We start from the raw sequence: 227673 nt of genomic DNA, 5'->3' as shown, positions 1-227673 counted from the left end.
GGACCGGGCGCGGCAGGAAGGTTTTGCCGCCACCGGCATCTGTGCCCCCGATGCCACGCCGCTGACCGCCGGACGGCTGACCGCCTTTGTCGAGGCCGGGCGGCATGGCGATATGGGCTGGATGGCCGAACGCATGGGCTGGCGCGGATCGGCGGCGGCGCTGTGGCCCGAGGCGCGGTCGGTCATCATGCTGGCAGAACTTTACACGCCCGAGGCCAACCCGCTGCCGCTGCTGGATCTGCGCGACCGGGGCGTGATCTCGGTCTATGCGCAGGGGCGCGACTATCATGATCTGGTCAAGAAGCGGCTCAAACGGCTGGGCCGCTGGCTGCTGGATCAGGCACCGGGGGAGGCGATCAAGGTCTTTGTCGATACTGCCCCGGTGATGGAAAAACCGCTGGCCGAGGCGGCGGGGCTGGGCTGGCAGGGCAAGCATACCAATCTTCTGGGCCGTGATCTGGGCAACTGGTTCTTTCTGGGATCGATCTTTACCACGTTGGATCTGCCGAAGGACGCGCCCGAGATCAGCCATTGCGGAAGCTGCACCGCCTGTCTGGATATCTGCCCGACCCGAGCCTTTCCCGCGCCCTATCAACTGGATGCGCGGCGCTGCATTTCCTATCTGACCATTGAACACAAGGGCCCGGTGGACCTCGACCTGCGCGTGGCGCTGGGCAACCGGATCTATGGTTGTGATGATTGTCTTGCCATCTGCCCCTGGAACAAATTCGCGAAAACCGCGTCTGAATCGGGTTATGCGCAGCGTCACGGCGCCCCGCCGCTGGCCGAGCTTGCAGAACTGGACGATGCAGGCTTTCGCGCGCGCTTTGCAGACAGCCCGATCAAACGCATCGGGCGGGACCGATTTCTGCGCAATGTGCTGTATGCCATCGGCAATTCCGGCGATCCGGCTCTGCGCAGCAGTGCGGCGGCGCATCTGGCCGATCCCGATGAAACCGTGGCCGATGCCGCGCGCTGGGCCTGCGCCCGGCTTGATGCCGTTGCGGCAGGCGCGGCCGCGACCTGACAACTCTTGGTCTGAAATGCGACCTTGTCGCGCGAAACCGACGTAGCGTCACAAACCCGTGAGGGAACCGATTTCCACCTCGTCGCGTTACCCCGCCGAGACGCGCAAGCCGCGCCGTTTCCGGACGACAGCTGTGAAGCCGCGCGGTCGTGTCAGGTGAAATCGTAACAGGAGAGCCCCAAATGGCCAGTTCTGACGTAAGTAATATCCGTTCCGATGCCGCGAAGATTGCCAAGACCGCCAAGGACGGTGCGTCAGCCGCAGCCGCCGAGGCCGAGGCCCATGTTCGCCGCGCCGCCGACGATCTGGGCGAGACGGCAGAACTGACCTATGAAGAAATGAAGGAGCAATTTGCCGTGTTGAAGGCTGATCTGGAAGTGCTGGGAACCAAGATGGCCGATGCTGGCCGTGAAAGTGCCCGCGATGTCTACCGCCGCGCGCGCCGCACCGGTCGCCGTGCCGTTTCTGCCGCCGAAGAAGGGGTCGATTATGTTGGCACCCAGTTCGACGACACGCTGACCCGGGCCGAGAATTTCACCCGGGAACGTCCCGGTACGGCGCTGGGCCTTGCCGCAGGTGCAGGCTTCCTGCTGGCGATGATGCTGTCGCGTCGCTGATGCCCGGAATGTTCCAGAGGATCGTACAGGATCTGCAACTTCAGGCCCGGAACCTTGTTCTGGGCCTGATCGGTGGCATTCTGGTCGCGATCGGGGCGGGCTTTCTGGTAACCGCGCTCTGGATGCTGCTGGCGGAACAGTTCGATGCCAAGATCGCCTCGCTGGTCATCGGCGGGGTGATTCTGGGGGGCGGGCTGATCGTCATGGCCTTGCGCGGTTCCGGCCGCAGTTCGGGCCATCGTTCCAAGTCCGCACGTCTGGATGAAGAACAGCGCCTTGCCGCCGCCGCTGCCGCGCGCCAGTCCCGGCCATTCGGGCCGGGCGGACCCTATCCCGCGCTGATGGAGGCGTTTCTGCTGGGTGTGACCACTTATCTGCAGATCCGTGGGGCCACCCGTCCCCGGCGCTGAAGGATCCGCAGCGGCAGATCCCGCCGAATGACTTGATTTCGGATGCGTTCCGGTATCTGAAATGAGTGAACCGCGTCCGGTGCCTTGCCTCGGGCGCGGTTTTTTGTTGGGCTTTTGTTGGCACGGTCTTTCCGGGGGTTCGGATGACGGTTGAGCAGATCACGCTTCTGTCGCTGTTTGCAGCCGTCATGGGGCTGATGATGCATGGGCGGCTGCGCCATGATCTTGTTGCCTTTGGTGGGCTGCTGATCGGGGTGGTGCTGGGCCTTGTGCCGGCCGATCAGGCGTTTTCGGGGTTTTCCCATCCGGCGGTGATGACGGTGGCGCTTGTGCTGATCGTTTCGGCGGGGCTGATCCGCACCGGGGCGGTGCAGTTGCTGGGCGGACTGCTGTCGCGGCCCGAGGCACCGGTTCCGGTGCATATCGGGCGGATCGGCGTGGTCGGCACCGTGCTATCGGCCTTCATGAACAATGTGACGGCGCTGGCGATTCTGATGCCCATCGACATGATGACGGCGCGCAAGGCGGGCCGCGCGGTGGCCATGACCCTTATGCCGCTGGCCTTTGCGACCATTCTGGGCGGGATGCTGACCCTGATCGGCACGCCGCCCAACCTGATCGTCTCGGGTTTCCGGCAAGAGGCGCTGGGCAGCCCGTTTGCGATGTTCGATTTCGCATGGGTCGGCGGGCTGGTCGCGCTGGCGGGGTTGGCCTTTATCGCCCTTGTCGGCTGGCGCCTGATCCCGGTGCGGCAGGAGGATAGCAGCGAAAGTGATCCGGCCAATGTGATGCGCGATTTCGTGGCCGAACTGGTGGTGCCGGAGGAGTCGCGCGCCGCCGGGATGACGCGGCGTGAGATTGACGTGATTGCCGACAAGGCCGATGCCACGCTGATCGCGGTGCAGCGGCGGGGCAAGCGCGTTTATGGCCGTGCGGGCCTGTGGCAGATCGAACTGGGCGATATTCTGGTGATCGAGGCCACCCCCGCCGTGCTGGAGGAGTTGCGCCTTGAACTGCAACTGGCCTATCCCGACGGGCTGAGCGCGGATGCCCCGCGCGTGGCCGAAGAGGGTGAGGCCCTGATCGAGGTTGTCGTTACCGAAGCCTCGCGCATCAGCGGGCATACGGCGCGGCAACTGCATCTGTCGCGTGATCATGACAGTGTGCTGCTGGGCATCCTGCGGCAGGGCCGGACGATCCGCAGCCGGTTGCGCGATACGCGGGTCCTGCCGGGGGATATCCTGCTGCTGCTTGCCCCCGAAACGCGCGAGGAATCGCTGATCGCATGGCTGCGGGTCCTGCCACTGGAACGGCGCGAAAACGTACTGCGCGAAAACCGCGCGATGATGGCGGTGGGGATGTTCGCCCTTGCCATCGCGATGGTCAGTTTCGGCTTGCTGGACATGCCGGTGGCGCTGGGTCTTGTGGCGCTGGGCTATGTGCTGACCCGCATCCTGAATGTCGAGGAACTTTACGATCATGTCGACTGGCCGGTGATCGTACTGCTGGCGGCGATGATCCCGCTGGGTCTTGCGATGGATACGACCGGCACTTCGGCGGTGATTGCCGGGGGGCTGATCCGGCTGACCGAGGGACAGCCTGCATGGGTGGCGCTGCTCTTGCTGATGGTTTCGACCATGTGTCTGTCGGACATGCTGAACAACAATGCGACCACGATCCTTGCCGTGCCGGTCGGTCTGCGGCTGGCCGAGGCGACGGGGACCAATCCCGACAGTTACCTGATGGGCATTGCGGTTGCGGCCTCCTGCGCCTTTCTGACGCCGATCGGGCATCAGAACAACACGATCATCCTTGGCCCCGGGGGCTATCGTTTCGGCGATTACTGGCGGCTTGGTCTGCCGCTGGAGATAATCGTGCTTGCCGTGGGCGTGCCGGCGATCCTGATGTTCTGGCCGCTGTGACGGATCCGCGTTGCAGACCGCTTCGGGGAGCAATGACAAATCCGGGACAGTGATATTTGTCACCGGACATATTTAGCGGGAACCGTCGGCGGGTTTCCGCGTTTGCCATTCACGAAAAGATGAAACCGTCCCGGCAGTCGCTGCGCAGAGCGCAGGCACCGGGGCCAGTATGACAGGAGCATCGGGCAATGTCCGTGCAATATTCAGGCCTTCTGGGCCTTCTTCACCTCGCGCTGGTCATCTGGGCCGCGGTCTCGATCATCGGGTCGGGGGCAGGCAACGGGGCCAAGGTCTTGTGGATCCTGCTGGTTTTGCTGTTCCCGATCGTCGGGCTGATCATCTGGTTCATTGCTGGTCCGAAATCCCGCTGACCACTGCAGATGCGCAAAGGCGGCGGTTGCCCGCCTGCAGGAAATGCCAGCAAAAGAGGAATAAGGGGGCGGCCTGTCAGGCGGCCCCTTTCGCATTTCAGGGTGGCCATCCGGGCCGTGTGGTGATTGCCCAGGCGGACCGGCGCGGCCCGGGCAGGAAACTGCCTGCCCATGTCACAGACGGGAACCTTTCAGTCATGACCGGGTTGAGGGAGTGAAGGTAAAAGGCCTTGCCGTCCCCGGACGGACCTTGGGCCAGCTCGCTTAATCCGCATCCTGTGCGCCGTGCCCCGCCTGCCGGGTCACGGCCCTTGGTGACTCTGGTAGTGTCCCACAAGTTTTTGAAATAATTTTATTTTCTATCCGGATCAAGGAACCCGCAACAGATCGGGGCGTTGTCTGTCCATAGTGCCCGACGCCGGGCGCGACTCAGAACAGGAGACCAAGATGAAGCATCTCATGCTCAGTTCAGCACTTGTCACCGTCATGTCCTTCGGGGCCATGGCGCAGACGGATCCGGCCACTGAAGTGCCTGCCGATCCGGCGACTGACACCATGTCCGACACCGCGACCATGCCCGATGCCACGGCAGGCAGCGCCCCCGCCGATATGGCTGCAGGCGCCGGCGACATGGTTCCGGCCTTTCTTGCCTCTGATTTCATCGGCATGAATGTTCACGCGATTGATGCAGAAACTCTGCCTGCCGTCGAAAATGCCGACACCGATCCGGCTTTTGACCGTTCGGCACGCTGGAGCAGTTCCGATCGTTTCGCGGCTCAACGTGAAACCTGGGAAGACATCGGCAATATCGGTGATGTTGTCATGACGCAGGATGGCGCTCTGCGCGGTATTCTGGTCGATGTGGGCGGATTCCTCGGCATCGGTGCGCGCACCGTGATGGTGGATATCGAGAGCCTTTACTTCGTTGCCGACGACACCACCGCCGAAGAGCTGAGCGACTTCAATGTCGTCGCGACCTACAGCCGCGAACAGCTTGAGGCCCTGCCGGAATACGATGCCAGCACCCTTGGCACCGGATATCCGATGCAGGACTGGTCGATGAATGACGCGGCTCCGGCGGGCGGCTATGCCGATGCGACCGACCCGGCAGCGGCGCCGTCGGGTGAGATGGCCAGCGATACCGCCGCTGACACGGGCGGCCCTGCGGCTGAACCCATGGCCGAGACGGAGCGCCTGACCACTTCGGAAGATCCGGCCTTTGCTGCGGTCGAACCGGGTGATCTGACTGCCGAGCAGATGATCGGCGCGACGGTTGAGGATGCCGAGGGCAATTCCGCCGGTTCAGTCGAGGATCTGGTTCTGGATGACCAGAATGGCGTTTCGGATGTGATCGTCGATGTCGGCGGCTTCCTTGGGATCGGCGCGCGTCGCGTCGCCCTTCCGATCGAAGGCTCGCAGATCATGTGGAATTCGGAAACCGATGAGCTGCGCATTCAGGTTTCGATGACCAAGGAACAGCTGGAAGAACTGCCCGAACATCAGGGCTGATCTGATCGGTATCTTGTGTAAGTGACTTGTGTAGAAGCTGTGCTGCCGGGATCGACGTTTCCCCGATCCCGGCAGACCGAGGGCCCGCGCAGCGCGCGGGCCTTTGGCTGTTCCGGCGCCAGATTCCGGGGTCTGATCAGACCAAAGTCAGAATCCGGTGCGGATGCGGTGGTCGGGTTGATGGTAAAGATGCAGCAGACCGATTGATTTCTGCCGCGCCCAGCTGATCCGCCGCACCAGCAGAACCGGGGTATCTGGCGCGATGGCCAGATGAAGCGCCGCCGCCTGTGGCGCGGCAATGGCCGAGATTTCGATCGTCACCCGTTCCAGCGGCCGGTTGCGCAGCAGCCATTCGTCAATCGGCATCTGTGTCAGATCGGCCTGCAGGATCTCGGGCGCGGCGAGAAGGTTCAGCACGCGGGACTCGAACTGAAACGGCTTACCATCGGCCAGATGCAGCGCGTCATAGCGAAAGACCCTAGCCCCGGCGGCGATGGCAAGGGCGCTGGCCTCGTCCTGCTGTGCCGGTCCGGTCTCGGCGCGGATCACGCGGAAATCATGGGCATGACCGGCCTTGCGGATCGCATCGCCAAGGATCGGCACCTCCAGCGGGGCCTTGCGCACCGGATTGGCCGCAACAATCGTTCCCCCCCGGCGGCGGCGTTCCAGAAACCCGGCCTGTGCCAGATCGCGCAGCGCCCGCCCGACGGTTGACCTTGTGCAGCCGTAATGCGCGGCCAGATCCGCCTCTTTCGGGACGCCGTCGCCCGGCTGCCATTTCCCGCTCTGGATCCGTTCCAGCACATCGGCACGGATCATCTGCCAGTTCACCGGCGCGGTAAGGGGGGAGGACAGCCTGTTTGTCGTCGTCACTGGGAATCCTTGTCGCCTAGGGTGCTGGTCAGCCGTCCCGATAGGCCGGTTCTGCCCCGGAACCGGTCCTGCGCAAAGACCGGATTCCTGTCGCTGTTCCGAAACCTATCCATTTTTTCGATTGACGCAAGAAATAAGCGTAAGCATATTCAGCGCCAAGACAGGTCCGTTTCCGGCGCTCCGGACGGCGGGCAGATGATGGCCGACGGTCCTGCGGCCCCGACAGAAGGGCGGACCCCGGACAACAGACCCCGAACAACAGACTAAGCCGGTCTCCGGTCCAAAAAACCGACCCATCAAGGAGAAGACAATGATCCAAACCCCGAAATCCCTGTTCGCGCTGGCCGTCTCGGCGGCCATGATCGCGCTGCCCGTCGCAGCGCAGGAACGCGTTTTCGTCGGCATCGCGACCGGCGGCACGGGCGGCACCTACTACCCGCTGGGCGGGATGCTGGCTCAGCTGATCTCGAACACCGCCGAACTGGAAGGCAAGCGCATCTCGGCCACCGCCGAAACCGGCAACGCATCGGTTGCGAATGCGGGTCTGCTGGCCAAGTCCGAGATCGAGACCGCCTTCATCGCCGCCGATATTCTGGATGCGGCCTATAAGGGCGTGAACCAGTTCGACGGCAATGCTGCGCCCAACCTGCGCGCTCTGGGCTCGCTTTACCCTGAAACCGTGCAGCTTGTTGCCCGTGCCGGGGCCAATATCGGCAGCTTTGCCGATATCAAGGGCAAGTCGGTGTCCTCGGGTTCGCCTGGTTCGGGCCAGTGGCAATTGCTGGGCGACCTGCTGGAAGCCCATGGCATGGCGCGTGAGGACGTGACCGAGGATTATTCCTCGTTTGCGCAGTCGGCCGACAAGATCAAGGACGGCAATCTTGATGCCTCGCTGATCACGGCGGGCCTGCCGACCGCCTCGATCACCGAACTGGCCAACGGGCATGACATCGTGGTGGTGCCGCTTTCGGGCGACGAGATTGCGAAACTGCAGGAAGTCCAGCCCTATTACGCTTCGGCCACCCTGCCTGCCGGCAGCTATCGCGGCGTGGATGCCGATGTGGAAACGCTGGCCGTGCGCGCAATCTGGGCAACGCATGAAGATCTGGATGAGGATATTGCCTATGCGATGGTCAAGGCGCTTTACGAAAACACCGAGACGCTGTCGCAGGTTCATGTGATGGGCTCGCAGATCTCGCTGGAGACTGCGCTGGAATCGATCTCGATCCCGCTGCATCCGGGCGCTGAGCGGTATTACCGCGAGAAAGGCCTGATCGAGTGATCGGCCGGGGCCGGTGCGGCATGGCCGCGCTGGCCCCTTTGCTGCTTCTGATCTGCCTTGGCACCGCCGCCCGCGCCTGTTCCCTGCCTGACCTCAGGTTGGAACGGGTGGCGGACGGAGTGCCGCTCTGGCAGGGCGGGGCTGACGGATTTGCGCTGCGCTGGCGCCATTCCGTGACGCTGACGCCGGTGATTGCGACCTATGCCATCGGTCCGGACGGTGCGATCCGCCAGACCGAGGAACGGTTTGAGGCGCATGGCCCCGGAATGGCCCATGACGGGGCGGGCTGGCGGCAGGAGGGCGATCAGATCGTGCTGCCGCTGGACCGACCGATCCCGCGTCTGGTGTTCCGCACCGCACCCGAACATGAAAACCGCCTTTTTGCCCAAGGCACCGAGATTGACCTGACACTCTGGCCCGGCCAGCCGCTGGAACTGCGCGCGCTGCCCTGCAAGGATGATCCCTGATGACGACCACGCCCAAGGATAACGACCTCTCGCCCGAGGAAATGGAGGCGCTGGTCCGCAAATACGACAATGAAACGAATTTCCGGCGGCTGGGCGGGGTCACCGGGCTGCTTGTGGCCGGGGCCAGCATCGTGCTGAGCATTTTCCACATCTACACATCGGGTTTCGGCCTGCTGAGCGAGGTTCTGCACCGGTCCGTGCATATGGCCTTCATCATGCCGCTGGTGTTCCTGCTGTTCCCGCGCCCGACCCATGACCGCATGGGCCGCGCCTGGGGTTTCGGGCTGGCCTTTGCGGCCTTCTACATCTTTCTGGGATGGACGCTGGCCGATGCGCTGTCCGACCGGATTCCGCTGGCGGCGCAATGGGGGCTGATCGGGGTGACGGTGCTGCTGGCGGCGACGGCGCTGCCGGCCAGGGGGTTCGGCGGGCAGGGCGACCGGCTTGCCCCGTTCGACTGGCCGCTGGCCATCGCGGGCGGGGCCTCATCGCTGTATCTGATCCTGTTCTTTGACAGCATCTTCATCCAGAATGTCGGTTTCCCGCAGCCGCTTGATTACATCATGGGCCTGCTGGCCATCATCATGGTGCTGGAGGCCGCGCGCCGCACGATGGGCGAGACCCTGCCGGTGATCGGCACGCTGGCGCTGCTTTATGCGATTTTTGGCCCTTACCTTCCGGGCGATCTGGCGCATCGCGGCTATAACATCATCCGTCTGGTCAACCATCTCTATCTGGGCACCGAAGGGATCTACGGCATCGCCATCGGCGTCGTCGCGACCTTCGTCTTTCATTTCGTGCTGTTCGGCGTGCTGGCGCAGAAATCCGGGCTGGGGCAGTTGTTCATCGACCTCGCCTCTATCGTGGCCGGGCGCTATTCGGGCGGGCCGGCCAAGGTGGCGGTGGTGTCCTCGGGCTTTTTCGGTATGATCTCGGGATCACCCATCGCCAATACGGTGACAACCGGCGCCTTCACCATTCCGATGATGAAGGCCAAGGGATTTTCTGGGCGTTTCGCGGCGGCGGTCGAGGCTTCGGCCAGTTGCGGCGGGCAGGTGACGCCGCCGATCATGGGGGCCGCGGCCTTCGTGATGACCGAGATGCTGGGCATCCCCTATAATGAACTGATCCTGATCGCGATCATCCCGGCGGCGTTCCACTATCTGTCCACCCTGTTCATGGTGCATCTTGAGGCGAAACGTCTGGGCCTTTCGGGCATCGACAAGGACAAGCTGCCGCAGTTCCGTGAAGTGCTGGGCCGGTCATGGCATCTGTTCATCCCGCTGATCGTCATGGTGACGATGCTCTTGATGAAATACACGCCCTTCCTTGCGGCGTTCTGGGGCATCATCCTGACGATCGTCTGTTCCTATATCCCGCTGATCCTGCAGATCTTCGGGCTGGGCCGGGGCATGGATGCGTCCAGCGCGCTGACGCCGGTGCGGCTGAAGGATGCGCTGGAAAACGGCGCGCAGCAGTCGATTTCCATTACCGCCGCCTGTGCCTGTGTGGGCTTCATCCTTGGGGTGACCACGCTGACGGGGATGGGCTTCAAATTCTCGGGCGCGGTGATCGACGGCGCGGCATGGCTGGGCGCCACGCTGACGGCGCTGGATCCGCTTGATCTGTTCACCCAGAACGACGTGACGCTGTTCTTTGCGCTGATCATGGTGGCGGTGGCCTGTATCGTGATGGGCGCGGGCATCCCGACAACGCCGACCTATATCATCCTGGCCGCCATCGCCGCACCCGCATTGCAGAATCTTGGCGTGCCGCTGCTGGCGACGCATTTCTTCGTGTTCTACTATGGCGTTCTTGCCGATATCACGCCGCCCGTGGCCTTGGCCGCCTATGCCGGGGCGGGGATTGCGAAATCCGACCCGATGCAGACCGGCATGACCGCCTTCCGGCTGTCGATGGGCAAGGCGCTGGTGCCGATGATGTTCGTCTATGCGCCCTCGCTTCTGTTCATCGACTGGCAGTTCTGGGATTTCACGCTCGCGCTCAGTTCCGGCATCCTTTCGATCATCGCGCTGTCGGTCGCCTATATCGGCTTCTTCAAGACCGAGGTGGCGCGCTGGGAAAAACCAGTTCTGACCGTGGCCGGGCTGGCGCTGGTGCTGCACAATGTGGTGCTGATCGCCATAGGGGCGGCAGTGGTGCTGACGATCCTGTGGCGCAACCATGTCAAGGCGCAGGGGCAGGGGCCGCGCCCGATGGGTATGGTGCAGGAATAAAGGACAGGCCGGGGTCCTGTCCCGGCCGGTCCCGCCCGGTCCTTTGCAGCCTGTTCCGCAGGATGTCGCGCATTCACCGGAATGCGGGCTTTGGCGGCAGCCGATTCCGCGTTATGCTGGCCGTTCCCAACTGAAAGGAGAAGCAGAGATGACCAGACATCTGGCAGATCATCCGCGCAGCAACGAAGGTGGCCGCGTGAAGCATTTCCTGCGCCTGTCGCGTGAGGCGGCAGGTGACACGCAATGGGCCGAGGCGCAGCGTCAGCCCAAGGCCAAGGCGGAAGGTCAACAGGACCGCCGCGTGGTGGAATTCCTGCGCATCGACCGGGGCCATTCGGCCTGAACCGGACCCCGTGATGTATTGAAAAGGGCCTGCCGGTGTGTTCCACCGGCAGGCCCTGATGCCGGGTCAGGCCCGGACGAGGGTTTCGTAATCGGCAGCGACCTGCTGGACCAGCGCGCCGACCTCAAAGCTGTACTCGCCGATCTGGCCCACCGGGGTGATTTCCGCCGCCGTACCGGTCAGGAAGCACTGCTGATAGCCTTCCAGATCGCCCGGCTCGATCCGCACCTCATTCACCGTCACGCCGCGCTCGCGCAGCATGCCGATCACGGTCTGGCGGGTGATGCCGTTCAGGATTGCATCGGGGATCGGGGTATAGACCTCACCATCCTTGACGAAGAAGATATTCGCCCCCGTCGCCTCGGCCACATAGCCGCGATAGTCGAACATCATCGCATCCGAACAGCCCTTCGCCTCGGCGGCGTGTTTGGACATGGTGCAGATCATGTAAAGCCCCGCCGCCTTGGCCGCATGGGGAATGGTTTCGGGGCTGGGGCGCTTCCATTTCGCGATATCCAGCTTCGCGCCCTTCAGTTTCGCATCGCCATAGTAATTGCCCCAGGCCCAGCAGGCCACTGCCAGCCGGATCGGATTGCGCTTGGAGGCAACACCCATATCCTCACCCGCGCCGCGCCAGGCCAGCGCGCGGACATAGGCATCGGTCAGGCCGTTTGCGGCCAGCACCGCCTCTTTCGCGGCGTTGATCTCTTCGACCGACCAGGGCAGCGGCATGTCCAGCAATTCACCGGATTTGCGCAGCCGTTCCGAATGTTCGGTGGATTTGAAGATCTTGCCGTTATAGCACCGCTCCCCTTCAAACACCGAAGAGGCATAGTGCAAGGCATGGGTCAGGATATGGACATTGGCCCCGCGCCAATCCACCATTTCCCCGTCCATCCAGATCTTGCCGTCGCGATCATCATATCCGGCCATGGTTCCAACCTCCCGCTGTCATTTGCACATATTGCGCAAGATAGGTCCGATGCGGACAGATAGTTGCGCGAAATCCGGGCCGGGCTACCAGTTGAGACTTGGAAAGTCAACAAGGCTGACATAAAATCCCCGCAATCAAAGGGGGCAGGCATGGCACAGGCAACAGGCGGACCGGCAAGTGGCGAAACGCTCCTGTTCCTGACGGATGAACAGTTGCGCAAGGGGATCGAGGCGATGTTCTTCGCCTATCGCAGCTTCACCGCCGACCCCGACCGCATTCTGGAGGGTATGGACTATGGTCGCGCCCATCACCGCGCGATCCATTTCATCCATCGCAGCCCCGGCACAACGGTCAACAACCTTCTGGCCATTCTGGGCGTCACGAAACAATCGCTGAACCGGGTGCTGCGCGCGCTGATCGGGGACGGTCTGGTCGAAAGCCGCGTGGGCCGTCAGGACAAGCGCGAGCGTCATCTGCATCTGACCGCCAAGGGTGAGGGGCTGGAGCGCGCCTTGTCGGATGCGCAGCGCGCAAGGATGCGCGCGGCCTATCGTGCGGCCGGACCGGAGGCGGTGCAGGGATTCCGGCAGGTGCTGGAGGCGATGATGGACGCCGAGGCGCGGCGACAGTATCAAAGCCTGAAGGAGGGCGGCGCATGACAAGTCAGACCGTGGCACATCTTCTGGTCGTCGATGACGATGAACGTATCCGGGGCCTTCTGCAGAAGTTTCTGATGCGCAACGGCTTTCTTGTGACCATCGCGCGGGATGCCGCACAGGCGCGGCGGCTGCTGGCGGGGCTGGAATTTGATCTGATCGTGCTGGATGTGATGATGCCCGGCGAGGACGGCATCGCGCTGACCCGCGAATTGCGGTTGCGTCACACGGTTCCGATCCTGCTGCTGACCGCGCGGGGGGAAACCGCCAGCCGTCTGGAGGGGTTTGAGGCCGGGGCGGATGACTATCTTGTCAAACCCTTTGAACCCAAGGAACTGCTGCTGCGCATCAATGCGATCCTGCGCCGGGTTCCGCAGGTTCAGGCCGAGGCGGGACCGAAGGTGCTGAACCTTGGGGTGGTACGCTATGATCTGGACCGGGGCGAATTGTGGCGCGGGTCTGACCCGGTGCGCCTGACCGCGACCGAGGCGCAGCTGATGCGGATTTTCGCGGCGCAGGCGGGCCAGCCCGTCAGCCGTGAGGCGCTTGCCGGAGATATGGGCCGCAGCGATGAATCTGACGAGGGCGCGCGCGGGCAGGAACGCGCGGTGGATGTGCAGATCACCCGGCTGCGCCGCAAGATCGAGGCCGATCCGAAACAACCGCGTTATTTGCAGACGGTGCGCGGTGCGGGTTACATGCTTGCCCCTGATTGAGCGGCGCCCAACCGGCGCCTGACCTGCACCGGCAAGCCGCCGCGCAGGGCCCGCCGCCCGGATTGACGCGGGGGGCGGTTTGGCTATGGTCGCGGCGGAATTTCCTCGCGCCCGGACACCCCCCGCCATGCTGCGTATCCTGCCCTGCCTTCCGGCGCTTGCCCTGATCGCTGTGCCCGCTTTCGCCGGGTTTTCCGGCCATGTGCCGGGCTGGCGGATCGAACCCTTGCCCGCCGGGGGCGGCTGTCTGGCCAGCCGGGGCCTTGAGGGCGGCGCGGCGCTGCGGCTGCGTCTGGATGCGGGTGGCACGACCGGCGCGCTGCATGTCGTGACGCCGGACTGGGGTCCGCTGATCGAGGGCGATGCCTATGCCTTTCTCTATGATCTGGACGGTGAGGTGACCGAGGCCGAAGGCATGGGCAGTTATCTGGACAACCGCCCCGGTGTTCTGATGGCGCTTGCCTCGCCCGAAACCGTTGACAGGCTTGCCGAAACGCAGATGTTGCGCATCTATTTCGGAGAGGCCGAGATTGTCACTGCCGAATTGCAGGGCGGGGTTGCGGCCGTCGAGGCGGCGCGCGATTGTCTTTCGGCGCAGGACGGCTGAACGGGGCAAAAGGGCAGGGCAGCAAAGTGACCACAGCCTATTTCACCCATCCCGATTGCGATCTGCATGAAAACCCGCCCGGTCATCCCGAACAGGTCGCGCGGTTGCAGGCGGTGAACCGGGCGCTGGCGGGCATGGACCTGCTGCGGATTGAGGCCCCCTTGGGAACCGAGGCCGATATCCGGCTTTGTCATCCGCAGCGCCATATCGACCGGCTGCGCGCCGCGCTTCCCGCGCAGGGCTGGGCGGGCATTGACGGCGATACCTGCCTTGCGCCGGGATCGGTTCAGGCCGCCTTGCGCGGGGTGGGCGGGGCCTGTGCGGCGGTCGATCTGGTTCTGTCGGGGGGTGCGCGGAACGCCTTTGTCGCCACGCGCCCGCCCGGCCATCATGCCGAAACCGAAACCGCCATGGGCTTTTGTCTGTTCGGTACGGTGGCGATTGCGGCAAAACATGCGCTGGAGCGGCACGGGTTGTCCCGCGTTGCGATTGTGGATTTCGACGTGCATCACGGCAATGGCACGCAGGAACTGCTGTGGGGCGAATCCCGCATCCGCTTTGTCTCTTCCCATCAGATGCCGCTTTATCCCGGTTCGGGGGCGCCATCGGAACGCGGGGCGCAAGGGCAGATCAGCAATATTCCGTTGTCCGGCGGATCGGGCGGGGCCGAAATGCGCGCGGCCTATGACGGCTTGGTGTTTCCCGCGCTTGCGGATTACGCGCCTGAACTGATCCTGATTTCCGCCGGGTTCGACGCCCATGCCGCAGACCCGCTTGCCGGGCTGAACTGGCGCGAGGCGGATTTCGCATGGCTGACGCGGCGGATCTGCGATCTGGCCCGCGACCAGTGCGGCGGGCGGGTGGTTTCCTGCCTTGAAGGGGGCTATGATCTGGACGCTTTGGGCGCCAGTGTCGCGGCCCATGTTACTGAACTGATCAAGTCACTGAACTGAAGGACGCGCGCGCATGACCGAAAAGGCCCCCTCCGCCAAAGCCGCCACGGACAAGGCACTGACCGAACTGAGCTTTGAAGAGGCGATGGCCGAACTGGAAAAGGTCGTGACCGCGCTTGAACGGGGAGAGGTGCCGCTGGAGCAGTCCATCGCCCTTTATGAACGGGGTGCAAAGCTGAAGGCCCATTGCGGCGAAAAGCTGAAAGCCGCCGAAGAGCGGGTCGAGATGATCCGCACGCAGGAGGGCCGCGCGACCGGCACCACCCCGGCGGAGGGGATGTGAGCTTCGACACCCGTCTTGCACAGGCGGCGGCACTGGTTCAGGCGCGGCTGGGGGCGGCGCTGGACCCCCTGGCCGATCAGCCGGTGATCCATGCCATGCGTTATGGCGTTCAGGGCGGCAAATGCCTGCGCGGCTTTCTGGTGCTGGAAAGTGCGGCCCTGCACGGGCTGGACACCGACAGCGCCCTTGCGGCGGCGGCGGCGATTGAGGCGCTGCATGCCTATAGCCTGATCCATGACGACCTTCCCGCGATGGATGATGACGACCTGCGGCGCGGCCAGCCGACGGTGCATGTGCAATGGGATGAGGCGACCGCGATCCTTGCCGGGGATGCGCTGCAAAGTCTTGCCTTTGAATTGCTTTGCGATCCCGCCCTTGGTGATGCCGAATGCCGTCTGGCGCTTGTGGCGGGTCTTGCGCAGGCGGCGGGTGCCCGGGGCATGGTGCTGGGTCAGGCGCTGGACATCGCCGCCGAAACCGCACCTGCCCCGCTGACGTTGGATCAGATTACCGCCTTGCAGGCCGGAAAGACCGGCGCGCTGATCGAATGGTCGGCGATGGCGGGGGCGGTGCTGGCCGGGGCCGATCCGGCACCGTTGGCGGCCTATGCGCGGGCGCTGGGGCTGGCCTTCCAGATTGCCGATGACATTCTGGACGTGACCGGCGACAGCGGCACCACCGGCAAGCGCGTGGGCAAGGATGAGAGCGCAGGCAAGGCCACCTTCGTGTCCCTGCTGGGGCTCGATGCCGCCCGCGCCCGTGCCTCTGCCTTGGTGCAGGAGGCCGAGACCGCCCTTTTGCCTTATGGCCCCCGGGCAGATACATTGATTGCTGCCGCGCATTATGTCATCGCGCGGGACAGGTAGAACAGGCGACCCCATGACCGAAGCCGAGAACCGCCCGAAAACGCCCCTGCTTGACCGTGTCACCCTGCCGGTGGACATGAAACGGCTGAGCGACCGCGAATTGCGTCAGCTTGCCGATGACTTGCGGGCCGAGACGATTTCCGCCGTGTCGGTTACCGGCGGGCATCTGGGCGCGGGGCTGGGCGTGGTCGAACTGACCGTGGCGTTGCATGCGGTATTCGACACACCGCGCGACAAGATCGTGTGGGATGTCGGGCATCAATGTTATCCCCACAAGATCCTGACCGGGCGGCGCGACCGCATCCGCACCCTGCGGACCGAGGGCGGGCTGTCGGGTTTCACCAAACGATCCGAAAGCGCCTATGACCCGTTCGGCGCGGCGCATAGTTCCACCTCGATCTCGGCGGCATTGGGCTTTGCCTGCGCGGCCGATCTGGGCGGCGATCCGGGCGATGCGGTCGCGGTGATCGGGGATGGCGCGATGTCGGCCGGCATGGCCTTTGAGGCGATGAACAATGCCGGTGGGCTGAAGAAACGGCTGTTTGTCATCCTCAATGACAATGAAATGTCGATCGCGCCGCCGGTCGGGGCGCTGTCGTCCTACCTTACACGGCTTTATTCCGGGTCGCCCTTTCATGATCTGAAGGCGGCGGCCAAGGGTGCGGTCAGCCTGCTTCCCGAACCTTTTCAGGAAGGCGCGCGGCGGGCCAAGGAAATGCTCAAGGGCATGGCCGTCGGCGGCACGATGTTTGAGGAACTGGGCTTTTCCTATCTGGGCCCCATCGACGGGCATGATCTGGACCAGTTGCTGCCGGTGCTGCGCACGGCGCGGGCGCGGGCGACGGGGCCGATCCTGATTCATGTCATCACGAAAAAGGGCAAGGGCTATGCCCCCGCCGAACGCGCCCGTGACAAGGGCCATGCGACCGGCAAGTTCGACGTGCTGACCGGGCAACAGGCCAAGGCCACCCCCAACGCCCCCGCCTATACCAAGGTTTTCGCGCAGGCCCTGATGGATGAGGCCGCGCGGGATGAAAAGATCGTGGCGGTGACGGCAGCAATGCCCGATGGCACCGGGCTGAACCTGTTTGCCGAACGCTTTCCGCGCCGTTGTTTCGATGTGGGCATTGCCGAACAGCATGGGGTGACGTTTTCGGCCGGGCTGGCGGCGGGGGGGATGAAACCCTTCTGCGCGATCTATTCCACCTTCCTGCAACGTGGCTACGATCAGGTCGTGCATGATGTGGCGATCCAGCGCCTGCCGGTGCGCTTTGCCATTGACCGGGCGGGGCTGGTCGGCGCGGATGGCGCGACCCATGCGGGCGCCTTCGATGTGGCTTTCCTTGCCAATCTGCCCGGCATGGTGGTGATGGCCGCCGCCGATGAGGCCGAGCTTGTGCATATGGTCGCCACCGCCGCCGCGCATGAGGATGGCCCCATCGCCTTCCGTTACCCTCGGGGGGAAGGTGAGGGCGTCGAGATGCCTGCGCGCGGCATCCCGCTTGAAATCGGCAAGGGCCGGGTGATGCGGGAAGGCGCGCGCGTTGCGATTCTGTCCTTCGGCACAAGGCTGGGGGAGGCCCTGCGCGCCGCCGAGGCGCTGGCCGCGCGGGGCATCGCGCCGACCGTGGCCGATGCGCGCTTCGCCAAGCCGCTGGACCGCGACCTGATTCTGCGGCTGGCGGCGGACCATGAGGTTCTGTTGACGGTCGAGGAAGGCGCGATTGGCGGTTTCGGCAGTCATGTCGCGCAGCTTCTGGCCGATGAGGGCGTGTTTGACCGGGGGCTGAAATTCCGCTCCATGGTGCTGCCCGATACATTCATAGATCAGGCCAGCCCTGATGCGATGTATCAGGTGGCGGGCCTTGACGCCGCGCAGATCGAGGCGAAGGCGCTGGAGGTTCTGGGCGTGTCGGTGGTGGGGTCGCGTATGGCGCAGCAGCCCTGACAGGCTGCTGACAAGGTCCTCGTGGTCCTTTCTTTGGCCGGGGCCATGGCCCCGGCCATGTGGAACGCTTCTACTTGCCATCCGGTGGCCTCAAGGCCGCCGGACAGCGCCCGCCCGCCCCATGGCGGGCGCTTCGCTTCCGCCCGGGCAGGCGCTGTCCTCCGGTGTTTCTCTTGACTGCTGGTCCCGGGGCAACGCTCGCGCTGCGGGCGGGGAAAAGCGGTGCTTTTCCCCACCCGTGCCAATCGCAACGGCATCTCAGCGGTTTGCCAAAGCATCGCTCCTGACAAAGGGCGGGATCACCACTCGCCGTCAATACCCCAGCGCGCAGCCATCCTTGCGCGGGTCCGATCCGCCCTCAAGCAAGCCGCTTTCATGGATCAGGATGGCCTGCGACCCGCCAAGCGGCACCTCGGGTTCAACCACCTTATGCCCGCGCGCGGCCAGATCGGCACGCACATCATCGCCATAGCCGCGTTCAACCTCCATCCCCTTCACACCGCTGAAGGCCCGGGGCAGGTCCATCGCTTCTTGCGGCGAAAGCCCGTAATCCACCATGTTCGAAACCAGCCGCGCATGGCCCGTCGGCTGATAGGCCCCGCCCATCACGCCAAAGGGCATCGTCACGCGGCCCTTTTCGGCCAGCATTCCCGGAATGATCGTATGCATCGGGCGCTTGCTGCCTGCCGCCTCATTCGGGTGGCCTTGCGTCAGGGTGAAGCCCGCGCCCCGGTTCTGGAAATTGATGCCGAACCGGTCCGACGCAAGGCAGGCCCCGAACGCGTGATAGACCGAATAGATCAGCGACGCCGCCATGCGGTCGCGATCCACCACGGTGATATAGATCGTATCCCTATGCACCGCCTCGGTCAGGGGTGCAGGGTCGGCCATGGCGCGTCCGGGGTCGATCAGGGCTGCCAGACGGGCGGCGGTTTCATCGGCAAGCATATGGTCCAGCCGCGTGGTGTGGTCGGGATCGGCGAGGAAGCGGTTGCGCGCGTCATAGGCCAGTTTCGTGGCCTCGGCCTCGATATGGATGCGGTCGGCGCCGCGCGGATCCATCGCGGCCATGTCGAAATGCGCAAGGATCTTCAACAGCAGGATCGCGGTCGCCCCCTGCCCGTTCGGCGGATGCTCGATCAGATCCACCCCGCGATAGGGGCCGGAAACGGGGGCAACATAGTCACAGGTGGTGGCGGCAAAATCCTCGGCCGTGTGGCAGCCGCCAAGCGCGCGCAATGACGCGACCATATCCTCGGCCACTTCGCCCTCATAAAACCCCGCGCGGCCCTGTTTCGCGATGCGGCGCAAAACCTCGGCCTGACCGGGGGCGCGGAACAGCTGACCCAGTCGTAGCGGCTTGCCATCGGCCAGCAGCGTTTCGCGCGCCCGGCCCTGCAGCAGCGGTGCGGCCTCGGCCCAGTCGCTTGCCACCCGGGGGGCGACGGGCACGCCCTCCTCGGCATAGCGGATCGCGGGGGCAAGGCTGTCGGCAAGACCCAGACGCCCGTGATCGGCAGACAGGCGGCAAAAGGCATCGACCGCACCGGGCACCGTCACCGCCTCGGGCGCGTAAAGCGGCATGGTGGTCATCCCGCGCGCGCGCAGCGCCGCCGCATCCAGCCCCATCGGCGCGCGGCCCGATCCGTTCAACGCATGGACCTGTTCCGATCCGGGCAGTTTGAACAGCACGAAGCAGTCGCCGCCCAGCCCGGTCATCTGCGGTTCGCAAAAGCCCAGAAGCACCGCGCCTGCAATGGCCGCATCGACCGCATTGCCACCCGATTTCAGCACATCCAGCGCGACGCCCGCCGCCAGCGGATGCGAGGTCGCGCAGATCCCGTTTGTGGCATAAACTCCGGACCGGCCCGGCAGTTGGAAATCCCGCATCGCGCATCCTCCTCTTTCGCCAGAGGCTAGAGTCGGGCGGGTGGAATTCCAAGAGGGAAGAACCTCGGCGCCCCGAGCTGGGTGGGGGCATTTATTCGAGACGCCGAGGGAAGCCGTTTTGCAGCTACACCCTGAGAATCGCGCCAGTCAAAGGCGGCAAAATGAATCCTTCAAGGCAATTTCAGGGCGGTGTTTCCGGTTGTGCAACGATTCTTGCGGGCAGGGGGGATTAGTCCGGTTCAGGCAGGTAATCCGGGGCCGATGCGAAACCGCAGATGATTCCAGCCATCGCGGCGTTCATAGTTCAGATCTTCGGCATAGGCGCGGATCAGCGCCCAGCCGAATCCTCCCTCTGGCAGGTCATCCGACAGGTCCGGCAGCCCACCCGCCGGAGGCTCGCCCAGCGGAAAGGGGCGCCCGCGATCTGAAATGCTGCAGTGCAGCCCGCCTTCCCCGTCCTGCAGCGCCATCTCGATCCGCCCCCCCTCTCCGGCATAGGCATGTTCGACGATATTGTTCAGGATCTCGGCCATGACAATTTCGGCGGTGCCGCGCAGATCTGCGTCCAGATCGCTGAACGGAGGATGCGAAAACAACCGTTCCAGCGCCGCACGCACCGAGGCGGGATCGGAGGTAAGCGTCATTCTGGTAAATCCGGTCGATCCGGGTTCTGCCGTGCCCGTCATGTCAGCCCGCGTCGCGCAATCCGCCAGAGGGCAGGATGGTGAAAACCGTATCCATCCGCGTCAGGCGGAACACTTTCTGCACCGTCGGCGTCAGGCCGGTCAGATCAAGCGGCCGCTCCTCCCCCAGATGCTTGCGCACGGCGACGACCGCGCCCAGCCCGGAACTGTCCAGAAACTGCACCTGCGACAGATCCAGCAGCACCCGGTCCGACGGCGTTTCCGTCACCTCGCGCATGCGTTCCTTGAACTGGATCGCGCAGGCCGCGTCGATGCGGTTTTCCATTACCGTAACCTCCAGCAGCGGGCCGTGTTTCCGTGCCGCAATCTCCATTCTTTCGGTCCTTCCCCGGTTTCGATGGTTGCAGCCTAGACCCTGTTCGTTAGCATCCGGTAAGCGGCGAACAGGGGGGCGCAGATGGCAGATGTGGTGATCGCGGGGGCGGCCCGGACGGCGATGGGCGGGTTTCATGGCGCATTCAGCGGCGTGGCAGCGCCGGTTCTGGGCGGTGCGGCGATTCGCGCGGCGCTGGGCGGCGCGGACCCGGGGCAGGTTGATGATCTGATTATGGGCTGCGTGTTGCCGGCGGGGCAGGGGCAGGCCCCGGCCCGGCAGGCGGGATTCGCGGCGGGCCTGCCGCAGGGCGTTCCGGCGACCACGCTGAACAAGATGTGCGGATCGGGCATGATGGCGGTGATGCTGGCCCATGACCGCATTCGCGCGGGATCGGCGGACCTTGTGGTTGCGGGCGGCATGGAAAGCATGACCGAGGCGCCCTATCTGCTGCCCAAAATGCGCACCGGGGCGCGGATCGGCCATGGTCAGGTGCTGGATCACATGTTTCTGGACGGGCTGGAGGATGCCTATGACCGGGGCCGTCTGATGGGCAGCTTCGCCGAGGATTGCGCGGGCGCTTTCGGCTTCAGTCGCGCCGAACAGGATGATTATGCGCTGCGGTCGCTGACCCGGGCGCTGGAGGCGCAGCAAAGCGGCGCCTTTGGGGCCGAGATCACGCCGGTCACCGTGGCGGGCCGCAAGGGCGATGTGACGGTGCGCGAGGATGAACAGCCCGGCACGGCGCGGCCTGAAAAGATCCCGCTGCTGAAACCGGCCTTTCGCAAGGAGGGCACGGTCACGGCGGCAAATTCCTCTTCCATATCCGACGGGGCGGCGGCGCTGCTGGTCGGATCGCGCAGGGCGGTCACGGCGGCGGGGTTGCCGCGGCGGGCGGTGATCCGGGGCCATGCCAGCCATGCCGGGGCCCCTGCCGATTTCCCGACAGCCCCGGTTCCGGCGGCGCGGAAACTGCTGGCGCGGCTGGGCTGGGATGTTGCGGATGTGGATCTGTGGGAGGTGAATGAGGCATTCGCCGTGGTGCCGATGGCCTTCATGCGTGAAATGGCGCTGTCGTCCGATGTGGTCAATGTGAATGGCGGTGCCTGCGCGCTGGGCCATCCGATCGGCGCCTCGGGCGCGCGGATCATCGTGACCTTGCTGCATGCGCTGGAGACGCGGGGCCTGCGGCGCGGTGTGGCAGCAATCTGTATCGGCGGTGGCGAAGGCACGGCCATCGCCATTGAGCGCCCCTGAAGCCTTTAGAAGGAAAGACCATGCCCGATTATCAAACCCTGTCGCGGGATCTTGACGCGCTGTGCCATAACGAGACGGATGCGGTGGCGCTGATGGCGACCATCGCCTGCGAACTGCACCACGCGCATGAACGTTCCGACTGGACCGGGTTCTACCGCGTGACCGGGCCGGAGATGTTGAAAATCGGGCCCTATCAGGGCGGGCATGGCTGTCTGACCATCCCGTTTTCGCGCGGCGTCTGCGGGGCGGCGGCGCGGACCGGCGAGGTGCAGCTTGTGCCGGATGTCGAGGCCTTTCCGGGTCATATTGCCTGTTCTTCCTCCACGCGGTCGGAACTGGTCATTCCGGTGCGCAACGGGGCGGGGCGGCTTTTGGGGGTGCTGGATCTGGACAGCGACAGCCCCGACGCCTTTACCGAAACCGATGTGGCGGCGCTGGTCGCGATTCTGGACCGGCTGTTTGTCGCGGCGGAATAAGGGCAAGGGGGCTGTCTGCCCCCTTGCCGCAGAAAGTGCAGCTCACCCCCGAAGGTATTTTTGCCAGGATGAAAGGGCCGGGGCCTGACGGTGGGGCTTGTCAGGCAGGCGGGGGCTTGGCAGTATGACGTGAATTCGTCATATGCAGAAAATATCCGTCATGGCCCGTCGCCCGACCGTCAAGGATGTCGCCCGTGAGGCGGGGATCAGCGTCACCACGGTCGACCGTGCGCTGAACGGGCGGATGCGGGTGCGTGAAGACACGCTGCGGCGGATTGCCGAGGCCGCGCATCGGGTGGGCTATCACGCGCGGGGGCGGCTTTCGCAGAATCTGGATGCCGCACGGCCCGAAATGACCTTTGGCTTCGTGCTGATCAAGAAAGCGCAGGAGTTCTACCGCAATTTCGCGCAGGAGATCGAGGCGGCGCTGCAGGCGCGCAACGATATACGCGGTCGCGCGGTGATCCGCTATGCGTCCTCCCAGTCGCCCGAGGATTTCGCGGCGGAACTGCGCCTGCTGGCGGGAAAATGCGATGCAGTGGCGGCGGTGGCGGTCAACCATCAGCGCCTGACACAAGCCGTGCAGGAATTGCAGGCCGAGGGCGTGCCGGTCTTTGCCCTTCTCAATGACTTTGCCCAAGGGGTGCGGCGCAACTATCTGGGGCTGAACAACATGAAGATCGGCCGCATCGCCGCCTGGACGATCACCGGGCGGGTGCGGCGGCCGGGCAAGCTGGCGGTTTTTGTCGGGGGCAACCGCTGGCACGGGCATGATCTGCGCGAAGTGGGTTTCCGGTCCTATGTGCGGGAAAACGCGCCGGAATTTTCGATGCTGGAAACGCTGGTCAATCTGGAGACGCGGCAATTCACCTATGAGGCGACGCTGGATCTGGTGCGCAGGCATCCCGATCTGGCGGGGATCTATGTCGCCGGGGGCGGCATGGAAGGGGCCATCGCGGCGCTGCGCGAGGTTCATGCCAGCCCGCGTATCGCGCTGGTGGTAAACGAACTGACCGCCGAAAGCCGGGCCGCGCTGGCCGATGGCTATGCCACCACCGTCATCTCGACACCGCTGGCCGAGCTTTGCACCGATCTGATGGAACTGATGCTGCGTGCGGCGCGGGGTGAGGATGCCGGGATCGCCGGGCAGCATTTCCTTGATCCGCGGATCATCGTTCCGGAAATGGTTTAAAAACGTCATTCAAGCCTGCGAATTTAACGTCAGAAATGACGTGAAATCGTGGTGTGAAGATTGACCGAATCCCCCCTGCAGGTCAGCGTCCTGTCCCAGAGAGCAGGGTCTGGCATCCTGTCGGGGGATAGAACGGCCATGAAATTCGCGTTGAACCAGATGACGGCACCGTATCTGCCGCTGCCTGCCTTTCTGGATCTGGCGCGGGATCTGGGCTGTGCCGGGGTCGAGCTGCGCAATGATCTGGACGGGTTTGGCCGTCCGGTTTTCGACGGGCAGGCACCCGGGCAGGTGCAGGCGATGCTGCGGGATCGCGGTCTGCGCCTGCTGGGCCTCAGTCAGGTTTATCCGTTCAACTGCTGGGATGCGGCCCGCGCTGCCGAGGTGGCAACGCTGATCGGTCTGGCGCAGCGCGCAGGCGCTGAAAGCATCAGCCTGATCCCGCGCAATGACGGTGCGCCGGGCGATCTGCGTCCCGCGCTGGAGGGATGCCAGCCATTGCTGGAAAAGGCGGGGATGGTGGCGCTGGTAGAGCCTTTGGGCTTTGCGCGCTCATCCCTGCGGCAGAAATCGGAACTGGTCGAACAGATCGGGGCGTTGGGGATGGGGGCGCAGTTTCGCATCGTGCATGACACGTTCCACCACCATCTTGCCGGGGGAGGGCCGCTTTACGCCACCGAGACGGGCCTCGTCCATGTCTCGGGCGTGGTGCATCCCGACCTGCCGGTTGACGGGATGGAGGATCACCACCGCGTTCTGGTCGACGGGCGCGACCGGCTGGACAATGCGGGGCAGATCGCTGCGCTGATCCGGGCCGGATATGATGGTGAGTTCAGTTACGAGTGTTTCGCGCCCGGGATTCAGGCGCTGAGCGAACCGCTGCCGGCCCTGCGCCGGTCGTTCGACCACCTTTCCCGCGCGGTCGCTGAAAGAACCGGCTGAGGGGAAGGAGATTCCGGCAGGTAAGCACGGTGCGCCGGACACCGATAACGGGAGGAACCAGAAACATGAAGAAGACCCTTCTTGCCGCCACGGCGGCGGCGGCCCTGCTGACGACGTCGGTTCAGGCGCAGGAGATCGGCGTCTCGATGGCGCTGTTCGACGACAATTTCCTGACCGTGCTGCGCAATGGCATGGTCGAAAGCGCCGCCGGGATGGATGGCGTCAATCTTCAGGTCGAGGATGCGCAGAATGATGTCGCCCGGCAACTGGACCAGATCAACAATTTCATCGCCTCGGGTGTGGCGGCGATCATCGTCAATCCGGTCGACACCTCGGCCACCGAGGCCATGAGTGCCGCCGCCGCCAGCGCGGGCGTGCCGCTGGTCTATGTCAACCGCCAGCCGGTCAATGCCGACAGCCTGCCGGAAGGTCAGGCCTTTGTCGGATCGAACGAAATCGAATCCGGCACCCTGGCCGCGTTCGAGGCCTGCAAACTGCTGCGCGCGGCAGGCAAATCGAACGGCGCGAATGTCTATATCCTGATGGGGGAGCTGTCCAATCAGGCCGCCGTGCAGCGCACCAAGGATTTCGACGATATCCTTGCCACCGACATGTGCAGCTTCATGTCGGTCATCGACCGTCAGACCGCCAACTGGTCGCGCGACGAGGCGCAGAACCTGATGACCAACTGGCTGTCCTCGGGGCAGGAATTCGATGCGGTCCTGTCCAATAATGACGAAATGGCCATCGGCGCGGTGCAGGCGATGAAGGCGGCGGGCATCGCGATGGAGGATGTCGTTGTGACCGGCGTGGATGCGACGCGCGACGCGCTGTCCGCGATGCAGGCGGGTGATCTGGATGTGACGGTGTTCCAGAATGCGGCCGGGCAGGGCGGTGGCGCGCTTCAGGCGGCGCTGGACCTTGTGGCGGGTGAGGCGGTGGACTCGATGGTCTATATCCCCTTCGAACTGGTGACCCCCGACACTGTCGCGGATTACCTGAGCGCGAACTGATCCGACCGGCGCGGCACGGATCCGCAAAATGGGGCGGCGGCAGGCCCGCCGTCCCGCGGGTTCTGAAAGAGCGGGTTCCTGAAAAATTGGGGGAGTAGGGTGCGATGACAGGGGCAACCTTGGGAACGGGCGGGTTGAAATATGACCACGCGAAACGGCACAGGCCGCCGGAACTGAACGTCTTTCTGGCGCTGATCCTGATCGTCGCGGTGTTCGAGGTGCTGGGCCAGATTCTGCCCTATATGAACGGGCAAAGTTTTCTTTTCGACACGCAGGGCCGGTTCGACAGCATTTTCAACGAGGCGCGGCTGAAGATCATCATTCTGCAGGTCGCGATTGTCGGGATCATTGCGCTGGGGGTGACGCAGGTCATCCTGACGGGCGGGATTGATCTGTCATCGGGGTCCATCGTCGGGGCCACGGCCATGATCGCGATGAGTTTCGCGCAGGTGGCCGAGGTGAATGGCAGCCCCAATACCCGCGCTGTGTTCTTTGAACAGGGCTGGGTCGATCTGCCGGTGCTGGTGCCGGTGGTCATCGGGCTGATCTGCGGGCTGGTTGCCGGGCTGATCAACGGTCTTCTGGTCGCCTATACGCGCATTCCGCCCTTCATCGCGACCCTGGGCATGATGGTGACCGCGCGCGGCGTTGCGAAATGGTGGACCATGGGCCAGCCGGTTTCCTTTCCGACCGACAGCTATGCCGCAATCGGGGCCGGAATGACGCCGGTCTATATCTTCGCGGTGCTGGCCGCGCTGTTCTATCTGGTCATGCGCCATACGGTTTACGGCAAGCATACCTATGCCATCGGGTCGAATATGGATGCGGCGCGCATGTCGGGGATCAATGTCCAGCGGCATCTGACGCTGGTTTACACGATTGCCGGGGCGCTGGCCGCGATTGCCGCCATCGTACTGAGTTCCAAGAACCTGACCGCGCAGGCCGGCATGGGCGTGATGTATGAACTGGACGCGATTGCCATGGCGGTGATCGGCGGGATTTCCCTGCAGGGCGGGCGTGGCTCGATCATCGGCACGGCGCTGGGCGCGCTGATCTTCGGGGTTATCCTGTCTGGTTTCACCTATCTGCGGCTGGATGCCTATTATCAGGAAATGGCCAAGGGCGCGATCATCGTCGGCGCCGTGGTTCTGGACCAGTGGCGCCAGCGCCGCGCGGCCCAGCGGTCGTGAAGCGGAGGGAGTGGATATGAGCGATGTAATCCTGCAGACCCGGGGCCTGACCAAGCATTATGGCGGTGTCCACGCGCTGGAAGGGGCTGATTTCACCCTGATGAAGGGCGAACATGTCGCCATCATGGGCGACAACGGCGCGGGCAAATCGACCTTCGTGCGCCAGATCACCGGGGTGGAGCAGCCGACACGGGGCGAGATCCATTTCGACGGCGCGCGGGTTGCGTTCAAGGGACCGCTGGATGCGCGGGAGGCCGGGATCGAGGCGGTGTTTCAGACCCTTGCGCTTGCCGATCATCTGGATGTGCCCGACAACCTGTTTCTGGGGCGCGAACGCACGAAATGGAACTGGCTTGGCCCGTTCCGGCGGCTGGATTACCGGGCGATGCATGCCGATACGATTGCCGCGCTTGAGAAAACCGGGGTCAAGATCCCCTCGATCCGCAACACGATCCAGAACATGTCGGGCGGGCAGCGGCAATGCGTGGCCATCGCGCGCACGGCGACCTTTCATTCCAAGCTGACGATCATGGACGAACCGACGGCGGCGCTGGGGGTTCAGGAGACCGCGCAGGTGGAAAACATCATCCGCACGCTGAAATCGCAGGGTGAACCGCTGATCCTGATCAGCCACAACATGCGGCAGGTGATGGATCTGTGCGACCGGATCGTGGTGTTCCGGCGCGGCCGGATCTGCGCCAATCTGCGCGCTGCCGATGTGACCGGTGAGGAAGTCGTCGCCTATATCACCGGGGCGCTGACCCAGCCCAAATATGCCGTTGACGGCGTGTTGTAAGCACCCGAAAACCCTGTGACATCCGGCGCCGACGCGCCCTCTTGGAGTGACCGAAATGACAAGATTTGCCGTTCTGGGCGCGGGCCGTATCGGACAGGTTCATGCCCGGGCCATCGCCTCGGTCGAAGGCGCGCGGCTGGTCGCCATCGCCGACCCGCTGCCCGGGGCTGCGGCAGCGGTATCTTCGAAATACGGCTGCGAAATCCGCGAGATAAGCGCAATCGAGGCTGCGGCGGATGTGGATGCCGTGGTCATCTGCACGCCCACCGATACCCATGCCGACCTGATCGAACGGTTCTGCCGCGCTGGCAAGGCGGTGTTCTGCGAGAAGCCGGTGGATCTGGATGCGGCCCGCGTGCGCGCCTGTCTGAAGGTGGTTCAGGAAACCCAAGGCCGGGTGATGGTCGGCTTCAACCGTCGTTTCGACCCGGATTTCGCCGCGCTGAAATCCGCGATTGACGCGGGCCGCATCGGCAAGGTCGAGATGGTCACCATCACCAGCCGCGATCCGGGCGCGCCGCCGCATGATTATATCACCCGCTCGGGCGGCATCTTCCGCGACATGACGATCCATGATTTCGACATGGCCCGCTGGCTCTTGGGCGAGGAGGTCGAGACGGTAACGGCGCAGGCCTCGGTCCTGACCGATCCGAAGATCGGGGAGTTGGGCGATTATGACAGCGTCAACGTGATCCTGCGCACCGCCAGCGGCAGGCAGGCCATCATCACCAATTCGCGCCGCGCCGCCTATGGCTATGACCAGCGGATCGAGGTTCTGGGCAGCACCGGTATGGTCAGCGCGAAAAACCAGCATGAGGCGAATATCCAGATTGCCGATGCACAGGGGTTTCATGACGCGCCTTTGCTGAATTTCTTCATGTCGCGCTATACGGCGGCCTATGCAGCCGAAATCGCGGCCTTTGTCGCGGCACTGCAGTCGGGCGGGGCCATGCCGACCACGACCGAGGACGGTTTGCGCGCGCTGGAACTGGCCGATGCGGCGCTGCAATCGGCACAGCAGGGACGTGTGGTGCGGCTGGCCGGTCCGGTCGGAAAGGCCGCGTGATGACGCTTGGCGTTGCGCTGATCGGCACGGGCTTCATGGGCAAATGCCACGCGCTGGCATGGCGCAATGTCGCCGCCACTTTTGGCGGTGCGCAACCCCGGCTGGAAATCCTTGCCGATGCGACCCCTGAACAGGCCGGAGCCTTCGCGCAGCAGTTCGGTTTTGCCCGGGCGACGGCGGACTGGCAGGCGGCGGTCAGTGACGGGGCGGTGGATGTCGTGTCGATCACCACGCCGAACGGGCTGCACCGGCCCATGGCCGAGGCGGCGCTGCGCGCGGGCAAACATGTCTGGCTGGAAAAGCCGATGGCGCTGACGCTGGCGGATGCGGCGGCCATGTCAAGGATTGCCGCAGCCCATCCGGGGCAGGTTACGCTGCTGGGGTATAATTACCTCCGTTCCCCCGCCTTTCAGGCCGCGCGGGCCATGGTGCAGGCGGGCGATATCGGCGTGCCGCTGGCCTTTCGCGGCGTCTATGATGAGGATTACAGCGCCGACCCCGCCTTGCCCTGGTCCTGGCGGATGACGCATCAGGGCGGGGGTCTGGGCGCGCTTGGCGATCTGGGCTGCCATCTGGTCAGCGTCATGGTGGCCCTGATGGGCGCGGTGGAGGAGGTTACCGCCCTGACCGCCATTGCTGTACCAGAACGCCCCGCACCCGACGGTCCGCGCACGGTGGAGAATGAGGACAGCGCGCTGGCGCTGATCCGCTTTGCCAGCGGCGCGCAGGGGTCTTTTGCCACATCGCGCGTGGCGCGCGGGCGCAAATGCCGCTTGCAATGGGAAGTGCAGGGCAGTCTGGGCACGCTGCATTTCGATCAGGAAAACATGAATGAACTTTGGGTCCACCGCGCAGGCGAGGCCGGTTTTACCCGCCATGTCGCCGGACCCGACCAGCCCGATTTCGCCGCCTTCTGCCCGGCCCCCGGCCATGGTATCGGCTTCAACGAACAGAAGGTGATCGAGGCCCGCGACCTGATCCGCGCCATTGGGGGCGGGCCGCCCTGCGGCCCCGATTTCGCCGCCGGTCTGGTGATCGAGCGGATCATTCACGCCATGGCCCGGTCGCAAGGCCGCCCCGTCCGACCCGAGGAATTGCAAGATGAAGCAGCTTGATCTGATCACGATCGGCCGGTCCTCGGTCGATCTTTACGGCGCGCAGGTGGGCGGGCGGCTTGAGGATATGGGAAGTTTCGCCAAATATATCGGCGGCAGTCCCACGAATATCGCCTGTGGCACTGCGCGGCTGGGGCTGCGGTCCGCGGTCATCACCCGGGTTGGCGATGAACATATGGGCCGCTTCATCCGCGAACAGATCGCGCGCGAGGGGGTGGAGACGCGCGGCGTCGTGACCGATCCCGAACGCCTGACCGCACTGGTCCTGCTGGGCATCCGCAATGAGGATCAGTTTCCGCTGATCTTTTACCGGGAAAACTGCGCAGATATGGCGCTGTGCGAGGCGGATATCGACGAGGATTTCATCGCCTCGGCCCGTGCGCTTCTGCCGACCGGCACGCATCTGAGCAATCCACGCACCGAGGCGGCGGTCCTGAAGGCGCTGCGGCTGGCGCGGAAACATAGGGTGAAAACCGCGCTGGATATCGACTACCGCCCGAACCTCTGGGGGGTCGCAGGGCATGGCGATGGCGAAAGCCGCTTTGTCGAAAGCGCCAAGGTGACGGCGAAACTGCAATCGCATCTGCATTTCTTCGATCTGATCGTCGGCACTGAGGAGGAGTTTCATATCGCCGGCGGCAGCACCGACACGATTGCCGCCTTGCGCGCGGCGCGGGCGGTGTCGGATGCTGTGCTGGTCTGCAAACGCGGTGCGGCGGGCGCGGTCGCGTTCGAGGGCGCGATCCCCGACAGTCTGGATGACGGCCAAAGCGGTCCGGGCTTCCCGATTGAGGTGTTCAATGTGCTGGGGGCGGGTGACGGGTTCTTCTCGGGGCTGATGAAGGGCTGGCTGGACGGGACCGACTGGCCGACCGCCCTGAAATACGCCAATGCCTGCGGCGCCTTTGCGGTGTCGCGCCACGGCTGCACCCCGGCCTATCCGTCGCTTGCGGAACTGGAGTTCTTTCTGGAACGTGGCGTGATCCGGCCCGATCTGCGCAATGATGCGGCGCTGGAACAGATCCACTGGTCCACCAACCGCGCCCGCAATCATGGCCCCGATCTGGCCGATATCCGCATCTTCGCCTTCGACCACCGCAAACAGCTTGAGGAGATGCCGGGCTACACCCCCGCCAAGGGGGCCGCCTTCAAGGATCTGTGCCTGCGGGCCGCGCAGGCGGTGCAGGCCGGGCGGGCGGGTTACGGTGTGTTGTGCGATGACCGCATCGGGCGGCGCGCGCTTCATGCGGCGACCGGCACTGGGCTGTGGGTCGGGCGGCCTGCGGAATGGCCGGGATCACATCCGCTGCAACTGGAACCGGCGCTTGGCCCCGATTGCGGTGGCTTGGGCGAATGGGCGCGCGGCAATGTCGTCAAGGTGCTGTGTTTCTGCCACCCGGATGAGGAGGCCGCGATCTGGGAGACGCAGATTGCCACGGTGAACCGTCTGTTCACGGCGGCGCGGCGCAACGGGCTGGAATTTCTGCTGGAGGTGATTCCGTCGCGGGTTGGCCCGGTCGATGATGAAACCACGGCAGCGGTGATTTCGCGCTTCTACGCGGCCGGGATCTTCCCCGACTGGTGGAAGCTGGAACCCCTGACCACCCGCGCCGCATGGGCCAAGGCCATTGCCGCGATCGAGGCGCATGACCGGTATACACGCGGCATCGTGGTGCTGGGGCTGGACGCGCCCGAGGCGGAACTGGCGGCCAGTTTTGCGACAGCGGCGGAATTTCCGCTGGTGAAGGGATTCGCCGTGGGCCGCACGATCTTTGCCGACACCGCGCGGCGCTGGCTGGCGGGTGGACTGGCGGATGAGGCTGCAATTGAGGAAATGCGCGCGCGCTATGCGCGGCTTTGCGCCATCTGGGATGCGGCCCGTGCGGCCGCATCCGTGGCGGCCTGACGGGTGCAAGGGGGGAACTGATATGGGCGGAACGATCCGGCTGACGGCGGCGCAGGCCATGGTGCGCTGGCTGTCTGTGCAAAAGACCGAGACGGGGCAGCGTTTCATCGAGGGATGCTGGGCGATCTTCGGCCATGGCAATGTCGCCGGGCTGGGTGAGGCGCTGGAAGGCATCGGTGACGATTTCCCCACATGGCGCGGCCAGAACGAACAGACCATGGCCCATTCGGCCATCGCCTATGCCAAACAGTTGCAGCGGACCCGCGCGATGATGGTCACCTCCTCCATCGGGCCGGGGGCAACGAATATGGTGACAGCGGCGGCGCTGGCCCATGTGAACCGCCTGCCGGTCCTGTTCGTGCCGGGCGATGTCTTTGCCGGGCGCGGCCCCGATCCGGTGCTGCAACAGATTGAGGATTTCGGCGATGGCACGGTCAGCGCGAATGACTGTTTCCGCCCCGTGGTGCGCTATTTCGACCGCATCCTGCGCCCCGAACATCTGCTGACCGCCCTGCCGCGCACCCTGCGGGTGATGACAGACCCCGCCGAATGCGGCCCGGTCTGCCTGTCCTTTTGTCAGGATGTGCAGGCCGAGGCCTATGACTGGCCCGAGACGTTCTTTGCCCCCCGCATCTGGCGCTTTCGCCGCCCCTATCCCGATCAGGCGGAAATCTGGCGCGTGCGCGACCTGCTGCGCGCGGCGAAACGGCCCGTCATCGTGGCCGGGGGCGGGGTGCATTTCTCGGATGCCTGTGACGATCTGGCCCGCTTTGCCGAAACCCATGGCATCCCGGTCGTGGAAACGCAGGCGGGCAAATCCGCCCTGCCCTGGGATCACGGCTGGAACTTCGGCCCGGTCGGCGTAACGGGGGCGGACAGCGCCAACCGGATCTGTGCCGATGCCGATCTGGTGCTGGGCGTCGGCACCCGGTTTCAGGATTTCACCACCGGATCATGGGATCTGTTCCGCCATCCGGGTCGTCGGCTGGTCTCGATCAATGTCGCGGCCTATGACGCGATGAAACACGGGGCCGAGCCGCTTTGCGCCGATGCGCGCATGGCGCTGACGGCATTATCCTATGAATTGCGCGACCATCGCCCGCCGCCCCCGCCCGAGGGGTTGAAGGCCGACTGGTTTGCGCTGGTCGATCCGCTGACCGATGCGCCTGCTGACAGCAATGCCCTGCCGACCGATCAGCAGGTGATCGGCGCGGTGCAGCGGGCCTCAACCCCCGATACGGTGGTGATGTGCGCGGCAGGCACCATGCCGGGGGAATTGCACAAGCTGTGGAAAGCCCCGCGTCCCGGCGGCTATCACATGGAATACGGCTATAGCTGCATGGGATATGAGATCGCGGGCGCCATGGGCATCAAGCTGGCGCAACCCGAGCGTGACGTGATCTGCATGGTCGGCGATGGCAGCTATATGATGGCCAATTCCGAACTGGCCACGGCGGCGATGATGGGCGTGGCCTTCACCGTCGTCATCACCGACAATCGCGGCTATGGCTGCATCAACCGGCTGCAGATGGGCACCGGCGGGGCCGAGTTCAACAATCTTTACGCCCATGCGCGGATCAGCAATGCGCCGCAGATCGACTTTGCCGCCCATGCCGCAAGCATGGGGGCCGAGACGGCGCGCGTCAGCGATATTGCCGGGCTTGAGGCCGCGCTGGCCGCGCGTCACGACCGCAAGGGTCCCTATGTCATCGTGATCGACACGGACCCCTATCCGTCCACCCCGCATGGCGGGCATTGGTGGGATGTCGCCGTGCCCGAGGTCAGCCCCCGTGAAACCGTCCGCGCCGCCCGTGCCGGATATGAAACCCGGCTTGAGGGCCGTCTGAAGGAACAATCATGATCCGCTTCGGCACCAATCCCATCGCCTGGGCCAATGATGATGACCGCTCCATCGGGGCGGATATCCCGACCGAACGCATCCTGCATGAGGCGGGCGAACTGATCGGCTTTGACGGGATCGAAAACGGCCATCGCTGGCCCGAGGATCCCGAGGCGCTGCGCGCGCTGCTGGCATCGCATGGGCTGGCCTTCATCTCGGGCTGGTATTCCTGCCATCTGCTGACGCGGTCTGTGGATGCGGAAATCGCGGCCTGTCAGGCGCATCTGGCGCGGCTGCGCCATAATGGCTGCAAGGTGATGATCGTCTGCGAAACCTCAAACGCGATCCATGGCAGCGACCTGCCCCTGTCGCAGCGCCCGCCCCTGACCCCGGCAGAGATGACCGCATTTGGCGCAAGGCTTGAGGAATTTGCCGCATGGCTGGCCGGGCAGGGCATCACGCTGGTCTATCATCACCATATGGGCACGATCATCGAATCGCCCGCCGAGATTGACGCGCTGATGGCAGCGACCGGGCCGCATGTGCATCTGCTGTTCGATGCGGGTCATTGCCATTTCGGCGGCGGTGATCCGGTCGCGGTGCTGACGCGGCATGTGGGACGGGTGGCGCATTTCCATGCCAAGAATGTCCGTGGCGCGGTGATGGCGCAGGCGCGGGCCAAGGACATGACCTTTCTGGATGCGGTTCGCGAAGGCGTGTTCACCGTGCCGGGCGATCAGGAAGGCGCAGTTGATTTCGAACCGCTGCTGGCCGTGCTGGCGCAGGCGGGTTATGATGGCTGGATCGTGATCGAGGCGGAACAACTGCCGGATCAGCGCAATCCGCTGCTGTATCAGACGCTGGGGCTGCAGACGCTGAAGCGACTGGCGGCGAAAACGGGGCTGACGGGGACGGCGGGCCAGTGCTGAAATTCTTCGACGTCCATAACCCGTTCTACCGCCCGCTCTGGCGGCGCATTCTGGTGACCGGCATCTGTCTGGGATGGGGTCTCTTTGAACTGGCCACCGGAAACCCCTTCTTTGCCATCCTCTTCGGTGCCGCAGGGATCTATTGCGCGCATCAGTTCTTCATCGCCTTCGACCCGAAGGACCCGGAATAAAGGATCTTCCCATGTCGCCCTTGCTGCGCAGACCCGGCGCCACGACCGGCCTTGTCCATGATGTCACCCCCGCGAATGCGGGCTGGGGCCATGTCGGCTTCCGTCTTTACCGGCTTGAGGCGGGGCAATCGGCCAGCGGTCAGACCGGCGGGGATGAGGCAATTCTAGTGATGGTCGAGGGCCATGCCGATGTGCAGGCCGCCGGGCAGGACTGGGGCCGGATGGGCGACCGCATGGATGTGTTTGAAAAAACCGCGCCGCATTGTCTGTATATCCCGCCCGGGCAGGACTGGAGCGCCAGTGCCACCACGGCCTGCACCGTCGCGCTCTGCACGGCGCCGGGCAAGGGCACCCACCCTGCCCGCCGCCTTGGCCCGGACGGCATCGTGCTGACGCAGCGCGGGACGGGCAGCAATGCGCGCTTCATCAACAATATCGCGATGGAAGATGCCGATGTCGCCGACAGTCTGCTGGTGACCGAGGTTTTCACCCCGGCGGGCCATTGGTCCAGCTATCCGTCACATCGCCATGATGAGGATGATTTCCCCCGCATCACCCATCTGGAAGAGACCTATTACCACCGGCTGAACCCCGCGCAGGGTTTCGGCATCCAGCGCGTCTATACCGAAGATGGCAGTCTTGATGAGACGATGACGGTGCGCAATCATGATGTGGTGCTGGTGCCGCGCGGCCATCATCCCTGCGGTGCCCCGCATGGGTATTCGATGTATTACCTCAATGTCATGGCCGGACCGCTGCGCAAATGGCGCTTCATTGCCGATCCCGATCATGCATGGCTGATGTAGCGGCAGCAAGCTGCGCGCAACCCCCGGCAGTTTGTTGAGCTTGCCCGCCGGGGGTGATAAGCTACCACTACGCCCTGCGCCGGGGCGCGGATCGGCGCGCCTTACTGGAGGACATTGTCCTGTCGCATTCTGACCCTACGACCGGCCTTCCGGTCGGTCCCCGCGCAAGGTCCCGCTCTGCCGGAACCGATGGCAATGACGATACATCCGACCGGATCCTTGCAACGGTCGTTGCGTCGCTGGAGGATGACAAGGCCGAGGAGGTCGTGTCGATCGATCTGCGTGGCCGTTCCGAGATTGCCGATCACATGGTCATCTGCTCGGGCCGCTCCTCCCGTCAGGTGGCGGCGATTTCCGAGAAACTCGCACAGCGGCTGAAAGACGAATTCGACATCGTCGCGCGGATGGAAGGCAAGGAAACCGGCGACTGGGTCCTGATCGATTCGGGCGATGTGGTCGTGCATGTCTTCCGCCCCGAGGTGCGCGAGTTCTACCAGCTTGAAAAGATGTGGCTGCCCGGCGGCCATATGGAGTTGCGCGAGCCCGAGTGATGCGCGTCACCCTTTGCGCGGTGGGGCGGCTGCGCACGGGCCCGGAACGCGATCTGATCGACGATTATACGACACGGTTCGACCGGACGGGGCGGGCGCATGGGCTGGGTCCGCTGGCGGAAGTCGAGGTCGAGGACCGCAAGGGCGGCGGCATGGCGGCCGAGGCGGCGCTGTTGTCGCGCGCCGTTCCGGCAGGCGCGGCCCTGATCGTGCTGGATGAACGAGGCCAGCAGATGACCAGCCCGGAATTCGCCGCGAAACTGGCCGGCTGGCGCGATGGCGGGCGGCAGGATCTGGCTATTCTGATCGGAGGGGCGGACGGGCTGGACCCGGCGCTGCGCGCGCGCGCCGACCTTGCCATCAGCTTCGGCGCGATGGTCTGGCCACATATGCTGGTGCGGGTCATGCTGGCCGAACAACTGTACCGCGCCGCCTCGATCCTGGCCGGAAGCCCCTATCATCGGGCTTGATCGACGCGGCCTGACCTCATGCCCATTCATCTTGGCCAAAATACCTCGGGGGTGCGGGGGCTGGCCCCCGCTCCGCCGGTTCAGACCCTCCGCCGGTTCAGGCCAGATGCTCGCGGAAGGCGTTGACCACCTCTTCATAGACCGCGCGTTTGAAAGGCACGATCGAGGCGATCATCTCATCCGCCGCAACCCATTTCCATTCGGAAAACTCGGGATGTTCGGTCTCGATGCGGATCTGGTCATCGCGGCCCCGATAGCGGAACAGGAACCAGCGTTGCCGCTGCCCGCGATATTTGCCGCCCCAGACCTTGCCCAGCAATTCGGGCGGCAGGTCATAGGTCACCCAATCGGGGCTTTTCGCGACAAATTCCACCAGATCGGCGGTGATGCCGGTTTCTTCCCACAATTCGCGCAGGGCGGCGGCGCGGGGTTTTTCGCCCGCGTCAATTCCACCCTGTGGCATCTGCCATGCGGCTTGCGTCGCATCCAGCCGCTGCCCGGCAAAGATGCGGCCTGCGTCATTGACCAGCATGACGCCCACGCAAGGGCGCCATGGCAGATCCTCGGCCCGGATCGCAGTCCCCATGTCAGGGCCGCGAGGCCACGGCGGTCAGACCCTTGAGGATATCGACCGCATAGGCCAGCTGATAATCCTCTTCGCGCAGCGCGGCCGATTCCTCGGCCCGGGCGCGTTCCTCTTCCAGCAGGCGGCGTTCGTCCTCGGTCATGGAATCGTTGGACAGCGCGCCACGCAGGGTCGCCTCGGACCGGGCCCGGGCGGCGGCCGATGCAGTGGTGTCCTCTTCCTCGGTTTCATCGCGGCGCGGCGGTTGTTCGACCACGATATCGGGGGCCACGCCAAGCGCCTGGATCGAGCGGCCCGAGGGCGTGTAATAGCGCGCCGTCGTCAGGCGCATGGCACCCTCACCCTTCAGCGGGATGATCGTCTGCACCGATCCCTTGCCGAAGCTTTTGGTGCCGACCACGATGGCACGGCGATGGTCCTGCAGGGCGCCTGACACAATCTCGGACGCCGAGGCCGACCCGCCATTGATCAGCACCACGATGGGCTTGCCTTCCGTCAGGTCGCCCGGCGTGGCGTTAAACCGCTCCCCCTCGCCAGCCTGCCGTCCGCGGGTCGAGGTGATTTCACCGGTTTCAAGGAAGGCGTCCGAAACCCGGATCGCCTGATTGAGCAGACCGCCTGGATTGTTGCGAAGGTCCAGAACGACGCCCGAAACCTTGTCCCAGCCGCCCAGTTCCTCGGCCATGTCCTTCAGCCCTTCTTCGACGCCCGTATAGGTCTGGTCGTTGAAGGTGGTGATGCGCAGCACGATCGTATCGCCCACCGTGCGCGGACGCACTGCCGTCAGCTTGATCGTGTCGCGGATGATCGAGACATCGAAGGGTTCCGCCGTGCCTTCGCGCACCACGGTGATGATGATCTCTGACCCGACCGGGCCGCGCATCAGTTCCACCGCGTCATCCAGCGTCAGGCCCAGAACCGATTCCCCGTCGACATGGGTGATGAAATCGCCCGCCTCGATCCCGGCCTGATCGGCGGGGGTGTCATCCATCGGGGCCACGACCTTGACGAAACCCTCTTCCTGCGTGACCTCGATGCCCAGACCGCCGAACTCTCCCCGCGTCTGCACGCGCATGTCATCGAACTGCTTGGGCGCAAGATAGCTGGAATGCGGATCAAGCGAGGTCAGCATCCCGTTGATCGCCGCCTCGATCAGCTCTTCGGTTTCCACCTCCTCGACATACTGGCTGCGGATACGCTCAAAAATGTCGCCGAACAGATCAAGCTGTTCATAGACCGATTTGTTCTGCTCGGCTTCCTGCGCGATCAGGGGGCCTGCGACCTGCGTCGTCAGAAGCACCCCGGCCACGGTTCCACCCAATGCTGCCATCACGAATTTCTTCATCGTGTGTTCAATCCCTTGTTGCGGCGAACCATGGTGCCGGATCGACCGGCTCGGTGCCTTGCCTGATTTCCATATAAAGCGTTTCCGTCTCGCGGATTCCACTCACTTCTAGCGGCGCGGCCAGAAACTCTGCCTCTCCTGCCCCTGCCCGCCCCATCAATCCGAGTGCGGCCCCGGTGGCCACAACCTCACCGACGCTGCCGTAAAGCGTGCCCATCCCGGCCAGAACGAGAAGATAGCCGTTGCCGGGCTCAAGGATAATCACGTTTCCGTAGTCCAGAAGCGGACCAAGATAGCGGATCGTGCCGGGCCATGGCGCGGTGACCAGCGCCTGCGGTCTTGTGGCAAGGGTCAGGCCAGGGCGGCGGCGGCCGATTGTGTCGGCCTCACCGGCGCGCAGCAGGACCGAACCCAGAACCGGCAGGGGCAGGCTGCCCTTGGCGGTATCAAAGGCCATGGGTGCGGCGCCTTCGGGCAGCGGCACAAGGCCCGAGGCGAAGGCATCCAGCGTATCGGCGCTTTGCAGAAGCTGGGTCAGGGCCTGCGGATCCTCGGTAAAACGGCGCGGCAGGGTGGTGCGGTCCGAGATCGCCTGACTAAGCTCGGTCCGCGCGATCTGCGCGGCCTGAAGCCCGGCAGCCAGTGTCGCAACTGATCCGTCCTGCACCCGGCGCAGGTCGCGCAATTCGGCCAGTTCGGTCTGCAGCCGCGTCACCCCGGCCTGCAGGGCGGGCGTCACCTCGGACAGCATCATGCCGGACCGCACGGTTCCCAGAGGCCCAGCAGGATGCAGCAGCAGCAGCGGCGCGGGCGTTGTCTCCATCTGTCCCAGCACCGCCAGCAATTGCGCGACGCGGTCACGCTGCGCGTCGAATTGCAACAACAGGGACGCTTCGCGCACCTGCGCCTGTCGCAAACCGTCACGCAATGCGGCAAGCCCGCTTTCATAGGCGCTGATCGTGCGGGTCAGGGCGGCCACCCGATCGCGCGAACTGCCTGCCGCCTCCATTGCGACAATCGCGGCGGTCAGGTCCGATGCGGCGCTGCGGGCATCTGCGGCCACATCCTGCGCCCCCGTCGCACCCGGAAGACCAATCGTCAGGGCAAGGGCCGCCGCCCGGAACAGAGGACGGATCACGCGGCGGATCACGGGGCGGATCACGGGGCGATCAGGCTTTGCCCGGTCATCTCGGGCGGTTGCGGCAGACCCATCAGCGCCAGCACCGTGGGCGCCAGATCGGCCAGCCGCCCGTCGCGTAAAGACGCGCCCGCAGGCCCGCCGGTCAGGATGACGGGAACGGGGTTCAGCGTATGGGCGGTATGCGGCCCGCCGGTCACCGGATCGACCATCATTTCGCAATTGCCGTGATCGGCGGTGACGATCATCGCCCCGCCCGCCGCCTTCAGCGCCGCCAGTGCGCGGCCAAGGCCCTTGTCCACCGCCTCACAGGCGGCGATGGCGGCGGCCAGATCGCCGGTATGGCCCACCATGTCGGGATTGGCGAAATTCACCACGATCAGATCGAACCCCGCGTCGATGGCCTCAACCAGACGGTCGGTCACTTCCGGCGCGCTCATTTCCGGTTGCAAGTCATAGGTCGCGACTTTCGGCGATTTCGGCATGGCGCGCTCCTCCCCCGCCTCGGGCACTTCCTTGCCGCCGTTCAGGAAAAAGGTCACATGCGGATATTTCTCGGTCTCGGCCAGCCGGAACTGCCGCCGCCCCTGCGCCGCCACCCATTCGCCAAGCGTGTTGACGATCTGTTGTTTCGGATAGGCGGTGGTCATGAACCCGTCATGCATCGTGGAATAATCGACCATCCCCAGCATCGCGGCCCAGCGGGGACGGGCCGCGGCGTCGAACCCATCAAAGCCCGGTTGCCCCAGCGCCAGCAGGATTTCCCGTGCGCGGTCAGCGCGGAAATTCAGGCAGAAGAAACCGTCGCCATCACGCGCACCCGAATAATCCCCGATCACCGTGGGGGCGATGAATTCATCCGTCTCCCCCCGCGCATGAGCGTTGGCCACGGCTGCGGCGGCGGTTTCCGCCCCTTCGCCTTTTGCCGCGACCATCGCCGCAAAGGCGCGTTCCACCCGGTCCCAGCGGTTGTCGCGATCCATGGCCCAATAGCGCCCGATAACCGTGCCGATGCGCGCGCCCGGGGGCATTTCGGTCTGCAACCGGTCGATGAACCCGGGGGCTGAACTGGGGGCAACGTCGCGCCCGTCGGTCACGGCATGCAGCACCACCGGCACGCCCGCCGCCGCAATCGTCTGCATCGCGGCCAGAACATGCGTCAGATGCCCATGCACGCCGCCATCCGACGCAACCCCCATCAGATGCGCCACCCCGCCCGAGGCTTTCAGCCGGTCGATGAAATCCCGCAGCGCCGGGTTCTGCGCGAAACTGCCCTCTTCGATGGCCAGATCAATGGCGCCCAGATCCATCGCCACCACGCGGCCCGCGCCGATATTGGTATGGCCCACTTCGGAATTGCCCATCTGCCCGCGCGGCAACCCGACATCGGGGCCATGGGTGATGAGCGTCGCATGCGGACAGGTCGCCATCAGCCGGTCAAAATTGGGTGTTGCGGCCAGATGGGGGGCATTGGCCTCGGTCCGGTCGGACAGGCCCCAGCCGTCAAGGATGCAAAGAACGACAGGCTTGATCGCGTGCATGGGGGCGCTCTCCTTCACGGGTTCAGCGCCCGTTCTACGCCCGACGGTCCGGCAGGGCAACATCGCGCCACCCATGGCAAAGGGGACATGCCGCAGCCCGCGCCCGGCGGCGATCAGTTCATCTGGAATTGCAGCGGATAGCGCCCGTCTTCAAAATCCCCGAAAAGATCGGGCAGGTCGGGATGGTCCACGGGTTCGCCCGTTTCATCCGGAACAAGATTCTGTTCCGAGACATAGGCGACATAATAGCTTTGGTCATTCTCGGCCAGCAGGTGATAGAAGGGCTGGTCCTTTGACGGGCGGCTGTCCTCGGGAATGTTCTCATACCATTCATCGGTATTGGAAAACATCGCGTCCACGTCAAAGACCACCCCCCGGAAGGGGTGTTTGCGGTGCCGCAGCACCTGTCCGAGATGATATTTGGCGCGCGATTTCAGCATGTCTTGCGTCCCCCGACAGTGGTTAGTAATCCCTATGCGCCGGGTTTGTCCACCGGCCTCCTTCGATTGACCGGAAACAGACTGTGAACCTTATCCTGACAGTCCTGCAGATCGTGGCCCCCGTCGGGGTGCTGGCCCTGACCGGTTTCATCTGGGCAAAGGCCGGTTTCGAATACCGGATGGAGTTTGTCACCCGGCTGGCCATGACGCTGGCGACCCCCTGCCTGATGTTTACCGCCCTGATGAAAACCGAGGTCGATCCGGCCTCACTGGCCGGGGTGGCGGTGGCGGCCTCGGTCTGTTTCGCGGTTCTGGCGCTGATCTGGTGGGGCTTCGTGCTGGTGACCGGGCTGGAGCGGCGCAGCTATATGGCGCCGATGATCTTTGGCAATACCGGCAATGTCGGGCTGCCGGTGGCACTGTTTGCCTTTGGCGAAACCGGGCTCGGCTATGGGCTGGCAATTTTTGCCGTCTCCTGCATCTGGTCCTTCACGCTGGGCGCATGGCTGATGACGCGTGGCGGGTCGGGCTCGGTTCTGGCGGTGCTGCGCGAACCGACGGTCTGGGCCACGCTCTTGGGGGCGCTGTTCCTGTGGCAGGGCTGGCAGACGCCGGACTGGATGACGAATTCGCTGGATCTGATCGGACAGATGGCGATTCCGATGATGCTGATCACGCTGGGCGTCTCGGTTGCGCGGCTCAGCCCGGGGCGTCTGGGGCAGTCCTTCTGGCTGTCGCTGCTGCGCATGGCGGTTTCGATCGCTGTGGCGCTGGGGGTCGGGCTGGCGCTGCAGCTGGAGCCGGTGGCCCTTGCGGTGCTGATCCTGCAGATCTCGACCCCCGTCGCGGTGACGGTCTATCTGCTGGCGGCGCGCCACGGGGCCGATGCCGATGCGGTGGCGGGGCTGGTCATCGTCTCGACCCTGCTCTCGGTCGTCGGTATTCCGCTCACACTTGCGTTCCTGATCTGATTTTTCGGGCGCGCGCCATTTCCTTGACCCGTGATTTGCCCTATTGTCATTAAAAAAATAACCGTGCGAGGGGCATTATGAGCAGCTTTCTACGCGCGTCGGTTCTGTTGCTTCTGCTGGCGGCCTGTGGCGGCGGCGGCAACTTTTCGGCGCCCCGCGATCTGGAGAACGCCTGCGCGATCATCGCAGAACGTCCGCAGTACCGCCGTGCCATGCTGGCGACGGAACGCAAATGGGGTGTTCCGATGCATGTGCAGATGGCGGTGATCCATCAGGAATCGAAATTCATCGGCAATGCCCGCACCCCGCATCGCTATGCGCTGGGGGTGATCCCGCTGGGCCGTCAAAGCTCTGCCTTCGGCTACAGTCAGGCGCTGGACGGCACATGGGAAGAGTATCAGGAGGAAGAGCGTCAGCGCCGTGCCCGCCGCGACCGGATCAAGGACGCGACCGATTTCATGGGCTGGTACATGCACAAGTCGGAACAGTCGCTGGGCATCTCGAAACATGACGCCCGCAACCAGTATCTTGCCTATCATGACGGGCGCTCGGGCTATGCGCGGGGGACGTATAATTCCAAGCCCTGGCTGCTGGCCGTTGCGGGCCGGGTCGAGACGCGCGCGCAGCGCTATCGCGCGCAACTGGCCTCCTGCCGCTAAGGATCCGGGCGGCAGACAAAACGGAAAAAAGGGGCGGCCGTTGCGGGCCGCCCCTTTTCATTTCCTGCAGCCGGGCCGCGCGGCGCCACGCATCAGCGGTTGGAACGCCGCTCAAGTTCGAAATTGATGTTGAACAGCGCGTTTTCCAGCCGCGCGCCCTTGGTCATCTCACCCAGAATGACGGTGGTTTCCTGCCCGCTGTCATCGCGGATCACCCATTGCCGCAACTCGGTCGGATCGGCGGTGAAGATCAGATCGATCGAGCCGTAATTCGGGTTGTCAGGGTCCTGCGCCCGCACGCGGGTCGTGTTGCCGTCCTCACGGTGATCGGTCACCATCCGCGCCCGGCCCAGATCGACATTCTGCGCCAGAATGATGCTGAGCGGCGTGCGCGACAGCGGATACTGTTCTGCCGCCTGGTTGGATTTCGCGTCGAAAATGGCGACCGTGCCCGAACCGGCGATCACCAGATTGCGGTCGGGCGGTGCATATTCGAACCTCACCCGTCCGGGGCGCTGGATATAGATCTTGCCGGTCGAAATCGTGCCATCGGCATTGATCTGGGTAAACTCGGCCTGGGCGGTGGTCAGCGCGTTCAGATAGCGTGACAGTTCCGCCAGCGGGATGCGCGCATGGGCGGGAATGGCCAGCGCGGTCATAAGGGCCATCGCGCCGAAAGGTGCAAGGGCAGTGCGGAAGAAGGATCTGCGGTTCATGCTCGGTCCGTTCATCTTACTGTTTAGGTTCATATAGGCGCGGATTCCGGCCTGCGCACCCCCCTGAAACAGGACCACACGTCAGAGTGAGCGGTCCATCGCGCGCCGAAGCCCCCGCCGCAGCCCCTGTCGAAGCCTATACGTCATTCCAGCGCGCCGAACATCCGAAACAGCCGCATTGCCAGCGGACCGGGCAGCGGCGCGGATCCGGCAGCATGAAGGCAGTGACAGTAAAGCCGGTAAGCCTCACCCCCGCGCATGGCCTGCGCAAAGGCCATGCGATGCCAGTCGCAGGCGGCGTCATGCAGTGCGCCCATGCCGGGCAGGGCCTTGAGTTCGGCAATCTCTGCCGCAAGCGGGCCTGCCCAGACCGCCATCGCGTCATTCTGTTCGCTGTTGAAATTGCGTTCCACCCAATAGGACAGATCGACCGCTTTATCCTTGCGGTTCGCCAGACCGCGCAGCGATTTCACGATGAAACTTTCGGCTGATCGCAGGGAGTAATGATGCAGTTCCGCCAGTGACCGCGCCTCGGGCATGCCCAGCAGCGACAGCCGCCCGTCCCGTTCGGCAAACCAGTCGGGCATCGGCCCCCCCGCGCCGTTCACCCAGCAGGGCAGCGGCGCGTTCTTGCGGCGCTTGGGCCGGTGGATGCCTGCCGCGCGGAAGGATTGCGGACGAAACAGCGTCTTGTAGAACGTGGCCGCGACGGGATGCAGCAGCGGCACCGGCGCGCAGCGGGTGAACTGCGCTGTGACCGGACGGTCGGCAAAACCCGCCACGGCCGCAGCCCCGAACAGCCGCCAGGGCAGGGTGACCGCATCCGCACCCTCGGGCAGGGCCGCAATCAGGTCGGGCAGGCGGCGCGCGCCCGTTTTGACCAGCGGAAATTCGTCGACATCGCTGAACAGCATCCAGTCCGCGGCCTTGCGCGCCGGATGTTTCCAGGCTGCGGCCAGCGCCTGCCATTGCGCGCCTTTCGCGGGGTCAACCGTCTGGCGCCGGTGTTCCACCACCCCGGCCGAGGCGAGCGCATCCAGCAGCGTATCGGTGCCGTCGGAACAGTCATTCGAGAAGATCAGGAAATCGGTCACGCCGATCAGCCGGTGATAGGCGATCCATTCCAGAAGGAACGGCCCTTCATCCTTCATCGAGGTGACAGAAAAGATACGCAAGACCGCCGCCCCCGGAAGGTGTGTTCAGGGGGTAGTGTAGGGGATGCGGGCGGGGGGGTGCAATGAGGGGGTGGGGGACAGTTCAGGGCCTATCCTACCATCTTGCAGATATGCAGGTATTGCCAAAACGTCATACCCCGAGTTCCTTCCGCGAAGCCAAAGCGAGCTTTGTAACCAGTTCTGCGGAGATAGGTTTGCGCGGCGAGAACGTGACGCCAGTTTTGGTGGCCTTGAGGCCGGCGGCGGCGATTTCGTCAGTGAACAGGGCAATGGCATCCTTGCCAACATAGAGGCCACATTGCTTGCTAAAGGCCGCATAGCCCGCAATGACCGACTTTCCGAAGCCAAACCCCGGAATATCGTACATGATCAGTTCTTCTGCATCAGGAAGCGCTTGGGCGAGTTGTGCGCGCAATTGGGTCAAGAGTGGCCGGAATTGCTCAGGGGCCGCAGCAATATACGCATCATGGTCTGTCAACTTCGCCATTCCTTACTCTCCACACCTGTACGTCTCAGAGCAACTGTGTGGGTTTCAATTGGCAAACAGCCGCAACGCCCCCCCCTCAAACCACCTTCCCCGGGTTCATCACCCCCTTCGGGTCAAACGCCGCCTTCACCGCGCGCATCTGCGCAATTTCCGCCGCACTCCGCGAATGTCCCAGCCAGTCGCGCTTCAGAACGCCGATCCCGTGTTCGGCGGAAACCGATCCGCCTCGTTCGCGGACCAGATCATAGGCGATGCGGTCGACCTCATGTGCGGCGGCCTCGGATGGTTCCGTCAGACCCACCGCGACATGCAGGTTCATATCCCCGACATGGCCGTAAAACGACACATGCGCATCGGGAAACCGGGCACGGATCGCGCTGCCGCAGGCGGTGGCGTAGTCGTCCAGCAGGGCGACCGGCAGGGCGATGTCCAGATTGATCAGACCCGGAAACATCCGGTCCAGCGCATGGCCTTCACGCAGGGTCCAGAACCGCGCGGCCTCGGCCTGTGACTGGGCGATCAGCGCATCGCTGAGGATGCCTGCCTCAAACGCCCCTGCCAGCATCGCCTCGAATTCCGCATCCAGCCCCCCGGCGCTGCCTTCCGCCTCGATCAGCACGGTGAAAGGCGGCGGATCGGGGAAAAGCTGCAGCCCGGCTGCGGCGGAACTGGCCAGAACATAGTCGCGCCACATCGCCTCGAACGCCGAAAGCCCGGGCAGGTGGGTGCGCGCCTGTTTCAGCAGCGCCAGCACGGCAGCGAAATCCGGCAGGGCGCACAGGGCGGTTGCCCGCGCCCCGGGCAGGGGGCGCAGCCGCAGCACAGCGCGGGTGATGACCGCCAGCGTGCCCTCGGACCCGCAGATCAGGTGCCGCAGGTCATAGCCGGTATTGTTCTTCACCACCTTGGTCAGCGAGGACAGCACAGTGCCATCGGCCAGAACCGCCTCAACCCCCGCCAGATTGTCGCGCGTCATGCCGTGGCGGATCACCCGCACGCCACCCGCATTGGTCGCCACGATCCCGCCGATCTGGCAGGACCCGCGCGACCCCAGATCGACCGGCAGCAGAAAGCCTGCTGCCGCCGCCGCCTCTTGCGCGGCCTGCAGCGTGGTTCCGGCGCGCAGGGTGATCGTCTGGCAATCGGGGTCGATCTCCTCGACCCCGGCGAAACGCGTCAGGGACAGGGCCACATCGCCGCCCTGCGGATTGGCACCGCCCGCAAGGCCGGTCATGCCGCCCTGCGGCACCACGCCAACCCCGTGCCGGTGACAGATTTCCAGCGCCGCCGATACCTCGTTGACCGAGGCAGGGCGCAGCAGCGCCAGCGGCGGGATGCGCCCCGTTCCGCTGGCATCACTGACAGCGCCCGCCCCGATATCGGCCCCGGTCAGGCAGCCTGCGGCGCCAAGCGCCGCTGCCAGATCCCGCAGCAGCGTCATGCCGCGCGGCGCAGCGCCTGAGCCATGCAATGGATGCCGCCGCCGGTCTTGGAAATTTCGGACATTTCCACCGCAGCGACCTCAAAACCCCGGGCGCGCAACTGCCCGATCAGCGATTGGGATGAGGTCGGCGCGATGACGCGATCCCCGCCCAGCGACATGAAGTTGCAGCCAAGCGCCATCGTGTCCTGAAACGGCACGTCGATGATCTCATGGCCCTTGGCGCGCAACCAGTCGACGATGCCGGGTTCGGTGCAGGCAAGGCAGACGGCGGTCAGTTTCGGCGCGATCGGCACCACCATCAGGTCGATATGGACGTAATATTCGTCGATGAAGGCCAGCCGCACCTCCCAGCCTTCGGCCTCGAACCAGCTTGCCACCTGCCGCGCACCCTCCTCCTGCGTGCGGGCACCACCGCAGCCGATCAGCACGCAGCCCTCTTCAATGACGTTGAAATCGCCGCCTTCGAACGTGCCTGCCGTCACCATGTCATAGATCGGGATGCCAAGTTTTTCATAGGTCCGGATTGCGGCATAATTCTCACCCCGCCGCCACCATTGCGCCATGGCAGTGATGACCGCGCCGTAAGGGGTCATGACACTGGAATCGCGGGCATAGACCTGCATGGGCAGTTCCGGCTCGGGCGTGTGCATGTGAACCTTCACACCGAAATGTTCATAGGCCGCAACCATTTCGGCATGCTGGGCCTGCGCCACCTGCACAGTGCATGGCGCCTCGCGCAGATGTTTGCGCGACAGGCTGGAGGTCGAGAGGTGCCGCAGATGCGCGGGGGACCCCAGCAGCACATCGGTCAGGCGGTCGGTTTCATTGGCGAAACCCCAGCCGGAAAGGGGCGCGGTGCCGCCGCCGCGCTTGCGGCGTTGCAGGCTGAAGGCATCATGCTTGGTCTGGATATTCATGGCAGGTCTCCCATGGGTCAGGCGCCGGGCATCGTGGAGGGGATCCACCAGTCCCGCCCGCGCGGGGTGGTTACATATTCGGGCCAGCGGAAATGGATGGGCGGGTCGTAATCGCATTGCGGGGGCAGCCAGCGGTCGCCGCCGACACCGCCGCCGGTACGGTCGCGGAATTCGGTCCAGGCGGCTTCCCGCAGGCGGGCATCTTCCAGCACGCGCAGCGCCGACAGCGCCAGCACCTCGGCGGCGCGGGTCACCATCGGGTCGATGGTCGCGGGAATGCCGCCAAGCGCATTCATCACCCAGGGCGGATAGGCAAAGCCGCCGGGCGCGCGCAGGGCAGGCCGCGCGATGTAGAAGCGTGCGGTGGGCGCATGCCAGCACATGTCGGTGTAATCGTCGCTGGTGGAATGGGTCTGGCTGGGCGGCAGGTCGCGCCGCAGGATCGCCTCGGCGGCCTCGGGGGCGATCAGCCGTGACATTTCGGGGATGAAGGGATCGTCCATCGGATCAAGGCCCAGCCCCGCCTGCATCTGCCGTGCCACGTCCTTGGCCGCGTCATCCCAGACCGGCGCACCGCGCGATGACAGCACGTCCCAGACCGCGCGGGCCATGCTGTGATTGGCCAGACCCGGGCGCGATTTCGTGACCCAATGGCGTTCCCAGCGGCAGCCCGTCATCGCCGCCGCCGCCGCGGCATTGCGGTCCAGCGCCGCCGTCACCGCCTCGGCCATGGCAATCGTTGGCACGCGCAGCATGAACTGGATCTCGGCCAGTCCTGCCGGCTGATTGTCCGCCGTCGCCTGCCCGGCGGTCAGGATCGCCTCGGACAGGGACCAGCCGCCCTGATGCGGCAGCATGGATTCGCGCAGCGTCTTGCTGGCGGTATACATCAGATGCAGCGCATCATTGGCGCCGGGCGCGCGCACGGCACTATGCGCCTGCGGGATCGGCGCGCCGTCACCCGTGCCCCACCCCTCGGGCGCATCGCAGAGAAAGCGATAGACCATCGACCATCCCGCCCCGCAATGGGTTTCCCAGCGCACCGTGTTGCACATCGGCAGCATGTAGAAGGGATGGAAGGACAGCATCGCGGCCAGCCCGTCATAATAGCCCCTGGCGGCATGGATCGGTTTGGACCCGCGCAGCTTTTCGGCGGGTTCGCCGGTGAAACGGATGCCGCCCTTGATGTCATGCGCCTGCATCGCGGCCTTCAGCGCCAATGCGCCGCCCAAGCCTGCGACGCCAAGGCCGGAATGGGGGTCGGTATGCCCGCCTGCCTGAAATCCAAGACCGGCGCGCGGTTCGCGGCGGGTTGAGGCCGCCTGACAATTGCCGGGAATGCCGTCATATTCGGCATACATGCCGATGACCGGCCCCGATCCGTTATGCCATTCGGCGCAGAAGGCCGTAGGCATGCCGGCCGATCCTTCCTCGACCGTGAATCCCTCGGCTCGCAGTCGTTCGACATACCATTCCGCCGACCGGTATTCCCGCCATGCCGTTTCGCCGAAATCGAAGATCGTGGCGCACCAGTCCGAAAGCTCGGCCCGCCGCGCGGCAATGGCGGCAAGGGCGGTGGATTGGGCGGCGGTCGGGCGGGTCAAGGCGCGCTCCATCGGAGGGACAAGGGCCGGTAGCGGAATGACAAGCCGGCCCCTTTCTATCGCTACACGCGCGACGGTATTTGCGACCAGTGAAACCTTCTTGCCCGAATGACAAACCATATTCACCTAAGGCCCGTGTCAGGCTAGCCTTGCCTAGGTACACCGCGAAAGGCCCGACTCAGCCCATGTCCCGCGTCCCTTCCACGCAGGCGCTGCGCGCGCTGGAAAGCTTTGCCCGCCACGGCACGGTCTGGCAGGCGGCGGATGAGCTGTGCCTGACGCGCAGTGCGGTCAGCCATCAGTTGCGGCTTCTGGAACGCGATCTGGGCTTCCGCCTGATGAACCGGGTTGGCACGCGGGTCGAACTGACACCGCAGGGCATGGCCTATGCGCAGGATATCCGGTCGGCGCTGGCGCTGATCTCGGGATCCGCCACACGCAATGCCGCGCGGGGGATTTCGGGGGCGCTGACCGTGTCCTGCCCGGCCGGTTTCGCGTCAAGCTGGCTTTGCCCCCGGATCGCGGGGTTTTGCGGCGCCTTTCCCGATGTGCTGTTGTCGCTGGTGACCCCCCGCAGGCTGGATGATACCAGCAATCCTGATGTGGATCTGTTCATCACCTTCGGTTACGGCAATGCGCCGGGAATGGAGGTGGAACTGCTGAAAGAGGTGGAATTCACCCCGCTTTGCAGCCCCGCGCTGCTGAACCGGCTGGATCTCGATGTTCCGGAAAACCTGCCTGATGCCCCGCTTCTGCATCTGGGCACGACCGAGGATTGGGAAAGCTGGTTCCGCCTTGCCGGCCTGCCCGAGGAGGTGGCGCAGGGCGGTATCCGGTTTTCCGACATGAATCTGGTCTATTCGGCGGCGCTGGCCTCGCAAGGGGTCGCAATGGGGGATGAGTTCATATGCCAGCAGGCCATGGCCTCGGGTCAACTGGTGCGGCCCTTCGATCTGTCGATTCTGTCGCCGCGATCCTATTTCATGGTCCTACCCCCGGAAAAATCCGGCAATCCCGCCAGTGCCGCCTTTCGCGGCTGGTTGCGCGGTGAAATGCCCGAAGGTTAAGCGCAGCCTGTATCGGCAAATCCTGTTTCACAACCGCGCGAAAAACTTTCGGTTGCCTGTGCCCCGCTCCGGTCCCTAGGCTTGGGTCAATCCCACATTCAGTTCAGGGCCCCCATGTGACCAGAGCAGCGGAAATCGGCGCGCATCAGATCGGCAAGACTTTCGGCAGCTTCACCGCGCTGGCCGATATATCCATGGTGATCGGTCGTGGTGAGTTTCTGACCCTGCTGGGGCCTTCGGGATCAGGCAAGACGACCTTTTTGATGGTCTTGTCGGGGTTTGAGGCCCCGACATCGGGCCACCTGACGCTGGACGGGCAGGAGATGACGACGATTCCCGCGGAAAAGCGCGGCTTTGGCATGGTGTTTCAGGGCTATGCGCTGTTTCCGCATATGACCGTGGCGGAAAACATCGCCTTTCCGCTTAAAGTGCAGCGGAAATCGGCGGCACAGGTCAAGGCCCGCGTCGATGCGATGGTTGAAATGACAGGGCTTTCGGGCCATGCGCATAAACGCCCCACGGGCCTGTCGGGCGGGCAGCAACAGCGCGTGGCGCTGGCCCGGGCGCTGGCCTGCGAACCGCCAGTTCTGTTGCTGGATGAACCCTTTTCGGCGCTGGACAAGAACCTGCGCGGCCAGATGCAGGATGAAATGCGCCGCATCCATCGCGATACCGGCACGACCTTTGTTTTCGTCACGCATGACCAGTCCGAGGCGCTGGCCCTGTCGTCGCGCGTCGCGATCTTTGAAAAGGGCCGCTTGCAGCAACTCGCCCCCCCGCGGGAGGTTTATGAACGCCCCGCCAATCGTTTTGTGGCCGAATTTCTGGGCGATATCAACATTCTGCCCGTTGTGGACGGTACGGTGGAAGGCCGCGCCGTCCAGACGCCGGGGCCTGCGGGCGACCTTGCCATCCGGCCGGAATATATGGGCCTCTCGCTGACCGATCCTGCCGACGGCAATGCGGTGGCGGCACGGCTGACCGACCTGACCTATCTGGGGGCCGAGACGCGGATCCTGCTGGAAACCGCATCGGGCAGCGCGCTGGTCCTGCACCGGCCGACCGCCGATCTGCCCGAGGGTCTGACCCCCGGCGCTGCCGTCTGGGCCACATGGGCCCCGTCGCGCGGCTTTCTGCTCTGATCCCTCCGGCGCTGCCGGTCCGGGATCCAAATATCGACATAACAGGGAGACCGACAATGAACGGACCATTCCAGAAAGACTGTATCGAGATCCTTCAGACCCGGCTTGCCAAGGGCCGGATCAGCCGCCGCGATTTTGCCATGGGGATGGCGGCGCTGCTGGGCGGCACCGCACTCGGCCTGCGGCCCGATGCGGCGCGGGCGCAATCGGGGCAACTGGTTTTCGTCAACTGGGGCGGCGATGCCGGGCCCGCCTATGACGCGGCCTATGGCCAGGCCTTTCTGGCCGATGCGGGCATCACTGTCCGGCAGGACGGGTCAGGCCCGACCGAAGGTGCGATTGCAGCACAGTTCGAAAGCGGCAATCCAAGCTGGGATATCGTCGATGCCGACCCGTTTTCGGCCGAGGCCTTGGGCAAGAAGGGCATGATCGAGCCCATCGACTATGCGATCGTGGACCGGGGCAAGATGCGTGAGGGCTTTGGCTGGGATCATGCGGCATCGAGCTATTTCTACAGCTATATCATCGCCTATGACAAAACCCGCTTTGGCGACAACCCGCCCACCGGCATGGCCGATTTCTTCGATACCGAGAAATTCCCCGGCAAACGGTCGCTTTACAAATGGGGCGTCGGCATGTGGGAGGCGGCGCTGCTGGCCGATGGCGTGGCGCCCGAGGACCTCTATCCGCTGGATATCCCCCGCGCCCATGCCAAGCTTGAGGCGTTCAAGGAACATGTCGTGGCCTATTGGGGCGGCGGATCGGAAAGCCAGTCGATCCTTCTGAACGGTGAGGCGTCGATGGCGCTGATCTGGTCGACCCGCGCCAAGCTGATCGAAGAGGATTCGGGCGGCGATATCGGCTTCATCTGGGATCAGGGGCTGATCGCGCCGGGGTCGATGGCGGTCATCAAGGGCAATCCCGGCGGCACCGAGGCCGCGATGAATTTCATCGCGTCGGCGCAGGATCCCGAAAAGCAGCTGGTCATGTTCCGCATGCTGGCGCAGGGCCCCGCCAATCCCGCCGCCGATGCGCTGCTGCCACCCGATGAGGCGCGGTTCAACCCGGTGGATCCGGCGAATTTCGCGGTGCAGATCCCGCTGGACATGCCATGGTATGAGGAAAATTACGGCCCCGTGCTGGATGAATTCCTGGCCATCATTTCCTCCTGATCCGGTCACCGGCCCCGGCATACGCCGCCGGGGCCGGTGCTTGCCCTGAAAGATCCATCCTTGTCCTGAAAGGCCAAGATGCCCGCCCCCACCCGCGCCCTTTTGCTGATCGGCCCGCTGCTTCTGTTTCTGGCGCTGGTCTATGTGCTGCCCTTTCTGGGCATCCTGCGCTGGAGCGTGACCCTGCCCGAACCGGGGCTGGAGCAATATCGTGCCGCGCTGACCGATCCCTTGGTGCGTTCTGTGTTGTGGCGCACCTTGCGGATCTGCGCGATTGTCACGGTCCTGTCGGTGGTGCTGGCCTATATCGTCGCCCTGATCTGGGTGCGGGGCAGTCCGGTGCAGCGGCTGGTGGTGGAACTGTGCATCCTGATCCCGTTCTGGATTTCGGTGCTGACCCGCGCCTTTGGCTGGCTGGCGCTGCTGTCCAATCGCGGCATCGTCAATGGCTGGCTGCAGGCGACGGGGCTGACAAGCGATCCGCTGACCATGGTGCGCAACGAGTTTGGCGTGGTTGTCGGCATGGTGCATTTCCTGATCCCCTTCGCGGTCTTTCCGCTGGCCTCGGCCATGCGGTCGGTGGATGAGCGTGTCCTGATGGCGGCGCGCGGCATGGGGGCCAGCCGGGCGCGGGTGTTCTGGCAGGTGTTCCTGCCGATGACGCGGGCCGGGGTGATCGGTGCGGCGCTGGTCGTCTTCGTCTTTGCGCTTGGGTTTTTCGTGACGCCGGCCATTCTGGGCGGCGGGCGCAGCGTGATGGTGGCCGAACTGATCTATCTGCGCATCTTCCAAAGCCCGAACTGGGGGCTGGGCGCCGCGATTTCGGTGCTGCTGATGCTGGCGGTCGGGGCGATGCTGGCCGCCTTGCTGCGGCAGGCCAGACCGGGGGGCGGGTCATGACATTGCTGCGCCCCGGAATGCTGGCGACGGTTCTGGCCGCGCTGGTTGCGGTCTTTCTGCTGATGCCGCTGGTCGCGGTCATCCCGGTTTCCTTCACGCCGAACCGCTATCTTTCGCTGCCTGACGGGGAATGGTCGCTGCGCCATTACCAGACGCTGATGACCAATCCGGCATGGGCAGAGGGCGCATGGCTGTCGGTCCGCATCGGGCTCTTGAGTTCGCTGATCGCGACGGGCCTTGCGCTGCTGTTCAGTCTTGGGATCTGGATGATCCAGCCGCGTTTTGCCGCGCTTTACATGGGGCTGGCGCTGTTGCCGATGGTGGCGCCGCCGGTGGTTTCGGCACTGACGCTGTATTTCTTTCTCATCACGCTCAGCCAGTTCAATTCGGTCGTGGCCTATGACACATGGATTGGTGTGGCGCTGGCCCATGCGGTGATGATCGCGCCGTTCGCGGTGGTGCTGATTACCGTGTCGCTGTCGCAACTGGACCGGCGCATCGACCTTGCCGCGCGCAGCATGGGCGCCAGCCTGCCCACGCGCATCCTGCGGGTGATCCTGCCCAATATCCGCTTTGGCGTGCTGACCGCACTGTTCCTGACTTTCGTCCTAAGCTGGGAAGAGATCGGCGTGACGCTGTTCATCACCTCGGTCAATGCGGTGACGTTGCCGCGCCTGATGTGGATGGGCCTGCGCGACAATATCGACCCGGCAATCGCTGCCGTGTCGGTGCTGCTGATCGCGATTGTCGTGACGGTCATTCTGGGCAAATACATTGCCCAGAGACTGTTTTCCGAACGCGGCTGAAAAGCCGGGGCTGTTTTCAGCTTTCGGTTTCGACGACCGACCAGGTGGTCAGGTCGCGGCTTTCGACATATTCAGGTGCCACGGCGCGCATGGCCAGAAAATGCGGCATCTGCTGATGCGCGGCAAAGGCGGCGGCATCGTCGTAAAGCTCATACAGGAATGCCTCATCCGGGCGGTCGGGATCGGTGCAGATGTCGAACCGGCGGCAGCCGGGTTCATCGCGCCGCGCGCCTTCGGCATTCTTGCGCATATGGGTCAGGAATTCGGACATCTTGCCCGGCTTGATACGGAAACGGACGGTCACGGCCAGCATGGATATTCCTTTCGGCGGGGAAGGGTCCGGGCAGATTATCCGCCCGGACCAAAGGGTATCAGGCCAGATCGGCAGGCAGGATCGCATCTGGCAAGTTCTGATAGGCAACCGGGCGCAGGAAGCGCCGGATCGCCATTGTGCCGACCGAGGTTGCGCCGAAATTGGTTGAGGCCGGATAGGGCCCGCCATGCACCATCGCCTCGGACACTTCGACCCCGGTAGAAAAACCGTTGGCGAGAACCCGGCCCGCCTTGCGCTCCAGCACCGGCAGCAGGCTGCGGGCCAGGTCGGCATCGCCATCGTCCATATGCAGGGTTGCGGTCAGCTGACCTTCAAAACCCTTGGCCAGCGACACCATTTCCGCCGGATCCGAGACGCGCACGACAAGGCCCAGCGGTCCGAAGACCTCTTCACCCAAAGCGTGGTCCTGCAGATAGGCGCTGGCCGTGGTTTCATACAGGTTGGGATTGGCCGTGCGGCCCGGGCTCTCGGTTTCCAGAACCGGCGCCACTGCATTGCGCCCCTGAAAGCGCGATTGCCCGTCGCGGTAAGCCTTGGCGATGCCGTCGGTCAGCATGGTCTGCGGTGCGATCTTTTCCAGCGCGGCCTTGGTGGTCGCGACAAAGGCATCGGCCTCGGGACCGTCGGGCAGAACCATGATGCCGGGGTTGGTGCAGAACTGCCCTGCGCCCATGGTCAGCGACCCGGCCCAGCCATTGGCAATCGCCTCACCGCGATTGGCCAGCGCCTGCGGCAGCAGGAAATTCGGGTTGACCGAACCCAGCTCGCCGAAGAAGGGGATAGGCTCGGGCCGTTGGGCGCACAGATCGAACAGCGCACGACCACCGCCCAGTGATCCGGTGAACCCGACCGCCTTGATCAGCGGGTGCTGCACCAGTGCCGTGCCGACATCGCGCCGCCCGCCCTGAATAAGGCTGAACACGCCTGGATGCAGACCGCAGGCGGCAATCGCGGCATGGATCGCCTCGGCCACGATCTCGGCGGTGCCGGGATGGGCGGAATGGCCCTTCACCACAACCGGGCAACCGGCGGCCAGCGCCGAGGCGGTGTCGCCCCCGGCAGTCGAAAACGCCAGCGGGAAGTTCGAGGCGCCGAACACCGCAACCGGGCCGATGGGCCGCTGGATCATGCGGATTTCGGGGCGCGGCAGGGGCTGACGGTCGGGCAGCGCCTTGTCATGACGGCGGTCCAGATAATCCCCCGCGCGGATATGCGAGGCGAACAGGCGCAGCTGCCCCGTCGTGCGACCGCGTTCCCCCTGCAGGCGCGCGGTGGGCAGGCCGGATTCGGCCGAACCGACCTCGGTGATGGCCTCAGCGCGGGCCTCGATCTCATCCGCGATGGTTTCAAGGAATTTCGCGCGGTCTTCGCGGCTGGAATAGCCGTAAGACCAGAACGCATCTTCCGCCGCCTCACAGGCGCGGTTCACCAGATCGACCGTGCCGACCGAAAATTCATGGGCGTCGCCGGTTGCGGGCTCGGACCGGAAGGTCGCGCCGCCCCCGACCCATTCGCCCGCGATCAGATGTTTGCCATGGGGTTTGAACGTCATCGTCAAGTCCTCCTGAACCGATTTCGGCTTGGTATACCAATCGGGACGGCACAGGGGAAGCCCGCAGCGGGACAAGGACGGCGGAGTTTTGCGGGAAAACCGGCGCGGGACCGGATCGCAGCGCGGATCAGCGGTTATCAGCCCCGGGCGTGACGGGAAGTGGGATCCGCCCCTTTGGCCCAAGCTGCCAGACCTGCCGGCCCTCGATCACCACCACGGTCAGCGGATTGCCATAGCCCGCGCCGCTGTCAAGATTGACGCGATTGCCGTAATGCACTGCGGCTGCAAGCGCGGTATGGCCATGGACGACCAGCGCGCCGTGGTCGCGCCGGTCCGACAGGAACGGTTCGCGGATCCACAGCAGATCATCCTCGGTCTGGTCGGGCAGGGCCACATCCGGGCGCAGACCCGCATGCACGAACAGGCAGTCCCCCCGGTGGTGATAAAGCGGCAGCGCGGCCAGAAAATCCAGATGCGCCTGCGGCACGCGGACCAGCGCCTCATCATGCACCTTGGCGATGGGGCGGTCCTGCGCATTGGGCACGCCATACGAAGCCAGCGTCGCCTGCCCGCCGATCCGGGGGTTGAGATAGCTGAGCGCGGATTGCAGCCCGGGATCCACCGCCAGCGGATCGTCAAGGAACAGGCCGAACATGCGGTCATGATTGCCCTTGATCGCAAGCCAGGGTTCACGGCCCGCCATGCCCTCCATCAGCGTGTCGATCACGCCGCGCACATCGGGGCCCCGATCAACCAGATCGCCCAGATGGATCACCGGGGCGTCACCGTCGCCGGTGCGGTCGCGATCCTGAAGGATCAGGCGATGGGCCTCTTGCAGGGCAGGCAACTGCCCATGGATATCGCCGATGGCGTAACTGCGTGTCATCATGTGCGGATTGCGCCGGGACCGGAGCCGGGGCGCGAAAAGGGGCTGCGGTTGCCCCTTGTGTTCCACAGCCCCCTCCGGGCGTCAATCGCGGATGCCGGATTGAGGCGATTTCCAGTTGTGTGGGATGGGCCGCGTGGTGGAGGAGGAACGCCGCAAGGGTAAGCATGGTTAGAAAACCGGCTGCAAAAAGGTTGCTTTCGGAATTTCGGCGTTGCGACTTACGGTCTGCCGCGCCTTGCCAGCATCAAAATGGGGGACCCCGCACCCCAGCAGGACCCCCCATCCACCCCGCGTGCTCCCTTTGCACCACACGCGATTCCTGAAAGGTCCCGGACATCCTGCCCTGCGCTTTCACGCATAGCTGATCGGCGTCTTCCACACAAAGACGAAACACGGCGAAATTGAATTAATGTATTGATATACACGATAAAAAGACGCCCGACCCGGATACGGGACGGGCGTCGGATGGGTCAGCGTCGTTCGGTTTACGACCCGTCAGGCGTAGACGGATTCCTTGCCGAAATGCTTGGTCAGCATGTAGTAGACGACCGCGCGATACTTGTTGCGTTCCGATTTGCCATAGGTGTTGACGACGGCGTCGATGGCTTCCATCAGCGCGGGACCATCGGCAAGGCCCAGCTTTTTCATCAGGAAGTTCTTCTTGACCGTTTCAAGCTCGGACATGTCCGATGCGGCCACCGTTTCGCTGTCGGCATTGTAGATCGCCGGCCCGCAGCCGATGGTCACCTTGGTCAGCAGCGCCATATCCGGCTCCATGCCGCATTTGTTGCGCAGATCCGCAGCATATTTCGCGATCAGTTCGTCTCTTTTGCTCATCAGCAAATGCTCCTTGTTGTTCCAATGCTTCAAAATGCGTGTTTCCGCCCGTAAGGAGCGGTGCACCGACAGTCTAGGCGCAAAAATGCAGACCGATAAAGGGAATTCTCAGGTGGTTTTCACCTTCTTGCCCTTGGCTGCCGACACCGGCCGGTTAAACTCGATAATATACTGGTTGGCCATCAGCGTGAGTTTTGCCTGACCGCCAAGCTCGGCGATCAGCGCCTCTACCGCGCGCTTGACCGGCGCACCGGAGGCTTCGGCCTGCCAGTTGAAATCGTCGCCTGTGATGATGCCATCGGCCTTCACCTTTTGCAGGCAAAGCGCCAGATCGTTGCCGATGAAGGGTTCATTGTGGTTGCCGTCGATATAGACCCAGTCCAGCGAGGCGTCGGGCAGGGCTGACAATGCAGCCTCAGAGGTTGCCCGGTGGATTTTCACGCGCGGGTCGTCCTTGAAGGCTGCGACGACATCCTGATACTTCACTTCCATCAGATGCTCGTTCTTCTTGCGGCCAAAACCGGTATTGCCGAATTCCGGCTGATACTGCCACGGGTCGATCAGGTGCAGTTCGGTCGGTTCGCAGATTTCAAGGATGCGGCGGCTGAAGCCCCCTTCCCAGACGCCGATCTCGGCAACTTTCGCATTTTTGGGCAGCCGCGCCAGCAACCGGCCCCGAACGACATCACGCTTACTTTGGTCCATAATCCTCACCACCCTGTCGCCGTTTCCGGACGTTTTACCAAATACAAGGCCAAGGATATACGGAGCCGTGTAAAAGAAAAGGCCCGGCGCATCCGCACCGGGCCTTTCTGTCGAAAGTTCGCAGGTCAGTAGCGGTAATGCTCGGGTTTGAACGGTCCTTCCACGCTCACGCCGATATAGTCGGCCTGTTCGCGGCGCAGTTCGGTCAGTTTCACACCGATCCGTTTCAGATGCAGGCGTGCGACCTTTTCATCCAGCGCCTTTGGCAGGATATAGACGCCGGGTGCGTAATCCTCGCCCTTGGTCCAAAGCTCGATCTGCGCCAGCACCTGATTGGTGAAGCTGGCCGACATCACGAAAGACGGATGGCCGGTGGCATTGCCGAGGTTCAGCAGGCGCCCTTCGGACAGCAGGATGATGCGGTTGCCCGAGGGCATCTCGATCATGTCCACCTGTTCCTTGATGTTGGTCCACTTGTGGTTCTTCAGGGCGGCGACCTGAATTTCATTGTCGAAATGGCCGATATTGCCGACGATGGCCATGTCCTTCATCTCGCGCATATGCTCGATGCGGATCACGTCCTTGTTGCCGGTGGTGGTGATGAAGATATCGGCGCTGCCGATGACATCCTCCAGCAGCACGACCTCAAACCCGTCCATCGCGGCCTGCAGCGCGCAGATCGGGTCCACTTCCGTGACCTTGACACGCGCGCCCGCACCCTGCAGCGACGCGGCCGAACCCTTGCCGACATCGCCATAGCCGCAGACCACGGCAACCTTGCCCGCCATCATCGTATCGGTCGCGCGGCGGATGCCATCCACAAGGCTTTCCTTGCAGCCGTATTTGTTGTCGAATTTCGACTTGGTGACGGAGTCGTTCACATTGATCGCGGGGAAGGGCAGCTGACCCTTCTTGTGCAGATCATACAGGCGGTGGACACCCGTGGTGGTTTCTTCCGAGACGCCCTTGATGGCCGCGCGGGTCTTGGCGAACCAGCCGGGGCTTTGCTTCATGCGCTTCTGGATCTGCGCCTTGATGACCTCTTCTTCCTCGGATTGCGGCACGGCCAGCACATCCTCACCCGCCTCCATCCGCGCGCCCAAGAGGACATAGAGCGTGGCATCGCCGCCATCATCAAGGATCATGTTCGCGCCGACGCCGTTTTCGTCCTCGGGGAACAGGAAGGAACGGTCAAGGTAATCCCAGTGTTCGGACAGGGTCTGGCCCTTGATGGCGAAAACCGGGGTGCCCCCGGCCGCAATGGCCGCCGCCGCATGGTCCTGCGTCGAGAAGATGTTGCAGGAGGCCCAGCGCACATCCGCCCCCAGCGCGGCCAGCGTTTCGATCAGAACGGCGGTCTGGATTGTCATATGCAACGATCCGACGATGCGCGCACCTTTCAGCGGCTGGCTGGCGCCGAATTCTTCCCGGCAGGCCATCAGGCCGGGCATTTCGGTTTCGGCGATGGTGAGTTCCTTGCGACCGAACTCGGCAAGGGTAATGTCTTTTACTATGTAATCCTGCGGCATCTGCCGACTCCTTCGTCAGGTCACGTTGCAGGGGCAGATAGCATTCTATAGGTCAGGCGGCAACAACAGGGGCCATGCAAGCGATCGGGGAGTGCGATGAAACAGCCAAGGGCGTGGCAGCGGATGCTCTCCGGGCGCAGGCTGGACCTGCTGGACCCGACGCCGATGGATGTCGAGATCGCTGATATTGCCCATGGACTGGCCTTCGTTGCGCGCTGGAACGGCCAGACGCAGGGCGACTGGCCCTATTCGGTGGCCGAACATTCGCTGCTGGTCGAACGGATCTTCAGCCGTCTTGATCCCGGTGCGGGGCCGAAATGGCAGTTGGCGGCCCTTCTGCATGATGCCCCGGAATATGTGATCGGTGACATGATCAGCCCGGTGAAATCTGCCATTGGGCCGGGATATGGTGAACTGGACCAGCGGCTGACGGCGGCAATTCATATCCGTTTCGGCCTGCCTGCGGCCCTGCCGGTCCGGATCAAGAAATCAATCAAGGCGGCCGACCGGGTTTCCGCATGGCTTGAGGCCGTGCGCATCGCGGGGTTCACCGAAGCCGAGGCGGATCGCCTGTTCGGAAAACCACCTGTGACGGTTCTGAACGGGCTGCAAATTGACTTGCGACCGCCCGTTCAGGTCCGTTGCGAATTCATCACCCGGCATCAGCAATTGCTGGCCGGATTCTGATCCGTATCAGATCGCCAGATCGTCCGGCGATTTGCCGGCGGCCAACGCATCAATGAACCAGCCTGGCTTGCGCCCGCGTCCTGTCCATGTTTGCGACCGGTCTGCCGGATTGGCATATTTCGGCGAAATCACCGAACGCTTGCGTTGCGCAGGCGCACCCGTCAATTCGGAAAGTGACGAAAAGCCAAGGGCACGCGCCTTCTCTTCCAGTTCGACAAGAGCGGCTTTCTTGCGACGATCTTCGTAACTGGTGATGGCACGGGCCACCTGGGTCTGAAGGTCACGCAGTTCCTTGAGCGAGAGTTCATTCAGGTCGATGTTCAATTAAGTTGTCCCTTTTCAAACGCAAATACACCCCAGAGCGGATACAGTAGCGTAAAGAAAATTGCGCGCCAATGGCTTGCGCGCCCGAAAGGGCCCGGATAGGCAGAATTCAACCTGTTTTGGTCTTCACCCTATTTCGGACTGCGCTTGGCAAGGATCCGTTGCAGGGTCCGGCGATGCATGTTCAGCCTGCGGGCGGTTTCCGAAACATTGCGGTCGCACATCTCATAAACCCGCTGGATATGTTCCCAGCGCACCCGGTCGGCCGACATCGGATTATCCGGCGGAGCGGGAAGCGCCTCCCCCCGCGCCAGCAGTGCATTGGTCACCTCATTGGCATCGGCGGGTTTGGACAGATAATCCGTGGCCCCGATCTTGACCGCCGCCACCGCCGTCGCGATTGCGCCATATCCTGTCAGCACGACAATGCGGCAATCGGGTCTTCGTTCGCGCAGCACCTCGACCACATCCAGTCCGTTGCCGTCACCCAGCCGCAGATCCACCACCGCATAGGCGGGCGGGCGGGCCTGCGCGATGGCCTTGCCCATGGCGACGGTATCGGCGGTTTCCGGCAGAAAGCCGCGCTTTTCCATCGCCCGTGCCAGCCGTTTCAGAAAGGGCTCGTCATCATCGACCAGCAAAAGCGTCCGGTCCTCGCCCAGATCAAGGCTAAACTCGCCTGCCGGATCCCCGTTCAAATCTGTCGTCATGGCGATATGTCCCTTTCATCCCTTGCGGGCACAGGTCCCGCGCCCCCGGGGCCCGATGCTTCGATGCCCCTATCCGTCCAGAAAACAGCTAACCCGTTCGGCGATCCGGTCAGCACTTTCCTCACGCTTGAAGAATTCGGCAAAGCCGGTTCCCGGCAGCATCAGATAGGTGAATGTGCTGTGATCGACGAGATAATAGTCATCAGTCTTGTCATGCGCCTGAGAATAGACCTTGTAGGCCTGCGCGGCCGCTTTCACCTGTTCCTCGCTGCCGGTCAGGGCCTGCATGCGCGGATGGAAGACCTCGGCGTATTCGGCCATCACCTCGACCGTGTCGCGGCCCGGATCGACGGTGATGAAGACCGGGTTCACCTGATGGCCCATTTCCTCAAGGATATCGGCGGCTTCGGCGTTGCGGGCATTGTCCAGCGGGCAGACATCGGGGCAGAACGTATAGCCGAAATAGACCAGCGCGGGCTGCGCCAGCACCTCGGCTTCGGTCACGCTGGCGCCGGTCTGATCGGTCAGGGTGAAGGGGCCGCCGATGGATCCGCCCGCGACCTGCCCGTTCCGGCAGGCGGCATAGGGATCATCGCTGCGCATCAGATAGATATAGCCAAAGGTCCCGCCCAGAAGTGCTGCCGTCGCCGCTGCGGCCAGTCCGGCATAGAGTTTCACCATGGCTGCGCCCTTCCCCACTGCATTTGCGGATGTATCGGGCGACGATCCGCCCTTGCATGCCCCGATTGCGGCACAATACCCTGTGACAGGAAATAATGTCCAAGGGCATGATGGACAATCGGGATATGGCATCTGGCGATGACGTGATGTCGCAGCAGCGAAGGGGGCAGGTTCCGGGTGGGCAGCGGCTGCGGCTGCGCACGCTTGTCCTGCTGCGCTGGACGGCCATCGCCGGTCAAAGCGCTGCCATCGCGGCGGGGCATTTCCACTTCGGCCTGCAACTGCCTGTCGGGTTCTGCGCTCTGGTCATCGGAACCTCGGTCATTGCCAATCTGGTTTCGGCTTTCCTGTTTCCGCCGAACCGCCGCCTTTCGGACCGTGAGGCGATGCTGGTTCTGCTGTTCGATCTGGCGCAACTGGCCTTTCTGCTGTTCCTGACCGGGGGGCTGACCAATCCCTTTGCGCTGCTTATCATCGCGCCGGTTGTGATTTCGGCCTCGGCGCTGCGGTTGCGCACGACGATCCTGCTGGGGGTGGTGGCGGTGCTGCTGCTGACACTGGCCGCCTTTGCTGCCCTGCCGCTGCAATATGCAGACGGGCGCGCGATCTATATGCCGCGTATCCTTGAATTCGGTTTCTGGCTGGCCATTGTCATCGGCATCCTGTTTCTGGGGCTTTACGCGCATCGCGTCTCATCCGAGATCGGGGCCATGTCCGAGGCGTTGCTGGCGACGCAGATGGCCCTGTCGCGCGAACAGAAGCTGACCGATCTGGGCGGCGTGGTCGCGGCGGCGGCGCATGAACTGGGCACCCCGCTGGCCACGATAAAGCTGACCAGTGCTGAACTGATCGAGGAACTGGCCGGTCATCCCGACCTGCAGGAGGATGCAAGGCTGATCCGCGATCAGGCCGACCGCTGCCGCGATATCCTGCGGTCGATGGGACGGGCGGGCAAGGATGACCTGCATCTGCGCCGCGCGCCCTTGGGGGCGCTGCTGCGTGAGGCGGCAGACCCGCATCTGGCGCGCGGCAAGCAGGTTCATTTCGACCTTGAACCCGGCCCGGGCGGTGACAGCGCGCAACCCCTTGTGCTGCGCAAGCCCGAGATCATCCATGGCCTGCGCAATCTGATCCAGAATGCCGTCGATTTTGCCACCAGCGCGGTCTGGGTTTCCGCGCAATGGACCGACCGGCGCATCGTGCTGACCATTGTCGATGACGGCCCCGGCTATCCGCCGCAGGTTCTGGCGCGGATCGGCGATCCTTTCGTGCGCAACCGCCGGGCCGAACAACCCGATGCCGCGCGACCGGGATATGAGGGGATGGGGCTGGGGCTGTTCATTGCCAAGACGCTGCTGGAACGCTCGGGCGCGGAACTGTCTTTTGCCAATGCCGCCAATCCCTTTTTGCGGACCGAGGAATTGCCGCTGCGTCGCGGCGCGATCATCGAGGTGATCTGGCCCATCGACAGCCTGCGCAGCACCGGACAGGGTGCCCTTGGGGAAAACCGTCCCAATTTGCCCTGAATGGTGCAGGGGGTAAGGGCTGTGATCGCGGTTTCTGTCTGTTCAAAGTTAACCCTGCATTAACTTTTTCCCCTCATGGTTGATTTTGTGGGAAAATATCGGCCGACGCCAGTCCGGCGGGTCGGTTTCAGTGGGGACCAGTGCAGGATGACCGATCCGATCCTTTTTGTCGGACTGGGGGTAACGGCCATTCTCTCGGCCATTCTGGGTGTGCTTTTGCTGGCCAGCTTTCCCGGTCCTTTCGCCGAACGTCGTCGCTGGCGATTTGTCGAGACGGGCGACACGGCGGAATTCCTGTTTGACGGTGATCTGCTGGTTGATGCCACCCCGGCAGCACGGGGATTGTTGTGTCTGGGTTCGGGCCGCCGCATCGGGGCCGAACGGGCCCATCTGATGCAGTATCTCGACCGGCATTTTCCGGGCGTGGCCGACCGTTTTGCCATGCTGCACGAAGAAGGACCGCTGATGATGGCGGGTGCAGACGACATGCTGCTGCGCGCGGAATCGCGTGGCGGGCTGATCAGGATCACCCTGTCCGAAACGGGCGCGCCATCTGCCGGTATGCCAGGCATTTCGCTGCGCCATCGTCAGCAGGAATTCGACGATCTTGCGGCGATGGTCACCCAATGCCCCTTTCCGATCTGGCGTCAGGATGCCAGCGGTCAGGTGGTCTGGGCGAATGCCGCCTATCTTGATCTGGTCGCCGCAAGGCTGGGCCCGGGGGATGATATCCTCTGGCCGCTGCCGCCACTGTTCGGGCGGCTTGACCCGGCGGCGGATGGTGCGGCCCAACGCCGGCAGCTTGTTCCGGTGGCGGATGCGCCGCCGGTTCCGGTGGGTCAAAGGGGGGTGGAGTGGTACGATATCGTGCTGCGCGAGCAGGGTGGCCAGCAGCTGCTTTACGCGATGCCTGCCGAAGGCGCGGTGCAGGCGGAACAATCGCTGCGTGCCTTCATGCAGACCCTGACCAAGACTTTCGCGCATCTTCCCACAGGGCTTGCGATCTTTGATCATGCGCGGCGTCTGGCCATGTTCAACCCTGCGCTGGTCGATCTGACCGGCCTGCCGCCGGATTTCCTGTCGGCGCGGCCCTCGCTGATTGCCTTTTTCGATGCGCTGCGGGACCGTTCGATGATCCCTGAACCGCGCGATTACCGGACCTGGCGGGCGCGGCTGACCGATCTGGAACAGGCGGCGGCCAACGGGCTTTACGCCGAGGTCTGGCATCTGCCCGGCGGGCAGACCTATCGCGTGACGGGCCGTCCGCATCCGAATGGCGCGCTGGCCCTGCTGGTCGAGGATATTTCCAGCGAGGTGTCGCAGACCCGGCGCTATCGCGCGGATCTGGAACTGGGACAGGCGGTGATCGACGCGATGGACAAGGCGATCGCGGTCTTTTCCTCGGCAGGGGTTCTGGTGCTGTCGAATGCCGCCTATGCACGGCTCTGGGATCACGACCCCGCCGGGGGGCTGGGACAGGAAGGGCAGGCCGGTGCGGTCTGCGATCACTGGCGGTCCCGCAGCGTGCCTTCGGCGCTTTGGGACCGGGCCGAGGATTTCATCGGCACGATCCAGCCGCGCAAGGCATGGACAGACCGCACATGGCTGCGCGACGGGCGGGCGCTGTCCTGCCGCTTCACCCCGCTGGCGGGCAGCGCGACGCTGGTGGCGTTTGGGCTTGGGAAGGCTGCCGATAGCGCCTCCGCGACCAAGGATTCGGCGCTTGAGGAAAACGGATCGGGTGCAATTCCGGAGCAGGTGGACGGGGCAGAGGGCGACGCGGAAGATGGCGACGGGGCAGGGCGTGACGGGGCAGGGCGTGACGGCATCAGGCGTGACGGGGCCGAACCCGACGAAGCTGCGCGCGAAGGGCCCATGACGGACCGTGCCGAGGCGGACGGATCCGGGGCCGTGCGGGTCAAGGGCGGCGCAAAGGGGCGGCGGGCCGGGGAAACCGCCGCACCCCCTGCCGCCACAGCCCCGAAAACCAAGGAAATCGCCGCCAATCCCGCCCCGGCGGCCCGCAAACGCCACCGCGCCTGATCCTGCGCCCGACGGGACTTGCCGCGCTGACGTACGCCCGCCCCCCTTGCGCTGCCGGGGCCACGGGGTAACATCGCGGCCATGACCCTTGCCGCCCCCGATCCTACTGCCGCGCAGCCCCCCGCCCTGTCGTTTTCACTGGCCGCGCCGGAGGAGACGGACAGGCTGGGCCAATTGCTGGCGACCTGCCTGCGCCCCGGCGATGTCGTGCTGCTGGGCGGGTCGGTTGGGGCGGGCAAGACCCATCTGGCGCGCGCCCTGATCCGCGCAAGGCTGGGGGCCGGGGAAGACGTGCCTTCCCCCACCTTCACGCTGGTCCAGACCTATGGGGCGGACGGGGTCGAGATCTGGCATGCCGATCTCTACCGGCTGGGCCATCCGGACGAGATTGCCGAACTGGGGCTGGAACAGGCGTTCGATACCGCGATCTGCCTGATCGAATGGCCTGACCGGCTGGGCGCGCTGGCACCACAGGGCGCGCTGCATCTGCATCTGTCGGCCCCGCCGGATGGTGAGGGGCGCATCGCCGGTCTGTCGGGCGGGCGTCCGGGGCTTCTGGACCGGATTGCCACGCTTTGGGCCGGGGCGTGACCATGGGCCCGGATCGCAAGGCCCCGGATCGCAAGGCGCTGTCGCAGGATTTTCTGAACCGCGCAGGATGGGGCGGGGCCGCGCGCCACTTTCTGGCGGGCGATGCATCGGATCGCAGCTATGACAGGCTGCGCGGACCGTTGGGCAGCGCGGTCCTGATGGATGCCCCCCCCGGGCGCGGCGACGATCCGGCGGATTTCATCGCCATCGCGGACCATCTGCGTGGCATCGGGCTGTCGGCCCCCGCCATTCTGGCGCGCGATCTTCCCAACGGCTTTCTGCTGATCGAGGATCTGGGCGATGCGCTGCTCGCACGGCTGGTCAAGGCCGATCCGGGGCGCGAGGCCACGCTTTATGCCGCCGCGACCGATGTTCTGGCCCATCTGCAATCCCATGCCGCGCCACCCGGCCTGCCCGATCTTTCGGCGGCGGATTGGGCCGATGCGGCGGGGTTCGCGCCGGACTGGTATGGTTATGCCGCGACCGGGCAGCGCCCCGACAGCGCCGCCTTTCGGGCCGCGCTGACAGCGGCGCTGCGCACCCATGCCGACGGGCCGCGTGTCTTGATCCTGCGCGATTATCACGCTGAAAACCTGCTTTGGCTGCCCGAACGGCAGGGCGTGGCGCGCGTCGGGCTGCTGGATTTCCAACTGGGGCAGATGGGTCAGCCGGGCTATGATCTTGTGTCCTTGCTGCAGGATGCGCGGCGCGATGTCCTGCCCGTGACCGAGGCGGCGATGATCGACCATTTCGCCGCTGCGCGCGGTTTGCCACAGGCCGGGTTTGCCGCCAGCTATGCCGTGCTGGGGGCACAGCGGGCGCTGCGGATCCTTGGCATTTTCGCGCGGCTGTGTCTGGTTGCGGGCAAGGCGCGCTATCTGGCGATGATCCCGCGCGTCTGGGACCAGTTGCAGCGCAACCTTGCCCATCCGGCGCTGGTCGATCTTGCGCCGATCTGCGCCGAGATCCTGCCGCCCCCGACGCCTGAGGTCATCGAAAGGATCGCCGGCCAATGCGGAACCCGACCGGAATGACGCCTGATGCGCTGATGATCTTCGCAGCCGGTTTCGGCACGCGCATGGGGGCTCTGACCGCCGATATGCCGAAACCGCTGATCACGGTTGCCGGGCGGGCGCTGCTGGATCATGCGCTGGATCTGGCGGATGCGGCGGGGCCGGGGCGGATTGTGGTGAACACGCATTATCGCGGCGACCAGATCGCGGCGCATCTGGCGGACCGGCCCGCCATTGCCCTGAGCCATGAGGATGTGATCCTTGAAACCGGCGGCGGGCTGCGCAAGGCGCTGCCGCTGCTGGGGGCGGGGCCTGTCTTCACGCTGAACAGTGATGCGGTCTGGACCGGGCCGAACCCGCTGATCACGCTGCGCGGGGGCTGGCGGGCGGGGATGGGGGCATTGCTGCTGCTGGCCCCGCCGGACGCCTTGCGCGGCCATTCGGGGCAGGGCGATTTCCGCATGGATGCGCAGGGCCGGATCTCCCGCTGCCCCAAGGGTGAGGCGGGGCTGGTCTATCTGGGTGCGCAGATCCTTGACCCTGCGGGTCTGCAGGATTTTGACGAAACCGCCTTCTCGCTCAACCGGCTGTGGGACCGGATGATCGTCCAAGGCCGCGCCTTCGGCATCCTGCATCCGGGGGGGTGGTGCGATGTCGGCCGCCCGGAAGGGATTGCCGAGGCTGAGGCGATGCTGCGGGGGGCGGGCGATGTTTTCTGATCCCGGCCCCCTTGCGGGGACCCCGCGTCTGTTCGGCCTGCCGCCGGGGGCGGATTTCCCGCAGGCACTGGTTGCAGGGCTGATCGCGCGGATGGCGGACCGCCCGCCCGAGGCAATGGCGCGGGTGACGCTGATCCTTGCCTCATCGCGGATGCGAGAGCGGGTGACGGCAGCCTTTGCCGGAACCGGCGCGCGCCTTCTGCCCCGGCTGCGGCTGATATCGGAACCCGAAATGCTGGGCCCGCTGCCCGATCTGCCCGCCGCGCAATCCCCTTTGCGCCGCAGGCTGGAACTGGCGCGGCTGATCACGGGGCTGATCGAGGCCGATCCGGGTATTGCGCCGCGTTCGGCGGTGCATGATCTGGCGCAAAGCCTTGCCGCGCTGATCGACGAGATGCAGGGCGAGGGGGTGACGCCCGAGGCGATTGCCGCGCTGGATGTGGCCGAACATGCCGATCACTGGGCAAGGGTGCGTGATTTCATGCGCATCGTCACCCCGCTTTTCGACCCCGCCACGGCACCGGATGCCGAGGGGCGGCGCAGGCTGGCCGCGCTGGCGCTGGCCGGGCATTGGCAACAGAACCCGCCCGCCGATCCGGTTCTGGTGGCCGGGTCAACCGGGTCGCGGGGCACCTCGCTGTTGCTGATGCAGGCGGTGGCGCGGCTGCCGCAAGGCGCGATCCTGCTGCCGGGGTTTGATGCCGACATGCCCGCAGCAGTCTGGCAAAGCCTTGATGACCCGATGACCGGGCAGGACCATCCGCAATATCGCAACCGCGCGGTGATGCGGGCGCTGGATCTGGACCCTTCGGCGCTGCGCCCGTGGCTCGAGACCGAGACCGCGCCGGATGCCGCGCGCAACCGGCTTGTGTCCCTTTCGCTGCGGCCCGCCCCGGTGACCGATCAATGGCTTGAGGAAGGGCAGCATCTGCCCGATCTGCGCCCCGCCACCGCCGGTCTGGCACTGATCGAGGCCCCGACCCCGCGCGCCGAGGCGCTGGCCATCGCGCTGCGGATGCGGGCTGTGGCTGAAGGGCAGGGCACGGTCGCGCTGGTGACGCCCGACCGGGAATTGTCGCGGCAGGTCACGGCGGCGCTGGACCGCTGGGGCATCCGCCCCGATGACAGCGCGGGCCGTCCGCTGGCCCAGACCGCAAGCGGGCGGATGCTGCGCCATATCGCGCGCCTTGCGGGCAAGGCGCTGCGCCCGCGCGATCTGCTGATCCTGCTGAAACATCCCTTGACCGCCACCGGGGCGGACCGGGGGGGGCATCTGCTGCTGGCCCGCGATCTGGAACTGAAACTGCGGCGGCATGGCCCGGCCTTTCCGGTGCGGGCCGATCTGGCCCAATGGGCGGGCGCGCGGCGGGATGCGGCCACGGCGTTGCCCTGGGCGGAATGGGTGGCGAACTGGCTGGAACGGCTGGCCGCATCCGCCGGCGCCGATCTTGCGCTGCTGGTGCAGCATCATCGCGATCTGGCCGAGATGATTTGTGCCGGGCCGGGCGGCGTTCCGGGCGGGCGGCTCTGGCAGGGGCCGGAAGGCGCGGCTGTGCTGCGCGTCATTGAGGATCTGACCGCCGAGGCCGCGCATGGCGGCGACCTGACGCTGGCCGATTACCGCGATCTGTTCGACTCCGTCATCGGCGGTCAGCAGTTGCGCGAGACGGTCGAGACCCATCCGCGCCTGTTCATCTGGGGCCCGCGTGAGGCGCGGATCCAGGGCGCGGATCTGGTCATTCTGGGCGGGCTGAATGACGGGATCTGGCCTGCGCTGGCCGCCCCCGACCCCTGGATGAACCGCCAGATGCGCAAGGCGGCGGGGCTGTTGCTGCCGGAACGGTCCATCGGGCTGTCGGCGCATGACTATCAGCAGGCCATCGGCGCGGGGTCGGTGATCCTGACCCGCGCCCTGCGCAATGCCGAGGCGGAAACCGTGCCATCGCGCTGGCTCAACCGTCTTGTCAATCTGATGAACGGCCTCCCGGGCAGTCACGGCCCCGGGGCGCTGGCTCTGATGCGGGCGCGGGGAGATGAATGGCTGGCGCTGGCCGAGGCGGTGGAACGGCCCGGCCATGACCCATCCGCCCCCCGCCCTGCGCCGCGTCCCCCGGTGGAAACCCGGCCAAAAAGGCTGTTCGTGACGCAGATCGAACGGCTGATCCGCGATCCTTATGCAATCTATGCCCGGCATGTGCTGCGGCTTTATCCGCTGGACAGTCTGCAACCCGAACCCGATGCACGGCTGCGCGGTTCGGTCCTGCACCGGGTGCTGGAACGTTTCGTGCGCGACCGGGCTGAAGGGCTGGACCGGGCCGCGGCCCATGCGCTGCTGATGCAATCCGCCGATGCGGTGCTTGCCGAGGATGTGCCCTGGCCCGCAGCCCGGCTGATGTGGCGGGCGCGGCTGGAACGGGCGGCGGATTTCTTTCTGGAACTGGATTCCCGGCTGGGCGGGGTGCCGGTCCTGCTGGAAGAACCGGGTGCCGTGCCCTTGGCCCCGCTGGATTTCACGCTGGCCGCCCGCCCCGACCGGATCGACCTCTTGCCGGACGGGCAGGTGCATCTGTTCGATTACAAAACCGGTAGCCCGCCCAGCAGGAAACAACAGGAGCATTTCGACAAGCAGTTGCTGCTTCAGGCCGCCATGGCCGAACGCAACGGCTTTGCGGCGCTTCAGGGGCCGCGCGCGGTGCGGGGGATCACCTATATCGGGCTGGGATCGACCCCGAAGGAGGAAACCACCCCGCTGGACAGTGATGCGCTGGACCGGGTCTGGCAGGAATTGCAGTTGCTGATCGGTCATTACCTTGAGGCCGGATCGGGCTATCCGTCGCGCCGCGCGGTGGCGCAGGACCGGTTCGAGGGCGATTACGATCATCTGGCCCGCTTTGGCGAATGGGACATGACCGACCCCCCCCGGCCCGAGGATATGGCATGACCCGCCTCCCTGATGATGCGACCCTTCGCCAGATCACCGCTGCCGATCCTGCCGCCTCGACATGGCTTTCGGCCAATGCGGGGTCGGGCAAGACGCGGGTTCTGACCGACCGGGTGGCGCGGATGCTGCTGTCCGGGGTCGATCCGGGGCAGATCCTGTGCCTGACCTATACCAAGGCGGCGGCCAGCGAGATGCAGAACCGGCTGTTTGCCCGTCTGGGCGAATGGGCGATGAAAGAGGATGCATCCCTGCGCGCCGCCCTGTCCGATCTGGGCGTGACCGATGCGCTGTCGGGCGATGCGCTGATCCGGGCGCGGCGGCTTTTTGCCCGCGCCATCGAGACACCGGGCGGGTTGCGGATCCAGACGATCCATTCCTTCTGCGCCTCGCTGTTGCGGCGCTTTCCGCTGGAGGCGGGGGTTTCGCCGCTGTTCACCGAAATGGATGAACGCAGCGCGAAACTGTTGCGCGATGAGATCCTTGACGATCTGGCCGGCGGCACCGCCCCCGCGGCGATGGAGGCGTTGGCCCGCGCCTATCGGGGTGAGGAACTGGGAAAACTGGCCGATGAGGTGGCGGCGCGGCGCAACGATTTCACGGATTTTATGGATGAGGACGGCTGCCGCGCGCTGTTCGGCGTGCCCGAAGGGGAAACTGCCGACAGCATCCTTGCTGATGTGTTTCTGGGCGGTGAGGCGGAGTGGCTGCCACAGGTGGCGCTTGCGATGGCCGCAGGATCCGTCACCGATCAGAAATCCGCCGCGCGGCTGTCGGGGCTGGATTTCGCGCGGCCCGATCTGGAACTGCTGACCGCGCTGGAGGGCGAATTTCTGAGCGGGGCCAAGACCAAGGAACCCTTCACTGCCAAGACCGGCAAATATCCGACCAAGGCCACGCAGAGCGCGCTGGGGCCCTTGATGGACCGGCTGAATCCGCTGATGGCGCGGGTCGAGGCCGCGCGGGCGCGACGCGTGGCCCTGTCGGCGGCGGTGCGGGCGATGGTGCTGCACGGTTTTGCGGCCGTGTTCCTGCCGGAATATGCACGGCGCAAGGCGGATCGCGGCTGGCTGGATTTCGACGATTTGATCACCCGCGCACGTCATTTGCTGACCGACCGGGCGGTGGCGCAATGGGTGCTCTATCGGCTGGACGGGGGGGTGGATCATATCCTTGTCGATGAGGCGCAGGATACCAGCCCCGAACAATGGCAGGTCATCGAACATCTGGCCGCCGAATTCACTGCAGGCGAAGGCGCGCGCGCCCTGTCGCGCACGATCTTTGTGGTGGGGGACAAGAAACAGTCGATCTATTCCTTTCAGGGGGCTGATGTCGCGGCCTTTGACGAAAAGCGCGACCTTTTTGCCGGGCGGCTGTCGGCCATCGACCGGCCCTTGCAGGATCTGCAGCTGGAATATTCCTTCCGGTCTTCCCCCACGATCCTGCGTCTGGTGGATGCGACCTTCGATGCCGACCGGCAGGCCGCGCTGGGCGGGGCGATGCATCATATCGCGTTTCGTGCCGCGATGCCGGGGCGGGTCGATCTGTGGCCGCCGTTTGAGCCTGCCGAGAAAGAGGAGGATCGCGACTGGTTCGACCCGGTGGATCTGATCGGGGCGGAACATCACGCCACAAGGCTGGCGGCACGGGTGGCCGAAACCATCCGCGATCTGATCGCGCAGGGTCATCCGGTGCCCGACGGGCGCGGGATGCGCGCCTGCCATGCGGGCGATTTCCTGATCCTTGTGCGGCGGCGTTCGGATGTGTTCGGCGCGATCATCGCGGCCAGCAAGGCGGCGGGTCTGCCGACTGCCGGGGCGGACCGGCTGAAGCTGGGGGCGGAACTGGCGGTCAAGGATATCCGCGCGCTGCTGGCCTTTCTGGACACGCCCGAGGATGATCTGTCGCTGGCCGCCGCCCTGCGCAGCCCGTTGCTGGGCTGGTCGGAACGCGATCTTTACGCGCTGGCGCAGGGGCGTGAGGGCTTTCTTTGGGAACGGTTGCGCCATCGTGACGATGTGGCGGCGACGCTGGCCATCCTGACCGATCTGCGCGACAATTCCGATTATCTGCGCCCCTATGACCTGATTGAGCGGTTGCTGACCCGGCATGACGGGCGGCGGCGTCTGCTGGCGCGGCTGGGGGCCGAGGCCGAGGACGGGATTGATGAATTGCTGTCGCAGGCGCTGGCCTATGAACGTGCCGAGGTGCCCAGCCTGACCGGGTTCCTGTGCTGGCTGGATACCGATGATGTCGAGGTCAAGCGCCAGATGGACAGTGCGGGCGGCAAGATCCGCGTGATGACGGTGCATGGCGCCAAGGGGCTGGAAGCCCCGATCGTGATCCTGCCCGATACCGCCCCCCGCCAGCATCGCGAACGCGGCGAACTGGCCGTTCTGCCCGGCGGGCCGGTCTGGAAAATGCCCGCCGACCAGTCGCCCACGGATCTTACCGCGCACCGGCAGGCGCAGAAAGAGGCCGAGACGGCGGAATCCATGCGGCTGCTCTATGTCGCGATGACGCGGGCGCAAAGCTGGCTGATCGTGGCGGCGGCGGGGCGGATGAAATCGCCCGATGCCGAAGGGGGCACGCCGGTCTGGTATGACCTGATCCGCGACGCTCTGGCCCGGATCGGCGGGCAGGCGGGCGCGGATGGCGGGTTGTCGCTGGCCGAAGGGGACTGGACCGGTGGCGAAGTCGCGGCCGCGCCCCCCGCCGCTGCGCCGCAGGTCACCGCCTTGCCCGACTGGACCGCGCGCCCGGCCCCCGAGGCCCCGCGCCCGCCCCCGATGCTGAAACCCTCAGAATTGGGCGGGGCCAAGGCCCTGCCGGGGGATTTCGGCCCTGCCGAAGAGAATGAGGCCCTGCGCGAGGCGCTGATGGAACGCGGCACGCGGCTGCATCTGCTGCTGGAACATCTGCCCGCCGCGCCCGAGGCCGACTGGCCGCTGCTGGCTGGGCGGTTGTTGCCCGGTGCCGGGGATCGCGACGCGCTGCTGGACGAGGCCGCCGCCGTGCTGCGCGCCCCGCATCTGGCGCATCTTTTCGCCCCCGGCACACTGGCCGAGGTGCCCTTTGTCACCGACATTGCGGGCAGGCCGATGACCGGCGTGATCGACCGGCTGGTGATCGCGCCCGATCATGTGCTGGCGGTGGATTTCAAGTCGAACCACCTGATCCCCGCCCGGGCACAGGACGTGCCCGAAGGTCTGTTGCGGCAGATGGGCGCCTATGCCGATGCGCTGCGCCGCATCTGGCCTGACCGGCGGGTGGAGGTGGCCCTTTTGTGGACGCGCAGCGCCGAACTGATGGTGCTGCCTCCCGATCTCGTGACCGGGGCGGTGGCGCGTGTCGCCTTCCCTTGACCTTGCCGGGGCGCGTCCTTACCTTCAGGCCCAACACATTCCTTTCAGGAGATATGTAATGGCCACCACCGCTGTCACCGACGCGACCTTCGACGCCGAGGTCCGCCAGTCGGACATTCCCGTCGTTGTGGATTTCTGGGCTGAATGGTGTGGCCCCTGCCGCCAGATCGGTCCGGCTCTGGAAGAGCTTTCGGCAGAATATGCCGGCAAGGTGAAGATCGTGAAGGTCAATGTCGACGAAAACCCCGACAGCCCGGCCACTCTGGGTGTGCGCGGCATTCCGGCGCTGTTCCTGTTCAAGGACGGGCAGGTCGTGTCGAACAAGACCGGCGCGGCGCCCAAGGCGGCGCTTGCCAGCTGGATCCAGTCGGCAATCTGATCAGCCCTTCGGGCGCGGGTTTCTGCAAAGGCCCGCGCCGTCCGCCTCCGCTCAGATCGACCCGGCCTCGACCATGAAGCTGGAGGCTGAACACATCTTCGCGTCATCCGAGGCCAGAAACAGCACCATCCGCGCAACGTAAACCGGGTCGATCAGATCGGGCAGGCATTGCCGCTGGCGGTGTTTTTCCAGCGCCTCGGGTGTCGCCCAAAGCTCTTTCTGCCGCTCGGTCATGATCCAGCCCGGCACGACCGCATTGACGCGGATGCGATGCGGCCCCAGATCGCGGGCCATGGTGCGGGTCAGGCCCTGCACCGCGGCCTTGGCGGTGGTATAGGCAGGAAAGCCGCCGCCCGCCTCGAACCAGCTGTTTGATCCCATATTGATGATCGACCCGCCCCCGGCGGCGATCATGTCGGGGGCCACGGCCTGAATGGCAAAGAACTGATGGCGGATATTGGTGTTCTGGCGGTCGTCCCAGTATTCGGGCGTCACCTCACGCCAGTCATGACGGTCGTCGCGGGCGGCATTGTTGACCAGCACAGTCGCGGCACCGATCCGGTCCTTCAGCGCTTCAAAGGCGCGGCGCAGCGCCTCGATATCGCGCAGGTCGCAGATCTCATGCGCGACGCCGGGAAGTTCGGCGCAAAGGGTGGCACTGCGCTCGGCATCCATATCGACAAAGCCGACATTCGACCCCTGTGCGGCGAAGGCGCGCACGATCAGTTCACCGATTCCCGAGGCGCCGCCGGTGATGAAGATGCTGCGGCCTGCAAGGCTGGGATAACGGGCAAAGCCATCGGTCATTAGGTAATCCTTGTACTGGTTGGATCCCGGACCCTGTGCGGGACCGGGATATCTTCGGAGCCAATCTGACCTGTTCGGGCGGCGCTGCCAAGGCAAAGAAGGTGCTTCCGCCCGCCCCCCTGCCGGGGCTAGGATCGGACATGGATATTCGCTGGCTTCAGGATTTTCTGGCATTGGCCGAGTTGCGGAACTTCACCCGCGCGGCGGAATTCCGCAATCTGTCACAGGCGGCCTTTTCGCGCCGGATCCAGTCGCTGGAACATTGGGTCGGCACCGGGCTGGTGGTGAAAGGCTCGCAACCCGTGCGCCTGACTGATGCGGGCGAACAGTTCCGCGAAGGGGCGCAGGTTTCGGTCGAACGCCTTCTGGAAACCCGCGCCGCGATCCGCTCCAGCCAGTTCGAGGTGATGAGCCAGATCCGCCTTGCCATGCCCAATGTGCTGGCGCGCAGCGATTTCCGGCAATTGCTGGGGGTGATCGGGACCGGTGCGCGCAGTTCCTTTTCGGTGATCGTGGGCACCACCGCCGAGGTGACGGCGCGCTATTTGGCGGGGGATGCGGATCTTCTGCTGGCGCATGACTGCCCGATGCTGCCCAGCCATGAAAGCCTTGCCGCGCAGGACCGGCTGGTGCTGCGGGCCGACCGGTTTCTGCCCTATGCGGTGCGGGGGCGCGATTTCGGCTTTCCGGGCACGCCGCGCACGCCCTTTCCGCTGATCGCCTATGCGCAACGCGCCTATTTCGCGCAACTTTTCGAACATATCCTGTCGCGGGCGGGCAACAGGCTATCTTATCGGATGGCGGTGCAATGTGATATGTCGGATGTGCTGAAAGAGGTGATCGTGGCGGGCCATGGGGTTGGCTGGATGCCTGAAAGCGCGGTGGATGCGGCCAGTGCGGCGCTGATCGCCCCGGTGGGCGGGCCGGAATGGGAACTGCCGATGGAGATCTGCGCCTATCGCCCGCGCCGCTCCCCCTCCCCGCAGGTGGATGCGGTCTGGCAGGCGCTGGCGGCGAAGGTGCCCTAGCGACGTTCCGCATGGGTGATGCAGAATTTGCATTGGACGAAAATCCGATCCGGCCCCATCTGTCCGGCAAGCAAACGCAAACCCATGGGGAACCCGAAATGCCCGACCAGCGCCTTGAAGAAGACAGCCTTGGCCAGATGAGCCTGCCGCGCACCTGTCTCTGGGGCATCCACACGCAACGCGCCATCGACAATTTCCCGATTTCCGGCCTGCCACTGGCCCTGTTCCCCGAGTTCATCCGCGCGCTGGCATGGGTCAAGAAGGCCGCCGCCCGGGCCAATCAGGGGCTGGGCGTTCTGTCGGCTGAAAAGACCCGCGTGATCGAGGAGGTCTGCGACGAGATCATCGCGGGCCGCTGGCATGATGCGTTCCGCGTCGACATGATTCAGGGGGGGGCAGGCACCTCGACCAACATGAATGCCAATGAGGTGATCGCCAATCTGGGCCTGCTGAAAATGGGGTTCAAGCCTGGCGATTACGCGCAACTGCATCCGAATGACGATGTGAACCGCTCGCAATCCACCAATGACGTCTATCCGACCGCGATGCGTCTGGCGATCGTTTCGCAATGCTCGGCCTTCATCGACGCCCAGCAACGGCTGGTCGATGCCTTTGCCGAACGGGCCGAGGCGTTCAAGGATATCCGCAAGATCGGGCGCACCCAGTTGCAGGATGCGGTGCCGATGACGCTGGGGCAGGAATTCGCGGGCTATGCCACCACGATCCGTGAGGATGTGCAGATCATCGAACGGCTGTCCAACCTGCTGCTGGAGGTCAATCTGGGCGGCACCGCCATCGGTACCCGGGTCAACACGCCCGACGGCTATGCCGAGGCGGCGGTGGCCGAACTGGCCGAAGTCTCGGGTCTGCAGGCGAAACTGGCGACCGACCTGATCGAGGCATCGTCGGATACCGGGGCCTATGTCACCTTTTCCTCGGTGCTGAAGCGCATCGCGGTGAAACTGTCCAAGATCTGCAACGATCTGCGGCTTTTGTCCTCGGGTCCGCGTTCAGGCTTCAACGAAATCCACCTGCCCGCGGTGCAGGCCGGATCGTCCATCATGCCGGGCAAGATCAACCCGGTGATCCCCGAGGTTGTCAATCAGGTCGCCTTTCAGGTGATCGGCAATGACCTGACCGTGACCATGGCCGCCGAAGGCGGGCAATTGCAGCTCAATGCGTTTGAACCGATCATCGTGCTGAATGTGCTGCAATCCATGCGCATCCTGATGCAGGCGATGGACACGCTGGCGACCCGCTGCGTGCAGGGTATCGAGGCGAATGTCGCGCAATGCGAGGGGGCGCTGGAAAACAGTCTGGTGCTGGCCACGATGCTGGTGCCGCATATCGGCTACGCCAAAGCGGCCAAGATCGCCAAGACCGCGCTGGCCGATGGGGCATCGGTTGCGGATACGGCGGTGAAACTGGGCTTCGGCACCCGGGAAGAGATTGAACAGATGCTGCGCTGATCGCGCGGATCTGCGGGACGACCCGCTTCCGGATTGCAAGGCAGGCGGCCTGTCCCTTGGCGGGGGCGGGCCGTTTTGCGCCGGACAAACCGCAACGCGGCCGCCACAATTGCCCGATTTTCAGGCACAGACAGGCCCAAACCCAAGCGGATGGGGTCATGAGGGCTGCACCTGCCCGTCACGACATGCCATAACGGGCGACATCATTATCAGGGAACCAGTGCCATGGCGATTCACGCATCCATCCACCATCTGACGCATTATCGCTATGACCGCCCTGTGACACTGGGGCCGCAGATCATCCGCCTGCGCCCTGCCCCGCATTCGCGCACCCGCGTCATTTCCCACAGCCTGAAGGTCAGCCCCGGCGGCCATTTCGTGAACCACCAGCAGGACCCTTACGGCAACTGGCTGGCGCGGTTCGTATTCCCCGAACCGGTGCGCGAGTTCCGCATCGAGGTCGATCTGGTCGCGGATATGACCGTCTACAACCCGTTCGATTTCTTCGTCGAGGACAGCGCCCAGCACTGGCCATTCGACTATCCGGCGGATCTGCGTGACGATCTGTCGATCTATCGCAATCCCGAACCGGCCACGCCGCGTCTGGCCGCGCTGGTTGCGGGGCTGGACCGCAGCCAGACCCGGACAGTGGATTTTCTGGTCGGGCTGAACGCGCAGGTCTCGCAACTGGTGAAATACACGATCCGCATGGAACCCGGCGTGCAGACGCCCGAGGAAACGCTGGAAATCGGGTCAGGATCATGCCGGGATTCAAGCTGGCTTCTGGTGCAGATGCTGCGGCATCTGGGCTTTGCCGCGCGGTTTGTCTCGGGCTACCTGATTCAACTTGCCCCGGACGTGAAGGCGCTGGACGGCCCGTCAGGCACCGAGGTCGATTTCACCGATCTTCATGCCTGGTGTGAGGTTTATTTGCCCGGCGCGGGCTGGATCGGGCTGGATCCGACCAGCGGACTTCTGACCGGCGAAAGCCATATCCCGCTGGCCGCCACCCCGCATTTCCGCAATGCGGCGCCGATTTCGGGGGGCTTTTCCTCGGCAGGCGCACCGGAGGTCGATTTCGAATTCGACATGACGGTGCGGCGCGTCGCCGAACACCCGCGCATCACCCGCCCCTTTTCCGATGAGGCATGGGACCGGCTGAACGTGCTGGGCGCAAAGGTGGATCAAAGCCTGACCGAGGGCGATGTGCGCCTGACCATGGGGGGCGAACCGACCTTTGTTTCCATCGACGATTTCGAAAGCGAGGAATGGAATACCGAGGCCGTGGGTCCGCAGAAACGCGCGCTGGCCGATCAGATGATCCGCCGCTTGCGCGACCGCTTCGCGCCGGGGGGGTTCCTGCATTACGGGCAGGGCAAATGGTATCCGGGCGAAAGCCTGCCGCGCTGGACCTTCTCGCTTTACTGGCGGACGGATGGTGCGCCGGTCTGGAAGAATCCCGATCTGATCGCGCGGGAACAGACCCCCGTTCCGGCGGGGCACGCAGAGGCGGGGCGCTTCATGGCGCGGTTTGCTGAACATCTGGGGATTGAACCCGTCCATGCGCAACCGGCCTATGAGGACCCTGCCGAATGGATCCTGAAAGAGGCCAATCTGCCGCCCAATGTCAGCCCGGAAAACTCCAAGCTGAAAAACCCCGAGGACCGCGCCCGCTATGCCCGGGTGTTCGAACGCGGGCTGACCGATCCGGCGGGCTATGTCCTGCCGATCCAGCGCTGGCAGGCGGCGGCGACACGCGAACTGCGCTGGCGGTCGGAACTGTGGCAGCCGCGCCGGGGCAAGCTGTTCCTTGTGCCGGGCGACAGCCCTGTGGGGTTCCGCCTGCCCTTGGGGGCGCTGCCCTATGTGCCGCCCTCGTCCTATCCCTACAGCTATCCGGTGGACCCGACCGTTCCCCGCTATCCGCTGCCGGATTTCCATGCGGCTGTCGCTGCGCGTGGCAGCGAAGAAGCCTACCGCAGCGCCGCGACCGAGGCCGCCGAACAGGCCGCGATGCTGCCCGAGGTGACCGCAGGCCACAAACAGGCGGTGAGCGAGGGCGAGCGGGATGAAACCGCGCGCCAGTCGGTGATCGGACAAGGCGGTGCCGACCCCGAAACCGGTGAGGTGCGCACCGCCATCGCGATCGAACCGCGCGACGGGCGGCTGTGTCTGTTCATGCCACCCTGTGAATCGCTTGAGGATTATCTTGACCTTCTGGCCGCGGCCGAGGTGACGGCGTCGGAACTGGGCCTGCCCATCCATATCGAGGGTTATTCCCCGCCGAACGATCCGCGCCTGAACGTGATCCGCGTCGCCCCCGATCCGGGGGTGATCGAGGTGAATATCCACCCCGCCCATAGCTGGGACGATTGCGTGGCCACGACCGAGGCGGTTTACGAGGAGGCCCGCCAGTGCCGACTTGGCGCCGACAAATACATGATCGACGGACGCCACACCGGTACGGGCGGCGGCAATCATGTCGTGGTCGGCGGCGCCACGCCGAATGACAGCCCCTTCCTGCGGCGTCCCGATCTGCTGAAATCGCTGATCCTGATCTGGCAGCGGCATCCTTGCCTGTCCTATCTGTTCTCGGGCCTGTTCATCGGCCCGACCTCGCAGGCGCCCCGGATCGACGAGGCGCGGCATGACACGCTGTATGAGCTGGAAATCGCGCTGTCGCAGATCGGCGATCCGGTTCAGGGCGGCAATCTGCCGCCCGCATGGCTGGTGGACCGCCTGCTGCGCAACATGCTGACCGATGTGACGGGCAACACGCATCGCGCCGAGATCTGTATCGACAAGCTGTATTCCCCCGATGGCCCGACGGGCCGGCTGGGGCTGGTCGAATTCCGCGGCTTCGAGATGCCGCCGCATCCGCGCATGAGCCTTGCGCAGCAACTCTTGATCCGCGCCATCATCGCGCGCTGCTGGAATGCGCCTGTGACGGGCCGCCCCGTCCGCTGGGGCACGGTGCTGCATGACCGCTTCATGCTGCCGCATTTCCTGTGGGAGGATCTGCAGGATCTTCTGGCCGATCTGCGCGCCCATGGGTTCGATTTTGATCCGGTCTGGTTCGAGGCGCAGGCCGAATTCCGCTTCCCCTTCTGCGGGCAGATCGAGGCCGAGGGCGTGCATCTGGAATTGCGGCAGGCGCTTGAGCCCTGGCATGTGCTGGGCGAAACCGGGGCCATCGGCGGCACGGTGCGCTATACCGACAGTTCGGTGGAACGGATGCAGGTCAAGCTGACGACCCTGCATCAGGACCGCTACCGCGTCATGGTCAACCGTCGCCCGGTGCCGCTGGCGCGGACACAGACCGCAGGCGTCGCGGTGGGGGGCGTGCGGTTCAAGGCATGGCAACCGGCCATGGCCCTGCATCCGGTGCTGCCGGTCAATGCGCCGCTGGTCGTCGATATCTATGATGACTGGACGGGGCGCGCGCTGGCGGGCTGCACCTATCATGTTGCCCATCCCGGCGGGCGGAACTATGACACCTTCCCGGTCAATGGCTATGAGGCCGAGGCGCGCAGGCTGGCGCGGTTCGAGGCGCATGGCCACAGCCCCGGGGCCTATCGTCCCGCAACCGAAACCCCGCATCCCGAGTTTCCCATGACGCTCGATCTGCGCCGCCCGGCCGGGCTGACATAGCGCAAAGGTTCAGGACCGATCCCATGGCCGACCCTCTTTCCCCCTTGACCGTTCCGCCGCAGGCGGTGGCGGATTACCTGTCGGGTTATCATCCTGCGCCCGGCGTCGCGGATGAACTGTTCGATACCGAAGGGCATATCCGTCCGGTCTGGGCCGATCTTGTCGCGACCCTGCATCAGTTGACGCCGGAGCAGATTGCGGCGCGGTTTGAACAGGGCAACCAGTATCTGCGCGATGCGGGCGTCTATTTCCGGCAATATTCCAACGATCCGTTGCAGGAGCGTGACTGGCCGCTGAGCCATATCCCCGTCATCCTGCATGAAAGCGAATGGGCGGGCATCTGCGACGCACTGGCGCAGCGGGCCGATCTGCTGGAACTTGTGATGGCCGATCTTTACGGCCCCGGCCGTCTGGTGTCCGAGGGGCATTTGCCCGCCGATCTGATTGCAGGGTCGCGCGAATGGCTGCGCCCGATGGTCGGCATAGCGCCGGTGGGCGGGCATTTCCTGCATCTTCTGGCCTTTGAGATCGGGCGCTCGCCGGATGGATCATGGTTTGTGCTGGGTGACCGCACGCAGGCGCCTTCGGGCGCGGGTTTCGCGCTGGAAAACCGCATGGCCACAGGGCGCATTTTCCCCGAGCGCGTGACACGGGCGCGCATCCAGCGGCTGGCGGGGTTTTTCGGGGCATTCCGCGATGCGATCAACGGGCTGGCCCGGGCGCAGGGCCGGGGCAGCGGTGCCGCGATCCTGACACCCGGGATCTCGAACGATACCTATTGGGAACAGACCTATATCGCGCGCTATCTGGGCATGATGCTGCTGGAGGGGGAGGATCTGCTGGTCGAGAATGGCCGCGCCATGGTGCGCACCATCGACGGGCCGCAGCCCTTGGGCGTGTTGTGGCGGCGGGTCGACGGATCCTTTGCCGATCCGTTGGAGTTGGACGGCGCGTCGCGCATCGGCACGCCGGGAATGGTCGAGGCGCTGCGACAGGGGCGGCTGGGTCTGGTCAATGCGCTGGGTTCAGGCGTGCTGGAAATGCGGGCGATGCTGGCCTTCCTGCCGCGCATCTCGAAAATCCTGACCGGGGCGCCATTGGCTATGCCCAATATCGCGACATGGTGGTGCGGCGGCGAGGCCGAGCGCGCCCATGTGCGCGACAATGCGGCGCAGATGCTGATCGGGCCGGCCTTTTCCTGCGATCTGCCCTTTGATCTTGGCGGCGCCTCGGCGCTGGGCGGCACCTTCCGGGGCGATGGTCGACATGGCACGATTGCCGAATGGCTTGAGGCGCAGGCCGGGCAGCTTGTGGGACAGGAGGCGGTGACCCTCTCCACCACCCCGGTCTGGGATGAGGGCCGCATCCAGCCGCGCCCGATGACGGTGCGGGTCTTTGCCGCGCGCACCGCGCAGGGCTGGCGCTTCATGCCGGGTGGCTATGCGCGGATCGGAAAATCCGGCGATGCCACCGCATTGGCCATGCAGCGCGGCGGTTCAGTGGCCGATGTCTGGATCCTGTCAGATCAGGACGTGCCCGAGGAAACGCTGGCCCCACCGCCGCAGGTCGGCGAATTTCAGCGGCAAAGCCCGGGCATCCTGCCGTCGCGCGCGGCGGACAACCTGTTCTGGCTGGGCCGCTATGTCGAGCGGGGTGAGGATGTGATCCGGCTGATCCGGGCGCTGCATCTGCGGCTGGCGGGCACTGACAACACTGCCGATCCGCTGCTGACGGGCCTGCGCACCTATCTGACCGAACTGGGGGTCGATCCCGACCTGCCGGTGCCCGCAGGATTGTTGCAGCGCATCGCCACCGCCCGGGGCTGCGCCGCGCAGGTGCGCGACCGGTTCTCGGTCGATGGCTGGGCCGCGCTGGGGGATCTGGAGCGGACGGCGCAAGGCATGGCCGCAACCGCCCGGCCCGGCGATGACACGGCGCGGGCCATGTCGGTGCTGCTGCGCAAGATGGCGGGCTTTTCAGGGCTGGTGCATGAAAACATGTATCGTTTCGCAGGCTGGCGCTTTCTGTCCTTTGGCCGGGCGCTGGAACGGGCCGATGCGCTGGCGGCGCTGCTGCTGCGCTTTGCCGATATCGCAGCACCGGTCGGATCCTTCGATATCGCGGTCGAGGTGGCTGACAGTGTCATCACCCATCAGCGCCGCTATCGCGTGGAAACCGGGCGCGATACGGTGGTGGACCTGCTGGCGCTGGATGCCGACAATCCGCGCGCGATCCTGTTCCAGATCCGGCGACTGCGTGCGCTGGCCGAGGATCTGCCGGGCGCCGATGACCATGGCCGCCCCGGCCCGCTGCTGACTGCGCTGCTGCCGCTGGAGGCCGAATTGCGCGTGGCGCTGCCCGATGATCTGACGGCGGAGCGTCTGACCGCGATCCGCGCGGGCTTGCAGAACCTATCCGAAATTCTGACCGCCTCCTGTCTGCGATAGGCCGCCATGATCTATGATATCCGCCTTGTGATCGACTATGCCTATGCCGCGCCATCGGACGGGGTGCGCACGATCCTGCGGCTGATCCCGCAGGGGGATGCGGCGCAAAGCGTCCATTCGGCCCTGCTGACGATTGATCCGCCCCCGGATGAGCGGCGCGACTTCACCGATTTCTTCGGCAATGTCACCACGACCGTGGGCTGGCACCATCCGGTGACCGCGATCACCTACAGTCTTCAGACGCGGATCGACCGTCTGCCCGATCCGCCATTTCTGGATCTGTCGCCGCCGCTGGCCGCGCTGGCCGCAACCCTTGCGGCACAACAGGGTCTGGACCCCCTGTCGCCGCACCACTTTTCCGGGGCCTCGGCCCGCGTGGCACCGCTGGAGGAGGTGACCGACTTCGCCCGCGATTGCCTGAGCCCCGGCATGACGGTGTTTCAGGCCGTGCAGGCCATCGGGCAGGCGCTGCATCGCAGGCTGGAATTCGATGCGGCGGCAACCACCGTCGACACAACCCCCGCCGAGGCGTTCGCGCAGGGCCGGGGCGTCTGTCAGGATTTCGCCCATGTCATGATTGCGGCCCTGCGCGGGATCGGGGTTCCGGCGGGCTATGTCTCGGGCTTTCTGCGCACCTTTCCGCCGCCGGGCCAGCCGCGTCTGGAAGGGGCGGATGCGATGCATGCCTGGGTGCAGGCCTGGTGCGGGCCGGAAATGGGCTGGGTTGAATTTGATCCGACCAATGACCAGATGGCGGGCCCCGATTACGTCACCGTCGCCCGGGGCCGCGATTATGGCGATGTGCTGCCCGTCCATGGTGTGTTGCGCAGCGCGGGCGGGCAGACCAGCGGTCAGTCGGTCGATATGGTGCCGGCAGAGGAATGACCATCCGCCGGCATGGGGCGCCGTGCCATCAGGCCAGCATCTTTGTGTCGCCATCGACCGAGATTGCCTGCCCTGAAATCGTCCGCCCCCTTGGACTGGCCAGAAACAGGATCTGGTCGGCCAGTTGCCGCGCGGTGACATAGTCGCGGATCGAGGTATAGGAGAAGGCCGCCGCCTCGATCTCGGCAAAGGTCTTGCCCAGACGCTGCGCCTTGGCCTCCAGCACGCGGCGCTGGCGGTCGCCCGCGACGATGCCGGGAAGGATTGCATTGACGCGCACGCCGTCCTCACCCAGCTCGATGGACAGGGATTTGGTCAGGCCGATCACCCCCCATTTCGCCGCCGCATAGGCCGAGCGCAGGGCGAATCCGTGTTTGCCCGCCGCCGAGGCGAAGTTGATCATGGATCCGTTGTCACTGGCGCGCAGCAGCGGTGCCGCCAGACGGGCAAAGTTGAACTGGCCGGTCAGACAGACATCGACGCAGCGGTCCCAGTCCTCGGGCGCAGTCTCCTCGACCTTTGCGGTGGCCCCGGCGGTGCCCGCATTGTTCACCAGACAGTCCAGCCCGCCCAGATCGGTGGTGGCCTGTGCAAAGAAGGCGGCAACGCCCGCGCGATCCGTCACGTCGCACCGGGCGGCGCGGATCGCGGGGTCGGATTCCGCAAGCGCGTCCAGGGCGGCCTGATCCACGTCGCAGACCCAGACGCGCGCGCCTTCTTCGATAAAGGCGCGGGCGACCTCCAGTCCGATACCGGCCGCACCTGCGGTGACAATGACGCGGCAACCGTTCAGCTTCAGATCCATATTCCGTAGTCCTCCGGGCAGGGTTCAGGGGGCAAGACAGCCCCGGGCAATGATGAATTCGGCGGCAGAGGCGATATCGCGGGCAATCGCGGCGCGTGCCCCTTCGGCATCGCCCGCGCGGATCGCGGCCAGTGCTGCCGCATGGCAGGCCACGGCCTGCCCTTTCTGCAGTCGTTCCGGGCTGGCGCGCAGATCAAGGTTCAGGACCGGCCCCACCCGCAGCCAGAGCGGGGTAATCAGTTCGGTCAGCGTCGGCGACCCGGCGGCGGCATAGACCGCGAAATGGAATTCCTGATTGATCTGCACCGCGCGGGCCATATCACCGGACCGGTCATCGCGCAGGGCGCGGAATGCGGCCTCGGCCGCCCCGATGCGCTGCAGATCGTCCGTGCTGCGGTTGCGCGCGGCCTCGGCGGCGGCGAAACCCTCGACCTCGATCCGCACCTTCGTGATGTCGCGAAACCGTGCCAGCCCCATCAGCGGCACCGACGCGGCCCGCTTGGCCGACACGTCCAGCGCGCCCGAGGCGGCCAGACGGGCCACGGCCTCCCGCACCGGCATGACGGAAATGCCCAACCGGGCGGCCAGATCGCGCAGCGACAGCCGGTCACCCGGCGCGACCTGCCCCGCCATTAGCAGCGCGCAAAGCCGGTCATGCGCCTGATCGCCAAGGGTCGGTTCGCGGGCAATCGGGCCGCCAAGTGCAGAGGTGGGTTCCACGAAAATTCCATTCGACCGGACGGATAGCCTGTGGCAGGATATCTGTGATCTGAGATCACAGCAAGGGCTATGCCCGCCGCCAAATCCACTGCCGAACCAAGGAGGAGATCCGCTTGCCCCCCGAAAACCGAACCGCCGCCATCATCGGCGCGGGCCTGATCGGCCGCGCGTGGTCAGTCGTCTTTGCGCGGGCGGGCTGGTCCGTGCAGATCTGGGATCCGGATGCGGCCACGCGGGACGGGTTTCTTGCGGCCGCAGCAGCGGATGCCGAAATCCTTGCCCGGCACGGTCTGACTGCGCCTGCCGCCGAACTGGTGGCGCGGATGACGGTCTGCGATACGATGGAGGCGGCCCTGCAGGGCGTGTCCTTCGTGCAGGAAAACGGCCCCGAGAACCCGCAACTGAAACAGGATCTGTTCGCCCGGATGGATGCGCTGGCCCCGCGCGACGCGATCCTTGCCTCCTCCACCTCGGCGATCATCCCCGAGATCTTTTCCAAAGCGGTGCCGGGCCGGGCGCGCTGCCTGGTGGGGCATCCGGTCAATCCGCCGCATCTGGTGCCGCTGGTCGAGATCTGTGGCGCGCCCTGGACTGCGCCCAGGGCGATGGCCTGCGCGCAGGATGTTTACCGCGATGTGGGCCAGACACCGATCACGCTGAACCGGTCGGTGGACGGGTTCGTGCTGAACCGGCTGCAGGGCGCGCTGCTGGCCGAGGCGTTCCGGCTGGTCGCTGATGGTGTGGTCAGCCCCGAGGATCTGGACCTGACCCTGACCGACGGGCTGGCGCGGCGCTGGTCCTTCATCGGGCCTTTCGCGACCATCGACCTGAACGCGCCCGGCGGCATCGCGGATTACTGCGCCCGCTATACCGGGTTCTATCGCCGTCTGGCCGATGATCCGGCCCGGGCCGATGTCTATGACGATGACCGGATCGCGCGCATTCTTGCGGCCTGGCCGCATGGGCCTGACCCCGACCGTCTGGCCGTCGCGACGGCCGGACGCAATGAAAGGCTGGCCAGCCTTGCCGCCTATCTCAAGCAGTTCTGACACCGGAAGGAAGCCCGCAATGGCCCGCAAAGTCATCATCACCTGCGCCGTGACGGGCGCGATTCATACGCCGTCTATGTCGCCCGCCCTGCCGGTCTCGCCCGAAGAGATCATCGAGGCCGCCGTGGGCGCGGCCGAGGCGGGGGCGGCGATCATCCATCTGCATGCCCGTCATGCCGATGGCCGCCCCGATCAGTCGGCCAAGGGGTTTGCGCGGTTTCTGCCGGTCATCAAGCAGCGCACCGATGCGGTGCTGAACCTGACCACCGGCGGCGCGCCCTATATGACCGTGGCCGAGCGGGTAAAACCCGCCCGCGATTTCGCGCCCGAGGTGGCCAGTCTTAACATGGGGTCGATGAATTTCGGGCTGTTCCCGATGCTGGGGCGGTTCACCGAGTTCCGCCATGACTGGGAAGCGCAGCATCTGGGCAATCGCGATATCGTTTTCCGCAATTCCTATCAGGATATTGAATTCGTGCTGGATACGCTGGCCGAAACCGGCACGCGGTTTGAATTCGAATGCTACGACACCTCGCATCTGTACAACCTTGCCTATTTTCTTGACGCGGGAAAGGTGAAGGCGCCGCTGTTCGTGCAGACGGTCTTTGGCCTGATGGGCGGGATCGGCGCGCATCCCGAGGATGTGCAGCATATGAAACGCACCGCCGACCGGCTGTTCGGCAAGGATTATGTCTGGTCGGTGCTGGGGGCGGGGCGGCATCAGCTGCCCATTGCCGCCATGTCGGCGGCGATGGGGGGCAATATCCGCGTGGGGCTTGAGGATTCGCTGTGGTCCGGGCCGGGGCGGATGGCGCAGTCGAATGCCGAACAGGTCACGCAGGCGCGCCGCATTCTGGAAGGGCTGGGGCTGGAGGTGGCAACCCCGGATGAGGCCCGCGCGATGCTGGCCCTGAAAGGCGGCGACCGGGTGAATTTCTGACCCGGCAGGATCATCTGACCGGGCCGCGCGCCCGGATTCCGTTTTGAAAAAGGAGATTTGCAATGCCGATCCTTCATCATCTCGCGCAGATCGCGCCGCTGGATCCCGCCATGGCGGCGCGCTGGCGGGTTATTCCGTCTTCGGTTGCGGCCGATATCGGGCCGGATTGCCTGATCGACCCGGCGATCCGCCCGATCTGTCCGCCGGGTGAACAGCCGCCGCTGTTCGGCCGCGCGCTGACCCTGCGCTGCATGCCGCCCGATTTCGGGGCCGTTCAGGCGGCGATGGATCTGGTGGCCGCGGGGGATGTGCTGGTGATCGACGCGGGCGGCGATGGCAGCCATGCGATGATCGGCGATATCCTGTGCGGGCATCTGGTTGCGAAAGGCGTGGCCGGGGTGGTCTGCAACGGCGCGGTACGCGATGTGGCCGAGATCCGGCGCATGCCGGGCCTGTCGGTCTATACCCGCACCGTCAATCCAAGGGGGCCGCTGAGCGCCCGCGAAGGCAGTATCGGCCTGCCGGTTTCCATCGCGGGGCTTATGATCCGGACCGGCGATGTGATCCTTGGGGATGATGACGGGCTGGTGGCAATCGCGCCTGAACGGCTGGAGGCGCTGCTGCCGGGATGCGAGGACAAGCTGCGCCGCGAAGACATGCTGCGCAAACGACTGGCATCCGGTGAGCGCGCGCAGGATATTTTCGGCCTGCCCGATCCGCTGCGCATGGGGTGAGCCCCCGGGCGTCTTTCCCTGCGTCACCGCAACTGATATGCCAGTTTCCGGGCCCGGCATTCCGGCCCGGACGGGACGGTCCCGCCCGGCGGCAGCCCTGCAAGGTGAACCGATGACGGCAAGGCAGATTTCCCCGCGTATCATCTCGGTCGGTGAGGCGATGATCGAGCTTGCACCGGGGGATGCCCCGGCCAGTTTCAGCATGGGATTTGCCGGTGATACGCTGAACACCGCATGGTATCTGCGCCGCGCCCTGCCGGCGGGCTGGTCGGTCGATTACCTCAGCGCGGTGGGCACGGATGCAGTGTCAACGCGGATGCTGGATTTCCTGACCGATGCCGGGATCGGAACCGCGCATCTGGCGCGGTTGCCCGACCGGACGGTGGGGCTTTACATGATCGAACTGAAGGACGGAGAGCGTTCCTTTTCCTATTGGCGTGGCCAAAGTGCGGCCCGCCGTCTGGCCGAGGACCGCGCGCGGCTGGACCGGGCCTTTGCCGGGGCCGGGGTGATCTATCTTTCGGGCATCACGCTGGCGGTGCTGGAGGGGGCGGGCCGCGCGACCCTTCATGCCGCCTTGCGCACCGCGCGGGCGGCGGGGGGGATCGTGGTCTTCGATCCGAACCTGCGGCCCCGGCTCTGGCCCGACGGGGCGGCGATGTGTGATGCGGTGATGGAGGCGGCGGCGCTGGCCGATATCGTCCTGCCCTCGCATGAGGATGAGGCGACACATTTCGGTGATGCCGACCCTGCCGCAACGGCGGCGCGTTATGCGGCTGCCGGGGCGGGGCTGGTGGTGGTCAAGAATGGCGGCGGGGAGATCCTGACGCTGACCGAAGGCAAAAGCGCGCACCATGCGCCCGTGGTCGTGGAACGGGTGGTTGACAGCACGGCGGCGGGCGACAGTTTCAACGCCGGTTTTCTGGGCGCTTGGCTGACCGGGCAGGATCTGTCCGCATCGGTGCAGGCGGGGGCAGGGCTGGCCGCCCATGTGATCGGCCATCGCGGCGCGCTTTGCCCCTGAAGGGGGGGGCGCAAGCCTTCAAGGCAAAGACCTCGCCCTTGCGATTGCCATGGACACGGCCATCGCCGTGGCCACGCACGTCGTTTTGCAAGATGAAAGGCGGGGGCCAAAGCACCCGGCCAGTGCCCGCCCCGCCCATGGCGGGCACTTCTCGCTCGCCGGGGCAGGCGCTGACCTTTGTCGCCCATGCTGAAGCGATCATTTGGCTCACCGGGCGCTGCGGGCGGGGAAAGGCCGTGCCTTTCCTGATCCGCCCGCGCTCCGACGGTTCCTGTAACCTGAACCGGCTTTCAGAAGGGCACCGCCCCCATCACATCACTCGGCCGCGTCGTCCCAGCCCGAGATGGCCTTGACCTCAAGGAATTCCTCGATGCCCCAGATGCCGCCCTCACGCGCGCGGCCCGAGGCCTTGACGCCGCCAAAGGGTGCGGCCTGTCCGCGCGACTTGCCATTGGTTTCCACCATGCCGGATTTCAGACCGCGTGCCAGCCGGTTGCGGCGCTGGCCATCCTGCGTCTGGACATAGTTGGTCAGCCCGTAAGGTGTGTCATTGGCGATATGCAGCGCCTCTTCCTCGGTCTCGAAGGGGATGATCGACAGGACCGGCCCGAAGATCTCCTCCCGTTCGATGGTCATGCCCGGGCGCACATCGGCAAAGACGGTCGGACGGACATAAAAGCCCTTGTTCATGCCTTCCGGCAGGCCGGGACCGCCCGCGACCAGACGCGCGCCTTCGTCGATGCCCTTCTGGATATAGCCCTGAATCTGGTCCCATTGGCGGCGGTTCACCACCGGGCCGATATGGGCGCCTTCCTGACTGGCCGGTGCAACGGCGGTTTCCGATGCGACACGGGCCGCGACCTCGACCGCGCGGTCATAGGCCGGGCGTTCCACCAGCATCCGCGAGGGCGCGTTGCAGCTTTGGCCCGAATTATACATCATATGCTTGACGCCGCGTTCCACCGCCTTGTCATCGGCATCGGCAAAGATCAGGTTGGCGCCCTTGCCGCCCAGTTCCAGCGTCACCCGCTTCAGCGTTTCGGCCGCCGCCTTGGAAATAGCCTTGCCGGCCCGCGTGGACCCGGTGAAGGAAATCATTTCCACATCCGGATGGCTGGACAACTGGCTGCCCACCCCTGCGCCATCGCCGTTCACAAGGTTGAACACGCCCGGCGGCACGCCCGCATCATGGCAGAATTCTGCGAACAGCAGCGACGAAAGCGGCGCCTCCTCGGATGGTTTCAGCACGCAGGTGCAGCCCGCCAGCAGCGCAGGGATCGCCTTCAGCGTGACCTGATTCATCGGCCAGTTCCACGGCGTGATCAGGCCGACAACGCCGATCGGCTCCATCGCGATGCGGGTGCTGGGGGCATGCGGTCCCAGCGGGCGGATCCATTCGACATCGTCAAAGGCCTGCAGGAACCCCTCGATATGCCAGGACACGCAAGGGGCCTGATCGTCGCGGCTCATGCTGATGGGCGCGCCCATTTCAAGGCTGATGGCCTGTGCCATTTCCTCGGCGCGCTTCTTGTACTGTTCAAGAATGCCCTCAACGACCTTCTTGCGCTCGGCGGGTGCGGTTGCGGCCCATGCCGGGAAGGCGGCCTTGGCGGCGGCCACGGCGGCATCGGTATCGGCCTGATCGCCAAGGCTGATGACGGCGCAGACCTCTTCGGAGGAGGGGTTGATAACCTCGCAGTCGCGGGCCTTGGCGGGGGCGACCCATTGGCCGTTGATGTAGAATTCGCGTTTCTCGATCATGGGGATCTCCTTCATGTTGGGCAGAGCCTGTCACCGCAACCTGCCGCCTGCAAGCGCAGGAACGACCGGAATCGTTCCGCAAACCCGACAAAGTGACGAACGCGGTTTTGCCTTTTCATCGAGGTGGGCAAGATTGTCCCGTTTTACAAGGCGGGGCCGAAAGGGGGATGCAGGCCCCCTGCACCGCGCCTATCTGTAAGGCAGACAGCACGGGATAAGGAGATTTCGCATGTCCGTCCGCATCAATGACACCGCCCCCGATTTCACGGCGGAAAGCACCGCAGGCACGATCCGCTTTCATGAATGGCTGGGTGACAGCTATGGCATCATCTTCAGCCATCCGCGCGATTTCACGCCGGTCTGCACGACCGAATTCGGCGCGGTGGCGCAGCTTGCACCGGAATTCGCGAAACGCGGCACCAAGGTGATCGGCGTTTCGGTGGATACGGTTGCGGATCACGGCAAGTGGAAGCGCGATATCGAGGCCTTTGGCGGCGCGCCTGCCGATTTCCCGATCATCGACGACACATCGCTGACCGTGGCCAAGGCCTATGACATGCTGCCCGCCGAATATTACCTGCCGACCGAGGGGCGCGCCCCCGCCCATACCGCGACGGTGCGCACGGTCTATATCGTCGGGCCGGACAAGAAAGTGCGCCTGACCATGACCTATCCGATGTCGGTGGGCCGCAACTTTGCCGAGATCCTGCGCGCGCTGGATGCGGTGCGCGCAACCGATGGCGTGCCGGTGGCCACGCCCGCGAACTGGCAGCCCGGTCAGGATGTGATCGTGGCGCTGAGCCTGAATGACGAACAGGCGCGGGAGCGTTTCGGCGAGCTGGACATCCGCCTGCCCTATCTGCGTTTTGCCAAGGCCCCGGGTTGAGCGGCACAGCCGCCCTGAGCCTGTGACCACCCCGTTGCCCTGCCCCTGACCGGGCGGGGCATTGTCTTTCGGGCTTTGCCGAAGCAAGCTGGCAGGAATGACAGGTTGCGAAAGGGGCAGGCGATGAAGGTCGTGGTGATGGGTGCGGGTGTGATCGGGGTAACGACGGCCTGGTATCTGGCAAAGGGCGGCGCCAAGGTCGTGGTGCTGGACCGGCAGCCGGGTCCGGGGCTGGAAACCTCCTATGCCAATGCGGGCGAGCTGTCCTATGGCATGACCTCCCCCTGGGCCGCGCCCGGCGTTCCGGTGAAGGCGCTGAAATGGCTGTTCATGAAGCGCCGGCCGCTGTTCATCTGGCCGCTGATCAGCCCCACGATGTGGAAATGGGGCGCGCAGATGCTGACCAATTGCAATGACGCCGCCTATGCGGTGAACAAGTCGCGCATGGTGAGGATCTCGAATTACAGCCGTGACAGCCTGCCCGATCTGATTGCCGAAACGGGTATCGAATATGACGGGCGGTCGCAGGGCACGCTACAGTTGTTCCGCACCGAAAAGCAGATGAAGGGATCGAAGGCCGATCAGGAAATTCTGGCCCAGTTCGACAGCCCGTTTCAGGTGCTGGACCGTGAGGGCTGCATCGCTGCCGAACCGGCATTGGCCCAAGTGCGCGAGAAATTCGTGGGCGGGCTGCAACTGACCGCCGACCGGACCGGGGATTGCCGGCTGTTTACCATGGCGCTGGCCGAAAAGGCCGCCGAACTGGGGGTCGAGTTTCATTACGGCCAGAGCATCGAGGGCATCGCGGTTGAAAATGGCCGCGTTGCGGGCGTTGATACCGACAAGGAGGGCCGCGTGACGGGTGACGCCTATGTCTGCGCCCTTGGCCCCTATGGCCCCCGCGTGCTGAACCCGATCGGGTTGCGCCTGCCGGTCTATCCGGTGAAGGGCTATTCCGTCACCTTGCCTGTCACCGATGACGCGATGGCCCCGCAATCGACGATCATGGATGAAACCCACAAGGTGGCGATCACCCGGCTGGGCGACCGCATCCGCGTGGCAGGCACCGCCGAGATTGCCGGATACTCCAACCGCCTTGGCCCGCATGCAACCGATACGGTGCGCTATGTCATCAATGACCTTTTCCCCAAGGGCGGCGATGTCGAGAAATTCGAAGGCTGGACCGGCCTGCGCCCGATGACACCGGACGGCACGCCGGTTCTGGGCGGCACGCCCTATCCGAACCTGTTCCTGAACACCGGGCATGGTACGTTGGGCTGGACCATGGCCTGCGGATCGGGCAGGGCGGTGGCCGATCTGGTGCTGGGCAAGGAACCCGAGATTTCCTTTGATGGCCTGACGCTGGACCGCTACAACATCCGGCTTTGACCGGGCGGGCGGGCCGGGGGATGGGCAAGCCCCCAGACTGCGGTGGCGTCGCGGGCCAGCCTTGCAGCCTCGGCCGCGCGCAGCCGGTTCAGGGCTGCGGCTTCACATCCGGTTTCCGCCAGCGCCCGCCGCCAGATCCGCAGCAGCGAGGTGGCGCTCCACGGCAGGGCGGCCTGTATGGCCCAATGGCGCAGCGGGGCGGGCAGGCGGTCATGGGCGCGCATCGGATCGGTGCTGCGCCAGACCGCCCGGGGGGCAGAGAGGTTCCGCCTCATGCGGCGCGCCGCCATGCCGGGAACGGATCGGCCAGATCGCTCCATGCCTCGGGCGTGAAATCGCCCGCCCGCACAAGGGCCGCATCCAGCGCCGCCGTGATCGCCTCGCGGTCCATGCCGGCACCGATGAACACGATCTCCTGCCGCCGGTCGCCCCAGGGTTCGGCCCATTTCGCGGCGACTTCGGCCAGCATGTCGGGATGGGTCGGCCAACGGTCGCGCGGCACCGAGGCCCACCAGCCCCCCAGCGGCGTGACGGAGGACACCGCCCCGGCAAGGCTGAACTCGGCCACCCAGTTGGGCCTTGTCGCCAGCCAGAAATGCCCCTTGGCCCGGATCACGCCGGGCAGATCGCCGTTCAGCACCGCATGGACCCGGGCGGGATCGAAGGGCGCACGGGCGCGGTAGACGAAGGAGGAGATCCCGTATTCCTCGGTTTCGGGCGTGTGATCGGCGAAACCGTAAAGCTCTTTCGCCCACATCGGATGTTCATGGGCGCGGTCGAAATCAAAGAGGCCGGTATCGAAGATGCGGTCTGCCGCGACGCGGGACTGATCCGTCTCGATCACCTTTGCATCGGGGTTCAGCGCGCGGATGATCTTGCGCGCGGCATCCACCCGTTCGGCCCCGGCATCGGCGCATTTGTTCAGGACGATCACATCGGCGAATTCGATCTGTTCGGTCAGCAGATTGACCAGCGTGCGTTCGTCACCTTCCCCAAGGCTTTCGCCCCGGTCGGTCAGGAAGTCATGGCTGGAGAAATCACGCAGCAGGTTGATCGCATCGACCACCGTGACCATGGTGTCCAGCCGCGCCACATCCGACAGGCTCTGCCCTTCGGCATCGCGGAAATCGAAGGTCGCGGCGACGGGCAGGGGTTCGGCGATGCCGGTGGATTCGATCAGCAGATAGTCAAAGCGGCCTTCCGCAGCCAGCCTGCGCACCTCGGACAAAAGATCATCGCGCAGGGTGCAGCAGATGCAGCCATTGGTCATTTCAACCAGCTTTTCCTCGGACCGCGACAGTTCCGCCCCCTCGCGGACCAGATCGGCGTCGATATTCACCTCGGACATGTCGTTCACGATCACCGCAACCCGGCGGCCTTCGCGGTTGTTCAGCACATGGTTCAGAAGCGTTGTTTTCCCTGCGCCAAGGAAACCGGAGAGCACGGTGACAGGAAGACGGGTTTGCGCTTGCATGGGGGGCCTCGGGTTCAAATTTAAGTTATGTAATAGTATAACTTAAAAATCGCCGATGCAACCGCCTGTACAGGGGGTGGCGAGACTGACCCGGAATGGCATCCTGCGGTCAGGTGCAACAGGAAAATTTCCGGCTCTCAGTTTGGCCGGGGCCATCGCCCCGGTCATGCGGATAGGTTTCTGTCTGCAATCCGGTGGCCCAAAGGCCGCCGGACAGCGCCCGCCCGCCCCATGGCGGGCGCTTCGCCCCCGCCCGAGGCAGTCACCTTGGCGAATCAGGAAATAACGCGCCGCGCCCCCCGCTGCGCCCCTCAGACCACCTCATCCGTGGTCAACAGCGCGTGGCGCAGCGCCGCAAGATCGACCGGCAGGCCCCCTGAATACAGGCCGAAGGCATGGACGCCCTGCCAGAAGAACAGCTCCCACCCCGAAAGGACCGCCGCGCCCGCCGCCCCGGCATCGGCCAGAAACTGCGTATCGGTGGGGGTATAGACCGCATCGAAGACCCATTCCGCGCCGGCCATGGCCGGGGCGGCCAGCGGCGTGCCGCCATAGCCCACCATGCCGACCGGTGTGCAGTTCACCAGCCCGTCGGCCCCGTCCGCCGCTGTCGCAGGATCCGTTTCCAGCCGCAGCTCCAGATCGGGTGCTGCGATGCGCAGGTCGGCGGCCAGCGCCTCGGCCTTGGCGGGGTCGAGGTCGACCAACCGCAATTCGGCCGCCCCCAGTGCCGCCAGCCCGAAGGCCACCGCCCGCCCCACGCCGCCCGTGCCGATCATCAGCACGCGGCCGGGCGGGGTATCGCCCCGCAGACCGCGATAGGCGGCCATGAAACCGCTATGATCGGTGTTGTAGCCGACAGGCCCCCCGGGCGTGAACAGGACGGTGTTGATCGCCCCCATGGCGCGTACCAGCGGATCCGGCACCGATACGCGCGAAACGGCCTTTTCCTTATAGGGATAGGTCACGTTGACGCCTCGCATCCCGGCCGCCTGCGCCGCATCGAACACCGCGTCGAAGGACTGGCCCAGCGCCGGGGGCACCAGCCGGTCATAGCGCACGGTCATCCCGTTCTGGCGTCCGGCCAGAACATGCAGCAGCGGCGACCGCGAGGCCGCGATATTGTCGCCGATCAGCCCGAGGTGATAATCGGGGGCCATGGTCATTCTCCCTTGTTCCGACCGGTTGCGATACGCGCCATCGCCCAGCGCCATGGCGGGGTCTGCGAGGCGAAGATCAGGATCACCGCGCCCAGCAGCACGATGGACAGCGGGCTGGAAAAGACGCCCTCGAAAAAGCGACTCCAATCCTCGCGCGCGGAAATGATCGCGCGGCGCCAGTTGTCATCCAGCAGGCGCGACAGGATCACGCCCAGAATGACCGGTCCCAGCGGATAGCCGTAAAGCCGCATGAAATAGCCCAGCATCCCAAAACCCAGCATCCAGTAGACATCCGAAAGGGCATTGTTGACCGCATAGGCGCCGACAATGGACAGGATCAGGATCAGCGGAATCAGCACCGCGCGCGGCATCTCGACGATTTTCGTGAACAGGCGGATGCCGGTCAGGCCGAAGATAAGCAGAAAGACATTCGCCATGGTCAGCGCGCCGACGATGAACCAGAACATGTCGGGCCGGTCCACCATCAGCATCGGCCCCGGGTTCAGCCCGTGGATGAACAGCGCGCCGATCATGATGGCGGTCACCGCATCGCCGGGAATGCCCAGCGTCATCATCGGGATGAAGGCCCCGCCCACGGCGGCATTGTTGGCGGTTTCGGGGGCAACCAGCCCCTCCATCGCGCCGGTGCCGAAGGGGCGTTCTGGGTTCTTTGTCACGCGGCGGGCATGATCATAGGCCATCAGCGCCGCGATATCGCCGCCGGTGCCGGGCAGCGCGCCGATGGTCACCCCGATGGCCGAGGTCTGCATCGACAGCGGCAGATGTTTGCGGATCACCGGCCATGACGGGATGATCCGCCCGATCTTCTGGCGGATCGCCTGCTTGTCGACATGGTGAAGCTGCAACAGCGCCTCGGACACGCCGAACATGCCGATCATCACCGCGATGAAGGAAATCCCGGAATTGAGCAGCGAGATGTCGAAGGTCAGCCGGGAGGCAAAGGTCAGCGGATCACGCCCCACCGCGCCGATGGCCAGCCCCAGTGCGCCCGCGAAAATGCCCTTGACCAGACTGCCGGTGGAAAGGGAGCCAACCAGCAGGATGCCCAGAACCGCCAGCAGCATGTAGTCGCGCGGCTGAAAGCGCAGCGCGAAATCCGCAACAAAGGGGGCTGCCAGTGCCAGCACGCCGATACCGACGAAACCGCCGATCACAGACATGATGGTGGTCACGCCGATGGCCTGCCCGGCCTCACCGCGCTGGGCCATCGGATAGCCGTCCATCGCGGTTGCAATCGCCGAGGGCGCGCCGGGAATGTTCAGCAGGATCGCTGTGCGTGACCCGCCATAGACCCCGCCCATGAAAATGCCGACCATCAGCGCAATCGCGGGATAGACCTCCCATGAAAAGGTGAAGGAAATCAGGATCGACACCGCCATCGTCACCGACAAACCCGGGATCGCCCCGATATAGATCCCGGCAAAGGTGCCCAGGGCGACCAGCAGCAGCAGATCCGGCTGGGTCAGGACGGTCAGGAATGCCCAGAGCGCCTCCATCACCCGGCCCCTGCGATCAATGCGCGGAAGAACTGGATGATCTCGGCCTCGGGCATCACACCCGCAGGCATCAGCACGGTAAAGACGATGCGGAAGATCACCCAGATTGCCAGCAGCGCCAGCAGCCCCGTGCCAATGGCAAAGCCCCAGCCCCGGCCCAGAATGCGGATCCCTGCGATCAGGAACAGCGCCGTGGTGGGAATGAACCCCAGTGGCCGCAGCAAAAGCCCGTAAAGCACCAGCATCACCGCGAAGATCAGCACGCGCAGGGGCAGGATATCGCGCGAAACCGTCTGATCCGCGGTTTTCGGCAGGCGCAGGGTGCGCAAGGTGACGATGACCATGCAGATCACCATCACCGCCGTTGTGGCCATGGGCACCGTGCCGGGGGAGGACAGTTTGGAAAAGCCCGAGATCCCGTAAGCCTCATGCAGTAGGGCCAGACTTCCCCCCAGCAGAAGCAGGGCGAACAGGGCCTCGCCGGGGCGGCGGGTGGCAGGACTGCCGTCGGTCGCCGCCGGGGGCGGGGTGGTCGGCGCGTCGGTCTGCTGTGGGATATCCCGGTCCATTGCATCCTTCCCTTGCGCCGCCCCTCCGGGCAGAAAGGCGGCGCCGCTGGCCCAATCTGATCCGGGCCAGCCAGATCCGGGCCCAATCAGATCCGGGCCCGACTGGTCATGCTCGGCTTAAGGCCGGGGGATGCCGAAATCCTCGGGCGAGGATTGGGTGATGCCCGCATCATGCAAAAGCCATGTTGTCGTCTGCTGCCAGCGATCCATGAAATCGCGCGCCTCGTCGCCCGCGATGTTCATCACCGTGAAGCCCCGATTGTCCATCAGCTCCAGAAAGTCCGGCTGCGCCACGGCCTCGCCGTAAGCGACCTGAAGTTTCGCGACCACATCATCGGGTGTGCCATTCTTGACGAAGATGCCAAAGAACGGACCCCAGGGCAGCAGCGCCTCATAACCGTCATTGAACGAGGTGACGGTGGGCACATCGGGCAGTTTCGGGCTGGCCTCGGTATCGAAAACCGCCAGCGGCTTCATCGTGCCGGCGCGGATGCCTTCAATCGCGACGCCCAGAACGGCGGGCATCACATCGACCGCCCCGCCCTGCAGCGCCGTGAGCGCCGGACCGTCGCCGTCATAGGGCACAGCGATCACATCCAGCCCGCCCTCGACATAGGCGATCATCGCGCTGATGACCGAAGGCAGGCCGCCCGGACCCGTGGCCCCGAACCGGACCTCACCGGGATTGGCGCGGATATGGTCCATCATGCCCGCGTAATCGTCGAAAGGTGCATCCATATTGGCCACAAGGATCGGCGTTCCGCGTGCCAGAAGGCTGATTGCGGTGAAATCGCTGTAATCCTTGTCGCCAAGCCCCATGACCTTGTAAAGCAGCGGATTTTCCGCGCCCATCAGCAGGCTGTAGCCATCCGCCGCGCCATCCGCGACATGGTTCAGTGCGATGGCGCCCACGCCGCCGGTCATGTTCTGCATGACCACCGTGCCGCCCAGCACAGTTTCGGCATGCGGCGTCACGGCGCGCATCACCACATCGGTGGATCCGCCAGCGCCCCATTGGATGATGCCCTGAATTTCCTTGGTCGGATAATCCTGCGCCGAAGCGCCACCCACCCCGATCACCAGAGCCGTTGCGACCCCGATCACAAAATTCTTCATGTTTTCCTCCCGATTGGCGCCGCTGTCGCGCTCTGCCCGTGGTTATGGAACTGCAGCGCGGGGAGGTCAAATGCCAATGCTGCCCGGCGCGGTCCCGGCATGCGGTCGTCCGGGCCGTTCAGCGCCGTGATGAGGTCACGGTTTCGAACATGCCGCTTTCCGGGCGTGGCCCTGTCATCGGGCGCGTCCCCAGAGGGCGCGCTTCGGGTGCGGCCTCGATTTCGGCCCGCCCTTCCAGAAAATCGACCTGAATTTCTTCAGTCTCGGTCAGGACCAGATAGGCAAGCGTGCAGGTCATCGGGCCGAGGGTCGTGTAATGGGGGGCAAGCACTGCCGTGACCGCCTGATGCGCATCCCCGATGTCTTTTGCGTCATAGAGAAGAATCCAGATCGGCATTTCAAGATTGGGCGCATGCAGTTCGCTTGCCACTTCCTTGAGACAGGTTCCTTCGAGCCGCTTCAGAGCAGCAACCACCGTATCATGCGCGCGGTTGATCGGCACCCAGTCAAGCTTTGTCCAGTCGGGCTTTGTCCGGTCGGGCTCAGGACTCGTCATTCTGCACCTCGCCTGTCCTGTTCGACTGTCGAAACGGTCGCGCATCCTCAAACCCCGAAGGCCAATCGGCGAAGCTTTCGATTGTAACGGCCTTCTGGTCGGGATCGTCGTCATGAAACCCCGAGAGGATGAGCCAGAGATCGGGAAAAACCAGCATCCCGACCTCTTCCCATGCCGGGGCCGCCCGCAGAAAAACGTCAAGCATGTCTTGCGCCGGCTCCAGGAACACATCATGCCCTTGAAAGGTGATGCCTTTCGCCCTGCGCCCGACGCTGATGCCAATGCCGCGACCCTCCTGAAAGCCGATGGCTATGTCATTGGCAAAGAAGCGGGTCTCTTTGGAACCCCGCATATTGCTGGAGACCGGCGGGCCCAGCAGGGCTGCGGCCTCGGCGGGTGACAGACCAAGCCGAACTGGCCCAAGACCGAGGCGGGGCAGTATTTCCTGTCTGCCGGATTTCATACCGGGCCGATCCGGCGGATCTGCTGCCGCCCCGCTGGCGTGCTGCGGGTCAGCGTGAAAGGCTCCATCTGATGGATCAGGGCGATGGCCTCCAGCGCCGGGGCAGGGCGGAAATTTGCGACCTGCATCCCGCCCCCAATAGCCGGGTGCAGACGGGGGGCAAAAATCTGTCCATGCGGTAGCGGGCCATGCGCCTTGACCAATGGCGCGAACAGGCCGTCCCCTTTGGAATCGTAAAGATCGTAGTATTTTCCAACCGTCAGTGGAACTGATCCGAAGGGACTCAGTGCGTCTGTCGCGGGGTCCAATCCTACGGGGTTCCAGAAGTCCGGTGCGGCAAGCTGGTTGGGCAGCACATCGAGTTGAAAAAATTGATGTTTGCGATGCCAGCACCACAGACCACCAAACCCCTTCATGGCAATGGCTGTGCAGTCGTCGGGGGCGAAATCGGGGTCCGCGCGCAGGGTCTGGCGGAGCAATCCGTCAAAGCGGGTCGCGTCGATCACTTGCCATTTGCCGTGCTCCCATGTGCCAAGACCAAGCGTTTCCAGCAAACTGATCAGGCTTTCTGGAACCCGGTCTTGCAGCCAAGTAAGCGAGTCATCTGGATAGGGGCTGCGCGCCTCAAGTTTGCCAAGCCTTTGTATAGCATGGGTTTTGAGGTCATCCGTGCGCGTCATTGGTTTTTCCTTTCATGACATCGGCACAGAACCAGATCCTGTGTCCCCAGATGGGGGAGATGTTGCATTTTCCGGCGCTGAAACGTTGCCATCAGGTGCCCCACCTTCATCGCCACAGACCTCAAGTTCAAGGCCAGACATATCCGCCCCTTCTCTTTGCGCCTGTTCCGCGTAGTCCTGCAATTGTTGCGCGCGCGTTTTCTGGGAATTGGGGCCTCTGTGGCGCCACTGCGACCCGATGGATCGATTTACCGAACGGTTGCCCAAGCCTGAAATCGCGCCACCTCCGCCAGCGACCAGATCGACAATATGGGTTGCATCCAGATTTGCCATTTCATTGAGAAGCCTATCGGTCGCCATTCCCTCAACCTCGGCTTCCGGAAGACTTGGGTTTTCTGTCCTGACCTCCCGCTTGCGGGACTCGATATGGTCCGAAAAATAGCTGTCCCGCTCCCTTTGCCGCTGGGCGGCGTCCCCGCTAGGACGGCCTTGGGTGCGATAGTTGTTCATGTTGTCGAGGATTTCCTCGGGCCGCATTTCGCGCAGCGCATCCTGCTGTTCCTTCAGTTGCCGTTTGAATTCCTCGGGATCAACTCCGTCAGGGGGATTGAAACAGTCAATTTCCCCGCATTCCGCGCAGGTTTCCGTCGCGTCCTCGGTGCTTTCCTCCTCGGCGGCGTCATTGGCGTCATCCATCTGGTTGGCCAGCACTTCCGCCGCCGCGCGTCCGGCGGCGCGACCAACCCGGCTGCCCAGCCAGCGGCCGATCAGCCCTCCTAGCGGCGGCAGGATCGGCGCGCCGATGGCTCCGCCGATCGCCCCGCCCAGAACACCGCCTGCGGCCTCGCCTGCCGTGCCGGCCGCCGTCATGTGCTGCCCGCCCCGCCGCCTGCTTCGCTGCGAAGCGCCTCGGCCGCCTCGGTCATCAATTCCTTGACCCGGGCATCGGGGTCGGGTGCGGACAGAAGCGTTTCGCGCACTTCCGGCAGGTCTGCCGCCGCGCCACGCGACAGCATCATCAGATAGGCCCAGCGGCATTGCGCCTGTTCGCTGCGCAGGCCCAGTTCGCGGCCCGTGCTGTCGGAAATCTGCACCAGTTCAGCAAGCTGGTCATCCGATGCGGCGCGGTATTCCGCAGGCATCGTGCGGCGCAGGTAATCGGCGATACGCTGATGGCTTTCGATCAGGCGCCGGTCCGTGATGGCATCCATCTGATCCGCTGTGAGCCGCAGGAACCCGGCCTGCGGGGCCGGCAGATCACCGGGTATGCGGGCGATGCGCAGGCCCGCGCCTTTCGGGTCATCAATGACGATGGCGCACGCCTTGCCATAAAGCCGTGACCGCTGCACGGGGGTCAGCACCGGCAGAACCTGCGCCAGCACATGCGGATCGGCATGGCGGAACAGGACCTGTTCATACCGGTCCGGCCTTGAGTGCTCTGGCCCTGTCCGTCCGGCATGGTCGGGATATCCGGCGGGGATCTCGACCTTGCCCAGGCCGCGCAGATGACGGAAGATCCGCGCCAGCGCATCCGTCCGGTCCGATCCGGGCCAGAGCCACCAGACAACCGCATCGGCCGGAACCGCGCCGCGCAGATCAAGGACCGCCGCTGCGTCCGGGCAGGCCACCAGATGCGGGCCTGCGGCATGGCCTGTGCCGTTCTTGTGGTTGAAGTAAAGCGGCTTTGGGTCAAGCTGCAGCCGGTGCAGCAGAAGCTGCAGGTTGTCGAGCTTCGCGCCGTCGATCACCGCAAAGACATGCGCGCCGTCTGTGTCCAGCAAGGGCAGGATGGGATCGCCGGGGCCCTCCATCCGGCGTCAGGCCCGCACGAAGGGTGATCCGGCCGCCGCCGCCGCCTTCAGGCAGGGCGCGCCCGCGCCGGACCAGTCCAGCGCGACGATCGGGGTTCTTTCCCCAATCAGCACGGTCGGAAATCCGGTGACCATGGCCCCGCCCTTGGCGGTGTTGTCGCCCATCCGCGCGGCCAGTCGCTTGCCGATAAAGACATTGCGCGAGCCCCGGACAATCGCATCGGGCGGGCCGATGCAGATGCAAAGATCACCCAGAACCGCCTGCGGCAGCTTGCCGGTCAGCACAGTCGGCACACAGGGGCCCGTGACAGGACCGGCCGGGATAAGGGGGCAGGCGTGAAGGTCGGTCAATCGGCTGGCAGGCGGCATCGGAATACTCGTTATTCAACCCTTGGATGAGCAGAATAAGTCGGCGCTGCGACATGGCAATGTCAAAGCGCATGATCCGATTGCGGATTTCCGGGTATAGGCAGATTCTTGCCGCACTGCGGCGCAGGTGGCTGGGCGGCGGCAGTCCGGCCCCTGCGCAAAGGCAGGGGCCCCATCCGGTCAGACCGCGTAGCGGGCCAGCACCTCTTCATTCACCGTGACGCCCAGACCCGGGCCCTGCGGCACGGCAAGCCGGCCGTCCACCAGTTCAAACCGTTCATTCAGCAGTTCGTCGCGCAGCGGATTATGCTTGCGGTCAAATTCAACCACCGGTTCGTTCAGCAGCGGGATCGCCTGCGCGGTAAAGGGAAAGGCCGGGATCGTCGCGATGGCCTGAAGCGCTGCCGCCACCGCGATGCCCGAGCCCCAGACATGCGGCACGGTTCCGATATTGTGACAATTGGCCAAGGTCAGAATTTCACGGAAGGCGGTGAAGCCGCCGCAGGCCGCCAGATCGGGCTGGACGATATCGACACACCCCCCCGCGATCAGGTCGCGGAACCCGTAGCGGGTGAATTCGCATTCTCCCCCCGCCACGGCAATCGGGTTTTCGGACCGCACCTTGCGATAGCCGTCGCGATCCTCGGGCGGGACGGGTTCCTCGAAGAACCGGATATCGAAAGGCTCCATCATCCGGCCCATGCGCACGGCGCTGGCGGCGGTATAGGCGTGGTTGGCATCGACCAGCAGGCCGATCTCCGGCCCCACGGCATCCCGGATCACGCGGATGCGTTCGATATCCTGCGCCAGTGTCAGAAGGCCGATCTTGATTTTCAGAAGGCCGAAGCCCGAGCCCTTGTAGCCCGTCGTTTCCGCCTCAAGCGCGCGCAGCATGGCGGGCATGTCGTGGTAATCCTGCGGGTAATAGCATCCGGTGGCATAAGCCGCGACCGAGTCGCGGAACCGCCCGCCCAGCAATTTGCCCACGGGCATTCCGGCGGCCTGCCCGGCAATATCCCAGCAGGCGATGTCCAGCGCGGCGATGGCCTCGACATAGGTGCCTTTCTGGCCGTAATCGCGAGTATAGCCGTAAAGCTCCTCCCAGATGCGCACGGGTTCGGTCGGGTCGCGGCCGATCACACGGGGGGCCAGCACCGCATCCATGACGGTGGCGACGGGTTCGGCCGGTCCCCATTGCCCGCCCTCCCCCCAGCCGACCAGACCGCTGTCGGTCTCGACCCGCACCAGATAGCTGTTCCGTTCCGGGAACATTGCCTGTGAGGAATAGAACAACTGATCGCCCAATGGCGCGCGCAGGCGATAGGATTTGATGGATTTGATCTTCATGCCGGTCCTCCCCGATTGCCGGTCACCCCGCGCGCAGCGCGATGATCCGGTCCCTAGTGTTTTCCAGATGGCGGCGCATGGCCGCGGCTGCGCGGCCCGCATCGCGGGCGGCCATCGCCTGCGCGATTGCCAGATGTTCGGGCAGCGCCAGCGCATGGGATCGCGGCAGTTCCGACACGATGGTGTTCTGCGCCCAGATGAACAGGCCGGTCTGTTCCGCGATCAGCCGTCCCAGACGGACATTGCCGCAATACTCGCGGGCAAGGTCATGCACCGCCTGATCGTCCGTTTGCAGATCGACCGGCTGCCCCTGCGCCAGACGCGCCGCTGTCGTCTCATAACCCGCGACAAGGTCGGCAAGCAGCGGCGCCGGGATGCGCGGCGTGGCCAGTTCAACGGCCATCGGTTCCAGCGCGATGCGCAGATCGAAGATTTCCCGCAGCGTCTGCTGGTTCATCGGGGCGACAAAGACGCCGCGCCGGGCCTCGATTGTCACCAGCCCCTGCGTTTCCAGACTGCGCAGCGCATCGCGGAACGGTGTCGCACTGATGTTCCATGCAGTCTGATAGTCGGCGATGCTGACACGTGCACCGGGGGACAGGCGGCCTTCGGTGATCTCGCGGCGCAACTCGGCCTCGACCTGTTCGGCAAGCGATTGGCGTTCAAACATGGGATCTCTTTGTCTCCTGATATCTGATGTATCAGATATCAGGATAAGAACAAGCCCCGCCTGCGGGCGCGGGCGGGGCTGTGGTTCGGGCAGGTCCGGAAGGTCCCGGGATCAGATCTTGCTGGCGGAAATCGGCAATTCCAGCTGACGGCTGACAAAGGCATCGCCATGACCTGCGGCCTTGAGCGCGGCAAGCTGCGCCTGTGCGGCGCGCAGGATCGTGCAATCCTCACCCAGCCGTTCCATCATCGTGACGCCATAGCGCAGGTCTTTTTCGGCATTGGCGATGCTGAAGCGGGAGCCGTCGAAATTGCCCTGCAAGGCCGGGCCGACCGCCTTTTCCAGCGTCCCGGACCGGGCAGCACCCACCTGCATCACGTCGTAAAGCGCCTGCCAGTCCACCCCGGCGCGGCGCGCCAGCCCGTAGGACGCCGCCAGCAGTACCATCGTGCCTTGCGTCACGGCGTTGTTGAGCAGCTTTGCCGAATGGCCCGCGCCCACATCGCCAAAACGCCGCACCGAAACCGACCAGCGCGACACCACGGCCTCGATCCGCGCGAAATCCGCCTCGGCGCAGCCGACAAGCGAGGCAAGCCCCCCGGCATCGGCCTGTGCCGGGCTGCCGGTCACGGGCGCATCGGCAAGGGTGACGCCTTGGGCGGCCAGCCGTTGGGCCAGATCCTTCGTAACCTCGGGGTCCGAGGTCGTGGTGTCGATCCACAGCGTGCCCTGTCCCAGCAGGGGCGCGATGCGGTCAGCAAGGGCGCGCATTGCATCGGCATCGGGCAGGCAGGTGACGATAACCGCCGCCCCTTGCGCGACCGCTTCCACGCTGCCCACCTGTTCCGCCCCGGCCTCGACCAAGGGCGCAAGCGCTGCGGCGGACCGGTTGGGCGTGACCCGCACCGGATGCCCCGCCTTGAGCAGGCAGCGCACCATGCCGCCGCCCATCATCCCCGCGCCGTAGAAACCGACGATATCACGGTCCATAGAACACCCCCACAAGCCAAAGCGGAATCGCCGGAATATAAGTCACCATCAAGAGCACACCGACAAGGATGCCGATGAAGGGCAGGTTGGTCTTGGTCGTGCCCCAGACATCGGTTTTGGCAATCGAGCAGGCAGTGATCAGCACACTGGCCACGGGTGGCGTCTGCTGCCCAAGCGCAATGTTCAGCGTCAGGATGATGCCGAAATGCACCGGATCAATGCCCATCTGATGCACCAGCGGCATGAAGATCGGCACCGTCAGGATGATCGCCGCCGCCCCGTGCAGCACCATGCCGACAAAGAACAGGAAGATGTTGATGATGATCAGCACCATGATCTTGTCGGTCGTGAGGTCGGTGATGCCCGCCGCCAGGCGCTGCGGCATCTGGGTTTCGGTCAGATACAGCCCCAGCACGGCCGAACTTGCGACCAGCAGCATGACGACGGCGGTCTGGTTCACCCCGTCCACCAGCGCATGATACAGCCGGGACGGCGTAATCTCGCGATAGACAAAAACCCCGATGAACAGTGCCGCCACCACGGCCAGTCCCGCGCCCTCGGTCGCGGTGACGAAACCGCCGAAGATGCCGCCCAGAATGATGACCGGCAGGATCAGCGCCCAGACGGCCTCACGCCCCTTGGCCCAGAGATAGCGCAGGCTGAACGCCTCTTCGCGGGGCAGGTTATAGCGGACGGCGTAATAGTAGCAGAACGCCATCATAAGGCTTGCGCCCAGAAGGCCCGGCACGATGCCCGCCACGAAAAGCTGCACGATTGAGGTGTCCGACAGCGCGCCATACAGGATCATCGGGATCGAGGGCGGGATGATGATCGCGAGCGACGCCGAGGAGGAGGTCAGTGCCGCCGCGAAACGCGGCTTGTAGCCCTTCTTCTTCATCGCGGGGATCAGGACGGAACCGGTTGCCGCCACATCCGCCACCGCCGAGCCCGAGATTTCGGCAAAGAACAGCGAGACGCCGACATTGACCATGGCAAGGCCGCCGCGCACGAAACCGATCAGCGCCGAAACGAAGGAAATCAGCCGTGTCGAGATGCCGCCGGTGTTCATCAGCGCCCCGGCCAGAACAAACAGCGGGATCGAGATCAGCGGAAAGGAGGTCGCCCCCGCGAAGATCGAAAGCGAGGCATTGAGAAAGCCGAGTTCGCCATTCAGGATCCAGCAGCCGATCAGCGCCGCGCCCAAGATGGAAATTCCGATGGGAACGCCGATGGCGATCATGAGGAACATCGACAGAAGGATAAGTGCCTCGATCATTTCCGGCCCTCCGCGTTGAGTTGCGCCAGTTCCGCCTCGGCCTTGGCGATCTCATGTTCGATCTCGCGCGCTTCGGGGTCCTTGCCGTCGCGGATTTCGGCCAGACGGTCGGGGAAGGTCAGAAAACGGCCGATCACGATGATCGCGGCGCTGACCGGCAGAATGCCGTGCACGAAAGCCTTGGGAACGAAGCGCAGCGTGGTCATCACATCGCCCGCAAGGAAATCAAGGATTGCCCAGCCCGACCATGCGATGATGCCGAAGACGACCACCGTAATGGTCTCGACCAGCCCGAACAGGACCAGCCGCCCTTTCAGTGGCAGGCCGTAAAGCAGACCGCTGAACCCCAGATGCGAATTGCGCAACGAGGCCAGCGCCGCCCCGGAAAAGGTGATCCAGGCCAGCATGACCGAGGCCAGTTCATCATACCAGATCAGCGAATTGCCCGAATAGCGGAAGGTCACCCCCGCCACGACCACACAGGCCAGCGCCACGATCAGCGTGACGGTCAGGATCTGGAGCGCGATGTCCAGCCCTTTCGTGAGCAGCGCAAGCATCCGCGCCTCCCCCCAGAATTTGACTAATGCAGGATGGAAAGGGCCGGACCCGCGCCCTGGCAGGTCCGGCCCAGTCCGTTACGAGCCTTCGGCCAGCGACAGGACCTGGTCGATCATCTCCTGGCCATTTTCGACCTCGGAGGCGAATTTCTCGTAAAGCGGCTTCGAGGCTTCGACGAAAGCGGCGCGGTCGGCGACATTCATTTCCATCCCGCCGGCCACAAGACTGTCGCGCAGCTCGATGTCATCCTGTTCGCCGCGGTCGCGGGCCCAGAGGGCGGCCTCTTGCGCGGCCTCGCGCAGGGCCTGCTGAATTTCGGGGTCCAGACGTTCAAACACCGCCTTGCCCATGGTCGGGAAGGCCGGGGTATAGACGTGATTGGTCATCGAGAGGTATTTCTGCACCTCGTTCAGCTTGCCGCCTGCGATATTGCTGAGCGGGTTTTCCTGCCCGTCCACAACGCCGGTCTGCAGCGCGACGAAGAGTTCCGAGAAGCCCATGGGCGTGGGGTTCGATCCGTATTCACGGAACATCGCCACGCGCCAGGATGAATTCGGTGTGCGGATCTTCAACCCGTTCAGATCGGCAGGGGTATTGATCGGGCGGGCATTGTTGGTGATGTGGCGGAACCCGTTTTCCCAGACCGCAAGCGGGATATAGCCCTTTTCCTCGGCCTTGGGCACCAGAACGTCCTTGAACAGCGTCTCGTCGATCCGGCCCAGATGCGCGCGATCTGCAACCATGAAGGGCAGATCGAAGATGGCGTATTCGGCCGCGATCTCGGGCATGGTCGAGGAGGGCAGGGTGATATGCATCGTGCCCAGCCGGACCTTCTGCAGCATGTCCTCATCCTTGCCGAGCTGCGAATTGTCGAAGACCTTCACATTGACCTTGCCCGGCAGCTTTTCATGCATGATCCGGGCAAATTCCGCAGCCGTCTGCTGCTGCGTCGAACCCGTGGCCGCGCTGATCCCGAAGATGATTTCCTGTTCCGCCTGCGCTGCCCCGGCCCCGATGGCCAGCGAGGCAAGCCCGAAAATCGCGTGTCTGATCTGCATGTTCATTCCTCCCGTGAATGTGCGGCATGCGTCCTGCCGCTTGATGTCGGTTCCGTTTACCGCCCCCCGGGCCGTTCCTCCCCCCGGGGTTGCGGTCAGGCCGCGCTCAGGCGGCTTGCGGTGCCGTCAGCAGGGCGCCGATCTGGTCGGCCAGCCCCTCGGCGCTGCGGATCCGGTCACCGCGCGCACGTTCCATCGCGGCCAGTTTCCGGCCAAGGGCTGCGGCGTTGAACGTGGCGCCGGTATCCGCCTTGCCCTGCCCCGCAATGTCATAGGCGGTGCCATGGGCCGGGGTAACGATGGGAAAGCCATAGCCCGCGATCAGGGTCACGCCCCGGTCGAAGCCAAGCAGTTTCATCGCGATCTGGCCCTGATCATGATACATGGTCATGACGGCGTCGTACTCGCCTTTCAGCGCGCGCACGAACACCGTGTCTGACGGAATCGGCCCTTCGACCGCGAACTGTTCGGCCTGCGCGCGCAGCACTGCCGGATGGATGATGTCATCATCCTCGGTGCCGAAATTGCGCCCGTCGCCGGCATGGGGATTCAGGGCCGCAACCCCGATCCGGGGCCGTGTATAGCCTGCGCCCTCCATCACCTCGACGGTGAGTTTCAGACTGTCGAAAATGCGGTCCACGCTCAGTGCATCGGCAACTTCGCGCAACGGGATATGGGACGTGACGCGGGCGTTCCACACCTCGTCAAGCACGTTGAATTCGCGGCCTGAGCGGGTGGAGTTGATGGTGGATTTGATGAACCCGATCTCATCCACATAGGACGGATGGGCCAGCCGCATCGCGTATTTGTTGAAAGGCGTGAAGAACACCGCATCCGCCAGCCCGGCCTTGGCCGTCAGCAGTGCTGCCGCAAAATTCTGCAACGCACCGCGCCCGCCCGCAAGGCTGGCCTCCCCCACCGCGATTTCCGCCGGATCGGCATTGGCCAGATCGACAAGGAAAGACCCGTCAGGCAGCGTGCCGGACAGCGCGTCAAGGCCCAGAACGGGCAGCGAAAGGTCCAGCCCTGCCTGTGCCGCGCCGCGCTCCAGCAGGCGCGCATCCCCGAAGACGATCAGGTCGCCCGGATTGGCCGTTTCATCTGCCAGAACACGGGCCGCAAGTTCCGGCCCGATCCCGCCACCGTCCCCGATGGCCATGGCCATTCTTGGATTCTGGATCATGAGTCCCCCCTATTTGTATTATGTATACAAAATTTACGCCTAGCTTTGCAAGTATGGATTTTCTAATCTGGCGGCCAGTCTTGGCCGGAGTTCCCGATGAATGACAGTGTGATTGCCCCCGGAAGTACCTTCACGATCCGCAAGGAAACCCTGCACGATCAGGTCGCCGACCGGATCAGGGATCTGATTATCGAGGGGCATCTGGAACCGGGGACACGCATTGACGAGGCGCGGCTGGTCGAGCAACTGGGCGTGTCGCGCACCCCGTTCCGGGAGGCGCTGCGCACGCTGGCCGCCGAAGGGCTGGTCGTGATCCGGCCATCACGCGGCGCGCATGTGCGCAAGCTCAGCCGCGAAGATATCTTCTCGATGCTGGAACTGCTGGCGCGGCTGGAATCCTTTGCGGCAGAACTGGTCTGCAAGCGCGCGACCGATGCCGATCTGGCGGGGCTGTCGGATCTGCATGACCGGATGATGGGCTTTTATGCCATCCGGGATCGGATGCCTTATTACAAGCTCAATCAGGAATTCCACACGCAACTGACAGCGTTGACCGGCAATTCTGCGCTGATCGAGACGCAGGGCAACCTGCAGGCCCGACTGAAGCGCATCCGCTTCATGGGCAACCGCAATCCCGATCTCTGGGCGGCCTCGGTCGGAGAGCATGAAGAGATGATGGCCGCCCTGATGCAGCGCGACGGCAATGCACTGGGTGCGGTGATGGAGCGTCATCTGCTGAACGCATGGGACCGGGTGGCGGATACGTTCTGAACCCCCGGTCCTGGCAGGACGGGACGTCGAAGAGATTCTCCCCGCAGGTGCCGGAAATCGCGCGATATGAAGTCGCGCAATATGAGGGCGGAAATTGCAAAAGCCGCGCTGCCATGGGCTGCGCGGCTTTTCGCCGGTAGTATTGGTGCCCAGAAGAGGACTCGAACCTCCACGCCTTGCGGCACACGGACCTGAACCGTGCGCGTCTACCAATTCCGCCATCTGGGCGATGTCGTGAGCCGCGATGTAAAGAGGTGCCGCAGGACTGTCAACGGGGGCTGATGGAAAATTCGTCACGGCTTTTGACGCTTGTTCGCGGGCAGAGGGGGCGGTATTCAGGCAGCATGGGATTTTCGGCACGAAAGGCGGATGGAATGGGCAGGCTGGTCACGATTTATGGCGGCTCCGGCTTTGTCGGGCGTTACATCGCGCGTCGCATGGCGCAGGAAGGCTGGCGCGTCCGGGTTGCGGTGCGCCGCCCGAATGAGGCCATGCATGTCCGTCCTTACGGCGTGGTCGGGCAGGTCGAACCTGTGCTGTGCAATATCCGCGATGAGGCCTCGGTCCGGGCCACCATGGCCGGGGCGGATGCGGTGGTGAACTGCGTCGGCACCTTCGACCGGCGCGGGCGCAACAATTTCGACGCCGTTCAGACCGAGGGCGCAGCCCGTATCGCACGGATCGCGGCCCAAACCGGGGTTGCCCATCTGGTGCACCTGTCCTCGATCGGGGCCGATCCGGCATCGGACAGCGATTATTCCCGCAGTAAGGGCAAGGGGGAGGCCGAGATTCTTGCGGCATTCCCAAATGCCGTCATCCTGCGCCCCTCGGTGATTTTCGGGACCGAGGACCATTTCTTCAACCGTTTCGCCGGAATGGCACAGTTCGGCCCGATCCTGCCTGTCGTGGGCGCCGACACCCGGTTCCAGCCGGTGCATGTCGATGATGTGGCGCAGGCCGCCGTTCTGGGCGCAACTGGCAGGGCCGCTCCGGGCATCTATGAACTGGGCGGCCCCGAGGCCGACACGTTCCGTGGGCTGATCGGGCGGATGCTGGAAGTGATCCATCGCCGCAGGCTGGTGCTGAACCTGCCCTTCTTCGTCGCCAATATCATCGGCGGGGCGTTCGATTTCCTGAGCTTCCTGACCGGGGGTCTGATCCGCAACGGGGTCATCACCCGCGATCAGGTGACGTCGCTGCGCCATGACAATGTGGTGTCTGACGGCGCCATGGGCTTTGCCGAACTGGGCATCACGCCCATGGCGATGGATGCGGTGCTGCCCGAATATCTGTGGCGTTTCCGCCCTTCCGGCCAATACAAGGCGATCAAGGATTCGGCGCGGAACCTGCGCAAGGTCTGACCTTTGCCAAGACCTGACCCGCGAAAGGATAGCGCATGGCCGATACCACCATGGCCGCCCTGTTTCTGGGCGTGCTGGAGGGTCTGACCGAGTTCATTCCCGTCTCCTCGACCGGGCATCTGCTGCTGGCGGGCCATTTTATCGGGTTTGAAAGCACTGGACGCAGCTTTGAGGTGGTGATCCAGCTTGGCGCTGTGCTGGCGGTGCTGTCGGTCTATGCGGCAAAGCTGTGGGATGTGTTTTCCCGCGCACCGCAGGATCCGGCAGCGCGGCGCACCATCCTTTCGGTGCTGATCGCCTTTCTTCCGGCGGCGGTGATCGGGGTTCTGGCGCATGATTTCATCAAGACGGTCCTGTTCGAAAGTCCCCGTCTGATCGCAGTGATGCTGATTGCCGGGGGTGTGGTGCTGTTGCTGATCGACCGTCTTGCGCCCGAACCGCGCGTGCAGGATGCAATGGAGGTGCCGCTGACTACCGCGCTGAAAATCGGGTTCATCCAGTGTCTTGCGATGATCCCCGGCGTCTCGCGCTCCGGCGCCACCATCGTCGGCGGGCTCAGCCTTGGGCTGTCAAAGCGGGCGGCGGCGGAATTTTCCTTCTTTCTGTCGATGCCGACCATGGCCGGGGCTTTCACCTATGACCTGTGGAAGAATCACGCAGCACTGGACGGATCTGCCTGGACTGAAATTGCCATCGGTTTTGTCGCGGCCTTCCTCGCCGCCGTCATCGTGGTGAAATCCCTGCTGGGCTATGTTTCCCGCCATGGTTACGCGCTGTTCGGCTGGTGGCGAATCATTGTCGGATGTCTTGCCCTGATCGCTCTTTCACTGGGGTTTTGACGGTATAGGTAAGCAAGACTTACCTAAATTTTGAAATTTCAGGCAGCAATCCTGACCTTTCGCGCAAAATTCCCGCATATAGGTCAGTCATGCTGACTTTTATTTCCCTTTGACGCGCAGTATCAAACGCTCCTCAGCAAATTGCCAGGGAGGCTTGAGGCATGGCCAAGGAACGGATGCTCCGCTTTGTCACCGTTGCGCGGGAAATGCCGGAAAAGCGCCCCCCGGACCTGCGCTCGCAGGATTTCCATGAGATTTACCGTGACTATGCGACCGACAAGGCCGAGGAACAGTCCGCCCGCTGCAGCCAATGCGGCGTGCCCTATTGTCAGTCGCATTGCCCGCTGCACAACAACATTCCCGACTGGCTGCGCCTCACCGCCGAGGGTCGCCTGCAAGAGGCTTACGAACTCAGTCAGGCCACCAACACCTTCCCCGAAATCTGCGGCCGCATCTGCCCGCAGGACCGGCTGTGCGAAGGCAATTGCGTGATCGAGAAATCCGGCCATGGCACTGTCACCATTGGCTCGGTCGAGAAATTCCTGACCGATACCGCCTGGGAAATGGGCTGGGTGAAACCGATCAAACCCGCCAAGGAACGCGCTGAAAGTGTGGGCATCATCGGCGCGGGTCCGGGGGGGCTGGCGGCGGCCGATGTGCTGCGGCGGCGCGGCGTGCAGGTCACGGTCTATGACCGCTATGACCGCGCGGGCGGGCTGATGACCTATGGCATTCCGGGCTTCAAGCTGGAAAAGCCGGTGGTGATGCAGCGTATCGCGCAGCTGGAAAACGGCGGTGTGCAATTCGTGCTGAACTGCAATGTCGGTCAGGACATCTCCTTCGATGCGATCCGGGGGCAGCATGATGCCGTGCTGATTGCGACGGGCGTCTACAAGGCGCGCGATCTGGCCGTGCCGGGCGTCGGGGCAGGCGGCGTTGTTGCGGCGCTGGACTATCTGACCGCGTCGAACCGCAAGGGCTTTGGCGATGACCTGCCGCAGGCCGATGCCGAGCGGCTGAACGCGGAAGGCAAGCGCGTGGTGGTGATCGGCGGTGGCGACACGGCAATGGATTGCGTGCGCACCGCGATCCGTGAAGGTGCGACTTCGGTCAAATGCCTGTATCGCCGCGACCGCGCCAATATGCCCGGCAGCCAGCGCGAAACCCAGAATGCCGAGGAAGAGGGTGTTGAGTTCGTCTGGCTGGCAGCCCCCAAAGGCTTTACCGGCGGCGCGCAGGTCGAGGGCGTCATGGTTCAGCGCATGCGCCTTGGGCCGCCCGATGCCACGGGCCGCCAGTCCCCGGAACTGATCGAGGGGGCCGATTATGTCGAACCCGCCGATCTGGTCATCATGGCGCTGGGGTTCGAGCCCGAGGATCTGCCTGCGCAGTGGGAACAGCCGGATCTGAAGGTGACGCGCTGGGGCACGGTGCGCGCCGATTTCCAGACCCATGCGACCAATCTGCCCGGTGTCTATGCAGTGGGCGATATCGTGCGCGGTGCCAGCCTTGTGGTCTGGGCGATCCGCGACGGGCGTGAGGCCGCCGATGCGATTCTCAACTATCTGGCGCAGGGCGCGGTGGTGGCTGCGGAATAGACCCCGCGCGCATTCCGGCCCGGATCAGGGCCGGAATTTTCTGATCAGAAGGACAATGACGATGAGACTTGCCCTTGCCCTGTCGCTTCTTCTTGTCGCGCCGCTTCCGGCTGCGGCGGGGTCCTTCAACCCACCTGAAGGCTGCACCGGATGGCTGACCGTGCAGGCGCGTGCCTGCCGGGTGTCGAATTTCTACAAATGCGCGCATGACGCCCCGGGCGACCAGTGGCGCGCCGATTTCGATCAGGAAGGGCTGTTCTTCGCCTCGCGCATCGACGCCGAAGGGCAATGGGTCGAAAGTTTCGACATGAACCCTGTGACGCGCCAGACGCTGGATGCGGGGGCAAGCGATCCGGCCTCTTTCAGTGAATTGCTGGCATCCGGGGTGGATACGTTCGAATTTTCGCTCAGCAAGGATAACGGGCAGCGCAGCAATGTGCGCGGTTTCGACCGTTTGACCGGGCGGACCGTCACCATCGACGGGGTCGCCCTGCAGGAAACCCAATTCGAATTCACCGAGACCGATCCTGCCGACAGCATCCTGCGCCGCACGCGGGGCCGGGAATATATCCATGCCGATTGGCGGCTGTTCTTCGCGGGCCCGTCGGAATGGGATGGCGGATCGGGGGAATGGTTGCCGGTCGATGGCAGCCCGGTGCAGTTCATAAATCCCGGAGAGCCGGGGTTCTTCTCGACTGAACCGCTTTATGAATGTGATGCGGTGCTGTCCTCCTATCGTCCGGTCAAGGCCATTCAAGGGGGGCGTCATGTCGATTGAGCTTGTGATGGGCGGCTTCTACACCTGTCATCAGGACGGTCATGATCCGGTGCATATCTGGATCGGTCGGGTCGATCTGCCCACAGATCTGGGCCGCGATGCGCGCCAGCCCGTGGCCAGTCTGGTCGTCACGACCGGCCTGCCCGATACCCCGGTGATGAGCCATGCACCGTTCTGGGAATCGGCGGCCTTCGATGGTGAAATGACCGTGGCCGCCCCTTTCGAGGTGGATCAGGCAACATTCGAGATGCAGCACGCGGTCTGGCTGATGGCCTGGGAAAACGGTGAGGCCAGCGCCTGGTCACTGACCCCGAATGAGGCTTATGCATCCATGATCAGCGATATGCGGGAGGGTTTGACGAAATGAACACTGTTTCGGGTCACTGCCTGTGCGGCGCGGTGCGGATCACCGTGGCCGAACGCCCCGAAAAGCTGGGCGTCTGCCATTGCAGCAGTTGCCGCCGCTGGAACGGATCGGCCTCGGTCGCCTTTGGCGTGTCCGAAGATGCGCTGACCATCGAGGGTGCCGAAAACGTCGCGGCCTACCGGTCCTCGGACTGGGCGGAACGCTGTTTCTGCCGGATCTGCGGGTCCTCTCTTTGGTATCATCTGACCATTCCCGATGAGGTGCTGACGCATTTCATCGCCGCCGGTCTGCTGGATGACCTGTCCGGCATGACGATCGAGCATGAACTGTTCTACGACAAGAAACCCGACGCCATCACATTCGCATGTGACTCGCGCAAAACCACCGAGGCGGAGTTCTGGGCCGCTGTCGGCAGCACGGATGAAGGAGAGGTCCAATGACGCGGTATGACGAAGCATGGGTTGCCGCCGAGGAAGCCAAGCGCGCCTTTCTGGATGCCAACGGCCTCTACAAGGCCGATGACGAACATGCCTCTTGCGGGGTCGGTCTGGTCGTCTCCATCTCGGGCAAGCCGTCGCGCAAGGTGGTCGAGAACGGGATTGCCGCGCTGAAAGCGGTCTGGCACCGGGGCGCGGTCGATGCCGATGGCAAGACCGGCGACGGCGCGGGCATCCATGTGCAGATCCCGGTGAAATTCTTCTACGATCAGGTGCGCCGCACGGGGCATGAGCCGGATATGGGCAAGCTGATCGCGGTCGGTCAGGTCTTTCTGCCGCGCACCGATTTCGGCGCGCAGGAACGCTGCCGGACCATCGTGGAAACCGAAGTGCTGCGCATGGGTCATTACATCTATGGCTGGCGGCATGTGCCGGTGGAAACCGCCGTGCTGGGTGAAAAGGCCAATGCGACCCGGCCCGAGATCGAACAGATCCTGATCCGCTGCGACAAGGAAATCGACGCCGAACAGTTCGAGCGGGAACTTTACATCATCCGCCGCCGGATCGAGAAGGCGGCGATTGCGGCACAGATCGCGGGGCTTTACCTGTGCAGCCTGTCCTGCCGGTCGATCATCTACAAGGGCATGATGCTGGCCGAACAGGTCGCCGTCTTCTATCCCGACCTGATGGATGAGCGGTTCGAATCCGCTTTTGCCATCTATCACCAGCGTTACAGCACCAACACCTTCCCGCAATGGTGGCTGGCGCAGCCCTTCCGGATGCTTGCCCATAACGGCGAGATCAACACGCTGAAGGGCAACGTCAACTGGATGCGCAGCCATGAGATCCGCATGGCGTCGAACAATTTCGGCGAGGCCGCCGAGGATATCAAACCGATCATCCCGTCCGGGTCATCGGACAGCGGCGCGCTGGACGCGGTGTTTGAGGTTCTGGTGCGGTCGGGGCGTTCTGCACCGATGGCCAAGACCATGCTGGTGCCCGAGGCATGGTCGAAGACCACAACCGACATGCCGCAGGCCTGGGCGGATATGTATGCCTATTGCAACGCGGTGATGGAACCCTGGGACGGACCGGCAGCACTGGCCATGACCGATGGCCGCTGGGTCTGCGGCGGACTTGACCGCAACGGGCTGCGCCCGATGCGCTATGTCGTCACCGGCGACGGGCTGCTGATTGCCGGGTCCGAGGCGGGCATGGTGCCGGTGGATGAAACCACCGTGCGCGAAAAGGGCGCGCTGGGGCCGGGGCAGATGATTGCCGTCGATATGGTCGAGGGTAAACTGTACCACGACGCCCAGATGAAGGACCGGCTGTCGGGGGCGAACCCTTATGGCGAGTGGATCGAGAAGGTGGTGGACCTGAACGCGCTGCTGCGCGAAGTGCCCGAAGAACCCGATTTCACGGGGGCCGAACTGCGCCGCCGCCAGATCGCCGCAGGCTACAGCCTTGAGGAACTGGAACAGGTCCTGCTGCCGATGGCCGAGGATGGAAAGGAAATGATCGCCTCGATGGGCGATGACACGCCTGCCGCGGTTCTGTCCTCGATCTACCGGCCGTTGTCGCATTTCTTCCGGCAGAATTTCAGTCAGGTGACGAACCCGCCCATCGACAGCCTTCGCGAAAGCCGGGTGATGAGCCTCAAGACGCGGTTCGGGAACCTCAAGAACGTGCTGGATGAAAATTCCAGCCAGACCGAGATTCTGGTGCTGGAAAGCCCGTTCATCGCCAATGCCGAATTCAAGGTGATGGTGGAGCATTTTGGCGAACAGGTCGTCCATATCGACTGCACCTTCGCGGCTGGTCCGGATGCGCTGCGTCTGGGGCTGGAACGCATCCGGGCCGAGGCCGAGGATGCCGTGCGGTCCGGTGCCGGGCATCTGGTGCTGACCGATGAACATCAGGGCACTGACAAGGTGGCGATGCCGATGATCCTTGCGACATCGGCCGTGCATAGCTGGCTGACGCGCAAGGGGCTGCGGACCTTCTGTTCGGTCAATGTGCGGTCCGCCGAATGTATCGACCCGCATTATTTCGCGGTGCTGATCGGATGCGGCGCGACCACGGTGAACGCTTACCTTGCGCAGGACAGCATCGCCGACCGGATTGCGCGCGGCTTGCTGGAGGGCAGCCTGACCGATGCGACGCGGCGCTATCGCGATGCGGTGGATGCCGGATTGCTGAAGATCATGTCCAAGATGGGGATTTCGGTCGTCTCCTCCTATCGCGGTGGTCTGAACTTTGAGGCGGTGGGGTTGAGCCGTGCCATGGTCGCGGAATATTTCCCCGGCATGCACAGCCGGATTTCGGGCATCGGGGTCAGCGGTATCCAGCACAAGCTGGAGGAGGTTCATGCCAGGGGCTGGCTGGGGGGCGCGGATGTGCTGCCCATCGGCGGCATCTACAAGGCGCGGCGGTCGGGTGAAAAACACGCCTGGGAAGCGCAGACCATGCATATGTTGCAATCTGCCTGTGACCGCGCCAGCTATGACCTGTGGAAGCAGTATTCAGCGGCGATGCGGGCCAATCCGCCGATCCATATCCGCGATCTGTTGGACATCAAGCCCTTGGGCAAGCCGGTGCCGATCGAGGAGGTGGAATCGATCACCTCGATCCGCAAGCGGTTCGTGACGCCGGGGATGTCGCTGGGGGCGCTGTCGCCCGAGGCGCATAAGACGCTGAACGTCGCGATGAACCGCATCGGCGCGAAATCCGACAGCGGTGAGGGCGGCGAGGATCCGGCGCATTTCCTGCCCGAGGCGAATGGCGACAATCCGTCGGCCAAGATCAAGCAGGTTGCATCGGGCCGGTTCGGCGTAACGGCGGAATACCTGAACGCCTGCGAAGAACTGGAAATCAAGGTGGCGCAGGGTGCCAAGCCGGGTGAGGGCGGGCAGTTGCCGGGCATGAAGGTCACGGCGCTGATCGCGCGGCTGCGCCATTCGACGCAAGGGGTCACGCTGATTTCGCCGCCGCCGCATCATGACATCTATTCCATCGAGGATCTGGCGCAGCTGATCTATGACCTGAAGCAGATCAACCCGCGCGCAAAGGTCACGGTGAAACTGGTCTCAAGCTCGGGTGTCGGCACGATTGCGGCGGGCGTGGCCAAGGCCAAGGCCGATATCATCCTGATTTCGGGCCATAATGGCGGGACCGGGGCCAGCCCCGCGACATCCATCAAATATGCCGGTCTGCCCTGGGAAATGGGGCTGACCGAGGCGCATCAGGTTCTGTCGATGAACAACCTGCGCGACCGGATCACGCTGCGCACCGATGGCGGCCTGCGCACGGGCCGCGATATCGTCATGGCGGCGATGATGGGGGCCGAGGAATATGGCATCGGCACGGCGGCCCTGATCGCCATGGGCTGCATCATGGTTCGGCAATGCCAGTCGAACACCTGTCCGGTGGGCGTCTGCACCCAGAATGAGGCGCTGCGCCAGAAATTCACCGGCAATGCCGACAAGGTGGTGAACCTCATCACCTTCTACGCGCAGGAAGTGCGGGAAATCCTTGCCGGTCTGGGCGCGCGTTCGATTGATGAGATCATCGGCCGGGCGGATCTGCTGACGCAGGTTTCGCGGGGTTCGGCGCATCTGGATGATCTGGACCTGAACCCGCTGCTGATCACGGTCGATGGGGCGCATCGCATAACCTATGACCGTTCAAAGCCGCGCAATGCGGTGCCCGATACGCTGGATGCCGAGATCATCAAGGACGGGCACCGCTTCTTTGAGGATGGTGAGAAGATGCAGCTGTCCTATGCCGTGCGGAACACCCACCGCACCATCGGCACGCGCGCCTCAAGCCATATCGTGCGGCAGTTCGGCATGCGCAACACGCTGCAGGAGGATCACCTGACGGTGAAACTGTCAGGATCCTGCGGGCAAAGCCTTGGGGCATTCGCTGTGCAGGGTCTGAAGATCGAGGTGCAGGGCGATGCCAATGACTATGTCGGCAAGGGGCTTTCGGGCGGGTTGATCGTTGTGCGCCCGTCGATGTCGTCACCGCTGGAGGCCTCGGAAAACACGATCATCGGCAATACCGTGCTGTACGGCGCGACGGGTGGCAAGCTGTTCGCTGCGGGTCGCGCGGGCGAACGGTTTGCGGTGCGCAACTCGGGCGCCTCGGTGGTGATCGAGGGCTGCGGCACCAATGGTTGTGAATACATGACCGGCGGTGTTGCGGTGATCCTTGGCCGGATCGGTGCGAATTTCGGGGCGGGGATGACGGGTGGTATGGCCTATCTTTACGATCCCGATGGCGTTGCCGAGGAATTCATGAACCTTGAAAGCCTTGTCACCTGCACGGTCAGCCACCCGCATTGGGAGGCGCAGCTGAGGGGCCTGATCGAACGCCATGTGGCCGAAACGGGGTCGGCCAAGGCGCGGCGTCTGCTGGATCACTGGGAGGAGGCGCGGGGCAATTTCCTGCAGGCCTGCCCCAAGGAGATGCTGGGCAAGATCCCGCATCCGCTGTCGCCCGAGGATATCCGCGTCCCGGCCGAATGACGCGCGGCGGGCGCAACGCCCGCCCGCATCCCGCAAGACCGGACAGGCCCCTGCCATGGCGGGGGCCTTTCCGGTTTTCAGCGCTGACGGCAGGCCAAAGTTCCGTAATCATACAATCGGCACAGGCCTTGCCTAAAAAAGACTTAATCGACCGCGATACGGAAACAATGATTTCGCGGGGGCGGCGATGCCGACGAATTACAGTTTTACCTTCTATGTGGTCGATCCGGGCAATCCGCCCGGTTCGAACACGCAACTGAACCCGATGACTCTGAATGTCGTTGACCAGAACGATGACGGATTTCTGCGCGGCACCGGGGGTGACCGGATTGCCGGTTACACCATCACCGATGTCTGGGTCGGCGACACGATCACCGTGCGCAATACATCGGGCGGGCCGACCTATACGATTACCGGCGTGACCTATTACATCGCGGGCGGTCCGGCGCTGTTCATGGCGACCGATGGCACAAACCTGCAATCAGTGCGCTTCCGGTCCTCGACCTTCGTCAATGAATCGACCGAATATCAGGTCGGGGCGGTGCCCTGTTTCACCGCCGGAACGCGGATCGAAAGCGCCTCGGGTCCGGTGGCGGTCGAAGATCTGCAAGCCGGTGACCTGATCGTGACGCGCGACAACGGCCTGCAACCGCTGCGCTGGCTTGGCTGCACGACGGTGCCCGCGCAGGGCGAACATGCCCCGATCCGCTTTGCCCCCGGCGTGCTGGGAAACCGGCGGGCGCTGCTGGTTTCGCCCAATCACCGCATGCTGGTCGAGGGCTGGCGGGCCGAACTTTTCTTTGGAGAGGCCGAGGTGCTGGTCGCCGCGAAGCATTTGCTGAACGGCGATACGATCCGCCGGGTGGAACGGACCCGGATCACCTATCTGCATCTGCTGTTCGACCGGCATGAAATCGTCTTTGCCGAGGGGGCCGCGTCCGAAAGTCTGCATCCGGGTGAGATCATCCTGCAGGGCGACAGTGCAACCGCGCGGGAAATTCTGGCGCTTTTCCCCGAACTGGCAAGCCGGGACGGGCTGACCGATCGGCGCACGGCGCGGGTGATCCCCACCGCGCGTGAGGCCCAGATCCTGTGCGCGGCCTGACCGGCACCCCTGCCGGAACCCGGGCGGCACCCCGCCAGCCGCCCCGCCACCCAACGCCGCCACCCTTGCCCCGCCCCCGCCTTCATGGCTAAAGGGGATATGGCGAAACGCGCGGCGAGAAAGACCAAGACCCCTGCGAAAGGCGGCCTCTGGCCCCGCTGGCGGCGGCTGCTGCTGCGGGGTCTGGCCGGGCTGGCTCTGGCGGTTCTGGCGCTGGTGCTGCTGTTCGCGGTCGTGAACCCGCCGACCAATATCTACATGATGCAGGAAAGCCGCCGGTTGGGCGGTGTCACGCAGGACTGGGTAGACTGGGATGACATCGCCCCGGTCATGGCGCGGTCGGTCGTGGCGGCGGAGGATGCGAATTTCTGCCTGCATTGGGGGTTCGACATGGGCGCGATCCGGCAGGCGATTGACGCGGGCGGCAATCGCGGGGCCTCGACGCTCAGCCAGCAGGTGGTCAAGAACGTGTTTCTGTGGCATGGACGAAACTATACCCGCAAGGCCGCCGAGGCGCTGCTGACCCCGGTGGTCGAAACCGTCTGGAGCAAGCGGCGCATTCTTGAGGTCTATCTCAATGTCGCGGAATTCGGCGAGGGGATCTTCGGGATCAAGGCGGCGGCGGCCCGGCATTTTCAGGTCGAGCCTTCGGACCTGACCCCGGTGCAGGCCGCGCGTCTGGCCGCGATCCTGCCCGATCCCAAGGGCCGCGACCCTGCAAGACCCGGCGATTTCCTGCGCAGGCGATCCGCCTCGATTGTCGACGGGGCGGAAACGATCCGCGCAGACGGGCGCGCCGCCTGTTTCGAGGATTGAACTGCGCCACCCCGCGCGGCTATGTAGAACCATCAGAGACGAAGGGCCAAAGGCATGAACCGCCTCTATCATTTTCCACTCTCACCCTTCTGCCGCAAGGTGCGCCTGACGCTGGCGGAAAAGAAGCTTGAGGTGGAACTGGTCGAGGAACGCTATTGGGAGCCTTCGGCCGATTTCCTGCGCCGCAACCCGGCGGGCAAGGTGCCGGTGCTGAAAACCGATGGCCGCGTGATGGCCGAAAGTCAGGCGATCTGCGAATGGCTTGAGGAAACCGTGCCCCAGCCCCCCCTGATGCCCCGCGATGCCGAAGGCCGGTTCGAGGTGCGCCGCATCTGTGCCTGGTTCGATGACAAGTTCCATGAGGAAGTGACGTCGAAACTGCTGTATGAACGGGTCAACAAGAAGATCATGGGGCAGGGCTATCCCGACAGCCGCGCGGTGAAATTCGGCGCCTCACGCATCAAGTATCATCTTGATTACATGGCATGGCTGCTGGATCAGCGCCGCTGGCTGGCGGGCGATGCGATGACTTTGGCCGATTTCACCGCCGCCGCACATCTGTCCTGTCTGGATTACATCTCGGATGTGGACTGGAACCGCAGCGCCAATGTGAAGGACTGGTATGCGAAGATCAAATCGCGCCCCTCCTTCCGCCCGCTGCTGGCCGATCAGGTGCCGGGTTTTCCGGCCGCGGCGCATTATACGGATCTGGATTTCTGAGGGGGGATGTTTGAAGCCTGTCAGTAGGCTATTTCCTAGTAATTTGAGGGGCAGTCAATTCAGTTATTTTTAATGACAACGTTCTCATTTCTCGCTTTCCAAGTTTCAATCAGGAACAATGCCATCGAGCCCGCGAGGTTAACTGTCAACGCTGCGTGACGCGGCTTAAATGGCACGCGCAAACGTCCACCAGCATGTGCATCACCGCCCTTGTTGCGCAGGGATCCTATGGTCTGAACTACGCTCTGGCAGTTTCCCAGAATTGTTTTGAACACGTCTTCTTGGTGCTGGTTTGGTGCAAGGTTCATGACTCTTGATGCTTCAGCATATAGCTTTGGCATATTCCATTTCCTGTCCCATTCGCCACCGCTATCCTCAATGATATGTTTGCAAACTTCCTCGATAAGGGTGCTTGCTGCTGTCACAGCGCCATCCGGATCGCTTGATCGCCTTTCCAAAGCCTTGGCCCAGTACGCTTGTATCGCTGGGGCATCATACCCGGTGAGACCTTCTGTAATCGTGTTGTCGGCGGCTCCCGCTCCAGCTTCGAGGTAGGCCAAGAGCGGTTCAAATGAATCGTTTACATGCCCGCGACGCACGGCCCACGATCCGGGGCCGCTGGCTACGCTCATCAATGCAGATTTAACAGAACTGGCATCGTTCGAGTGTCGAACAAAAGTAGGAAGTAAGCGCTTGCATGTTAATTCGTTCATCAACCTCTCGCGAGCTAGTTTATAACCCGCTTCTGACCCACCTTCAGTGGTGAGGCCAATAATTGTGTTCTTAAGATAGATGACGCATTCGAAAAGATCATCGGGAATTTCATGTGGCTTCTCGGCTTCGTAAGACATTCAATTCTCCAATGTGGTTTCGTGAGATATTTGACCAACACAATTCTACCGAACAATTTTCAGAAAGCCAGAACGCGATGTATCGTCAAAATAAGGCTCCCTCTCCCCTCCCTCCCGATTGACACCCGCCCCGTCCCGGTCATTCTGGGCCTCCCTCACCCCCCGGATGCCCGCCATGGTTCTGCGTCTTCCCCCTCTGCCCTGGCTGCGCGCCTTTGAGGCCTCTGCCCGGCATCTCAGTTTCACCCTTGCCGCGCAGGAGCTGAACCTGACGCAATCGGCGGTGTCCAAACAGGTCAAGCTGCTGGAGGGGCAGCTGGGGGAGGCGCTGTTTGAACGCCGCGCGCGCAGTCTGTTGCTGACCAAGGCCGGGGCCTCCTATCTGCCGAAAGTGCAGGACGGGTTCGAACGTCTGGCCGATGGCACGCTTGAGGTCTTTGGCAACCGCCGCGCCGAGATCCTGACGCTGCGGGCGCCCATCGGCTTTGCCGTCAACTGGCTGGCCCCCCGGATGCCGGGCTTTCTGGACCGCTCGAAGGTTCCCGTCCGGCTGGTCACCTCGGTCTGGAGCGGGGATTCCGAGGCTGAACGCGTGGATCTGGATATCCGCTATGGTCACGGGCAATGGACGGGCTGCCGGGCGGATCGTCTGTGCTGGGACCGCATGACGCCGCTTTGCGCGCCATCCGTGGCGGCTCGGCTGGCCCATCCCGATGATCTGGCGGCGGAACGTCTGCTGCATGTGCTGGGGTTTCAGGAGGGCTGGCCGACATGGCTGGCCGCTGCCGGGGCGGCGCGGGTCGATTCCGGGGCGGGGCTGCATTTCGACACCTCGCTGATGGCGCTTGAGGTGGCGGCGGCAGGCGGTGGCGTCACGCTGGGGCGCAGTTCGATGGCCGCCCCCCTTGTGGTGGCGGGGCGGCTGGCGCAGCCCTTCCCGCTGGAACTGGCCGCGCGTGAGGCGTTTCACCTGATTTCATGGCCCGACCGGATTGAGCATCCGCATCTGCCGCAGTTCCGCGACTGGCTGCTGGCCGAGGCCGAGACCGCGCGCCGCCTTGACCCCGGCTTTGCCGCGCTGCCCGGCGGGGCCTAGCTGCGACGCACCGACGAAGGATGGCCCGGCCAGGACCCGCTGTGAGCGCTGGACGCGGTGGAGCGACAAAAGTATCGTCGCGCCTATGATGGATGGGCTGGCTGCCGGGGCCGCCGTTCCGAAGACGGCAAGGATCGACGCGACCAACCGCACTGATCGAATGGATCGCATGACAGCGCGGGTCAGTCGTTGTCGCTGCCCGATGAACCTGCATCATGGCGGGAGGTCTCCGAACGCGGAACCGTCGTGCGCAGCGCCAGATCTTCCAGGCATTCGATAACCGAACGCGATACCACGGGTCGCCGGGCCAAGCCCGGTCGGGGTTCCGCGTTGACAGTTGCGGACAGGCGCCAGCCCGTCGGTCGCGGGTGCCATCCCTGTCCGAACACGACCTCACCCGCAGCGGAAACGCGCGCGACCAGACCCTGCGCCGAGATGATCGACAGCTCAGGGCCGCCCCCGGCGATCCGATGCAGGAAGGGCAAGAGATAGCCGGGTGCCGCAAGGCCGTCCGGCAGTGCGCGATGTGCAGTTGCAGGGTCGTCCATGCAGGCATCGGCCAGCGAAACGCCGATTTCAACCGGGCTGATCGCCCCCGCCATCCGGTCGGCCAGCCAGAGCGTCGCCCAGTCGGCGGCGGGCATTCCGCGCCGGGCCAGCCATTCGGCGGCCCAGCCTGCCTCTTCCGCCAAGCCCCAGCTGAGCCCTGCGCCGCGTGCAGCCTTGGTGATCAGGCCGCGCAGTTCCGAATGCGCAAGTGTCACGGTTTCTGTCATGCGCAGATCTCATCAGGATAGGGCATGTCCTGAAACAGGCTGATCCGCACCCACCGGTCGGACCGGGGGTCAAAGCGGGTTGCGCCAAAAAAGGCAAGCTTGCAGCGCAGGATGTCGATGGGCAGCATGCCCTCGTCCAGCAGGTTGTCGCGGATCTCGGCATAGGGCAGGCCCTGCAGCATCTGAATGCGCCGCACCGTATGGCGGTGTTCAGGATGGGCCAGCAGAAAGGACGCCAGCCGTTCCGCATCCGCGCGATCCGCCAGCGCCTCCTGCAGGGTGGCAACCGCCCGGGCGATGCCAAGCGGTTTTTCCCGCTCCTGTCCGGCCTCGGCATGACGATTCCCGAGGCGCGGTTCCAGCTTCTCCTCGGAGACATACCAGAAACGCGCCGTCTGCGCCTGATCGGCGAAATCGAACCGGCGGGTCCAGCCATAATCTGCGGCCAGTAATCTGCGCAGCTGTCCGACTGTCATTGCCCCGTCGATGGCAAAGCAGGGCGGTTCATCGGTATCGAGCCGGTCGGCCAGATCATCGACTAGGGCGCCATGCGGTTCCAGCATCAGCGCCAGCAGACATTCCTGCCCTTCCTCGGACAAAAGCGCCGCGCCCCATGACCACAACGCATCCCAGGGCCGGGGCGCCCCGATGCGCCAACCGGACCCGACATGATCGGCCAGACGCGCAAGGTCGGCGCGCAGCAGGGCCAGCTTTGCCAGTTGGGCCGGATGCGTGCTGTGCCACAGATCGGCATTCTGCCGGGCTGCGGTCAGGGCGCTGTCGAAGGCGGCCAGTTCTGCCGGTCCGGCATCCGGCAGTGCCCGGACCCGCGCCAGCGCCGTTTCGCGTGCGGTCATCCAGGCATTCAGCAGCGCCGGATGCCGCACGAGGAAAGGCGCCATGCCAAGGCCGGTGGAATTGCCAACCCCCAGCCGGCGCCGCAGATCCCGGTCAAGCCGGACAGCATCGGGGCCGCCGCAGACCTGTGCGCGGACCTGTGCAAGATGTTCGGCAATATCCACAGTAAAGGCGCGGATCAGCCAGACCGACAGCATTTCGGCCTGAAACGGGGCTTTCATCTCTGGCCGGTCGCTGATCTCCTCGCGGTCGGCTGCACCGAACTTGCCCGAGCCATAAACGGCGGTCGTCCGCATCAGATAGCCCACCGCGTCAATCTCGGCGGCATCGGGCTGCAGGCCCCGGGACAGCCGGTCCACCACATGCGCGAACAGCCGGACCGAGCGATTGGCACGGCTGAGGCAAAGCTCTTTCCCGCTGATCCGCCCGGCCTCTTGCAGCGGCACATTGGCGGCCAGACGGTCAAGGTCATCCGGCCCGGCCTCGCCATCGACAAGCGCAAAGGTCGCGTCCCAGGCGGTGGCGATCACCCGGTCAGAGCGCATCTCATCCGGCAGATGATGCGCGAAGGCGACAAGGCTGTAGGTTCTTTCCGGTCCCCGCGCGCGATAGACCGCGCGGCCGATGCCATGACCATCCACCTGCCAGACCGGGCGGTCAAAATGCCACCCCTCACGCGCGATACGGCGCAAGAGCACGCGCAGGAAGGAAAGCCGCATCGGATGGGCCGATCCCATGCGCGACAGGCGCATCACCAGATCGGGGCCGCGCAAGTCCGGCGCATCGGTCCGCTGGTCGGGATCCATCCTGTTCATTCTGCTGCCCGCTCCACCTCGTCCAGCCCGGCCGTCCCGAAAGATGTTGCAAAAAAGCGCGCCCAGTTCCCGCCCATGATCGCCGTCACCTCCTCGCCCGAAAAGCCGACGGCCTGCAATCCGCCGCGAAGATTGCCCAGATCGCGATTGTCCCGAAACCAGCCCGGCATGTCCGGAAAACCTGGCGCCTCCCTGCTGCCTTCGCCAAAATCGACCGATTTGGTCCAGCGTCCCGTGCGCATCCATTCAACCACGCTGTCAGGCTGGTCCTGACAAAGATCGGTGCCGATCCCGAGGAAATCTGTCCCGTGCCGTTCCGCAGTCCGGGCGATCATGCCACAGAAATCGGCCATCTCACAGGCACTGCCGCCCCTGAGATGATGCGGATAAAGCGAGAATCCCAGCATCCCGCCGGTTTCCGCAAGGGCGCCGATCACCGCATCCGACTTGTTGCGACGCGCCGGATGCCAGGCCGCCGGATTTGCATGGGTTACCGCAATCGGGCGGGTTGAATGTTCCAGCGCCGCAAGCGTCGAGCGTTCGCTGGAATGGCTCATGTCCACGACCATGCCCACCCGGTTCATTTCTGTCACCACTTCCCGGCCCATGCGGGTCAGGCCGGTGTCCTCGGCCTCATAGCAGCCCGTGGCAAGAAGCGACTGGTTGTTGTAACTCAGCTGCATGAAGCGCAGGCCCAGCCGGTGCAGCACCTGAACCAGACCGATATCATCCTCGATGCAGCTGGGGTTCTGCGCGCCGAAGAAAACCGCGGTGCGGCCCGTTGCGCGGGCTAGGGCCAGATCCTCGGCGGCAAAGCCCTGAAAGATCAGGTCGGGCCAGCGTTCGAACCAGCGGTTCCAGCATTCGATCCGGGCGACGGTTTCGCGAAAATTCTCGTGATAGACCAGCGTGACATGGACCGCGTCCACCCCGCCCGACCGCAACTGGCGAAAGATACCCTCGGACCAGTTGGAATATTGCAGCCCGTCGATCAGGTAGCTCATTCCGGTTGCCCCGCCGCCATGTAGGATGTCTTGACGGTGGTGAAGAACTCGGCCGCATAGCGCCCCTGCTCGCGCGGGCCAAAGGAGGACATGCCACGGCCACCAAAGGGCACATGGTAATCGGTGCCTGCTGTCGGCAGGTTCACCATGACGCAGCCCGCGCGCATATTGGCCCGGAAATGCGCGGCCCGGGCCAGGCTTCGGGTCATGATGCCGCCTGTCAGGCCAAAGGGGGAGTCATTGGCAATGGACAGCGCCTCGGCATAGCTGTCGGCAGGGATGATGCAGGTGATCGGCGCAAACATTTCCTCACGGTTCAGGGCCATGTCATTGCGCGTCCGGGCAAAGATGGCGGGGGCCATGAAATGCCCCTCTGTCGGCCGTTCCAGCCGACCCCCCCCTGTCAGAAGCTCGGCCCCCTCGGCCCGGCCGCGCGCAATCCAGTCGAGATTGCCGCGCAATTGCCCTTCGCTGACCACTGGACCGATCTGCGTGCCTTCGGCAAAGGCATGGCCGACCTTCAGCGCCTCGGCCGCCTTGACCAGACCTTCGGTGAAGGCGTCCAGCACTTTCGCATGAACGATCAGACGCGATGCGGCGGTGCATTTCTGCCCTGTTCCGCCAAAGGCCGCATTGGCGGCATGGGCGATGGCCAGGTCGAGATCGCAATCATCCATGATCAGCATGGGATTCTTCGAACCCATTTCCATCTGCAATCTGGCACGGTTGTCCAGAACACGCGCGGCGATGCCCTTTCCGACCTCGACTGATCCGGTGAAGCTGACCGCATCGACATCCGCATGGCCGACCAGATGGTCCCCCACATCGCGGCCCGGGCCCATGACCAGATTGAACGTCCCGGCGGGCATGTCCGCACGCGCGATGATTTCGGCCAGCGCCACGGCCGAGGCGGGGGTCAGGTTGGCGGGTTTCCACACCACGGCATTGCCATAGGCCAGCGCGGGGGCAATCTTCCATGCAGGGGTCGCCACCGGAAAGTTCCATGGTGTGACCAGCGCCACGACCCCCGCCGGTTCACGGCGCACCTCGATCTCGACGCCCGGTCGCACGCTTTCGGCCTGATCGCCCTGCAGGCGCAGCGCCTCTGCCGCGAACCAGGTGAAGAACTGGCCCGCGCGGTAGACCTCGCCCTTGCCTTCGGCCAGCGGCTTGCCCTCCTCACGCGACAGCAGCGCGCCGATCTCTGCCGCACGGGCCATCAGTTCGGTGCCGATGGACATCAGCACGTCGTGACGCTTCTGGATGCCCGCTGCCCCCCATTTCGGCTGTGCGGCGCGGGCGGCGGCAAGCGCCTCATCCACATCTGCCGCCGTGCCCTGGGCAAACTGGCCGATCACATCCGCCAGATCGGACGGGTTGCGGTTCTCTGCGACCGCTGCCCCGTCACGCCACGTTCCGGCGATGAAGTTCCGCGTTTCTAGTTTCATGTTCTTCGTCCCATTCTGGCAGTGGTCAGGCCATTCTGGCAGCGGTCAGGACCGTGCCAAGGCTTCCATCAGTTTCCGAGGTGTCAATGCGCCCGTGATCCGCCCGTCCGACCCGCGAACGGCGACGCAATCCGCCCCGTCTGCAAAGACGGCAAAGGCCGCTTCGAGCGTTGCCTCGGCGGCAATCTCGGGGGTGCCGGGCAGGGGGATCATCGTGGCATCGGCAAGGGCGCCGCATTGCAGGATACGCGCCCGGTTCACATCGCGGACAAAGCGCGCGACATAGTCATCCGCAGGGGCCCGCAGGATATCGGCCCCGGTGCCGACCTGCCGCAGCGTGCCGTCCTTCAGGATGGCGATATGATCGCCCAGCAGCAGGGCCTCATCCAGATCATGGGTGATGAAGACAATGGTCTTGCCCAGCCGCCCCTGCAGATCCTTCAGCTGCATCTGCATGTCATTCCGGATCAGCGGGTCGAGGGCGGAAAACGCCTCGTCCATCAGCAGGACTTCGGCATCGGTCGCCAGGGCCCGGGCCAGGCCGACGCGCTGCTGCATCCCGCCCGAAAGCTGCGCGGGATAGCTCGCTTCAAATCCCGAAAGTCCGACCAGCGCGATCTGCGCCTCGGCCCGCGCGCGTACGGCGGCCTTGGCCATCCCGTCCAGAAGGGGGCCATACATGACATTCTCGATCACGGTCCGATGCGGCAGCAAGGCAAAGCGCTGGAACACCATGGCCATCTTGCGCCGCCGGAAGGTGCGCAGGCGGGCCTCGTCATAGCCCAGGATATCCTCGCCATCAAAGAGGATGCGCCCGCCCGTCGGTTCGATCAGACGGTTGAAATGCCGGATCAGCGTGCTTTTGCCCGACCCTGACAGACCCATGATGACAAAGGTCTCGCCGGTGCGGATTTCAAGATTGATATCGTGCAGGCCCAGCACATGGTCGGTTTCCTCCAGCAGACGGGTCTTGTCCATCCCGGCCTCGACCCTGGCCAGTGCGGCCTTCGGATCACTGCCAAAGACCTTGGAGACAGAGTCGACGCGGATCTTGACGGCCTGCATCACATGCCCTCCCGATGCAGGTTGGCCTGCACGCGGCGGCCATAGGATTGCGCCATGCGGTCGAAGATGATGGCCAACAGCACGATTCCCAGCCCCGCGATCAGGCCGCGGCTGACCTCAAGCCGCTGGATGCCCTGCAAGACCTGATAGCCAAGCCCGCCTGCCCCGATCATCGAGGCGATGACAACCATCGACAGGGCCATCATCGTGGTCTGGTTGATGCCTGCCATGATCGTGGGCATCGCCAGCGGCACCTGCACGGTCCACAATTGTTGCCGGGGCGATGCCCCGAAGGCGCGGCTGGCCTCGACGATCTCGGGATCGACCTGCCGGATGCCCAGATCGGTCAGGCGGATCACCGGCGGTATGGCAAAGACGATCGTGGCCAGAAGCGCCGGGATCTTGCCGGGGCCGAACAGCATGACAAAGGGGATTAGGTAAACGAAGATCGGCATGGTCTGCATGATGTCCAGCACCGGCAGCATTCCGCGCCGCAACCTGTCGGATCGTGCCATGGCAATGCCCACGGGCATGCCGATCAGCACCGACAGCACGGTCGCGGCCAGCATCAGCGCCACCGTCGCCATGGCCGCGTCCCAGATGCCCAGAAGGCCCAGAAGCACCAGCAGAACGGCCACGGCAGCCACCGGTTGCCAGCGCCGCGCGGCGGCCCAGGTGATGAGGCAGAAGGCCAGCACAACCATCCACCAGGGCAGGTATTGCAGCCCCCGCTCCAGTCCGGTGATGAAACGCAGAACCGGCATGAAGGTCAGTTCCAGCGTCTCGCCCCATTGCGCGACAATGCCGTTGAAGGCCTGATCGAGCGCGCGGCCGAAGGCGCGGGTGTCCCAGATTTCGGGAAAGCCAGAGGTCATGGCAGGGTGTCCCCAAGGTTGCCCCGCCGCCCCGTTGCCGGGTCGGCGCGGGTTCGCATCAGTTCAGGCTCGCCTTGACCTTTTCGGCCACATCAGCGGAAACCCATCCGGTCCAGATCGATTCATTGTTGCGCAGGAAATGGGTCGCAACCTCTTCGGCCGTGGCGCCATTGTCATCGCCCCAGGCCAGGACAGTGCTGATCTCGTCATTCGGCACCTGCATCTTCGACAGGAATTCCGCCACATCCGGGGCCTGCTCCTTCAGGTCCGAGACCACGGCCACGGCCACCTCGCCCGCGGCCCATCCCGTCACCTGCGGATCCTCGCAATTGGCATCGGTCAGGCAGGTGAATTTCTCACGGTCGCTTTCGGGCATTGCCAGACGGACCAGCCCGAACTTGCCCACCACGTCGGAAGGGCCCCAGTAATAGCCGACCCAGGGCTTGTTCTGCGCAACGGCGCGCGCGATGGAGGCTTTGAGGTTCTCGCCCGACCCGGGTGAGAACAGCTCGAACGTGTCGTCAAGCGCGAGCGCCTTGTAGTAATTGGTGATGATCACTTCGCTCGCCCAGCCGGGCGGGCCGTTGTAGAGCCGCCCCACGCCGGGGTTCTGGTTGTCCTCGAAAATCTTCCAGTTGGCGGCAAGATCCTCGATCGTGTGCAGGTCCGGATTCTGCTCCAGCACATAGTCCGGCACCCAGAGCCCGTCCTGCCCGCCGCCCGAAAAGATGTCAGAGGCCTTGTAGACATTGCCCTTGGCCTGCATCTCATCCCACTGCGCCTGCACGGTCGAGACCCACAATTCGGGCGCGATCGTCGGGGTGGAACGGGTCAGCATCGACGTTGCCGTGGGCACCGTGTCACCGGGAACCAGCTCGGCGGTGCAGTCATAGCCAGTCGAAAGGATCTTCTGCGTCACATGCGCAAGCGCCGCCGCGGAAAGCCAGGTCATCTCGGCGATGGTGACCTTTTCGGCCGTGCCGCAATCGGCGGCTGCGGCCGGTTGGGCCAGAGCGAGGCCCGAAGCCGCAAATGCGGCAAGGGTGGTCAAACGTCTTGTTCCAGTCATTGCAAACCTCCTGTGGCGCGACGCCGTCTTGCGCGGCGACCTGTCGGCAGGTTCCCCTGTCCGGTCAGTTCAATCAAACGACATCGAATGACATTTGTTTCAGTTTTTCTGAAGTCGCAGCCGGGCCATCAGGGCCTCGTCCAGCTCGACGCCCTCCGCTTCGGTCCGGATCCGCGCCGCGCGCCGCCGTGCGCCGGGCAGGCGCGCGTCCTGCTGCACCGTGATCGCCTCGGCAAGTGCCGCGATCCGGTCGGTGAACCCATCGGCATGGGCGGCGGGGTCGATGGCGATGAAGCATTGACCGGTCGCGGGGGGGCCGCCGACCGGCCCCGAAAACGGGCTGGCGGTGCGGCTTGGCTCTGCCCCGGCTAGGGCGGAGGCCAGAACCTCGACCATCAGGCCGATGCCAAAGCCCTTGACCCCGCCCGCCGGCAGCATCGAGCCTTTCAGCCCTGCCTCGGCATCGGTCGTCGGCTGTCCCTCGGCATCAAGCGCCCAACCTTCGGGGATCGGTTTGCCCTGCCGTGCCCGCAGCAGCACCTCGGATTTCGCCACCACGCTGGCCGACTGGTCGATGACAAACCGCGCTCCGCCTTGCCCGTCCGGCACGGCCAGTGCGAAAGGGTTGGTGCCGATCACCGGCACCTTGCCCCCCACCGGCGAGATCGAGGCCGGCGCATGGGTGAAGCAAAGCCCGATCAGCCCCGCCCCGGCGATCTGCTCGGCATGATGCCCCAGCAGGCCGCAATTATAGGACCGCCGCAGGGTCAGGGCGGCAATACCCACCTGCCGGGCCGCCTCGATCAGCCGGGGCAGGCCCAGATCAATAGCGGGATGGGCAAAGCCATGCGCGGCATCCACCGCAATCGCCCCGGCCCTTGGTTGTGTCAGCCGCGGTTCGGCCTGACCATCGACCTTGCCGCAGGTCAGATGTTCCACATAGATCGGCAGATACAACAGACCGTGCGAGCGCATGCCGTCACGCTCTGCCGCCCGGATGGATCGCGCCACGGGACCGGCCTGTGCCGCGCTTGCCCCTGCCGCCCGCAGCACCGCCAGGGCGCGCGCCTCAACCTCGTCCAATGTCCACCGCATCCCTGCCTCCTGCCTGTTCATGGCCAGAAGCCCCGATTGCCCATTTCAATGCAACACAGTAGTTTTGACCAAAACCTAAGGAAAATTGAACATGATCCGGCTCGAAGCCCTACGCGCCTTTGTCGAAGTCGCAGATCACGGCAATATCAAGGACGCCTCGGAAAAGCTGTATCGCACGCCTTCGGCGCTTTCGATGACGCTCAAGCAGATCGAGGATCGCCTTGGCTGTCCGCTGTTCGAGACCGACCGCAAATCCAGCCTGACCGAGATGGGCCGGTTTCTGTACAATCAGGCGGTCGTGCTGCTGCGCGATTACGACCGGGCGATGGAACGGATCGAAGCGCAGTCAAAGGCGCGCAGCGGACGGCTGCGGATCGCCTCGGTTCCATCGGTCGCCACGATGCTGTTGCCGTCGTTCCTGCAGATGTTTCTGCATGTCCGGCCCGATCTGGACATTGACCTTGTCGATACCGACAGTACCGATGTGCGGCTTCTGGTCGAGACCGGGCAGGTAGACCTGGGGATTGCGGGAACGGGGCCCGACATGCCCGGTCTGGTCTGCGAACCGATCTTCCGCGATCCGTTCAGGCTGGTCTGCCGCTCCGACAGTGTGCTGGCTGCCAAGAGCGATGTGCTGGACTGGTCCGATCTGGCGGGGCAGCCACTGATCATCAACGAAGCCACCCGCGGCCTGCCCGCGCCGGAATTTCAGCGTCTGGCCCGCGATGCGCGCTTTTCGGTGCGCAATGTCACCTCCCTGCTGGCAATGGTCAGCACCGGCATGGGTGTTACCCTCCTGCCCGCGCTGGCCACGGTGAACCTGGCCGCCACGCTGACCGCGCGCCCGCTGCGGGATCCGGCCTGCCACAGGACTGTCGGCATCCACTGGCGCGAGGGCAAGGTGCCCAGCCCTGTCACCAGCCTGTTCCGGACCGAATTTGCCATTGCCGCCCGGGCGCAGGCCAGACGGATCGGGCTGGAGCCGGTCAGCTGACGCGCGCCGGACACCACTCCCCCGGCAAGCGCCGCGCCCGGCGCACCGTGTCCATCATGGGGCGCAAACCTGCGTCACAAACCCCGTTGTCAGGCGTGATGACAGGAGACAAGGCGTTCCGGTTCGACTTCCCTGAGGACCGGGGCGACCGTTGCGCAGAGTTCGGTGCGACGAGGGCAGCGATCATGGAAAGGGCATCCCTCCAGGCGGGAAAACCGGCTGGGCGGTTCGTCAGGCTCAATCATGCCGGCAATCCGGCTGCTGGGATCGGGACGCGGGATCGCCCGGATCAGAAGGTCGGTATAGGGGTGGCGCGGATCGCGGAACAGTGCCCGGGCCGGGGCGATCTCGACGATCTGGCCCATGTAAAGCACGGCCACGCGGTCCGATATCTTGGCGACCACGCTCAGATCATGGCTGATGAACATCAAGGTCAGGCCCAGCCGTGACTTCAACTCTCCCAGCAGGTTCAGAACCTGCGCCTGAATCGACACATCCAGCGCGGAAACCGGTTCATCTGCGATCACAAGATCGGGCTCGGGCAGGATGGCGCGGGCAATACCGACGCGCTGGCGCTGACCGCCCGACAATTCATGCGGAAACCGGTCGGCAAAGCGGGCGCCAAGGCCGACGCGGTCCAAAGCCTCACCCACCCTGTCGGCACGGTCCTTCCGGTTTGCAAAAATCCCGTGGATATCCCCCGCTTCGGCGACGGAATCCCCGATGGAGCGGCGCGGATCAAGCGAGGCGTAAGGGTCCTGAAAAACCATGCGGATCCGCAACCGGGCGCGCGCCAATGCGCGCCGATCAAGCGTCAGGAGATCAGAGCCGTCATAATGAACCTCTCCGCCATCGGCGCGGGTCAACCCCATGATGGCCCGGGCAAGTGACGATTTCCCGCAACCGGATTCGCCCACGATGCCCAGCGTCTCCCCCGAGCGGACCGCCAGCGAAATGTCATCCACGGCGCGGACTTCATGGCGTTGCCCGCCCCGACGGATGCGGTAGACCTTCCTGAGGTTGCGGATATCCAGCACCGTATCCGTCATGCCGGCACCTCGTGATTGAGTGGGAAATGGCACCGCGCCGATTGCCCAAGGTCGTTGAATGCCACCGGCACAGGGCCGCGCCGGCATCGGTCCTGCACCCGGGAGCAACGGGGCGCGAAGGGGCAGCCATCCTTGATTTCGTCAGGTCGCGGGGCTGAGCCGGGAATGGTGGGCAGCAGCGGATCATCCGAGGTCGGATCAGGCAGACAGGCCATCAGCCCGGCGGTATAGGGATGCAGCGGTGCTGCGAAAAGCGGCACGACATCGCCGGTTTCCACCAGCCCGCCCGCATACATAACCGCCACCCGGTCCGCCAGTTGCGCCACCACGCCCAGATCATGGGTGATGAACAGAACGCCCATGTCCAGACTGTCGCAAAGTTCACGGATCAGGCCCAGAACCTGCCGCTGGACGGTGACATCCAGCGCGGTCGTCGGTTCATCGGCAATCAGCACCGCAGGGCGGCAGGCCAGCGCGATGGCGATCATCACACGCTGGCGCATCCCGCCCGAAAGCTCATGCGGGAAGGCATCAAGCTGATGGGCGGCATCGGGTATGCGTACCATGTCCAGCAATTCACGCGCCCGGGCGGGCGGCGATGCGGTGCGGTCATGGACGCGCACCGCCTCTTTGATCTGGTCGCCGATGCGCAGGACGGGGTTCAGTGAGGTCATCGGTTCCTGAAACACCATCGCGATGCGTCCGCATCCCTGTTTCACCCGCTGATGCGGGGCAAGATGGGTGATATCGGCCCCGTTGAGCAGAATTTTCCCGCCCGTCACCCCGATCCCATGCGGCAGAAGGCCCATGGCCGCCAGCGATGTCATGCTTTTGCCGCAGCCGGATTCGCCGACAAGGCCCAGAATTTCACCGGGGCCAATGTCAAAGGATGTGCCCCGCACGATCTGCAGATTGCGTCCCGCAGAGACGACCAGATCGGAAACGGACAGGATCGGAGTGTTCATTTGCGCACCATATCGCGGAAACGCGGGTCCATCCGGTCGCGCAGCCAGTCGCCGACAAGGTTGAGGGAAAAGGCCGTCAGCACGATCATCAGCCCCGGCCACAGCAAGAGCCATGAGGCGCGGGTGATATAGATGCGCGATTCCGCCAGCATATTGCCCCATGAGGGCACATCGGGCGGCGCGCCCAGACCCAGAAAATCAAGCGCGGCAGCGCCCAGTTGCGCGAAGGCGAAAACGAAACTGGCCTGCACCATCAAGGGCGAGATCATGTTGGGCAGGATATGGCGGGTCACGACCCACCATGTTCCGGCCCCCATGCTGCGCGCGGCCTCGACATAGGGTTCGGCGCGCAGGCGCAGCGCCACGCCATAGACGATGCGCGCCGTGGTGGTCAGGTAGATCAGGCCGATGGCAAGGATCGCGTTGAACACCCCCTGTCCCAGAATAACGATCAGCCCCAGCGCCAGCAGCAGCGAGGGAAAGGACATCAGCACATCGACCATCCGCATCAGCACCCGGCCAAGGCGCGGATAAAGCGCCGACAGCACCCCGATCGGCACGCCTGAGGCCAGCGCGAAGGCCACCACCCCGACCCCGATCAGCAGGGCCAGCCGCGCCCCATAGACCACGCGGCTGAACGTATCGCGACCGAAGTGATCGGTTCCCATCAGATGCGCCCCGCCCGGCGGCAGCAGCCGGTTCACCGGATCAATCGCATCGGGCGGGAAGGGCGCGATCAGCGGCGCGAACACCGCCCCCAGAACGATCAGCATCAGAAAGGCCGCGCCAAGCGCCGTCAAGGGGCGCGCAAGGACCGGCCCGACCAGAGCATGCAACTGGCGGATCATTCGAGTTCCACCCTTGGATCAAGCATCCTGTAGGACAGATCCACCAGCAGGTTGATGACCAGATAAAGGCATACGATAATCAGGATCACCCCCTGAATGACCGGATAATCCCGCCGCAGGATCGACTGGACGACGGTGCGCCCGACACCGGGCAGGGCAAAGACGGTTTCGGTCACCACAGCCTCGGAAATCAGGGCGGCGAAGGTGAAGCCGAAGGCCGAGACCACCGCCAGCAGCGCATTGCGCAGGATATGGCGCACAACGACGCGGGTCGGGCTGATGCCCTTGGCGCGGGCGGTGCGCACATAATCCTCCCGCGCGACATCCAGCATCGAGGCGCGGGTCAGCCGCAGGATCAGCGCCGCATTGGGGGCTGCCAGCGCGATGCTGGGCAACACAAGATAGCGCAGGTTCGCAAGGCCGCCCTCTTCAAAGATCGAGGGATAACCAGAACTTGGAAACCATCCCAGCCCGGCCGCAAAGATCAGGATCAGGTAAAGACCAACCCAGAAGGTGGGCACCGACGCCAGCAGCATTGCAAGCCCCGATAGCCCCTGATCAACCCAACGCCCCTGCCGCATCGCGGCCAGAACACCCACCGGAATACCGAAGCCGACGATCCAGACCATCGTCATCGTCGCCAGCAGGATCGAGGTTTCGGCCCCGTCGGCAATCACCTGCGTCACCGGGGTTTCGAAAAACACGGAATGACCGAGATCGCCCTGCAGGGCGTTCCCGGCCCAGATCAGATATTGCAGCACCACAGGTTCATCCAGACCCAGCCGCGCGCGGAGCGCCGCCACCTGATCGGGCGTCGCCCCATCGCCCAGCATGACATAGACCGGATCACCCGGGATCAGATGGATGAAGGCGAAAATCACGATGGAGGCGGCGATCAGGGTCATGATCGCCGCGCCCGTGCGCCTTATGACGTAGCGGAGCATCTAGAGAAGATCCCCGGCCCGGCCTATTTTGAGGCCCCCCAGAAATGCGGGAAGGCCGGCGCGCCATCCCAGGGCGTTGACAGCGCAGGAGAGGCGATGTCGAAGGAATAGACATTGCCCACCTTCACCACCGGCACCTGTTCATAGATGAGCGCCTGCAACTCTCCCCAAGCGCCTGTGCGCGTTTCAAGATCGGATGTGCCGGTGAATTTCGCGGCCAGCGCCTGCTTTTCTTCCGATGCCCACCAGCCCGGATAGCTGTCATTCATCACGGTCAGCAGGACTGGATCGGGGATCGCGCCGTGATGGGTCACGAACATGTCCCATTCGGCGGGCTGGCCCCGCAGCGTCAGCAGCGTTGCCCAGTCGACCACCACCATCTGAACATTGATGCCCGCATCGGCAAGCTGACGGGTGAAGACCGTCGCCTGATCGAAATGCTCCTTGTAGTTGGTCGAGACCAGAAGCTTGATCGGCGTGCCGTCATATCCCGCCTCGGCGGCCAATGCCTTGGCCTTTTCTGCGTCGCCTTCGCTATAGGCCTCGGTGCCTGATGTGCTGTGCCAGACATTGCCTTCGGGGAAGAAGGATCCATCCGCCTTGAACAGTTCCGGCTCACCCACCGAAACCTGCAACGCCTGTTCCATGTCCAGCGAGGCCAGAATTGCCTGACGCAGCACGTAATTGTCCTTCAGCGGGCCGGTATCGGAATTCATGAACATCAGTCCGAAAATCGGCGCGGCGCTGATCTTGACCTGCACCCCGGGATCATCCTTGACGGTTCCGTAAAGATCACCCGAGATATATTCGGCATAGTCGTAATCGCCGGCCTGAACCCCGCTCATCCTTGTGCCGACATCCGGGACGGGGATGAATTGCAGCTTTTCGAACAGGGCTTCGCGTCCGCCCGCCTCGCCATCCAGAGGGGCGTCGATTTTTGCATAATCGTCAAAGCGGACAAGTTCGACATAGCGGTTGGGACGGATTTCGCCGAACCGGTAAGGACCGGTGCCGATGTAATCCTCGGGCGCAATCGTATCCCCGCCTGCGGCAGTGGCCACATCGGCGGGATAGATCACCGGGCCGCCATTGGGATAGGCCAGCATGCTTTTCCACGCGCCGTTCGGGGCGGTCAGGGTCAGCGTCACCTCCAAGGGCCCGGTCGCCTCGGCCTTTTCAAGCCCCAGCAGCTTGCCGCGCGATCCGAATTCCGCCCACCGGTTGAGCGAGGCCGCCACATCCTCGGCCGTCATCGCATCGCCGTCATGGAAGACCACGCCGTCACGCAAGGCGATGGTGATGGTCTTTTCATCCTCTGAAATCGTCTCGCCCGTTGCCAGAAACGGTTGCGGCACGGCGGCGGCATCGAACGCATACAGCATCTCGAACATGTGCTGCGCGATGGTCGAGGCAAGCGTTGCCGTGCCCATCTGGATGTCAAGGCTGGGCGGTTCGCTGACGGTTGCGTAGCGCAGGGTCTGCGCCGTGACGGGCGATGCCATCAGGGCAGCAAAGGCGACACCTCCAAGTAACTGTCCGAATTTCATAAGTCGTACCTCCTTGTTGGCGTCTGTTGATCAGACGCAGGTATAGCCGCCGTCGATGACAAGGCTGGCACCCGTCATGAACCGCGCGGAATCCGATGCGAGATACAGCGCCAATGCGCCGATATCCTTTGGATCACCCATGGTTCCCATGGGTATGTTGGCAACGATCCCCTCGATGATCTCGGGATTGCTGCGCTGCCATTTCAGATTGGGTTCGGTGGCGAAGATCCCCGGGCAGATGACGTTGGCGGTGATGCCATGCGGCGCCCAGTCCACGGCCAGCGTGCGGGTGAACTGCAGCACCGCCGCCTTCGCGGCCTCGTAATGCCGCCCGCCGATCCCCTTGCCTGCCACCATGGCGTTGATCGAGGCGATATTGATGATCCGCCCGCCCTTGCCGGCGGCAATCATCGCCTTGCCCAGAATCCGCGAACACAGATAGGTCGAGGTCAGATTCAGGTCCATCATCCCGCGCCATGTCGCAAGATCCAGATCCTCGGTCGCGATATTGACCCGTCGCCCGCCGACATTGTTGATCAGGATGTCAAATGTCCCGATGGTATCCAGCGCATGATGACATGCGGTTTCGGTCGCTTCGGGGTTTCCGATATCGGCCTCCAGCGCCCAGACAGTGCGGCCAAGGGCGCGGATCGCGGTTGCGGTTTCCTCCAGCGCCGACGAAGGGCGCGCCACCAGCGCGATATCGGCCCCTGCATGGGCCAGCGCCAGCGCCATTTCCCGGCCCAGACCCCGGCTGCCCCCGGTGACGAAGGCACGCTTGCCGCCCAGATCAAACAGCCCGGTCATGCAGCCGCCGCTTCTGCCCCGGACGGCGCAGCCTGCATCGTCCCGGTGGTCACGCGACGGACGGGGTGCCGCAGTGTCATCATGCCGCCCGCCAGACACCGGCACGGGCAATGCCCACCGGCACAAGATGGCGATCATGGTTGACGACGACCCCCATCACGTCATCCAGCGCGATATCGCCCATCACCTCGCGGAAAACACTCACATCGCCCACCGCGCCGGCGCTCAGATGTCCCAGATCCTCCCGCCGGATCGCGCGGGCAGGGGCCATGCTGCAGGCCTCCACCACTTCGGGCAGGGTCCAGTCAAGCGCCAGAAACTTGGTCATCACCCGCAGATTGTCATGGGCCGGGCCGTCGATGCAGAAGGCATGCACATCCGATGAGATGACATCGGGGCGGAACCCTTCGGCCAGCATGGCCTTGGCCGATTTCCATGAAAACGACCCCTGACCATGGCCGATATCGAAGATCACGCCGCGTTCGCGCGCCGCGCGCACCTCATCCCGGACCCGGCCATCGCCATGCATGGGCGCATTCGGAAAGGGGCGGAAACAATGGGTCAGCACATCGCCCTTGCGCAGCCGCGACACCACCTCGCCATAGCTGGGGGGCGGCTGATCGATATGCACCATCAGCGGCAGGCCGGTTTCATCGGCGACGTCCAGCGCCACATCCAGCGGCATTATCCCCGAAGGCCCCGAGGAATAGACCCCGAGGCGCACCTTGATGCCGATCACCGTATCGGGATTGGCGCGTGCGATCATCGCCGCCTCACGCGCCGCGATCAGGCGCATATTGTCGGACTCGCCGACCCGCACCCCGTTGGAAAACGCATAGATCCCGGCAAAGCTGACATGCAGATAGGCAAGAACCCTGCAAAAGGCAGGTGCAATCAGGTGCTTGGCAAAACCTGCATAATTGCCCGGCCCGGCACTTCCGGCATCCACCAGCGTCGTGCAGGCCGATTTCAGCGCATAAAGATCAGGATCAACGCCCAGCGAGGTGCCGCCCCAATAGACATGGGTATGCAGATCAATCAGGCCCGGTGTCACGATGGCCCCGGTCGCATCGACCATATCGGCCTCTGCCGGTGCATCAACACCGATCCCGGCAATCCTTCCGTCCTTGACCACCACATCGGCGATCCGGTCGATGCCATTGGCAGGGTCGATGACGCGCCCGCCCCGGATGACAAGATGACCCGTCATGCGAAAACGGATCCGGGCAGTGACATGGCATTGGCAATTCGCAAGGCGGACTCCTCAGGGGCTTGGCATTCGTTACCCGGACCGGCCCGACTTCAGAAACGGGTCTTCAGAAACGGGGCTTCAGAAACGGGGTAATCAACAAATCGGGCGGCAACGCAGGCACAGACAAAGACAGAACCGCAGAACGCCCGTCGCGCCCCCGTCATCGCACCGGCCCGGAACCGGTCATCTGACCGGCTTGTGGGCAAGGCTGCCTCTGATCACTTGCTGCCCACATCCCGGAACCAGACCGGATCCGGGTTTTCGGCAGCATTGCGGCAAAGTCTGTAAATATCTTACAATTCTGTCAAGAGATTCGAGAGGGCCCGATGAATATCGCAAAACAAGTGGAAATATCGCCTTTGTTGATGTGATATTCCTACAAATTCTTGACCTGCCCCCGGACCAGGACGATACTGCGACCGTCACGAGAGGTGCGCATGGACGCCGAACGCAGATCCGATCCCGCGCCCATGGACGCGCCGCCTGACCGGCGCATTCCCGATATCGTCGGCCGCATCAAGGATGTGTTTGCCACGCTCAGCCCTGCAGAACGCAGGGTGGCGGCGGCTGTTCTGAGTGATGTGCGTCAGGCGGTCGAGGACAGCAGCGCCGCCCTTGCCGTCCGGGCAAGGGTGAGTGAGCCCAGCGTCACCCGGTTCTGCCGAACCATCGGATGTGACGGGGTGCGGGATTTCAAACTGAAACTGGCGCAAAGCCTCGTGGTGGGGGAGTTGTATCTTTATGCCGATACCGCCCCGTCCGCATCCGATGCCACGGATCAACACGCGCCCGAGTTCTGGGGCGTCGTGCTGGGCGATGCCCATGCCGCCCTGCGTGAGGTAGAGCGTCAGATCAACCCCGATGCCGTGCTTGCAGCGGCAGCGGACATTGCCCGCGCCGGTCAGGTGGTCACCTTCGGTCTGGGGGGCAGTGCCGCGCCACTGGCGCTTGAAACCCAGCACCGGCTGTTCCGCTATGGGGTGCGGGCGGTCTGCTGCACCGATCCCTATCTGATGCGCATGACGGCGGCGACCCTGCATGCCAATGATGTCGTGATCGCGATCTCGGCTTCGGGCAAGACCGCCGAACTGATCGAGGCGGTGGAACTGGCCCGGGGCTATGGCGCCACCACCATCGCCATCACCGCCATGGCCAGCCCCCTGATCCGATCGGTGCAGCATCCGCTGGGGGTGGCCATTCCGGAAAACACCAACACGCTGACCCCAACCGCTGCAAGGTTTGCCTATCTTGCCGTCATCGACCTGCTGTCGGCTGCGACCGGATACGCGCTTGGCCCCTCGGCGCGCGAAAGCCTTCGGCGGATCAAATATGCGGTGCTGAACCACCGCAACGGCAACATTCTGGAACCGCTGGGGGATTAGCCATTGCCGCAGATGCAACGGGCAGGGGTGCGACACTGCGGGCAAGTGTCGTCCGGTTTATGCAAAACCGTGATACCGCGCCCCCCCGCGCAAGGCAGAGGGCGCGGCATGTCACCTGACAAAAGGTCAGACCGGTTTATAGGCAACCGCCTCGATCTCGACCGCGATATCGATCATCAGCCGGGATTCGGCGGTCGAGCGGGCCGGCGGATCCTTGGGGAAATGCTTGCCATAGGCGGCATTGAACGCCGGAAAGTCATCGCGGTCCCGCAACCAGACCGTTGTTTTCACCACATCCGACAGATCGCATCCCGCAAGTTTCAGTGCCGCCGCGATATTGGCGATCACCTGATCCGTTTCCGGACCCACCCCGCCAGCGACGACCTTGCCATCCGCGCCGACCGGAACCTGACCGGATACGAAAACGAAATCCCCGGCCCGCACGGCGGGCGACAGCGGAACATGGCTGGTTCCGAAAGCTTGCTTGGTCATGGCCTCAACTCCTTTATTCAACTTCGGCGAGAACCTTATCCATCGGGGCACAGAAAGCCAGACAGGACTTGTCCGAAAGTTGCCGACCCGCCCTCTGTGTCCGGCCCCAAGGCGACCAACTCCTGCAATTCTAATTGCAAAACGATGATCCGAGGCACCCCATGAATATCGACGATATCGACACCCCCGCGATCCTGATCGACCTTGACGTGGCAGAGGCCAACATGGCCCGCGCCCAGACCTATGCCGATACGCATGGCCTTGCCCTGCGGCCCCATATCAAGACCCACCGGCTGCCCTATTTCGCAAGACGGCAGGTGGAACTGGGCGCAAAGGGGATCAATTGCCAGAAACTGGGCGAGGCCGAGGTGATGGCGGATGCGGGTCTGACCGATATCCTGATCACGTTCAACATCATCGGCAAGGCCAAGCTGGACCGGCTGGCAGCCCTTCATGCGCGGGTCAGTGTCGCGGTGGTGGCCGACAACGTGCCGGTGATCGAAGGCTATGCTGCCCGCTTCACCGATGCTGGTCATCCCCTTGATGTCCTTGTGGAATGTGACACCGGGGCCGAGCGCAATGGCGTTCAGTCCGCGCAACAGGCGCTGGACCTCGCGCGGCTGATCGACGCCGCCCCGGGGCTGCGGTTTGCCGGGCTGCTGACCTACCCGCCCTCCGATCCGAAAGCGACCGGCGCGTGGCTGACAAAGGCCAGACAGGTCATCGAGGATGCGGGAATTGCGGTTCCGAAAGTGTCAAGCGGAGGGTCCCCGACGCTCTACGCGGCGCATGAAACGGACGGGATCAATGAATACCGGGTCGGCACCTATATCTTTTCTGACCGGATGCAGGTGGCTGCAGGTCTGGGGACCATCCAGGATTGCGCGCTCAGCGTGCTGCTGACCGTGGCAAGCCGCCCGACAGAGAACCGCGCCACGCTTGACGGTGGGTCGAAGGCACTGGCCGCTGATATCTGCGCCGCCCCCGGGCACGGGCATATTCTGGAACACCCGGACGCCATCGTCACCAAACTGAGCGAGGAGCATGCCGTTGTCGATCTTGCCGCCTGCGCGGAAAAGCCCGGGATCGGCGCGCGGGTTCGTGTGATCCCCAACCATGTCTGCGTCGTGGTCAATCTTTTCGACAAGGTGCATCTGATGCGCGGCAATAAGGTCGAGCAGGTTCTCGACGTATCGGCGCGGGGGAAGTCAAACTGACCGGCCTGAGCCGCGTGCGAGGCCGCGACCAAGCTGAATTGTCTGGTGATCCGCAACGTCATGCAAGGTGGCAGGACTGTTCGGGACTGGTTTGCGGCCCGCAATCAGTCCGCCAGCATGGTCAACAAGCGCTTCAATGAGTGTCCGGACCTGAAACCCGCATGGGCCAAGCCGGATACACAAAGCGCATGACACTCCCGGCCAGTTCGCGGGGCCGCTCCGCGTTTGCTGGCGCGCCAGCGAAATCAAAGTCCCCGACATCCCGGGCCAGTGGCCGCTTGGCGATGATCACCTCTTCCCGGCGGGCTGGTCGCGATGCCCCATTCCATCGAGCAGACAGCGCAGGACATCCGAACCGGTAATCATCCTCTTCTCGGCCGGCGACCAGTAAAGAATGACGGTTTCATCATGACCGGCATCGGCGTCGCGCAGTCTGGCCAGTCTGGAAATCGCGATGTCGAGCGTGTCGCCCGGTTGGCGGACCACGGCCGGGGGATGGCAGTAGTCAACGGGACGGACCTGCTGTTTCAGGACGAGGACATCCCGCAGAAAACTGCCAGCATCCAGCAGCAGACGCGGCTGATCCTCCTGATCGGTCAGGATGACCCATTTCTTGCGCGCGGCGGCCAGCCCTCTGATGAAGTGATCCTCCGGCACCGGCTTGAACTCCGGAAAATCCGGGCGGCCGTCGCTGAACGCGATCTGCATGATGCTTTGCGGATCGACGCTGTTGCCCTGCTGGCGGACCACAAGATCGTCGAGCGCCAGAAAGTTGATTGCGCCGATTGCCTCGACGCGACCAACCTCACTGCTTGAATATTCGGCATGATAGCGCAGGATGTTGTGAAGTTCGCGCTCGCGAAACCATGGAATTGCCTCGGTGCCGACCCAGGCATCCAGAAGCATCGCAATAGGCTTGGCCACCGGCCACAGCAAAATGCGATAAAGCCGCAGGACAGGGGCGAACAAGGCGACCGCCCGCAGGGCATTGCGCGAGAAATAAGCCTGCGGCACGATCTCGCCCACCGCTGTGATGAGGACGGTCGAGAACAGAAATGCCAGCACGCCCGCCATGACGGAATCCGCCAGCATCGTCAAAAGCACGTTGATGGCGACATTGCCCGTCAGGATGGTCACCAATGTGAAATTTGCATCGCGCCTGAGCTCCAGTGCGCTTTGGGCACTTTTGTCGCCCGCCGCTGCCGCCGCCTCAAGACGAAGACGGCTCAGGCTGAAGACCGCGATATTGCATCCCGAGAACAGGCCGGATTGTGAAATGCAGAAACAGATCCCCAACCAGATCAGCGCGTCATTCATGAAGTCTCCTTTGGTTTGGCACATTCGGTCATGGCGTGGTGTCCGGTCCCCTTGGGCACCTTGTAAAACCCGGGGAGGTGGGCGAACCCGGCCCGGCATGGTTGATTAGACATGGGCTGCACAAGGCCGCAGGATCCAGTTCAACCCCTGTCGGCAGGCCTTGTTCCCGCAATCGCGCTCCGGTCGACGGATCATCCTGCGCGGGCCCCCTCGCTGGATCGCCTCATCAACCTCCGGCCGGGCCGCCCGATCACTCGCGGATGCACCAGATCGAAGGGCTGCATAAACGGCGAGTCCGGTCTGCGCTCCGTGGCGTTGTTCACGAAGGCAAAAGCGCCAAAGCCCGCGACACGCTTTCCGCTTGCGGCACAGGGGCAAGATCGCGCCATTCCGGGATGCCAAGCCCGGGTTTTTAGCAGGCTAAACCCGGCGGCGCCTAGCCCGCCGCCGCGCGCTGTTCCAGCAACCGGCTGAGCCAGTCGGGGTCCATATCCGGCACCGAAGACAGAAGAAGCTCGGTGTAGGGTTCATGCGGGGGCTGGAACATCTCGTCCTTCAGGCCCTGTTCGATGACGCGGCCCTGCTGCATCACCACCACCTCATCGGCGATGGCCTTCACGGTCGCAAGGTCATGGGTGATGAACATATAGGCCAGCCCCATTTCCGATTGCAGCCGGTCCAGCAGGCGCAGGATGCCCTCCTGCACGATCTGGTCCAGCGCCGAGGTGATCTCATCGCAGATGATAAGCCGCGGTTCGGCGGCCAGCGCGCGCGCGATGCCGATGCGCTGCTTCTGCCCGCCCGACAGTTCCGAGGGCAGGCGGTCGATATATTTGTCCGGCTCCAACTCAATCAGGTCCAGAAGGTCGCGGATGCGGTTGGTCAGCGCCTTGCCGCGCAGGCCCAGATACATCTGGGCGGGACGCCCGATCAGTTCACGCAGGCGCAGCTTGGGGTTCAGCGCGGTATCGGCCATCTGATAGATCATCTGGCATTGCCGCAACTGGTCCCGCGTGCGGGCGGTATAGGCGGGGGGCAGGGGCTTGCCGTCAAACAGAACCTCGCCGCGTTCTGGCGGCAAAAGGCCGGTAATGACGCGGGCGGTGGTGGATTTTCCCGAACCGCTTTCGCCCACCACGGCGACGGTTCGGCCCGCATGGATGTCAAAGCTGACATTTTCCAGCACCCGGACCTTGCCATAGCCTGCGGTGACGTTGCGGACTGACACGACCGGCGTGCCGGTCGGGGCGGGCTGCGTGGCCTTGGCAAAGCTGCGCACGGCCCAAAGGCTTTTGGTATAATCCTCACGCGGGGAGGACAGCATAGTGCGGGTTTCGGCCTCTTCGACCTCTTCCCCGCGCAGCAGGATCTTGATGCGGTCGGCCATCTGGGCCACCACGGCAAGGTCATGGGTGATATAGATTGCCGCCGTGCCGAATTGTGCCACGATATCGCGGATCGCGTGCAGAACCTCGATCTGTGTGGTCACGTCCAGTGCGGTGGTGGGTTCATCGAAGATGATAAGCTCGGGACGGCAGGCCATGGCCATGGCCGTCATCGCGCGCTGCAACTGGCCGCCCGACACCTGATGCGGATAGCGGAACCCGATATCCTCGGGGTTCGGCAGGCGCATCCGGCGGTAAAGCTCGACTGCATCCGATGCGGCCTGATCGCGCGGCATCACGCCCTTGACCACCGGGGTTTCGCAATATTGTTCAATCAGGCGATGCGCGGGGTTGAAACTGGCCGCCGCCGATTGCGCGACATAGGCGATGCGCTTGCCGCGCAACTCACGTCTTTGCTGCTCGGAGGCCTTGCGCAGGTCGATCCCGTCAAACTGGATCGACCCGCCCGAGATGCGGCAGCCATCGCGCGCAAACCCCATCGAGGCCAGCCCGATGGTAGATTTTCCGGCACCGGATTCGCCGATCAGGCCCAGAACCTCACCCCGGTTCAGGGTCAGGTCCACGCCCTTGACGATTTCCAGCCAGTCATCGCCGGAACGCCCCTCGATCCGCAGATCCTTGATGGTCAGAAGCGGGTCAGCCATGGCTTACTCCTTCAATCCGCTGGCGCGGTGCAACTGCCAGTCGACCACGAAATTGACCGCGACCGTCAACAGCGCGATCGCCCCCGCCGGCAGCAGCGGTGTCACATCGCCGAAGGTGATGAGCGTGGCGCTTTCGCGCACCATCGACCCCCAGTCGGCGGTCGGTGGCTTGATCCCGAGGCCAAGGAACGACAGCGCCGAAATCGCAAGAAAGACAAAGCAGAAGCGCAGGCCGAATTCCGCCACCAGCGGCGCCATCGCATTGGGCAGAATCTCCCGCGTGATCAGCCGCCACATGGTTTCACCCCGCAGGCGGGCGGCCTCGATATAATCCATCACCACGACGCCCTGCGCCACCGACCGTGCCAGACGGAACACCCGTGTCGCATCGACCATGGCGATGATGATGATCAGCGTCAGAACCGAGGTGCCGAAGATCGTCAGCAGCAGCAGCGAGAAGATCAGTGCCGGGATCGCCATCAGCGCATCGACAAACCGCGACAGGCCCTGATCCATCCAGCCGCCCACCGTGGCGGCCCATAGCCCGAGGATCGAGCCAACGATAAAGGCCAGCGCGGTGGTGGCAAAGGCGATGCCAACGGTGTTCCGCGCGCCATAGATCATCCGGGAAAGCATGTCGCGGCCCAGTGAATCGGTGCCCAGATAATGCGGCGCGCCCCATGGCATGTAGCGCGCGCCCACGACCTCCCGTTCAGGGAAGGGGGCAAGGACCGGGGCCAGAAACGCCACCAGAACATAGATCAGGATCACCAGCAGCCCGAAACTGGCCGAGATCGGCATGTCACGGAAGGCGCGTTTCACCTCGCCCGAGGTGACAGCGGTCAGCAGCGCGCGAAACCCCCAGCCCAGACCGATGGAGACGACGATGAACAGTGCGAAATACAGGATCAGGGTCATCGCATCACCTCCGGTGCAGCAGGCGTGGGTTCGACAGTGTCGACAGCACATCCGCCAGAAGGTTGAGAAGGACATAGGCCGCAGCGAAGATCAGCGCCACCGCCTGCACCACCGCAATATCGCGGTTCGACACCGCATCGACCATCAACTGACCCAAGCCCGGATAGACGAACACCACTTCCACCACCACGACCCCGGTGATGAGATAGGCAAGGTTCAGCGCCACGACATTGATGATCGGGGCCAGCGCATTGGGCACCGCATGGCGCAGGATGATGCGCATCGGCGAAAGACCCTTCAGCCGCGCCATTTCAATATAGGGCGAGGCCAGAAGGTTGATGATCGCGGCCCGCGTCATCCGCATCATATGGGCGGTGACGACCAGCGTCAGCGTCAGGGCAGGCAGGAAGGCCATGTAAAGCTTGTCCCCGAATTCTGTGGTCGGATTGATCCGCACCATCGAGGGGAACAGACCGGTCTGCGCCAGCCAGAGCACAAGGATATAGGCCACGAAGAACTCGGGGAACGAAATCGCGCTGAGCGCGCCGACATTGGCCGCGCGGTCAAAGATCGAATTGCGCCAGAGGGCGGCAAGGATCCCCAGCGTAAGTGAGATCGGAACCGCCAGCGCGGCGGCGTAAAGCGCCAGGAAGATCGTATTGCCCAGACGGGCGGATATCAGGTCTGAAATCGGGCGGCGGTTGGCCATGGAAACCCCGAAATCCCCCTGCAGGAAGGCCGAAAGCCAGTTCCAGTAGCGCACCGGCGCGGGCTGATCGAGGCCAAGCTGCGCGCGCAGCGCGGCCAGTGTCTCAGGCGTGGCCGACTGGCCCAGCAATTCGCGGGCAAGATCGCCCGGCAGCAATTCGGTCGCGCCGAAGATCACCACCGAGACGATGAACAATGTCAGCACCCCGAGGGCGAGCCTCTGGCCGACCATTTTCCAGACATGGCCCATGTCGTGTTTTCCCTATCCCTGTTCGGTCGATGCGGGCCGATCTGGCGTGGCCCTGCATCCGTCCCCCGGCGGCGGCGCCACCGGGGGAATTGTTCTGCGCGTATGGATCAGGCGAACCACCAGCGTTCGGTGCAGCGGAACCCGTCAAGGTTCCAGTTGGTCGAGATCTTCTCGGGCGTGGCCACCGCGTCGGCGACGGCCATGACGTAGTTGTTATACATCGGGATGATCGCAGCCCCCTCGAAGGACACGAGATGCTGCATCTCGTGATACATTTCGCGGCGCTTGTCCTCATCCACGACCGAACGGGCCCCGACCAGCAGTTCCATGAACCGCTCGTTTTCCCAGAAGGTATCGTTCCACGCCCCGCCGGTGGCATAGGCGGTGGTGAACATATGATCCTCGACCGCGCGGCCACCCCAATAGCTGGCGCAGAAGGGTTGCTTCATCCAGACATTGTCCCAGTAGCCATCATTCGGCGCTCGGTCGACGGTGATGTTGATATTGGCGGCGCGGGCGGTTTCGCTGAACAGGACCGCCGCATCGACGGCGCCCGAAAAGGCCGCATCGGCCGCTGTCAGGGTGACGTCCAGACTGTCGAGGCCGGCCTCTTTGAGGTAGAACTTGGCCTTGTCCGGATCATAGGTCTTGGCTTCCATATCCGGGTTGAAATAGCGGTTTGCCGGGCCGATCGGGTTGTCATTCGACACCTGACCGTGACCGGCAAGGATCTTGTCCACCAGTTCCTGACGGTCGATCGCGTATTTCAGCGCAAGCCGCACATTGTTGTCGTTATAGGGCGCGGCGCGGCTGTCCATCGGGAAGGTGTAATGCGCGGTGCCGGGGATCGACAGGATGCGGTTGCCGCCACGGGCGGCCAGCATGTCGATGGTCGCGGGGTCGACCTGATCGATCACATCGACCGATCCGGTCATCAGGGCGTTCAGACGCGCGGCAGAATCAAGGATCGGCAGCAGTTCCAGCCCGTCGAAATGCGCGCGGTCCGATTTCCAGTAATTCGGGTTGCGCGACAGGGTGGCCTGCACGCCGGGTTCATAGCTGTCAACGACATAGCCGCCGCAGCCATCGGTGGATTGCACGTCGATCTTGCCATCGACGGCAGGCATGATCGCAAGGTGATAATCCGACATGATATAGGCAAAGTCGGCATTGGGCGCGTCCAGCGTGACCACGACATTCTGGCCGTCAGCCTTGATATCGGTGACCGGTGCCATCAGCGGCTTGATCGCCGAAGTGGTTGCTTCACCCCGGTGATGGTTCAGCGAGGCGATGACATCCTCGACCGTGACCGGCTTGCCGGAATGGAAGCTGACACCTTCGCGGATCTTGAACACCCATGTCTGGCCGTCCGCGCTTTCCCAGCTTTCGGCGATCTCGGGGGTCAGCTGGCTATTGGCATCGACCTCGATCAGCTGGTTGTGGCGCGCGGCGGCAAAGACCTGTGCGTAAAGGTTGTCCCAGAGGCCGGGATCCATCCCGTCGGTGGTCGAGCCATGGCCGATCCCGACGCGCAGGATGCCGCCCTTTTTCGGTTCGGCGCGGGCGGCGGTCATCGAGGCCGGCAGGATCAGCCCGGCAGCGGTCATCGCGGTGGCGCCCTGCAGCAGGCCGCGGCGGGTCAGGCCGGATTGGTGCGGTTTCATCGTCATTGTCATAGTCTCCCTTTGTGACAGACATCCTGCGCCACCCGCCTTGGGGTCGCGCGGATCGTATGGCTTTTCTTGCGTCCGGCCGGGCCGGTCGGGGCGGATTGCGCGGGCCGAAATACCGGGGCCACGGCGCTTGTCCTTAGGGTGGCAGCATAAATCCCGACGGGCAACCCCACAGAGGCCGGCATGTCGGCATGGGTCATGCTGGGGATCGCTGCCATCGCGGCTCCGTTCGGGTGGTGCGGCCTGCGGGGGCAATCCCCCCGGCCAGCATCTCGTTACACTGCGGTCAGCAGGGGCAGCGCGACAATGGAAAAAAATCGCCCCTCAGCCCGGACAGAAAGACGGTCACGCCCCCGGCGGCCTTTGGGCTGTTTCTGTTGATGCCCATTAAAATCATTCAATTTCAGATCTTTGGCTGATTCAACCGCTTTGCGCGGCCGCGACTGGAATGGGCCCTGCGGTCCTGCGCCGCATGGTTTTTTCATGCGCTGCAGCCTTCCCGTACCCTTGCCCGATGGCCCCCCATCCGCCACTGATGCGCAGATCAGCGCAAAATAAGGGGGAAAGTGCGATGGACCGGCCGAACATCCTGATTCTGATGGTCGATCAGTTGAATGGCACATTCTTTCCCGATGGCCCTGCCGATTTTCTGCACGCGCCGAACCTGAAACGGCTTGCCGCGCGGTCGGTGCGCTTTGCCAACAGCTATACCGGCAGCCCGCTTTGCGCGCCGGGGCGGGCCTCGTTCATGTCGGGGCAGTTGCCGCATCGCACCCGGGTCTATGACAATGCCGCCGAATTCACCTCGGATGTGCCCTGTTTCACCCATCACCTGCGCCGCGCGGGCTATGCCACCACGCTGTCGGGCAAGATGCATTTCGTCGGCCCGGACCAGATGCACGGGTTTGAGGAACGGCTGACGACCGATATCTATCCGGCTGATTTCGGCTGGACCCCGGATTACCGCAAACCGGGCGAACGGATTGACTGGTGGTATCACAATCTGGGCTCGGTCACCGGCGCGGGTGTGGCCGAGATCACCAACCAGCTGGAATATGATGATGACGTGGCCCATTGCGCGGTGCAGAAGCTGTATGATCTGTCGCGCGGCGGGGACGCCCGGCCATGGTGTCTGACGGTCAGCTTTACCCATCCGCATGACCCCTATGTAGCGCGGCGCAAGTACTGGGATCTGTATGAAGGCTGTGCCGAACTGGAGCCGCAGCCGGCGATTCCCTATGATGAACAGGACCCCCATTCGCAGCGCCTGATGGATGCCTGCGACTGGCGCGCCTTCGACATCACGCCCGATCATATTCGCCGCGCGCGGCAGGGCTATTTCGCCAATATCAGCTATGTCGATGACAAGATCGGTGAGATTATGGCCGCGCTTGAGGCGAGCCGGCAAGAGGCGGTGATCCTGTTCGTGTCGGATCATGGCGATATGCTGGGCGACCGGGGCCTGTGGTTCAAGATGAGCCTGTTTGAAGGGTCGGCGCGGGTGCCCCTGATGATCGCGGCGCCCGATCTTGCGCCGGGGCTTGTGGAAACCCCGGTTTCGACCATCGACGTGACGCCGACCCTGTGTGATCTGGCCGGAATTTCCATGTCCGAGGTGATGCCCTGGACCGACGGGGTCAGCCTTTTGCCACTGGCGCGGGGCGACGGGCGGGCCGAGCCTGTGGCGATGGAATATGCCGCCGAAGGGTCGATCACGCCCTTGGTCGCGCTGCGGGACGCACAGTGGAAATACATCCGCTGCAAGGCCGATCCCGAGCTTTTGTTCGATATGCAGGCCGATCCGGGCGAAAAGGTGAACCGCGCCACCGATCCGGCCTGCGCGGCGGTGCTGGACCGGTTCCGGGCCATGGCCGATGCGCGCTGGTCGCTGGATCTGTTTGACGCGGCGGTGCGCGAAAGTCAGGCGCGGCGCTGGGTGGTCTATGAGGCGCTGCGGCAGGGCGGCTATTTTCCGTGGGATTACCAGCCGCTGCAAAAGGCGTCGGAGCGCTATATGCGCAATCACATGGACCTGAACGTGCTGGAAGAAAACAAGCGCTTCCCGCGCGGGGAATAGCGTTCAGGCCTTCCAGTCACCAAATCCGAACCCGGCATAGTCGCGCGGATAGGCATCGCGCGCGGCGGCCTCAAGGTCGGGTCCATGGATCGTGGCCAGCAGCGCAAGGCTTGGTTCGTCGCTTGCGGGCAGGGGCGGGGCCTCGGTCCCGATTTCATCACACAGATGGCGCAGACCTGCGGCCAGCCGGTCCTCACGCAGCACGAAATCGGGCGTCTGGAACTGCGCGAATCCCTGCAGCACGGCAGTCTGCGACGCGAAATGCGGGTCCACCCGCAGGCCGGACTGGCCCGACACATTCTGTTTCAAAAAGCCCAGGAATTGCAGGAAGGCCGCGCGATGGGCCTCGGGGTCCAGTGTCTCTCCGGGTTTGGGCAGCGCGATTTTCCAGGCCTTGATCAGCGCCTCACGGATCACGGGCAGTTTCGCGGTCAGGATCATGTCGCAAAACCCGGCATGGGCGCGGGCCAGCGGGTGCCGCAGCACCGTAAAGGCACGATGCGGGGTTTCGCGGCGCAGCCATTGGCGCAGCAGTTTCTGGTTGAAATCGCGGCTGACCGGGCCAAGGGCGGCCAGCCAGTCCTCGACCTGTGCGACGGGACCGCCCCGCACTGGCATGTAAAGCGCCCCGCGTGCCGCCGCGAAGGACGGGATCGCGGGGGCGCGGCGGGGCTCGAAATTCGGCGTGCGCGACAGGTTGAACCGGTCAAGCCGCGCCAGGGCGGCCTCCATCGCGGGGAAGTTCTCGACCTTCTCCTCGATCGCTTCGGGATTTTGCTTTTTCAGCGTTCCGTCGGGCGCCTCCAGTCTGCCCTCGACGCCCAGAAACCGCGCCAGACCGTTCAGAACGGCGGTATCGTTGATATCCTCATAATCAATGTAGAACGCCGTCTGCCCGCTGGTCTGCAACCCGTTCAAAAGCGTGATCTGGAATTGTTGCAGCGCCTCGAGATGCGTTTCGAAATCCGCGATGTCGAATCGCGCCTGCGCGGTCCTGAGCTTGGTTGCATTGGTCAGTTTCCACTGGTTCGTGGCCTGCGCGATCTTCCATGAGACATAGCTTTCGACCGGGTTGCGCGTCAGAACGATCTTGGCGCAGGCGCGGTCTTCCAGCACCAGCGGCAAGACGCGGGGGTCGTGATCGTGAAAATAGCGGAACCCCGACAGCCCTTGGGTCGTCTCACGCATCCGCGCCATCAGACGTGCCGGGTCGGCGGTCCGCTCGGGTAGCGAGACGCCCAGATAATCGGTCTGGTTCAGCTTGCCGATGAAATGCGGGTTGAACGCCTCCCCATGGCAGGTGACGCCGGGAAGGGCGTTCAGATTGGCCTCAAGAAAGTTGGAACCGGTGCGCATTTCGGCGAACAGCACGAAAGAGGTGAACGGACGGGGGGATTGCTGCGACAAGGGATCACTTCACCAGATAGGGCCGCCCACGGCGGGTTGAATGGGCCTTGGGATCGTCATTGACCGGAAAATCGCCCATCAGGAAGGGCTGCATGCCCTGATTGCGCAGATTCTGCAGGAACTGGCCAAAGCCCGTCAGATCGGCCAGACGCGGCGCCTCGGTCAGGCGGCGCAGGGCGCGGGGGCTTATTTCATCCACGATGGTCTGCAAGGGCTCCATCGGGTTCTCGATGAATTCCGCCAGCGTCCAGATCCGCACCCGCGCCTTGCTCCACGGACTGCGCAGCGTGTTCAGATGTTCGGCCTCGACCTTTTGCAATTGCGCCGCCTCGGCCCGCAGATCGGCGAAGTTCTGGTTCGACTTGAACAGCGGCACCGCCCATGCGCCGGAAATCACCGAGATCGTTGCATTGGGATCGGTGGCCAGTGCCCAGTTCAGTGCCTTGTTATCGGCAGGACCGAACTGGAAACATTGCCGTTCCCCCCGGGTGTTCCACAGAAGGTTGGTCAGAAAGCTGCGGGGATTATAGTCGCGCAGCGCGGCATTGTCCGACAGCGCGCCATTATAGACCGTTTCCCCCCCGGCGAATTCCGCCCGGCCCGGGGCAAAGAGATGGCCATGCACCCGCGTGCCGGTCATCCGGCCCAGCCATGTCTCGAAATTCTCAAAAAGTTCGGAAAACCCTTCAAAAACCGAATAGGGCATCGCGGTCTTGCCGTTTTCCCAGTTTTCATTGGGATAGCGGCTTTGCATGTAAAGCCCCGCGCGGCCCTTGGTGCGCCGTTCCACCGCCTTGGAAAACAGCCGGTCAATCTTGCCCGGATTGGGTTCGGCGGCAGGCTGACCCTCGGCCCCCTCGACCAGAAAGACGCGGTAAAGCTTCTTGGCATGGGGCCAGATCTTGCGCGCGACAAAGCAATCGGACCGCCGCAAAAGCTGCAGGTGATCATCATAGAAGATATGCGGCTTGCCCTGAAAATCGAATTTCGACAGCGTCAGCGAGCGGCTTTCGATATTCACCGAATATTGCCGCGCGAGGGTCTGGAAATAGCTTTCATCCGGAATCCAGACATGGCGGAAATACCGGTCGATGCGCTGGCGGTCCGGATCTTCCAGTATGGCCGAAAGCGTCTGGCGGGTCAGGCACCACCACTGGCTGCCCAGATGTGGCACGATCCCCGGCGGGATCCGGCGTTTCAGCCGGATACGGCGCTGGAAGTTCACATAGGCGTCGAAACGCCGCCGCTGGCGCCGCCATGAGAAGGGAAAGCGCAGGGTAAAGCGTTCCGCATCCAGCCCGCCGATGGTCCAGCCTACATCGGCGGTGGTCACGCTTTCAATGAAATCGGTGCGCGGGCGGCTGTCCAGATAGGCGCGCAGTTCCCGCACCGGGCGCAGGGGAAGGCAGGACCCGGAGGCCAGAAAGACGTGACGCACACCCGGAAAATCGTGCAGCAGGATCGTCGCCGCCGCCTGTGTCGCGGCAACGATGCCCCATGTTCCCCATTCGCAGGCATAGCGGCCACTGAACCGGACATCGTTCAGATCGGCCAGATCGGCGCGCAACTGGTCAAAGGATTTGCGGTCCACTCGCTTGTCCAGATGGATCACAACCGGGCAGCCATGTGTCACCCAGTGCCGCGCCACCTGCGCTGCGCGGTCCAGTGCGGTATGACACAAAAGGATGATACCGACCGTGCTCATGCCCAGTTGCCCTTGGACATCAGGCCCAGAATCTCAAGCTGACGCCAGTTGATGTATTTCTCGCTCCATTTGCACCAGAGATCGGGGTGATCGTCCAGCGCGGCCTTGTAGGCCTTGTATTCGTGACTTGCGGCATAATGTTGGCCGCGGCGCATTTCCTCTTCCGCCTTGGCCGCGAAAGTGTCGAGGAATTTCGCGTGCAGCAGCACACCGCTGGCCTTTTCCCCGCCCCATTCGTCATAGACAAGGTTCAGCCCGCGCGGCAGCAGCATATGGGTGGAGCTGGCATAGGCATAAGCGCGGTCCCATTTCACCAGCGGGATCTTGTTCAGCGCCGGGGCGCGTTCGGGCGCATCGGTGAAGAAGGTGCGCGCGCGCGGCCCTCCCTGAATCCAGAGATTGCCGAAACGGTGGTTGCGGCTGATCGTGTAATTGCCGCTGTCGAACCATTGCGCGATGGCAAAGGGATCCTCACCCTCACGGTAAGGCTGCGCGCCGATCGGTCCCTTGGGATACATGTCCAGCAGCATCGCCGAAAAGGATTTGATGGATGAGGCGTCCAGCCAGTCGGTCAGCGCCCGCAAGGGCCGCGTGTCACAGAACGGGTAGACGAAAAATTCATCCGGGTCGACGACCAGCGACCAGTGCCCATGGGCATGTTTCATCTGCAGCCAGTTCAGCCAGTCCACCCCGAACCGCGCGCGCTTGTAGCTGTGGCGCGTGGTCCAGAGCGAGACATCCGGCTGATCCTGCAGATATTCGCGCGATCCGTCATCGCTGTCATTATCGACGATCAGGAAATGGTTGATGCCCATGTCGCGGTAATAGCGCAGGAAATAGGGCAGCCGGACCCTTTCGTTGCGCAGGGTCGAAAAGGCCAGCAGATCATCGGGCCCGATCCGGTGGGTCCGGTCGGCCAAGGCACGCAATTCCCGCCGCTTCCGGAATGCCCGGAACCGCCAGCGCTTGCGCGCAAGCCGCAGCCTGTATCGGGAAAAAATGCCCACCCCGCTCCTTTGTTCCTGCCGCGCTGTCCTGACCGCCCGGGCCTGCCGTCAGACTTCAGGGTTAACCAATGGCCCTTAAGACTGTCTTGCAATGCATCTCCCAATCCGGGGGTGCAATAGCCTGTGCCCGTTGCGCAACCTCTCCGGGTATTCCCTGCGTCAGCATCCCTATTGCTTCTGCCCAAGCATAAACATCTGTTGTTTCGCGGTAAATGGGATAGTCCCCCAATGTCTCATGGTAGATCGGCAGATGTGGCAGGACGACCGGCACGCCCAGGGCCGCGGCCTCCAGCGGGGGCAGGCCGAAGCCCTCGACATGGCTGGGAAACAGCAATCCTTTTGACCCGGCCAGAAGCCCCGCGACCTGCCCGTCCGTCAGACCGGGCAGTTCAAAGACATGGCCGCGCCGCGCGCCCGGATCGTCAAGGCGGCGAAAGACCGGCGCATTGGACCAGCCACGCGCGCCCAGAATCAGCAGTGCGGGGACCTCGCCCTGCGCCCCGGCCAGAATCCGGTCCCAGAGATCCAGCAGAAAGCCGTGATTCTTGCGCGGTTCGATCGTGCCGATGGTCACGAAATAGGGCCGGCTCGGCGGTATAGGACGCGGCGCTGCGCGATCGGGCAACACAGGGTTCAGCCCCAGCGGGGCGGTGACCCCGGCGGGCAAAGGACCCAGCCGGGACAGCTGCGCCTCATTCCGCGCGCGGGTCGCGGCGGCGGTATGGATCACCAGATCGGCATGGGCCGCGATCACAGCCAGCTTGCGGGCAAAGACCGGGGGAATGTCGGGGCGGGTGAATTCGGGATGATCCAGCGGGATCGTGTCATGGATCAGAACAGCGATGCGCGCCGCGCCGCCCCGCCGGGCCGCCCGCATCATCCGGTGGGACAGATTGGCATGGCCTGTATTGAGCAGCACAAACCCTGCGGGCAGATGACGGCGCAGCAGGCGCGGCAACCACAGGACCGGTGCGCGGGCCAGCGACAGGCGGCGAAGTGCGGTTTCCGCGCGGGCGCGGGTGGCATCGCCGCGCACAGTAAGGCGTGACAGCAGATCGGCGGGCGGAAGGTCAGACCCCGCTCCGGCGATCAGCCGCTGCAGTCCGGCAAGCCCCCTACGGTCCAGCAGGAGGCACCCCGCATGGGTGCGCGCCAGCCCGAAGACCGGCGCGCCATCCTTGCACAGATAGTCCAGCCACGCGGCCTCGACCCGGTCCACTCCGGTCAGCGGGCCGCGCCCAAGGCGCGACATCAACCGCGTGACGTCAAGCAACCGGGCCCTGACGGGCATCGCGTTACTGGGCGGCGCGTTGCTGCGCCATCAGATCGCCAAGATAGGCCGCAAATTCATCGCGCAGATCGGGGCGTGCCAGCCCGAAGGCCACGGTGGCCTGCAAAAACCCGGCCTTGGAGCCGCAATCATAGCGCTGACCCCGGAAGCGGAAGCCATAGACGCCTTCCTTGCTGTCGGTTTCCTGTGCAATGGCATCGGTCAGCTGGATTTCCCCACCGGCGCCCTGCTTGATCTTGTTGAGGTTGTTCAGAACCTTGGGCGACAGGATATAGCGCCCGATCACGGCCAGATTGGACGGCGCGTCCTCGGCATTCGGCTTTTCGACCATGCCCTTGACGCGGACGATGGACCCCATATCCTCTGAAACATCCAGAACACCGTAAGCGCTGGCCTTTTCGGGTGCCACTTCCATCGCGGCGACCATATTGCCGCCGGTCTGTTCATAGGCCTCGACCATCTGTTGCAGACAGGGCTTTTCTGCGGCGATCACGTCATCGGGCAGCAGAACCGCAAAGGGTTCATCACCGATCAGGCGACGGGCGCACCAGACCGCATGGCCCAGACCCATGGGGCGGTTCTGGCGGACATAGGCGATGGCGCCACTGTCCATATTGGTATCCTTCAGCGCCTCCAGAGTGTCGAGCTTGCCCTTGCGGCGCAGTTCGCTTTCGAGCTCAGGGGCATTGTCGAAATAATCCTCTAGCGCGGATTTCCCGCGCGAAGTGACGAAGATGAATTCCTTGATCCCGGCGGCGCGCGCCTCGTCAATCGCGTATTGGATCAGCGGGCGGTCGACCAGCGTCATGATCTCTTTCGGAATAGACTTCGTGGCAGGAAGGAAGCGCGTTCCCAAACCCGCAACCGGGAACACCGCCTTGGTGACCTTCTTGACCTTCATGGTTTCAGCCCCTTTTAACAACTTCACTTTGCGACCAGCCTTGGCTGATCTGACCCGATACTTCGCCCCGATCCGGACGATACTGCGCAGGCCTACTCGATACGCCAGCAATTATCGCCGGAAAATCACCGAATCGCCACTGGATTCGGCGGTATAACGCTTATCTCACCGGACGGGTCCCTGCGAGCAAGGCAATTGTCTGCGCAATCCTTGCCGACGGGGCGGCAAAACGGGGGGCGGGATGGTCGCGATGGGCCTTGCCGAAGCGCCCGCCGGTCACCTCCCACCAGCCACCGGGGTGGAACTGCTGGATCTGGGCGCGAAACCCGCGCCGCAGCGCGAAGAGCGTGACGATATGGCCATCGGCCACCCGGCCCGCCGCCTCGCGCCGCAACTGGTCCAGATCGCGGCCCTGCAGCACCAGCCCCGGGCGCGCCCCGCTTTGCGGCATTGGACTGAACGGGGACGGCGGCAAGGCAGGCAGGGCCCGAGCGGCGCGCAGCTCGCGGCGGCGGCCCGCCTCCATCCCGGCACGCAACCCTGCCATCAGCCGTGACACATCGCGCGGTTCCAGCGCGCCGGCGACCATCAGGCCGATCAGCCTTGCGCGCTGCACAGCCAGATGCGCGGCCGCGGCCCCCTCATCATCCGGTGCATGGCGGCGCAGGAAGGCCGCGATGCTGGCCCCTATCTCGGTCAGATCCGTGGGGGTTCGGTCCGCACGGCGCCGGTCCGAGGCGGCATAGCCGTGATGAACAACCGCGCCGGGGACGACCGCGCTCAGCCCGCCGCTTGCGGCAAGGCGCAGATTCACATCCGCCTCATCCAGATAGAAGCGGAAGGCGGGGTCGAACCCCCCCGCCGCGATCAGATCGGCGCGGCGAAAGGCGCAGTTCGTGCCCTGGGTCTTGATCGCAACTCCCGCATCGCCCCGGTGCAGGCTGACCCCCGGGCCGGGATCGAACGGATGGTCGAAGCCGCGCCTGTCCACCCGCATCGCGCGCCATTGCCAGCCCAGACCCGAGCGGCCGCGCACATAGCCGCCCGCCTGTGTCACATCCGGATCGTGAAAGGGCGCTGCAAGACGCGAAAGCCATGTCGGTTCGGGTACAGCATCATCATCCAGAAAGGCCACGACCGGTGCGGCGGCCAGCCCAAGGCCCAGATTGCGCGCGGCCGAGATGTTGGCCTCGTCGAATTCCACCATCCTGACCGGCCAGCCGCCCGCCCGCACGGCCGCCGCCGCCGCCGGATCGGCCACGACGATGACCTCGAATTCGGGATGGTCCATCTGCGCCACAGCCGTCAGCGCCCGCAGCAGCGCCGCGCTGCGGTGACGGCTGACAAGAATCAGGCTGACGGCGGGAAGGGGTGGCATGACGGGATGTCCGATCTGGATCTGCCCGACAGTAGGAAGGAACGGCGCGCCGCGTCCAGCGAAAGGCGCGCCGCCGGTGCCTTCTGGCCCGATGTCGGGGTCGATCCGCTGCGCGGATCAGCCCCCGGTCATGCCCCGCTCAGCCCTTCTGCAGCGTCACGCCCGGAGCGTGGGCGATGAAAAAGGGGTTGTCCCAGCCCGCCTTGCCATAGGTCAGCGGTTGATGGTCATCAAAGCGCACGACCTGTCCGCCCGCCCCGCGCAAGACGGCATCACCCGCCGCCGTATCCCATTCCATCGTGCGGCCCAGTCTTGGGTAAAGATCCGCCTCGCCCGTCGCGACAAGGCAGAATTTCAGGCTGGACCCCGCACTGGTCATGTCCTTCACGCCGTAACGCGCGATATAGGCATCGGTCGCGGCATCGCGATGGGATTTCGAGGCCACCACCATCAGCGCCGAATTGTCGGGCTGTGAGACGCGGATTTCCCGCGTGGGACCGGCGCGGTCTTTCCGGAATTCCCCTGTTTCCTCAACCGCGCGCCCGTCGGCGCGGGTGTAGAACAGCCGTTTCTTCGCCGGCGCATAGACGATCCCGCGCAGCGGCACACCGTTTTCGACATAGGCGATATTGACGGTGAAATCTCCCCGGCGCTGGACGAATTCCTTGGTGCCGTCCAGCGGATCGACGATCAGGAAGGTCGCGGCCCGCAGATCATGGCTGTCGGCCTGTTCCTCGGTAATCAGGGGCAGGTCGGGAAAGGCCGCGCGCAGCCCCTCCGAGATGACCGCATCGGCGGCCAGATCGGCCTCGGTCACCGGGCTTGCATCGGATTTGGCCGCAACCTCAAAGCCCGGGCCGTCATAGACCGTCATGATGCGGTCGCCCGCCTCAAGCGCCAGGCGCCGCATCACCGAAACAAGCAGATGAAAATCCATACCATTCCTTCCCTGCACCCGGATCCCGGGCGCATCATTGCCAAGTTCTGTCGCTGTCCTTATCCTTGCTGTGTAAGGGATCGGCAAGATTTCCCGGACATGTTCGCAACGGACCGCCCCCGCGGAAGGGAAGCAGATGTTTCAGAGACAGGCTCCGAAAACCCCTCTGGGCAGCGCATTCGCGATCCTTGAGCTTATTTTCCATGCGACCGTGCGCAATATCCGCAAAACCCATGGCAATGCGGTGATCGGTCTTTTGCTGAACATCTTCCAGACGGTCATGCTGGTCGCGGTTTTCTACGTCATGTTCAATCTGCTGGGTCTGCGCAGCAGTGCGATCCGGGGCGATTTCCTGCTTTATGTCATGTCGGGCATCTTCATGTTCATGACGCATATCAAGGCCGTTGGCGCGGTCTCGGGTGCGGAGGGGCCGACCTCGGCCATGATGAAACATGCGCCGATGAATACGGTCGTTTCGATCACTTCGGCGGCGCTTGCCGCGCTTTACACACAGTTCCTGTCGGCGGCTGTCGTGCTTTACGTCTATCACGCGGCCTTTCAGCCGATCACCATTCATGACCCGATCGGCACGATGGGGATGTTCCTGCTGTCCTGGGGAACCGGGGTGTCCGTCGGCATGATTTTCATGGCATTGAGACCCTGGGCGCCCGAAGCGGTCACGATCCTCACGCAGCTTTATCAGCGCGCCAATATGATCGCCTCGGGCAAGATGTTCGTGGCCAATATGATGCCGGGCTATATTCTGGCGATGTTTGACTGGAACCCGCTGTTTCATACGATTGACCAGGGGCGGGGGTTTATCTTTCTGAACTACCATCCGCATTACAGTTCGGTCTCCTATCCGGTCTATGTGATGCTGGCGCTGATCGTGATCGGGCTGATGGCCGAACATTACACCCGGAAATATGCTTCGGTCAGCTGGGGGGCGGGGCGTTGAGGCGCGCGGTTGCGGCCCTTGTCGTGGCGCTTTTGCTGACGGGGTTTTCCGTTGCGGCCCCGGCGCAGGATCTGCCTGCGCTGCATGATGTGACGGGCGTGGCCGCAGACGACCAGTTGAATATCCGGGCCGAACCCTCGGCCTCGGCCCCGGTTCTGGGCGGCTTTGCCCCCGGCACTGCGGGGGTGGAGGTGACCGGGATTTCACCAGACGGGGGCTGGGGCCGCGTCAATCTGAATGAACGGGCGGGCTGGGTTTCGATGCGATTCCTTGCCCGGCAGCCGGGGCCGGACTGGTGGCATCTTGCGCAACCCCTGTCCTGCTACGGGACCGAGCCGTTCTGGTCGCTGCGTCTGGACGCGGATGCCCGGCGGCTGAATCTCAGCCGCATGGGCGGGGATCCGGTGGATCTGGTGATCGACTGGTCCGCCGATGTTTCCGGGCGGCGCGGTCAGGCGGGCATGGCGTTGCGCGGGCCGGACAGCACAGGTTTCGCGGCCCTGACCGGGCAGGACTGTTCCGACGGGATGAGCGATTTCAGTTTCGGCATCGCGCTGAGTCTTTTTCTGAGCGGTGAGGGCACCGCGGACGGGTCTGTCGCACAGGGCCTGTCGGGCTGCTGTTCGCTGGCGCGCTGACCGGATTTTACCATCCTTGCGCCAAAACTGCGTCAAAGCGGTGGCGTGGCGTGCCTGACCCGCGCATGGCCGCGTTATCCGTGGCATCATTGGCCCGTCCGACCCGACACCGGAGGCCGTCATGACCCCGCGCCCGCCGCAATCCGGCACATCTGCCGAAGCCGAGAATGAGCTTGTCCTGTCCTTTCTGGCCGTGCGCCGCGCCTTGGGGGTGCTGGGCCTTGCGCTGCCTGTCGCGCTGATGCTCGTGGCGCTGCTGACGGATGAACCGATGCGCCCCTCGATATCCGAATTCTATTTCGGACAAGGGCGGGATCTGTTTGTCGGCATCCTCTGTGCCATCGGCGTCTTTCTCTGGGCCTATGTCGGCTATCCGCCCGCGAAGGCCGGGGAATGGCCGACGGACCGTCTGGTCTCACGCGTTGCGGCGGTGGCGGCCATCGGGGTGGCGCTGGTGCCGACTATGGACAAATCCGCCGCCGGGGGCCCGTTCCAATGCGTGACGGTGATCCAGTGCTGGCTGGGCGCGGATCTGTCGCGCATCCTGCATTACGGCGCGGCGGCGGTGTTCTTTGCCATGCTGGCGGCGTTCTGCCTTATGCTGTTCCGGCGCGGTGCGCCCGGCCCGCAAAGCGCGGACAAGATTGCCCGCAACCGGATCTATGCGATCTGCGGCTGGGTCATCCTCGGGGCGATGGCGGCCATCGCGGTCTATGGGATGATCTATGCGGGGCGGGACGCAGCCGGGCAGGCGGCCATGGATCGCAGCCGCGCGGTTTTCATTCTGGAAAGCATCGGGGTCTTCGCCTTTGGCATTTCATGGCTGGTCAAGGGCGAAAGCCTGAAACCGCTGCAACGGATGTTGGAGCCTGACACGGCGCCCCCCGGTGATGCGGGGCCATAGCGCGGTCAGCCCTTGCCGGGAAACAGCGCCGCCGCCTGTTCGGGTCTGTAGCGGCCAAGGCGGATATCCTCGGCCACCAGCGCAGGGTTGCGATCCTTCGGGTCACCATAGCCGCCGCCGCCGGGGGTGCGTACGCGCACACGGTCACCGGGGGCAAGGGCGATGTCCTGCGCCTTGGACAGATGTTCGGGGGTAAAGGTTTCATGGCCGCGTGTCACCTCAACCCGGTTCACCGCGCCATCCTGCCCGCCAAGCGCCCCCTGCGGGCCGGTCCGGCCATGATCCATCACGAAACTGGCGCGGGCATGGCCGCGCAGCAGTTCAATTTCGTAATCAAGGCCAAACCCGCCCCGATGCCGCCCTGCCCCGCCCGATCCTTCATGCAGGGCATAGCGGCGATAGAGCACCGGATAGGTCTGTTCCATGATCTCGACCGGCGGGGCCTTGGAAATGCCGATGGTCGAACAGCCATTGGACAGCCCGTCATGGCGCGCATTACCGCCATAGCCCCCGCCCGAGATCTGATACATGACGAAATCGCGGCCCTTTTCCGGGTCATGCCCGCCAAGGCCGAAATTGCCCGAGGTGCCCGCCGGGGCAGCGGTCACGCGGTCGGGGATCGCCTGCACAAGGGCGGCAAAGACGGCTTCCGCAATGCGCTGGCTGACCTCGGCGGCGCAGCCCGAAACCGGGCGGGGATAATGGGCATCAAGGAAGGTGCCCTCGATTCCGGTCACGGTCAGCGGTTCAAACGCGCCCGCCGACAATGGCACATCGGGAAAGATATGCCGGATCGCCAGATAGACCGAGGACAGCGTGGTGGCGCGGACCGAATTCATCGGGCCCGCACAGGGCAGCGACGATCCGGTGAAATCGAAAGTCAGGCCCTCGTCGGAACGGTTCACGGTCAGGGCGATGGTCAGGGGTTCGTTCACCACACCGTCGCTGTCGATATAGGCGCACGCCGCATAGCGACCTTCGGGGATCAGCGCGATATTGGCGCGCATCTGCCGCGCGGCCAGTATCCGCATCTCGGCAATCGCGGCGGTAACGGTCGCATCGCCATAGCGGTCCATCAGTGCAGTCAGCCGCTCTGCCCCCACCAGCAGCGCCGAGGCCTGCGCCTGCACATCGCCGATGCGTTGTTCGGACACTCGGATGTTTGATCGGATGATCGCCCAGATCTCCGGGTCCAGCGTGCCGCGCTTGAACAGTTTCACCGGTGGCAGACGCAGACCTTCCTGTTCGGCAGCCGTGGCCGAGGCGGAAAAGCCGCCCGGCACCGCGCCCCCGGTATCGGGCCAGTGGCCGGTATTGGACAGCCAGCAGAAGATCGCCCCATCGCGCCAGAAGGGCATGGCAAAGCGCACATCCATCAGATGCGTGCCGCCCAGATAGGGGTCGTTGACGATATAGATATCACCCGGTTCGGGCGGCAGGGTCTCACCGCTGGCGATGCGTTCGATCAGATGCCGGGTGGAAAACTGCATCGTGCCGACAAAGACCGGCAATCCACGCTGCCCCTGCGCGATCAGCGACCCGTCGCTGGCCGAATAGATCCCGTCCGACCGGTCATCGGCCTCGGCAATCACCGGGGAAAAGGCCGCGCGGGAAAAGGTCAGGTCCATCTCGTCGCAGACCTGTTGCAGCCCGGCCTGAATGACGGCCAGCGTGATCGGGTCGATTGCTATGTCAGGCATGGGGCACCTCGACGATCAGGTTGCCGTCGCTGTCACCCGTAACGGTGCAGCCGGGATGGATGACGGTGGTGCTGTCCATCTGCTCGATGATCGCGGGGCCTTCTATGCGGGGCATCAGCGGCAGGGTCTCCCGGATATAGACCGGCGTCTCCTGCCAGCCGCCGAACCAGACCGGGCGGTGGCTGGCGGGTGTTGCGGTCGTCAAGCGCCCCGAAGGGTCGATCAGGCGCGACAGGTCCATTTCCGGGCGCCGCCCGATGACCGAGACATTGAGATTGACCAGATTGGCGCGGATCGTCGGCAGCGAGACGCGGAAACGTGCGTGATAGGCGGCCTCGAACCGGGCTTGCAGGTCGGTTCGGGTAGGCGTGGCATCGGGCAAGGGGACGCGCAGAAGGTGGGTCTGGCCGATGAACTGCATATCGGCGGAAAGCTCGGTCTCGATATCTGTCAGGTCAATGCCTGCCGCTCCGATCCGGGCGCGGCCTTCGGTGATCTGATCGGCAAGGATGACATGCGTGCGGTCCATGTCCAGATCATCCAGCGGACGGTTCAGCGTGCGCACCGTGTCGTGCCGAAGGTCCGCCACGACACAGCCAAGCGCATTGGTCATGCCGGGGCGGGCGGGCAGCAGCACCCGGGGAATGCCCAGTTCTGCCGCAAGGGCGGTGGCATGGAGCGGCCCCGCCCCGCCAAAGGCAAACAGCGCGAAATCACGGGGATCTGCGCCGAGAGAGACGGAGACCATGCGGATCGCCCCCGCCATATGGGTGTTGGCAATGCGCAGGACGGCTTCGGCGGCCGCTTCGGCGGTCAGGCCAAGCGGGGCACCGATGCGGGTGGCAAAAGCCTCGCGCACGGCATCCTGTGCAGCCCCAAAACGGGCGGCGGGAAGGCGGCCCAGCAACAGGTTCGCATCCGAAATTGTCGGTTCCGTCCCGCCCCGGCCATAACAGATCGGTCCGGGATCGGACCCTGCAGAATGCGGCCCGACCCGCAGCATGCCGCTTGCATCGACCCGGGCGATGGACCCGCCGCCTGCGCCCACGGTGCGCACATCGACCATGGGCACATGGATCGGCATGGCATATTCGACTTCGATTTCATTGGAAACCGGGGCGCGGCCCTGACGGATCAGCGCGACATCGGTCGAGGTGCCGCCCATGTCATAGGTGATCAGGTTTTCGATCCCCGCCCGCCGCCCAGTGGCCAGCGCCGCCATCACGCCCGAGGCCGGGCCGGACATCACGGTTTTCACCGCCTCGGCCGCGACCGATTGCGCGGGTACCATGCCGCCATTGCCGTTCATCACAAGAAGGTCGCGCGCATAGCCGCGCGCCGCCAGCGACCCCGCAAGGCGGGAGACATAGCGTTCCAGCAAGGGCTGGACCGAGGCATTGACGGCGGCTGTCACGCCGCGCTCAAACTCGCGGCTTTCTGACAGCAGCGCATGGCCGCAGGTGATATAGGCATTGGGCCAGAGCCCGGCCGCGATCTCGGCCGCGCGCAGCTCATGCGCGGGATTGGCATAGGCATGCAGGAAATGGATCACCAGTGCCTCGCATCCCCGGTCCAGCAGGGTGCCAATCGCGCTGCGCAGCGCGTCCTCATCCAGCGGGGTCAGCACGCGGCCCCGTGCATCCATGCGCTCGGGCACTTCCAGCCGCAGATCGCGCGGGATCACCGGGGTGAAACTGCCGGTCATGCCGTAAGGCGCGGGACGGGTGCGGCGGCCCAGTTCCAGAACGTCGCGGAACCCCGCAGTGGTGATGAGACCCGCGCGCGCCAGCTTGCGTTCCAGCACGGCATTGGTGGTGGTCGTGGTACCATGGACGATAAGTCCGATGGCCTCCAACTCGACCCCGGCCTGATCCAGCGCGGCCAGAACGCCGCCCGCCTGACCGCCGGTTTCCTCACGCAGGGTGGTCGGCACCTTGGCAAGCCGCACCGCGCCCGTGGCCGGATCAAGGATCACCAGATCGGTGAAGGTGCCGCCGACATCGACGCCCGCGATGAGGCGGCTCATGCGCGGCGCTCCGATTTGCGGACGCGCAGAAAGGCGGCTGTCTGCCCCCTCCTGGCGCTGGGCGCCAGTTCACCCCTGAGGGTATTTGAACCAAGAGAACGCAGCATGTCAGACACCGACATAGGTCTGGAATTGCGGTGAGGCGGGTGTGAGGGCGGCGGCGGCGCAGGTTTCGGCAAGAATGCCGTTCTGCAGGAAGGCAACCTGATCGGCCATCGAGAGGACCGCATCGACGCGCTGTTCGACAAGGATTGTCGCGACCCCGGTGGTTTTCAGCAGCATCACCGTGTCGCGGATCGCGGCAATCATCGAGGGTTGCAACCCCTCGGTCGGTTCATCCAGCAAAAGAACGGCGGGTTCGAGACATAGCGCGCGGGCAATGGCCAGCATCTGCTGTTCGCCCCCCGACAGGGTGCCCGCGCGCTGGTCCAGCCTTTCGCGCAGGCGGGGAAAGAGGTCCAGAACCTTGTCCCGCGTTGCCGCGCCGTGGTTCCGGGTCATCAGGCCGATGGTGATATTCTCGGCCACGGTCAGATCAGAAAACAGGCGCCGGCCCTGCGGCACATAGCCGATACCATGGCGCGGCACCTCATGCGCGGGCAGGGATTGCAGTTCGGTTCCCTTCAGGCGGATCGTTCCGGCGCTGGCCCGGACCTGCCCCATGATCGCGCGCAGCATCGTGGTCTTGCCCGCGCCATTGCGGCCCATGACGCAGGTGACCTCACCGCCCCGGGCGGTCAGGGTGACGCCGCGCAACACCTCAACCGCGCCATAGCCGCCGCTGAGATCGGAAATCTCAAGCATGACCGCCCCCCAGATAGGCGGCCTGAACCGCCGGATTGGCGCGGATCGCGGCAGGGCTGCCGCTGGCAAGGGTCTGGCCGAAATTCAGCACGGTGATCGTTTCGGCCAGATCCATCACCACATCCATGTTGTGTTCGATCAGCAGCACGGTCGTTTCAGGAATGACTGAGCGGACCAGCGCCTTGAAGCCGTCGATTTCAGACAAAGCCAGCCCCTGCGTCGGTTCATCGAGGATCAGAAGGCGCGGCGACAGCGCCAGCCCCATCGCGATTTCCAGCAGGCGCTGATGGCCGTAAGCCAGCGTTCCGGCTGTCTGACCGGCCAGACCGGCCAGCCCCACCCGGTCAAGCGCTGCCATCGTATCGGCGGCAAGGGTCCGGCTGCCCCGGCGCTGCACCGGCAGGGCGACATTGTCGAACACGCTCAGATTGGCGTAGATCGAGGTGATCTGGAACGTATAGGCAATGCCGCGCGCGACCCGTTCATGGGCGGGCAGGCGGGTGATATCCTGCCCGGCGAAGGTGATGCTGCCCGACTGCACCGGGATGCGGCCGCAGAGCAGGCTGACAAAAGTGGTCTTGCCCGCACCATTGGGGCCGATCAGCGCATGGATGCGCCCGGATTCAAGATCGAAATCCACCCCGTCCACGGCCCTGAGACCGCCGAAATGGCGCGTCAGCCCGCGGGCAGAAAGCAGCGTCACGGCAGCCATTTCAGCCCCCTTTCGCGCAGTGCGCCCAGAATGCCCTTGGGCGCGAACAAGACAAGGATCAGCAGCGCCAGCCCCACCACGGCCAGATGCGCGGTGGTATAGCCTGACGAAATGTCGATCAGGTAGAACATCACCAGCGCGCCAAGGAAGGGCCCCAGCACCGTGCCCGCCCCACCCAGAAGCACATAAAGCAGCGGCAGGATCGAATACTGGATCGAGGCGAAGGTCGCCCCGACATAGCCGAACAGCACCGCATAGGCCGCCCCCGCAGCCCCCGCGTAAAGCCCCGATATGCCAAGGGCCAGCAGCTTGTAGCGGAAGGGATCGAAGCCCAGCATGCGGGAACGCTCTTCATTCTCGCGCAGCGCCACCAGCACCCGGCCGGTGGGAGACCGCACCAGCGCCAGTTTCGCCAGCATCGCGACCGCAAACAGCGCCAGCGCCATGAAATAGCGCGTCGTGCTGTCCGACAGGACCAGCCCGCCAAGGCTGCGCGCGGCGGTGGAGATCACGAATCCCTCATCCCCGCGCGTGACGGCGCCGAAATAAAGGATCGTGAGATAGCCCGCCTGCGCGAACATCAGCGTCACAATCATGAAAGAGACACCCCCGGTGCGCAACGCCAGCAGCCCGGTTGCCACCGCGACCGCCCCGCCCGCCGCCAGCCCCCCAATCAGGGCGATGCCGGTCGGCAGCCCCCATTGTTCGACCCCCAGCCCGGTTGCATACAGCCCGGCCGCGAAGAACAGCGCATGGCCAAGGCTCAGCAGCCCGGTATAGCCAAAGGCGATATTGTAGCCCATGGCGAAGACCGCCAGCACCATGATGCGCGCAATATTGGTGTGGTGATAGGAAGGCAGCAGGTATTGCGCCGCGAAAAGCGCCGCGATCACCGCCAGATGCAGGATCAGGCTGCGGTCAAGGAACCGGGTCATCGCTGCCCTCCGAACAGGCCCTGCGGACGGAAGACCAGCACCAGCGCGACGAACAGCGTGGCAAGGATCTTGGCCAGCGTGGGCGAGAAGAAGACCGAAATCACCCCATCCGACAGCCCGATCAGCAGTGCTGCGACCAGCGTGCCGCGCAAGGACCCCAAGCCGCCGATGATGACCACGATGAAGGACAACAGCAGCGGATCATGTCCCATCAGGTAATGCGCCTGCTGGATCGGCACGATCAGAACCGCCCCCATCGCCGCCATCGCCGCCCCAAGGGCAAAGACCGTCGCGAACACCCGGTCGACATTGATGCCGAAGGCACGCGCGGTGTCGCGGTCGGCCTGCGTGGCGCGCATGACCAGCCCGGCCCGGCTGCGCGTCATGAACAGCCATATCCCGATCAGGATCAGCGCCGCCGCGATCACCACCGCGATCTTGTAGCCGGAATAACCGAACCAGGGCAGTTGCAGCCGCAGATCAAACGGGGCCAGCACCGGCCGCGCATCGGGCCCGTAAAAGCTGAGCGCGGCCTGCTGGAAGATATAGGACAGACCGATGGTTGCGACGATTGTCGCCTCGGGGTCATAGTTCAGCCGTTTCAGGATCAGCCCGTCGGCCAGCGCCGCCACCGCCCCCACGAACAGGGGCGCCAGCAGCAGCGCTGCGGCAAAGCCAAGGGCGGGATGCCCCGGCACCGCCTGCGTCACGAACCATGCCGCCACCGCGCCCAGCATGAAAAACTCGCCATGCGCGACATTGACCACCCGCATCACGCCGAACACAAGGCTCAGCCCGACAGCAGTCAGCGCCAGCACGGCGGACATGACCATGCCCTCCATCAGGGCAAGCAGAAGAAAGGGACCGAACTCCATTCAGCGATCCATCCGCAAAAGAGCCTTCATTTCATCCTGGCGAAAATACCTCGGGGGTAAGCCGCCACGCGGCGAGGGGGCAGCGCCCCCTCCCCTGTTGGCGCAGGATCAGAAGGACATGGTGGTGTAATCCACCGCATCCTCATACATCCCGTCCTCAAGCGTCGTTGTATGGACCCGCAGCAGCTTGCCCCCCTCGACCTTCGAGACGAATTGCGGGGTGAAGACCTGATGGGTCTTGCCGTTGAACACCTTGTCCCCCTGCGGATGGGTGGCGCCTGCGCTGAAGGCGGTCATCGCCTCGATGGCCTCGACGAATTTCTGCCGGTCGTCCGGCCCCTGATAACCCGCGGCCTCCATCCCTTCCTTGATGACGAACAGCGTCTCCCAGCAGGAGAACATATGCGCATAGGTCGAGACATCCCGCGCATCCGAAACCGAGGCGCCGTTGTCATCCACGCCCACGGCGGCGCGATAGGCGGTTTCCGCCTCGGATTCGCCTTCCTGTTTCGTGCGGCACATGCCTTCCCAGAAATGCGTGCCTTCCAGAAATTCCAGGCCCGGTGAGGCAATATCGACGGCTTCCAGACTGTCGATGAAGCCAAAGATCTCGGGCCGCGCGCCAGAACCGTAGAATTCGCCAAGTTCCTTGACGAAGGTCAGGACCGCCGGGCCGACCATGACGTGATACAACACCTCGGTGTCGCGCGGGATCTGCGGCAGATAGCGGGTGAAGGAGGTTTCGGTCGGCGGGATTGCGATATGCTTGATGACCTCACCGCCCGCCGCCTCGATGGCCGGGGTGAAGTAATCGCGGTGGTCATGGCCGAAGGCATAGTCGGGAAAGACCATCGTGACCTTCTTGCCCAGCGTATTCGCGATCCAGGGCGCCATGGACGAGGCCTGCGCGCGCACATCCGAGATGCCGGGCTGCAGCGACCAGCGGTTCAGCATGCCGGATGCCACATGGAAGCCTTCGGAACAGACCAGATAGGGCACTTTCAATTCACCCGCCCTTGGGGCCGATCCGATCACGACATGCGAGAAAAGCGGCCCGAAGATCACGTCGCACCCGGCCTGACTGGTCAGTTTCTCGACCACTTCGGCGCCGCGCCGGGGGTCGGTGCCGTCATCCTCAAACAGGATCTCGACCGGGCGGCCATTGATGCCGCCCTCATCATTCAGCTTCTTCAGCGCGGCCTGTGCCGTGCGTTCATACCAGCGCCCATAGGCGGCACCGATCCCGGTGCGGTGCAGCTGAAAGCCCAGCTTGATCGGGGCAGAACTTTGCGCCTGCACGAAGCGCGGCAAGGCCAGCGCCGAGGCCCCGGCGGCAAGGCCCGACAGCAGCGTGCGGCGGGAGGGTCTGAGAAGTCCGGTGGTCATGGCATGCTCCTCTTTCTGTTGGGGCGGCCGTTTGTTTTCTGCGTCGGCCTTGGGTTAAGAATGAATGTATACAAACGATCTGTCCACTGTTCTCTGGCCCTTCTGTCAGAATCCACGGGCGGCTGACAGCAGCCAGAGCCCGAACACGGTATAGCCGACCATCAGCAGCGTCAGCGGCAGATGCGCGCGGGCGGGCAGATGTGGCCCGGCGAGGCGGAAGGACAGGATCACGGCCAGCACATGCGCGCCAAGGATCAGCGCGAATTGTGCATTCCACAGCGCGATCATGGCGGAACGGTCGGCCAGAAAACCCATCGAGACGAAATAGACCGACAGCCCCAGAAAGGCATCGCCGCGAAACAGGGGATCGTTCAGCGCCGCCAGCGTATATTGCCCGGTGGTCAGCAGGATCACCAGATGATGCGCCGCATGGTAGCCCGCCGCGATGGCCAGAAAAGACAGCATGACCGGCAGCATCGCGCCCATATCCGGCGCCTGTCCCCCGCCCCGCAACCCGCCGCCACCGCCCGCCACCGCCATCACCGGGCCGCGCGCCAGCACCGCGCCCAGTTTCAGCGCGCCAAGGATCAGCCCCGCCGTCAGCGCCCATGACAGGATCAGTCCGGCGGTGTTGACCCCCATCACCGCTGAGCGGCCCGTGAACTCCAGCGGGTTTTCCCCGATCAGCGCCAGCCAGCGGAAAGTTCCCGCCAGCCCGTCAAAGCTGAGCCCCGCGAGCGCCAGCGTCACGAAAGCGATGGCCGAGGGCGAAAGCGGTGGCATCTCCAGCACCTGCGCCCCCGGAAACCCGGCACGCAGCCGTGCGCGGTTCCCCGTGATCTCAAGCCAGAACGGCGCGATGCGGGCGATCAGCGTCAGATAGACAGTCAGGAATTCGCCCTGTTGCAGCCAGTCCTCGCCCTCGGCCACCGCCAGCGCGAAGATCACCAGCCAGTAGATCAGCACCAGCCGCGCCAGGTGCTGCGGGTCCTCGGGCGAAAGCGAGACGATATAGAACCAGAAAAACGCGAACAGCCCCGCCACGGCGGGCCAGTGCCCCAGCCGCGTCAGGCCGATGCCGCCCTTGCGCCCGAACAGCGCCCGCGCGATGCGCACCGGCCCGGTCCAGGGGTTCATCATGCGCCAGAGATTGCCGAACAGCATCATCGCCAGGGGCAGCGCGACCCAAAGCCCGGTCCAGACCCAGAGCGCCAGCAGATTGTGCATCGGATCGGACGATCCGAAATGCCCGATAATCACCAGCAGCGCCAGAAACAGAAAGCCCAGATAGCTGGTCACGGTCTCGGGAATTAGCACGGGCCGGTCCCACAGCGTCACCGCCCGCAATGCGGGCAGGCGGTGCAGGCTTGCGGCCAGAAGGCCGGTCACCGCAACGGTCAGACCCGCCCCGGCAAGGTAGTAATCCGTCGGCAGTGTCAGGATGATCGAGGGGGCCAGCGCACAGGCAAGGGCCGCTCCGGGTGCGAGGATCGCAGCGGAGGCGGCCAGAACCCGCATCAGCGCAGGCCGTCCATGGCCTTGATGTCCCAGGCTTCCAGCCCGCCCATGCGCGAATGGACGCGGCCTCCCTTGGCCATGGCAAGGATAAAGACGATCTCATCCGCCCTTGGCCCGTCGGGCACGCAGACCGGGATCGCATCGAAATGCGACCGCACATAGGCCGCATTGATATGGCCCAAGGGCACGTCCAGCGTGCCGCCCAAGGGGGCCACCTTCATTGCCGAGGGCACGATGGCGCGGCTTTCGCCCAGCCGCTGCCGCATGGCATAGCCCCCCGGCACATGCCAGAGCGCGCCATGCTCGGCCTCACCCGCAGCACCGATCAGCGCGCCCTTGCCATAGCCGTCAATGCCATCCGCCCCGCCAAGCGCCGCGATCAGGCGGTCGGTCAGATCCAGCCCGAGGGATTTGAGATCCTCCATCCCCGGTTGCAGATCGGCGGCATAGCTGCCCGCAAAGGGGTTTTTCACAACGGCGCAGGCAAAGCCGCGCATCACGGGGCGGTCGGGCAAGGGGCCGTTTTCGTGGCGGATTTCCTCGACCAGTGTCAGAATCTTGCGGATCGGAAAGTCAGGCAAGGCAGGGCTCCCTGTTGGGGGTGGGCAGGCCGAGGCTCAGGGCCTGTGACTGCAGGAACAATGCGGCACCGGTGACAAGCCCCTGTTTATGAAGCCTTCGGGCCAGTGTCACCCCGTTTGTCAGTGCGCGGGCAATATCGGCATCCGAAAGCGGGCCGACACCGGTCGTCACAAGGCGGGGGCCAAGGTCGCTGTCGGCCTTCAGATCATGCGCCGGGCGGCGGGTGATGGCGGGGTGGCCGGGCAGGTTGACCGCATTGGCGATCATGGTGGCTGCGGCGTCGGCCATGGCAGCGGTAGGGGCCAGCACGGTTACTGCATCGGCGATACCCAACGACTGGCTGCGCCCGCGCCAGCCCGAGGTGGCAATCCCCCGCACGGGATCCGCGGCGCGGATCGTCACGCGGTCGGCCCCGATGCCGGACCGGTTGACCGAACGGGCAATCGCGGCGGTGGTCTGATGCCCCGGTGCAAGGTGAAAAGCGATATCGCCGCCATTGTTGACGATGGCGCGGGTCAGGTCATTGCCTGCCAGCATGGCCGCCAGCACCGCATCGGCCACGGCCCCCGCCACGGCGGCCATCGGCGTGATGAAATCCGGGCGGAAGGCTGCCGTAGCCCCCGCCATGGCCTGTGCGATGGCCGAACGTAGCGGCGGGGGATCGGGCCGGCGCAGGGCGGGCAGTTCGGCCACAAGCTCTGGCAGGATCGCCGCGAAACGCCGCGCGGCCTGATCGCGGGCCCTTGCCGCGTCGGGGCCTTCGGCGGTCAGGACGATGTCGATGGGGCCGTGATGCAGATGCAGGCGGCCATCAGGCAGGCGGGTGATCTGCGGCGCGGTCATGGTGCCTCGACCTTGGGCCAGAGCCGCGCCCCGGTCGGATATTCGCCGCCCTCCTGCTGCATTTCGGCCAGCGACCGGATCGCCCCGGCATGGCCGCCCAGGGCCAGATACTCCGCGCGGGGCAGGGTGAATTCCAAAGGCGCAACCAGCGCGGGCGTCGGCACGGACCCGAAGGCGCCGGGGGGCAGGCGGGTCACATCCACCATGAAGGTGATGCCGCCACCCGGCCAGATGAAGGTTTCCGCCCCGCCCGAGGTCAGCCGCGTATGGCGCGCTTGCACCGAACGGGTCAGCCGCACTGGGTTCTGGGTGACGCCTGACCGCAAGGAGCCCCCTGCGCCCCCCATAAACAGAACCGTACACAGCGAAGGCTCACAATTCTCGTCGATCAGCCGTACCGAGGGCAGAAGGGCTGCGGGGATTTCCCGGGGCTGCGGGGTCAGCGCCGCGTCCAGTTCGTAATAGGCGAATTCCTCACCCGTGGTGGAGACCATCAACAGTCGCAGCCCGGGCCGCGCGCCCTTTTTTGCATTCCACGGCCCGAGGATTTCCAGCGGATCGGTCAGTTTCGTGCCGCCCCAACCAAGACCCGGTTCGGAAACCCGGAAATAGCGCCCGGGGGTTGAACGGTGACCGAGAATCTTTATCCCCGTCGGTTCCCAGCCGATGACCTTGCCCGCCTGATGTTCCGACACGACCCCGGTGATATGGTCATCGACCACGACGACCTCATCCACCAGCCCCTGCCACTGATCGGCAAACATGCCGATGGTGGCCGATCCGCAGCCCACCCGCATCCGGTTTTCGGGCCGTCCGTCCACGATGGGCGCGCGGCCCGCCTGCACGGTGACGGCCGATCCGCCGTCGATGGTCAGGTCCACCGCTTCGCCATTGCAGAGCGCGAGCAGCGCGGCACAGGTGGCGCGGCCTTCGGCCTTGCCGCCGCCCGTCAGGTGATGAACCCCCCCGAGGGACAGCATCTGGCTGCCATATTCGGCGGTGGTGACATGGCCGATCACCGCATCCTGAAAACGCACGGGGGCGGTTTCAAGGCCAAGATGGCGGTCGGTGTCGATCTTCACCTTGACGCCGCAATAGGAAAAGATCGCCTCGGTCACGACGGTCACCATATCGGCGCCCTCGATGTCCGAGGCGATGATGAAGGGGGCGGGTTTGTAATCGGGATAGGTCGTGCCCGCGCCGATTCCGGTGACCAGCGCATCGGCAGGGAAGGGGTCATCGGCCCAGCCGGGCCGCGCGAAGGGAACAAGGCGCCCGCCTTCTTCGACGGTTTTTGACAGTAAAAGCACCGGATCAGAGCGGATGATGCGGCCGTCCTCATTGCCATAGCGGTCGCAGGCACCGGTCTGGCCGGGGGCGATATAGCACATGACCGGACAGGCATCGCAGCGGATCTTGTCGCCCATGCGGTTCGGGGTATCGGTCATCGCGCGGTTCCCCCTGCCGGTGTCGGAACGGGGGGCTGTCTGCCCCCCGCGCGCCCTAAAGGTATTTCTTCAAGGTCAAAGGCAGGCAATGCAGCACGGGCGGCGCGGATCATTTTTCTGCCCTCTGCATCGCGGCGCGGATGCGGTGGGGCAGGGCGGGCAGCGTCGTGACCTCGGCCCCGGTCGCATGGCGGATCGCGTTGAGGATCGCGGGCGCGGTCGGGATCAGCACATGTTCCCCCAGCCCGCGCGCGCCGAAGGGGCCTTCGGGATCGGGCACCTCGATCAGCAGGCTTTCGATTGGGGGAATGTCGCCGGTGGTGGGGATCAGGTAATCATGCAGGTTCTCGGTGCGGCCCGGAATATAGTCTTCCATCAGGGCAAGGCCGATGCCCTGCGCGATGCCGCCCTCGATCTGGCCCTGTGCCAGCAGCGGATTGATCGCGCGGCCAAGGTCATGGGCGGCGGTGATCTTCAGCAGGCGCACCGTGCCAAGGGCGGGATCGACCGCCAGTTCCACCATCTGCGCGCCATAGCCGTAAAGCGCATAGGGGCTGCCCTGCCCGTTTTCATCCAGCGGCAGGGTAGGCGGGTCATAGCTTTCCTCGGCCGAAAGCGCATAGCCACGTGCATCGGCGGGCAGGGTGGAGAGGTCCAGCCGCGCGGTCTGGCGGCCTTCGCTTGCAACAAGGGTGGCTCCGTCCAGCGACAGGCGTGCGGCATCGCCCATATTCAGCCGTCGCAGGATTTCGGCCCGCAGCGCCGCGCCCGCCGCCAGTGCCGCGCGGCCCGTCACGAAGGTCTGACGGCTGGCCGAGGTCTTGCCCGCATCGGGTGTCAGATGTGTATCGGGGCCGATCAGGGTGACGGCGGAAAGCGGCAGGCCAAGCGCCTTTGATGCGATCTGGGCGATCACGGTGTTGGAGCCCTGACCGATATCGGTCGCCCCCTGATGCAGCATCAGCGCGCCTGCCCCGGTCAGCCCGATGCGGATGGTCGAGGGGTTCGGAAGTGCGGTATTGCCGCAACCATACCAGCACGACGCGATGCCGACCCCGCGCCCCGGGATGGCCGCTGCCTCGGCCAAGGCACGGGACCAATGCGGGCGCAGCGCGTCAAGGCATTGCGATATGCCCGTGCTGTGCAGGGTCTGGCCCGTCACCGTGGTCTGCCCGTCGCGCAGCGCGTTCAGGTGGCGGAATTCCAGCCGGTCCAGCCCGGCCTGTTCTGCCAGCCGGTCGTAAAGCGTTTCCTGCCAGATCGCCGCCTGCGGCACGCCAAAGCCGCGAAAGGCCCCGGCGGTGGGGTTGTTGGTATGGATCGCCCGCGCCTCGGCCCGGTAATGCGGGGTGCAATAGGGGCCCGAGGCATGGACCGGCACGCGGTTTGCCACCGTCGGGCCCCAGCTTGCATAGGCGCCTGTATCGAAGATGCCGTCCATCTCCATCCCCGTGATGCGGCCTTGGGCGTCGCAGCCGATGCGGCCCGAAATCTGCGACGGGTGACGCTTGGTTGTCGAGGCCATGCTTTCGGCGCGGCTATAGGTCATGCGGCTGGGGCGGCCCGTCAACAGCGTGACCAGCCCGATCAGCGGTTGCAGGCTGAGATCGAGTTTCGAGCCGAAGCCGCCGCCCACGGCTGAGGGGATTATCCGCACCCGTCCGGGCGGCAGACCAAGGACCAGCGCGGTATCGTCGCGGTCCATCACGGGTGCTTGGGTGCAGGCGCGGATCACAAGGCAGTCGCCCTCCATCCAGGCCGCGCCGGCCTCGGGTTCGATATAGGCATGTTCGACAAATCCGGTGCGGGTCGTGCCCTCAACCACATGGGCCGAGGCGGCCAGGACTGCTGCCGCATCGCCGCGCCGGACATGGCCCGCGATCAGCAGATTGCCTGCGCGCCCCTCATGCAGGCGGGGGGCATCGGGGGCGGCGGCATCAAGGGCCGAGGTCAGCGGGGTCAGCGGGTCCCAGATCACCGGGAAACCGGAAAGGTCGGGGTCGCTGCCGTCATCCTCGAACGCGACCAGCGCCACGGCCTCACCGCGCTGGCGGATATGGGTTTCGGCAAGGGCGGGCTGATCGGCAAAGGGCGGGATCGCGCCAAAGCGGTTGCGCCCGGGGATATCGGCGGCGGTGAAGACCTGCGCACCGGTCTTGGCGGCCCAGCCCGCCAGATCGCCAAAGTGGAACCGTGCAGAGGCATGAGGGGAGCGGATGGCGCGCACAATCAGCCCGCCCTGTTGCCACAGATCCGCACCGAAACTGTCGCCCGCGACCTTGGCCGCGCCATCCAGCCGTCGGGGGCTGCTGCCGACCGTGCCGCTGGATGGGGCATCTTCGAGGGGCGGGGGGCCTGCGTCGCAGATCGCGGCAATGATGCGGGCATAGCCGGTGCAGCGGCACAGCACCCCGCCAAGTGCTGCGCGGGCCTGATCGGGCGAGGGCGCGGGATTGTCCCGCAGCAAGGCCGTCCCCGCCATCAGCATTCCCGGCGTGCAGATGCCGCATTGCGCTGCGCCATGGCGCAGAAAGGCGTCGCGGAGGTGGTTGAGCGTTGCGTCATCTGCCTCCACCGTTTCAAGGCGGCGTCCATGGGCGCGGGCGGCGGGGGTCAGGCAGGCGCAGACCGGCGCCCCGTCCAGCAGAACCGTGCAGGCCCCGCAATCGCCCGCATCGCAGCCGATCTTGGTTCCGGTCAGACCCAGCCCTTCGCGCAGCGCCTCGGACAGACGCAGGCCGGGCGCGGCGTTCAGGCTGGCCGGGGCGCCGTTCAGGGTCAGGTCGATCTTCATGCGGGCACCGGCTGGCACAGGGTGGCGACGCTGCGGCGCAGCAGTTCGGCGGCAGCCCCAGAGCGATAGGCCGCTGTGGCGCGCAGATCGTCCAGCGGCGACAGGGCGGCGGCGACATCGGCATCGCGGATCAGGGCGGGGGCCTCGGCGGCGGGGGCACCCGTCAGGGCGGATTCGACCTGTGGCAGGCGGCAGGCGGTGGCCGAACAGGCCCCGACGGCAAGGGCGGCATGGCTGATGCGGCCCGCCTGCAGGTCGAGCCGCACTGCAACCATGGCGATCGAAATCACCAGATAGGCCCGCGCGCCCAGTTTGCGGAAATGTGACTGGCCCGACAGCGCACTGGCCGGGATATGCAGCGCGGTCAGCAGTTCATCCGCCTGCCGCGCGGTCTGGCGCGGGCCGGTCAGGAATTGCGACAGGGGCAGGCGGCGTATACCGCGATGGCCGACCAGTTCCACCTCGGTGTCCAGCACCAGCAGGGGTGGCACCCCGTCAGCGGCGGGGGAGGCGTTGCACAGATTGCCGCCGATGGTGCCTGCATTCTGGATCTGGATGCCCCCCACTTCAACCGCGGCCTGTTGCAGGGCGGCCAGCGCGGGCGGCAGTGTTGCGCGGGCAAGGGCGGTCCATGTGGTCGCGGCGCCAATGCGCAGGCCCGCCGGTCCCGTAGTGATGCCGCAGAGCCCGGGCAGGCCCGTCACATCCAGCACAAGGCCCGGCAGGGCGCGGCGCTGGGTTGCGGGGTAAAGATCCGTTCCCCCCGCCAGCGGCACCACCCCGCCCGCCGCCATCAGCGCAAGGGCGTCCTCAACTGTCGCGGGGCGGAGGAAATCGGTCATCCCTGGCGTCCGGTTATCGTTTGTGTGCAAACACTCTGCGCGCGCCATCCCCTGTCTGTCAACGCTGTTGCGCAAGGGGGCAGGCTGAGGCTACATCGTAAAGGTGGAGAAGATGGAACACTCAGCATCCGAGACCCCGCCCGCAGGCGCGGAGGATCCCGCCTATGCGCTGGATGCGCAGATCGGATTCGTTCTGCGCCGTGTCACGCAGCGGCATCTGGCGCTGTTTTCCGAGGCCATCCCCGAGGTGACGACAACGCAATTCGCCGTGCTGGCGCGGCTGGCCGAACAGGGGCCCTTGTCGCAGAACCTTCTGGGCCGGGAGGCAGCGATGGATGCGGCGACGGTCAAGGGCGTGGTGGACCGGCTGGCGCGGCAGGGGCTGGTGGAAACTGCCCGGGACGCGGCGGACAAGCGGTTGCTGAATGTCGCGCTGACCGCTGCGGGGCGCGCCCTGTTTCTGGCACGCCGCGATGATGCGCTGGCGGTTTCCGCGCGCACGCTGGATCCCCTGACCCAGCGCGAGCGACGGCAGATTCTTGCGCTACTGGCCCGGATGACCTGAGTCCGGCCGTCGCCAAAGGATCACAGGGCCGTAACATAACTGTTACAAAATGAGTTGCATGGTGCCCGGGTTAAAGGCAACCTCAATCCTATAGGGCAAAAAAGGCCCGATCCTTGGGAGGGAATCATGCGTTATCAATTCTGGGCCGCGTCCATTGTGGCGCTGGCGACCATCGGCACATCCTCGGGCGCCATGGCGCAGGGCAGGCTGAGCTTTTACTGTTCCGCGCAGGAAGACTGGTGCCAGTTGATGGCGCGCAGCTTTGAGGAATCCTCGGGCATCCGGGTCGACATGACGCGCAAATCCTCAGGCGAGACCTATGCGCAGGTGAAGGCCGAGGAAAGCAACCCGCGCGGCGATATCTGGTGGGGCGGTACGGGCGACCCGCATCTGCAGGCCGCCGAGGAAGGGCTGACCGAGGAATATATTTCCCCCATGCGGGACCAGCTGCACCCCTGGGCCATCGCGCAGGCGGAAAGTGCCGGCAACCGCACCATCGGCATCTATTCCGGCGCGCTGGGCTTTGGCTTCAACCGTGACCTGCTGGCCAGCAACAACCTGCCCGAACCCGCCTGCTGGGAAGACCTGACCAAGCCGGAATTCAAGGGTCATGTCCAGATGGCGAACCCGAATTCGTCCGGCACCGCCTATACCGCGCTGGCCACCATGGTGCAGCTTTTCGGTGAGGAGGCGGGCTTTGATTACATGAAACGCCTTCATGCCAATGTGAACCAATATACCAAATCCGGTTCGGCCCCGATCAAGGCGGCGGGACAGGGCGAAACCACGGTCGGCATCGTGTTCCTGCATGATGCGGTGGCCACGGCGGTTGCGGGCTTCCCCGTTTCCATCGTCGCCCCCTGTGAGGGCACGGGATATGAGATCGGGTCGATGTCGATCATCAAGGGCGCGCGCAACATGGATCAGGCCAAGGCCTTCTATGACTGGGCGCTGAGCGCCGAGGCGCAAAGTCTGGCGCTGCAGGTCAATGCGTTTCAGGTCATGTCGAACATGGCTGCCGAATCCTCGGACCTTGCGCCGAACATGGATCTGATCAAGCTGATCGACTATGATTTCGTCAAATACGGCTCGTCCGAAGAACGCCGCCGCCTGCTGGAAAAATGGGATAATGACGTTTCCCGTCTGCCGCAATAAGCGCCGGTAACGTCCTTGCGCCTTGCCAAAAGTGAAAGTGCCGCCCATCCCGTTCTGATCTTCTGGATCATTGCGGGATGGGTCGGTTATGCCGTTCTGCCCTGGTACGGGGTTGAGGATTTCTGGGAATTCCGCTGGCTGGCCGATGGCTGGCCCTTCTACAGCGATTACGCCCCCGCAGCATTGTTGATCGCGCAGGGGCAGAAACTGTGGCTGGCGCCGATGCTGGTCGCACTGATCCTGCCCTTGCTGGTGATCCGGCGGCGCAAGAGTGATGATCTGTATGGCAAGATCCTGATCGTTGCCGGGGGCTTCGGCTTTGCCTGGCTGGTGGCGCAGGGTCTGGGGATCGGCTTGCGCGGCTTTACCGCGCCCTGGCTTGTCGCGCTGTTCGGAGAGTTGGGGGACCGGCAGTTCGGCATGGGCTATGGCGCGTTGCTGACGGCCTCGGCCTTTCTGTTCCTGTTTACTCAAGGCATCGCGGCGCGCGGCGCGGTCAATGGCGATGTCTTTGTGACCGGCGCCATCGGCGGCGTGGTCACGGTCGTTGCGATTTTCGTTTTCTTTCCCATCGTCAAGATGCTGGGGGCGGCCTTTGTCGCAGATGGCGGGGGCTATTCCGGCAGCACTTTCCTGTCGAAACTGTTTGATCAGCGGATCTGGAGCCTTGGCTGCCTGTCGGGCGGGCGTTGTGGCGTGGCGTGGAATTCCTTGTTCCTTGCGGTTCTGGTCGGCATCCTGACCACCGTTCTGGGGCTGGTTTTCGCGCTGCTGCTGACGCGATCCTCCTTCCGCTACAAGCGCGCACTGCGGGCTCTGACCGTGCTGCCGATCATCACCCCGCCCTTCGTGATCGGGCTTGCGATCATCCTGCTGTTCGGCCTGTCGGGCACGGTGACGCAGACGGTTGCGGACTGGTTCGGCATCACACCGACACGCTGGATCTACGGGTTGCCGGGCATCCTGATCGCGCAGGTTCTGGCCTTCACCCCCATCGCCTTTCTGGTGATGATCGGTGTGGTCGAAGGCGTTTCCCCCTCGATGGAGGAGGCCGCGCAAACCCTGCGCGCCAATCGCTGGCAGACCTTCCGCACCGTATCCCTGCCGCTGATGCGGCCGGGGCTCGCCAATGCCTTCCTCTTGGGGTTCATCGAAAGCATGGCCGATTTCGGCAATCCGCTCGTTCTGGGCGGCAATTACGATGTGCTGTCGACCGAGATCTTCTTTGCCATCGTCGGCGCGCAATATGACCAGAGCCGCGCGGCGATTCTGGCCTTCGTGCTGCTGTTCTTCACGCTGGGGGCCTTCTGGGTGCAGCGGTTCTGGCTGGGGCGCAAAAGCTATACCACCGTTACCGGCAAGGGTGATGCGGGGGTGCATCCCCTGATGCCACGCGGGCTGTCGGTGCCGGTCTATGTCGTCGCGGGGCTGTGGGGGGCGTTTACGCTGACGGTCTATGCCTATATCGTCTATGGCTCGCTTGTGCAGCTTTGGGGGCTGGATCATACGCTGACGCTGGACCATTACCGCACCGCCTTTGCCGTCGGCTGGGGGGAGAACGGCATCCGCTGGTCGGGGTCCGCATGGTCGAGTTTCTGGACCACGATCATGATCGCGACCATATCCGCACCCCTGACGGCGGCGGTGGGGCTGATCACCGCCTATCTGCTGACGCGGCAGGATTTCAAGGGCAAGCAAAGTTTCGAATTCGGCACGATGCTGAGCTTTGCGGTGCCGGGCACGGTGATCGGGGTGGCCTATATTCTGGCCTTCAACGTGCCCCCGATCGAGATTACCGGGACCGGGCTGATCCTTGTCATCAGTTTCGTGTTCCGCAACATGCCGGTGGGGGTGCGGGCGGGCATCGCGTCCATGTCGCAGCTGGACCGCAGCCTTGACGAGTCGTCCCTTACCCTGGGGGCGAACAGCTGGCAGACCTTCCGCGCGGTGATCCTGCCCTTGCTGAAACCGGCCATCGTGGCGGCGCTGGTCTATTCCTTCGTCAGCGCGATGACGGCCATCTCGGCGGTGATCTTCCTTGTTTCGGCGCGCTATGACATGTCGACCAGCTATATCATCGGGCGGGTGGAGAACAATGATTACGGCCTTGCCATCGCCTATTCCACGGCGCTGATCTTCGTCATGCTGGCGGCGGTGGGGCTGATGCAACTGGTGGTCGGGCGCACGAAGATCGGGCGCCGGGGCGCGGCAGGAATGGGACATTAGAATGGCCAGTATCAACGCCAAGGCGGCCTCGGTCAGCTTCCGCAACGTGACCAAGATCTATGGGCGCGATGTGGTCGCGGTGGACAGCATCAACCTTGAGGTGGCGGCGGGCACGCTTGTCACGCTGCTGGGGCCGTCGGGATGCGGCAAGACGACGACGCTGCGCATGATTGCGGGGCTGGAAATGGCCAGCCGGGGCCAGATCCTGATCGGCGACCGCGATGTGACCAGCCTGCCCGCGACCGACCGCGATGTGTCGATGGTGTTTCAGTCCTATGCGCTGTTTCCGCATATGACGGTGCTGGAAAATGTCAGCTACGGGCTGAAGTTTTCAGGCTTCGGCAAGGCCGAGACGCGCGAACGGGCCGAGGCGGGGCTGGCGCTGGTGGGCCTGTCGAAATTCGGCGCGCGGCTGCCGTCGGAATTGTCGGGCGGCCAGCAGCAGCGGGTGGCCGTGGCCCGGGCGCTGGTGCTGGAACCGCAGGTCCTGCTGTTCGATGAACCGCTTTCGAACCTTGACGCCAAGCTGCGCCGTCAGGTGCGGGAGGAGATCCGCGAGATCCAGCAGAACCTTGGCCTGACGGTGGTTTATGTCACCCATGATCAGGAAGAGGCGCTTGCCGTGTCGGATGAAATCGTGGTGATGCGCAACGCCGCCATCGCGCAGAAGGGCACGCCCCGGCAGCTGTACGAAGAACCCGCCGATGCCTTCGTCGCCGATTTTATTGGTGAGGCGAATCTGATCCCCTGCGAGATCCTGACCGTTTCGGGCGATCAGGCCGAGGTCGGGATTGCGGATTATCGCCAAAGGCTGGCGGCGCGGGCTATGGCGCCCGGCCCGGCCCGTCTGGCGGTGCGGCCTTCGCGGGTCCGCCTTGATGCGGATATGGCCGCACCCGGCATGGCCGCGCGGATCGTCAAGGCCACCTATGTCGGCAGCCGCATGGAATATACGGTCGAGGCGCCGTTCGGCACGCTGTTCGCCGTGCTGGACGATGTGACCCAGCCGCTGCGCGTCGGGTCGGAGGTGCGGCTGTCCTTCGCGCAGAACGGCCCGGTTCTGGTGCCGGCGTGATCCGCGCGACGCGTTGACCACAAACCCTTTCCATTTCCGCCCCTGTGCCTATGCTGCGGGCAGATCGCGACCATAGCAAAGGCACCGCCATGTTCATTCGCTGCGCATTCTTCAAAGGCCGCATCCGGCCGGGGATGGAAGAGGCCTTTCACGCCCATTGGCGCAATGAGGTCCGCCCGCATTGGGAGAAATTCCCGAATCTTCTGGCGCTGCAGGTGCTGCGCGATGTTGAAAGCGATGATGAGGACAGCCGCTTTCCGCTGGTCATGGCGATGACATTCGAGACACGCGCGCATATCGCCGAGGCCCTTGCCAGCCCGACCCGCTGGGCCAGCAAGGCCGCCTCGGCCCCGCTGATCGAGATGCTGGACGGGCATGTGATCCATACCGTGTTCGAGGCGGACAGCTTCAGCCTGCCGGGTTCGGCGGACTGAACTCGCGCCCCTGATCTATCCAAAGGAGTTTGCATGTCCCGCAAGATGCGTATCGCCTTCATCAAGGCCCGCTGGCATGGCGAGATTGTCGATCAGGCGCTGCAGGGCTTTGCCAGCGATATGGGTCAGTCGGGCCAGTCGGCCCATGTCGTGACATGGGATGTTCCGGGGGCATTCGAGATGCCGCTTCTGGCGCAGCGTCTGGCGCAGACCGGGCATTACGATGCCATCGTGGCGGCGGCGCTGGTGGTCGATGGCGGCATCTACCGCCATGATTTCGTGGCGCAGACCGTGGTGCAGGGGCTGATGGATGTGCAGCTGAAAACCGGGGTGCCGGTGTTTTCGGTTTCCCTGACGCCGCATCATTTCCAGCCCACGGCCGAGCATTTCAATTTCTTCGCGACCCATTTCGTGAAGAAGGGGGCCGAGGCCGCGCAGGCGGTGCGGGCGGTTCTGCTGATGGATCCCGAGCGCGCGCCGGAACAGGATGAGACGCCAGAGGTCGAGGCGCCCGCGACGCCCAAGCGCAAGCGGAAATAGCTCGTTCCGCTTGGGCCACCGTTCCGTCCCCTGATCCGCCCTGCTTGGGCCGGTTCAGCCAAAGGCCTGTTCTGAAAGCGCCAGCACCTCGTCATACAGCTCTGCCGTGGCGGTGATGACGCGGCAGCCCTGATCCAGAACGGTGGCGGGGTCGGGTATCTCGACCCGCCCGCCCGCCTCGGTCACCAGCAACATGCCGGCCAGACAGTCCCAGGCGTTCATGTGCTCTTCGACATAACCCAGCAACCGCCCCGAGGCGACCAGTGCAAGGCTCAGCGCGCCGGACCCGTTGCGATAGAAGATGCCGCCGCGTTCCACCACCAGCCGCACCAGATTGATGATGCCCGTCTCGGCCACCCGGCCCGAATAGCCGACCCCCAGTGATCCGTTCTGCAGGCTGCGCCCGGACAGAACGCGGATCGGGCGGTCATTGCAGAAGGCCCCCTTGCCCCGGATCGCATGATGCATCTCGTCATGCACCGCGTCATGGATCACACCCGCGACACATTCCCCGTTCTGGACCAGTGCAATCACCACCGTCCAGCCCGGAATGCCATGGATGAAATTCGTGGTGCCGTCGATCGGATCCAGAACCCATGTAAAGCCCGATGTCCCGGGTTTGGGGCTGTCCTCCTCGCCCAGAATTGCGTCATCGGGAAAGGCACCCGTGATCGCCTCGCGCAGCAGGGCCTCGACGTTTCGGTCAGCCTCGGACACGAAATCCTGATGGCCCTTTGCGTCGATGGTCAGCCGGTCGAAAGCGTCGAAATAACGCTGCGCCAGATCCCCCGCCTTGCGGGCGAAATCCTGTGCGGCGGCGTGGCGGATTGCGATGGCGTCGGACATGATCGGCCTCCCTGTGGTCAGGGCGAAAGGTTCCGCTTTCAGCCCTGATCTGCAAGGGGTTATTCGAATTCCATCTCGGCAAAGACCACGCCCGCATTGCGTGTCGCCAGTTCCTCGAACGTGTCCAGATGGGCATAAGCGGATTGATCGAGATAGTAGGATCCGGCCAGATCACCGCCTTCGTCCAGATAGGCACCGACGACCCCACGCAGGTGCAGCAGGTAATCGCGGGTATAGCGTGCGACCTGTGCCATATTGGTCGGATGACCATGGCCGGGGATCACATGGACCGGGGCCAGCGGCACAAGTGCTGTGTCCCATGTGTCGATCCAGCAGGCGGTGCAGGTGCCCTCGAATATCGGGGGCATCCGTTCATGAAAGGCGATATCGCCCGCGATCATCAGACCCAGATCGGGCAGCCAGACCTGTGTATCGCCGGGGCTGTGGGCCGGACCAAGATGCAGCACCTCAATGCGCATCGCACCCATTGTGATCTCGCGGCTGTCCTCGAAGGTTTCGGTCGGGCCCATCGGTTCGGTGCCTTCGGCATTTTCCCGCGCGTAATTCTGCAACGCGGCCAGCGCCTGCCCGGCGTCGTCTTCGAATTCTGCGGCGGCATCGGCATGGGCCAGCACCGGAACGCCCTGCGCGATCCAGTAATTATTGCCCAGCATCGCATGGCCCTGACCGTTTTCATTGATGACAAGGCGCACGGGCTGATCGGTGACCTTGCGGATTTCGGCATGCAGTGCCTCGGCCAGCCGGAAGGAGGCCCCCGAATTGATCACCACCACACCATCGCCGGTGACCAGAAAGCTCAGGTTATTGTTATGGCCCGCGTTTTCATAGGTGGGCGGCGCGGTGGCACCGATGGCGGTCCAGACATGGGGGATCACCTCAACCGGTTTGTTATACAGCACCGATTGCGGATACTTGTCGGGAATATCCTCGGATGCAGAGGCCGCTGTGGCCGTCAGGGCAAGCCCAAATGCGGCGAGAAAGCCAAAAGCCGGGCGCATCGCTCAGATCCCGGCGTTGAAGCGGAAGCCGTCATCGGCGCGCTCGACACGTCCGATACCGCCCTCGGGCAGGTGAAAGCCGATCACGGGCATATCCTCGGCCATGATCTGATCGAACAGGGCCTTGCGCGTCGCCCGCCCGGTTTCGGGATCCTGATCCGACCCCGAGGGCCATTCCGGCCGCGCGAAAGCCAGATGCGGGTTGCCGATGGCATCGCCCAGAACCATCACCGCATCACTGCCCGCGCCGATGACAAAGGACATATGGCCCGGCGTATGGCCCGGGGTCAGCCGCGCGGTGATACCCGGCAGCGCCTCTTGCCCGTCGGTCAGGAACGCGGTGCGGTCGGCAATCGCGGCCAGCCTGCGTTCGGCCCCCACGGCAAAGGTCATCCGCGCCTCGCCGATGGTGTTCACGGTATCGGGATCGGTCCAGTAATCGTATTCGGCCTGCCCGATCATGTAATCGGCTTCTGGAAAGACCGGTTCGTCGAAATCATCCAGCAGGCCCCAGATATGGTCGGGATGGGCATGGGTGAAGATCACATGTGTGATCTCTTCGGGCCCCAGTCCCGCCGCCTCAAGCGCCTCAAGGATCTTGCCGGCGCTGGGCATGAAATCGGGGCCCGATCCTGCATCGAACAGCACCGTATTCGTGCCGTCGCGCAGCAGGGTCAGGTTGCAGGGCGGTTCAAACCGGTCGGTCGGAACGCCCAGCGAGGCCAGCACCTCGGTCGCCTCATCCGGGGCGCCGTCCAGCACGAAACCGCCGGGCAGCACAAGATTGCCATCCGACAGCGTGTCGATGCGGATATCGCCCATCGTCAGCGTCGTGCCTGCCCAAAGACGCCCCGGCAGGGCGGTGGTGGCGGCAAGCGCAGTGCTGCGGGTCAGGAAGGTGCGGCGCGTCAGGAACATGGGACAATCCGTCGATGCGGGCGGGCGGTCACAGGGACCGCCCGCCGATGGGTTGGAAATCAGCCGAACATGTCGGCGGTGATGCCGGAATACCAGCCGAGGCTTTCCTCATAGGTGGACTTGCGCAGGGCGGCATCCTCACCGGTTTCGCTGATGAAGCTTTCGACCGAGGCGATCTTTTCCTCGGTCGGCTCATAGGACGCGCCGACCTTCACCCCGTCATCGGGCGCGATCAGCGACCAGCAGGTGTTGGAATAGCGCGCCGGGAACACACGGCTGTCGGTCAGCTCCCCCCGGATCGCCATGGCCGCAACCTTGGCCTGACTGTTGGCCGAAAAACCGGATTTCGGCATATCACCCTGCGCCGAGGCATCGCCCAGAACATAGATGTTCTCATCCGATTTTGACCGCATCGAGGCCGGATCGACCGGCGCCCAGCCCGCGTCATCGGTGATGCCCGCTGTGGCCGCAATCATGCCCGCCTTCTGGGCCGGGATGACGTTGCAGACATCGACCTTTTCAGCCTCGCCATCGACGATGACCTCCATCGTGTCGGCACGGACCTCGACATTCGCACCGCCCAGATCGGGGCCGATCCAGGTGACCATGCCGGAATAATGTTTCTGCCAGCCTTCCTCGAACAGCGCGCGTTTCGAGAAGTTTTCCTTGGGATCGAAGATCAGGATCTTGCCGGTCGGATTGTTGGTTTTCAACAGATGCGCAACCATCGAGATCCGCTCATACGGGCCGGGCGGGCAGCGATAGGGGTTCGGAGGCGCGACCATGGCAAAGGTGCCGCCCTGCGGCATCGCCTCGACCTGCGATTTCAGAAGCTGCGTCTGCGGCCCGGCCTTATAGGCATGAGGCATCACCTCGGCCACATCCAGCGACCAGCCGGGCACGGAATCATCGACGAAATCAATGCCGGGCGCGATCACCAGCCGATCGTAATTCAGCACATCGCCATTGCCCAGCGTGACTGTGCGCGCCGCGCGGTCCACGCCGGTCGCCATGTCCTGCACGACCTTGATGCCCATATCGGCCAGCTTGCCATAGGTATGGCCAAGGCTGTCGAAATCGCGGAACCCGCCCAGATAGAGGTTTGAGAAGAAGCAGGTGTAATAGGTGGCGTTCGGCTCAATCAGGGTCACGTCCAGCGCGCCCTCGCTGTCTTTCATCAGATAGCGCGCGGCGGTCGCCCCACCGGCCCCGCCGCCGATCACCACGACATGGGGTTTGGCCTGACCCCAGACCATGGGGGCGGAAAGGGCGGCGCTGGCAGAGGCCAGCGTGCCCAGAAAAAGGCGTCTGTTCAGTGTCATCGCAGGTTTCCTCCCTGTTGCGATTCTTGGGGCGGCCTTCTTTGCCGCCAGTCTTGCGGTCCTTGGCGGATCGTCATTCCCCGTAAGTAGCGTAAAATGCTGCCAATGCGGCGATTTCCTCATTCGAAAGCCTGCCTGCCATCATCTGCATCACCGGATGTTCGCGCAACCGGGATTTGTATTCATGCATGGCGGTGACGAAATCCTCTTCCGGCCAGTTCAGGATTGACGGGATGCCATCATCGGACCCGTCGCGCTTGTGGCAGGTGGAACATTCCGAGGAAAGATATTCGCCATATTCCGCATCCCCCTCAATGGCGAGGATCTCGGGCGGCAGTTGCGGTTCGGTCCGGGTGGCGGTGGGGGCGGATTCGGGAATGTCCTGCGGCTGATCGGACCAGTCGCGCAAAAAGGCGATCAGCGCGCTGCGGTCATTTCCATCCGTCATTCCCCGAAAGCTCATCCTTGTGCCGGGAAGAAAACCGCGCGGATTTTCGATATAGGCATCCAGCCGCTCGATGGTCCAATCGGTCCCGTCCGCGCCCATCTGCTGCATCGGATTCGAATAGCGGAACCCGTCCAGCCCGCCCAGCCGGCGTCCGAAAACCCCGTTCAGGTGCGGGCCGATGCGGTTGACCGCATCGGGGCCGATCTGGTGGCAGGCCGCGCATTGGCGCTTGAACAGCGTCGCGCCGTGTTCGGCATCGCCCAAGGGATCGGCCTTCACCCCCGGCGCAAGGCCAAGGGTGAAGGCAAGGCCGGCAAGAAAAAGGCGTCGGCCTGTCATGCGGTTACTCCGTCAGGCTGGAAAGATAGGCGATGAGGGCGGTGCGGTCCTCTTCGTTCTTCAGCCCGTTGTAGGACATTCTGTTGCGCGGAATAAAGCCCCTCGGGTTTTCGAGGAAGGAGTGAAGGGAGTCTGCATCCCAGACCAGCCCCTCTGCGCCTGCATCCGTCATCGGCTTGGAATAGCGGAAGCCGTCTGTCGTTCCCGCGACGCGCCCGACAATGCCGTTCAGTTGCGGGCCGACGCCATTGGCGGCGCCTTCGCCGACCTTGTGGCAGGCCGCGCATTTGCGAAACTGCGTTTCCCCTGCGGCCACCAGCGCCGGATCAAGACCGGCGCTTTGCTCCGGCTCCGACTCGGGTTCGGCAGCGGGGGCCCCGGTCTGTGTTTCTGGTGCAGGCTCTGCCGGGGTTTCGGTCACGGTTTCGGCCTGTGCGGTCATCTCTGCAGGCGCGGCGGGTTCGCCCGATTCGGCTGTGGCAGGCAGGTCGATCACCGGCATCGTGCCTGCCGGGCGGCCATCGGCATCGGTGGGCGTCACGCCCAGATCGACGGCGCGTCTTGTGACCTGCGGCGCGGGTCCGCAATCGGTCATGCAGGGTTCGCCCGAAAACAGCGGATATTCACTTTCCGCGCGGTCATCGACATAAAACCCGGCGGCATTCGGCAGGGTGATCTCGGTGAAATTCTCATGCGTCAGCACGAAATCATCTTCGACCACACCATTGGAATAGAGCAGATAGGCGGTGATCGCATAAGTATCGTCAACCGACAGCGTCTGCGCCGCGCCAAAGGGCATCGAGCGGTGGATATAGTCATAGACGGTGGACAGATAGGGCCAGTAAGAGCCGACCGTCTTGACCGGACGCTGATTGGTCAGCGAGCCGATGCCGCCCGCCAGAACCGGCCAGCTGTCGATGCCTTCGGCAAAATCGCCATGGCAGGCACCGCAATATTCGACAAAGACCTCTTCACCGGTGGCCACATCGCCTGATCCTTCGCGCAGCCCCTGCCCGTCGGGCAGCACCGCGACATCCCATGCCAGGATCTCTTCGGGCAGGGCCGTGCGGCCAAGGCCCAGCGGTTCCCGCGCGATTGTGGGTTCTGCTGATGTGGTGGAGGGCGCAGGGTCAGGGGTGGTTTCTGCCGGGGCGTCGGCCTGTGCCAGAACGATTTCCGCTTCGGCGGCGGGAGCCTCTGCTTCTGCCTCTGTCACTGCATTGGCTGCGGGCGCCGGAGTGTCTGCAGGCGGGGTCAGGGCCGTTGTTTCGGCAGCGGGTTCCGCTGCCGCAGCGGGGGCCGGGTCTGCCGCCGGGGCGCTTGCCGTTGTCGTTTCCGGGGCTGCTTCGGCGGCGGGCGGGACGGCCTGGGCCGCCGCCTCAACCGGGGCGGAGTGGCTGGAAGGACCGGCAATCGCATGGAAGGTCGCGACCGATCCGGTCACGGCAACCGCGACAATCCCCAGAATGGCAGGGAACTCAAGCGATCTCGACATTTTCAACCTCCCCGTCGGCGCGCACCCACCATGTCTGGATTGCGTTGTTGTGATAGACATTGTTGGTGCCGCGAATGGCCCGCAGCGCGTCCTTGGTCGGCTGGACATAGCCGGTTTCATCCATGGCGCGCGATTGCAGCATCATCTCGGACCCGTCCCAGTCGATATCCAGATGGAACCGGGTCAGCGCCTTGGATTTGGCATCGCCCGAGATGCGCGCGGTCTGCCAGTTCACACCGCCATCCAGCGAGACATCGACGCGGGCAATCGCGCCATTGCCCGACCATGCCAGCCCGGTAATGACCAAGGGCCCCGTGCCATGACGGATCGGCACCTGCGGGCTGGGTGAGGTGATGACGGATTTCGCATCCATCACCCATGTCCATTTCCGCGCCCGCCCGTCGGGCATCAGATCGGTGTATTTCGAGGTTTCCTCACGCCCCTCGACCGCCTGATCGTAAACCCCGATCCGGCGCAGCCATTTCACCCACATATTGCCTTCCCAGCCCGGAACGACCAGACGGACGGGGTAGCCATGTTCCTTCCGCAGCGCCTCGCCATTGGCGTAGAAGGCGACCATCACATCGTCCAGCGCCTTTTCCAGCGGGATCGAACGGCCGTTGGAGGAGGCATCCGCCCCTTCGACATAGATCCATTTGCCTTCCGTCTGTACGCCGGCCTCGGCCAGAAGGTCGCGCAGCATGACGCCGGTATATTCCATGTTGTGGATCATGCCTTGGGTGAACTGGCAGCCCTCAAGCTGCGCGCCGCCCCATTCCATGCCGCCATTGGCCGCGCATTCGCAAAAGGCGGTCATCACATGGCGGGGAAAGCGTTCCAGATCGGCATAGGTAAAGACCAGCGGGCGGTCGACCAGCCCGTTGATCATCAGCCGGTAATCGGCCTTGGACAGCTCAATCGCGCCGGAATGGTGCCGCTCAAACGCGCAGCCCTGCGGGGTGATCGTGCCCTCAAGCGCGTGGATCGGCGTGAAGTTGATGGATGAGACCGGGCTTTCGGTCAGCCATTCGACATTGCGGCGCACCACATGGCTTTCGAAATGGATCGGGCTGCCATAGGGATGGGCGTCAACGGCATCACCGAAAAAGGACGCCCAGTCCTGCACTTCGGTAATCAGCGGATCGGGGTCGGCGGCCCGTGCAGCAGCGGTCGCGGCAACAAGGCCCGCGCCTGCGGCAGCACTTCCGCGCAGGAAGGCCCGGCGGGAGCTTCCCTTGCCCCCCGTGGTAATGGGTTCGTCGGTCATCGCGAACGCTCCTTGGTTGTCTGTCAGACCCCGGTCACCTTGACCGAGCTGTTGGGTTCAAGCTTGACGGTGCCGATCTTGCGGATATGGCTTTCGACCACATCCCAGATCTGCGGCCCTTCGGTTCCCTCATTCACCGAGGCCCAGCCCGCGACGACGTAATTGCGCGCGGGGTCGATGGGTTCACCGGTTTTCAGCAGGGTCATGTTCGAGATGCGGCTGCCCATGGCTTGCGACACATCAATGTGGAATCCCATGCCGCCGACCCGGACCATATCGCCGCCCTGCTGATAATAGGGATCGGGGTTGAACAGGTTGTCGGCCACGTCCTCAAGAATCACATTCAGGAATTCGCCCGTCATTTCCGTGCGATAGCATTCACCATAGGTCATAGACGTGACGGAATGGATATCCTCGCGCGTGATGTCGTCGCCGGGCAGCAAGGATGCACCCCAGCGGACACCGGGGGACATGACGATTTCCGCGTCGCGTTCCGACAGCATGGCGTCGCAGATCAGGTCATCCCATGTGCCGTTGAAATTGCCGCGCCGATACAGCAGGCTTTCGGTCTTGCCGATCACCTCTTCCAGCTGGTCCTTATAGGGCGCGCGACCCTCGTCGATCAGGCTGGCCATTTCGGGATCGGGCGCAATCACATCGGAAAAGATCGGGATCAGCTTGTGCCGGAAGCCCATCATCCGCCCGTCGCGCACATCCAGATCGACGCGGCTGACGAATTTGCCATGGCTGCCCGAGGCGATAAGGATGGTTTCGCCCACCAGCACGGGTTCGGGGATCGCATCATGCGTATGCCCGGTCAGGATCACGTCGATGCCGGTCACGCGGCTGGCCATCTTGCGGTCGACATCAAAGCCGTTATGCGACAGCACGACGACCAGTTCGGCCCCTTCGGCGCGGACTTCATCCACCATTTCCTGCATCCGCCCGTCGCGGATGCCGAAACTGTATTCGGGGAACTTCCAGCCGGGATTGGCAATCGGCATATAGGGGAAGGCCTGCCCGATCACCGCGATCTTCACGCCGCCGCGTTCAAAGAACGTATAGGGGTCGAAGGCAGGTTCATCCCATTCCGCATCGAAGATATTCTGCCCGAGGAAGGGGAAGGGCAGGCCGTCGACAATCTCCTGCACGCGTTCTGTGCCGAAGGTCCATTCCCAGTGTGAGGTCATCGCCTCGACGCCAAGGCGGTTCATGACATCGACGACATCCTGCCCCTTGGTGATCAGCGAGGTCATCGAGCCATGCCAGGTATCGCCACCATCCAGCAGGATCGCCTCGGGCCGGTCGGCGCGGATGGCATTCACCACCGTCGCGACGCGGTCCATGCCGCCCATGCGTCCATAGGTTTTCGCCAGTGCGGTGAAATCGCTATGGGTCAGCGCATAGGCCTCGGGTGAGCCTTCGGTCAGGTCGAATTCGCGGATGAAGTCCAGTCCGGTGATATGGGGGGGCAGGCCCTTCACCTCACCGACACCGATATTGGTATCGGGTTCGCGGAACCAGATCGGTTTCAGATGGGCATGGATATCGGTGATATGGACCAGCGTCACATTGCCGAATGTGTCGAATTGCAGCAACTGATCCTGCGTCAGGCGTTGCTGGGCGGCCAGACGCGACCAGTTGCCGATGCCCGAGACGCCGACAATGGCCGAAGCCGCAACCGATGCCTGAAGAAACTCGCGGCGCGAGATCATGGTGTTCTCCTGTATTCCGGCAAAGATCCATCCCGCGCCCAAGGGCGTTGTTTCCGGCCAGTGCCTGCCTTGAAAATGTCCAAACAAATGGTCTGAAGGTCCCCGGGCGCGGGTGGTGCGCCCGGGAAAATCAGGTCAGTGGCGGACCGAAACGCCTTCGACCGCCAACCCGTTGCCGCGCGAGGCGACGTAGAGTTCCAGAGCCTTGAATTCATCCGATCCGGAACCGAAGGTCTCGGCGCGGGTGTCGCGGACGCAGCCGACGAAACGCTGCCGCGCAGTGACAAGCCCGGCATCCTTCAGCCGGTAAACCGGGAAGCCGTTGATCTGTCCCTGACTCAGATGGTCCGAGCGGATATTCAGCCCGTAATTGTCCTCATGGCAGTTCGCGCAGGACATCTCAAGCTGGCCATACCGGGTGTAATACATCTCTTTGCCCTGTTCCCAGAAGGGCGCGGCAGGGCCGTCGATGGCGACATTCACGATCTCGCCGCGCGACTGCATCGAGATCAGCGCAAGCAGATCCTTCATCGGCGCCGAGGTCATGCCAAGTGCCTCGGCCCCCATGCGGGTCGTCACGCAGTCATTGACGTAATCCTCGATCGACATGACCTTGCCTGTCGCCTCATCGACGCGGGGCGTCACGGCGCGCAGGCCCTTCATGCTTTCGGGCCCTTCATGGCAGGACGCGCAGGACTTGTCCTCGGTTCCCATCGAGGCATTCCAGCGATCCAGACCGCGATCCACGAAGATCATGCCGGGATTGTCGAAATCATCCATCTGCATGGCGCGGGTGTCATCCTCGCGGAAATGCCAGCCCGACCAGATCGTGTCCATCACATCCTGAAGATGCTCTGGCGCCGGGGCCTGGGTCACGATCTTCAGGTCGCCGTCGATGATGAGTTCATCATCAACCGGGTCGGCAGAGGCCATGCCGGTAACGGCAAGACCAAGGGCCACAGAGGCGGCCAGAACGTTCCGGATGGTCCGCGGCTGCATATCGTTTCCTCCCATTGGATATGTGGCTGCTCGATCAGGCGATGGTGATCGGCTTCACGTCTTCGTAGACGGAGCCATCATCATCATACCAGGTGAACTTGATGTCGCCTGCTTCCTCGATCACCGCTTCGAACTCGATATAGGGATTGGTCGAGATCGCGGGTTCCAGCGTCATATCCAGCACCATCTTGCCCGCGACTTCACAGGTGAAGCGGTTGATGATGGCACGCGGAATGACCGCGCCGCTGGAATCCTTGCGCAGACCGGTTTCCATCGGATGGCTGATGAGGGTCTTGAGAACGATACTCTCACCCGCCTTGGCGGATTTCGGAACGCGGACACGGGGTTTGACGTCGTTTGCCATGGTGTTTCTCTCCTCTCGCTCAGCCGCCGCAGCCGCCGATTGTCACCTTCACCTCGGATGAGGCGCGGGCGAACGAACCATCGGCCATCTTGGCGATGGCGATGACATCCTGGGTGGTGGCCAGACGCATCCGCGTCGAAGCTGCCTGCGCACCGGCCGCCTCGCCGAAGTTGAACTGGCACACACCCGGGGTCGGGTTGCCGGCGGCGACGATCAGGATCGACGTTGCGCCGGGGGCGGAAACGCTGACCGGGACGGTATTGCCGTTCTCGGCGATTTCAGGCGCGGTCAGGGTCACGCCCGCATCACCGACAGCCGCGCCGCCGGTGAACGTGGCAATCGCCTCTTCGACGGCGGCATAGGCGGTCATCGGGATCGCTGCGGCAGCGACACTGCCGATCGCCAGCACAAGCGCCTCTCTTCTGGACAGTTTCATCGGGTTCTCCTTTGTCGGGTCCGGCAGCAAAGGCCGGAAATACTGGGTCGGAATTCGGGTCTTTATCTCATTCCTTGAGCGTCATGAGATAGGCGACGATATCCTCGACCTGCTGGGCGGACAGGATCGGCGGCAGGGGCTCGGTCCCTGCCTTGCCGGTATAGGCGTCACCGGGCCGCACATAGGGGCCGGATTTGTAGAAGGCAGGCATGAAGCTGCCATCGAACATCATCTTGGCATTGGCAACGATGCCGCGCAATTCGGCCTCGGACCAGCGGTCGGGCGCACCGTCAAGCGGCGGGGCGATTGTGCCGTGGAACGGATAGGCCTCAAGCGCGGTCACGCTGTGACAGGCAACGCAATTGCCCAGCGATGCCGTTGTCATCGCCTTTTCGCCCGCGACCGGATCACCGGGCGTGCCGGTCAGCGACGTTTCAATCGCACCATCAGTATAGGCCACATTTTCCGGCGCGACCTCTGCCATGGCCAGAGAGCCGGCGAAACCCATCGCGGCAAAGGCCAGAATACCCTTGATTGTCATGGATGCAGACCTCCCTCTGTCCTCCGAATCCAATGGTAGACCAGGCATGCCGATGTATGCAATGAAGATATTTAAATTCTTGCATGTTTGCGCCGGGTCATCCTGTCAGGCCGCATTCACTGAACCATGCGTTCTGCCAGATACTTTTGAAAATGCTCACCATTTTCATATTTCTTGTCGCGCACCCATGTCAGGAGTGCCGCCGTCGTGCCCTTGCCGAAAGCCCCGGGCATCGAGACGATTGCGGCATTCTGGGCGGTCTGACCTTCGTTTACCACCTCAGGCATGAACATCATCGTGGGCGTGAAAACAACACCCCAGCGGCGGGCCATGTCCTTTTCCGGCAGGGTGGTTCCGTCGAAATCGGTCACCTCGATATCGCCGAACAGGTTCATCTGCACCACGAAATAGCTGTCGCGGATCAGGCTGTCGATCTCGGGATCGGGATAGATCTCTTCATGCATCTGCGTGCAATAGATGCAGCCGCGCTGTTCCCACAGGATCAGCAGGCGCTTGCCCTCGGCGTTCGCCTCATCCAGATCTTCCCGCAGGTCGCGGAAGGTTTCGCGCAGCCAGTCGGGTTTGTGCAGGCCGTCATCCCCCAGTTCGACAGCCCCTGCAGGGCCGGACAGGGCCAGTGCTGCGGCCATCAGCAAGGGCAGGGCGAGGGTTCTGAACATCGGGACCTCCAGTTTCAGCGGAGCGTGCCGCTCCAGTCGAAGTTTCGGATCATGAAATCGGCGATATAGGCAACCGAATTCGTGGCGATCAGCACCGCAAAGACGATCAGCATGACGCCCATCAGTTTCTCGACATGGCCGAGATAGCGGCGGTTTCTGCCGACAAAGGCAAGGAAGGGCCGGGCGAACAGCGCGGCAATGACGAAAGGCAGCGTCATGGCCAGCCCATAGACCAGCAGCAGCGTGCCGCCCTTGACCAGATCGCCCGAGGCCGAGGCCATGAACAGGATCGCGGCCAGTGCCGGGCCGACACAGGGCGTCCAGCCAAAGCCGAAGGCCAGCCCCATCACATAGGCCCCGATCAGCGTCGTCGGTTCGGCCTTCGATTCAAGCCGCGCCTCACGATAGAGGAACGGAATGCGGATGATCCCGAGGAAATGCAGCCCGAAGATCAGCAGGACCGCCGCCGCGACATAGGACAGCACATCCTTCCACTGGATGAAGGCCTGCCCAAGGGCCGTCGCCCCCAGCCCCAGTAAAACGAAAATCGAGGTCACACCAAGCGCGAAGGCCGAGGCCTGCAGCACCAGCCTGCGCTGCGCCCCGGGGGCGATCTGGCCGTCGCCGCGCAACTCCTGCATCGAAAGACCGGCCATATAGGACAGATAGAAGGGCACCATCGGCAGGATGCAGGGCGACAGGAAGGACAAAAGCCCCGCCAGCGCGGCGCCGCCGTAACTGATATCAAACACGGGCGCTCTCCTCCTTCCAGCGGCAGGCTTGCGCCTTCGCTGATTCATATTACAATGTGATGATATTTCGGGAGGGCCGTCAATCATGTCCGTTTCTGCGCAGTTGTCCGGGCGGGCCGGGGCTGGCCTGCGGCCCCGTGCCGGCAAGCGGCCGGGACTGTGGGGGGGGCTGCGGGCGGCTTGCGGGGGATGGTTGCTGTCTTTCTGCCTGCTTTGGGCGGCGCTGCCCGCAGGCGCACAGACATCGGATCTGCGGCTTTACATGGTCGAACAGATCGGCTGCATCTATTGCGAGATGTGGAACGAACAGGTCGGGGATGCCTATCCGCTGACCGATGAGGGGCGCGCGGCGCCTCTGGAACGGCTGGACCTGCGCGCGCCGATGCCGCATGGCGTGAATTTCCGCTCCCGTCCGGTCTTTACCCCGACCTTCATCCTTGTGCGTGACGGGCAGGAGATTGATCGGATCGAGGGCTATCCGGGGGAGGATTTCTTCTGGGGGCTTCTGCGCATGATGCTGGAACGGGCCGGGGCCCAGACCGGATGACGGCTGTGCCGACCCTGAACCGGGCAGCAACCGTCCGGCGGGAAGGCTTTGCAAAGTCGCGGGGCCGCATGCAATACTTCGGAAAAGAGGCCCGGCGGCAGGTCGGCAGAACACAGGGCGGGCCATGGCGCCAGATTCGGTCAGGATAGTGAAGGACAGTGCCCCGGAACCCGAAGCGGGTGACGCAGACTGCGCGACCGTTCCGCCCGAACGGATGATGGAAGCCGCGACCGAGGCGGCCAGCTTTCTCAAGGCGCTGGCGCATGAGGGGCGGCTGATGATCCTGTGTCATCTGTCCTCCGGGCCGAAAAGCGTGACCGAGCTTGAAACGCTGCTGATGTCACGGCAGGCAGCGGTCAGCCAGCAGCTTGCCCGCCTGCGGCTGGAGGGGCTGGTTTCGGCCAGGCGCGACGGCAAGGCGATCTTCTACTCGATTCAGGACCCGAAAGTGAGCCGCGCCGTCGCGCTGGTCTATGACATGTTCTGCAATCCGGGCTGACGAGGGGGCCGAGATCCTGCGCCCCATTCGGGGATGGGGCAAGAAAAGACCGGATAGGGCCCTTCGCGGCCCGTCCGAAGGAGGGGGGAAAGACGATGGAGGAGCTTCCTTTCGGGGTGCTGGCGGCCCTTGCCGGTCTGGTGGGCGGCGTGGTTCTGGGGCTGGCCGCGCGGCTGGGCGATTTCTGCACGCTGGGCGCGATCGAGGCGGCGGCTTACGGCGCGGATCAGCGGCGGCTGCGGCTTTGGGGTGTGGTGCTGGGCGTCGCGATCCTTGGTACCTATGGCGGGGCGGCGCTGGGGCTGATCGACATTGCGGGCACCTTCTATCATCAGATCGCGTGGAACCCGCTGGCCTCGGTCTTCGGCGGATTGCTGTTCGGCTATGGCATGGCCATGGCGGGCAATTGCGGTTTCGGCGCGCTGGTGCGCTTCGGCGGCGGCGATCTGCGGTCGCTGGTCGTGGTGGTCGTGATGGGCATTTTCAGCTTTGTTGCCCTGTCCGGCCCGCTGGCCCCACTGCGCCTGATGCTGTTCCCGCAGGCCGATGCCGCATCGGCGCAGGGCATCGCGCAGATGGTCAATGGCGCGACGGGGCTGCCGCTCTTGCTGGTCGCGGGGCTGATCGCGGTGGCGCTTCTGGTCTGGGCGCTGACCCATGCGCCGCTGCGCACCGCGCCGAAGATGGTTCTTTGGGGTGTGGCGGCGGGGCTGGCCGTGGTCTGGTCCTTCGCCGCGACAAGCGCGCTGAATGATGCAAGTTTCGCCGCCGTGCAGGTCGAGGGGCTGTCCTTCACCGCGCCCCTGGGGCGTTCGCTGATCTGGCTGATGACCTCAACCGCCGGGGGGATCACCTTTTCGGTGGGCGCGGTTGCGGGGGTCATGCTGGGCGCGCTGGCCGGATCGCTTTGGCGCGGCATGTTCCGCTGGGAGGCCTGCGAGGATCCGCGCGAACTGGGTCGTCAGGTCTCGGGCGCCGCCATGATGGGCGTCGGCGGGGTGATCGCGCTGGGCTGTTCGGTCGGGCAGGGCGTTTCGGCCTTTGCCACGCTGGCCTGGTCGGGGCCTGTCACCCTTGCCGCGATCGGGGTCGGTGCGCTTTTCGGATTGCGCCGCCTGATCGGCGGCTTTCAGCCGGAATAGCGCGGTGCGGCGGGCCAGTGATCGCATCCGGGTTGCAGTCCTTCTGCTGCTGGCGGGCCTTGGCATCGGGGTTGCGGGCTGGTTGGCCTATGGCCATTCCAAACGGTTGTTTCTGGAGGATACGTCGCGCCGGGGCGACAACGTGCTGCAACTGGCGGTGACGACGCTGCGCGGCCAGATGGCGCGGTTTGAACGCCTGCCGCAGCTTGTGGCCGAACATGCGCTGATCAAGGCGATGGCGAATGACCCTGAAAACCTCGGGCTTTCCGGTCTCGTCAACCTGCACCTGAAGGAAACGCAGGAACTGCTGGGCGCCTCGGACATCTATTTCATGGATCTGAAGGGGATGACGCGGGCGGCATCGAATTTCGATACCGAAACCTCGTTCGTCGGGGGGAATTTCGATTTCCGCCCCTATTTCTATGATGCGGTGGCGGGGGGTGAGGGGCGGTTTTATGCGCTGGGCACGACCTCGCGCAAGCGGGGCTATTATTTCGGCGCGCCGGTGCGGGTGGGCGGGTCGATCCGTGGCGCGTTGATCGTCAAGATCGACCTGGATGCGGTCGAGGAGGCATGGCGCGGCGATGATTATGCGCTGATGGTCACCGATCCCGAGGGGATCCTGTTCCTGTCCTCGCGCCCTGAATGGCTGTTCACCGCGCTGGCCCCCCTGACCGATGAGGCGCGCGCACGGCTGGCGGCGAACCGGCGCTATGTCGATGCGCCGCTGGATCCCTTCCCGCAGGAAGGCATGACCGAGGTGGCGGGCCAGTCGCTGCTGGCCGTGCGCGAAGGACCGGTCCGGCGCGATTATCTGCATCTGGCTGCCCCGATGCCCGAGGCGGACTGGACCATCCGCGTGCTGCTGGAAACCGCATCGGCCCGCAGGCAGGCGCTGACCGTGGCAGGGGCGGTGATGCTGGCCCTTGCGCTGGGGGTGATGGGGATGGCGGTGATCGCGCAGCGCCGCGCCCGGTTGCGGGAGCGGTTCCAGTTGCAGCAGGCCGCGCGCAACCATCTGGAACGCCGGGTCGAGGAACGCACCCGCGAACTGGCCGAGGTGAACCGGCGGCTTGAGGGTGAGGTGGCCGAGCGGCGGCTGGCCGAACAGAACCTGCGCCGCGCGCAGGATGATCTTGTGCAGGCGGGCAAGATGGCGGCCCTTGGCCAGATGTCTGCGGCGCTGAGCCATGAATTCAACCAGCCGCTGGGCGCGGCCCGGACCTTTGCCGACAATGCGCTGATCCTGTTGGATCGCGGGCGCACCGGGGATGCGCGTGGCAATATCGATCGCATCCTGTCGCTGATCGACCGCATGGGCAGTATTTCAAAACATCTGCGCAGTTTCGCGCGTTCGCCCGATCAAAAGTTGAAAGCCGTGTCCCTGCCCGAGGTGGTCGAGGCATCACTGGAGATTGCACAACTGCGCCTGCGCGCGGCGGGGGCAGACCTGACGATCGCCCTTCCCGACGGACTGCCCCAGGTGGTGGCGGGTCCGGTGCGGCTGCAACAGGTGCTGGTCAATATCCTGACCAATGCCGCCGATGCGGTCGAGGGGGGCACGGATCGCCGCATCCGGCTTGAGGCCGATACCACGGATGAAGGCGTGCGGATCCGGGTGCGTGACCATGGCCCGGGCGTGCCGCCGGGACTGGCCGAGCGGATCTTCGATCCGTTCTTTTCCACCAAGGGCGTCGGCAAGGGGCTGGGGCTGGGGCTGTCGATCAGCTACAACATCGTCAAGGATTTCGGCGGCAATCTGCGGGTTGAGCCGGCGACGGGCGGCGGTGCGGTCTTTGTCATCGACCTGCGCGCCGCCGGGGCCGAAGTCGCGGACCGCGCGGCATGAGTTTCGGGCGGGTCTTTCTGGTCGATGACGAACCCGATCTGCGGGCCTCGACCGCGCAGGCGCTGGATCTGGCGGGCTTCACCGTGCAGGAATTTCCCGGCGGCGACCGGGTGGCCGATCTGGTCAGCTTCGGTTTTCCCGGGATCGTGCTGACCGATATCCGCATGCCGGGCATCGATGGCCTGACCCTGATGAACCGCATCCATGAGATCGACCGCGAAATTCCGGTGATCCTGATTACCGGGCATGGCGATGTGCAGCTTGCGGTGCGCGCGATGCGCGAAGGGGCGCATGATTTCGTCGAGAAACCCTTTGTCGCAAGCCAGTTGGCCGAGATTGCCAGCCGGGCGCTGGAATATCGCAGACTGGTGCTGGAAAACCGGGTGCTGCGCGCCTCGGCCGGGCAGGCGGATGATGTGGAACAGCGGCTGGTGGGGCGGTCCAATGCGATGATCGACCTGCGGCGGCGCATCCGCACATTGGGGCCGACCGATGCGGATGTGCTGATCGTCGGGGAAACCGGATCGGGCAAGGAGGTGGCCGCCCGGGCGCTGCATGATCTGTCACCGCGCGCGCGCCGCCCCTTCGTCGCCATCGACTGCGCCAGCCTGCCCGCTGCGCTGATCGAAAGTGAACTTTTCGGCCATGAGGCGGGTGCCTTTCCCGGTGCGATGCGCCCGCGCTATGGCAAGTTCGAACATGCGCGCGGCGGCACGGTGCTGCTGGATGATATCGGGTCGATGCCGCTTGAGGTGCAGGGCAAGCTGTTGCGCGTCATTCAGGACCGGGCGATCACCCGGCTGGGGTCGAATGAGGTCTATCCGCTGGATGTGCGGTTCATGGCGACAAGCCGCGTGCTGCTGGAGGCCGAGGTCGCGGCGGGGCGGTTCCGGGCGGATCTGCTCTATCGGCTGAATGTCGTGACGCTGCATGTGCCGACACTGGCCGAGCGGCGCGAGGATGTGGCGCTGCTGTTTCTCAAGCTGCTGGAAGAGGCGGCGGGCCGTCATCGCCGCGATCCGCCCGAGGTGCCGCCCGCGATGATCGCTGCGCTGTCGTCCCGCGACTGGCCCGGAAATGTGCGCGAATTACGCAATGCCGCCGACCGTTTTGCACTGGGGCTGGGGCTGGGCCTTGACGCGACCGGCCCTGACCGTGGCGAGGCCGCCCCGCCCCGTCTGGCCGACCGCGTGGCCGAGTTCGAGCGGCGTGAGATCGAGGCGGCGCTGGCCGCGCATCGCGGCGCCTTGCGCCCGGTCTATGAAACGCTGGGCCTCAGCCGCAAGACGCTGTGGGAAAAGATGCAGAAATACGGAATCGACAAGGCCGCCTATGGCGATGCCACCGAGAGCGACGAGGGCTGATTCCCTTGCAGTGGCGTTGCAGTCCGGGGGCAGGTCCGCGGACAGGTCAGCGCACACCCCGGCACGGATGCCCGGCAGGCGTCGCGGCACCGGACGGTGATCTGGCGGCGTGATGGGGGTATCTCCCCCCGTTTTCCGGCGCTGATGTTACGGTTTCCACCCATTCACCGGCCCGTGATCGCGCAAACATCCCTCGGACCCCGCTGATATGGTTGATCGGACCCCTCCATCCATGTCTTGTAGAACCGTATCCGGCGGGTTTTCCCGACGGAGCCGGGGCATTGGCCCTGAAGCGGAATCCTTGGGAGGATCACATGACAATCAAAATGCTCGCTGCCCTTGCGGCGGCTGCGACCTTTGCCGTGAGCGGCGCACAGGCGCAGGACATGGACAAGACCGGTTGGCCGAATTCGATGACCATCGGCACCGCCAGCCAGGGCGGCACCTATTTCGTCTATGGCAACGGCTTTGCATCCTATGCGGCCGAAAGCCTTGGTATCGCCGCGACCGGCGAAGTGACCGGCGGCCCGGTTCAGAACGTGACGCTGGTGGAAACCGGTGACCATCTGATGGGCCTTGTCACCATGGGCCCGGCCTATGACGCCTGGATGGGCAAATCGGAACTGGCGCCGGGGCTGGAGCACCGCTCGATCCGCGCGCTGTTCCCGATGTATCAGACCCCGTTCCAGGTGATCGCGCTGAAATCGTCGGGCATCACCTCGGTTTCCGATCTGGGCGGCAAGCGCGTTTCAGTCGGACCGGCGGGCGGCACGCCCGGCACCTACTGGCCGCAATTCATCGAAGCGCTGGGCGTCACCGCGACGATCTCCAATGCCGGGGCCGCCGATGCGGCCGGTCAGCTTGGCGATGGCCTGATCGACGCTTTCGCCTTTGCGGCGGGCGTTCCGATCTCGGCCTTCGCGGAACTGGCTGCCAGCCAGGATGTGGTGATGTTCGGCTTCAACGACGAAGAACTGCCGAAAGTTCTTGAGGCCTTCCCGGCCATGGCACCCCTGACCATTCCGGCGGGCACCTATGCGGGCCATGACTATGACCAGAACACGGTCGCGCTGTGGAACTTCGCCATCGCGCATCAGGACATGCCCGAAACGCTGGCCTATGAGATCACCAAGCTGGCGATGGACAACCCCGAGCGCATGGTTCAGATCCACGCGGCGGCGTCCGAGACCCTGCTGGAAAACTGGGACAAGAACAGCTTCATGCCCTTCCATCCCGGCGCGGTGCGCTATCTGGAAGAAAAGGGCCTGACGGTTCCTGACAATCTGAAGTGATCTGACACGGGACCGGGCCGTTTTGCGGCCCGGACCCTGCCCTCCGGCATGGCCCTGCGCGGGCCTGCCGGATCCGGCAAATGACGGCCCTGCGGGCACCGGATACCGGCGAGGAGGCCGGGGCGGACCCGCTTTCCAAGACATCTCTTGATCCCAGGGAGGATGCGATGACCGCCACCGAACAGGATGCGCCCGGTCCAGAACTCATTGCCGATGGCGTGGATAAGGAAATCTACGCCTCGAACCAGCGCATCCCGGTGGGCATGACGCATCTGATCGTTGCCGGGCTCTGCGTGGCCTATACCGCCTTCCATGTCGGCGTTATGAACCTTTATCCGCTGGAACCCTGGGTCTACCGGCTGATCCATGTCGGCGGCGGGCTGGCGCTGGCCTTCATCCTGTTTTCCTCGGGGATCTTCAACGCGGACCAGACGGACGGACGGCCCGGCATGGCGCGCGGCAGCTATCTGACCCTGATGGCGCCCGGCGCGGCGCTGGTTTCGCTGGCCTTTCTTAAGGTGGTTTCGATCTATCTTGTCGGCGGCGGGGCCGATGCGGCAGCGGCCAAGGATGCCATTCTCTGGAGCTTTGGCTATCCGCTTGTGGCGGGCACGGTCTGGCTGATGGTGATGGGCTGGTTCCTGCCGGGGCGCGACCGCGCCCGGATCGACCTTGCCGATGCCTTCCTTGCGGTGGCTGCGGTGACGGTCGCGCTGTACATCATCTATCACGCGCCTTTCCTGCGGCTGCGGGCGGGTACGGGTCTGGCCAAGGATGCCGATATGTTTGCCTCGCTGGCCGGGGTGATCCTGATCCTTGAGGTGACGCGGCGGCTGGCCGGTCTGGCGCTGGTCATCATCGCGTCGGTCTTCGTGCTTTACAGCTTTGTCGGGCCGTGGCTGCCGGGGATCCTTGAACATCGCGGCTATTCGATGTCGCGCTTCTTTACCTATATCTACACCGATCAGGGTATCCTCGGGCCGACGACCGCAATCTCCTCGACCTATATCATCCTGTTCGTGGTCTTCGCGGCCTTCCTGCAGGCCAGCCGGGTGGGCGAATATTTCGTCAACTTCGCCTTTGCGGCGGCAGGCGGGGCGCGCGGCGGTCCGGCCAAGGTGGCGGTGTTCGGGTCGGGCCTGATGGGCATGATCAACGGCACCTCGGCGGGCAATGTCGTGGCGACCGGGTCGCTGACCATCCCGCTGATGAAACGGGTGGGCTACAAGCCGCAGACAGCGGCGGCGGTTGAGGCGGCGGCCTCCTCGGGCGGGCAGATCCTGCCGCCGATCATGGGCGCGGGCGCCTTCATCATGTCGGAAATCACCGGCATCGCCTATTCCGAGATCGTCATCGCGGCGATCATCCCGGCGGTTCTGTATTTCATGAGCGTCTATTTCAACGTGGACCTCTATGCCCAGAAGTTCGGGATGAAGGGGCTGCCCCGCAGCGAGCTGCCGCAGTTCCGCAAGCTGGCGAAACAGGTGTATCTTTTCCTGCCGATCATCATCCTGATCTCTGCGCTGTTCATGGGTTATTCGGTGATCCGCGCGGGCACGCTGGCCATGGCTTCGGCTGCGGTCGTGTCCTGGCTGACGCCCTACAAGATGGGCCCGAAGGAAGTGCTTTATGCCTTCGAGATCGCCACCAAGATGACGTTGCAGCTTGTGGCGGTCTGTGCGGCGGCGGGCGTGATCGTGGGCGTTATCGCGCTGACCGGGATCGGGACGCGTTTCTCGTCGCTGCTGCTGGGGCTGGCGGATCAGAATCAGGGTGTTGCACTGTTCTTTGCGATGGTCGTGTCCATCGTGCTGGGCATGGGGATGCCGACTACGGCGGCCTATGCAGTGGCGGCAAGCGTGATCGCGCCGGGCCTGATCCAGATGGGGATCCAGCCGCTGACGGCCCACTTCTTCATCTTCTACTTCGCGGTGATGTCGGCCATCACGCCCCCCGTGGCGCTGGCGGCCTATGCCGGGGCGGCGATTGCGCAGTCGGATCCGATGAAGACAAGCGTCGAAAGCTTCAAGATGGGGCTGGCGGCCTTTGTGGTGCCCTTCATGTTCTTCACCTCGCCTGCGCTGCTGATGCAGGGGGAAATCGGTGAGATCCTGCATGTGTTCATCTCGGCAGCCTTCGGGATCTATCTTCTGTCCTCGACTGTGCAGGGTTGGTTCTTTGGCCCGCTGTCGCTGCCTTTGCGCGGTGTGTTGATGATCGCCGCGCTGGGGATGATTGCCGGGGGATGGCTGACCGATGGGATCGGGCTTGCGGCGGCGGTGCTGGTCTGGGCGGTGCAGAAACGCTTTGTGCGGCCTGAGACGGTGGCGCGCGGACGCGACTGACCCTTCCGCAGGGATCCGCGGAAAACCATAAGGCCGCGCCCTTCCGGGGCGCGGCCTTTCGCATGGCCGGACGGGTCAGGCCGGCAGCAGCAGCGCGGTGCCCGCCTGTGCGGCAGCGGCGGCAATGGCGGGGGGCGGGGCGGCATTGGTGGCCAGCACATCCAGCCGCGCAAATCCGCAGACCGTGACCAGCCCGCGCCGCCCGAATTTCGTGGCATCGGTGGCAAGGATGCGCCGTTCGCCCCGGTCCAGCAGCGCGCGGCCGAATTCGGCCTCGGCCTCGTCATAATCCATGACCTCACCCGCCTCGACCGCCCCGGCGGAAATCACCACATGCGCGGCGGAGTAGCCCTGCACGAAGCGGATTGCCTGCGCCCCCAGCACCGCGCCCGAATCGCCGATGATCTGCCCCCCGGCCAGAAAGATGCGGTTGCCCTCACCACCCGACAGGGTACGGACGACATCAGTGGAATTGGTGATGACCGTCAGCCGCCGGTGCCGCGTCAGCGCCCGGGCAAGGAAACTGGTCGTCGTGCCCGTATCCATCATGACCGTTTCGCCATGGCCGATCGTTTCGGCAAGCCTTTGGGCAATGGCCTGTTTCGCGGTGGCATTCTCGCGCATGCGGCGGCGGAACGGGGCCTCTCCTGCCGGGGAGGACAGGCTGATCGCGCCATGCATGCGCAGCACGGTTCCACCCTCGACCAGCGGGCGCACATCACGCCGCACGGTTTCCGAACTGACGCCCATCGCCTCGGACAGGGCGGCAATCGTGACGGTTCCCTGCGTGTCCAGAATGCGCAGGATTTCGGAATGGCGTTTGGAAAGCATGGGGCCCTCGTGGCGGATTGCCCGAATTGCGGGCACATCCGCCCAGATCGGTCATATCCGGTCAGAAAAGACACAAATTCCCACAGAAAGCAATTGACTCATGCCGGATGCTGGCCGTTACTTGACCCAAGGGAAAACCAGCCGCATCCGGGGAGACCGCCATGACCGTCATCGCAAAGTCCATGACCGCCGCCTCGTTGCTGGCGCTTCTGTCGGCAGGGGGCGCGCTGGCGCAGGACAGCAGTGATCCGGTCCGCCTGACGCTGCATGACTGGACCGGGCAGCTGATCACCACGCAACTGATGGGATCGGTGCTGCAAAAGGCGGGGCTGACCGTCGAATATGTGCAGGCCGATTACCTTGCGCAATTCGCAGGCCTTGAAACGGGTGATCTGCATATCGCGATGGAAATCTGGGAAACCACCGGGCGCGAGGCGATGGATGCCGCCACCGCAACTGGCAATGTGGTGAACCTTGGCCCGACCGGCATGCAGGCCAAGGAGGAATGGTGGTATCCGGCCTATATGGTCGAACAATGCCCCGGCCTGCCGGATTGGGAGGCGCTGAAGGAAGCCGCCTGCGCCGAGGCCTTTGCTACCGCTGAAACCGCGCCCAAGGGTCGCTATCTGGGTGGCCCGGTCACATGGGGCGGATTTGACGAAGAACGGATCGAAGCGCTGGACCTGCCCTTCGAGGTGATCCATGCGGGCACCGATGCGGCCCTGTTTGCCGAACTGGAATCCGCCATTCAGCGTGAGGCGCCGGTCCTTCTGTGGGTCTATGCCCCACATTGGGCCCCGGCGAAGTTTGAGGGCGACTGGGTCGCCTTTCCCGAATACACCGCCGAGTGCTATACGGATCCGGCATGGGGTATCAATCCCGACGCCGCCTATGACTGCGGCAAGCCCTTTGGTGACATCTGGAAGGTCGTATGGTCGGGGCTGGCCGAGAAATGGCCCAAGGCGGCAGCGGCGGTCGAGGCCTTCAGCATCGACAATGACGAGATGGGCGCGATGATCACCGAGGTGGACCTGAATGGCGCCTCGGTTGAATCGGTCGTTGCCGGTTGGATGGAACAGAACGAGGCGCGCTGGTCCGGCTGGATCGACTGATCCGGGTCTTGCCCCTCTGGCCGTCGTCCGCGATCCCCTCACGGACGGCGGCCTTTCCTTGTCCTTCAGGCCCTCTTGCCATCAGGGAAAGACATGCCGCGACCCTTGCCTGAACCGATGCCCGCATTGAAACCCGGGCCGATGCCCGAACCGATGCTGGTCTGCCGTGATGTCTGGAAGGTCTTTGGCCCTCAGGCCGCGCGGGTGCTGTCGGATCTGGGGCCAGAGGCAAGCGCTGACCAGTTCGTGACCAAGGGCCATATTCCGGCAGTGCGCGCGGTTGATCTTGAGATCGGCGCCGGTGAGATCTTCGTGATCATGGGCCTGTCGGGATCGGGGAAATCGACGCTGGTGCGTTGCCTGTCGCGGCTGATCGAACCCACGGCGGGGGAGATCCTGTTTCATGGTGAAAACCTGCTGGCCATGTCCGAGGACCGCATGCGCGATCTGCGGCGGCACCGGATGGGCATGGTGTTTCAGCATTTCGCCCTGTTGCCGCATCTGACGGTGGCGCAGAATGTGGCCTTCCCGCTGGAGGTGCAGGGCGTGGCGCGTTCCGAACGCGAGGATCGTGCGCGGCGCATGGTGGCGCTGGTGGGCCTGCAGGGGCGTGAGGACGCCTTTCCCCGCCAGTTGTCGGGCGGGCAGCAGCAGCGCGTCGGCATCGCCCGCAGTCTGGCCGCCGATCCCGAGCTGTGGTTTCTGGATGAACCCTTTTCCGCGCTGGATCCGCTGATCCGGCGCGAGATGCAGGATGAATTCATCCGCCTGCAATCGGTGCTGAAGAAAACCATCGTCTTCATCACCCATGATTTCGACGAGGCGATCCGTCTGGCGGACCGCATTGCCATCATGAAGGATGGTGCTGTGGTGCAGGTCGGCACGCCCGAGGATCTGGTGATGAACCCCGCCACGGATTATGTCGCCGAATTCACCCGCGCGGTGACCCGGCCCAAGGTCGTGCCGGTGACGCGTCTTATGGGCCCGGTAACCGGGCCGGACCCCGATGCCACCCTGCCCGCCCGCACCCGTCTGGCTGAGGCGGCGCCCCTGTTCCTGACCCATGAAACCGTCCGCATCACCGATGAAGATGGCCGCACGCTGGGCCATCTGCACCGCGCCGATGTCGTGGCGATGATGCTGGAGGGTTAGGATGGCGGGGCGGGGGATCCGCGCGGTGGTGGTCTGGGCCGGGGCGCTGGCCCTGCTGGCGCTGTTCATCACCTTTGGCAAGCCGCTGGCGCCCTGGGCCTTTGACTGGCCGCGGGCGGCAGAACTGCCCGCCGCGCGCTGGATCAGCGCGTTGATGCGCTGGCTGCTGAATGATGCCAGTTTCGGGCTGTTCACCTTCCGCGACCTGACGCGCGCGGTCGCGGCGGTGATTGATCTGCCCTATCGCGCGGTGCTGGGGCTTTTGTCGGGGGGCTTTGGTGCGCTGCCCCCGCTTGGCTGGCTGGCGGTGACGGGGCTGGCCATGGTGATCGGCCATCGCGCGGGGGGCTGGGCGCTGGCCGCCCTTTCGGGTGCGGGGTTTCTGTTCATCGCGGTCTTCGGCCAATGGACCAGCGCCATGGTCACACTGGCCTCGATCCTGATCGCGGTGCCGATCGGCATTGCGGGCGGGCTGGCACTGGGGTTGGCGGCGCATCGCTGGCCGGGCCTGAACCGGGCGATCACCCCGGCGCTGGATCTGATGCAGACGATCCCGGTCTTTGCCTATCTGGTGCCGGTGCTGATCCTGTTCGGCTTTGGCCCGGTGGCGGCGGTCATCGCGACGGTGATCTATGCCATGCCACCGATGACGCGGATCACGCAATTGTCGCTGTCGCGCGTGCCGTCCGAGTTGCGTGACCTTGGCCAGATGGTGGGCTGTTCGCGGCATCAGATGACGTGGAAGGTTATGATCCCCTCGGCCCGTGAAGGGCTGATGGTCGGCGTCAATCAGGTCATCATGCTGAGCCTGAACATGGTGATCATCGCCTCGATGATCGGCGCGGGAGGGCTGGGCTTTGACGTGCTGGCGGCCCTGCGGCGGCTGGATTTCGGCGCGGGGCTTGAGGCGGGTTTTGCCATCGTGGCGCTGGCCATCGTACTGGACCGGATCAGTCAGGCCATGGCGCAGGATCGCCCCGGTGCGCGGGCGGGACATTCCTATCTGCTGGTCGCGCTGGCGGTTCTGGTGCTGGCAGGGGGGCTGACGATGGTGCTGCCCGGCGCACAGGACTATCCGGCAGAGGCGCGGCTTTCGACCGGCACATTCTGGTCCGATGTCGTGCGCCATATCAACGTGAATTACTTCGACGCGCTGGAGGCGGTGAAGAACTTTTTCCTGCTGAACCTGATGATCCCCTTCAAACGCTTCCTGATCGGCCTGCCCTGGCTGGGTGTGGCGGCGCTGCTGGCGCTGGCGGGCTGGCGGCTGGGCGGCGCGCGGCTGGCGGCTTTGTCGGGGGGGCTGGTCGTGGTGATTGCCGCGACCGGGCTATGGGAAGAGGCGATGACGACGGTTTATCTCTGCGGTATCGCGGTGGTGATCGCCATGCTGATCGGTCTGCCCATCGGCGTGCTGGCGGCGGAACGCGACAGCCTTTGGCCCGGGCTGAAGCTGGTGATCGACACGCTGCAGACGCTGCCCTCTTTCGTCTATCTGATGCCCGCCGTCATGCTTTTCCGGGTGGGGGATTTCACCGCCCTTCTGGCGGTCGTGGCCTATGCCATCGCGCCCGCGATCCGCTATACCGCGCTGGGGCTGCAGGGCGTCGATGCGCGGCTGGTCGAGGCGGGCCGCGCCATGGGCTGCACCCGTGGGCAGATCCTGTGGCGGATCAAGCTGCGGCTGGCCCTGCCTGAAATCCTGCTGGGGCTGAACCAGACCATCATGTTCGCGCTGTCGATGCTGGTGATCACGGCCTTGGTCGGCACACGGGATCTGGGACAAGAGGTCTATATCGCGCTGACCAAGGCCGATGCCGGGCGCGGGCTGGTGGCGGGGATGTGCGTCGCCTTCATCGCGATCATTGCCGACAGGTTGATTCAGGGCGCCGCCCGGCGCGCGCGGGCAAGACTGGGATTGGAGACATGACTGTGCCGGAACGCATCGCGGCGCTGCCCTGCTGGCAGGGTAATGTACAGGCGGAACCGCTGTCGGGCGGGCTGTCGAACGAGATCTGGAAAGTGACCGATGCGGCGGGCGCCCATGTCGTCAGGCTGGGTAAGGATTACCCCGCGCATCATGTCAGCCGCGCGCGTGAGGCGATGGCGTCGCGCGCCGCCCATGCGGCGGGCTTTGCGCCTGCGGTGGAATTCACCGCCCCCGGCGTGATGGTCACACGCTTTCTGGACGCGCGGACATGGGGGCCGCAGGATGTGGCGGAAAACCCCGTCCGCGTTGCCGATCTGCTGCGGGGGTTCCACCGCGACATGCAGGCGCAGGTGTCGGGGGAGGCCTATTTCTTCTGGGTGTTCCATGTCATCCGCGACTATGCCCGCACCCTGACCGGAACACGGCATGAGGCCAGGCTGCCGCGCTTTCTGCGGATCGCGGGCGCGATGGAGGCAGAGCAGGTTCCACTGCCCATCGTCTTCTCGCATAACGATCTGCTGCCGGCGAATTTCCTCGATGACGGCGCGCGGCTCTGGCTGATTGATTTCGAATATGCGGGCTGGTCCACGGCGCTGTTTGATCTGGCCGGGGTGGCGGCCAATGCCGAAATGGACGCCGCGGCGGCACAGGACTTGCTGGCGGCCTACTTCGGGCAGGCCCCCGATGCAGCACTGGCGCGCGCCTTCGCGGCGATGCAGGTTGCCGCCCTGATCCGCGAAACCCTGTGGGCGCTGGTGTCAGACCTGCATCTGGCCGCCCCCGGCGTCGATTACACCGCCTATGCGGCGGAAAACCTGACCCGTCTGGAGGCGTCGCTGGACGCCTTTCAGGCGCAATTCGGAAAGATCGGGACATGACGTTTCCAACACAGGCACAGGTCGTCGTCATCGGCGGCGGGATCATCGGCTGCTCGACCGCCTATCATCTGGCGCGGGATCACAAGGCGGATGTGGTCCTGCTGGAACAGGGCAAGCTGACCTCGGGCTCGACCTGGCACGCGGCGGGGCTGGTGGGGCAGCTCCGGTCTTCGGCCTCGATCACCAAGGTGCTGAAATATTCGGTTGATCTCTATAAGCGGCTGGATGCGGAAACCGGGCTGGAAACCGGCTGGAAGATGACGGGCTGCCTGCGGCTGGCCACGACGTCCGACCGCTGGACCGAATACAAGCGGCTGGCCACGACCGCGCGCAGTTTCGGGATGGAGATGCATCTGATTTCCCCGGCCGAGGTCAAGGCGATGTGGCCGCTGATGGAAACGGGCGATCTGATCGGCGCAAGCTGGCTGCCGACCGACGGGCAGGCGAGCCCCTCGGATATCACGCAAAGCCTTGCCAAGGGCGCGCGGATGCATGGGGCGAAGATTGTCGAGGGCGTGCGCGTCACCGGGTTCGACATGGAGGGCGCGCGGATTGTGGCTGTGCGCACTACGCAAGGCACGATCCGGTGTGAAACGGTGGTGAACTGCGCGGGCCAATGGGCGCGGCAGGTTGGGGCAATGGCAGGCATCAACGTGCCGCTGCAACCGGTGAAGCACCAGTATATCGTGACCGATCCGATTCCCGGCCTGTCCCCCGATGCCGCCACCATCCGCGACCCCGACCGGCGCACCTATTTCAAGGAAGAGGTCGGCGGTTTGGTGATGGGCGGCTATGAACCGAACCCGCAACCATGGGTCACCGGCTTGTCGGGGGGCGACGTGCCCGATGACTGGGAATTCCGCCTGTTCGGCGATGATTTCGACCATTTTGAGCAGCATATGGAACAGGCGATGATCCGGGTGCCCGCGCTGGAACAGGCGGGCGTCAAGCAGATGATCAACGGATCTGAAAGCTTTACCCCCGACGGCAATTTCATTCTGGGCCGGGGGCCGGAATGCGCGAACATGTATGTCGGCGCGGGATTCAACGCCTTCGGCATCGCAAGCGGTGGCGGCGCGGGCTGGGTGCTGGCCGACTGGGCGATGCGGGGCGAGGCGCCGCTGGACCTTTGGGCGGTGGATATCCTGCGGTTTTCCGGTCTGCACCGGGATCGCGACTGGGTGTTGGCCCGCACGCTGGAGGCTTATGGCAAGCATTACACCGTGGCCTTCCCGCATGAGGAATATACCTCGGGGCGCCCCGCGCTCAGATCCCCGCTTTATGACCGGCTGGCGGCGGCGGGGGCGGTGTTCGGATCAAAACTGGGATGGGAACGGCCCAACTGGTTTGCCCCCGGGGCAGGCGCGCAGGATGTCTATTCCATGGGACGGCAGAACTGGTTTGACGCCGTGGGGGCGGAACATGCCCATGTGCGCCGCGCGGTGGGGCTGTTCGACCAGACGTCATTCGCCAAGTTTGAACTCTCCGGGCCGGGCGCTGTGGCGGCGCTGGACCATATCTGCGCGGGCCATGTGGGGCGCGCGCCGGGGCGGGTGACCTATACCCAGCTTCTGAACACACGCGGTGGGATCGAGGCGGATCTGACCGTGGCGCGGCTTGCCGAGGACCGGTTCTACATCGTCACCGGCACCGGGTTCCGCGCCCATGATTTTACATGGATCGCGGGCCATCTGCCGGAACAGGGCTGTGATTTCCGCGATGTGACCGAGGATTGGGGCGCGCTGTCGCTGATGGGGCCGAGGGCGCGCGATGTGCTGGCGCCGCTGTGCGGGGATGCGGTGTCGAACACGGCCTTCCCCTTTGGCGCGGTGCGCGAGATCACGATTGCGGGCGTGCCGGTCCGTGCCCTGCGGATCACCTATGTCGGCGAACTGGGCTGGGAGTTGCATGTGCCGATGGCCGGTCTGGCGCAGGTCTATGATGCGCTGATGGCGGCGGGGAAGGCGCAGGATATCCGGCCCTGCGGCTATCGTGCGATTGAAAGCCTGCGGCTGGAAAAGGGTTATCGCGCGTGGTCGTCCGACATCACGCCGAATGACACACCGTTCGAGGCGGGGCTGGGCTGGGCGGTCAAGATGAAGTCGAATAGCGATTTCATCGGCCGCAGTGCGCTGGAGGCGGCGGGGCCGCTGACCAAACGTTTCGCCGGGTTCACGCTGGACGATCCGGCCGCCGTGCTGGTCGGGCGTGAAACGATCCTGCGCAATGGTGAACCTGTCGGCTATCTGACCTCGGGCGGTTATGGTTATACGCTGGGGAAATCCGTCGGCTATGGCTATGTCCGCAACGCCGAAGGTGTCACCGACGACTTCCTTGCCACGGGTGATTATGCGCTGGTCGTGGCCTCGGAAGTGGTCCCGGCGCAGATTGCACCGGGGGTGCTTTATGATCCCGAGAACGCCCGGATCAGGGCGTAGGCCGCAGCACCACCGCCCGGCTGGGCGAGGTCGCGGCCTCACCCGGCATCGAGATATAGGGCGCGGTTTCCTCGGCCAGTGTCAGGCGGCCTTTGGCGACGAAACCGGCGATGGCCGCCTGAAACCCGTCCTGCCAGACGGTATCTTTCACCGTCAGCACGATCACGCCGCCCGGGGCAGTGATGCGCAGCAGTTCCGGCAGCGCCCCGGCGCCGACATGGCCGGTGGTGAAGACCCCGGTCGAGATGATCCCGGCATAGGCGCCATCGGCAAAAGGCAGATCGCCGCCAAGGGCAATATTGTGCAGCGCGCGGTAGCAGCCCTTGCGTTCCGCCACGGCCAGCATCCCCGGTGAGATATCCAATGCATCGACCAGCGGATAGCCGACGATGCCCAGCCATTCACCCACCATGCCGGTGCCCGCGCCTGCATCCAGCAAGGGCCCCGAGCCGCGCGGCAGGTGGCGCGCCAGCAGCGCCAGCGCGACCGAGGGGTGGCGATATCCGGCAGCGCGCATCTCGGCGTCATAGGTATCGGCCCAGCGGTCATAGGCGGCGGCAACCGCTGCCGGATCCTTTGCGGAATAGACCGCGCCCAGATGCCCGTCGTGATCCTGCTGTGTCATGTCATCCTCCGTTCTGGTCATGGGGGCAGCATAGACCTAGGCTGCCGGATGTGAACCCGAAGCCGGAAAGGAGACCCCGATGACCGATGCCGCGCACGTTGATCCTGCACAGGCCGATGCCACCGAGATCCGCAAGCTTGCAAGCCTTTTGCCGGGAATGACCGGAATGCCCGAGCGGCTGGGCGGGCTGACAAACCGGGTTTACCGTCTGGGCGGCTATTGCATCCGCCTGCCGGGCAAGGGGACCGAAGCCTATATCGACCGCGCGAATGAGGCAGTCGCGGCGCGGGAGGCGGCGAGGGCGGGGGTCAGCCCCGAAATGCTGCATGTTGATGTGGCCAGCGGCGTGATGGTCACGCGATACCTGCCTGATGTGGTGACGCTTTCACCCGACGGATTTGCCACAAGGCCCGGCGTGGTGGAGCGCGCGGCACAGGCATTGCAGGCGCTGCACCGGTCGGGCGCGGCCTTTCCCTTCCGGTTTGAGCTGTTCGCGATGATCGACGATTATCTGGGGCATCTTGCGGGCAAGGATGTGGCCCTGCCCGAGGGCTATCATGATGTGGTGACCGAGGCGGGCGCGGTGCGTGCGGCGCTGGCGGCCCATCCGGTGCCCTTGGTCCCCTGTCATTGCGATCCGCTTTGTGAGAATTTTCTGGATGATGGGACAAAGGTCTGGATCGTGGACTGGGAATATTCCGGCATGAATGACCCGATGTGGGATCTGGGCGATCTGTCGGTTGAGGCCGCGTTTACGCCCGAACAGGATACCGCGATGATGCGCGCCTATTTCGGGGCGGACCCGTCAGCCTTTGATCAGGGCCGCATGGTGATCTACAAGGCGATGTGTGATCTTTTGTGGACGCTCTGGGGGTTGATCCAGCTTGCCGATGGCAACCCGGCCGAGGATTTCCGCGCCTATGCCGAAGGGCGCTTTGCGCGCTGCAAGGCGCTGATGGCCGATCCGGATTTCGCGGCCCATGTCGCGGCGGTCGCGCGGGGGCCTGCGGCTGCGTCCCGAGGGCAATCCGTTAAGGGATAGCGGCGGCTTTGGGGGAGGTTCGGGCCGCTCAGGCACCTTCCCGGCGCTGCGACGCGGGTGTAGGATTGCGCCATGCCCAGCCTGTGCCGCGCCTGTCTGACCCTGACCGAAACCGGCACCGCGCGCTGCCCGGCCTGCCGGTCGCCGCGCATTGTGTCGCATCCGGAACTGGCGGATCTGTCCATCGCGCATATGGATTGCGACGCCTTCTATGCCTCGGTCGAAAAGCGCGACAATCCCGAATTGCGCGACCGCGCCGTGATCGTGGGCGGTGGCACGCGGGGGGTGGTCTCGACCTGCTGCTATATCGCGCGCATCTCGGGCGTACGCTCGGCCATGCCGATGTTTCAGGCGCTGAAACTTTGCCCGCAGGCGGTTGTGGTGAAGCCGCGCATGGCCGCCTATGCCGAAACGTCCCGCGCGATCCGCGCGATGATGGAGGATCTGACCCCGGCCATCGAACCCTTGTCGCTGGATGAGGCCTTCATGGATCTGACCGGCACCGCGCGGCTGCATGGCGCGCCGCCCGCCGTGATGCTGGCGCGATTGTTGCGGCGGATGGAGACGGAACTGGGGATCAGCGGTTCGGTCGGGCTTTCGCATAACAAGTTTCTGGCCAAGATCGCGTCGGATCTGGACAAGCCACGCGGCTTTTCGGTGATCGGCCGGGCCGAGACCGAGGCGTTTCTGGAAACGCGACCGGTCCGGATCATCTGGGGCGTTGGCACGGCGATGCAGGCAGCACTGGAACGCGCGGGCATCCGAACCATCGCCGATCTGCGCCGCTGGGACCGGGGCGATCTGATGGCCCGGTTCGGCCAGATGGGTGGGCGGCTTTATGATCTGGCGCGCGGAGAGGACCGGCGGCGGGTGAACCGCGATGAAAAGGTGAAGTCGATTTCCAAGGAAACCACCTTTGACGCCGATATTTCCGATGCCGATCTGCTGGATGGTCATCTGTGGCGGCTGGCCGAACAGGTGGCAGACCGCGCCAAGGCCAAGGGGCTGGCCGGGCGCACGGTGGTTCTGAAACTGAAACGCGGGGATTTTTCGGGCATCTCGCGCCGCCATGCCCTGCCGGGGGCAACCCAGACCGCCGACCGGATTTACCGGGAGGCGGCGGCCCTGCTGATGCCGGAGCGGGGTCGCGCCCCCTTTCGGCTGATCGGGGTGGGGATTGCCGATCTGTGCCCGGCGCGCGAGGCGGATCGTGAGGGGGATCTGCTGGACCCCGATGCCGGCCGCCGCGCGAAGGCTGAGGCCGCAACCGATGCGATCCGCGCACGGTTCGGCCGGGACGCGATCATCAAGGGCCGGGCGCTGCGCTAGTCGGGGCGCAAGGGGGGCGCTGCCCCTCTCTTTGGCTCTCGCCAAATTCACCCCCGGGATATTGGGGGACAGAAAAAGAAACCGGGGGGCCTGTGTGATGGCCCTGCGCGCGGACCGGATTCGGGCTTGCGCGCGCCCTTCCGTGCCGCCAAGACTGAGACAAGTCGTATTTGGAGTTCAGTCATGGATATAGAAGCATTTATCGGCAGCAACGCGGTCTATATCGCGATTGCCGTTTTCATCATCGTTTCGCTGTTTCTGGGCGTGCGGATCGTGCCGCAATCCGAAAAGCATGTGGTCGAACGCTTTGGCCGCCTGCATGCGGTGCTGGGGCCGGGCATCAATTTCGTGATCCCGTTTCTGGACCGGATCGCGCATCGCATCACCATCCTAGAGCGCCAGTTGCCTGCCGCGATGCAGGACGCCATCACGGCGGACAACGTGCTGGTGAAGGTGGAAACCAGCGTGTTTTACCGCATCATCGAACCGGAAAAGACGGTCTACCGGATCCGCGATGTGGACGGCGCGATTGCCACGACCGTGGCCGGGATCGTGCGGTCCGAAATCGGCAAGATGGAACTGGATCAGGTTCAGTCCAACCGGTCAGAACTGATCGGCAAGGTGCGCGAACAGGTGGCGGCCATGGTCGATGACTGGGGTATCGAGGTGACGCGGGCCGAGATTCTGGATGTGAACCTTGATGAGGCGACGCGCTCCGCGATGCTGCAACAGCTTAACGCCGAGCGGGCGCGGCGCGCGCAGGTCACCGAAGCCGAAGGCAAGCGCCGTGCGGTTGAGTTGAAGGCGGACGGCGATCTTTATGCTGCCGAGCAGGAGGCCAAGGCCCGCCGCGTTCTGGCCGATGCCGAGGCCTACGCGACCGGGGTCATCGCCGAGGCGATTGCGCGCAACGGGCTGGAGGCGGCGCAGTATCAGGTTGCGCTGAAACAGGTCGAGGCGCTGACCAAGGTGGGTGAAGGGGCGGGCAAGCAGACCATCATCGTGCCCGCGCAGGCGCTGGATGCCTTTGGCGATGCCTTCCGCATGCTGGTCGGACGGAAACCGTCATGAGCTGGCTGTCGGTCTGGTGGGTCTGGATCGTCGCGGGCTTTGCCATCGGCGTGATGGAGGTGCTGGTGCCCGGCTTCATCTTCGTCGGTTTTGCCATCGGCGCGGTCGTGACCGGCCTGCTGATCGCCATCGGCCTGCTGGGCGGCAATCTGGCGGTGACGGTGCTGGTCTTTGCGGTGATCTCGCTGATCGCATGGCTGGTGACGCGGCGACTGGTCGGACGGCGGCCCGGTCAGGTCAAGATCTGGACCCGCGACATCAACGACTGATGCCTGACGGACCATAGGGTTCCGGGCCATCGGGTTCCGGGCGCGGCATCTGGCGGCACCCGGAGCCCGATGGGCAGGTTCAGTCCAGTTCCAGCGCCTCTTTCACGATCCCGGACAGAAGATCCTGCACCGGCGCCATTGTGCCTTCATACCGGTCATGGCCGACCAGAACCGTTTCACTGTCCGGCATCTGCCAGACATGGATCCCGTAAGGGCAGAAGCGCAGATTGGCCGGATCGGCTTCCATAACCTCACGGCTGACCCGGGCCGAGCAGAACTGAAACACATCCGCCGCCGCGAAGATCGTTGCCGTCGCGCCGATATCGGCCTTGGTGCGCTCCAGCATCTCACCGACATGGCTGACGGAATCGATGACCAGACCTTCCCCCAGAATGGCATTCTCGATGGCGAAGGTGGCGTCCTCGAAGGACAGATCGGTTTCATAGGTCTCGAATTCCCCGGCCAGAACGGGCGTCGTGGCCAGCAGGGTGCAGAGCAGTGCGGTTCTGAACATCATATGTCCTCCTCTATCGTCATATTCTATTGCAGGAATATATATCCGGAACAAGCGCCGCCCGCCGCGGCCCGTTGTTTCAGGCGCTTGCCGAAGAAGTGAGCATTGTTTGGCTGGCGGGACGGCCAAACTGCGCTAACTTCCGCTGACAGGCGAAACGGAGGATAGGAAATGCGCAAGGGCTTCAAGAATGATCTCGGCTGGTCGGATGTCACGCCGCGCGGGATCTGGATGAACCGGCGTTCGCTGCTGCTGGGGGCCGGGGCTGCGGCAGGGGCCGGGATGCTGGCCGCGCCGGCGCGGGCCAGCATCGAGGCAAGCCCAAGCGCGTTCTCGACCGATGCCAAGCCGAACACATTCGAGGAAATCACCACCTATAACAATTACTATGAATTTGGCACCGACAAGTCCGATCCGTCGCGCAACGCGGGCGGGCTGACGACCGCGCCCTGGTCGATCCGCATCGACGGGCTGGTGGACCGGCCCGGTGAATACGGGCTGGAAGACCTGATGCAGGGTGTCGCCCTAGAGGAACGCATCTACCGCTTCCGCTGCGTCGAGGGCTGGTCGATGGTCATTCCCTGGATCGGGTTCGAGCTTTCGCAGATCCTCAACCGGGTCGGCGTGCAGTCCGGCGCGCGCTATGTCGCCTTCGAAACCCTGCTGCGCCCCGAGGAAATGCCCGGCGTCGCCCGTCCCAGCATCGAATGGCCCTACCGCGAAGGGCTGCGTCTGGATGAGGCGATGAACCCGCTGACGATCATGGCGACCGGTCTTTATGGTGAACCGATGCCCAATCAGAACGGCGCGCCGATCCGGCTGGTCGTGCCGTGGAAATACGGATTCAAGTCGATCAAGTCGATTGTCCGCATCAGCCTGACCGATCAGATGCCGCCGACCAGCTGGAACATGCTGCAGCCGAATGAATACGGCTTCTATGCCAATGTGAATCCCGAGGTTGACCATCCCCGCTGGAGCCAGGCCAGTGAACGGCGCATCGGGTCGTCCATTTTCGCGCCGCGCGTGGATACGGTGAAGTTCAACGGCTACGGGGAACAGGTCGCCGGTCTCTATGCCGGTCAGGATCTCGCAAAGGATTACTGATGCTGGTGGACAGGCTGAATGGCTGGGCCCGGCGGATCTCGCCGAACTGGCTCTATGCGGCAGCGGTGATTCCGGTGCTCTGGCTGGTCTGGCAGCTCAATACCGGGGCGCTGGGCGTGGATCCGGTGAAGCGGATCGAACATTCACTGGGTCTTTGGGGGCTGCAGATGATCGTGGCGGGGCTATGCATCACGCCCCTGCGGCGTCTGGCAGGGGTGAACCTGCTGCGGTTCCGCCGTGCGGTCGGCCTGATCGCCTTTGCCTATGTCACCCTGCATCTGACGGTGTGGCTGCTGCTGGATCTGCAACTGCGCTGGGGCCAGATCTGGGGCGATATCCTCAAGCGGCCCTATATCACCGTCGGCATGGCGGGATTCGCCCTGATGCTGCCACTGGCGCTGACATCGAATGCCGCCTCGATCCGCCGACTCGGGGCGGCTGGCTGGCAGAAACTGCATCGAATCACATATCTTGCGGCTTTGGCGGGGGTCATCCACTACATCTGGCTTGTTCGCACCTGGCAGGCAGAGCCGATTCTGTATTTCCTTGCGGTCATCGGATTGATTCTGCTGCGCGTTCTGTGGTCGGCGCGCAGTCGCCGCGCCCGCACCGCCCCCGTGGCCTGAAAGATTCCAATCTCCTGAAGGCAGGGATTGTGCCAGAAGTTGCGCCAGCCACAAGATTTCGGATCGTTTTCTGTGCGGCGTAAAAAAATGTCATGAACCTGTCTTTTTCTGCTTGCAGGTTTTTTGTTGTGGGCCTAGATACCGCCTCACCGAAACGGAGACGGTCGGAAGCGGCGGTTGAGGGGACGGGCAGCGACGGAAGTTGCTGAGAACAATCAGGAGGCAAGGC

The 227673-nt window shown here is 64.4% G+C and carries 211 protein-coding genes and 1 tRNA gene (1 of these 212 only partly in view); 104 read left to right on the top strand and 108 right to left on the bottom strand.

Annotated features, from left to right (window positions below; translation table 11 throughout):
• The 6 genes from queG to JL811_RS05520 form a co-directional block, all read left to right on the top strand.
• A protein-coding gene (gene queG / locus JL811_RS05545) for a tRNA epoxyqueuosine(34) reductase QueG (protein WP_202687502.1) crosses the window boundary here: on the top strand, positions 1–1027 show its 3' portion. The gene continues 44 nt to the left of window position 1, outside the view; 1027 of the gene's 1071 nt are visible here — the last part of the coding sequence; its start codon lies off the left edge, out of view; it ends in the stop codon at positions 1025–1027.
• Between the two features lie 182 nt (positions 1028–1209).
• Positions 1210–1644, top strand: a complete 435-nt coding sequence (locus JL811_RS05540) for an ElaB/YgaM/YqjD family protein (RefSeq protein ID WP_202687501.1) — start codon at positions 1210–1212, stop codon at positions 1642–1644.
• A gap of 8 nt (positions 1645–1652) precedes the next feature.
• Positions 1653–2054 (top strand): hypothetical protein, encoded by a 402-nt coding sequence (locus JL811_RS05535; protein WP_202687500.1) that lies wholly within the window; start codon positions 1653–1655, stop codon positions 2052–2054.
• Positions 2055–2197: 143 nt separating this feature from the next.
• The gene (locus JL811_RS05530) at positions 2198–3976 is read left to right on the top strand and encodes an SLC13 family permease (RefSeq protein WP_202687499.1); all 1779 of its coding nucleotides are present in this window, start codon (positions 2198–2200) and stop codon (positions 3974–3976) included.
• Positions 3977–4164: 188 nt separating this feature from the next.
• Positions 4165–4347, top strand: a complete 183-nt coding sequence (locus JL811_RS05525) for a PLD nuclease N-terminal domain-containing protein (RefSeq protein ID WP_202687498.1) — start codon at positions 4165–4167, stop codon at positions 4345–4347.
• 447 nt (positions 4348–4794) lie between these two features.
• Positions 4795–5856, top strand: a complete 1062-nt coding sequence (locus JL811_RS05520) for a PRC-barrel domain-containing protein (RefSeq protein WP_202687497.1) — start codon at positions 4795–4797, stop codon at positions 5854–5856.
• A gap of 147 nt (positions 5857–6003) precedes the next feature.
• On the opposite strand, the gene JL811_RS05515 is transcribed toward JL811_RS05520, so the two are convergent.
• A complete protein-coding gene (locus JL811_RS05515; protein WP_202687496.1) occupies positions 6004–6729 on the bottom strand; it encodes a UTRA domain-containing protein in 726 nt (241 codons plus the stop codon).
• Positions 6730–7039: 310 nt separating this feature from the next.
• On the opposite strand from JL811_RS05515, the gene JL811_RS05510 reads away from it, so the two are divergent.
• The 4 genes from JL811_RS05510 (at position 7040) to JL811_RS05495 (ending at position 11058) form a co-directional block, all read left to right on the top strand.
• Positions 7040–8011: a TAXI family TRAP transporter solute-binding subunit gene (locus JL811_RS05510; RefSeq protein WP_237684821.1), complete on the top strand. Its 972-nt coding sequence runs from the start codon at positions 7040–7042 to the stop codon at positions 8009–8011.
• The gene (locus tag JL811_RS05505) at positions 8008–8478 is read left to right on the top strand and encodes a DUF1850 domain-containing protein (protein WP_202687495.1); all 471 of its coding nucleotides are present in this window, start codon (positions 8008–8010) and stop codon (positions 8476–8478) included. The genes JL811_RS05510 and JL811_RS05505 overlap by 4 nt, the downstream gene beginning before the upstream one ends.
• Entirely contained in the window at positions 8478–10715 is a 2238-nt protein-coding gene (locus JL811_RS05500) for a TRAP transporter permease (RefSeq protein ID WP_202687494.1), read from the top strand. The genes JL811_RS05505 and JL811_RS05500 overlap by 1 nt, the downstream gene beginning before the upstream one ends.
• A 148-nt stretch (positions 10716–10863) precedes the next feature.
• Positions 10864–11058, top strand: a complete 195-nt coding sequence (locus JL811_RS05495; RefSeq protein WP_202687493.1) for a hypothetical protein — start codon at positions 10864–10866, stop codon at positions 11056–11058.
• 66 nt (positions 11059–11124) lie between these two features.
• Here the strand turns inward: JL811_RS05495 and JL811_RS05490 are convergent, their stop codons facing one another.
• The gene (locus JL811_RS05490) at positions 11125–11991 is read right to left on the bottom strand and encodes a branched-chain amino acid aminotransferase (RefSeq protein ID WP_202687492.1); all 867 of its coding nucleotides are present in this window, start codon (positions 11989–11991) and stop codon (positions 11125–11127) included.
• 150 nt (positions 11992–12141) lie between these two features.
• On the opposite strand from JL811_RS05490, the gene JL811_RS05485 reads away from it, so the two are divergent.
• The 7 genes from JL811_RS05485 to dxs all read left to right on the top strand — a co-directional run bounded on the left by JL811_RS05485 (position 12142) and on the right by dxs (position 18021).
• Positions 12142–12651 (top strand): MarR family winged helix-turn-helix transcriptional regulator, encoded by a 510-nt coding sequence (locus JL811_RS05485; RefSeq protein ID WP_202687491.1) that lies wholly within the window; start codon positions 12142–12144, stop codon positions 12649–12651.
• A complete protein-coding gene (locus tag JL811_RS05480) occupies positions 12648–13364 on the top strand; it encodes a response regulator (protein ID WP_202687490.1) in 717 nt (238 codons plus the stop codon). The genes JL811_RS05485 and JL811_RS05480 overlap by 4 nt, the downstream gene beginning before the upstream one ends.
• A 127-nt stretch (positions 13365–13491) precedes the next feature.
• The gene (locus tag JL811_RS05475; protein WP_202687489.1) at positions 13492–13971 is read left to right on the top strand and encodes a hypothetical protein; all 480 of its coding nucleotides are present in this window, start codon (positions 13492–13494) and stop codon (positions 13969–13971) included.
• 26 nt (positions 13972–13997) lie between these two features.
• The gene (locus JL811_RS05470) at positions 13998–14924 is read left to right on the top strand and encodes an arginase family protein (protein WP_202687488.1); all 927 of its coding nucleotides are present in this window, start codon (positions 13998–14000) and stop codon (positions 14922–14924) included.
• Between the two features lie 13 nt (positions 14925–14937).
• Positions 14938–15207 carry an exodeoxyribonuclease VII small subunit gene (locus JL811_RS05465; protein WP_202687487.1) on the top strand — a complete coding sequence of 90 codons (270 nt, stop codon included), beginning with the start codon at positions 14938–14940 and terminating at the stop codon, positions 15205–15207.
• A complete protein-coding gene (locus JL811_RS05460; RefSeq protein ID WP_337924722.1) occupies positions 15204–16073 on the top strand; it encodes a polyprenyl synthetase family protein in 870 nt (289 codons plus the stop codon). Before JL811_RS05465 ends, JL811_RS05460 begins: the two co-directional genes overlap by 4 nt.
• A gap of 13 nt (positions 16074–16086) precedes the next feature.
• Positions 16087–18021, top strand: coding sequence for a 1-deoxy-D-xylulose-5-phosphate synthase (gene dxs, locus JL811_RS05455; protein ID WP_202687486.1), 1935 nt, complete (start codon positions 16087–16089; stop codon positions 18019–18021).
• A gap of 312 nt (positions 18022–18333) precedes the next feature.
• Here dxs and JL811_RS05450 read toward each other — a convergent pair whose 3' ends face one another.
• The 3 genes from JL811_RS05450 to JL811_RS05440 form a co-directional block, all read right to left on the bottom strand.
• Positions 18334–19911: a gamma-glutamyltransferase family protein gene (locus JL811_RS05450; RefSeq protein ID WP_202687485.1), complete on the bottom strand. Its 1578-nt coding sequence runs from the start codon at positions 19909–19911 to the stop codon at positions 18334–18336.
• A 239-nt stretch (positions 19912–20150) separates the two neighbouring features.
• Complete coding sequence (locus JL811_RS05445; RefSeq protein ID WP_202687484.1) at positions 20151–20555, bottom strand: ATP-binding protein; 405 nt, start codon at positions 20553–20555, stop codon at positions 20151–20153.
• 43 nt (positions 20556–20598) lie between these two features.
• The gene (locus JL811_RS05440; protein ID WP_202687483.1) at positions 20599–20928 is read right to left on the bottom strand and encodes an STAS domain-containing protein; all 330 of its coding nucleotides are present in this window, start codon (positions 20926–20928) and stop codon (positions 20599–20601) included.
• Between the two features lie 84 nt (positions 20929–21012).
• On the opposite strand from JL811_RS05440, the gene JL811_RS05435 reads away from it, so the two are divergent.
• The 16 genes from JL811_RS05435 to rlmH all read left to right on the top strand — a co-directional run bounded on the left by JL811_RS05435 (position 21013) and on the right by rlmH (position 36668).
• Positions 21013–22185 carry a thiolase family protein gene (locus JL811_RS05435; RefSeq protein WP_202687482.1) on the top strand — a complete coding sequence of 391 codons (1173 nt, stop codon included), beginning with the start codon at positions 21013–21015 and terminating at the stop codon, positions 22183–22185.
• Between the two features lie 20 nt (positions 22186–22205).
• Positions 22206–22661 (top strand): GAF domain-containing protein, encoded by a 456-nt coding sequence (locus JL811_RS05430; RefSeq protein WP_202687481.1) that lies wholly within the window; start codon positions 22206–22208, stop codon positions 22659–22661.
• Positions 22662–22803: 142 nt separating this feature from the next.
• Complete coding sequence (locus JL811_RS05425; RefSeq protein ID WP_237684820.1) at positions 22804–23853, top strand: LacI family DNA-binding transcriptional regulator; 1050 nt, start codon at positions 22804–22806, stop codon at positions 23851–23853.
• Positions 23854–23991: 138 nt separating this feature from the next.
• On the top strand, positions 23992–24795 hold the full coding sequence (locus JL811_RS05420; RefSeq protein ID WP_202687480.1) for a TIM barrel protein: 804 nt from the start codon (positions 23992–23994) through the stop codon (positions 24793–24795).
• A gap of 65 nt (positions 24796–24860) precedes the next feature.
• Positions 24861–25808, top strand: a complete 948-nt coding sequence (locus tag JL811_RS05415) for a sugar ABC transporter substrate-binding protein (RefSeq protein ID WP_202687479.1) — start codon at positions 24861–24863, stop codon at positions 25806–25808.
• 104 nt (positions 25809–25912) lie between these two features.
• Positions 25913–26998: an ABC transporter permease gene (locus JL811_RS05410; RefSeq protein WP_202687478.1), complete on the top strand. Its 1086-nt coding sequence runs from the start codon at positions 25913–25915 to the stop codon at positions 26996–26998.
• A 16-nt stretch (positions 26999–27014) separates the two neighbouring features.
• Positions 27015–27794 carry an ATP-binding cassette domain-containing protein gene (locus JL811_RS05405; RefSeq protein ID WP_202687477.1) on the top strand — a complete coding sequence of 260 codons (780 nt, stop codon included), beginning with the start codon at positions 27015–27017 and terminating at the stop codon, positions 27792–27794.
• A 55-nt stretch (positions 27795–27849) separates the two neighbouring features.
• Positions 27850–28860, top strand: a complete 1011-nt coding sequence (gene iolG, locus JL811_RS05400; protein ID WP_202687476.1) for an inositol 2-dehydrogenase — start codon at positions 27850–27852, stop codon at positions 28858–28860.
• On the top strand, positions 28860–29975 hold the full coding sequence (locus JL811_RS05395; RefSeq protein WP_202687475.1) for a Gfo/Idh/MocA family protein: 1116 nt from the start codon (positions 28860–28862) through the stop codon (positions 29973–29975). The genes iolG and JL811_RS05395 overlap by 1 nt, the downstream gene beginning before the upstream one ends.
• Positions 29962–31881, top strand: a complete 1920-nt coding sequence (locus JL811_RS05390; RefSeq protein WP_202687474.1) for a bifunctional 5-dehydro-2-deoxygluconokinase/5-dehydro-2-deoxyphosphogluconate aldolase — start codon at positions 29962–29964, stop codon at positions 31879–31881. The genes JL811_RS05395 and JL811_RS05390 overlap by 14 nt, the downstream gene beginning before the upstream one ends.
• A 22-nt stretch (positions 31882–31903) precedes the next feature.
• Positions 31904–33742, top strand: coding sequence for a 3D-(3,5/4)-trihydroxycyclohexane-1,2-dione acylhydrolase (decyclizing) (iolD, locus tag JL811_RS05385; RefSeq protein ID WP_202687473.1), 1839 nt, complete (start codon positions 31904–31906; stop codon positions 33740–33742).
• Complete coding sequence (gene iolE / locus JL811_RS05380) at positions 33739–34650, top strand: myo-inosose-2 dehydratase (RefSeq protein ID WP_202687472.1); 912 nt, start codon at positions 33739–33741, stop codon at positions 34648–34650. The genes iolD and iolE overlap by 4 nt, the downstream gene beginning before the upstream one ends.
• The gene (locus JL811_RS05375) at positions 34644–34841 is read left to right on the top strand and encodes a hypothetical protein (protein ID WP_202687471.1); all 198 of its coding nucleotides are present in this window, start codon (positions 34644–34646) and stop codon (positions 34839–34841) included. The genes iolE and JL811_RS05375 overlap by 7 nt, the downstream gene beginning before the upstream one ends.
• Positions 34842–34852: 11 nt before the next feature.
• Positions 34853–35647, top strand: coding sequence for a 5-deoxy-glucuronate isomerase (gene iolB, locus JL811_RS05370; protein WP_202687470.1), 795 nt, complete (start codon positions 34853–34855; stop codon positions 35645–35647).
• Positions 35648–35862: 215 nt separating this feature from the next.
• Positions 35863–36198 carry a ribosome silencing factor gene (gene rsfS / locus JL811_RS05365; protein ID WP_337924730.1) on the top strand — a complete coding sequence of 112 codons (336 nt, stop codon included), beginning with the start codon at positions 35863–35865 and terminating at the stop codon, positions 36196–36198.
• Positions 36198–36668 (top strand): 23S rRNA (pseudouridine(1915)-N(3))-methyltransferase RlmH, encoded by a 471-nt coding sequence (gene rlmH, locus JL811_RS05360; RefSeq protein ID WP_202687469.1) that lies wholly within the window; start codon positions 36198–36200, stop codon positions 36666–36668. Before rsfS ends, rlmH begins: the two co-directional genes overlap by 1 nt.
• A 97-nt stretch (positions 36669–36765) precedes the next feature.
• Here rlmH and JL811_RS05355 read toward each other — a convergent pair whose 3' ends face one another.
• From JL811_RS05355 to hspQ, 5 genes are all read right to left on the bottom strand, one after another.
• Positions 36766–37254 carry an RNA pyrophosphohydrolase gene (locus JL811_RS05355; RefSeq protein WP_202687468.1) on the bottom strand — a complete coding sequence of 163 codons (489 nt, stop codon included), beginning with the start codon at positions 37252–37254 and terminating at the stop codon, positions 36766–36768.
• 1 nt (position 37255) lies between these two features.
• Complete coding sequence (locus tag JL811_RS05350; RefSeq protein ID WP_202687467.1) at positions 37256–38599, bottom strand: S41 family peptidase; 1344 nt, start codon at positions 38597–38599, stop codon at positions 37256–37258.
• 7 nt (positions 38600–38606) lie between these two features.
• Positions 38607–39725 carry a murein hydrolase activator EnvC family protein gene (locus tag JL811_RS05345; protein WP_420496768.1) on the bottom strand — a complete coding sequence of 373 codons (1119 nt, stop codon included), beginning with the start codon at positions 39723–39725 and terminating at the stop codon, positions 38607–38609.
• 32 nt (positions 39726–39757) lie between these two features.
• Positions 39758–41278, bottom strand: coding sequence for a 2,3-bisphosphoglycerate-independent phosphoglycerate mutase (gene gpmI, locus JL811_RS05340; protein ID WP_202687466.1), 1521 nt, complete (start codon positions 41276–41278; stop codon positions 39758–39760).
• A gap of 113 nt (positions 41279–41391) precedes the next feature.
• Complete coding sequence (gene hspQ, locus JL811_RS05335; protein ID WP_202687465.1) at positions 41392–41718, bottom strand: heat shock protein HspQ; 327 nt, start codon at positions 41716–41718, stop codon at positions 41392–41394.
• Positions 41719–41801: 83 nt separating this feature from the next.
• Between hspQ and JL811_RS05330 the strand changes: the two genes are divergently transcribed.
• Together JL811_RS05330 and JL811_RS05325 are read left to right on the top strand one after the other, a co-directional pair.
• Entirely contained in the window at positions 41802–42689 is an 888-nt protein-coding gene (locus JL811_RS05330; RefSeq protein ID WP_202687464.1) for an AEC family transporter, read from the top strand.
• Between the two features lie 77 nt (positions 42690–42766).
• Positions 42767–43348, top strand: coding sequence for a transglycosylase SLT domain-containing protein (locus tag JL811_RS05325; protein ID WP_202687463.1), 582 nt, complete (start codon positions 42767–42769; stop codon positions 43346–43348).
• 92 nt (positions 43349–43440) lie between these two features.
• Here the strand turns inward: JL811_RS05325 and JL811_RS05320 are convergent, their stop codons facing one another.
• From JL811_RS05320 to JL811_RS05295, 6 genes are all read right to left on the bottom strand, one after another.
• Positions 43441–44064 (bottom strand): LolA family protein, encoded by a 624-nt coding sequence (locus JL811_RS05320; protein WP_202687462.1) that lies wholly within the window; start codon positions 44062–44064, stop codon positions 43441–43443.
• Between the two features lie 143 nt (positions 44065–44207).
• On the bottom strand, positions 44208–45239 hold the full coding sequence (locus JL811_RS05315; RefSeq protein WP_202687461.1) for a glycosyltransferase family 2 protein: 1032 nt from the start codon (positions 45237–45239) through the stop codon (positions 44208–44210).
• Positions 45240–45369: 130 nt separating this feature from the next.
• Positions 45370–45717, bottom strand: a complete 348-nt coding sequence (locus JL811_RS05310; protein ID WP_202687460.1) for an iron chaperone — start codon at positions 45715–45717, stop codon at positions 45370–45372.
• 85 nt (positions 45718–45802) lie between these two features.
• Positions 45803–47167, bottom strand: a complete 1365-nt coding sequence (locus JL811_RS05305) for an FAD-binding oxidoreductase (RefSeq protein WP_202687459.1) — start codon at positions 47165–47167, stop codon at positions 45803–45805.
• On the bottom strand, positions 47164–48087 hold the full coding sequence (locus JL811_RS05300) for a dimethylarginine dimethylaminohydrolase family protein (RefSeq protein WP_202687458.1): 924 nt from the start codon (positions 48085–48087) through the stop codon (positions 47164–47166). The genes JL811_RS05305 and JL811_RS05300 overlap by 4 nt, the downstream gene beginning before the upstream one ends.
• A gap of 17 nt (positions 48088–48104) precedes the next feature.
• Complete coding sequence (locus tag JL811_RS05295; RefSeq protein ID WP_237684819.1) at positions 48105–49691, bottom strand: zinc-binding metallopeptidase family protein; 1587 nt, start codon at positions 49689–49691, stop codon at positions 48105–48107.
• 185 nt (positions 49692–49876) lie between these two features.
• Between JL811_RS05295 and JL811_RS05290 the strand changes: the two genes are divergently transcribed.
• From JL811_RS05290 to JL811_RS05270, 5 genes are all read left to right on the top strand, one after another.
• Positions 49877–50758: a LysR substrate-binding domain-containing protein gene (locus tag JL811_RS05290; RefSeq protein WP_202687456.1), complete on the top strand. Its 882-nt coding sequence runs from the start codon at positions 49877–49879 to the stop codon at positions 50756–50758.
• A gap of 116 nt (positions 50759–50874) precedes the next feature.
• Complete coding sequence (locus tag JL811_RS05285) at positions 50875–51900, top strand: ABC transporter ATP-binding protein (RefSeq protein ID WP_337924720.1); 1026 nt, start codon at positions 50875–50877, stop codon at positions 51898–51900.
• 56 nt (positions 51901–51956) lie between these two features.
• On the top strand, positions 51957–53072 hold the full coding sequence (locus JL811_RS05280; protein WP_202687455.1) for an ABC transporter substrate-binding protein: 1116 nt from the start codon (positions 51957–51959) through the stop codon (positions 53070–53072).
• 78 nt (positions 53073–53150) lie between these two features.
• Positions 53151–53972, top strand: coding sequence for an ABC transporter permease (locus JL811_RS05275; RefSeq protein WP_202687454.1), 822 nt, complete (start codon positions 53151–53153; stop codon positions 53970–53972).
• Positions 53969–54778 (top strand): ABC transporter permease, encoded by an 810-nt coding sequence (locus tag JL811_RS05270; protein ID WP_202687453.1) that lies wholly within the window; start codon positions 53969–53971, stop codon positions 54776–54778. Before JL811_RS05275 ends, JL811_RS05270 begins: the two co-directional genes overlap by 4 nt.
• A 16-nt stretch (positions 54779–54794) precedes the next feature.
• On the opposite strand, the gene JL811_RS05265 is transcribed toward JL811_RS05270, so the two are convergent.
• The 6 genes from JL811_RS05265 to ahcY all read right to left on the bottom strand — a co-directional run bounded on the left by JL811_RS05265 (position 54795) and on the right by ahcY (position 60624).
• The gene (locus tag JL811_RS05265; protein ID WP_202687452.1) at positions 54795–55091 is read right to left on the bottom strand and encodes a putative quinol monooxygenase; all 297 of its coding nucleotides are present in this window, start codon (positions 55089–55091) and stop codon (positions 54795–54797) included.
• Between the two features lie 58 nt (positions 55092–55149).
• The gene (locus tag JL811_RS05260) at positions 55150–56664 is read right to left on the bottom strand and encodes an aldehyde dehydrogenase (NADP(+)) (protein WP_202687451.1); all 1515 of its coding nucleotides are present in this window, start codon (positions 56662–56664) and stop codon (positions 55150–55152) included.
• A gap of 127 nt (positions 56665–56791) precedes the next feature.
• Positions 56792–57553: a metallophosphoesterase gene (locus JL811_RS05255; protein WP_202687450.1), complete on the bottom strand. Its 762-nt coding sequence runs from the start codon at positions 57551–57553 to the stop codon at positions 56792–56794.
• A 495-nt stretch (positions 57554–58048) separates the two neighbouring features.
• Positions 58049–58390 carry a DUF2853 family protein gene (locus tag JL811_RS05250; RefSeq protein ID WP_202687449.1) on the bottom strand — a complete coding sequence of 114 codons (342 nt, stop codon included), beginning with the start codon at positions 58388–58390 and terminating at the stop codon, positions 58049–58051.
• A 108-nt stretch (positions 58391–58498) separates the two neighbouring features.
• Complete coding sequence (locus JL811_RS05245; protein ID WP_202687448.1) at positions 58499–59095, bottom strand: class I SAM-dependent methyltransferase; 597 nt, start codon at positions 59093–59095, stop codon at positions 58499–58501.
• A gap of 125 nt (positions 59096–59220) precedes the next feature.
• Positions 59221–60624, bottom strand: coding sequence for an adenosylhomocysteinase (ahcY, locus tag JL811_RS05240; RefSeq protein ID WP_202687447.1), 1404 nt, complete (start codon positions 60622–60624; stop codon positions 59221–59223).
• Between the two features lie 96 nt (positions 60625–60720).
• On the opposite strand from ahcY, the gene JL811_RS05235 reads away from it, so the two are divergent.
• Positions 60721–61311, top strand: coding sequence for an HD domain-containing protein (locus JL811_RS05235; RefSeq protein ID WP_202687446.1), 591 nt, complete (start codon positions 60721–60723; stop codon positions 61309–61311).
• A gap of 6 nt (positions 61312–61317) precedes the next feature.
• On the opposite strand, the gene JL811_RS05230 is transcribed toward JL811_RS05235, so the two are convergent.
• The 3 genes from JL811_RS05230 to JL811_RS05220 form a co-directional block, all read right to left on the bottom strand.
• Positions 61318–61635 (bottom strand): H-NS histone family protein, encoded by a 318-nt coding sequence (locus JL811_RS05230; RefSeq protein ID WP_202687445.1) that lies wholly within the window; start codon positions 61633–61635, stop codon positions 61318–61320.
• Between the two features lie 131 nt (positions 61636–61766).
• Complete coding sequence (locus tag JL811_RS05225; protein WP_202687444.1) at positions 61767–62345, bottom strand: ActR/PrrA/RegA family redox response regulator transcription factor; 579 nt, start codon at positions 62343–62345, stop codon at positions 61767–61769.
• 69 nt (positions 62346–62414) lie between these two features.
• Positions 62415–63026, bottom strand: coding sequence for an SCO family protein (locus JL811_RS05220; protein ID WP_202687443.1), 612 nt, complete (start codon positions 63024–63026; stop codon positions 62415–62417).
• Positions 63027–63172: 146 nt separating this feature from the next.
• Between JL811_RS05220 and regB the strand changes: the two genes are divergently transcribed.
• From regB to trxA, 8 genes are all read left to right on the top strand, one after another.
• Positions 63173–64552, top strand: a complete 1380-nt coding sequence (regB, locus tag JL811_RS05215; RefSeq protein ID WP_202687882.1) for a sensor histidine kinase RegB — start codon at positions 63173–63175, stop codon at positions 64550–64552.
• Between the two features lie 147 nt (positions 64553–64699).
• Positions 64700–66595, top strand: a complete 1896-nt coding sequence (locus JL811_RS05210; protein ID WP_202687442.1) for a PAS-domain containing protein — start codon at positions 64700–64702, stop codon at positions 66593–66595.
• An 81-nt stretch (positions 66596–66676) separates the two neighbouring features.
• On the top strand, positions 66677–67186 hold the full coding sequence (gene tsaE, locus JL811_RS05205; protein ID WP_202687441.1) for a tRNA (adenosine(37)-N6)-threonylcarbamoyltransferase complex ATPase subunit type 1 TsaE: 510 nt from the start codon (positions 66677–66679) through the stop codon (positions 67184–67186).
• A gap of 2 nt (positions 67187–67188) precedes the next feature.
• The gene (locus tag JL811_RS05200; protein WP_202687440.1) at positions 67189–68220 is read left to right on the top strand and encodes an aminoglycoside phosphotransferase family protein; all 1032 of its coding nucleotides are present in this window, start codon (positions 67189–67191) and stop codon (positions 68218–68220) included.
• Positions 68217–68918: a nucleotidyltransferase family protein gene (locus tag JL811_RS05195; protein ID WP_202687881.1), complete on the top strand. Its 702-nt coding sequence runs from the start codon at positions 68217–68219 to the stop codon at positions 68916–68918. The genes JL811_RS05200 and JL811_RS05195 overlap by 4 nt, the downstream gene beginning before the upstream one ends.
• Positions 68908–71859 (top strand): double-strand break repair protein AddB, encoded by a 2952-nt coding sequence (gene addB, locus JL811_RS05190; protein ID WP_202687439.1) that lies wholly within the window; start codon positions 68908–68910, stop codon positions 71857–71859. Before JL811_RS05195 ends, addB begins: the two co-directional genes overlap by 11 nt.
• Positions 71856–75221 (top strand): double-strand break repair helicase AddA, encoded by a 3366-nt coding sequence (addA, locus tag JL811_RS05185; RefSeq protein ID WP_202687438.1) that lies wholly within the window; start codon positions 71856–71858, stop codon positions 75219–75221. The genes addB and addA overlap by 4 nt, the downstream gene beginning before the upstream one ends.
• 58 nt (positions 75222–75279) lie before the next feature.
• Entirely contained in the window at positions 75280–75600 is a 321-nt protein-coding gene (gene trxA / locus JL811_RS05180) for a thioredoxin (RefSeq protein ID WP_202687437.1), read from the top strand.
• A 51-nt stretch (positions 75601–75651) separates the two neighbouring features.
• On the opposite strand, the gene JL811_RS05175 is transcribed toward trxA, so the two are convergent.
• Positions 75652–76407, bottom strand: a complete 756-nt coding sequence (locus JL811_RS05175; protein WP_202687436.1) for an SDR family NAD(P)-dependent oxidoreductase — start codon at positions 76405–76407, stop codon at positions 75652–75654.
• Positions 76408–76547: 140 nt separating this feature from the next.
• Here JL811_RS05175 and JL811_RS05170 point away from each other — a divergent pair, with 140 nt between their 5' ends.
• The 5 genes from JL811_RS05170 to JL811_RS05150 all read left to right on the top strand — a co-directional run bounded on the left by JL811_RS05170 (position 76548) and on the right by JL811_RS05150 (position 85887).
• Positions 76548–77435: a LysR family transcriptional regulator gene (locus tag JL811_RS05170; protein ID WP_202687435.1), complete on the top strand. Its 888-nt coding sequence runs from the start codon at positions 76548–76550 to the stop codon at positions 77433–77435.
• Between the two features lie 98 nt (positions 77436–77533).
• Complete coding sequence (locus JL811_RS05165) at positions 77534–78904, top strand: aspartate ammonia-lyase (RefSeq protein ID WP_202687434.1); 1371 nt, start codon at positions 77534–77536, stop codon at positions 78902–78904.
• Between the two features lie 225 nt (positions 78905–79129).
• A complete protein-coding gene (locus JL811_RS05160; protein ID WP_202687433.1) occupies positions 79130–82555 on the top strand; it encodes a transglutaminase family protein in 3426 nt (1141 codons plus the stop codon).
• 23 nt (positions 82556–82578) lie between these two features.
• The gene (locus tag JL811_RS05155) at positions 82579–85002 is read left to right on the top strand and encodes a circularly permuted type 2 ATP-grasp protein (RefSeq protein ID WP_202687432.1); all 2424 of its coding nucleotides are present in this window, start codon (positions 82579–82581) and stop codon (positions 85000–85002) included.
• 6 nt (positions 85003–85008) lie between these two features.
• On the top strand, positions 85009–85887 hold the full coding sequence (locus JL811_RS05150) for a transglutaminase family protein (RefSeq protein ID WP_202687431.1): 879 nt from the start codon (positions 85009–85011) through the stop codon (positions 85885–85887).
• A 28-nt stretch (positions 85888–85915) separates the two neighbouring features.
• On the opposite strand, the gene JL811_RS05145 is transcribed toward JL811_RS05150, so the two are convergent.
• Both JL811_RS05145 and JL811_RS05140 read right to left on the bottom strand, forming a co-directional pair.
• The gene (locus JL811_RS05145) at positions 85916–86692 is read right to left on the bottom strand and encodes an SDR family oxidoreductase (RefSeq protein WP_202687430.1); all 777 of its coding nucleotides are present in this window, start codon (positions 86690–86692) and stop codon (positions 85916–85918) included.
• Between the two features lie 24 nt (positions 86693–86716).
• Complete coding sequence (locus tag JL811_RS05140; protein ID WP_202687429.1) at positions 86717–87412, bottom strand: FCD domain-containing protein; 696 nt, start codon at positions 87410–87412, stop codon at positions 86717–86719.
• Between the two features lie 113 nt (positions 87413–87525).
• On the opposite strand from JL811_RS05140, the gene JL811_RS05135 reads away from it, so the two are divergent.
• The 4 genes from JL811_RS05135 to JL811_RS05120 all read left to right on the top strand — a co-directional run bounded on the left by JL811_RS05135 (position 87526) and on the right by JL811_RS05120 (position 91159).
• On the top strand, positions 87526–88461 hold the full coding sequence (locus tag JL811_RS05135) for a 3-hydroxyacyl-CoA dehydrogenase (protein WP_202687428.1): 936 nt from the start codon (positions 87526–87528) through the stop codon (positions 88459–88461).
• Between the two features lie 19 nt (positions 88462–88480).
• Entirely contained in the window at positions 88481–89401 is a 921-nt protein-coding gene (kce, locus tag JL811_RS05130; RefSeq protein WP_202687427.1) for a 3,5-dioxohexanoate:acetyl-CoA acetone transferase, read from the top strand.
• A gap of 62 nt (positions 89402–89463) precedes the next feature.
• On the top strand, positions 89464–90135 hold the full coding sequence (locus tag JL811_RS05125; RefSeq protein ID WP_202687426.1) for an RraA family protein: 672 nt from the start codon (positions 89464–89466) through the stop codon (positions 90133–90135).
• Between the two features lie 112 nt (positions 90136–90247).
• The gene (locus JL811_RS05120; protein WP_202687425.1) at positions 90248–91159 is read left to right on the top strand and encodes a sugar kinase; all 912 of its coding nucleotides are present in this window, start codon (positions 90248–90250) and stop codon (positions 91157–91159) included.
• Positions 91160–91474: 315 nt separating this feature from the next.
• Here JL811_RS05120 and JL811_RS05115 read toward each other — a convergent pair whose 3' ends face one another.
• On the bottom strand, positions 91475–92920 hold the full coding sequence (locus JL811_RS05115; RefSeq protein ID WP_202687424.1) for an aldehyde dehydrogenase family protein: 1446 nt from the start codon (positions 92918–92920) through the stop codon (positions 91475–91477).
• Between the two features lie 229 nt (positions 92921–93149).
• Between JL811_RS05115 and JL811_RS05110 the strand changes: the two genes are divergently transcribed.
• Positions 93150–93806 carry a peroxiredoxin gene (locus tag JL811_RS05110; RefSeq protein ID WP_202687423.1) on the top strand — a complete coding sequence of 219 codons (657 nt, stop codon included), beginning with the start codon at positions 93150–93152 and terminating at the stop codon, positions 93804–93806.
• A 123-nt stretch (positions 93807–93929) separates the two neighbouring features.
• Complete coding sequence (locus JL811_RS05105; protein ID WP_202687422.1) at positions 93930–95195, top strand: D-amino acid dehydrogenase; 1266 nt, start codon at positions 93930–93932, stop codon at positions 95193–95195.
• On the opposite strand, the gene JL811_RS05100 is transcribed toward JL811_RS05105, so the two are convergent.
• The 8 genes from JL811_RS05100 to JL811_RS05065 all read right to left on the bottom strand — a co-directional run bounded on the left by JL811_RS05100 (position 95177) and on the right by JL811_RS05065 (position 101792).
• The gene (locus JL811_RS05100; RefSeq protein WP_202687421.1) at positions 95177–95470 is read right to left on the bottom strand and encodes a DUF6525 family protein; all 294 of its coding nucleotides are present in this window, start codon (positions 95468–95470) and stop codon (positions 95177–95179) included. The two genes, JL811_RS05105 and JL811_RS05100, sit on opposite strands and share 19 nt — an antisense overlap.
• The gene (locus JL811_RS05095) at positions 95467–96669 is read right to left on the bottom strand and encodes a GTP-binding protein (protein ID WP_202687420.1); all 1203 of its coding nucleotides are present in this window, start codon (positions 96667–96669) and stop codon (positions 95467–95469) included. The genes JL811_RS05100 and JL811_RS05095 overlap by 4 nt, the downstream gene beginning before the upstream one ends.
• Before the next feature lie 311 nt (positions 96670–96980).
• A complete protein-coding gene (locus tag JL811_RS05090) occupies positions 96981–97829 on the bottom strand; it encodes a shikimate dehydrogenase family protein (RefSeq protein ID WP_337924719.1) in 849 nt (282 codons plus the stop codon).
• A gap of 2 nt (positions 97830–97831) precedes the next feature.
• The gene (locus tag JL811_RS05085) at positions 97832–99346 is read right to left on the bottom strand and encodes a tripartite tricarboxylate transporter permease (RefSeq protein ID WP_202687418.1); all 1515 of its coding nucleotides are present in this window, start codon (positions 99344–99346) and stop codon (positions 97832–97834) included.
• Positions 99346–99915, bottom strand: a complete 570-nt coding sequence (locus JL811_RS05080; RefSeq protein ID WP_202687417.1) for a tripartite tricarboxylate transporter TctB family protein — start codon at positions 99913–99915, stop codon at positions 99346–99348. The genes JL811_RS05085 and JL811_RS05080 overlap by 1 nt, the downstream gene beginning before the upstream one ends.
• 117 nt (positions 99916–100032) lie before the next feature.
• Positions 100033–101031, bottom strand: a complete 999-nt coding sequence (locus tag JL811_RS05075; RefSeq protein WP_202687416.1) for a Bug family tripartite tricarboxylate transporter substrate binding protein — start codon at positions 101029–101031, stop codon at positions 100033–100035.
• A 118-nt stretch (positions 101032–101149) separates the two neighbouring features.
• Complete coding sequence (locus tag JL811_RS05070; protein WP_202687415.1) at positions 101150–101587, bottom strand: hypothetical protein; 438 nt, start codon at positions 101585–101587, stop codon at positions 101150–101152.
• Positions 101574–101792 (bottom strand): hypothetical protein, encoded by a 219-nt coding sequence (locus JL811_RS05065; protein WP_202687414.1) that lies wholly within the window; start codon positions 101790–101792, stop codon positions 101574–101576. The genes JL811_RS05070 and JL811_RS05065 overlap by 14 nt, the downstream gene beginning before the upstream one ends.
• 27 nt (positions 101793–101819) lie before the next feature.
• Here JL811_RS05065 and JL811_RS05060 point away from each other — a divergent pair, with 27 nt between their 5' ends.
• A complete protein-coding gene (locus tag JL811_RS05060) occupies positions 101820–101987 on the top strand; it encodes a hypothetical protein (protein ID WP_202687413.1) in 168 nt (55 codons plus the stop codon).
• 59 nt (positions 101988–102046) lie between these two features.
• Here JL811_RS05060 and JL811_RS05055 read toward each other — a convergent pair whose 3' ends face one another.
• The 11 genes from JL811_RS05055 to JL811_RS05005 all read right to left on the bottom strand — a co-directional run bounded on the left by JL811_RS05055 (position 102047) and on the right by JL811_RS05005 (position 111992).
• A complete protein-coding gene (locus JL811_RS05055; protein ID WP_202687412.1) occupies positions 102047–102730 on the bottom strand; it encodes a GAD-like domain-containing protein in 684 nt (227 codons plus the stop codon).
• 12 nt (positions 102731–102742) lie between these two features.
• Complete coding sequence (locus JL811_RS05050) at positions 102743–103600, bottom strand: polymorphic toxin type 15 domain-containing protein (protein WP_202687411.1); 858 nt, start codon at positions 103598–103600, stop codon at positions 102743–102745.
• A complete protein-coding gene (locus JL811_RS05045) occupies positions 103597–104541 on the bottom strand; it encodes a DUF4123 domain-containing protein (protein ID WP_202687410.1) in 945 nt (314 codons plus the stop codon). The genes JL811_RS05050 and JL811_RS05045 overlap by 4 nt, the downstream gene beginning before the upstream one ends.
• 6 nt (positions 104542–104547) lie before the next feature.
• Positions 104548–104910 (bottom strand): PAAR domain-containing protein, encoded by a 363-nt coding sequence (locus JL811_RS05040; RefSeq protein WP_202687409.1) that lies wholly within the window; start codon positions 104908–104910, stop codon positions 104548–104550.
• Positions 104911–105090: 180 nt separating this feature from the next.
• On the bottom strand, positions 105091–106257 hold the full coding sequence (locus tag JL811_RS05035; RefSeq protein WP_202687408.1) for a mandelate racemase/muconate lactonizing enzyme family protein: 1167 nt from the start codon (positions 106255–106257) through the stop codon (positions 105091–105093).
• Between the two features lie 22 nt (positions 106258–106279).
• Positions 106280–106927, bottom strand: coding sequence for a GntR family transcriptional regulator (locus JL811_RS05030; protein ID WP_202687407.1), 648 nt, complete (start codon positions 106925–106927; stop codon positions 106280–106282).
• 111 nt (positions 106928–107038) lie between these two features.
• On the bottom strand, positions 107039–107917 hold the full coding sequence (locus tag JL811_RS05025; RefSeq protein ID WP_202687406.1) for an NAD(P)-dependent oxidoreductase: 879 nt from the start codon (positions 107915–107917) through the stop codon (positions 107039–107041).
• Positions 107907–109193: a TRAP transporter large permease gene (locus tag JL811_RS05020; protein ID WP_202687405.1), complete on the bottom strand. Its 1287-nt coding sequence runs from the start codon at positions 109191–109193 to the stop codon at positions 107907–107909. The genes JL811_RS05025 and JL811_RS05020 overlap by 11 nt, the downstream gene beginning before the upstream one ends.
• On the bottom strand, positions 109190–109750 hold the full coding sequence (locus tag JL811_RS05015; RefSeq protein ID WP_202687404.1) for a TRAP transporter small permease: 561 nt from the start codon (positions 109748–109750) through the stop codon (positions 109190–109192). Before JL811_RS05015 ends, JL811_RS05020 begins: the two co-directional genes overlap by 4 nt.
• Positions 109751–109828: 78 nt before the next feature.
• The gene (locus tag JL811_RS05010) at positions 109829–110809 is read right to left on the bottom strand and encodes a TRAP transporter substrate-binding protein (RefSeq protein ID WP_237684818.1); all 981 of its coding nucleotides are present in this window, start codon (positions 110807–110809) and stop codon (positions 109829–109831) included.
• A gap of 106 nt (positions 110810–110915) precedes the next feature.
• Positions 110916–111992, bottom strand: coding sequence for a 4-hydroxythreonine-4-phosphate dehydrogenase PdxA (locus tag JL811_RS05005; protein WP_202687402.1), 1077 nt, complete (start codon positions 111990–111992; stop codon positions 110916–110918).
• A 96-nt stretch (positions 111993–112088) separates the two neighbouring features.
• On the opposite strand from JL811_RS05005, the gene JL811_RS05000 reads away from it, so the two are divergent.
• Positions 112089–112763, top strand: a complete 675-nt coding sequence (locus JL811_RS05000) for a GntR family transcriptional regulator (protein ID WP_202687400.1) — start codon at positions 112089–112091, stop codon at positions 112761–112763.
• A gap of 143 nt (positions 112764–112906) precedes the next feature.
• On the opposite strand, the gene JL811_RS04995 is transcribed toward JL811_RS05000, so the two are convergent.
• A tRNA-Leu gene (locus tag JL811_RS04995) sits at positions 112907–112991 on the bottom strand.
• Positions 112992–113137: 146 nt separating this feature from the next.
• On the opposite strand from JL811_RS04995, the gene JL811_RS04990 reads away from it, so the two are divergent.
• The 10 genes from JL811_RS04990 to fzlA all read left to right on the top strand — a co-directional run bounded on the left by JL811_RS04990 (position 113138) and on the right by fzlA (position 125316).
• Positions 113138–114124: a complex I NDUFA9 subunit family protein gene (locus tag JL811_RS04990; RefSeq protein ID WP_202687398.1), complete on the top strand. Its 987-nt coding sequence runs from the start codon at positions 113138–113140 to the stop codon at positions 114122–114124.
• Between the two features lie 35 nt (positions 114125–114159).
• Positions 114160–114963 carry an undecaprenyl-diphosphate phosphatase gene (locus JL811_RS04985; protein WP_202687396.1) on the top strand — a complete coding sequence of 268 codons (804 nt, stop codon included), beginning with the start codon at positions 114160–114162 and terminating at the stop codon, positions 114961–114963.
• Positions 114964–115124: 161 nt separating this feature from the next.
• Positions 115125–116561, top strand: a complete 1437-nt coding sequence (locus JL811_RS04980; RefSeq protein WP_202687394.1) for an NAD(P)-dependent oxidoreductase — start codon at positions 115125–115127, stop codon at positions 116559–116561.
• A gap of 61 nt (positions 116562–116622) precedes the next feature.
• Positions 116623–117339, top strand: coding sequence for a hypothetical protein (locus tag JL811_RS04975; protein ID WP_237684817.1), 717 nt, complete (start codon positions 116623–116625; stop codon positions 117337–117339).
• Positions 117329–117706, top strand: coding sequence for a hypothetical protein (locus tag JL811_RS04970; protein WP_202687390.1), 378 nt, complete (start codon positions 117329–117331; stop codon positions 117704–117706). Before JL811_RS04975 ends, JL811_RS04970 begins: the two co-directional genes overlap by 11 nt.
• Complete coding sequence (locus JL811_RS04965) at positions 117703–118146, top strand: GFA family protein (RefSeq protein WP_202687388.1); 444 nt, start codon at positions 117703–117705, stop codon at positions 118144–118146. The genes JL811_RS04970 and JL811_RS04965 overlap by 4 nt, the downstream gene beginning before the upstream one ends.
• A complete protein-coding gene (gene gltB, locus JL811_RS04960; protein ID WP_202687386.1) occupies positions 118143–122675 on the top strand; it encodes a glutamate synthase large subunit in 4533 nt (1510 codons plus the stop codon). The genes JL811_RS04965 and gltB overlap by 4 nt, the downstream gene beginning before the upstream one ends.
• A 187-nt stretch (positions 122676–122862) precedes the next feature.
• On the top strand, positions 122863–123780 hold the full coding sequence (locus JL811_RS04955) for a Hint domain-containing protein (protein ID WP_202687384.1): 918 nt from the start codon (positions 122863–122865) through the stop codon (positions 123778–123780).
• A 99-nt stretch (positions 123781–123879) separates the two neighbouring features.
• Positions 123880–124596 (top strand): monofunctional biosynthetic peptidoglycan transglycosylase, encoded by a 717-nt coding sequence (gene mtgA, locus JL811_RS04950; RefSeq protein ID WP_202687382.1) that lies wholly within the window; start codon positions 123880–123882, stop codon positions 124594–124596.
• Positions 124597–124650: 54 nt separating this feature from the next.
• Positions 124651–125316 (top strand): FtsZ-binding protein FzlA, encoded by a 666-nt coding sequence (gene fzlA, locus JL811_RS04945; RefSeq protein ID WP_202687380.1) that lies wholly within the window; start codon positions 124651–124653, stop codon positions 125314–125316.
• Between the two features lie 59 nt (positions 125317–125375).
• Here fzlA and JL811_RS04940 read toward each other — a convergent pair whose 3' ends face one another.
• On the bottom strand, positions 125376–126167 hold the full coding sequence (locus JL811_RS04940) for an abortive infection family protein (RefSeq protein ID WP_202687378.1): 792 nt from the start codon (positions 126165–126167) through the stop codon (positions 125376–125378).
• A 175-nt stretch (positions 126168–126342) separates the two neighbouring features.
• Here JL811_RS04940 and JL811_RS04935 point away from each other — a divergent pair, with 175 nt between their 5' ends.
• Complete coding sequence (locus JL811_RS04935) at positions 126343–127263, top strand: LysR family transcriptional regulator (RefSeq protein ID WP_237684816.1); 921 nt, start codon at positions 126343–126345, stop codon at positions 127261–127263.
• A gap of 182 nt (positions 127264–127445) precedes the next feature.
• Here the strand turns inward: JL811_RS04935 and JL811_RS04930 are convergent, their stop codons facing one another.
• The 8 genes from JL811_RS04930 to JL811_RS04895 form a co-directional block, all read right to left on the bottom strand.
• Positions 127446–128039 (bottom strand): DUF3726 domain-containing protein, encoded by a 594-nt coding sequence (locus tag JL811_RS04930; protein ID WP_202687374.1) that lies wholly within the window; start codon positions 128037–128039, stop codon positions 127446–127448.
• Entirely contained in the window at positions 128036–129712 is a 1677-nt protein-coding gene (locus JL811_RS04925; protein ID WP_420496763.1) for a hypothetical protein, read from the bottom strand. Before JL811_RS04925 ends, JL811_RS04930 begins: the two co-directional genes overlap by 4 nt.
• Positions 129709–130716 carry a membrane dipeptidase gene (locus JL811_RS04920; protein WP_202687372.1) on the bottom strand — a complete coding sequence of 336 codons (1008 nt, stop codon included), beginning with the start codon at positions 130714–130716 and terminating at the stop codon, positions 129709–129711. Before JL811_RS04920 ends, JL811_RS04925 begins: the two co-directional genes overlap by 4 nt.
• On the bottom strand, positions 130713–132164 hold the full coding sequence (locus JL811_RS04915; protein WP_202687370.1) for an aldehyde dehydrogenase family protein: 1452 nt from the start codon (positions 132162–132164) through the stop codon (positions 130713–130715). Before JL811_RS04915 ends, JL811_RS04920 begins: the two co-directional genes overlap by 4 nt.
• Positions 132165–132209: 45 nt before the next feature.
• A complete protein-coding gene (locus tag JL811_RS04910) occupies positions 132210–133229 on the bottom strand; it encodes a quaternary amine ABC transporter ATP-binding protein (protein WP_202687368.1) in 1020 nt (339 codons plus the stop codon).
• The gene (locus JL811_RS04905; protein WP_202687366.1) at positions 133229–134104 is read right to left on the bottom strand and encodes an ABC transporter permease; all 876 of its coding nucleotides are present in this window, start codon (positions 134102–134104) and stop codon (positions 133229–133231) included. Before JL811_RS04905 ends, JL811_RS04910 begins: the two co-directional genes overlap by 1 nt.
• A gap of 58 nt (positions 134105–134162) precedes the next feature.
• Positions 134163–135173: a glycine betaine ABC transporter substrate-binding protein gene (locus JL811_RS04900; protein WP_202687363.1), complete on the bottom strand. Its 1011-nt coding sequence runs from the start codon at positions 135171–135173 to the stop codon at positions 134163–134165.
• Between the two features lie 99 nt (positions 135174–135272).
• Positions 135273–136268 carry an Ldh family oxidoreductase gene (locus JL811_RS04895; RefSeq protein ID WP_202687361.1) on the bottom strand — a complete coding sequence of 332 codons (996 nt, stop codon included), beginning with the start codon at positions 136266–136268 and terminating at the stop codon, positions 135273–135275.
• 91 nt (positions 136269–136359) lie between these two features.
• Here JL811_RS04895 and JL811_RS04890 point away from each other — a divergent pair, with 91 nt between their 5' ends.
• Positions 136360–137262, top strand: coding sequence for a LysR family transcriptional regulator (locus JL811_RS04890; RefSeq protein WP_202687359.1), 903 nt, complete (start codon positions 136360–136362; stop codon positions 137260–137262).
• Between the two features lie 89 nt (positions 137263–137351).
• Here the strand turns inward: JL811_RS04890 and JL811_RS04885 are convergent, their stop codons facing one another.
• From JL811_RS04885 to JL811_RS04855, 7 genes are all read right to left on the bottom strand, one after another.
• Positions 137352–138311, bottom strand: coding sequence for an ABC transporter ATP-binding protein (locus JL811_RS04885; protein ID WP_202687357.1), 960 nt, complete (start codon positions 138309–138311; stop codon positions 137352–137354).
• Complete coding sequence (locus JL811_RS04880) at positions 138308–139276, bottom strand: ABC transporter ATP-binding protein (RefSeq protein ID WP_202687355.1); 969 nt, start codon at positions 139274–139276, stop codon at positions 138308–138310. The genes JL811_RS04885 and JL811_RS04880 overlap by 4 nt, the downstream gene beginning before the upstream one ends.
• Positions 139273–140124 (bottom strand): ABC transporter permease, encoded by an 852-nt coding sequence (locus JL811_RS04875; protein ID WP_202687353.1) that lies wholly within the window; start codon positions 140122–140124, stop codon positions 139273–139275. Before JL811_RS04875 ends, JL811_RS04880 begins: the two co-directional genes overlap by 4 nt.
• Positions 140121–141068 carry an ABC transporter permease gene (locus tag JL811_RS04870; RefSeq protein WP_202687351.1) on the bottom strand — a complete coding sequence of 316 codons (948 nt, stop codon included), beginning with the start codon at positions 141066–141068 and terminating at the stop codon, positions 140121–140123. Before JL811_RS04870 ends, JL811_RS04875 begins: the two co-directional genes overlap by 4 nt.
• Positions 141069–141091: 23 nt before the next feature.
• Complete coding sequence (locus tag JL811_RS04865; RefSeq protein WP_202687349.1) at positions 141092–142615, bottom strand: ABC transporter substrate-binding protein; 1524 nt, start codon at positions 142613–142615, stop codon at positions 141092–141094.
• A gap of 30 nt (positions 142616–142645) precedes the next feature.
• Positions 142646–143422 carry an SDR family NAD(P)-dependent oxidoreductase gene (locus JL811_RS04860; protein WP_202687347.1) on the bottom strand — a complete coding sequence of 259 codons (777 nt, stop codon included), beginning with the start codon at positions 143420–143422 and terminating at the stop codon, positions 142646–142648.
• A gap of 79 nt (positions 143423–143501) precedes the next feature.
• Entirely contained in the window at positions 143502–144632 is a 1131-nt protein-coding gene (locus JL811_RS04855; RefSeq protein ID WP_202687345.1) for an amidohydrolase/deacetylase family metallohydrolase, read from the bottom strand.
• Positions 144633–145111: 479 nt separating this feature from the next.
• Here JL811_RS04855 and JL811_RS04850 point away from each other — a divergent pair, with 479 nt between their 5' ends.
• Positions 145112–146056 (top strand): MurR/RpiR family transcriptional regulator, encoded by a 945-nt coding sequence (locus JL811_RS04850; protein ID WP_202687343.1) that lies wholly within the window; start codon positions 145112–145114, stop codon positions 146054–146056.
• Between the two features lie 126 nt (positions 146057–146182).
• Here the strand turns inward: JL811_RS04850 and JL811_RS04845 are convergent, their stop codons facing one another.
• Positions 146183–146548 (bottom strand): RidA family protein, encoded by a 366-nt coding sequence (locus tag JL811_RS04845; protein ID WP_202687341.1) that lies wholly within the window; start codon positions 146546–146548, stop codon positions 146183–146185.
• 161 nt (positions 146549–146709) lie between these two features.
• Here JL811_RS04845 and JL811_RS04840 point away from each other — a divergent pair, with 161 nt between their 5' ends.
• A complete protein-coding gene (locus tag JL811_RS04840; protein ID WP_202687339.1) occupies positions 146710–147765 on the top strand; it encodes a D-TA family PLP-dependent enzyme in 1056 nt (351 codons plus the stop codon).
• Positions 147766–148053: 288 nt separating this feature from the next.
• On the opposite strand, the gene JL811_RS04835 is transcribed toward JL811_RS04840, so the two are convergent.
• From JL811_RS04835 to JL811_RS04815, 5 genes are all read right to left on the bottom strand, one after another.
• Complete coding sequence (locus JL811_RS04835; RefSeq protein WP_202687337.1) at positions 148054–149181, bottom strand: DUF21 domain-containing protein; 1128 nt, start codon at positions 149179–149181, stop codon at positions 148054–148056.
• Positions 149182–149518: 337 nt separating this feature from the next.
• Positions 149519–151132, bottom strand: a complete 1614-nt coding sequence (locus JL811_RS04830; RefSeq protein ID WP_202687335.1) for an ABC transporter ATP-binding protein — start codon at positions 151130–151132, stop codon at positions 149519–149521.
• Positions 151133–151135: 3 nt separating this feature from the next.
• Positions 151136–152050 carry an ABC transporter permease gene (locus JL811_RS04825; RefSeq protein ID WP_202687333.1) on the bottom strand — a complete coding sequence of 305 codons (915 nt, stop codon included), beginning with the start codon at positions 152048–152050 and terminating at the stop codon, positions 151136–151138.
• 4 nt (positions 152051–152054) lie between these two features.
• A complete protein-coding gene (locus tag JL811_RS04820; protein WP_202687331.1) occupies positions 152055–153008 on the bottom strand; it encodes an ABC transporter permease in 954 nt (317 codons plus the stop codon).
• 107 nt (positions 153009–153115) lie between these two features.
• On the bottom strand, positions 153116–154678 hold the full coding sequence (locus JL811_RS04815) for an ABC transporter substrate-binding protein (RefSeq protein ID WP_337924718.1): 1563 nt from the start codon (positions 154676–154678) through the stop codon (positions 153116–153118).
• A gap of 574 nt (positions 154679–155252) precedes the next feature.
• Between JL811_RS04815 and betC the strand changes: the two genes are divergently transcribed.
• The gene (betC, locus tag JL811_RS04810) at positions 155253–156758 is read left to right on the top strand and encodes a choline-sulfatase (protein WP_202687329.1); all 1506 of its coding nucleotides are present in this window, start codon (positions 155253–155255) and stop codon (positions 156756–156758) included.
• A 3-nt stretch (positions 156759–156761) separates the two neighbouring features.
• Here betC and JL811_RS04805 read toward each other — a convergent pair whose 3' ends face one another.
• From JL811_RS04805 to cysQ, 7 genes are all read right to left on the bottom strand, one after another.
• Positions 156762–158165 (bottom strand): nodulation protein NodH, encoded by a 1404-nt coding sequence (locus JL811_RS04805; RefSeq protein WP_420496762.1) that lies wholly within the window; start codon positions 158163–158165, stop codon positions 156762–156764.
• A 4-nt stretch (positions 158166–158169) separates the two neighbouring features.
• Positions 158170–159870 (bottom strand): DUF5927 domain-containing protein, encoded by a 1701-nt coding sequence (locus tag JL811_RS04800; RefSeq protein ID WP_202687327.1) that lies wholly within the window; start codon positions 159868–159870, stop codon positions 158170–158172.
• Positions 159867–160877: a glycosyltransferase family 2 protein gene (locus tag JL811_RS04795; RefSeq protein WP_202687325.1), complete on the bottom strand. Its 1011-nt coding sequence runs from the start codon at positions 160875–160877 to the stop codon at positions 159867–159869. Before JL811_RS04795 ends, JL811_RS04800 begins: the two co-directional genes overlap by 4 nt.
• A gap of 61 nt (positions 160878–160938) precedes the next feature.
• Positions 160939–162150 carry a glycosyltransferase gene (locus JL811_RS04790; RefSeq protein WP_237684815.1) on the bottom strand — a complete coding sequence of 404 codons (1212 nt, stop codon included), beginning with the start codon at positions 162148–162150 and terminating at the stop codon, positions 160939–160941.
• 22 nt (positions 162151–162172) lie between these two features.
• On the bottom strand, positions 162173–163069 hold the full coding sequence (gene galU, locus JL811_RS04785) for a UTP--glucose-1-phosphate uridylyltransferase GalU (protein ID WP_202687321.1): 897 nt from the start codon (positions 163067–163069) through the stop codon (positions 162173–162175).
• Positions 163070–163229: 160 nt separating this feature from the next.
• Positions 163230–164447 (bottom strand): glycosyltransferase family 2 protein, encoded by a 1218-nt coding sequence (locus JL811_RS04780; protein WP_202687319.1) that lies wholly within the window; start codon positions 164445–164447, stop codon positions 163230–163232.
• A gap of 139 nt (positions 164448–164586) precedes the next feature.
• A complete protein-coding gene (gene cysQ / locus JL811_RS04775; RefSeq protein WP_202687317.1) occupies positions 164587–165384 on the bottom strand; it encodes a 3'(2'),5'-bisphosphate nucleotidase CysQ in 798 nt (265 codons plus the stop codon).
• 136 nt (positions 165385–165520) lie between these two features.
• Here cysQ and JL811_RS04770 point away from each other — a divergent pair, with 136 nt between their 5' ends.
• From JL811_RS04770 to JL811_RS04760, 3 genes are all read left to right on the top strand, one after another.
• Positions 165521–166342 (top strand): ABC transporter permease, encoded by an 822-nt coding sequence (locus JL811_RS04770; protein WP_202687315.1) that lies wholly within the window; start codon positions 165521–165523, stop codon positions 166340–166342.
• The gene (locus JL811_RS04765) at positions 166339–166980 is read left to right on the top strand and encodes an SH3 domain-containing protein (RefSeq protein WP_202687314.1); all 642 of its coding nucleotides are present in this window, start codon (positions 166339–166341) and stop codon (positions 166978–166980) included. The genes JL811_RS04770 and JL811_RS04765 overlap by 4 nt, the downstream gene beginning before the upstream one ends.
• Positions 166981–167101: 121 nt before the next feature.
• Complete coding sequence (locus tag JL811_RS04760; RefSeq protein ID WP_202687312.1) at positions 167102–167884, top strand: hypothetical protein; 783 nt, start codon at positions 167102–167104, stop codon at positions 167882–167884.
• Positions 167885–167889: 5 nt separating this feature from the next.
• On the opposite strand, the gene JL811_RS04755 is transcribed toward JL811_RS04760, so the two are convergent.
• The 13 genes from JL811_RS04755 to JL811_RS04695 form a co-directional block, all read right to left on the bottom strand.
• A complete protein-coding gene (locus JL811_RS04755) occupies positions 167890–169575 on the bottom strand; it encodes a hydantoinase B/oxoprolinase family protein (RefSeq protein WP_202687877.1) in 1686 nt (561 codons plus the stop codon).
• Position 169576: 1 nt separating this feature from the next.
• Positions 169577–171610, bottom strand: coding sequence for a hydantoinase/oxoprolinase family protein (locus tag JL811_RS04750; protein ID WP_202687311.1), 2034 nt, complete (start codon positions 171608–171610; stop codon positions 169577–169579).
• Between the two features lie 108 nt (positions 171611–171718).
• Positions 171719–172414: an ABC transporter ATP-binding protein gene (locus JL811_RS04745; RefSeq protein WP_202687310.1), complete on the bottom strand. Its 696-nt coding sequence runs from the start codon at positions 172412–172414 to the stop codon at positions 171719–171721.
• Complete coding sequence (locus JL811_RS04740) at positions 172407–173117, bottom strand: ATP-binding cassette domain-containing protein (RefSeq protein ID WP_202687876.1); 711 nt, start codon at positions 173115–173117, stop codon at positions 172407–172409. Before JL811_RS04740 ends, JL811_RS04745 begins: the two co-directional genes overlap by 8 nt.
• A complete protein-coding gene (locus tag JL811_RS04735) occupies positions 173114–174061 on the bottom strand; it encodes a branched-chain amino acid ABC transporter permease (RefSeq protein WP_202687309.1) in 948 nt (315 codons plus the stop codon). The genes JL811_RS04740 and JL811_RS04735 overlap by 4 nt, the downstream gene beginning before the upstream one ends.
• Positions 174058–174936, bottom strand: a complete 879-nt coding sequence (locus tag JL811_RS04730; RefSeq protein WP_202687308.1) for a branched-chain amino acid ABC transporter permease — start codon at positions 174934–174936, stop codon at positions 174058–174060. Before JL811_RS04730 ends, JL811_RS04735 begins: the two co-directional genes overlap by 4 nt.
• 108 nt (positions 174937–175044) lie before the next feature.
• Entirely contained in the window at positions 175045–176322 is a 1278-nt protein-coding gene (locus tag JL811_RS04725) for an ABC transporter substrate-binding protein (protein WP_202687306.1), read from the bottom strand.
• 105 nt (positions 176323–176427) lie between these two features.
• On the bottom strand, positions 176428–177840 hold the full coding sequence (locus JL811_RS04720) for a hypothetical protein (RefSeq protein WP_202687305.1): 1413 nt from the start codon (positions 177838–177840) through the stop codon (positions 176428–176430).
• Positions 177840–178421 (bottom strand): amino acid synthesis family protein, encoded by a 582-nt coding sequence (locus JL811_RS04715; RefSeq protein WP_202687304.1) that lies wholly within the window; start codon positions 178419–178421, stop codon positions 177840–177842. The genes JL811_RS04720 and JL811_RS04715 overlap by 1 nt, the downstream gene beginning before the upstream one ends.
• Entirely contained in the window at positions 178414–179265 is an 852-nt protein-coding gene (locus JL811_RS04710) for a UPF0280 family protein (protein WP_202687303.1), read from the bottom strand. The genes JL811_RS04715 and JL811_RS04710 overlap by 8 nt, the downstream gene beginning before the upstream one ends.
• A complete protein-coding gene (locus JL811_RS04705) occupies positions 179262–180713 on the bottom strand; it encodes a 6-hydroxynicotinate reductase (protein WP_237684812.1) in 1452 nt (483 codons plus the stop codon). The genes JL811_RS04710 and JL811_RS04705 overlap by 4 nt, the downstream gene beginning before the upstream one ends.
• Before the next feature lie 109 nt (positions 180714–180822).
• Positions 180823–183507 carry a molybdopterin-dependent oxidoreductase gene (locus JL811_RS04700; protein WP_202687301.1) on the bottom strand — a complete coding sequence of 895 codons (2685 nt, stop codon included), beginning with the start codon at positions 183505–183507 and terminating at the stop codon, positions 180823–180825.
• Entirely contained in the window at positions 183504–184349 is an 846-nt protein-coding gene (locus tag JL811_RS04695) for an FAD binding domain-containing protein (RefSeq protein ID WP_202687300.1), read from the bottom strand. Before JL811_RS04695 ends, JL811_RS04700 begins: the two co-directional genes overlap by 4 nt.
• Before the next feature lie 112 nt (positions 184350–184461).
• On the opposite strand from JL811_RS04695, the gene JL811_RS04690 reads away from it, so the two are divergent.
• From JL811_RS04690 to JL811_RS04665, 6 genes are all read left to right on the top strand, one after another.
• Entirely contained in the window at positions 184462–184914 is a 453-nt protein-coding gene (locus JL811_RS04690; protein WP_202687299.1) for a MarR family winged helix-turn-helix transcriptional regulator, read from the top strand.
• Positions 184915–185040: 126 nt separating this feature from the next.
• Entirely contained in the window at positions 185041–186069 is a 1029-nt protein-coding gene (locus tag JL811_RS04685) for an ABC transporter substrate-binding protein (RefSeq protein WP_273542479.1), read from the top strand.
• Positions 186070–186084: 15 nt separating this feature from the next.
• A complete protein-coding gene (locus tag JL811_RS04680) occupies positions 186085–188295 on the top strand; it encodes an ABC transporter permease (RefSeq protein ID WP_202687297.1) in 2211 nt (736 codons plus the stop codon).
• 1 nt (position 188296) lies between these two features.
• A complete protein-coding gene (locus JL811_RS04675) occupies positions 188297–189370 on the top strand; it encodes an ABC transporter ATP-binding protein (RefSeq protein WP_202687296.1) in 1074 nt (357 codons plus the stop codon).
• A gap of 89 nt (positions 189371–189459) precedes the next feature.
• Positions 189460–189804, top strand: a complete 345-nt coding sequence (locus tag JL811_RS04670) for a putative antibiotic biosynthesis monooxygenase (RefSeq protein WP_202687295.1) — start codon at positions 189460–189462, stop codon at positions 189802–189804.
• A gap of 33 nt (positions 189805–189837) precedes the next feature.
• Positions 189838–190344, top strand: coding sequence for a 6,7-dimethyl-8-ribityllumazine synthase (locus JL811_RS04665; protein WP_202687294.1), 507 nt, complete (start codon positions 189838–189840; stop codon positions 190342–190344).
• A 54-nt stretch (positions 190345–190398) separates the two neighbouring features.
• Here the strand turns inward: JL811_RS04665 and JL811_RS04660 are convergent, their stop codons facing one another.
• The 14 genes from JL811_RS04660 to JL811_RS04595 all read right to left on the bottom strand — a co-directional run bounded on the left by JL811_RS04660 (position 190399) and on the right by JL811_RS04595 (position 203485).
• Positions 190399–191190 carry an inositol monophosphatase family protein gene (locus JL811_RS04660; protein WP_202687292.1) on the bottom strand — a complete coding sequence of 264 codons (792 nt, stop codon included), beginning with the start codon at positions 191188–191190 and terminating at the stop codon, positions 190399–190401.
• Between the two features lie 59 nt (positions 191191–191249).
• On the bottom strand, positions 191250–192209 hold the full coding sequence (locus JL811_RS04655; protein ID WP_202687290.1) for an MBL fold metallo-hydrolase: 960 nt from the start codon (positions 192207–192209) through the stop codon (positions 191250–191252).
• A 3-nt stretch (positions 192210–192212) separates the two neighbouring features.
• A complete protein-coding gene (locus JL811_RS04650; RefSeq protein ID WP_202687289.1) occupies positions 192213–193127 on the bottom strand; it encodes an MBL fold metallo-hydrolase in 915 nt (304 codons plus the stop codon).
• A gap of 59 nt (positions 193128–193186) precedes the next feature.
• Positions 193187–194449, bottom strand: coding sequence for an NAD(P)/FAD-dependent oxidoreductase (locus JL811_RS04645; protein WP_202687287.1), 1263 nt, complete (start codon positions 194447–194449; stop codon positions 193187–193189).
• Between the two features lie 73 nt (positions 194450–194522).
• Positions 194523–195236: a c-type cytochrome gene (locus tag JL811_RS04640; protein ID WP_202687286.1), complete on the bottom strand. Its 714-nt coding sequence runs from the start codon at positions 195234–195236 to the stop codon at positions 194523–194525.
• Between the two features lie 4 nt (positions 195237–195240).
• Positions 195241–196731 (bottom strand): c-type cytochrome, encoded by a 1491-nt coding sequence (locus JL811_RS04635; protein WP_202687284.1) that lies wholly within the window; start codon positions 196729–196731, stop codon positions 195241–195243.
• The gene (gene soxC / locus JL811_RS04630) at positions 196715–197998 is read right to left on the bottom strand and encodes a sulfite dehydrogenase (protein WP_202687282.1); all 1284 of its coding nucleotides are present in this window, start codon (positions 197996–197998) and stop codon (positions 196715–196717) included. Before soxC ends, JL811_RS04635 begins: the two co-directional genes overlap by 17 nt.
• Before the next feature lie 23 nt (positions 197999–198021).
• Entirely contained in the window at positions 198022–199713 is a 1692-nt protein-coding gene (gene soxB / locus JL811_RS04625) for a thiosulfohydrolase SoxB (RefSeq protein ID WP_202687280.1), read from the bottom strand.
• A 135-nt stretch (positions 199714–199848) separates the two neighbouring features.
• Positions 199849–200712 (bottom strand): sulfur oxidation c-type cytochrome SoxA, encoded by an 864-nt coding sequence (soxA, locus tag JL811_RS04620; protein ID WP_202687278.1) that lies wholly within the window; start codon positions 200710–200712, stop codon positions 199849–199851.
• Positions 200713–200746: 34 nt separating this feature from the next.
• Positions 200747–201076 (bottom strand): thiosulfate oxidation carrier complex protein SoxZ, encoded by a 330-nt coding sequence (gene soxZ, locus JL811_RS04615; protein WP_202687277.1) that lies wholly within the window; start codon positions 201074–201076, stop codon positions 200747–200749.
• 19 nt (positions 201077–201095) lie between these two features.
• Positions 201096–201512, bottom strand: coding sequence for a thiosulfate oxidation carrier protein SoxY (soxY, locus tag JL811_RS04610; protein ID WP_202687276.1), 417 nt, complete (start codon positions 201510–201512; stop codon positions 201096–201098).
• Between the two features lie 67 nt (positions 201513–201579).
• The gene (soxX, locus tag JL811_RS04605) at positions 201580–202053 is read right to left on the bottom strand and encodes a sulfur oxidation c-type cytochrome SoxX (RefSeq protein ID WP_202687274.1); all 474 of its coding nucleotides are present in this window, start codon (positions 202051–202053) and stop codon (positions 201580–201582) included.
• Positions 202054–202169: 116 nt separating this feature from the next.
• Positions 202170–202733, bottom strand: coding sequence for a SoxW family protein (locus JL811_RS04600; RefSeq protein ID WP_202687272.1), 564 nt, complete (start codon positions 202731–202733; stop codon positions 202170–202172).
• A 14-nt stretch (positions 202734–202747) separates the two neighbouring features.
• A complete protein-coding gene (locus tag JL811_RS04595; protein ID WP_202687270.1) occupies positions 202748–203485 on the bottom strand; it encodes a cytochrome c biogenesis protein CcdA in 738 nt (245 codons plus the stop codon).
• 193 nt (positions 203486–203678) lie between these two features.
• Between JL811_RS04595 and JL811_RS04590 the strand changes: the two genes are divergently transcribed.
• From JL811_RS04590 to JL811_RS04560, 7 genes are all read left to right on the top strand, one after another.
• Positions 203679–204032: a thioredoxin domain-containing protein gene (locus JL811_RS04590; RefSeq protein ID WP_202687268.1), complete on the top strand. Its 354-nt coding sequence runs from the start codon at positions 203679–203681 to the stop codon at positions 204030–204032.
• Positions 204033–204246: 214 nt separating this feature from the next.
• Positions 204247–204531 (top strand): ArsR/SmtB family transcription factor, encoded by a 285-nt coding sequence (locus JL811_RS04585; RefSeq protein ID WP_237684842.1) that lies wholly within the window; start codon positions 204247–204249, stop codon positions 204529–204531.
• 95 nt (positions 204532–204626) lie between these two features.
• On the top strand, positions 204627–205673 hold the full coding sequence (locus JL811_RS04580; protein ID WP_202687264.1) for a YeeE/YedE family protein: 1047 nt from the start codon (positions 204627–204629) through the stop codon (positions 205671–205673).
• Positions 205674–205677: 4 nt separating this feature from the next.
• Positions 205678–207522: an ATP-binding protein gene (locus JL811_RS20245; RefSeq protein WP_202687262.1), complete on the top strand. Its 1845-nt coding sequence runs from the start codon at positions 205678–205680 to the stop codon at positions 207520–207522.
• A complete protein-coding gene (locus JL811_RS04570) occupies positions 207519–208886 on the top strand; it encodes a sigma-54-dependent transcriptional regulator (RefSeq protein WP_202687260.1) in 1368 nt (455 codons plus the stop codon). Before JL811_RS20245 ends, JL811_RS04570 begins: the two co-directional genes overlap by 4 nt.
• A gap of 314 nt (positions 208887–209200) precedes the next feature.
• On the top strand, positions 209201–210178 hold the full coding sequence (locus JL811_RS04565; protein WP_202687258.1) for a TAXI family TRAP transporter solute-binding subunit: 978 nt from the start codon (positions 209201–209203) through the stop codon (positions 210176–210178).
• Between the two features lie 80 nt (positions 210179–210258).
• On the top strand, positions 210259–212523 hold the full coding sequence (locus JL811_RS04560) for a TRAP transporter permease (protein WP_337924715.1): 2265 nt from the start codon (positions 210259–210261) through the stop codon (positions 212521–212523).
• Positions 212524–212598: 75 nt separating this feature from the next.
• Here JL811_RS04560 and JL811_RS04555 read toward each other — a convergent pair whose 3' ends face one another.
• The gene (locus JL811_RS04555; RefSeq protein ID WP_202687257.1) at positions 212599–213354 is read right to left on the bottom strand and encodes a DeoR/GlpR family DNA-binding transcription regulator; all 756 of its coding nucleotides are present in this window, start codon (positions 213352–213354) and stop codon (positions 212599–212601) included.
• Positions 213355–213515: 161 nt separating this feature from the next.
• Between JL811_RS04555 and JL811_RS04550 the strand changes: the two genes are divergently transcribed.
• The 5 genes from JL811_RS04550 (at position 213516) to JL811_RS04530 (ending at position 220864) form a co-directional block, all read left to right on the top strand.
• Positions 213516–214466, top strand: a complete 951-nt coding sequence (locus JL811_RS04550) for an ABC transporter substrate-binding protein (protein WP_237684811.1) — start codon at positions 213516–213518, stop codon at positions 214464–214466.
• Positions 214467–214559: 93 nt separating this feature from the next.
• Positions 214560–215618: a quaternary amine ABC transporter ATP-binding protein gene (locus JL811_RS04545; RefSeq protein WP_237684810.1), complete on the top strand. Its 1059-nt coding sequence runs from the start codon at positions 214560–214562 to the stop codon at positions 215616–215618.
• Position 215619: 1 nt separating this feature from the next.
• A complete protein-coding gene (locus tag JL811_RS04540; RefSeq protein WP_202687255.1) occupies positions 215620–217548 on the top strand; it encodes an ABC transporter permease in 1929 nt (642 codons plus the stop codon).
• A complete protein-coding gene (locus tag JL811_RS04535) occupies positions 217545–218426 on the top strand; it encodes a choline/ethanolamine kinase family protein (RefSeq protein WP_202687253.1) in 882 nt (293 codons plus the stop codon). Before JL811_RS04540 ends, JL811_RS04535 begins: the two co-directional genes overlap by 4 nt.
• Positions 218423–220864, top strand: coding sequence for a GcvT family protein (locus JL811_RS04530; protein ID WP_202687252.1), 2442 nt, complete (start codon positions 218423–218425; stop codon positions 220862–220864). The genes JL811_RS04535 and JL811_RS04530 overlap by 4 nt, the downstream gene beginning before the upstream one ends.
• Here JL811_RS04530 and JL811_RS04525 read toward each other — a convergent pair.
• Positions 220854–221489 carry a class I SAM-dependent DNA methyltransferase gene (locus JL811_RS04525; protein ID WP_202687250.1) on the bottom strand — a complete coding sequence of 212 codons (636 nt, stop codon included), beginning with the start codon at positions 221487–221489 and terminating at the stop codon, positions 220854–220856. The two genes, JL811_RS04530 and JL811_RS04525, sit on opposite strands and share 11 nt — an antisense overlap.
• A 79-nt stretch (positions 221490–221568) precedes the next feature.
• Between JL811_RS04525 and JL811_RS04520 the strand changes: the two genes are divergently transcribed.
• The 4 genes from JL811_RS04520 (at position 221569) to JL811_RS04505 (ending at position 225200) form a co-directional block, all read left to right on the top strand.
• Entirely contained in the window at positions 221569–222531 is a 963-nt protein-coding gene (locus tag JL811_RS04520) for a choline kinase family protein (protein WP_237684809.1), read from the top strand.
• A 72-nt stretch (positions 222532–222603) separates the two neighbouring features.
• Positions 222604–223860, top strand: coding sequence for a DNA polymerase IV (locus JL811_RS04515; RefSeq protein ID WP_202687248.1), 1257 nt, complete (start codon positions 222604–222606; stop codon positions 223858–223860).
• 183 nt (positions 223861–224043) lie between these two features.
• Entirely contained in the window at positions 224044–224931 is an 888-nt protein-coding gene (locus JL811_RS04510) for an SPFH domain-containing protein (RefSeq protein WP_202687246.1), read from the top strand.
• Entirely contained in the window at positions 224928–225200 is a 273-nt protein-coding gene (locus JL811_RS04505; RefSeq protein WP_202687244.1) for an NfeD family protein, read from the top strand. Before JL811_RS04510 ends, JL811_RS04505 begins: the two co-directional genes overlap by 4 nt.
• Before the next feature lie 79 nt (positions 225201–225279).
• On the opposite strand, the gene JL811_RS04500 is transcribed toward JL811_RS04505, so the two are convergent.
• Positions 225280–225717 carry a DUF302 domain-containing protein gene (locus JL811_RS04500; RefSeq protein ID WP_202687242.1) on the bottom strand — a complete coding sequence of 146 codons (438 nt, stop codon included), beginning with the start codon at positions 225715–225717 and terminating at the stop codon, positions 225280–225282.
• A gap of 168 nt (positions 225718–225885) precedes the next feature.
• On the opposite strand from JL811_RS04500, the gene msrP reads away from it, so the two are divergent.
• Positions 225886–226818, top strand: coding sequence for a protein-methionine-sulfoxide reductase catalytic subunit MsrP (msrP, locus tag JL811_RS04495; RefSeq protein WP_202687240.1), 933 nt, complete (start codon positions 225886–225888; stop codon positions 226816–226818).
• Positions 226818–227444 (top strand): protein-methionine-sulfoxide reductase heme-binding subunit MsrQ, encoded by a 627-nt coding sequence (gene msrQ, locus JL811_RS04490; RefSeq protein ID WP_202687236.1) that lies wholly within the window; start codon positions 226818–226820, stop codon positions 227442–227444. Before msrP ends, msrQ begins: the two co-directional genes overlap by 1 nt.
• The last annotated feature ends 229 nt before the right edge of the window (positions 227445–227673 follow it).

It is taken from the genome of Szabonella alba (genome assembly GCF_016765775.1).
GTDB classification, from domain to species: Bacteria; Pseudomonadota; Alphaproteobacteria; order Rhodobacterales; family Rhodobacteraceae; genus Szabonella; species Szabonella alba.
Note: the sequence above shows the minus strand (reverse complement) of the source record. Positions and strands in the feature narration are given on the sequence as shown.

What these genes read in the sequence shown, in the direction of transcription:
- JL811_RS04540 (WP_202687255.1), top strand. Translation starts at nt 215,620, where the DNA reads ATGGCGGGGCGGGGGATCCGCGCGGTGGTGGTCTGGGCCGGGGCGCTG.
- JL811_RS04565 (WP_202687258.1), top strand. Translation starts at nt 209,201, where the DNA reads ATGACAATCAAAATGCTCGCTGCCCTTGCGGCGGCTGCGACCTTTGCC.
- JL811_RS04710 (WP_202687303.1), bottom strand. Translation starts at nt 179,265, where the DNA reads ATGACCGCGCCGCAGATCACCCGCCTGCCTGATGGCCGCCTGCATCTG.
- JL811_RS04735 (WP_202687309.1), bottom strand. Translation starts at nt 174,061, where the DNA reads ATGACCCGGTTCCTTGACCGCAGCCTGATCCTGCATCTGGCGGTGATC.
- JL811_RS04895 (WP_202687361.1), bottom strand. Translation starts at nt 136,268, where the DNA reads ATGCGGTGGACATTGGACGAGGTTGAGGCGCGCGCCCTGGCGGTGCTG.
- JL811_RS04840 (WP_202687339.1), top strand. Translation starts at nt 146,710, where the DNA reads ATGAATATCGACGATATCGACACCCCCGCGATCCTGATCGACCTTGAC.
- JL811_RS05280 (WP_202687455.1), top strand. Translation starts at nt 51,957, where the DNA reads ATGAACGGACCATTCCAGAAAGACTGTATCGAGATCCTTCAGACCCGG.
- JL811_RS05395 (WP_202687475.1), top strand. Translation starts at nt 28,860, where the DNA reads ATGACGCTTGGCGTTGCGCTGATCGGCACGGGCTTCATGGGCAAATGC.
- JL811_RS05080 (WP_202687417.1), bottom strand. Translation starts at nt 99,915, where the DNA reads ATGGACCGGGATATCCCACAGCAGACCGACGCGCCGACCACCCCGCCC.
- JL811_RS04555 (WP_202687257.1), bottom strand. Translation starts at nt 213,354, where the DNA reads ATGCTTTCCAAACGCCATTCCGAAATCCTGCGCATTCTGGACACGCAG.
- regB (WP_202687882.1), top strand. Translation starts at nt 63,173, where the DNA reads ATGTCGCAGCAGCGAAGGGGGCAGGTTCCGGGTGGGCAGCGGCTGCGG.
- JL811_RS05305 (WP_202687459.1), bottom strand. Translation starts at nt 47,167, where the DNA reads ATGACGCTGCTGCGGGATCTGGCAGCGGCGCTTGGCGCCGCAGGCTGC.
- JL811_RS04860 (WP_202687347.1), bottom strand. Translation starts at nt 143,422, where the DNA reads ATGACCGGGCTGTTTGATCTGGGCGGCAAGCGTGCCTTCGTCACCGGG.
- JL811_RS04560 (WP_337924715.1), top strand. Translation starts at nt 210,259, where the DNA reads ATGACGGCCCTGCGGGCACCGGATACCGGCGAGGAGGCCGGGGCGGAC.
- JL811_RS04875 (WP_202687353.1), bottom strand. Translation starts at nt 140,124, where the DNA reads ATGATCCGCCAGTTGCATGCTCTGGTCGGGCCGGTCCTTGCGCGCCCC.
- JL811_RS05170 (WP_202687435.1), top strand. Translation starts at nt 76,548, where the DNA reads ATGGATATTCGCTGGCTTCAGGATTTTCTGGCATTGGCCGAGTTGCGG.
- JL811_RS05045 (WP_202687410.1), bottom strand. Translation starts at nt 104,541, where the DNA reads ATGGAGGGCCCCGGCGATCCCATCCTGCCCTTGCTGGACACAGACGGC.
- JL811_RS05000 (WP_202687400.1), top strand. Translation starts at nt 112,089, where the DNA reads ATGAATGACAGTGTGATTGCCCCCGGAAGTACCTTCACGATCCGCAAG.
- JL811_RS04865 (WP_202687349.1), bottom strand. Translation starts at nt 142,615, where the DNA reads ATGAAATTCGGACAGTTACTTGGAGGTGTCGCCTTTGCTGCCCTGATG.
- JL811_RS05150 (WP_202687431.1), top strand. Translation starts at nt 85,009, where the DNA reads ATGATCTATGATATCCGCCTTGTGATCGACTATGCCTATGCCGCGCCA.
- JL811_RS04975 (WP_237684817.1), top strand. Translation starts at nt 116,623, where the DNA reads ATGAGACTTGCCCTTGCCCTGTCGCTTCTTCTTGTCGCGCCGCTTCCG.
- fzlA (WP_202687380.1), top strand. Translation starts at nt 124,651, where the DNA reads ATGAACCGCCTCTATCATTTTCCACTCTCACCCTTCTGCCGCAAGGTG.
- JL811_RS04750 (WP_202687311.1), bottom strand. Translation starts at nt 171,610, where the DNA reads ATGAGCCGCCTCATCGCGGGCGTCGATGTCGGCGGCACCTTCACCGAT.
- JL811_RS04820 (WP_202687331.1), bottom strand. Translation starts at nt 153,008, where the DNA reads ATGGGCCATGTCTGGAAAATGGTCGGCCAGAGGCTCGCCCTCGGGGTG.
- JL811_RS05175 (WP_202687436.1), bottom strand. Translation starts at nt 76,407, where the DNA reads ATGACCGATGGCTTTGCCCGTTATCCCAGCCTTGCAGGCCGCAGCATC.
- JL811_RS04935 (WP_237684816.1), top strand. Translation starts at nt 126,343, where the DNA reads ATGGTTCTGCGTCTTCCCCCTCTGCCCTGGCTGCGCGCCTTTGAGGCC.
- JL811_RS04665 (WP_202687294.1), top strand. Translation starts at nt 189,838, where the DNA reads ATGTCCCGCAAGATGCGTATCGCCTTCATCAAGGCCCGCTGGCATGGC.
- gltB (WP_202687386.1), top strand. Translation starts at nt 118,143, where the DNA reads ATGACGCGGTATGACGAAGCATGGGTTGCCGCCGAGGAAGCCAAGCGC.
- JL811_RS04550 (WP_237684811.1), top strand. Translation starts at nt 213,516, where the DNA reads ATGACCGTCATCGCAAAGTCCATGACCGCCGCCTCGTTGCTGGCGCTT.
- rlmH (WP_202687469.1), top strand. Translation starts at nt 36,198, where the DNA reads ATGCGCGTCACCCTTTGCGCGGTGGGGCGGCTGCGCACGGGCCCGGAA.
- JL811_RS05275 (WP_202687454.1), top strand. Translation starts at nt 53,151, where the DNA reads ATGCCCGCCCCCACCCGCGCCCTTTTGCTGATCGGCCCGCTGCTTCTG.
- JL811_RS05100 (WP_202687421.1), bottom strand. Translation starts at nt 95,470, where the DNA reads ATGAGGCGGAACCTCTCTGCCCCCCGGGCGGTCTGGCGCAGCACCGAT.
- JL811_RS05290 (WP_202687456.1), top strand. Translation starts at nt 49,877, where the DNA reads ATGTCCCGCGTCCCTTCCACGCAGGCGCTGCGCGCGCTGGAAAGCTTT.
- JL811_RS04650 (WP_202687289.1), bottom strand. Translation starts at nt 193,127, where the DNA reads ATGTTCCTGACGCGCCGCACCTTCCTGACCCGCAGCACTGCGCTTGCC.
- JL811_RS04835 (WP_202687337.1), bottom strand. Translation starts at nt 149,181, where the DNA reads ATGCCGGGCCGGGTTCGCCCACCTCCCCGGGTTTTACAAGGTGCCCAA.
- galU (WP_202687321.1), bottom strand. Translation starts at nt 163,069, where the DNA reads ATGAAGGTCAAGAAGGTCACCAAGGCGGTGTTCCCGGTTGCGGGTTTG.
- JL811_RS05030 (WP_202687407.1), bottom strand. Translation starts at nt 106,927, where the DNA reads ATGTTTGAACGCCAATCGCTTGCCGAACAGGTCGAGGCCGAGTTGCGC.
- JL811_RS04925 (WP_420496763.1), bottom strand. Translation starts at nt 129,712, where the DNA reads ATGAACAGGATGGATCCCGACCAGCGGACCGATGCGCCGGACTTGCGC.
- JL811_RS04965 (WP_202687388.1), top strand. Translation starts at nt 117,703, where the DNA reads ATGAACACTGTTTCGGGTCACTGCCTGTGCGGCGCGGTGCGGATCACC.
- JL811_RS04570 (WP_202687260.1), top strand. Translation starts at nt 207,519, where the DNA reads ATGAGTTTCGGGCGGGTCTTTCTGGTCGATGACGAACCCGATCTGCGG.
- JL811_RS04890 (WP_202687359.1), top strand. Translation starts at nt 136,360, where the DNA reads ATGATCCGGCTCGAAGCCCTACGCGCCTTTGTCGAAGTCGCAGATCAC.
- JL811_RS05035 (WP_202687408.1), bottom strand. Translation starts at nt 106,257, where the DNA reads ATGAAGATCAAATCCATCAAATCCTATCGCCTGCGCGCGCCATTGGGC.
- JL811_RS05465 (WP_202687487.1), top strand. Translation starts at nt 14,938, where the DNA reads ATGACCGAAAAGGCCCCCTCCGCCAAAGCCGCCACGGACAAGGCACTG.
- dxs (WP_202687486.1), top strand. Translation starts at nt 16,087, where the DNA reads ATGACCGAAGCCGAGAACCGCCCGAAAACGCCCCTGCTTGACCGTGTC.
- JL811_RS05010 (WP_237684818.1), bottom strand. Translation starts at nt 110,809, where the DNA reads ATGCAGATCAGACACGCGATTTTCGGGCTTGCCTCGCTGGCCATCGGG.
- JL811_RS05530 (WP_202687499.1), top strand. Translation starts at nt 2,198, where the DNA reads ATGACGGTTGAGCAGATCACGCTTCTGTCGCTGTTTGCAGCCGTCATG.
- JL811_RS04970 (WP_202687390.1), top strand. Translation starts at nt 117,329, where the DNA reads ATGTCGATTGAGCTTGTGATGGGCGGCTTCTACACCTGTCATCAGGAC.
- JL811_RS05535 (WP_202687500.1), top strand. Translation starts at nt 1,653, where the DNA reads ATGTTCCAGAGGATCGTACAGGATCTGCAACTTCAGGCCCGGAACCTT.
- JL811_RS05165 (WP_202687434.1), top strand. Translation starts at nt 77,534, where the DNA reads ATGCCCGACCAGCGCCTTGAAGAAGACAGCCTTGGCCAGATGAGCCTG.
- JL811_RS04880 (WP_202687355.1), bottom strand. Translation starts at nt 139,276, where the DNA reads ATGAACACTCCGATCCTGTCCGTTTCCGATCTGGTCGTCTCTGCGGGA.
- JL811_RS05195 (WP_202687881.1), top strand. Translation starts at nt 68,217, where the DNA reads ATGACGCCTGATGCGCTGATGATCTTCGCAGCCGGTTTCGGCACGCGC.
- JL811_RS04910 (WP_202687368.1), bottom strand. Translation starts at nt 133,229, where the DNA reads ATGCAGGCCGTCAAGATCCGCGTCGACTCTGTCTCCAAGGTCTTTGGC.
- JL811_RS04985 (WP_202687396.1), top strand. Translation starts at nt 114,160, where the DNA reads ATGGCCGATACCACCATGGCCGCCCTGTTTCTGGGCGTGCTGGAGGGT.
- JL811_RS04870 (WP_202687351.1), bottom strand. Translation starts at nt 141,068, where the DNA reads ATGCTCCGCTACGTCATAAGGCGCACGGGCGCGGCGATCATGACCCTG.
- JL811_RS05325 (WP_202687463.1), top strand. Translation starts at nt 42,767, where the DNA reads ATGAGCAGCTTTCTACGCGCGTCGGTTCTGTTGCTTCTGCTGGCGGCC.
- ahcY (WP_202687447.1), bottom strand. Translation starts at nt 60,624, where the DNA reads ATGCCGCAGGATTACATAGTAAAAGACATTACCCTTGCCGAGTTCGGT.
- JL811_RS05390 (WP_202687474.1), top strand. Translation starts at nt 29,962, where the DNA reads ATGAAGCAGCTTGATCTGATCACGATCGGCCGGTCCTCGGTCGATCTT.
- JL811_RS05440 (WP_202687483.1), bottom strand. Translation starts at nt 20,928, where the DNA reads ATGGAGATTGCGGCACGGAAACACGGCCCGCTGCTGGAGGTTACGGTA.
- JL811_RS04905 (WP_202687366.1), bottom strand. Translation starts at nt 134,104, where the DNA reads ATGACCTCTGGCTTTCCCGAAATCTGGGACACCCGCGCCTTCGGCCGC.
- JL811_RS04730 (WP_202687308.1), bottom strand. Translation starts at nt 174,936, where the DNA reads ATGGAGTTCGGTCCCTTTCTTCTGCTTGCCCTGATGGAGGGCATGGTC.
- JL811_RS05480 (WP_202687490.1), top strand. Translation starts at nt 12,648, where the DNA reads ATGACAAGTCAGACCGTGGCACATCTTCTGGTCGTCGATGACGATGAA.
- JL811_RS05125 (WP_202687426.1), top strand. Translation starts at nt 89,464, where the DNA reads ATGCCGATCCTTCATCATCTCGCGCAGATCGCGCCGCTGGATCCCGCC.
- JL811_RS04535 (WP_202687253.1), top strand. Translation starts at nt 217,545, where the DNA reads ATGACTGTGCCGGAACGCATCGCGGCGCTGCCCTGCTGGCAGGGTAAT.
- JL811_RS05145 (WP_202687430.1), bottom strand. Translation starts at nt 86,692, where the DNA reads ATGGATCTGAAGCTGAACGGTTGCCGCGTCATTGTCACCGCAGGTGCG.
- JL811_RS05525 (WP_202687498.1), top strand. Translation starts at nt 4,165, where the DNA reads ATGTCCGTGCAATATTCAGGCCTTCTGGGCCTTCTTCACCTCGCGCTG.
- JL811_RS05070 (WP_202687415.1), bottom strand. Translation starts at nt 101,587, where the DNA reads ATGACGAGTCCTGAGCCCGACCGGACAAAGCCCGACTGGACAAAGCTT.
- hspQ (WP_202687465.1), bottom strand. Translation starts at nt 41,718, where the DNA reads ATGCTGAAATCGCGCGCCAAATATCATCTCGGACAGGTGCTGCGGCAC.
- JL811_RS04760 (WP_202687312.1), top strand. Translation starts at nt 167,102, where the DNA reads ATGACCCCGCGCCCGCCGCAATCCGGCACATCTGCCGAAGCCGAGAAT.
- JL811_RS04930 (WP_202687374.1), bottom strand. Translation starts at nt 128,039, where the DNA reads ATGACAGAAACCGTGACACTTGCGCATTCGGAACTGCGCGGCCTGATC.
- kce (WP_202687427.1), top strand. Translation starts at nt 88,481, where the DNA reads ATGGCCCGCAAAGTCATCATCACCTGCGCCGTGACGGGCGCGATTCAT.
- soxZ (WP_202687277.1), bottom strand. Translation starts at nt 201,076, where the DNA reads ATGGCAAACGACGTCAAACCCCGTGTCCGCGTTCCGAAATCCGCCAAG.
- JL811_RS04850 (WP_202687343.1), top strand. Translation starts at nt 145,112, where the DNA reads ATGGACGCCGAACGCAGATCCGATCCCGCGCCCATGGACGCGCCGCCT.
- JL811_RS04520 (WP_237684809.1), top strand. Translation starts at nt 221,569, where the DNA reads ATGACCGATGCCGCGCACGTTGATCCTGCACAGGCCGATGCCACCGAG.
- JL811_RS04855 (WP_202687345.1), bottom strand. Translation starts at nt 144,632, where the DNA reads ATGACGGGTCATCTTGTCATCCGGGGCGGGCGCGTCATCGACCCTGCC.
- JL811_RS04940 (WP_202687378.1), bottom strand. Translation starts at nt 126,167, where the DNA reads ATGTCTTACGAAGCCGAGAAGCCACATGAAATTCCCGATGATCTTTTC.
- JL811_RS05025 (WP_202687406.1), bottom strand. Translation starts at nt 107,917, where the DNA reads ATGGACCGTGATATCGTCGGTTTCTACGGCGCGGGGATGATGGGCGGC.
- JL811_RS05445 (WP_202687484.1), bottom strand. Translation starts at nt 20,555, where the DNA reads ATGACGCTTACCTCCGATCCCGCCTCGGTGCGTGCGGCGCTGGAACGG.
- JL811_RS05220 (WP_202687443.1), bottom strand. Translation starts at nt 63,026, where the DNA reads ATGGTGAAACTCTATGCCGGACTGGCCGCAGCGGCGACGGCAGCACTT.
- JL811_RS04525 (WP_202687250.1), bottom strand. Translation starts at nt 221,489, where the DNA reads ATGACACAGCAGGATCACGACGGGCATCTGGGCGCGGTCTATTCCGCA.
- JL811_RS04705 (WP_237684812.1), bottom strand. Translation starts at nt 180,713, where the DNA reads ATGACCGATACCCCGAACCGCATGGGCGACAAGATCCGCTGCGATGCC.
- JL811_RS05015 (WP_202687404.1), bottom strand. Translation starts at nt 109,750, where the DNA reads ATGCTTGCGCTGCTCACGAAAGGGCTGGACATCGCGCTCCAGATCCTG.
- JL811_RS05005 (WP_202687402.1), bottom strand. Translation starts at nt 111,992, where the DNA reads ATGATCCAGAATCCAAGAATGGCCATGGCCATCGGGGACGGTGGCGGG.
- JL811_RS05040 (WP_202687409.1), bottom strand. Translation starts at nt 104,910, where the DNA reads ATGCCGCCTGCCAGCCGATTGACCGACCTTCACGCCTGCCCCCTTATC.
- JL811_RS05115 (WP_202687424.1), bottom strand. Translation starts at nt 92,920, where the DNA reads ATGATCGAGAAACGCGAATTCTACATCAACGGCCAATGGGTCGCCCCC.
- JL811_RS05210 (WP_202687442.1), top strand. Translation starts at nt 64,700, where the DNA reads ATGACCGATCCGATCCTTTTTGTCGGACTGGGGGTAACGGCCATTCTC.
- JL811_RS04640 (WP_202687286.1), bottom strand. Translation starts at nt 195,236, where the DNA reads ATGACAGGCCGACGCCTTTTTCTTGCCGGCCTTGCCTTCACCCTTGGC.
- JL811_RS04675 (WP_202687296.1), top strand. Translation starts at nt 188,297, where the DNA reads ATGGCCAGTATCAACGCCAAGGCGGCCTCGGTCAGCTTCCGCAACGTG.
- addB (WP_202687439.1), top strand. Translation starts at nt 68,908, where the DNA reads ATGTTTTCTGATCCCGGCCCCCTTGCGGGGACCCCGCGTCTGTTCGGC.
- JL811_RS04645 (WP_202687287.1), bottom strand. Translation starts at nt 194,449, where the DNA reads ATGACACTGAACAGACGCCTTTTTCTGGGCACGCTGGCCTCTGCCAGC.
- JL811_RS04530 (WP_202687252.1), top strand. Translation starts at nt 218,423, where the DNA reads ATGACGTTTCCAACACAGGCACAGGTCGTCGTCATCGGCGGCGGGATC.
- mtgA (WP_202687382.1), top strand. Translation starts at nt 123,880, where the DNA reads ATGGCGAAACGCGCGGCGAGAAAGACCAAGACCCCTGCGAAAGGCGGC.
- JL811_RS04505 (WP_202687244.1), top strand. Translation starts at nt 224,928, where the DNA reads ATGAGCTGGCTGTCGGTCTGGTGGGTCTGGATCGTCGCGGGCTTTGCC.
- JL811_RS05485 (WP_202687491.1), top strand. Translation starts at nt 12,142, where the DNA reads ATGGCACAGGCAACAGGCGGACCGGCAAGTGGCGAAACGCTCCTGTTC.
- trxA (WP_202687437.1), top strand. Translation starts at nt 75,280, where the DNA reads ATGGCCACCACCGCTGTCACCGACGCGACCTTCGACGCCGAGGTCCGC.
- JL811_RS05110 (WP_202687423.1), top strand. Translation starts at nt 93,150, where the DNA reads ATGTCCGTCCGCATCAATGACACCGCCCCCGATTTCACGGCGGAAAGC.
- JL811_RS04980 (WP_202687394.1), top strand. Translation starts at nt 115,125, where the DNA reads ATGGCCAAGGAACGGATGCTCCGCTTTGTCACCGTTGCGCGGGAAATG.
- JL811_RS05500 (WP_202687494.1), top strand. Translation starts at nt 8,478, where the DNA reads ATGACGACCACGCCCAAGGATAACGACCTCTCGCCCGAGGAAATGGAG.
- JL811_RS05160 (WP_202687433.1), top strand. Translation starts at nt 79,130, where the DNA reads ATGGCGATTCACGCATCCATCCACCATCTGACGCATTATCGCTATGAC.
- JL811_RS05155 (WP_202687432.1), top strand. Translation starts at nt 82,579, where the DNA reads ATGGCCGACCCTCTTTCCCCCTTGACCGTTCCGCCGCAGGCGGTGGCG.
- soxA (WP_202687278.1), bottom strand. Translation starts at nt 200,712, where the DNA reads ATGCAGCCGCGGACCATCCGGAACGTTCTGGCCGCCTCTGTGGCCCTT.
- JL811_RS05510 (WP_237684821.1), top strand. Translation starts at nt 7,040, where the DNA reads ATGATCCAAACCCCGAAATCCCTGTTCGCGCTGGCCGTCTCGGCGGCC.
- JL811_RS04845 (WP_202687341.1), bottom strand. Translation starts at nt 146,548, where the DNA reads ATGACCAAGCAAGCTTTCGGAACCAGCCATGTTCCGCTGTCGCCCGCC.
- JL811_RS05095 (WP_202687420.1), bottom strand. Translation starts at nt 96,669, where the DNA reads ATGCAAGCGCAAACCCGTCTTCCTGTCACCGTGCTCTCCGGTTTCCTT.
- soxY (WP_202687276.1), bottom strand. Translation starts at nt 201,512, where the DNA reads ATGAAACTGTCCAGAAGAGAGGCGCTTGTGCTGGCGATCGGCAGTGTC.
- JL811_RS05475 (WP_202687489.1), top strand. Translation starts at nt 13,492, where the DNA reads ATGCTGCGTATCCTGCCCTGCCTTCCGGCGCTTGCCCTGATCGCTGTG.
- JL811_RS05490 (WP_202687492.1), bottom strand. Translation starts at nt 11,991, where the DNA reads ATGGCCGGATATGATGATCGCGACGGCAAGATCTGGATGGACGGGGAA.
- JL811_RS05235 (WP_202687446.1), top strand. Translation starts at nt 60,721, where the DNA reads ATGAAACAGCCAAGGGCGTGGCAGCGGATGCTCTCCGGGCGCAGGCTG.
- JL811_RS04515 (WP_202687248.1), top strand. Translation starts at nt 222,604, where the DNA reads ATGCCCAGCCTGTGCCGCGCCTGTCTGACCCTGACCGAAACCGGCACC.
- JL811_RS05050 (WP_202687411.1), bottom strand. Translation starts at nt 103,600, where the DNA reads ATGACGGCGGCCGGCACGGCAGGCGAGGCCGCAGGCGGTGTTCTGGGC.
- JL811_RS04825 (WP_202687333.1), bottom strand. Translation starts at nt 152,050, where the DNA reads ATGACCCTGATCCTGTATTTCGCACTGTTCATCGTCGTCTCCATCGGT.
- iolG (WP_202687476.1), top strand. Translation starts at nt 27,850, where the DNA reads ATGACAAGATTTGCCGTTCTGGGCGCGGGCCGTATCGGACAGGTTCAT.
- JL811_RS04500 (WP_202687242.1), bottom strand. Translation starts at nt 225,717, where the DNA reads ATGATGTTCAGAACCGCACTGCTCTGCACCCTGCTGGCCACGACGCCC.
- JL811_RS04915 (WP_202687370.1), bottom strand. Translation starts at nt 132,164, where the DNA reads ATGAAACTAGAAACGCGGAACTTCATCGCCGGAACGTGGCGTGACGGG.
- JL811_RS04955 (WP_202687384.1), top strand. Translation starts at nt 122,863, where the DNA reads ATGCCGACGAATTACAGTTTTACCTTCTATGTGGTCGATCCGGGCAAT.
- JL811_RS05055 (WP_202687412.1), bottom strand. Translation starts at nt 102,730, where the DNA reads ATGACGCGCACGGATGACCTCAAAACCCATGCTATACAAAGGCTTGGC.
- JL811_RS04745 (WP_202687310.1), bottom strand. Translation starts at nt 172,414, where the DNA reads ATGCTTGAGATTTCCGATCTCAGCGGCGGCTATGGCGCGGTTGAGGTG.
- betC (WP_202687329.1), top strand. Translation starts at nt 155,253, where the DNA reads ATGGACCGGCCGAACATCCTGATTCTGATGGTCGATCAGTTGAATGGC.
- JL811_RS04830 (WP_202687335.1), bottom strand. Translation starts at nt 151,132, where the DNA reads ATGGCTGACCCGCTTCTGACCATCAAGGATCTGCGGATCGAGGGGCGT.
- JL811_RS04900 (WP_202687363.1), bottom strand. Translation starts at nt 135,173, where the DNA reads ATGACTGGAACAAGACGTTTGACCACCCTTGCCGCATTTGCGGCTTCG.
- JL811_RS05265 (WP_202687452.1), bottom strand. Translation starts at nt 55,091, where the DNA reads ATGCTGGCCGTGACCGTCCGTTTCCGTATCAAGCCGGGCAAGATGTCC.
- JL811_RS05020 (WP_202687405.1), bottom strand. Translation starts at nt 109,193, where the DNA reads ATGATCGAGGCACTTATCCTTCTGTCGATGTTCCTCATGATCGCCATC.
- msrQ (WP_202687236.1), top strand. Translation starts at nt 226,818, where the DNA reads ATGCTGGTGGACAGGCTGAATGGCTGGGCCCGGCGGATCTCGCCGAAC.
- cysQ (WP_202687317.1), bottom strand. Translation starts at nt 165,384, where the DNA reads ATGGATTTTCATCTGCTTGTTTCGGTGATGCGGCGCCTGGCGCTTGAG.
- JL811_RS05320 (WP_202687462.1), bottom strand. Translation starts at nt 44,064, where the DNA reads ATGAACCGCAGATCCTTCTTCCGCACTGCCCTTGCACCTTTCGGCGCG.
- iolB (WP_202687470.1), top strand. Translation starts at nt 34,853, where the DNA reads ATGTCGCCCTTGCTGCGCAGACCCGGCGCCACGACCGGCCTTGTCCAT.
- JL811_RS04920 (WP_202687372.1), bottom strand. Translation starts at nt 130,716, where the DNA reads ATGAGCTACCTGATCGACGGGCTGCAATATTCCAACTGGTCCGAGGGT.
- iolD (WP_202687473.1), top strand. Translation starts at nt 31,904, where the DNA reads ATGGGCGGAACGATCCGGCTGACGGCGGCGCAGGCCATGGTGCGCTGG.
- JL811_RS05540 (WP_202687501.1), top strand. Translation starts at nt 1,210, where the DNA reads ATGGCCAGTTCTGACGTAAGTAATATCCGTTCCGATGCCGCGAAGATT.
- JL811_RS04585 (WP_237684842.1), top strand. Translation starts at nt 204,247, where the DNA reads ATGATGGAAGCCGCGACCGAGGCGGCCAGCTTTCTCAAGGCGCTGGCG.
- JL811_RS05245 (WP_202687448.1), bottom strand. Translation starts at nt 59,095, where the DNA reads ATGGACCAAAGTAAGCGTGATGTCGTTCGGGGCCGGTTGCTGGCGCGG.
- JL811_RS05520 (WP_202687497.1), top strand. Translation starts at nt 4,795, where the DNA reads ATGAAGCATCTCATGCTCAGTTCAGCACTTGTCACCGTCATGTCCTTC.
- JL811_RS05250 (WP_202687449.1), bottom strand. Translation starts at nt 58,390, where the DNA reads ATGAGCAAAAGAGACGAACTGATCGCGAAATATGCTGCGGATCTGCGC.
- JL811_RS05060 (WP_202687413.1), top strand. Translation starts at nt 101,820, where the DNA reads ATGCCCTTGAAAGGTGATGCCTTTCGCCCTGCGCCCGACGCTGATGCC.
- JL811_RS05495 (WP_202687493.1), top strand. Translation starts at nt 10,864, where the DNA reads ATGACCAGACATCTGGCAGATCATCCGCGCAGCAACGAAGGTGGCCGC.
- JL811_RS05435 (WP_202687482.1), top strand. Translation starts at nt 21,013, where the DNA reads ATGGCAGATGTGGTGATCGCGGGGGCGGCCCGGACGGCGATGGGCGGG.
- JL811_RS05200 (WP_202687440.1), top strand. Translation starts at nt 67,189, where the DNA reads ATGGGCCCGGATCGCAAGGCCCCGGATCGCAAGGCGCTGTCGCAGGAT.
- JL811_RS05270 (WP_202687453.1), top strand. Translation starts at nt 53,969, where the DNA reads ATGACATTGCTGCGCCCCGGAATGCTGGCGACGGTTCTGGCCGCGCTG.
- JL811_RS05085 (WP_202687418.1), bottom strand. Translation starts at nt 99,346, where the DNA reads ATGGAGGCGCTCTGGGCATTCCTGACCGTCCTGACCCAGCCGGATCTG.
- JL811_RS05225 (WP_202687444.1), bottom strand. Translation starts at nt 62,345, where the DNA reads ATGACGACAGATTTGAACGGGGATCCGGCAGGCGAGTTTAGCCTTGAT.
- soxC (WP_202687282.1), bottom strand. Translation starts at nt 197,998, where the DNA reads ATGACCGACGAACCCATTACCACGGGGGGCAAGGGAAGCTCCCGCCGG.
- JL811_RS04685 (WP_273542479.1), top strand. Translation starts at nt 185,041, where the DNA reads ATGCGTTATCAATTCTGGGCCGCGTCCATTGTGGCGCTGGCGACCATC.
- JL811_RS05105 (WP_202687422.1), top strand. Translation starts at nt 93,930, where the DNA reads ATGAAGGTCGTGGTGATGGGTGCGGGTGTGATCGGGGTAACGACGGCC.
- JL811_RS04815 (WP_337924718.1), bottom strand. Translation starts at nt 154,678, where the DNA reads ATGACGATGAAACCGCACCAATCCGGCCTGACCCGCCGCGGCCTGCTG.
- JL811_RS04700 (WP_202687301.1), bottom strand. Translation starts at nt 183,507, where the DNA reads ATGAAGATCGACCTGACCCTGAACGGCGCCCCGGCCAGCCTGAACGCC.
- JL811_RS05260 (WP_202687451.1), bottom strand. Translation starts at nt 56,664, where the DNA reads ATGACGTTCAAACCCCATGGCAAACATCTGATCGCGGGCGAATGGGTC.
- JL811_RS04885 (WP_202687357.1), bottom strand. Translation starts at nt 138,311, where the DNA reads ATGACGGATACGGTGCTGGATATCCGCAACCTCAGGAAGGTCTACCGC.
- JL811_RS05065 (WP_202687414.1), bottom strand. Translation starts at nt 101,792, where the DNA reads ATGCTTGACGTTTTTCTGCGGGCGGCCCCGGCATGGGAAGAGGTCGGG.
- JL811_RS05120 (WP_202687425.1), top strand. Translation starts at nt 90,248, where the DNA reads ATGACGGCAAGGCAGATTTCCCCGCGTATCATCTCGGTCGGTGAGGCG.
- JL811_RS04780 (WP_202687319.1), bottom strand. Translation starts at nt 164,447, where the DNA reads ATGCCACCCCTTCCCGCCGTCAGCCTGATTCTTGTCAGCCGTCACCGC.
- soxB (WP_202687280.1), bottom strand. Translation starts at nt 199,713, where the DNA reads ATGATCTCGCGCCGCGAGTTTCTTCAGGCATCGGTTGCGGCTTCGGCC.
- JL811_RS04510 (WP_202687246.1), top strand. Translation starts at nt 224,044, where the DNA reads ATGGATATAGAAGCATTTATCGGCAGCAACGCGGTCTATATCGCGATT.
- JL811_RS05415 (WP_202687479.1), top strand. Translation starts at nt 24,861, where the DNA reads ATGAAGAAGACCCTTCTTGCCGCCACGGCGGCGGCGGCCCTGCTGACG.
- JL811_RS04800 (WP_202687327.1), bottom strand. Translation starts at nt 159,870, where the DNA reads ATGAGCACGGTCGGTATCATCCTTTTGTGTCATACCGCACTGGACCGC.
- JL811_RS05355 (WP_202687468.1), bottom strand. Translation starts at nt 37,254, where the DNA reads ATGGGGACTGCGATCCGGGCCGAGGATCTGCCATGGCGCCCTTGCGTG.
- JL811_RS04655 (WP_202687290.1), bottom strand. Translation starts at nt 192,209, where the DNA reads ATGCGCCCGGCTTTTGGCTTTCTCGCCGCATTTGGGCTTGCCCTGACG.
- JL811_RS05405 (WP_202687477.1), top strand. Translation starts at nt 27,015, where the DNA reads ATGAGCGATGTAATCCTGCAGACCCGGGGCCTGACCAAGCATTATGGC.
- JL811_RS04990 (WP_202687398.1), top strand. Translation starts at nt 113,138, where the DNA reads ATGGGCAGGCTGGTCACGATTTATGGCGGCTCCGGCTTTGTCGGGCGT.
- JL811_RS04770 (WP_202687315.1), top strand. Translation starts at nt 165,521, where the DNA reads ATGTTTCAGAGACAGGCTCCGAAAACCCCTCTGGGCAGCGCATTCGCG.
- JL811_RS05090 (WP_337924719.1), bottom strand. Translation starts at nt 97,829, where the DNA reads ATGGCCCCCGATTATCACCTCGGGCTGATCGGCGACAATATCGCGGCC.
- JL811_RS04600 (WP_202687272.1), bottom strand. Translation starts at nt 202,733, where the DNA reads ATGTTCAGAACCCTCGCCCTGCCCTTGCTGATGGCCGCAGCACTGGCC.
- JL811_RS05410 (WP_202687478.1), top strand. Translation starts at nt 25,913, where the DNA reads ATGACAGGGGCAACCTTGGGAACGGGCGGGTTGAAATATGACCACGCG.
- JL811_RS04635 (WP_202687284.1), bottom strand. Translation starts at nt 196,731, where the DNA reads ATGTCGAGATCGCTTGAGTTCCCTGCCATTCTGGGGATTGTCGCGGTT.
- JL811_RS05425 (WP_237684820.1), top strand. Translation starts at nt 22,804, where the DNA reads ATGCAGAAAATATCCGTCATGGCCCGTCGCCCGACCGTCAAGGATGTC.
- msrP (WP_202687240.1), top strand. Translation starts at nt 225,886, where the DNA reads ATGCGCAAGGGCTTCAAGAATGATCTCGGCTGGTCGGATGTCACGCCG.
- JL811_RS05300 (WP_202687458.1), bottom strand. Translation starts at nt 48,087, where the DNA reads ATGAATATCCAGACCAAGCATGATGCCTTCAGCCTGCAACGCCGCAAG.
- JL811_RS04690 (WP_202687299.1), top strand. Translation starts at nt 184,462, where the DNA reads ATGGAACACTCAGCATCCGAGACCCCGCCCGCAGGCGCGGAGGATCCC.
- JL811_RS04660 (WP_202687292.1), bottom strand. Translation starts at nt 191,190, where the DNA reads ATGTCCGACGCCATCGCAATCCGCCACGCCGCCGCACAGGATTTCGCC.
- JL811_RS05430 (WP_202687481.1), top strand. Translation starts at nt 22,206, where the DNA reads ATGCCCGATTATCAAACCCTGTCGCGGGATCTTGACGCGCTGTGCCAT.
- JL811_RS04725 (WP_202687306.1), bottom strand. Translation starts at nt 176,322, where the DNA reads ATGACCACCGGACTTCTCAGACCCTCCCGCCGCACGCTGCTGTCGGGC.
- JL811_RS05350 (WP_202687467.1), bottom strand. Translation starts at nt 38,599, where the DNA reads ATGAAGAAATTCGTGATGGCAGCATTGGGTGGAACCGTGGCCGGGGTG.
- tsaE (WP_202687441.1), top strand. Translation starts at nt 66,677, where the DNA reads ATGACCCTTGCCGCCCCCGATCCTACTGCCGCGCAGCCCCCCGCCCTG.
- addA (WP_202687438.1), top strand. Translation starts at nt 71,856, where the DNA reads ATGACCCGCCTCCCTGATGATGCGACCCTTCGCCAGATCACCGCTGCC.
- JL811_RS05450 (WP_202687485.1), bottom strand. Translation starts at nt 19,911, where the DNA reads ATGCGGGATTTCCAACTGCCGGGCCGGTCCGGAGTTTATGCCACAAAC.
- soxX (WP_202687274.1), bottom strand. Translation starts at nt 202,053, where the DNA reads ATGACAATCAAGGGTATTCTGGCCTTTGCCGCGATGGGTTTCGCCGGC.
- JL811_RS04580 (WP_202687264.1), top strand. Translation starts at nt 204,627, where the DNA reads ATGGAGGAGCTTCCTTTCGGGGTGCTGGCGGCCCTTGCCGGTCTGGTG.
- JL811_RS05075 (WP_202687416.1), bottom strand. Translation starts at nt 101,031, where the DNA reads ATGAAGAATTTTGTGATCGGGGTCGCAACGGCTCTGGTGATCGGGGTG.
- iolE (WP_202687472.1), top strand. Translation starts at nt 33,739, where the DNA reads ATGATCCGCTTCGGCACCAATCCCATCGCCTGGGCCAATGATGATGAC.
- gpmI (WP_202687466.1), bottom strand. Translation starts at nt 41,278, where the DNA reads ATGCACGCGATCAAGCCTGTCGTTCTTTGCATCCTTGACGGCTGGGGC.
- JL811_RS04695 (WP_202687300.1), bottom strand. Translation starts at nt 184,349, where the DNA reads ATGACCGATTTCCTCCGCCCCGCGACAGTTGAGGACGCCCTTGCGCTG.
- JL811_RS05420 (WP_202687480.1), top strand. Translation starts at nt 23,992, where the DNA reads ATGAAATTCGCGTTGAACCAGATGACGGCACCGTATCTGCCGCTGCCT.
- JL811_RS05255 (WP_202687450.1), bottom strand. Translation starts at nt 57,553, where the DNA reads ATGATGACACGCAGTTACGCCATCGGCGATATCCATGGGCAGTTGCCT.
- JL811_RS04720 (WP_202687305.1), bottom strand. Translation starts at nt 177,840, where the DNA reads ATGCGGGTTCTGGCCGCCTCCGCTGCGATCCTCGCACCCGGAGCGGCC.
- JL811_RS04670 (WP_202687295.1), top strand. Translation starts at nt 189,460, where the DNA reads ATGTTCATTCGCTGCGCATTCTTCAAAGGCCGCATCCGGCCGGGGATG.
- JL811_RS04545 (WP_237684810.1), top strand. Translation starts at nt 214,560, where the DNA reads ATGCCGCGACCCTTGCCTGAACCGATGCCCGCATTGAAACCCGGGCCG.